Genomic DNA, 230,686 nt, shown 5'->3' with positions numbered 1-230,686 from the left:
GGCCTGAATAAATTTTTTGCTGGTTAACATATAAGTCTAGTGTTGAAGGTAACGCCGCCGAACCAGAAAACTGCGGTAATGCCGAGGTAACAATATCACCACGTTGGGTATAAGCACTCGACCATTGCAAACCGGCAAGACGTACACTGCTGCCCCAGTCAGAGCTATTGGAAATAAAGTCACCTAGGGTATATATTCTGACTTTTTCAGGGTCTACATATTGCCATTTACTTTCCAGTCGTACCCACTTTTCATGGCTATAACTATTTTCATTACTACCGTTGTATAAAACACCTGATGAAAAATTACCGATGGCACTGTTAAAAATCCCTTCAGCCGAACCCGAGAAAATACTCTCATCATTGGTTATGGTGTGATACAGGCTGTAGTTCAGGAGTGCAGCATTTAAGGGTTTCATTTTTAGCAGACTGGAGTTAGTCGTCTGTTGACCAGTTAAGTCAACTGAGTAGTCCGTTAACATGCTTGACGGAACTTGTAAGTTTAGAGACTGCTCATTTTCCAGATACTTAAACTGAATTGCTTTAAGTTCGTTAATACACACCCATTGGCTATCAGGGACATTCTCACCCATTTTTAGCCTTAAAACTTTTAAGTCACGAGCGCGAACATATAACTTTTTATCTTGATTCTGACGTACCGAGATTAAGTCCGTAGAAGTATTTGAGTTAACAGAAATATTTAAAAATAGCTGCACATACCCTTTATCAGAACTAGAACCCTGATAAGAAGAATTTGCAACTTCCGGAATGCTTGGTAAAGCCACATTGGTGCCATCTTGCAATGATTCAGCAAAAGCATGAACTGGCAAGTACATAACACATAAAGCACTTACGAGATATTTCATATGTGCCTCTTTATAGAGATGCTTGCTTACCGTTAATATTCAGTGAAATATTATATTTATGACTAGCTTGGAATTTAAAATCTGGGCTAATGTTATAGTTTCTTGATTTTCCGGAAAGAATATAACCATTTACGGTATTTACTTTAATCGGATAACTTTTATTTGCAGTCGTATCGACAAGCATTAAATTATTTAAAAGTGCATGGCGATTGCCAACATTACTTATCGTAAGATAAGCATTATCTTGTTCTTGTTGTACTGACCAATTCAGTTTCGTAATTGCATCTTTATTGACAATAAACACAGGCAATGATGAGCGAAGTAATACATTTACACCTTGAGACGCTTTGCGGCTATCAACAGGCTTTGGTAATTCATCAATAATAATACGATAGGTTTTTTCACCAGAAATAGGCTCTGGCTTAATTCTAACTACCCGTAAATTATAAGAATCATTCGGTTGTAATTTTAAAAAAGGCGGGCTACTTGCAATATCATCTGTAGGTATTAATTGATCTTGCCCGGCATTTTGAGTCCATTCAAATATACGTACTTGTAAATCAGCACTTTCATTTGACTGATTATATAAACTAATTGAGGATGCTGTTTGATCACTCAATATTTCCACATTTACGGGAGAAAGACGTATCGAGGCAGCATTTAGCATACTAGGCAAAAATAATAATAAACTTGTAACAACAAAGATATTTTTTCTCATAACTTGCCCAGAACAACTTTTCTCAAATTAAGCTAGCTCTTTCAAACAAGAGCTAGCGACAACAGCGAATTGAACTTATTTTTAAATTAATAAGTTACAGTCACAGTTACTGTGTCAACATAACTACCCGCGCTCGGCAAAGTTGAGCCAGCAGGAATACGACCATAAACATTGACTGTTTGTACTGCACCAATACCTGTACCGCTGTATGCAGCTGTTGAAATACCGATTGCTGTTGCACGGTTAGTATCAGAGAAAAGGTTATAAGGAATATATTCGTTACTTGTTGCACCGCCAATCATACGGCGTTGAGTAGTTTGAGCATTTTTGCCTGCATCAAAAGCCAAAGTCCATGGCACAGTGTTGTTACATAGAACTTTAATTGCAGTACCACCTGTAGTTGTAGTGTCTGCATCTACGTTGCTAGCAAGAGAACTTAAAGTACCAAAGTCTAAAACTGCATTAGCAGTTGTACCTGTAGCTGAAGTATTCAATACACAACTATTTGTAATTGTAGCCTTAACAGTTAATGTACCAGTAGCCGTTGCAGCATTTGCGGCATTGATAGACATTAAACCCATAGCAATTGCTGATAAACCGATGAGAGATTTTTTCATGATTGAAAACCTTTTTACATTACGCCAATAAGAATTAATAGATGTAAAAACTAGCCTTCCCCAATCCAATCACTAGCTTTTTCGACTGTTTTTTCAAAGCGTCATTTTTTTACTCTACTGTCCGCGCATCATACAAAAAAACAACAAAAAAACTTACATTTGTTTCATTTTAAATATCTATTAATAATTCAAGTTTTGATTAATTTCTCAATTATAGTTTTTAATGTGGTCTATACCATTTTTTTAGAAAGATTTTCGGTACTTTTATTCATTTTTTAATTAAGTTTTAATAAAAAATGATAAAATTTCATTAGTTAAATTTTACCATCATTTTTTATATTTTATCATTTATTAAAATTTACCTTTGAGTCACCGAGTAAAAAGTAAGCTTTTGTTTGTTCTATATATTTTAAATGAATAATAAAACAATATTATATGAATAAGAATTCTAAGTGTTTAGCTTTAGATTGAACAGTTTTTCTTAAATTTTATATAGTAAGAGTGATTTACCTTCAGCAAAGAAGAAAAATATGTCTCTTAAGTATTTCTAAAGACTAAATGAAAAATGAAACCTAAAATTCCGCCTACCATTGCAAAGCCTAGTTGAACATATGCTTTGCCATACCAAGCAAGTCGATCTAATTGATAATTTCCGTCACTCACGTTAACCATCCACATATTCTTGATATCCCAACTATGGAACCCCTTAGGACGTTCTGCGAAAAAATCAAGAATAGGTGTAAAGCCTAAAATAAATAAAATGCCTAACAAGGGGTAAACGATACAACCTGGGAAAATAGGTTTCTTTTTCTGTTCCATTGCATCAAATAGGATGGCAGCCGCAACCAGTAAGGTTTCAACTAAAGCCACTTTCCTAAAAGTTTCAAAATCATAGCCAAGATAAAACATTAAAAACAACAAAAAAATATCAGTAAAAAAAACAGAAAATGTTAATAATTTCCAGCTCATTTCAAATCCTTACTTAATTTTTTTAAAATGATATATAGTTGTAATAAAATCTATTGAAAATACACTTTCAATTGACAAATACTATCAAAAACTGTTTAAAAAAGCACAAGATGATCAGTTTAAAAGCTAGCTTTTTGATCAAGTGATATGCAAATCTTTTTTTGAATTTGAGCAATACTATAAAATATAAAAATATACTTAAAATAAAGGATAAATTTATATGATGAAAAACTAGTTTTAATCAACTTTTCCAAATCATATTAAGGTTAGTCAACGCTATAAGTCTAACTAATAACTTTAGCTATGAAGTTTATAATCAACATTATCATTATAAAATTTAATCATTTCTATAAGCTACTCAATATTAAGTTTACTGAATATCAGGTCACCCCAAGCACAATATCATTGTCACTTTCTAAATATATTCACTCAATATCATTTTATACTTTTTTACAACTAACAATTCCCTACTTGTAGTTTGGGCTGCTTCTTGGCAAGGTATGTGCCAGTAAAACATTAGGAATTTGTTCACATATGGCGAGTCCGGCACAAATCATTCGACATAAATTTCTCAATACATTCTTTTCACGCCATTCTCTCTGGTTCTTGTGTATTTTTACTGCACTCAGTATCACGTGGTTTAGAACCGTATACACCCCTCATAGTATCTATTATTTTATTTCAGACACACTACTCAATGGTTTATGGGTAATCACTAGTGCATTGAGCTTATTGGGTTTATATGACGTCTTACAAAATAGACACTCTATCTTAAGAAATTACCCAATTATGGGCCATTTTCGTTTTTTATTTGAAGATATACGTCCTGAAATTCGCCAATACTTTATTGAAGCCGATCAAGATGCCCTACCTTTCTCGCGTATGCAAAGAAGCTTAGTTTATCAACGCGCTAAAAATGAAAATGCGGATAAACCTTTTGGCTCAATCATTGATGTATACCAACAAGATTATCGTTTTATTGTGCACTCAATTAGTCCATGCCCACCGGCAGATCCTAAGAGTTTTCGTATTCAAATTGGTAATGCACAATGCCTTCAACCCTATAGTGCTTCGATTATGAATATTTCTGCCATGAGCTTTGGTAGTTTGAGTGCGAATGCAATACGTGCATTGAATAAAGGAGCGCAATTAGGTGGTTTCTATCACGACACTGGTGAAGGTAGTCTCAGTCCTTATCATTTAGAAAATGGCGGTGATATTGTTTGGCAAATTGCCAGTGGTTATTTTGGTTGTCGTACTTTAGATGGAAAATTTGACGAACAAAAGTTTGCGAAGCAATCTCAATTACCACAGATCAAAATGATTGAGCTGAAGCTTTCACAAGGTGCTAAACCCGGTCATGGCGGCATTTTACCTAAACATAAAATTACCGCAGAAATTGCCGAAATTCGTGGCGTTTCACGTGACCATGACTGTATTTCACCAGCAAAACACTCTAGCTTTTCAACACCAATTGAAATGATGCATTTCTTACAGAAATTGCGCACACTATCTGGTGGTAAACCAGTTGGTTTTAAATTGTGTATTGGCCAACCATGGCAATTTATGAGCATTGTAAAAGCGATGCTTGAAACAAAAATTGTTCCGGATTTTATTGTGGTAGATGGCTCTGAAGGTGGTACTGGTGCAGCACCAATTGAGTTTAGTGACTATATTGGCACCCCATTACGTGAAGGCTTACGTTTTGTACATAACACGCTTGTAGGTGCAGGACTAAGAGACCAAGTTAAAATTGGTGCAAGTGGCAAAATTATTAGCGCATTTGATATTGCCAGTACTTTTGCATTAGGTGCAGATTGGGTTAACTCAGCACGTGGTTTTATGTTTGCGGTAGGTTGTATTCAAGCGCAAAGTTGTCATACCAACCAATGTCCTGTGGGTGTAGCAACTCAAGATAAAGATCGTCAAAAAGCACTACATGTACCTACTAAAGCAGAGCGCGTATTTAATTTCCATAAAAATACATTGCATGCTTTATCAGAAATGATTGCTGCTGCTGGTTTACGCCATCCTTCAGATATTAAAGCTCATCATTTGGCTCAGCGTGTAAATGACCGTGAAATCAAGAACTATGCTCAATTGCATTTCTTCTTGAAAGAAGGAGAACTTTTACAATCTGAACTAAAAAATGATGATGATAATTTCTATTACCGTATGTGGAATATGGCCGATGCCAATCATTTTTAATTTAAATTAGATTGATTATTTGGGCATCATCTTTATTGTGATGCCCTTTTATTTTCTAACTTATTATGTGATTTTTATTTAAATAAAATTCTGTTATTAATTTGTCTTTGCTATATTTTTCACCTACTATAAAAGTATAAATAATATACACACTTTAATTTTATCAAATAAATATCCTCAAATTGTTATAACAAGAAGGTGTTCACTCATGTTAAAAAAAACATTCATTCCCGCTTTTATTGCTCTTGCTGTTGGTTTAAGTAGCTATGCAGCCGCTTGTACACGTGCGGTATATTTAGGCAATGACCAACATGTTATTACAGCCCGCTCAATGGACTGGAAGGTTGATACAGGCACGAATTTATGGATTTTGCCGAGTGGTGTTGCTCGTGATGGGAGTGCAGGACCAAATTCAATAAAATGGACGTCTAAATATGGCAGCGTTATTGCTACAGGTTATGAAGTCGCTACAACCGATGGAATGAATGAGGTTGGTTTAGTCGCTAATGTCTTATGGTTAGTCGAATCTCAATATCCAGATGTAAAAAAATCTAATAAACCATTATTAAGCATCGCAGCTTGGGCGCAGTATGTACTCGATAACTTTGCAACTGTTGATGAAGCCGTTAAAGCTCTTGAAAAAGAACCCTATACAATCGTGACAGACAGCGTTCCTGGCGAATCAAGACTCACAACACTTCATTTGTCTATTTCCGATAAAACAGGCGATAGTGCAATCATTGAATATATTGGCGGAAAACAAGTGATTCATCACAGCCGAAGTTATCAAATTATGACTAACTCCCCTACATTTGATAAACAGCTCGCACTTGCGGAATATTGGAAACAAATCGGCGGCACCATTATGCTGCCAGGTACTAACCGTGCTTCTGACCGTTTTGCACGAGCATCATTTTATATTAATGCAATTCCAAAAACTGATGATATGAAACAAGCTCAGGCTTCTGTATTTAGTGTTATTCGGAATGCCTCTGTCCCATATGGATTGAATACACAAGAAGAGCCTAATATTTCATCGACTCGCTGGAGAACTGTTGCAGACCATAAACAGATGCTTTATTTTTTTGAATCAGCCTTATCACCAAATGTATTTTGGGTCGACTTGAAGAAAATAAATTTTAAAGATGGTAAAACGCGTAGACTGGATCTCGGTCCCGAGCAAAGCCATATCTATGCTGGAGATGCGACTTCTGACTTTAAAATTGCAAAACCATTTACTTTTTTAAGCCCCAAAACTCTTTAATGAAGGGTAAAATTTATCATCTCTAAGATAAATAATATTAAACGTGCTTTCTTGGAATTACATTATGAAAAAAGCCCTATTTTTATTAGGTACTTGTTTACTTACAGCAGCTTGTAGTACGACTTCGTATAAGTCTAATACCACGACAACAACATCTGAGGTAAAGACAGCGGGTCAGCTTAATTGCTTACCTACAGAACTTTGTCCAAGCTTACTCGTTAAATGGAATGAGCAACAGAAAAACCAAGTCCGTGTAGATGTACATTTAAGTAGTAGTTATAACTTCTATGATATTAATTCATTAGTATTTGATATTGATGGGAAACAATTCAGTTATAAACCAGCTCAAGCTACTGAGAAAACAAATGTCAGTCGCCTTGTTCCTAAGCACTCGACGACATACTTTATTATTCCAAGTCAATTCTTACAGGAATTTAAAAACGCGAAAAATATTAATGTATTAGTTAAAACAGATAAAGGTATTATTGAGCGAAATATGTATTCACCGCAAAAGCAATCTTCAGTATATAAAAATTTCGTAGAACTTTATCAAAGCTTAAAATAATCATCTGATTTAATTAACTGATGCACTCAATCTATTGACTAGAGTGAGTGCATTAATCTTTTAATAATAAAAATGTTTCGGCTTAGCATGTAAAAAGGCTGGAATCAAACCAGTTAAAGCCGCACGAATATCTGCACGTTCATTAATTAATTGGTGAGACCCCTCTTCAAGCATTAATAATGTTTGAAGTCTAAATTTACGGCGAATAAACTCAATGTTATAACGCCAGTCTACCGTTTGATCTAACGCTCCTTGAGCCAACCAGACAGGAATACGGCAAGCTGGTCGTTCTTCCATTTCCTGCATCCATTTTGACATTGCCAAAATCCAGTCCATACCCATCATGCGTGGCTGTAACGGATCTTTTAAACGGATAAATCTTAAAAATTCAGGGTTATGGTTATTGCGTCGAAAGTGTCTAGGAACCTGACGCTTTATGCGGCGAATAATGCCGAGTCCTACTGGATTATGCCACCATGCAGTTTTAGCAGGTCGGATTAATGGAGAAAGCAATAAAACTCTATCAACAATTGGGTCTTGTCTTTTTTCTGCATACTCAAGCAGGTGGTGCATCCAAATTGCCCCCCCCGTACTTTGACCTATACCAACCCAAGGTTTAGGTAATTGATCTGCATGTTTTACATACCGATAAACAGCCATTAGAACTTGCTGGTAATGATCAAAATTTTGAATACTTGCTGGTGAACCATTGCTCAAACCATGACCAGGTAAATCATAGGTAATGACACTAAAGCCTTGTTCAAGTATTTCACGAATGATGGGTTGATATATCCCGCTATGCTCAAGATAACCATGTAACAAACATACAGTTCCCTGTACTTTATCTACTTTAGGCTTAAAAACTTGAACATGTAGACGAAATAAAGGCATTTGAACATAGCCTTGCCAATGGTCACAGTCAAGCAAATGCAAACCATATAATTTTCGGTATGCTAAAAGTTCACGAGAAGGTTCTTCTAATGTATTTAAATTAAGTGGACTTAAAACTTGCGGAGTGAGATCACGGTTAGGTACCGGTAAATCTAATTGTTTTAATACGGCAGGATTGAGAAATGGAATCTCAGACATTAAGGCACCTCTCGACAATCACTTGAACCAAATAACATGTCACGAATTGTCGCAAGTAATTCATAATTTGCACGACGACTATGATCGTAGTTTTGTGTACTTGGTTGCCAACGTGTAAGTGCTGTTGGCATTGCGGCAATCACTGGAATCGTTTCGATGCCATTCAAAGCAAATAGACGGCGCGTACGCGGCATATGATATTCATCTGTGACTAACATCACCGTAGGTGCACCACCTTTCTTTTGAAGCAGCAATGAACTAAAGCGAGTATTCTCACAAGTATTCATACTTCTTTGTTCTAATAATTTTGCATCAACGCCACGTTCTTTCAACCAAGCCTGCATGTAAGGAGCTTCAACACCACTTAATACAATGGGTAAATGGTTTTGCTTTTCAACTTCTAGCGTTTTTTCCAGTCTTAATCGTGTATAGCTGTTAACTACAATATCTTTGCCATTTTTATCTAAAGTTAAACCACCACCTAGCACCACAATAGCGTAGGGTTCTGATAACTTTTTAGGTTGAGTCGGTAACGGATTTTTACGGACATATTCAACTTTCTGCTCAGGCTCACTTACCGCTTTCTGATGTTCTGGTACGACAGGTTTTCTGGCTAAAAACTCAGTATATTGTTCGGTAAGCGCTTTGTTTTCAGAACTATTAATAAAAAGTGCCTCATCAATAGGACTACTTGCTTCGTCAGCAGCATCAATTTCTGAGTTTTTAGCAACTAGAGGTACACTTACAGCTGAGGTGTCGTCCTTTTCTTCCTGCTCTTGTTCTTTTTCTTCTAAAAGAATAATTTGCTGCAAAGCTTTATAGTTCTCTTGGATGTAGCCCAAGTCTTCTGTCTTTTTTTCACGTATCGCATCTTCGGTCAGCTTTAAATAAGCTTGACGTGCAATCCATAAGTTTGAACCTGGCTCTAAGTTATCATGTTCACTTAATGCAGCTTGTCGCTGGCTTTCCGCTGCCACTTCATTCACATCTACCGGAACAAAATAGTTAAGTCCAGCTACAATAAGTTTTGAGTAAAATGGCGAATATAAAAAAACCACGAAACAGCCTAATAGTACAAATAGCACAGTAACTACTTGTACAAAACGTACCATCAAGTGTACTTTTGGCATAGACCTATTCCGTATGATTTTCAATTAAACCTAAACTGTTATAAAGCACAGGCTCTGGTTCTAACATAACATGGAATCGCTGATCAACATCATGTTGTACAGCTTGATAAGTTTTCTTTACATCAGCAAGAGATGCATTGGCATAATTCACCAAAACCAACGCTTGTTTGTGAAACATCCCTACTACACCAAGTTGTTTCCCTTTCCAACCTGCTTGATCAATTAACCAGCCCGCTGCGATTTTAACGTTGCCGTTGGCTTGAGGATAATGTGGAATTGTTGAAAATTGTGTGATTAAGCGTTCAAATTCTTGAGCACTTACAATCGGGTTTTTAAAGAAACTTCCTACATTTGGATATGCTTTAGGATCGGGTAATTTACTTTGGCGAATACGGATGACCTGATTTTGTAAATTCTCGGCAGTTAGACTGTCTCCAACCGCTTCCTTTAAATCACCATAATTCAGCTTTAAATGAGCTTGTTTAAGTAATTTAAAGGTAACATGCGTAATGATGTAGCGTGTCGGATCATCTTTAAAAATGCTATGTCTATAAGAAAAATGACAGTCGGCCGCCAAAATTGATTGGGTCTCTTTAAGTTTACGGTCATAGACTTGTACTGACTCAATAAACTCACCAACCTCAACACCATAAGCACCAATATTCTGTACTGGTGAAGCACCGACTAAGCCCGGAATAAGGGCTAAATTTTGCAAGCCAAACCAGTTCTGCTGTGTGCTATATAAAACAAAATCATGCCAAATCTGTCCTGCACCCACTTTGACACGAACAAAATCCTGATCTTCAGATAAAACTTCTATACCCTGAATATCAAGATGAATGACTAGCGCATTAATTTGCTGCGGTAACAACATATTACTACCGCCAGATAATACAAGTACATTTAGCTCATGCGCTTTAGCAAAATCTAAAGCTTCTTTAATGTCTTCAACAGACGTGATCTTAGTATAATGAGAAGCTGTTACATCTAAACTTAAAGTATTGAATGGCTTAAGCTGTACTTGATTTTGAATTTGCATTGTATTGATAAACCTATTCTTAAACATTCAATTGTTTTTTTAAGACATTAATCCATGCCAGAGTACTTGATTCACATTGGTCAAGTACGCGCTCGAAACCATCATCACCGCCATAGTAAGGATCAGGCAAAGCTTGTTTTGGATATTGAGGATCATGTTCACTCATTAATGCTACTTTTGCTCGAATTTGATGGCTACCAAATTGAAAAATAGTGCTTTGTAGCAAATCATGAATATCTTCAAAGTTCTGATGATCCATTGCCAAAATCAAATCAAAATCTAAAAAGTCTTGAGTTGAAAGTTGTCTGGCACGTAAAGATGATAAGTCATAGCCTCTTTTCTTCGCATGCAGTTGGCTACGCTGATCAGGTGCTTTATTCGGATGATAATTGCTCGTTCCAGCTGAATCGACAATCACATTAAGTTGATGTTTATCACAATAATGTCTGAAAACAACTTCGGCCGTGGGAGAACGGCAGATATTTCCTAAACAGACACATAACACCTTATACTGCGTTTCCATTAGAAATTTATTCCAACCACTTGAATTACATATGAATAAGTATTTTGCACGTAAAATCTTGCAAAATCCTGACTAAACTATCAATTGTTGTCAGGTTTGAGTTGACCATTGTGACAAGTTGCATTTTGTCAAAACTCAGATGGGTTGAAAAGGAAAATAATGTTTATCAATAGATTAAAAGTTGATAAATCAGGCGACAAAGTAGCTAAATTTGTATTTTTATTTTCATTAGATACGCTAAATATATTTTCAGCAAAAACATACTCAATTATAAAAGCCCTACTCATAGGGCTTTAAATAAATCACTTAGATGCAGTCATTAACTCAATCATTTCCTTTGTTGGCCTTAAGCTACCTAATTGCCACTGTTCAGGTGGATATTCATCAATTCTTATCCAAACATGCTCTCGAAAAGCCGGATTACCCTTACCCTCTATTTCTACAAATAAGTCTGTTATCCGTTTAAAAAGTTCAGCCTTACTGTCTTTATCGAGTAAACCTTCTATAGTTTGTATATTTATAAATGGCATAATACTACCTGAATTAATGTTAGGTCTAAATTATAGACCCATCCTAATTGGAGTTTCCTCTAATGTCAAATCAAATTATTCCAGACCATAAATTTCCCGTAGATGTATGTGGAATCTTTAAAATTACTGAAATATTGAATGACAGATGGACAATCCTCTTGTTAAGAGAAGCTTTCTATGGGGTAACAAAATTTAATGATTTTTTAGTAAATACAGGAATATCAAAACAAATTTTATCTAATCGCCTCAAACATCTTATTGAATTAGAAATATTTGAGTTATCAATTTATAAAGAAGTAGGTGTACGAGAACGCAAAGAATACTTACTTACCCAAAAAGGTAAAAGTCTAAATATTGTTTTGCTTGCTATGCTTGAGTCTGGTGGTAATTTTATTGAAGCAGATCGGGATGTTGTTAAAGTTTTTAAGAAAAATTCAGATGATGAACTCAAATTAAAACTTGTTGATTCATCTAATCAAGTCATAGATCTTAATAATCTGGAATTGAAACTAACTCATCGCGTCAATAAGAAATAAATTGTATATCTTGCTTTTTCTTATGTTAAAACTTCATCGAAAGACTTTTACAGATAAAATAAAAAAGCCTACTCTTTCAAGTAGGCTTCCCCTTATGACTTTGCGCTGATCATTAAGGTTTATTGTTGTTTAAGGCAACATCTCAATTTTACAGAAATACTTAATAATTTAAACCCACCTTTAGTCGAGTCAGGAGGTCTTTTACAGTGCAAATTCTCTTTTAGAAAATCACCTATCCAAAATATTCACATTCTATTTTCAATTAAAAAATCATTTATTTTTAAATAACTTATCAGTCATATTTCTATCAATTTTGCTACGATGACCATTCTCGAAATATCGGTCTACATGACATAGTTTTGTTTTGGTATCACAGAACACACCATTTGAAAGTGTAAATGCTGAAGTATCAAAATCGCCTTGAGAGAACGCTTTATTCGCTTTATAAGTGCCTAAGTATTTAGCTGTAAGTTTTTTAGAGATGCCCTTTTTGTCTGCGCAAATGTATTTGTCACAAATTACACCCTTTTGAGGTGAATATACACCAGAGTTGGTTTTTGCCATCGCTGCGGAGCTAAGCATGAAGCAAGTGCATCCAATAACACTAAGTAAAGTTTTAGAAATTTTCATTTTTTAGAACCGAATAAAATTATAAATTGTTAAGGCATTATATAAATTAGAAGCTTGCCAGAAAATCTATAGAGCCCTATAAATAACAAAAAGCCCACCGTTCAATGGCTTCTTAAATAACTTGTGCATCGCCTGAATATCCGATTTCGAGCACATAAAAACAATGCTCATCTTATACAACACTCAACATAATTGCCCCAGAACTACTTTATTTTAAAGTGTCTTATGCTAAGTTATTTAAAGATTGAATCTTATAGAACCGTTCAACAATAATTTTCAAGAATAAGGAAATAACGTATATGAGCCATTTTCAATTTCAAACCGTTCCAAACATCATCTCTGGCTTAGGCTCTATACAAGAATTACAAAATGTTTTGTCATCAAAAGCTTACCGTAAGTTATTACTGGTCACCGATGCTGGCATGATCAAAAATCAGTTACATCTACCCATTCTTCAAATTTTAGATACACTCAATATTGAATATGACATTTATGCAGATGTACAGGCTGACCCACCAGAACAAGTGGTCTTAGATGCAGCCAATTATGCAAAACAGCAAAATGTAGATGCCATTATTGGTTTTGGTGGTGGCAGTTCTTTAGATGTTGCAAAAGTAATCGCTTTACTCGCCCACCCCGACCAGACTCAAAGTTTGCAAGACATGTATGGCGTAAACCAAGTAACCACCACTCGCCTACCACTTATTTTAATTCCAACGACAGCCGGTACGGGTTCGGAAGTAACGCCTATTTCAATTGTGACCACTGGCGAGACAACAAAAATGGGGATTGTCTCTCCAGTACTATACGCCGACACTGCAATTCTTGATGCTACCTTTACTCAAAACTTGCCGGCACACATTACTGCTGCAACAGGTATCGATGCGATGGTGCATGCCATTGAGGCATATACTTCTAAACACAAGAAGAATATATACACCGATATTTTAGCTAAGAATGCTTTGAAGCTACTAAACCATAACTTACCGAAAGTTATTAAAGATGGTAATGATTTAGAAGCACGTCAAAACATGCTGTTCGGTTCAATGCTCGCAGGTCAAGCATTTGCAAACTCGCCTGTTGCCGCTGTACATGCTTTAGCTTACCCATTGGGTGGTCATTTTCATTTGTCGCATGGACATACCAATGCTTTAGTGCTGGTTGAAGTATTAAAATTTAATGCGCCCAATGCAAAAAAATACTATGCAGAGCTTATGCAATGGCTCGACCCATACAGCAATGGCAGCACTGATGGCTTGTGTGATTTATTTATTGACCATATGCAGAACCACTTAGACCGTAGTGGCTTGACCTTAAAACTTAGAGATTTGGGTATTGATGAGTCGAGCTTACCTCGGCTTGCTGAAGATGCCATGTTGCAAACCCGTTTACTACAAAATAATCCACGTGACATGACAGAAGCCGCTGCTTTGGCAATTTATCAGGCGATTCATTAATGACTAAACCAATTTTAAAAACCCGAGATCAATTTAAGTTCTTTTTAGACATTCAAACGCGTTGGGCAGATAATGACATCTATGGTCATGTGAATAATGTGACTTACTATAGCTACTTTGATACAGCAGCCAATGCTTTACTCATTCAAAAAACAGGTTTTGATATTCATGAAGCACAGTCAATTGGGTTAGTGGTTGATTCAGCTTGTAGCTTTTTACAAGAGTTATCATTTCCAGAAATTATTCAGGTAGGTGTGGCAATTGGTAAAATCGGTACGACTTCACTACGTTATGAATTGGCAATCTTTAAACAAGGTCAAGATCAAGCCTCAGCTCAAGGACATTTTGTACATGTGTTTGTTGATCGCGAAACGCGTAAGACTGTGCCAATTTCTGAGTCAGTTCGTGAAGCTTTAAAAAGTTATTTATTATAAAAAATGGGGCAAAAAGAAAATAAGTTGTTCTTTTTGCCCACCTAAAATTACATCATTGCGGGGTCACTAAAAGAGTCTTCACCCGTTTCGACTCGTCCAGCAAAACGTCGGAAATAATATGGATCACTCTGACTGGTGATTTCAAAATCATACCAATGTCCCACGTCAGCCAAAGCCCAGTGTTGCTTAACAATCTGTCCCGCTTTTACGGTAAGTTGTAACGGCGTATCTTGTCGATATGCACAAGGTTTTACCGTCAAAAGTGCATCTTTGGTTCCTTCATTCATGAGTTCTACGTATACATCACCATTGGCAATGTCATAGCACACTCGAATTTCAGGTTTAACACTACTATCGACAATACGTTGAGTATCGCCTTTAAAATGACGATGGTAGCCATTTGGACCAAGTACCCATAGGTCATAACGGCCCAAGTTATCTTTTAAAGCGTCCCATTCATCATCTAAAGTTTTATTCGGCTCGACAATATAACGCTTTGGAATAAGGTCTAGGTTAAGTTTGTCATATACATGAAAAACCGCTGCTTGCTGACCTGTATTAGAGAAAATCAATTGCACTTTACCATCGGCTTTACAGCGTGCGCTGGTGTGCAACTCGTAAGGTAGCGCACGCGACAGACGTATGCCACTTTGCTGAATCGGCAACTTAATATCGGTTGGTACAGGTACAGCAGGCAAAGCTTCTTGATTTTTCCTTAATGTATCTGCCTGCACACGTGTTTGTTTACCGTTGAGCTGCGGTAAAACATCTGCATTTGGTGTTTTAAAGTTAAATGCACTGGTTAAATCACCACATACTGCACGGCGATATGGACTGATATTCGGCTCTTTCACACCGAAACGTTTTTCTAAAAACATGAGCACAGAAGTATGGTCAAACACTTGCGAGTTTACCCAACCACCACGACTCCATGGAGAAATCACATATAATGGAACACGAGGACCTGGACCATAAACGCGTCCATCAGGTGTAGGCTGTGAATGGCTTCCCTCAGGTGCAGCATGATCAAAATATTCATCCTGCATATCGGCACTACTTAATGTCGATTTGCCAGCGTATTGACCATTTGCAAGTCGTGATGGCGCTGATGGTGACGGTATGTGGTCAAAGTAGCCGTCATTTTCATCAAAGTTAATAAGCAGTGCTGTTTTACTCCAGACCTCTGGTACAGCAGTTAATGCATCAATAATTTCTTGAATAAACCATGCCCCTTGAACTGGGCTTGAAGGGTCTGGATGTTCACAATAAATTGAGGGCGCATTAATCCAAGATACTTGTGGTAATTTACCCTCACGAATGTCTCGTTTAAAAGCGTCAAGGTACTCTTCGGGTTTATTACCCGGTAGCGTATTTGCAATGCCTTTATAAAGTGGATTTTTGGCATTATCAGTAGCAGCATCATAGGCTTTATACGGTAGTTTTTGACCCGTATCTGCATATGGTTTGTTTGGTTCACCACCGCTTGCAACAGGATAACCAGATGCAATGTTGGCCTTTCGAAATGAACGAAATGCCCCAAGCATGTTATCGCCCCATTCATCTGGCATATTTTGATAACAAATCCAGTTTACCCCTGCTTCTTCCAAACGTTCGGCATAAGTTTTCCATGTATAACCGCGATCTGCCGTCGCTGGGTTACCATCAATCCAGTCCCATTCATTATTTACAAATGAACGCTTGGTCGGTGTTGCACCATTTGTACCCGTTAAATGATAAGAACGGTTTGCATCTGTTCCAGTGTGCATAGAGCAATGGTAGGCATCACAAATCGTAAAGGCATTCGCAAGTGCAAACTGATATGGAATTTCTTTTTCTTTAAAATAACCCATGGATATATCAGTTTTATGGGCTGGCCAATTCGCCATACGCCCATTGTCCCAAGCCAGCTGACTGTCATTCCACGTATGTGGCGTACCATCTGCACGCTGCGCATTATTGGCTGTACCATCTAAATGAAAAGGCGTTAAAACTTGCCCATTACTTCTAAGCTGCTCCCAAACACGGCGGCCACTTGGCAGAGGAATTGTAAAACGATCAGCAAAACCTCGAACACCTTTTAACGTTCCAAAGTAATGATCAAAAGATCGATTTTCCTGCATTAAAATAATAACGTGTTCGACATCCTGAATGGTGCCAGTTTTATTGTTTGCAGGAATTGCTAAAGCTTTTTGAATACTAGATGGGAAAGCTGCCAATACCGCTGCACCAAAACCCATATTTAAAGAATAATTTAAAAATTTACGACGTGTAATCATGATCAGGTTCTTTTTATTATTTAAGTTTATGGTGCACAGCGTATTACAGGCTTTTTACCTGTATCTGGTGTATTTGAATTATCATTTGATGAGTCGTTACAACCACTCAGTAGAATGGCGCCGATTAATAAAAAATATGAATATTTAAAACAATTTATTCCAGTGCATTGCCTTTTCATTGCTATGTTCAATCCATTTAAAATCTAAAATGGCTAACATAGAAAAGTACAATGACAGTGACATGACCCAAATATTTCAATCCAGTGAAAAATATGAAAATTCTATTATTTTCATATTCTGCACCAGATCAAAACTCAGTTAAATTTAAGGCTTTAATTGAATATTTTGTAATTCGCCATCAAAAGTTTCTATGAGGCTCTTAATGACAGGTTGTTGCTGTAATAGCTCGGCTGCTCGGTGAAAGGCTTTTTCTTTACGCGCACTTTGAATGGTATATGGTGTAGATGTATTCAAAGCACCATATTCAACTGTAAATTGAGTATTCGGCCATTGCTCATTTAATGCATCAATAAGGCCTTGCTGCAATTGGGTCAGCATATTTTCATATTCTTGAGGAATATGGAAAATAGTATTGCCGCCAATTTCACCGGTCATTACACCATGTTGCGCAAGTTCTTGGACGGCTGGTGAAAGCTGGCTGTTTCTAAACCAGTATTCCCATTTTTCAAGTGTCCACTCACCTTCTAAAACTTGAGGAGCCAGCTTCAAGATATCTTGAGGCATCAACTGACCGTTATCAGTTGCACTAGGCTCTTTTACAACGGCAACTGTTTCTGTTTGAACCATTACTTCGGCTTGTACAAATGACTGTTGTTCAATAACAGGTTCAGAAGACAAATCAGGAGTTATAGGCGCATCTTGATCAAGGGAAAATTCAGCGCTAGATGTCTCAAACAAACCTTGAGGCTCAGCAGAAAAAGCTGGTTCTGGTTCAATTTGTTTTGCTTGGGTTTCTGCCTGAACTTGTACTAACTTTTGTTCTGGTACAGGAATGAAATCTTCTTCCAAAACACTAACAGTCTCTTGAACAACTGCTGACTCAAGCCCAATCAGCTCATGATGATTTGGGTCAAATACCATTAAATCCTGATTAGACTGAGGTTCAGGTTCAGGTTCAGGTTCAGGTTCAGGTTCAGGTTCAGGTTCAGGTTCAGGTTCAGGTTCAGGTTCAGGTTCAGGTTCAACCATAGCGGGTTGACTAATAACTTCAACAGGCTGAACAGCACTTACAGGAGCAATATCTTGAACTTGTTGCTGTACTTGGTGATTCACCACTGCTTGTCCATTTTGTTGAACAGGCTCTGATACTAAAATTTCATTAGGCGCTAAAGGACGGAATGCCAATAAGCGTAAAACGCACATTTCAAAACCTTGCTCTTGCGTCACGGCAAGTTGCAAGTCTGAACGACCTTTACAAGCGATTTGGTAATAAAGCTGCAAATCTTGAGCAGAAATCAGCTTAGACAGTTGCATGATTTTGCGATTGATTTCATCGCTATACTTCAAACTCAAATCAGGTAGATATTGTAAAATTGCCAATTCATGCAATGTCGAAATCAACTGATCAAGCACAAGTGAAACATCTAGCGCTTGATGTCTAAATTGCAATAAAAGCTGACTAACTTTCTCACGTTGGTTCTGATGAATCGCTAAAATCAAATCATAAATGATCGTACGGTCAATCAAGCCAAGCATTTCTTTAACATCTTGATGATGTACAGAACCTTGACCATAAGCAATCGCTTGGTCAGTTAAAGATAAAGCATCACGTAATGAACCTTGAGCAGATTCAGCAATTTGCCAAATTGCATCTTGATCGGCATTAATTTGCTCTTTTTCAAGAATAGCACCAAGGTGCTTGGTAATTTCATCGACGGCTAAAGGTCGTAGAGTAAATTGCAAACAACGTGAAATGACCGTAATCGGTAGCTTTTGTGGGTCAGTCGTAGCAAACAGAAACTTAACGTGTTCTGGTGGTTCTTCTAGTGTTTTTAATAACGCATTAAAAGAATGCGTAGAAAGCATATGCACTTCGTCAATCAGGTAAACTTTAAAACGACCTTGCGTTGGCGCATAAGGAACGTTGTCTAAAAGTTCACGTGTATCTTCTACTTTGGTTCTTGAAGCAGCATCGATTTCGATCAGGTCAATAAAGCGACCTTCATTTACTGCTTTACAGGTTGCACAAACTTCACATGGTGTAGAAGTCACACCCGTTTCGCAGTTCAAACACTTGGCTAAAATACGTGCAATTGTAGTTTTACCTACACCACGCGTTCCTGTAAATAAATAAGCATGGTGAAGACGACCGCGTTCCAATGCACTACTTAATGCACGAGAAACATGGTTTTGTCCCACTAACTCATTGAAATTACGTGGACGGTATTTTCTAGCAAGTACTTGATACATGTATGCTCCTTTTTACAGGCATAAGCATACTTTGTTTTTAAAAGAGTGTGAACGCATAAAGCTCATATCCGTACAGATAAACTGCGAACTGACTTCTTTTCTCTACCAGAACCATTTATTTGTCTAAGGATGATCATGATGTAGCTCTTGATCAGTTATACCTTCATCCATGGTTTGCACTAGCCCTACACCATCCTTAATTTCAGCAGAATAATTTCCTTTCTCGGTAAAAATCTGCATGATCGTGTAGTGGTCTTTTTGACTTTGAGCAATAGTAAAGAAATTCTGATTTGGATCGCCCTGATCAAATTTTCCAGTCCACCGAACAATATCTTGGTCAACAGGTTCGATCTCTACAATTTTACCTGTGCGATTAATGCCATATTCCAACATTTGGAACTTAACAGTGTCGCCCACTTTTTTAAGTTCAATCACATTTGGATCATATTTAATGATCATACCTTTCGCATTTTTAAGCAGCGGAAAATTAATATTAGAAGGAAGCTGATCTTTTTCTATTTCATTAAAAACAATTTGTTGCCTAGACAACTTTTCCTTTTCTGATGAACTCAAATTCAGCATATTTTGACGAGTAAATTCATCCTGGCTATCTGCCACTTTTGTCCCAGACTCTTGCCGACTTTCTAAAGGCGACGTTAAAGCAGAAGAGCTTTGCTGTGAAAAAGCAAACCAGATTAAAACTGCTAACGCCACACAAGCGATAGCAGTTCCTATTAACAATTTATTTTTCTTCATTATTTACAGCTAAAATAGAGATTAGTTATATAGAGAAATTTTCTGCGCATTCAGGTTAATGACACTGACAGCATCAATCTTCCCTTCTTCACCTAAACGTACACCATATTTAGGGTTATATAGATACGGGCTAGAGTAAAAATTAATATTATTACCGCCCATTACTGTACTTCCTAACGGATGAGCAAAGCCCGAGCCAATATTGGTTGAACCATTATGGTACAGACCAAGATTGTGCCCGACTTCATGACGCATGGCCGCAAAAGAACAACCTGCAATATCATTTGCGCCAATCATGTTATATGCAGAAGCATTAATCCAAGCCCAACCACAGCCACCGTCTCCCGGTTCATTACCTTGATAATAAACACCGTCTGCCAATACACGTTTTCGCTCATTTTGTACCGTCGTGTCATCTCGTCCAGTCGAGATTGCTTCTTTTAAAGTGGTAGCAGGGATTTTATAAGTTAAATAGCCCACATCTCTTAAGTAAAAACGTGCATTTGAATTTTCAGCGGTTAAATTTGTTAGATTTACGCCTTCAATCATTCTAAGTTTTGCAGCGCTCTCACCTAAAATTGCATTTACTTCGGGGCTAGAAACTAACAACATATCAATTGTATAACTATCTACTATCCAGCCTTGAGCGGTATATATAAAACGGCGATTTTCACCATTTTTAATTGCTGTCGACAAACCATTAGCAGCATTAATATTGGTGTCTGCCGATGCATTCGACACAATAACCACCTTATCCCCAACTTGAGCTTGAGCTGGTAGCTGCAAGGTCGGCTGCCAATTTGATGTAGACAGTTTTACTTTTAAAGTGGGCTGAGTCATATTCGGTAAAGTTGCAGGGATTGTTGCCGTTGAATCAATTACCTTTGTTGGTGAAGAGATCAGCTGCCAATATCCTTTGTCGCTTACATACATAAACTCATATTGATCGCCTGTTTTAAGTGTTAAGGTCGCTTGGCTATTAACATTGGTATTATTAATTTTTGCAGACCAAGTCGCTGTAGACTTAATAATAATTCTATCCCGATCACTTGCAGTGGTAGGCAAAGTAAAATTGGAAACCCAGTTCCCATCTCCAAATGCAATTTCGGTAAGCGGACTACTTACCGCGGCTAAAGATGTTCCGATTTGCTGAACATTTAGCTTCTGAGGTTTTATATATTCTGGAACCCATTTTCCTAAAGCAGAATAATATTTAAACCAATATTCAGAGCCATTTTTTAATGTGAAACTGCTTGGGAATAGTAAATTTGTTTTATCAATCTCTGAGCTTGCACTTGCTGTAGAAACAACTTGTACAGTTGTTCCGTCACGTACATCACTCGGTAATGCAATGGTTTGTGCCCATTTGTCATTTTGAATAAGTATTTTTTGCATAGATGCAGTGGTTAATGGAATGACTTCATAAGTCGCACCATTGGTAGGACTCACGGTTGCTAACTGAGCAATCCATTTATTTTGACTGCTATTAAAAATGAATTGATAAACATCACCGCTATTTATCTTCAACACTTCTAACGGAATATTCGTATTAGAAGTGTCTAAATAACTACTGTAAGCGGCACTAGAACGAATTGTAATTTTGTCCAAATTATTAGCATTTGTTGGTAAAGAGAGATTTTTGACCCAATTTCCATTAGCTAAAGAAAATTCTAAATCTGAATAACCCGACGGAATTGATCCACTATTATTATTCTGATTTGGTGAAAGTACAGTTGCGGCATATACAAGTGAAGATGCAACAATTGCTCCAATAATAAGTGATGTTTTTAATTTAAAATTCACAGTAGCCTCTTTTATTTGTTTTAGATTTTCGAATAGCAGGTTAACAAACCATTTTTTTCCAGTCAATTTTCAAGTTAATAATTTTTTATTAAATTTCAAATAGATGAACATTGAATCATTTTGAAATAAAAACATGAAATTTATTAAGCAATAGTTTATTTATGAGAATTAAATAACTAAATTTATTATAAAGAAAATATTAAACAGACATTTAAGGGTAAAAAGAAAGATTGTCTCTCTTTTTACCCTTTATTTTAGTTTACTTTCTTAGGAAAGCTAAACCAGACAAATACAGTTAAAAGGAAGAAACAAATAGCTGAAATTGTAAGCACCCAACTATGCGCATAGCTAAAAGCTTGCTGAGCAACTGCAATTAATTGCCCTCCCAAAGGGCTTTCAAGGTTAGAAGCTAATTGCATGGTTTCACCAATCGAGATACTCGCTTTTTCAATTAAGCTCGTCGGAAGCTCGGCTGGTAAAATAATTGAGCGGCTATAAAACCAAGATAACATTAACCCAAATATAGCAACGCCCAAACCAGCACCAAGCTCATAAGCCATACCTTCAATCGCACCTGCTGCACTTGCCTTTTGAGGCGGTACCGATGACATAATCGCAGCAGTTGAAGCCAGTAAGGCAATCTCAATGCTAAAGCCTAAAAACACCATACACGTCCATGCTAAAAAATGATCGGTCGAGAAGTTAAGCTGAGCTAGTCCCCATAGACTGAGTGCACTAATTAAAATCCCTAGACTCGATACAAGTCTAAGCCCCCACTTATTCAAGCAAATACCAGCTAATGGACCACCTAAACTAATTGCAATCATGAATGGAATAATAAACATGGCTGCCTGTAATGGAGAAAACCCATGTACAAACTGCAACTCTTGAGACAAGAGTAATTCAAAGCCAACCAAAGCAATCATAGAAACAACGGCCATAACAATACTGGTAGAAATCACTGGATGTTTAAACAATTCCAGATCAATCATTGGTGTCGTAGCTCTTTTTTGGCTTCGAATGAAGTGAATTAATGTACTTATACCAACCACAAACATCACGACTGTAAGTACCGAGAAGTTGTACATCGCCGATTTGATTGAATAGATGAGGCTTAAAATAGCTACAACCAAAATTAAAGCTTGTCCTAGGTTAATTGGCTGATCAGTTTTCTCTTGTTGTTTAGGAATGATCATCGCGATCATGACCAGAACGACTAAAATAATCGGGATATTGATGAGAAATACTGCTCCCCAATGGAAATGTTCTAGTACAAAACCACCAACCAATGGACCAAAAGCTGCTCCGCCACCACCCACTGTAGACCAAAGACCAAGTGCAAAATTTCTCTGCTTTTCTTCGGTAAAAGCATTACGAATACCTGATAAAGTGGCAGGAATAAGCATCGCTGCCCCTAGACCTAAAACAGCACGGGAAGCAATTAAGGCGTAAGCCGTTGGAGAAAAAGCCGCAGCTAAGGAACCGACTCCAAAAATTGCAGTTCCAATAAATAATAATTTTTTAAAGCCAATACGATCACCCAGTGCACCCATCGGCAAAATCAAACCCGCCATAATCAGTGAATAAATATCAATGACCCATAAAAGCTGATTGGCAGTTAAATTCAATGCTGCACTTAAAGATGGTGTAGCAACATGCATCACCGTTGCATCAATCGTAACTGGTAAATAAATAAGGACGATAATTGTCAGGATTAACCATTTTTTTTGCATAACGCTCTTCAATATCCAAAACTTGGACATGTGTTCAAATCATGGTTATTATATACACAATTGGACACTTGTCCAACTTTTGGTTTTAATGTAATTTGTGTCGAATTCAGTCAGGTGAAAGAAACATGGCCTATCTTAATCGCGATCAACGCAGAGAAATGATTCTGCAAGCTGCCATGCAAGTTGCTTTGGCTGAAGGTTTTACAGCCATGACGGTACGCCGAATCGCAACAGAAGCACAAACATCAACCGGACAAGTTCACCATCATTTTTCTTCGGCATCTCATTTAAAAGCTGAAGCTTTTTTAAAGCTCATGGAACAGCTTGATGAAATTGAACAAACCCTAAAAACGACTAGCCAATTTCAAAGGCTATTCATCTTATTAGGCGCAGAAAACATAGATAGACTTCAGCCCTACTTACGCTTATGGAATGAGGCTGAACTCTTAATTGAACAAGATGTTGAAATACGAAAGGCTTATAACCTTGCCATGCAGAATTGGCATCAAACAATTGTGCAAGCAATTGAATCTGGTAAAAAAGAAGGTGAATTTAAAAATATATCTAATTCAACAGACATAGCTTGGCGGCTCATTGCCTTTGTATGCGGATTAGAAGGGATTTATCAACTTGGTTTACAAGGTTTAGCTGAAGAAGACTTTAAGCGCCATACCGAAGCAATTATTCGCCTAGAATTATTATAAATATAGAAGCTGGCATTTATTAAAAACACCAGCATTTATTGATTATATAAAACTTAGAACCAGCCTTTACGCCCTTTTAAAACTTGGTCGGTGCAACGTAAGGCTTCTTGAGTCAGCCCCCACAAACGGTAATCACCCGTGATCGAACCAATTTGAAAGTTATGAGTATAGGCAAAACTCAGGTCACGCTCAGGATCGCACCACGCCCCTGAACCATTGTAACCAATATGTCCAAAGCCATTTTTAGCGCGTTTACCCATGGTAATAATGCGGTGATATCCTAAACGCCAATTCATCGGAATTGGCATGACACGATCACGTGCATAACTTTGAATGGTACTGAGTTCTTTAAATACTTCTGGGCGAATAAGTTGCTGTCCATCCCACTCACCGTGATTTGCCAGCATCGCATAAATTTTAGCAAGACTATTTGCAGTAAACGTACCGTTCGCCGCCGGAATGACTGCTTGCAATCCTTCATCACTAAAGAAACTAAAATTCTTCATTCCTTTTGGAATCATGGCATCCTGAAAATCTTGTGGGTCCTGTCCAGTCCACGTAATCATTTTTTCAGAGAGTGAACTCTTGCGTGCTTGAGGCTTTTTAGGTTTTTCAACTTGGGGAGCCGCTGTTTTTTCAGGTTTGGGTTGAATAATTAAACGTGCTACACGTTCCAGTTCGCTTGCAGGCGTACCAAAATAAGCGCCGTCCAACTGCAAAGGCTCAACGAGATATTTTTGCATGAGCTGATCTAAAGATTGACCAGTTGCTTTTTCAAGTACTCCACCGACAAGCCAGCCAAATGTTAAAGCTTGATAAGCATTGCCCTCTCCGGCAAGGAATCTAGGCTTAGTCGCTGCAATCACATTTAACATATGAGACCAGTCGAGCATTTCTCTTGCACTTTCGATAATATTTCGAACATCAAACATACCGCTTTGATGACTTAGCACATGACGTAAAGTCATTTGCTTTTTACCATTTTGAGCAAACTCAGGCCAATAAGTCGCAATCGGTTTGTCGTATTCTAAAAAACCTTCACTTACTAAAATATGCGCTAAAGTTGCGAGTACGCCTTTACCTGTAGAGTAGCAAACTGCCAAAGTTTCAGGTTGCCATGCTTCATTTTGTGATTTTAGACCGGTGTAGATATCTACAACTTTCTGGCCTCTAAAATAAACTGCTAATGCAGCTCCACCTTGTCCTGTTCTAGCATCTTGTAGACGGCTGAACTGGTGAGCTAAATCCATAAAACGTTCATCTAAAATACCGTGATAGTTATGGGTATCGGCCAGTAAAATTTCTTTAATCACATGAAGTTCCTTGCATTTTTTGTTATTTTGCTTAAAAACAGCCCAAACCTCTGTTCAGGCTGCTGATATTTTTATAATGCTTTTACAGTTCCTGCAACATGCGGTTTTTGTGATTTCGCATTCCGAATCAAGAAATCAGTCTTTTTATCTGCATTGGCAGTTAAGAACTCAACTTTTGACGGTAGGAACATTGGTAGCTTAAACCACACATCTGCTTCATAAGCATTTGGTAATTCGAGGTTCGCTAGCGCTTTAGCTTTGCTCCACATGCCATGCGCAATGGCTTGCTTAAAGCCAAATGCTTTTGCAGTAATGGCATGAATATGAATTAAGTTAAAATCACCAGACACTTTCGCATAACGGCGGCCTGTATTTTCTAAAATATCCCACTGGGCCTTTGGAACATAAACAGGTGCTTGTTCTTCTTTAGCTTTCTCACCCACTCTTTTCTCGACTTTTTGACGAGATAAATAAGTTGTTAAGCCTTCCATTACCACTTCATTGCCAACTTTCGCAGTCGTAATAAAGTCAAACTGAACACCTTTATCATGCGGTTTTAGTTCCCCAAATTTACATGACAGAGTGAGTTTTTCAGTTACACCAATTGGTCTGGTTTGTTTAATCTGGTTACGGATATGAACTAAGCCTAAAATCGGAAATGGAAAAGCTTCTGCCGTCATCATGTGCATTTGCAAACTTTGAGAAAGCACAGCCAAATAAATTGCCGGTACAAAGCCATTATTTTGAAAGCCACATACTTCGTTATAAGCTTTGAGATGGCTTTGATCAATTTCAAGACGGTCTACCACATATTCAACTTGTGGCAAGATTTTTGGCCCCTGAGGCTTTTTAAAAATTAACCCTTGTACTACTTTTGGATAAGCCAATGCCGCTTTTGGTAGTTGGCTAAAATGACGAGTATTCATACCTAACCTTTTATAATTTATAGATTCTTGAATAAAAAAGGGATGCACAAGCACCCCCTATTTAGCTAAAAGTGCTTAAGCGCCCAACAAGCTTTGACCACACACACGCACAACGTTGCCGTTTACACCTGTAGACGCAGTTGATGCAAACCATGCAATTGTTTCTGCTACATCAACAGGTAAACCGCCTTGTTGCATTGAGTTCATACGGCGACCAGCTTCACGAATTGCAAATGGAATCGCAGCAGTCATTTGAGTTTCGATGAAGCCAGGTGCTACTGCATTAATGGTAATACCATTTTTTAAGATAGGTGCAGTAAATTTAACTAAACCAATTACACCAGCTTTTGACGCAGCATAGTTTGTTTGACCAAGGTTACCCGCAATACCACTAATTGATGATACACAAACAATGCGGCCATTTGCATTTAGACCATCGTTTTCTAACAAGTAGTCATTTACACGTTCAGCAGCAGACAAGTTAATGTTAATTACTAAGTCCCAAAGCTCTGGCTTCATGTTTGCCAAAGTTTTGTCACGAGTAATACCTGCGTTATGAACGATAATATCTAAACCGCCTTGTTTTACAGCAGCAGTTTTAATTTTTTCGCCCGCATCAGCAGCAGTAATGTCAATTGCCAATGTAGAACCACCAATGTCAGCAGCCACACGGTCAAGGTCAGCTTGTTGTTGTGGTACATCTAAACAAATAACATGAGCGCCATCACGTGCAAGCACATGTGCAATTGCCTCACCAATACCACGGCTCGCACCAGTTACTAATGCAGTTTTACCAGCAAGCGGTTTTGCCCAATCAACATCAACCACATCTGCTTTAGACACACGAACAACTTGACCAGACACATAAGCTGAACGTGGAGAAAGCAAGAAACGTAAAGTTGATTCAAGGTTTGCAGCAGCGCCTTCATCAACATAGACAACTTGAGCAGTAATACCCTTTTTAAATTCTTTACCTACAGATTTGATAAAGCCTTCAAGTGCACGCTGAGCAATCGCCTGTTTTACAGTTTTTGCAGTTTCAGGAGTTGTACCAATCACAATCACTCGACCAGAAGTCGCAACTTGACGTGCAATCGGGTTAAAGAATTTATAAAGTTCGTTTAACTGTTCTGAGTTTTGAATACCAGAAGCATCAAATACTACTGCTTTGAATTTTGATTCTTTGTCGCCTGCATTGAATGGGCGTAAATTTAAACCAACTTTTGCAGCTTCTTGCTGTAATGCAACATTATTACCGACATAGCTGTCAGCATGAATATTGCTAAGTACTTGTGCAATCGCACCAGACAATACACTTGACGGCGCTGCGCCAACCAATACTGCACCATTCACTACTGGCTGAGCACTTTCAAAACGCTCTAATGCAACTGGCGATGGTAAACCCAGATTTTTAACAACGAATTTACCAATAGGAGATTGTGTAAATGCTTGGTATTGATCAGTCATGATTATTATCTCTCAAAGAAATGAATTTTCTACGACAGGCTTCATTATGTTATGAGATGAATAGCAACAATATGAAATCAGTCGTTCATTAGAGTTACTCCAAATCATACTTGAGTTCATCTTTGGATGTCTTGACCTGAATGCTATCTACAATGTCATTCTAGTCAATACAGGTCTATTTGAATTGTGTTAATGTAGCTAATAAGAATATCGTTAATATGCTTGGAAAAGCCTTATGAGCAAGACAACTCAAGAAAATCCAGCAGTCGAGAATTCTGCTGAGGAAAAAGTGTCAAATACATCAAAGCCGGCTTCTAACACGGCTAAGCGTAACAGCACAACTCCTAAAGCAGCAACTAATACTCCAAAAACGACACGTACTCGTTCAACGACTGCACCTGCACGTAGCCCTCGTAATAAGAGCGCTGCTACAGCAACCCCATCTACATCTTCTAATAATGTAGTTGCAGCACCAAAAGCAACAAAAACCAAAACTTCTGTTCAACAGGATAAAACCATGAGCCAAAACACTGTTCGCCGCGTTGCAATTATTGGTGGCAACCGTATTCCATTTGCACGTTCAAATACTGCTTATTTTAAAGCGTCTAATTCTGACATGCTGACAGCAGCATTGAATGGTTTGGTTGAGCGCTTTAACTTACAAGGTAAGCGTATTGGTGAAGTCGTTGCGGGTGCTGTTTTAAAACATAGCCGTGACTTCAACATGACTCGTGAAGTTGTATTGAGCACAGATCTTGCTCCTGAAACTCCTGCTTATGACATTCAAATTGCTTGTGGTACAGGTTTACAAGCAGCTTTTGTTGTTGCAAACAAAATTGCACTTGGTCAAATCGATGTAGGTATTGCAGGTGGTGTAGATACAACTTCTGACGCGCCGATTGCTGTAGGTGATGGTTTACGTAAAGTTTTACTTGAGCTCAATGTTGCTAAGACTGGTAAAGACCGTCTTAAAGCATTAACAAAAATTGATTTTAAAAAGCTTCTTGATGCACCAAGCAACGGTGAACCACGTACTGGCCTTTCAATGGGTGAGCACCAAGCAATTACTGCTTTAGAATGGGGTATTACTCGCGAAGCGCAAGACGAGTTAGCTGCAAGCAGCCATCAAAAACTTGCTGCTGCTTATGAACGTGGTTTCTTTGACGACTTAATCACTCCATTCTTAGGTCTTAACCGTGACAACAACTTACGTGCAGACAGTACAGTTGAAAAACTTGCTAAATTGAAACCAGTTTTCGGTAAAGGCGAAACTGCAACAATGACAGCAGGTAACTCAACTCCGTTGACTGACGGTGCTTCTGTTGTATTGCTTGCTTCTGAAGAATGGGCAAAAGAAAACGGTCATGAAGTTTTAGCTTACCTTTCTTTCTCTGAAACAGCAGCTGTTGACTTCATTGGTAAGAACGGTCCTAAAGAAGGCTTATTGATGGCTCCTGCTTATGCAGTACCTCGTATGCTTAAGCGCGCTAACCTTAAACTTCAAGATTTTGATTTCTACGAAATTCATGAAGCATTTGCATCTCAAGTATTGTCGACTTTAAAAGCTTGGGAAGACGAAAAATTCTGTAAAGAACGTCTTGGTCTAGATGCACCTTTAGGTTCAATTGACCGCTCTAAACTTAACGTAAATGGTTCATCTTTAGGTGCAGGTCACCCATTTGCTGCAACTGGTGGTCGTATCTTGGCTACTGCAGCTAAATTAATTAATGAAAAAGGTACAGGCCGCGCATTAATCTCGATCTGTACAGCAGGTGGTGAAGGCGTTGTAGCAATCGTAGAGAAATAATTTTACGATTCACCTAAAAAAGCACCCATCAGGGTGCTTTTTTACTTTAAGTACTTAATTTTAATGAAGTGATGCAGCTTTAGCATTTGGGAAAAACTTATCTTCGATATGGTCATAGCACCACTGGAAAATAAAGGTATAAACCAAAATACATAAGGTTAAGCCAATATCTAAAATAAATGCATCAATCACAGTCATCTGCATCATATATGCAATCATCGGTACGGTTGCAATCAACAAGCCACCTTCAAAACCAATCGCATGTAAAATCCGCACAGGGATCGTTCTTTCCCAATTATATTTATGCTCTACTTTTTCGAAATAGTGGTTAAAAATCATATTCCAGAAAACTGAAACTACTGCCATAAACACACCGAGTGTTCCGGTCACTTCCATCGGCATATCAAAAATAAAACTTAATGCAATCGCAATGATGACCAATAAAATTCCTTCATAACTGATTGCATGAATGAGTCTTCTCTTGGAAATCAACATTTTTAAATACTCAATAATTACTTGGATAATGTGCATTTTATTTTTATAATTTTGATTAATCCAATCAGGTTCTTTCAGTTTTTTTGACAGATGAATATTAATCAAGAACAATTGCTCATGTTTCAGGCCGTGATTGAAACTGGCTCCTTTTCAGCAGCAGCAAGGAAACTCGGTAAAGTTCCCTCTGCTGTAAGTATGTCTATTGCTAATTTAGAAATCGATCTGAACCTGACTTTATTTGAACGCAAAGGCCGTGAACCTACCCCAACAGCTGAAGCACGAGTGCTATATGAAAAAACGGCGCAACTATTGATTGAAATGAATCAATGGAAACAACACGCCCATGCCTTAAGTACTGGTCTAGAACCAAACCTCACTATTGTTGTGGTGTCTGAGCTGCTACATACCAATTGGACCGACTATGTTTGCCTGTTAGAAAGCCGCTTCCCTGACCTACAAATTAATATTGTGTCTGCCCCTCAAGAAGATGCGCTTCACATGTTACTAGATGGCTCTGCTCAACTGGCCCTTATGTTTGAACGTGAGCATTTAGACAATAGAGAGCAGTTTGTAGAACTCAAACGTGAAGCTTTAATTCCTGTTATTTCAAAAACCCATCCGCTCGCAAGCCAAGAGCATGTTTCGTATGAACAGATTTTGGGTACAAGACAAATTGTTGTAGCAAGTCGAGATGAAACGCTAAAACCTGAATTATTATTTTCAAAACATTACTGGCGTACAGACAACCACCACTCTGCTTGCTTAATGATTTTACGTAATTTGGGATGGGGTGTACTGCCACAAGAGATGTTTAAAGAAAACCCAGAATTAAACAATAAGCTTAAAGCATTAGATGTATTTGATTTTACGCCACGTTTTGAATACTACGTAGACTTAGTGTGGAGCCGTGAAAGTGAACTCGGTGCTGCTGCACGGTTTTTGATTGATTATATTCGCAATAAGCGAATGCAACTGGTTCCTTAAAATCATTTCAATTGAGATGCAGAACATAAACGTTTTTCTTTGAAACATAACAATTGATATATCGACAGTATGGATAGAGTTTGTGCTATAAAGAAAACATAAGATTTATTACTGAAGATGTTGAATATCAATGACTCATACAGCACTTGACCAATTAAAAACATTAACGACCGTTGTTGCTGACAGTAGCGACCTTGATGCTATTCGTAAATTTCGTCCGTTAGATGCTACAACGAATCCTTCATTGATTACTGCAGCGGCAGAACAACCGGAAAGTAAAGAGCTCATTGAAGATGCTTATTATCAAGCCAAAGAAGAAGGCTATAAAAATGATGAGCTGATCGAAAGAACCATTGATATTTTAACCGTAAAATTTGGTGTAGAAATTTTAAAACTGATTGAAGGCCGAGTTTCAACAGAGGTTGACGCTGCCCTTTCATACGATACTGAAGCAACCATTCAAAAAGCACATGAATTATGTGAACTTTACAAAGGTTATGGTATTGATCAGTCACGTATTCTTATTAAAATCGCGTCGACTTGGGAAGGTATTCAAGCTGCTAAGGTACTTGAAGCTGAAGGGATTGCCTGTAACCTCACTCTCCTTTTCGGTTTACATCAAGCTCAAGCATGTGCAGATGCAAAAGTTACTTTAATTTCACCGTTTGTCGGCCGTATTTTAGACTGGTACAAAAAAGCTGAAGGTGTAGACGCTTACCCAATCGAAAAAGACCCAGGTGTAGTTTCAGTTAAGAAAATCTACACTTACTACAAGCAGCAAAATATTCCAACTCAAGTGATGGGTGCGAGCTTCCGTAGCATTGATCAAGTGCTTGGCCTTGCAGGATGTGATTTGCTAACGATTTCGCCGGGACTACTTACTCAGCTTGAACAAGATACTCGTACAGTTGATGCAGCTCTTGATGCGACTAAATCAAAACAAGCAGAGGCTATTGTTAGACCTGCTCAAAACGAACAAAGTTTTAAAGACGAACTTAATCATGACTTAATGGCATTTCAACTTTTACAAGGTGGTGTTGATGGCTTTATTAAAGCTCGTGACCAATTAAGTCGTTTGTTACGTCAATCTTTTGGAATTGATGCAGAAATTAAATCTTAAAAAACTGCACTTTTCATACAAAATCACCGATTTTTGTTATCATGACAAAAATCGGTTTTTTATTGGGTTTCTCGTGTTCGGCATAACAGATATAACAACATATATTATTGGTACATTCCTAATTGTGTTATTACCCGGACCTAATTCCCTTTATGTGATGTCAATTGCTTCACGCTATGGTATTAAAACCGGATATATGGGTGCACTTGGTATTTTTACTGGTGATCTTATTTTAATGCTTTGTACCGTATTGGGCGCAGCTTCTTTATTAAAAGCATTTCCTTGGGTTTTTATTATTCTTAAACTCATCGGTGCACTTTATCTATCCTATTTAGGGTTTAAGCTTTTACAAGGCAGTATTCAACGCTGGAAATTACGTAATCAACCCCAAGTAGAAATGGCTGATTTACCTACTTTAGATAAAATTCACCCTTATAAAACCGCCTTAAGTATTAGTTTACTTAACCCTAAAGCGATTTTATTTTTCTTATCTTTCTTTGTTCAGTTTATTAACCCAGATTATGCCTATCCAGCTTTAAGTTTTTTAATCTTAGCGGTTATTTTACAAATTATTAGCTTTAGCTATTTAACAGCTCTTATTTTCTCTGGAATTAAACTCTCGGCATTTTTTAAACAAAATCATAAAATTGCGGCGAGTAGTATTTTTTTAGTCGGAATTTTATTTTTTGGATTTGGGTTGAAGTTGGCAACTTCAACAATGTAAGTTGCCTAGCCTATAAAGATGAACATATTGAACTTTTAAAATGCCAGCATGCCATCTGTTTTAACTTCATTGAGTACAAAGAATGTTCTAACCTGCCTTACTCCCGGTAAGGCAATAATTTTTTCACTATGGAATCGGTTAAAGGCGGCCAAATCTTTAACACGAATTTTTAGAAAGTAATCGACTTCTCCAGCAACCAGATAACATTCTAAAACATTCTCCAAACCACCTGCCGCTTGTTCAAATGCCTGAAAGCTATCAGGAGTTGAACGATCGAGTACCACACCAACCAAAACAATGGTTTCACGTTGTACCATAGACGGATTAATCCGAGCACGAACATCCAAGATTGCCCCAATTTTAAAAAGACGCTGAGTATGATTCCAGCAAGACGAGGTACTGATACCTACAAGTTTTGCCAGTTCAGCGTTACTTAAACGTCCGTTCTCTTGTAAACAGCGCATAATTTTCAGTTCAAGAGGGGTCAAATTTTCAGCCTGCTCATCCATAAAAATAATATCCAAAGTTAATTAATTTTTATGAAATAAATAATAGCATTTATAGCTTTTTAAAAAATATTATTTCGTTTTTAAACCAAAAATAGAAAGCACCTTCTTTAAAAAAATTGATAGATTTATCTAGCTGAAAATATAGGCAGAAACATATTAATTTTTCAGGGACTTAGAACATTTAGCCATGCAAAAGATTCTTCAAGATTTTTCTATTCCAGCCGTATTCGCGGGTTTCATTACCTTTCTAATTGGTATTAGTGTTTCGGCTATTTTAGTGATTCAGGCTGCCCAAGCTTTAGGTGCTTCTCCTGAACAAATCACCTCATGGTTTTGGGCTTTAGGTTTGGGTCTTGGTTTATCAGGACTTATTCTTTCGTGGAAATTTAAATACCCTGTAGCAACAGCTTGGTCTACTGCTGGTCTCGCTTTAATTATTGCAACTGGCGGTGGATATAGCATAAATGAAGCAATTGGTGCTTTTTTAGTTGTTGGTGTACTGACTGCGATTTTAGGTTTTTCTGGAATTTTTCAAAAAGCGCTTTCCTATATTCCGCAAAGCTTAACCAGTGCCATGCTTGCAGGCGTTTTACTTAAATTTGGTATTTCACTTTTCGCAAGTTTACAAAATGATTGGGCATTCGTTTTATCTTTGCTCGTCATTTATATCATTACAAAAAGATTATGGCCGCGTTATAGCATCGTGTTCACAGCACTTGCTGGTGTTGTGCTCTGCCCTGTGTTTTTAGACTTTCATATGCCTACACTTCACTGGTCTTTGGCTAAACCTGTTTGGATTAGTCCTGTCTTTAGCTGGTCGGCTCTTTTGGGCTTAGCTCTACCATTGTTTGTGATTAGTATGGCTTCGCAGTATTTACCCGGTATTGCCATGATTAAAAGTTATGGATATAAACCACATGTGAATCAACTCATTGGCTGGACCGGTTTAACCCAAGTTTTGCTTGCGCCTTTTGGTTGCTATAGCGTTAATATTGCTGCGATTAGTGCGGCTGTATGCCTTGACGATCAAGTTCATCCTGACCCAAGTAAACGCTATATTGCTGGCATAAGCTCTGGTTTTTTCTATGCATTGATGGGACTATTTGCAGCAACACTCACAAGCTTGCTCATGTCTTTTCCTCATATTTTTATTGTAGCTTTAGCAGGTATTGCATTACTTGGTACCATTAGCCATAACATTGCGCTTGCCTTTGGCCCTGTTGAAGACCGTGAAGCAGCACTGTTTACCTTTTTATGTAGCGCTTCGGGTATTCAATTTTTCGGTATAGGTTCGGCATTTTGGGGGCTAATTGTCGGTATTATCGTATTTGTAGTTCTTAAATTTAAGGTTAAAAAATAACACCTAAAATAAAGACTTTGCGCTTAACCTTTTAGAGAATTTCATAAACAGTTAAATGCAAAGTCTCATTAAATTAATTAATTGCGTTTTTATCCCAAAAAGCCTGTCGTATTTGTGGCATTGCATTTAAGTGGTTAATAATATGCTGCGCTTCTTCTGTCTCAATTGAAGTCGCAATTAACGTCACTTCTATTTCAACCTCTTTCTCTCCAAAAGGTGTCACATCAATATCTTTAGCAGGATAATTGTGATGCTTCAACGTTAGGTTTAATTCATCCATAACCACTTTACTCTGACTGCGGTCACATATGATGTAAATGACATGCAAGACTTCTGTGTCATCGTCTAATGGACGACGGTCAATGATATGAACAATCGGCCTTAATAAAGTATTGGCAGATAAAATAAAAGCTGTTGCCAGTATGGCTTCAATAATTAAATCGGAACCTGCCGCCGCTCCCACAGCCGCCGAACACCATAAAGTCGCTGCGGTATTTAAGCCATGGATATTGCCTTCTTGACGCATAATCACACCTGCACCCAAGAAACCAATACCCGAAACCACATAGGCAATGACTCGAACAGCTCCATCTGCTCCAGTAAGATTCGTTGCAACATCTACGAAAATTGCAGCACCTACAGCGACCAGAACATTGGTTCGAAGGCCAGCTGTACGTTGCCTATATTGACGTTCAAATCCAATTAATGCCCCTAAAACAAAAGCAACCGAGAGACTAATGAGAGTATCTGCAATATTAGATAAATCTGTATGTTGTAGAAATTGCAACTTCATCTTGCACCTATGATTTTATTGCCAGCCGTAACGGCGAATATAGATTTTTTTAACCAATTGAGTAATACACATATAAGCAATTAAAATTAAAGGCAAATATAGGAAATAACTTAATGGTAAAGCTTGCAGTTTTAAGTAACTTGCCAAAGGCCCCATTGGTAAGAAAATACCAATACACATAATCACCACTGTCATGACCAATAATGGTGTTGCAGCGCGACTCTGAATAAATGGAATCTTAGCCGTACGAATCATATGCACAATCAATGTTTGAGTGAGTAGCCCCACAACGAACCAACCAGACTGGAATAAAGTCTGATGTTCGGACGTATTTGCCGAAAACACAAACCACATCAAACAAAACGTGATAATGTCAAAAATTGAGCTAATCGGTCCAAATACCACCATAAAACGACCCACTTCTTCAGGTTGCCAACGCTGTGGTTTTGCAATTAACTCTTCATCAACGTTGTCAAAAGGAATGACAATTTGTGATACGTCATAAAGTAAGTTTTGGATGAGTAAGTGAATAGGCAGCATTGGTAAAAATGGAATAAAAGCACTCGCAATTAATACCGAAAAAACATTACCGAAATTTGAACTTGCCGTCATTTTGATATACTTCAGCATATTGGCAAAAGTTCTACGGCCTTCAATTACACCTTTTTCAAGCACCATCAAGCTTTTTTCAAGCAAGATTAAATCTGCTGATTCTTTAGCAATATCTACTGCCGTATCTACTGAAATACCAATATCGGCAGCACGTATAGCCGCGGCATCATTAATACCGTCTCCTAAGAAACCAACCACGTGACCGTTTGCTTTTAACTGCTCAACAATACGTTCTTTATGTACTGGACTTAGCTTCGCAAAAATATTGTATTGCTCTACTGCTCTTTTGAGTTGCTCATCAGTTAAGGTTTCAATTACACCACCTAATAGAACTTGATCATAATTTAGACCAATTTCACGGCACACTTTTTGAGTTACAAACTCATTATCACCTGTAAGTACTTTTACGGTTACACCATGAGCATGCAAGCTTTGTACTGCTTCTCGAGCAGACTCTTTAGGTGGATCAAGAAATGCAACATAACCAATTAAAATTAGATCACTTTCATCAACAACCGAATAATTTTCCTGTTTATTATCAAACTCACGATATGCTACAGCAACGACACGTAAGCCATCGCGGTTATAACGTTGAGTTAATGCTTCAATTGCAACTTCACGTTGTTCTGTTAAAGGTTCTACTTTGCCATTTACTTCAACATAACGGCAAACTTTTAACATTTCCTCAACCGCGCCTTTAGTAATCATGCGCACTTTTTCTTGAGGCGTTTGGACCACGACTGACATACGGCGGCGATCGAAATCAAATGGAACTTCATCTAACTTTTTATAACGTAACTTTTGAGTTTTGATCTGATCATCAACAGCTTCTAACACAGCTACATCAAGCAAATTTTTTAAACCAGTTTGATAGTAACTGTTTAAAAATGCCTGCATGAGTACAAAGTCTGATTTTTCACCATTTACATCAATATGTTGGGATAAAAAGATTTTGTCTTGAGTTAGTGTTCCAGTTTTATCGGTACACAGAACATCCATTGCACCAAAGTTTTGGATCGCATCTAGACGTTTAACAATCACTTTCTTTTTAGATAAGAAAACCGCGCCCTTGGCTAAAGTTGAAGTCACAATCATCGGTAGCATTTCTGGAGTAAGACCAACAGCAACCGATAATGCGAATAAAAATGCCTCTGTCCAATCACCTTTGGTAAAGCCATTAATGAAAAGGACAACAGGTGCCATGACCAACATAAAGCGAATGAGCAACCAACTTACTTTGTTGACCCCCATTTGAAATGCTGTCGTGCTGCGATCAGTAGCCGTAACTCGGTGAGCAAGCGCACCAAAATATGTTTGAATACCAGTACTTAAAACAATAGCTTGAGCCGAACCAGAAACAATATTGGTCCCCATAAATACAATGTTATCTAGCTCTAAAGCACTCGTTTCTTCAAGATTTTTCTGCAAAGGAAATTTCTCGACAGGCATTGATTCACCAGTCATTGCAGCTTGAGAAACAAACAAATCTTTAGCATTTAAAATGCTGCAATCAGCAGGAATCATGTCGCCTGCAGACAATAAAATCACATCACCTGGCACCAAATATTGAATTGGCATTTCAAATTGTTGATTGGTTTGATTTTTAATATCAATGCCATAACGTTCATGCATAAGCTCTAAATCTTCTGCACTGACTTGATGACGTAATACTGTAGCGGTATTACTCACCATTGCCTTTAAGGCATCCGCAGCTTGATTTGATTTTGCTTCTTGCCAATAACGAAGTAGTGTTGAAAGGATAACCATCACACTAATAATGGTTGAACCCGTTAAATCATCGGTAAAAAAAGCTATTAGTGCCAAAAGGCTAAGCAAAATATTGAACGGATTGCGGTAGCAATACCAAAGATGTTGCCACCAAGTTAATGGTTTCTCATGAGTAATCTCATTAAGCCCCACTGCCATTTGCTGGGTATGTGCTTGCTCTTCTGTAAGCCCTGTGAAGTGAGTATCGAATTGTTTTAATAAGTCACCTGTTTGGGCTCTTGACGCATCGAGCAAACGCATAGATAAGTTTTTGCTAATTTCTTGAGCATAGCTTGATTGATGTAGCTCTTTAAAAGAACGATTACGACCAAAAAAACGCATCAAATGAAATCTTTGTAAAAATGCTGTGAAGAGTCGTTGCCAGAATTTCATCACGAAATCCTCCATTTTTTAGGCGTACAAAGCTCTCGACCTTATTGAGAAATAAAGTCTATAAAAATTTAAAATTTAGAAAGGGATAGGAGATCGTAGACTTACGATGAAGAAGAGAAAATTAGTCCAAAGCCAAACCAACGCTGACGGAAAGTCACAGGTTTGAACATAGCTCGGATACTTTGAATCGTATGAGACGAATTATTTACCAAAATTGAAGTTTGGTAGGCATAGCTGTGTGTGGAAGCATATAAAAACATTGGCTTCTCCCCATTTCTAGCGAGAAACTAAACAGATAAGTGCTGGAAGTACTTGATTACAAATAAAGTAATTTGTATAGGTTTAATCTAATTTTTTACAAAGCTATCTCATTGCAAGATAGCCCTTCCTAAAGGTGATCTTGCTCAGTATTGGCTTTGGTTTAATCGATAATTAAACTCGAACCTCGAACAACTACCCATTTAGGATCTCCATTAAATAAACTCGCGGCAAGTATAGGTTTTACTCTGCAACACACAAGAATTTTTTTGTAATTTTTTATTAACAAAATATTGACTAAAATTACAGCTCTTTGACCACCACTGTTTTTGCCATTTTGTCATGCCAGCCTTGTTTTTTAGGATCAAATGCGACCCAAATAAGACCAATACAAAATACCAAAATAGATGGAATATATCCGATATAGCGGATTAGAGATTGCATTACAGTTAACTTATTCCCTGTTTTTTCATCGAGAACTTTTAAACGCATAAGACGTTTTCCAGGTGTACCTGCAAAGTAGAGCCAACATAAAACTGTATATAAAAATGGAAAAGCATAATTTACGATCAGATCAAACCAATAGTTTTGAGGTTTACTACTCATGCCTGTAGCAAATATCAAATCGTAATCTCCACGGTAAAAGATCCATGCGGCTGGAATAATGGCTAAAAAAAGAATAAGCGTATCAATAATCATTGCACCAAATCGTAACCAGAACCCTGCATATTCGTATTTATAGCTCATGCGTACACCTCACTTTTGTTATTGTTTGCCTTATACCAAAGAGACAACTTCATGTTACTTTCATCGTAAAGGAAATCTTTTTATTTTTAAATACTTGAAGTAATTTTTAATTTTCTATTTTATAGAGAATTGTAATAAAGATTATAAATAGCTATAAATACCTTTTATAAATTAAAACAATATAGATCATACTTAGATATTTTATTTACACCTCACTCTAGATGAGGTGGTTTAATTATTTTTATTCAGTGAGTGATATATAACAGCTGATTATTTCCAAAACAAAACATCTATTTTAAATTCTTTTTTCAATAATAATGCAGCACAGATTAGTCCTAAGCCAATAATAATTAAAAATAGACTGAGTGTTAATATGCCACCCACTATAGATAAAAAACCTAAAATAGTGATGAGATAAAATAAAACTATAATTAACTTAAACATTTAGTTTATTCAACCATTTACGATAAAATCAACTCATTCTAGCGTTTTTAGCAATAAATACTGTTCTCAAATGTTGAATACACACCTTATTTGTATTAACTCAAAAACAATATGTTAATAATTCTTACTAAATGTTAATAACACAATGTAAAGCGTGACAAGAATCACATTTATGCTTTATTTCACTTCAAAATAGTGTTTTTCAGTAACAAGTTTTATTTTAAGATTTTTATAGAGTCGATCTTTTGAGTTTTCCAGTGAAGGTACAACTTTTTCAGCGAACTTATCATCCGCCATAAGTCGTGCATAAGTTTTATATCCAATCACTAGCTTTTCTGGTTCTTTGCCTGTTTGGCGGAATTCTTCAATAAGTTTACTTACTTTCTTTGCTGTTAAATCTGCCATATTACCTCTCCCCCTCAATATACTATTTGGTTATACGAGTTCTGTATGACAAAAATATGAAAAGTAATTTATTGTAAAGTTCATCTTAAAAATAAAGTTTTCCATCCCCCACTTTTATCGTAATATTTCAATTTTAAAAACCAATAAAAATCAAATACATATTTAATTTTTATATAATTTAACTGCGACTTAATTGAATTGAGTTGTACCTTTAAACAAATGTGTTAATCTTTAAGTAAGAAAAGCTTCATACATATAACAACTTGTAAATAAGAGGAATAACATTATGAATTACCAACATATTATTGTACCTGTAGATGGTTCAGAGATTTCTTTGGCAGCAGCACGACAAGCTGCTCATATTGCTAAAGCTTTTGGTAGCAAACTTACAGCAATTAGTCTTGTTGCAGTGGATCCGTTTAGTGGTGTTGATTTTTATTACATCTCTCCTGTTGTAAAAGATTATTTTGTTGAAGCACGTGCTAATGCTGAAAAAACACTTGCGAAGGTAAAAGCCTTATGTGCTGAAGAAGGTGTTGATATTGAAACACAAATTATTCAAGGCGAAATCTCATCTGACGGCATTCTTAAAGCTGTAGAAGACTTAAAATCAGACTTAATTGTTATTGGTTCTCATGGTCGTAAAGGTTTCCAAAAACTTATTTTAGGTAGTTTTGCACAAGACGTTCTAAACAGTACCAAAATCCAAGTTTTAGTCGTCAAAGAATAATTTATTGATGTTAAGGAAAAGCCTAATCAGTTGATTAGGCTTTTCTACATATAAACTGCGCAAGTTTTACACAGACTAAAAATCGTTATAAAATGTCGTTGTTATATTTTCTATTTTTGTGAGTCACGCCAATGAAGTAAGTCTTTTTTCTCATCAATTTTCTCTTTTTTGATGTGCAAAATAGACTATTTTTTTAGTGACTTAACGTCTTTATTTAAAGTTTAACTTTCCTATTTTGTACATCCTGTATTTATGAGGTTTTTTATGACTCAGCAGGTATGTGTAATATCACAACTCACTTTAGAATTTCCTTCAAAAGTGATGTTTAAAGAATTGAATTTCTCACTTGAGTATCATCAAGTATCCGCTTTAATTGGTCGTAATGGCCAAGGTAAGTCCTTACTTATGCAATTGCTCCAAGAGATTTCACCCACTGAGGAAATGCATATCAGTGGTCAAATTACTTGGCAGACAAAACATGCTTATTTATCTCAATTAACGCGTCTTTCTTCATCCACCATTGCAGAAGCTTTAGACATTGACCATCTCTATAAAGCTTTGCAAAGAGTAGAACAAAGCGAAGCTGAATTCGATGATTATGATTTATTAGAAGGCAATTGGGACCTCCCTTATGTTTGGGAAGCATTATTGCGATCGGCCCACTTACCAACCGACTTAAACTTTCCTGTGAAACAGTTAAGTGAAGGACAAAAAACCAAGTTAGCGTTAGCAGCATTATTTTTAAAAACCGACCACTATTTATTGCTTGATGAACCAAGTAACCATCTCGACCAAGATGCTAGACACTGGTTGATACATCAACTCAAGAAGCATCCGGCAGGTGTTCTTATCATTAGCCATGATCTCACTTTACTAAATGAAGTCGACCATATTTATCATTTAAATGAACATGGCTTACAGCACACCACAGGAAACTATGAAAATTTTTATGAGCAATACCAAACACAGATTCAAGCTTTAGAGCAGTCGGTACATCAACATCAACGTGAAGTTAAGCATATGAAGCAGAAGCAACATGATGCTTTAATGAAAGCACAGAAACGTGAGCGTGCTGGTAACAAACTTCGTGATTCCAATTCACAAGCTAAAATTTTGCTCGACTTTAAAAAAGAACAGGCTGGGCAAAGCTTAGGAGCAATTCAGTCTCAACATCAGCGTCAAATTGATCAAAGCCAGCAAGACTTAAAGAATAAAAAAGTACTTTTGGAAACTGTTAAGCCTCAGCAGTTTGTATTCCCCTCTTTTCAAAAACGCTCAGGAGAAATTCTTAGAGTTCATGACTTAAAACTGAACTATGGAACCCAGCAGCCCATTAATTTTGCCCTCAAAGCATCTCAAAAAATTCATTTGATTGGTCGTAATGGTATTGGGAAATCAACTTTGCTGAAACAGATTGTTCAATCTGCTGTAGTGCCCACAGATGAAATTAGCCTATTTGTAAATTGCTTTTATCTTGATCAGAACTTTAGCTTTTTGTTAGACCATTTGTCTGCTGTTGAGAACTTAAGAAACATTAACCCTAATATTTCTGAGTTAGAGTGGAGAAATTTACTAGGTCAACTTAGGCTTCGTGGTGAAAAAGGGACTTATCCTTTAGCTCAACTGAGTGGTGGTGAGAAGTTAAAAGTCGCATTGTTAGGTTTGAGTCATGCAGAGACTATGCCTGAACTTTTATTACTCGATGAACCAGAAAATTATTTGGATATTGAATCAAGAGAACTATTTGCAAATGCTATTTCTAGCTATGAGGGTGCAGTATTATTAGTCTCTCATGATTTAGCTTTTGTTGAAAAATGCGGAATTCATGAGTCAATTTATTTAACTTAATATATTTTCAATCTTATATAAAAGCTCTAACTATGAGAGCTTTTATATAAATCTTTTAATTATCACTTTATATTTTTATTATTTAATATTTGAAGATCTAAATTAAAAGATACGGTTCTATTTTTTCGTGCACTATTTCTCATTTGATAAACTTGAATAATATAGTCACCATCGACTGGTAGTACTAGTTCTCCTGAAGAACCCATAGTCGAACCTACCAATAATGCCTTATCTTTGCCTGGCTTTTTACCTGGAGCAAAAACATTAACATAAGCTAAATTACCATAACTATTAATGTTAAATTTTAAAACCTGACTACTTTTTGCAAAAACTCGATACCTTACATCATCATAACCCTGAAATTTCCCTGTTAAAGTTGCTTGATCAGAACCTTTTAAAAAGCTTACTTTGTTTTCAACATTTTTAGCCGTCACAGTTAAGGGTAAGGTTGCAATTAATCCTGTTAATAATAAAATTTTAATAATTTTTTTCATTTTTAATCCTCGAAATTCTTTTAAATAATAATAAGAAAGATAGGTTTTATTAAATTTGACTTTATGTATAAGTTTGATGAATAACGTTTGATTTTGTATGTCTTTTAATAATTGATCAAAAAATATATGTCATGAAACTTTAACTTGTCAGCTCAGAAAAACCACCTTAGAATCCGCGCAACGAATTTTTAGGGGCTTCATTGTGAGTACTTGCTCGATTGATAAGAATAAATCATCGACTCATATCTAAGTATCCACTAAAGCCCACTGGCTCTCTTGTGGATTTAAGAGAGTCCCTCCTTCTTGCTTTATTTCTTATTTATCAGTTTTGTTGAAAGACGAGTAAATACTTGCATACGCTCCTTGTTGTATTGGAGTCATCAATGCTATTTCTTAATTTTAAAAAATCTGTCGTTTTTTTTAGCACTTGCTTGGCATTTATTTCTAGCTATGCTGGACGACCTATGGTGGTTGATGATGCTTCTTTAGTTCCTGCCCATTCTTGTCAACTTGATTCATGGATGCAGAATAATCCCACTAATAAAGAATATTGGGTTATTCCTTCTTGCAATATAGGTGGCAATTTTGAGTTTGGTGTAGGTATGGGGCGCCATTTTTCCGATGACACAGGTAATGCGACTTATACAACTGTTCAAGGGAAAACACTTATAAAACCACTTGAGACGAATAACTGGGGAATTGGCGTTTCATTTGCGACTCAAATTAATAACAACCACACTTCTGAAAAAGATTGGTCTATGAATGTTCCCTTAAGTATTTCTATGTTAGATGACCATTTCTTGGTGCATAGCAATGTGGGATGGCTTAGAGAACATACTACTCATCGCGAGCAAACCACATGGGGTGTGGGGACAGAAACATTCATTACGAAACCTTTAACGTTTACTGCTGAAGTTTATGGAAATGATCGAAATGATTCATTTTATCAAACCGGCATTAAGTATATGTTGTACAAAGAGAATGTTCAGTTCAATGCAAGCTATGGTAATCGTTTAAATCAGACCAAAGATGACTCGTTTTTCTCAGTCGGTTTAGTTCTTGTGACTAACCCATTTTTCTAAGTGAAAATGTGATTTAAAAGCCCATCAATAGATGGGCTTTTAAATTTTATGAATCTTTATCTAATGAGTGTGGTGTCGTGGTTTTGTCTTGCTGCTTGGTATCATTCTCGCCTTGGCAGGCTGCAACAGAGATTGAAACGATTGCTGCTAAACCTAGGGTAGCTATAATTTTAGTCATATCTTACCTCATACAGTTTCCATTGATTAGCTTATAAATACTGGCTATCAATATTACGATCAGCATAGGTTTATAGACTTTTTTGTACTTCTCGCTTAGAAATGTAAATTAGAAAAAATCACCTGTAACCAATTTTTTGATGGCAAAGAGGTGAGAAATTTTAGATGTGGTATGAATTAACGTTTTAGCTCATTTCGTTCATTACTTTAATTATCGCTCTCTGGTTAAGCTTTTTATTAATTGTAAGAAACACAAAAATCAAGCCGATCATGTTGTTGCTTAAAGCAGGTCCAAGAGTCTTTTTCAGGAGCTTCAATAATCTTTTTAGTTTTGAAATCACGATAATAAATAGTCGCATCTTTTAAATTCGATAAATTACTTCCCACAGACACACATGAATCTTCATGAGAACAAATATTTGATTCTTTTATAAATACTTTGCTATTTGGAAAAGTTAATCTTTCAAAGTTAGAACTTAAGTTATTTGTAGAAGAAAGTAAGCAAGACACCGTACTATTTTTACCATTCACTACAAAACAGCTTTTACTGACTTCGAAGGGCTCTTGAGCGAACGTACCCGTAGCATAAGGCAATAAAAATAATGTAATAAGGCGCTTCATGTTCTTTCTCTCTATTCAACATTTAGTCCAAAACTGCCTATAAATATTCAGACTACATTTAATTTAGCTGTCTATAATACCTGTATTAAGTTTAGTTAAATATTTACTATTTGATAAATTTTACAAAATATTCAAAAAATTAACTTATAGAATGGTTATGTACTCACTTTAAAGTTATTCGTCTAAAATCTTCCAATCCGTACCAATTTGCGCCAGTGCTGGCAATTCATCACTATTAAAAACATTCTGGTTATCATCAACAGCAAATCGATAAAGTGGTATTGAATCCGCTTGTGTTTTCTTAAAAAAACTAAAATCTTCGGTAATATGTATTAGGTCCGCTGAACGATTATCTCCGCCTATTTTGTTTACTCCAGTACCTGATGGTATATGTATATAACTTTCACAAGTTACTTCGATGCTATTTCCATTCAAATCTTGATATGAACATTTCATGACTAAGTCCTGCCATAAGTTTTATAGATGTGTAGAAAAACTTAACATGCTATACAGATAAGTTATGGAAGTTTTTATGATGTAATTGTTTTAAGTATGTATATCATGTTGAAAACTGAAAGATTTACTAGTATGTAAGACTGATAAGAAATTATCCTTTAAAAAAAGCACCGTTACCGGTGCTTATTGTTATTTACATTTCCCATGAGGGCTGTTTATTTCTTCTTTTAAAGAATCAATATCCATTTTAATTAATTCTTTATCATTCATTGCTTCTAGACCAGATTTCTTCATGAAGGCTTTATATTCCTTAAATCTAGTAATAATAAATTCATCATATTGCAGTTCAGATTGCATATAAGTACATTCTATTGAATCTAGCTTTTTCCTTTGCGAACTGGTTAGATTTTTATTCGCATTCTTTTTGATAAAAGTATCTCTTTGTGTTTGAGCTGTATGGAATTTTTCTAAAAGACTATGATATTCCTCTTCAAAACTTGTGTTTGATGCAGCCATAGTATTGGCACAAATAAGTATGGTCAAGATAAAAAGTCTTAATTTCATAATATGTAATATTCGCTTATCATAATTAAAAACTGCATATTATAAGACTGGCGCGACCAAATAAAGTAAATAAATTATATAAAGAAAACCGCCCCAGAAGGCGGTTGCTGAAATTTTCCAGCGATTATAAAAGTGCGGTGGACACACACTTTTATAGGGTTTTAAACCAGATTTATTTTTTTATTATTTTTCTTATACTCCTCAGAATTAAAATAGTTCACTATCATCTTGGCATTTTCTTCCGACACGGCTTTTTTATTTTCCAGTACTGTCTGAGCTTCTTTTTTTACGTTAAAGTCGGCTGGCACAATACTTGAAAGTGGTGGTAGTTTTGGCTGTCCACCAATCGTGATTCTTTCAATAAAGCTCGCTAGCCACATAATATATTCGCCCTTGTTTTTATATTTAGGCATTAAGCTCATGTCGAGTTTAATCGTACATTCATTTAAAGGTTTACTTAGACATTCTTCAAAATCTATAAAATTGTATTTGAGTTTACAGGGGGTACCCTTTATCTCTTTTCGAATAATGCTGACTAAATTATTCAATTGTTCAATCAGGTTGTCAGAGAACAATTTATCTTCTTCAAATTTTTTATAGACCTTCTCGGCAATTGTTAGAAATTTTGGCATGGGTCCTTCCCTCCTATTCTGACTTTGGTGGTTAATCAGATTTTTAGGGAAGTATGATGGATATATTATTGCAGTATGTAAGTCTTGAAATGCCAAATGTAATCAATAAGAGTGTTCTGAAACCGAGTTCCATAATACGCCACAACAATTGAATAAAATGATAAATTCATCGCATTTTTGGTGCGGAAAGATTTTATAGTTGGTAATAATTTTCTGAAAAAAATTAAGCTCATCAATAATATTATTTGACTTAGATTTTTTGTGATGTCTTAGCTAAAAATAGAATATAGAAATATTTGAATTATTTTTATTGACTGCCTTGCTGAATAACCAAGTTACCTAGTCAGGGGACTAGAAAGTTAACCGTGTCTTCAGCAAGGTCTTTTATGGTTATATTTTAGTTTGATGCTGCTTACGCACCGCTTAAAGCTGCTTCAAACATTTCAATAATTGCTTTGGCTCCTTCAGCCTTTTGCCTTGCGTCTTGATCGTCAAAAATAACCGTTTCATCATTGAGTTCACTTACATATCGCCGGGCTTCGTCTAGAGCTCTCCTTAGTTTTTGTACTTTGTGTTTGTTTACGTCTTTGGCAATGGTTGGCGCATATCCTCCACGTTTTGCGTTTTTAAGTTGTCTAGCTCTGTTCTCTATTGCTGTAGCCATTCAAACACTCCAACTCACCTAACAAATTTTAGTAAAGCAACTTTATTGTTTGTTATTCTTAAACATTTAGTATTTTCTTTGTTCAAAGTGTCAAATTTGTTACTTAAGCCTTACTCCTGAAAAGTTTTAGATCGAGTTTGCTCAAAAAATAATCTTTTCTAAGTTATGAAACGCTCATAACTTTATATAGTAAATTTATACCGCTATTTAATAATAATTTTCCAAAAATAATTATAAATTAATGTATAAAAATATTAAAAGAATGCTATCTATTTGAAATTTAAATAAAGATAGCATTCTACTATGTGGTTACTCTACAGTTAATTTTTGAAAATCATGACCTGAAGGTGCCTGATACACTCTTAAACCAAACTCAGGCAAGATCGCGATGAGATGATCAAAAATATCGGACTGAATTGCTTCATAAGAAACCCATGCAGTGGTATTGGTAAAGGCATAGATTTCTAACGGTAGACCTTCACTCGTCGGTTGTAGCTGACGAACAATAAGTGTTTGATTTTGAGCAATGCCCTTATGCTGACGTAAATAGAACTCAACATACGCTCTAAATGTTCCAATATTAGTTAAACGTCTTTTGTTATAGCGTGATTGACTACCTAAATGCTTGTTAAATTCGTCAATCTCAGATTGCTTGGCATTGAGGTATTGATCTAATAATAGAAAGTCTTTTAGCTTTTGTTGCTCTTCTTCAGTCATGAAGTGAACACTAGTTTGATCAATATAAAGCGAACGCTTCATACGGCGGCATCCAGCATTACTCATACCGCGCCAGTTTTTAAAAGTGTCTGTTACAAGTTTATTGGTTGGGATAGTGGTATAGGTTTTATCAAAGTTCTGAACTGTCACGGTATGCAATGAAATATCAATCACATCACCATCGGCATTCAGCGACGGCATTTCAATCCAATCCCCTATACGTACCATGTCATAAGAAGCAATTTGTACACTCGCGACCAATGACAAAATCGTATTTTGGAAAACTAACATTAATACGGCGGCCATTGCACCGAAGCCAGCCAACAAGGTAAATACATCCTTTTTAAGGAATGTACCTAAAATCATCAAACCGCAAACAACAAAAATAATAAGTTTAACGAGTTGTAAATAACCTTTAATCGGCTTGTTTCTAGATTTTGGATTACGCTGATAGATTAAATTAAATATATTTAATAATTCACTGATCGTGAGCGCAATAGTCAGGAAAATAAATGCCTGTGCACCCATCTGTATCAAAGCAATGGCTTTCTCAGATAAGTGCGGAACGGTGGTAATCCCATTCATAATGACAATGGCGGGCACAATATTGGCAAATCGCTTAATAACACTATGCTGAGCAAAGACTGACTGGTTAAGTGACTTGATTTTAGTCACTAAATGACGGATTCCCCGAACAATAATTCGCTTAGCAATAAAGTTTGCCAAAGCAGCAAATAAAATCAAAATTGTGAGTGAAACTATCATTTCTAGCCAAGGATAGTTGCTTAACTCAGCTTGAAGATCACGATAATAATTAAAAAAATCCAACCCTTTACACCTTAAAACTTTATTTTCAATAATTTTAAAGTGTTCGAGTGTTATAGATTAAGGCTTGTTTACATATGTCGTCATAAATACAACACGTCTATAATACTTAATCGCTAAATTAGATTAATTTATAGAAATATGATTCACACAGGCAATAAGTGAATCTTCTTTTTTAAATAAAACTGTTCCATTCAACAAGGCTTTTGCTTCTTAGCTCCTTCATAAGGAGTATTCGTTTTATTAAATTACAGCTTTTTTGTTTCAATAAACTTCCCTTTGAATAGAGAGTTTTGAGTAAAAAAACTTTCCCCATAAATTATTTACCTTTATTTTTTGTCAAATAACTCATTTTTTCACTGTGATCAATTTTTATAAAATAGTAAGTTTCTGCCTATCTACTTATATTTAAAAAAATTTATTAATTTAAGCTTTTGTAAAATATACATTTTATTATTCAAAGTATTAGAACAAAAATTTTAGTGAAAATTCCTATAACACCCCCTGTTTTTTCTTTACAAACCGCAACAATCTTGGAATAAATCGTAATAATAATTTAATTAATAATAATTATCATTTACAACACATAAAAACCTGAGAAGATCTGCCATGATCCATGAAAATATTCTCGAATGCATAGGTAAAACGCCACTATTACAACTATCAAGGCTATTCACGCATCAATCAGTCTCAGTGATTGCGAAAATGGAATTGTTAAACCCAGGAGGAAGTATTAAAGACCGTCCAGCATTATTCATGCTACAGGAAGGCCTAAAATCGGGAGTGATTAATAAAGATAGTCATATTGTTGAAAGTTCATCAGGGAACTTAGCGATTGCACTTGCAATGGCTTGCAAAATATATGGATTAAAATTTACTGCCGTTATTGACCCGAAAATTGCCTCAGCAAACCTACAAATGCTGAAGCTTTACAAAGCCAATATCGAAATGGTTTCTGAAAAAGACCCAAACGGTGGTTACTTAAAAACCCGAATTGACACCGTAAAACGACTCTGCCAACAACTACCAAATGCGGTTTGGATTAATCAATACGCCAATCCAAACAACTGGAAAAGCCACTATTTTGGTGAAGCAGAAGAAATCTTAAATCAAATTGATCGCAAGATTGATTACCTCGTGATTGGAGCAAGTACCTCTGGCACGATTATGGGCGTGTCTCGTCGCCTTAAAGAAAAGTTCCCCGAATTAAAAGTTATCGCTGTCGATATTGTCGGCTCTGTACTGTTCGGTGGCACATCTGGTCCACGCGAAATTCCCGGCATTGGGGCAAGTACAGTCCCACCGCTGCTCTCCCCCGATGAAATCGATGAAGTCATTTATGTAGATGACTATGAGTCGGCACTCGGTTGCCGAGAACTTCTTGAGCATGAAGGAATCTTTGCTGGCGGTTCGAGCGGCTCATCTATTTCAGCCATCAAAAAACTGATTCCAACCATTCCAGAAGGTTCATGCGTTTTAACGTTGTTGCCCGATCGCGGCGATCGTTATCTCGATCTGGTTTATGAAGATGAATGGTTCGAAATGATCAAGAAGCGTCACTTCAATCGAAACGTACGACGCCAAGAAAACCTTACTTTACAAAATGTTGTTTAACCCCCTCCTTAGGAAATATTCATGAGCAATTTGGCTACCCTTCGCTATTTAAGTCAATCAGATTTATTAAATCTTGGCGCAAATCATAGTAATTCATTTATTGAAGCGATTACTGAAGGTTTAACCCTGCATGCAAATAAACAGTTTGTACAGCCTTTAAAACCGTACCTTCGCTGGCAAGGTGCAGACCATATTGCTGACCGTATTATCGCAATGCCTTGTTATTTAGGCGGCAACGACCCGATTGCCGGCATCAAATGGATTGGTTCAAGACAACATAACCCTAAAAAATTCAATATTCCACGTGCCAGCGCACTGATTGTTTTAAATGACTCAGAAACAAATTATCCGGTTGCGGTGATGGAAGGTAGCCTCATCAGTGCTATGCGAACTGCTGCTATTACAGGCGTTTCGATTAAGTATTTAGCGAAAAAAGACTTTTCAGATATTACCGTGATTGGCTGTGGTCCAATTGCTCAAATGCAGATTAAGACTGTACTTGAACAATATGCTCAAGTGAAAAAAATCCATTTATTTGATGTGAACCCTGAAGCGGCCGAAAAACTCAAAGCTTTGTTCTTATCGGAATATCCACATCTAGAAATTGAAATTCATGACAGTGCTAAGTCTGCGATTCAGCAAGCTGATGTCCTCATTACCTGCACAGTCTCAGATAAACCTTACATTCCGTTTGAGTGGCTTAAAAAAGGTTGCTTTGTTTCAAACATTTCAATTATGGACATTGAACCTGAAGTCTTCTTAAAAGTGGACAAAGTGATTGTGGATGACTGGGACCAATCAAACCGCGAAAAGAAAGTCATCAACGTACTGGTTGAAGATGGCTTATTTAGCCGTGAAAAACTACATGCTGAACTTGGCGACATCATTATTGGTCATAAAAACGGCCGCGAACACGAAGATGAAATCATTTTGCTCAACCCAATGGGCATGGCGATTGATGACATTGTCTGCGCTAAATGGTTCTTCAATGCTGCCCAAGAACAAAACGTTGGCACGGTTCTACCGCTTTTATAAGAATAGGAATAACTAAAATGTTAGATCGGATTTACACAGCACAACTACAAAAAACGATAGATGCACTCTACATGGAGAATTATGGAGATTTTAAAAATCATATTTCCTATAAAAAGCCTTATTTGGCAGTTACTCTCAATGATGAGTTGGAACTCTATTTCAACTGTTTAAAAGTAGATGGTGTAAATCCTTTCTTTGTTACTCAACCCGAAGTTTTGCTTCATAACCTGTTGAGCAATACGACATCTAAAATTTCTATTTCTGAAGTTTTTAACTATTTAACCAAAGCATCTTGGTGGCCATCTCCACACCATCAAAAAGCGATTGATTATTGGCTAGACAACTTAGTAATGGCTGAAAAAATTCCTCAAATTTTACAGTCAGCACTTTCATTTTCTTCGCCTTTAATGACTAGTGAATTACTGTCGCTGGTAGCTGACCGCCCATTTCATCCGTTCGCTCATTCAAAAGGTGAACTTGCACCACTCACAACTCAAAAAGAAATTGAGGTGTACTGGTGGGCATTTAAGAAGGATGACGTGATCAATAATATGGCATCGATTCCTCATAAAGAGCTTCTATTATCAGAAGTTGAGGAACGTCTTATTGCTGACAAAATAGCTGATCTTTCAGATAACTACATAGCCCTGCCTTTATTAGAGACGCAACATCGCTATTTAAAATTTGATGAAAATAAGTACAGTGGTATTGACCTAAACCATGTCACCACAATTGGTTTACCGACTTCTTCTTTAAGAACGCTTATTCACAACGCAAACCCTACTCTGCATTTAAAACTCTCGACCAATGCCAAAACATTAGGTGCAATCCGCTCTATGCCAGGCCGTTATTTAATGAATGGTCATACGGCTTATGATTTTTTAAATGACGTCATTAATGAAACTGCTTTATTAAAAAATCGTCTCTTTTTGAGTAATGAAACACATTGGTGGGTACTCGGTAAACAAGAGCCGATTGTAAAAAATTTAGGTGTAATTGGTTGCCAAGTCCGACATTTACCGGATATTTGCCGAGACCAAAACGTCACGCCAATCACTATGTCAGCTTTAAGCTGTACCTATGTTGACCCTTGGGAAACGTTAGGCGTTGAAGGTGACAAATGGTCATTATTAAAAGACTTAAGTGTTCATTTTATTCAAATATTCTTAACGCTTTGGGCTAAAGGCATCATGCCTGAATGCCACGGGCAAAACACCATGGTGTGTTATGAAAATAATAAGTTTAAATGCTTTATTTTGCGTGACCACGATACCTTAAGAATATGTACCACAGCCATTGAAGAAAATGGTTTTACACCTCCAATTTATACCATTGATACCAGTACGCCGAACAATCTTATCTTTACTAAAAATGAAGACTTATTTAATTACTTCATTACTTTAGGGATTCAAATTAACCTCTACCCGATTGCTTTAGCTGCTTTGAAATATACGGATCGTACAGAAAGCGATTTTTGGGAGATGGTTCAAGACATTATTCAAGATTTTGTAGAAACCCAACCCATTTCAGAGCGAACAAAATCACAAATTCAAACCTATCTTTTTGACAATAAGACTTGGCCATTCAAACAGCTACTTACGCCTTTACTTTCGCAAGAAAGCGACTCAACAGGCATGCCAAGTAAAATCGGAACTACGCCAAACCCTTATCACAGCTTATCTGTTTCTAGCTATGAGACCATGGATATCTAAATCATGCGCTCATCTCGCCTAGATCATTTCATTATTTTGCTCTGTCAGTTTTTTTCCACTTTTGGGCTAATGGTGCTTATTCCGATCATGCCGCTTTATATGGAAAAACTGACGGCGCATATGAGTGCTCCCACTATCTGGGCAGGTTTGGCACTCGCGGCTCCAGCTATTGGCAGCTTATTTACAGCACCGATTGTTGGCCACCTATCCGACACATTCGGCCATAAAAAAGCCTTGTTACTTTCTCTGGCTGGTTTCTGTATTTCAATACTGCTCATGGCGAGCGCCCAGCATTTATACCTATTTATTTTCGCGCGAATTTTACTCGGTTTTTGCGGTCTTTCCGTAATTTTAAATGCCTATGTTTCATATCTTTCTAATGAACAACAACGTGGTGCCGCTTTTGGGCAACTACAAAGTAGTGTTGCGCTAGCGTGCCTATGTGGTCCCGTGCTCGGCGGGATATTTATGGATCAATGGCGAGTTGAAGTATTACTCAACGCGACAGCATTTGTTGTGATGACACTCATTGTGATCGCGTCATTTGTATTAACCAATCCCGTTAAAACCGAGGCGCCAAAAACCAAAGAAAAAACTAAGCTTCCAGCTTTCTTTGATAGAACGATTTTTTCATGGTTAAGCGCGGGCATTTTGGTTCAAGCGGGAGGCTTTGGTTTGGTGTCTTGCTTTGTTTTATACATTAGTGAAATAAGCCAAAGCACTCACTCATCGTTATCTGCTGCGAGTTTAACGGGAACCATTCATGCGCTTTCATGGGGAGCAGCCTTTATTTCTGCGACCTATTGGGGAAAACGAAATGATGATAAAGGAGATTCTTTTAATAACTTCATTTATGCATCTTTAATTTGCGGTATCACGATTTTCGCATTGATCTGGGTTTCGAATATTTGGCTCGTTCTTGTATTAAGACTCATACAAGGCTTTTGCTTTGCAGCCCTTATTCCTTCGATCTTACACACCATTTCTCTAAAAGCTGGCGCTCAAAGCCAAGGAAAAGTGATTGGCATTTCTAACAGTGCCTTTGTCTTAGGACAACTTATTGGCCCAATCACCATCACGCTCACCTACTCATTTTTCAATATCACCGCTGCATTAATCTGCACCTCACTATTTTTTATCGGTGCGGGATTAGTGGTGATTTTGAACAGATTCTTAATGGATACAATTTTAGAAGAGGCACAAGAATGAACTCAATTATTACAACAGATGCATGGTCTTATAAACTTTTCGAACAGTACCTGAATACTTTCTTTCGTGAGCTTAAAGTGAACCTTGAAGAGCACATTATTCCCTCTCAAGACTCGCCTTTATTCACACTGTATACAGATCAACCAGACACACTGTATTTTGCTTATACATTTAATGCATCTAACACGACTGTTTATGGCGCAGTTCAGCACTTATCAACTACGGGCTATCACAGATATCAACGTGGTTTTGTCCTGCAAAACTTAAACGACAATACATTTGACTCACTCACCGATCCTAAAAATTTAGTGAAGCTCATTACAGATGAGTTGAATAGTCTATTTAAAGACAAGAACCAAAATAAGAACCTGTACTCCGATATTGCCAATAGTATCGAGAACACAAAATTCTTTTTAGAAAATAAGCCTTCCCAAACAGCAACTAAAGCATTAAGCGGTTTTCAGGCAACCGAACAAGGCATGTTATATGGGCACCCTTTTCATGTGACCTCTAAAGCCAATTTAGGTTTTTCTAAAGAAGACATGAAAAAGTATAGCCCTGAGTTAGGTGCAAGTTTCCAACTCCACTACTTTGCAATTCATTCTTCTTTAATCCAAAAACTAGTCAGCGAGACCGAACCTTCTCACCGTATTGAAAATGAAGTTTTAGAAACTGCAAAAGAGCATTTGCAAGAAAACTTAGCAAATTATGAGCTCATGCCAACTCACCCTTGGCAAGCCAATTTCTTACTTCAACATCCGTCTTTAAAAAAACATTTAGATAGCCAAGATGTGATCTATCTAGGCGCATTAGGTCAAACCGTATGGCCAACCTCATCTGTTCGCACGGTGTGGTTACCTCAATCGAACCTGTTCTTAAAGCTTTCAATTGATGTACGAATTACCAGTTTCATTCGTAATAACCCAATGGATGAAATGGAACGCGCGATTGATGCGAGCAAAATTATTATTAATCACAAGATTAATGAGCAATATCCTGACCTTGTGATTCTGCCGGAGTTGGAGGCAAAAACAGTCAAAATTCCAGAGCTTGAAAGTTCATTTGGCATTATTTATAGAGCAGGACTTACACCTGAAGTATTAGAAAACACCCGAATGCTGGGCGGTTTGGTTGAAGAAAACGAAAATCATAAAATCCCGCTTTTAAGCTTTATTCAGCAAGCAGCACCGAATCAAGACCTACAATCGAACGATGCCAAAGACTTCATTACTTTCTGGTGGAAACAGTACGTTAAAGTTTCGCTTATTCCATTAATTGAGTTGTTTGCAAACAAAGGCATTAGTGTGGAAGCGCATATGCAAAACAGCTTAATGGAATTTAAAAATGGCTATCCACATCGCCTTATTCTTCGAGATATGGAAGGCATTAGCATTGTTCCAGAAATGATAGAAGACGACTCATCTATTTCTGAAGATAGTACTGTTTGGTTCTCTCAAAAAGATGCATGGACGTTTTTAAAATATTACCTCGTGATCAATCACATTGCTCACCTCATCAGTGCAATTGCACGCGTTACAGCAATTGAAGAATCTGAACTTTGGCAAGCCACCCGTCTTACGCTCATACAAGAAAACTTTAGCGGCAAAGGTCAGCAGTACCGCGACTTATTAATTCATTCACTCACATTACCAATCAAGGCAAATATGTTAAATACGCTCTACCACAGTGGTGGCAATCCAATCTGGATTGAAGTTGAAAACCCTATTTATAAATATCGCGGCGCAGAAGACCTTTGCCCTCTTCAACCAACACAACAAACCAATTATAAAACTCTTGCGGAAAATCGCGTGATGGGCCAATTATTAGAAGCGCTCATTTTTGAAAATACTTTTAAATACGAGTTTTCTAAAGGTCAAATCAAGTTCTATATTTCCGATACCGTTTTTTATACTTGCGCGGCCAAACGACACTTTAGTTTTAAACGAATTAAGTTAGATCCTTCAAGCTTAACCCGTTCTGATATTACTTTAGGCACTGAAACTCGCCCTAACTTAAAAACGCTACTTGCAGACCTAAAAAATATTATTGAAGCTGACCCAGTTAAATGGCAAAACTTTAATGATGAACTCAATTTAACGTACGTTAAACATGCGCAAACTTTGGGCCAAGCCCCTGCTCAACCTTTAAGAACTTTGCCTTACCTAGAACAAGAGGCACGTATCACCAACGCGCATTTATATCACCCAAGTTTTAAGTCTCGTATCGGCTTCGATTTAAAAGAAAACCAGAAATACGCACCAGAGCTTTCTGAAGGTTTTACGGTTCAATGGGTGGCAACTCATAACAGTTTATGCAAACTGGTTTTAAGTGAAACCATTAACTTAGAGCAGCTCTATAAACAGCATTTTTCAGAAAAAGATCTACAAGCCATTAATGATCAACTGAAAGAACAAAATGTAGAGTTTAAAGATTATATCCTTACCCCAATTCACCCGTGGCAGTGGGATAAAATTATTGAATTATATTATCAAGATGCGATTAGCAACCAACTGATCATCCCGTTAGATATTGAAGGTCCGACTTATTTACCGCAGCAGTCCATTCGGACCTTATCAAATATTAGTGATATCTCGGCGCTTTCTCTCAAATTGGCAATGAACTTGGTCAATACTTCGACCTCTCGTGTATTGGCACCGCATACCGTTCAAAATGCGGCAAAAATGAGTGATTGGCTTTATAACATTGTTGAACAAGACCATATTTTAGAAAAACAGCGCAAGCCTGTTATTTTAAGAGAGATTGGCGGTCTTTCGGTTAACCAGCAGATTGCTTTGCCTGTTCAATACGGCGCTCTCGCCTGCATTTGGCGCGAAAGTATTTACAGCTACTTAAAAGAAGGCGAATCGGCAACGCCTGTAACAGGTTTAATGCAAGTTGATACGGATCAAAAACCGCTAATCGATGAGTGGATTCAAGAGTACGGTATCGAGTTCTGGTTAGAAAAATTACTCACCAATGCTTATCTACCAATCATGCATATTTTATGGTGCCACGGTCTCGCTTTAGAGTCACATGCACAAAATATGGTACTGATTCATAAAAATGGCTTACCTGTTAAAGCTGCCTTGAAAGATTTCCACGATGGAATTCGCTTTAGCCGTCATCTTTTACGTGAGCCGGAGCTTTTACCTAACTTGCAAGATGCACCAAAAGAACACGCCAAGATTAACCCGAACTCGTTCTTGGAAACCCACTCTCCAAATGAGTTAAGAGACTTTACTCAAGATGCACTTTGGTTTGTAAATCTGGCTGAGTTAGCAATTTTCTTAAATGAACATTATAACTTCGATGAAATCAAATTCTGGACCATGTTAAGAACCATCATTAATCAGCATAAAGAAGCTCACCCAGAGTTTAGCGAACGATATGAACTGTTTAACTTTACAGATGACACCATCGATATTGAACAGCTCGCAAGCCGCCGTTTCCTTCCGGAAATTCGCTTAAGAGTACAAACCACACCGAACCCGCTCAGCCTTATTAAGGAAATTGAATATGAATAAGCATTCGATTTCTTTTAAGAAACGAATAGCAAATGGTGAGACGCTCTACGGAATATTTTGTTCCGTAGCTTCTCCAATTAATGTCGAGCAACTGGCACTTGCGGGCTATGATTTTATTATTATCGACTTGGAACATACTTTATTTAGTACGTCTCAAGTCGAAACCATGATTCTAGCCGCTAGAGCTATGACTCTTGATGTCTTTGTAAGAGTGCCTTTAAACGCCAACCACCTAGTACTACCTCTGCTCGATGCAGGGGTAACAGGTATTGTTTTCCCACGTATTGAAAATGCGAAGCAGGCACAAGAAGCCGTGAACTATTGTCACTATATGCCGCTTGGGCAAAGAGGTCTCAACTCGACAAGGTTAAATCGATATGGCATGGATGATTTAGCTAGTTTTGTTCAACAGGCAGCAAACGAAACGGTTGTCATTGCCATGATTGAAAGCTTAGAAGGACTAGAGCAGCTAGATGAAATTTTGAAAGTCGAAGGCATCGATATTATTCTTGAAGGTGCTGCCGACCTTTCTCAATCGATGGGAATACCGTGGCAAACCAGCCACCCAAAGGTCAAAGAAAAAGTTCAAGAGATGTATACAAAGACTAAAAATAGTCAAAAGCATTTCTGTGCCATTCCCCGACAGCCAGAAGATATTGCGGCTTGGAAACAGCTATCTGTTCAGCTTTTTGTGCTCGGGGATGACCGCAGCATTATTCGCCGTGCCCATCAAAACCATCTAAATACCTTTAAAGACATTTCATAACTGTTCAAATCTTTTAAGGGGAATAAATGCCCATTCCCCTAATTCATTGAATAAATTTCAAATATATTATTTTAATGCAATTAATAATATTGTTAATTACAATGATTCTCATTTATAATTCGCTCAATTTAAAATCACTCTCAGGGCGAGACAATGGGAAATAAGAAAAGTAATAAGCTTTTTACAAGAAAGTCTGAAGTTAAAAATATCATTCCACTTCTTTCACTTGGTGGAGCCATTTTCCTTTCAAACTCAGCATTTGCAGCTTCACCTGCTGATACCACAGAAACAGAAAAAAAGCCTGAAGCCCTTCCTACCATTACTATTACCGCTTCACGTGCAGATGAACTTTCTACCTCTGCCAAGCAAGTCACCAAGCTTGATGAAAAACAAATTGAACTTTTAAAAAATGGATCGTCTGGCAACATTGCGACTGTTTTAGCCAAAGCCGTACCGGGCCTATCGGACTCAAGCCGAACCATTACCGATTATGGTCAGACTTTACGTGGCCGTAATGCGCTTATTTTGGTGGATGGCGTTCCAATGAACCTCACTCGCGATACAGCGAGAGGACTTTCAGCCATTGACCCTGAAAGTATTGCCAACATTGAAGTGATTCGTGGTAGTAACGCAATTTATGGTGGCGGTGCTGCGGGCGGTATTATTTCAATTACTACGAAAGCGGCTGGCGGTGAGCCTACAGCTAAAACGGTCGTTGGCTTACAAACACCACTCACAAATTTCCGTTCTAATGCTTTAAGTGGCGATATTCACCAGTATTTTATGGGCAGTTTTAACGCCTTTGATTATGCGCTCGACTTTGGTTACCAACGTATTGGTAGCCCGTACGATGCAAGTGGCGACCGTGTTGCACCCGAACCAAGCCAAGGCGACCTTTACGACTCAAATGGTTATAGCATTGGCGGTAAGCTGGGTTATCATATTGATGACAACCAATACCTACAGTTTGCTGCAAACTACTATAATGCCGAGCAAGACTCAGACTATGCATCTGACCCAAGTGTGAAAAAAGCTCCTGCTGGAACTGTGCCAGCTAAAGCAATTAAAGGCTTAAAGCTCAAAGACCAAAATAAAAACGAAAACCAGATCTACAATTTGACCTATAACCATAAAGACTTTTTTGGTAATAAGGTTGATGCTCAAATTTATTACCGCGACTTCTTTACCCGTTTTTCACCGTTTGATGCCCGTGGAAATGCCAACCGTGGTAAACAAGTCGACCAGATTTATCAAGAAAATAATGTACTCGGTAGCCGCTTAACCGTGACCACTCCCCTTGAGTTTTTAGGTGATACATCATTGGTTTGGGGTGGTGACTTTAGCCGCGAAAAAAGTGAAATGCCTTTAGATATTTTTGATCAAAAAATTTATGATCAATCGGGCGGCTTAGAGTTTGTAAAAATCGGCAAACTGATTTACTTACCTGAACTCACCACGCAAAGTGTGGGTGGTTTTGTACAGCTAAAACACCGCTTTAATGACCAATGGTCAGCAGAAGCTGGCACACGCTATGAAGACAGCTACGCGCAAATTGATAGCTTTGTTCCATTATCACAATTAGGCAAGCCTAACCCTTACACGGTTCCGGGCGGAAAAGTGAAAGCTGATGCATGGTTGTACAATGCCAATGTAACTTTCTCACCAAACGACCAGCACTCAATTTATGCATCGTTTAACCAAGGTTTTCAGTTACCTGATGTTGGTTTAATTATTCGTAATGCTGGCGAAGGTTTTAACCTTGGCTCATCATTCTTAGAGCCTGTAAAAGTTGATAACTACGAACTTGGCTGGAAAGGTAACTTTAACAACTTCTCTTCAAGTTTAGCGGTGTTCCGTTCAACATCTGACTTGGGTGCTGTGCAATCATTCAATAATGGTTTAGTCCTAGCCCGAACCAAAGAGAAAGTTACTGGGGTTGAAGCAACGCTTGACTACCTTGACGATGCAAATATTTGGGGAACTGGTGGTAGCGTTACGTGGATGAAAGGCCGTGAAAAACCTCAAAACGGTGCTGAACAGGACATGACGGGCTTCCGTATTCCACCATTAAAACTCACAGCTTATGTTTCTTATAGCCCAACTGAAACTTGGACGAACCGTCTACAAGCCACTTACTTCGGTTCAGAAGATTACCGTTTAAATGGTATAAATAGTTTTGGTCGCTACGATGTAAAATCTTATACCACAGCAGATTTAATCAGTAGTTTTGCGCTTAACAAGAAAGACACCATGACTATTGGCCTAGAAAACATGTTTAACCGCAAGTACTACCCGCTTTATAGCCAATTATTAAGAACGAACGATAACACCAGCCACTTAGTTGCAAATGGTATAACGCTTAAAGTGACTTATAGCCATAAGTGGTAAGAACTTTGCTTAGTCCCTAATACAGTAAAAGCCCCAACCTCGGGGCTTTTATTTTTAGAGTATTTCTATGAAAACATCATTGTAAAATATTCGAATTGTTTGTCCCGCTCATCTACATCGTTATGACTGAGCCTTTGAATAATGGTTCCTTCAATTATATGCAGAAGTAGTTTGGCATCATGAAATGAAGCATCAGCTTTTAGTAATCTAAGCTGGCTATAGATTTCATTAATCAACCAAGTTCTATATTTAATGGCGACTTGATAAGCGTTTGAATAAGTATTTTTGGTTTCAAAAATGGCTTTAAATAACAAGTAGTACAGCCCTTCTAAATCAGTATGTAAGTCATAAAGTGTTTTGAGTTTACCCGTCACGCTTGAGTTATAGTCGTACTCGACCATTGCTGTGACTTTGTCTTGAAGCCGCTCTTTTTGTACGAGTAGGCAGATTTCGATAAACCGCGCTTTGGACTGAAAGTGATGATAAAAAGTCATTTTTGTAATTTCAGACTCTTTGATAATTCTATCAACGCCCACTAAGTGAAAGCCGTGATGATGAAATAAATGAATTGCATGATTCACAACTTTTAAAGCACGTGTAGAAAGTACTAAAGGTGGCATAGTTGTACCATTTAAAATAATTTTTTGTTGTATATAAAAGAGATAGACATGCCGTCACTCTTAAATTGAGCGCTAAAAACAGGCATGCAAAAGCAGCACAATAAAGGTGTGCTCGCCTATCTCAGGTTTATTGTTGCTATGATTTTTGAGTCGTAACGATTCTTAAGGTGCAAAAAACCTAGAGTCGATTAACCCGTTTTATAGACTGTTTAAATGGTATGGGCAGAGAGATTTTGGCGTAGGCCAATTTAGAAAAAGTAGGCATGAATGAAATCCTATATGCATAAAATTTCTGCCAATCACTGCTAAATGATTATGGTGGCAGAACGAAAGAGGGTTAGCAGACTGGGCATATAGAACCAGCACGCACAAGGCGTCCCCCTTCCGTCCTACCGCTACGAAGGAGGGACGAACGAGTTCGCCACCAAAAAATTGCTTTTTTGATGCGCTATACGCTCTCGGTCTGCTAAAACCGACTGGCAATGTAGGCCAGCAGGCAAAGAATAATCGTAGAGATTTGGAGTGTCAATGTGATATTGGCTAGAAAATGGATAAATAATTTTTTGTTTTTCATTAGATTAGATTCATTAATCTATTGAATAGAATATATTATATTTGCTTAACGCACATTAACTTATAAATATGAATACGATCTCAGCTACTCTTTTACGTGAACATCTGATTGAAGGATGTATAAAAGATGCAAATGGTAATTTTAAACCATTTCCTATTCTTGCAATTGATAATATTCCATTAAATATATGGGTGCACCAGAATACCCAAATTATTGATCGTACAGAAACTTTAGTTCCAGCTCAAGGTTGGTTATATGATTATGATAGTGAGTTGGTATTAAGTAATGCATGGAAACTTCTTAAACCTGAAGTTCATAAAAATGGAGCTATTTCAACAGTGGTTCCAATATTAATTTGCTCTGATGATTTAGATCTAGCATGCAGCGTAATTATGGTTGAACAAGTTGTTTCAACAGATCAAGTCGTATGGGCTCGTTTTGGTTACGCATTTAACCATATTCATGATGTTGTGACATCTGTAGTTTGGGAAACCTCACCTTCTGCTCCGCGGTTAAGTTTTTCATTGAGCGAATTTGAAAAAGCATATAATGATTTAAAAGAATTAGACAAAAAATGGAGTGAAGGTTTTATCTAGTTTTTTTAAATATGAAGAAAGAGTAAGAGATAAATGAAAGAGTTAGGTAAAAAAGAATTTTTCTTTTCAATAGAAAAATATGAACCGAAGAATGATCTCTTTTTATTAGTTGTTAATATTAATGGTACTTCTTTTAGCAATTATGAGACCCCTATAAATCTTCCAGTTTTAATTAATGACTTAAACTTACTGCTATATACTAACCAACGAGAAATAGACTATCTCCAAGTAGATACTGTCAATGAAAACATTGAGTTAATTAAAAAGTTAATAAATTTAGAGTATTTAGAATTAGAAAATAATATCTATGATTTTCAAAATAGTACTGTAAGGAACTTCCATGAAGTATTCTTCTTTTTTAAAGTACCGAATCATCCATTCTATGGATCTCATTCACTCATAAAAGCTGGTGAAGGTTATGTGGAAACTATTCCTATACAAACTGTTAAGTTTGCATTAAATGAGTTAATTAAATATCAAAATTCAATTTTATAAATCATGATGACAGAACAGAGGCAGGTTGACAGACCAATCATCTAGAACTGGCACGCACGAAGCGTCCCACCTCCATTCTATCGCAGAGAATAATAAGAGAGATTTTAAGTGTCAATGTAATATTGGATGAATTCTTAATAATTATTTTCTGATTTAACTGATAGTTATATGAAGTGATACACCGATAAAATGAATAATAAAATCCATTTTATCGGCTGGCCTACAGAGGCTTTTTAAGATTCCATTTTATTTTTTAATATAGTTTGGAAACTCTTTTAAAACCGTGCTACATAATTGGCCTTTCATATCTTCACGTTTGCGTGCTTCAAATTGGTCCATACCTAATCTCATAACTTCTCTACCATACTTTTCACCTAGTTCATGTTTGGTACATTTGTCAGATTCATGAACTAATTCTTGTGAAGTATAGTGATAATTACAATCAAGTTGAGCACGGCTTAAAAAACCATGTAGTTGTACTGTTCTCTCGCAAGTTGTTCGCTGTAGATAAGTTTTAGGCTCTTGAGCAGCATAAACTGATGAACCTACCAATAAAGTGAAAGCTGTTACTAAAAAATTACGCATTATTTCCCCGATAAAATTATTAAAAGTATAAGTGGCAATGTTGCGGGTGTATTAAATAATAATTGTTTATAAGTGTCTATTAATAATAAGAAAGTTAGATAAATCCTCTTATCTTTTGAATATTTCATCACCTTATTAAAATTATGGAATTAAGTTTAATAAATGGGATTGGCCTTTATCAAATAGATGATATTTGATTTGTTTTATGCCCATCTTTAAACATTAGTAAAGAATGTGCTCTTATTATTTTCAATAAAGCGGATTGATAGCAACTTTGAATTTTCCATGTTCTAGACTAAAGAAACAAACCTTTGAATATAAAAAAGCTCTTTAAGTAACAAGAGCTTTTTTATCATTTCGGCAATTTTACTGATTATCGATACTTTTTATTACCACTTGGTGTAATACAGTAAGTCCCTCCACGAGGCCCAACACAATTATTTGATCCACTACAAGGACACTCGGAAGAACTATTACTAGAAGAGCTACTAGAACTCCCATAGCTACTTCGTCCGTGGGATAATTTACTTTTTGAAGAGTAATGATGGCTACTAGATGAGTAACTATGGCTGCTAAATGATCTTCCTCCGCCACGACCTCCCCGTGCCTCGGCCTGAGTTAAAAATATTATCTGTAATAAAACTAATATAGATAAGAAAATAATTCTCATATTCACCCCTAAAAAATAAAAACTCATATTAATTTATGGCCAAATTTTAAACTATAGTTTAATAATTCAACTTTGGTAGATAATATAATATTTGGTTTTACGAATACAATTTAAACTAACAGATAACTAGAAATTCTATTAGTTCATTAATTATACAAATAATTTTTGTAATCTAATGCCACTTATAAGGGATTATTTTAAAATCCAAATATGATAATTAATGACAAATTATATTAAAATATACAATATTTTTAATATAATTTAGTATGACTAAAGAATAATAAAAATGGAAAAATCCTAATATTTTGATCATTTGTGCAATATACGGCTCTGTCCATATAGAGATTTATATGCCTTATAAAAATTCGACTTTAGTCTGATGTTTTTATAGCAGAATAAAAATAAGATGGCGGCTGGGTAGACAGTGAATAAATAATTACACCCAGAATATCTTTAATAAATCAGGAACATAACAATGACTTCGCCTTTAATGAATAATTATCTTAACTTTGCATCTGGAATTGCACATCAGCAGTATTTACCAGCCGAAGAAGGGATTGTTAAGGCATATAATGATGGTTGTACTCACTGGTATGTAGATGGAAGTCTACATGGAGAAATGGTTCCAGATTGGTCTTCTGAACGGATTGAAAATCTAAATAACTTAATAAAAAAATATAATGTTCAACCTATTTTCCACGGTAACTTTAAAGCCCCATTAGGTAGCGATGTAGATTATTTACGTGAAGCTGCTGTGGCATATGTTAAAAAAGAGATTGATATTGCCGCAAAGATTGGTGCCCCTTTAGTGATTCATGGCGGCGGTATTGTTGAACCTAAAAAAATTGTCCTCGCGAAACAAAAAGCTCTCGATAACTATATTCTGTCTATTAAAGAACTGGCTGAATATGCGGCTGAAAAATCAGTTGATATTTATTTAGAGAATTTATCAAACTATAAACACTATCGTCCGTTCCATTATGTCTTTACCCATATGGAAGAGTACGATTATGTTTTCAACAAAATTGATCATAAAAATGTCTATTTCTTTTTAGATGCAGGCCATGCAAATGTGGGTGAAGGTGACCCTATTGCTGTTGTAGAAAAATACCACCAAAAAATTAAGGGTATTTCTTTTAGCAATAACAATGGTGAGCAAGATCAACACTTTAGTATTGGCCGCGGTACTGTAAATTATTCTGATTTTATCGAGACTATTAATCGAAATAATTGGAAAGGTCTTGTTGCCTTTGAGGTAAGAGATAAAAGTACTTTAGATTCAGTTAAAGAATTGGCAAGCGCATAAAATTAAAAGCCTTCTGAGGAACACCAGAAGGCTTTTTAAATATAAATAATTCATTTTTAAAAGGATATATTAAGTGAGTGGTTTACTAGTTTTCATAACAATTGCCTTTCTTACATTATCAAGCCCAGGGCCTGGTGTCTTATTTACAGTGACAAATTCAATAAATTACGGTGTCCGTACCGCATTATTTGGCATTATTGGCTTAATTATTGGTATGTTTGTGATTGCAGTCATTTCGGCTAGTGGCGTTGGTTTAATTATTACTAGTAATCCCACTATTTTTACTGTTTTAAAATTTATAGGTGCATTCTATTTAATGTACCTAGGCTATAAGAACTTTGTAAAAATATCCCCTTCTCAAGACTTATTAGATACCGAAACAAGTGAAAAAACGGTTAGAAAGTCCAAATTATTTTATCAAGGTTTATTCGCGTCTCTTCTAAACCCTAAAACTATTGTTTTCTTTATTGCTCTTTTCCCACAATTTATTGATATAAAAGAAAAAATAATAAATCAATTTTTAGTATTATCTTTAACCTTTTGCCTGATCGGATTCTTAATCCATCTGGTCTATGCTAATTTTTCCTCAATCTTTAAAGAAAAAATGCTATCTGGAAATAACTTTGCCAGATTAAATAAAATCAGTGGTTGTATATTTTTCATTCTCGCTGTTTTATTAATTGTTCAATAAGTAAACTTACGTTTTTGTCTTAATATCAGTTCTTTATAAGATCCGCAAAGAGCACTGTTTAGTCACCCTTACTGAAACAGTGCTCTTTGCTTCATCACAACTCCTATCCAGTAGAGTTCGATGCATAGAAATAGTGTATGGCTGTCGACCCCAAAATGTTTACTGTATTTTCAGTTTTTTTAAATGATCTCAGCATAAAAATCACGTATATTAAAAATTAACAGAAGAATCTTCTTTGGTTTATATTTTGAACAGCACAGAATACACACTAGATCGCATAGATCGGAAAATATTATCTGCCCTTCGTGGAAATGGGCGCTTAACGGTTGCGCAGCTCGCCGAAGAAGTCGGGCTTTCATCTTCGCCCTGCTGGACTCGACTCAAGCGTTTAGAAAGCCTAAAAATTATTGAAGGTTATACGGTAAACGTAAACCCAAAAGCGATTGGCATTCACGAGTTATTCTTTATTGAAATTACGCTAGAACGTCACGACGACGAAATGCTAGAAAACTTTAGTGAAGCTTTGGCAGACATTCCCGAAGTAGTCGAGGCGCATTTAGTTACGGGTGACTATGATTACTTGGTGAAAGTGGCCGTAAAAGATGCCGAACATTACGAACGCTTTTTACGTAAAAAGCTCTATTCGATTAAAGGTATTCGGCATACGCGTTCAACCTTTGCCCTACGACCACTTAAATCTGCCAACACTGCCGACTTAATGTTGATTGAATAATTGAGTTATATAAGCCGCTTTAGGTGCTTCATTGTTTTAATTTGATTTTATTCAATGTTACACATAAAGCCTTTTTGTCAGCTTCTTTAAGTTGAGGGTGCTGAACTGGCCACATATAGCTACAACCGTGCGGCGCCTTGTTATTATTTTTCTTGAGTTCATAGGCAATATTTTTTAGAAGCTCCGTATTTAAAGAACTAATTTTTAAACGCACTTCGCTTAAGTCCTGAGGCTTCCAATTGGTTTCAGGGCTAGACAACCAGTCCGCTCTATATCGGTATTGAATAGCTTTCGCTACATTCATTTGTGTCACTATAAACGGCTTTACTGTTTCACTGTTCAGTCCAAAAGATTCGGCCTCAGAAAGTGATTGGTCAAGTACTTTCTTTTCTTGAGTTAAGTCTTCAATCGGTAAATGCTGCTCTGCTTTATAGCCTGCGACATCTTTCATATAAGATAAGCGCTCGTTAACTAAACGCGCTGTTTGATCATATTGATATGCTTGTGCTAGTGAAGAAAAACACATCAAAGCTGCTACTGTAGTCGCTACCTTAACCGTTTGTTGAGCATTCTTAATATTTAACATTTGAGTACCTATCGAAATTATTGTTGTGCTGTCATTCCAAAGCAGTACTCTATTTTAAGAACACTCGAAAGTAAAATCTCACGATACGCTGAGCTCTTGGCTCCATGCAGAATCAGATTGGTGATAGATGTGCTGACACACTTGTTTAACAGATGAAATAAAGTGCGGGTTTTGTCCATCCCATTTTTCCACCATGCAATACGTGACATGTATACCTTTGGGCTGAAACTCTCTTGCCAACGACTGCGATAACGCTCGAATACTCGCAAACATACTTTGGCTTAATACATCGTGGTGAGCAGAATGATGAGATGGCGCTCCAAGAAAAATAACTGTACCCCGCTGCTGCTTTAACATAGGTTTAAGTACGAACTGCGACACGCTCACAGCACTTAAACCTGTGGTCTGCCAACTGTGCTCAATTTCTTCTAAAGATAAAGCTTCAATATTTGGTGCAGATGAAAAATTTGGCTGAAATACGCATAGTTCAATGATATGACCATGCGCTGTTATATAGTTCAGTAGTTTTTTTAAATGCTTGGGATTTACCAGATCTAAACGGACAGTCGTCATGCCATCATTTACGTAACTTACTTGTATGTTCTGAACAGTAGAATCGTGTACGACTTGATATACATGTAATGGAGCTTGATGGTTTTTATCTAAAATTACAAAGTCATGGCCCAGTAGGTCTATATCATGACCAGCAACCACTACACAGCCCTGCTTTTTTTGAAACTTCTGAAATATTGTTTTTAGCATAAGAGTCCCTCAAAATTTTTCTTGGTATGGGCGTAAATCTAACTCATGTGTCCAGAGCTCAGGGCTTTGCAGGTAAAGCATCCAATAGTTTTCTGCTATTGCATCAAGATTAAGCCCGCCCGTTCCCCGTGTCAGACGTGCTAAACGACCTAGACCAAATAAAGCTTTATTAATTCTGTCACCATTCACCATTCCATCAATAATGACATGAGCAATATGAATGCCTTGTGTTTTATAAATTTGAGCTAGATTTAATGCATAAGCTCGTAAGGCAGATTTGCCCATCGTAAAAGCAGCAAAAAAGGGTTTTCCACGTAAAGAGGCACTCGCTCCCGTAAAAATAAGCGTACCGTGATTTTGTTCTTTAAAAATTTTTAGGCAGCTTTGAGAAACCAAATAAGCCGATAAAAACGTGGATTGCCACATATCATTAAAAAACGATAGCGGACTGCGTAAAAAAATTGAGGGAATATTTCCCCCAACATTATGAATAACAGCAGTAATACGTTCGTTTTGACTAGTAACGGTGTCAAATAGGGCCTGTACTTGATGTATATCTTCGGCATCTAAACGAAACGCAACAGCTTCACCACCCTTTGCATGGATTTCGGCAGCGACTGCTTCAATTTTCTGGAAAGTTCGCCCAGCAACGTAAACTTTTAATCCTTCCCTTGCAAAACGATGACAAACGGCGGCTCCGATCCCCTGTGAAGCCCCGACACCAATAACAACTGCACAATCTCGTGTTTTATCCGGTGTTGCTAATGACATAGTCGTTTCACCCTGTTTGTTTTTTATACCATAAAGCAATAAACGGACGATTCAAAATTTCTTTACTAAACTTTTTACTTGTACGAACGACTTCACCAAGTTGAGCAACCACGGCAATGTCTGCAATCGTCTGGTTATTTCCCACCAACCATTCACTTTGTGATAAGACCTGCTCAATACGGTTTAAGTGTTTAATAAACTCTGCTTCAACATCCTCGGCTTTCATTCGGCCCAAGCCCTGAAAGAAAAGCTGTGTTTTTAATTCGGCTAGAATAAAAGCTTTCACCATCGGCTTTTCATACGCTGGGCGACCAATGCTACTAATACGGATGGCTTCCTCTAAAGCTTCTGAATCATTTACCCTTAAATACACTTCATAAAAATAAAGAGACTCATCTGCCCAGTCTTCCCATAGTTCGGCAAGTGCTTTTTGATTTGGATCTGCGGGATAAAGTCGCGGTGTATCTGGATAGGCTTCGTCTAAATAGCGAGCAATACGAGTACTGTCTTGTATACGTTGTCCTTTATGGTCAATGACAGGAACCTTACCTACTTTACTCAGCAAAGGAACTTTGGCACCAAGAATGCCGTTATAATTTACTGTATCAAATGAGATACCCTTAAATTTCAAAGCCCTTGCAACTTTTTGACAAAACGGAGAAATTTCCCACTGGTGCAAAATAATATCCGACATTGGTTTACCTTTATTTTTAATTGCCTGTTTTACTTACTAGTTCTTTTTTAGAACCAATCAATAAATATACAGAATACCTTTTTAAGTCAAACCATTTTTAATGACGGTCAAGTTTCTAAAACTAAGAATTATTTGATTTTTATTATGATTAAAAAGAGCTTTGAGTGTTTACGTTATCTTTTAATTTATAGTCTTTCGCAAAGCTATGTACTCTAAAAAACTAAGATACATAGCTTTGAGTGATGTTTTGTTATAAAGCGACACCACAAATATCTTTTGCCCCAGTTGGGTAAGTAAACTGCATTTTTGATTTATCTGTAATCAACTGAAGTCCTACCGTTTTTCCAGTTAAGGCAGAGTTGGCAAAATGGTTTTGATTAATTACCCCTGTGAAGCTCATATAGCTTAATTTATTTTCCATAGTAATATTGAGATAACCATAGTTAGTACCATTAACTATATAACCCACCTGTTTAGTATTTTGATTCACATAAATACCTACTCTAACTTTTCCATCAGCTGGAACTTCTACTGGATTAGTATTTCTAGCAGCACTTAAAGGTGCTAGATACCCAGTACCATCTGATTTATTAGTCACACCAAGCACATTAATCGAATCACCATTCATAACACCAGAATAATTATTACCTTTAGTAAAAGCTATATTTAAGGCTAACTCAATTTTGTTCTGTGAAGAACCCGTAATTAAAAAGCCATACTCGTACATTTGAGAGGCAGTCCCAAGATTGACCTGTAAGTTGCTAACATCAAAAATAAATTCCTGTACAAAGATATCTGAACTAGCAATAGGTTTATCTACTAAAATAACGTTATCGGGTGTTTTTGTATGATATTGAGTTTTAAATTGGGTATATTTTTTAGATGTTAAATATATGTCGACGTTTTTATCTGAGTAATAGCGTATAAGATCATAACCTGATTGGTTTGCATTATTTATATTAGAGACTTGCTCTATATAACGTTGCAACCCTGTAGGTGAATTCAATGATGCTTCTAAAGTTTTTAAATCTTGTACACTAGCATCAAAGTTATAGGTACATTCAGCAAAAGAGTTACTCATACCCGACATACCTATTATTGTTGCTAAAATTATCTTTTTCACGTCATTATCCTTTTTATATTTGAACGTTTAGTATATATAAACACATAAATAATTTAACTAAATCCGATAAATGGCATACTTATTACTCCCTAATAATTAAAAGAACTAAATCTCATAATTAAAAAAGCACTATCTCTTTTAAAGAAATAGTGCGTGAAGCAATTAATAAGTCACTGTAACAACAACACTATCAGAGTAGCTACCAGGTCTACTTGCAATCGTAGTACCTTGCGGAATTTTTCCATAAACTGTAGTGGTTTGAGCATTACCTGTTCCAGTGCCAGATACTCCTCCCGTTCCCCCAACGCTATTCACTCCACCCGTAGCATCCCACACCGAACTATAAGCAGCATCTTTGTATAACTGATAGGGAATAAACTCATTATTACTATTGGCCATACGCCTGAACCCTCCGCTTATACGGTTATTGCCATCCCCTAAATAAATCGAATATGGCGTTCCAGAGTTACATGTCGTATTTACAGCACCTTGAGTCGTGTAGTCACGCTTAGTAATACCAATATCATTAATATTGCCAAAATCGACATTTGAGGTTGAGTTTAATTGACAAAGCGTCGGTACCACAAAGTTCGCTGTTAGCGTTACATTTCCAGAGTCCCAGCTGAGTAAATCACCTAAACATAACACCGCTAGAAGATCCATATCCCAAAAGAGTTGAACCGTAGCGGTATAGGTTCCTTGAGGATAGGCAATTAATGATCCTGTTCGCGCTGGTACTTTCACATTTACCGAGTAACTAAGAATATTATTTGAAGCGACAGTTACCACTGGACCATACCAAACATTAGAGGTTTGGTTGGTGGTAGAAGAACCGGCTCCACCAACAGTTGCAGTGACTGTATACGGTAACGATACGCTATTATTTGTAGTGGTTGCTCCTGTAAATACTGTCTTCATACACATAAACGGAGAGATTTGAGGTATTAGTCCTCCATTCGTGCAAGTAATTGTTCCTGAAAAGTTTACAGTTGCATCACTATTAATATTTGCTGCCGTGTAAGTAAATGTATTATTAGTCGTTCCAGCTACCGTACAGGCAGCATGCGTTGGACTCAAAAACGCATAAACGAGATAAAGTAAGCAAATGCCTATAAAGTATTTTAAAGATAAGGAAATTTTTTTATAGCTCTCTATTTGAGCCTTATTCATAATATTTAATGACATATATAAGGTCCCAATTTCTTAGTTGAGTACTGATTACTGTTATAAGTGAAGTCAACTTGGCATGAACCATGATCGAGAAGATCTACTTCAAGTTTGTTTTGTTTTAATAAGTTGGGAACGAATACTTCACCATCGTAGCCCACTATTGCATCTTGTTGCCCATTAATTCGAACGCTATAACCCGGCTTTAACGGTGAGTTGTTTTTATCAACGACTTTTACTAAGCCTGAAACGACCTGATGTGCACCAAAGTCAACTAAGGTTCCTTGGCGGTAACCTACTACTGTTTTTTGATCTGTAGATTTAACATTCCAATTTAAAGGTAAATAAGATGGATCTAAATAAATATGGTTCTCCCTATAAGGCATGAGGCTTGGAATAAGAAACCTTCCGGACTTATCAGTTGTTCCTAGATTTATCCCACCATTGATAATCTGGCTTTGCGGTCCGGCATTGGTGACAACAGCATAACCATCGCCTATTTCATTGGCCGCAAAGACGCGTCCTGCTGCTGCAACTAATGATCCAGTCGCTGAAAGTGCAACTTGGTCATTGTCTCCAATTCGGTTATAGCGACCTGTCAGGTACGCAGCTCGGGCGCGATAAGAGCCATAGATCGATGCATTGTTAGTATGTGCATCTTGATCCCGCTCAACATATCCGCCCCATCCAAATGAATCAATTTGTGGTTCCGATAGAACAAATACTTCTTGTCGATAAGTCAATCTGCCACTATCACTAGATACGCTAGAAATAGCATTCACTCTGGTAGATGGTGTATAGCGCAGGGCAAAGTAAATGCCATAGTCCTTATGGTTTTCATAGTCTTTATAAGCTGAACTATAAAAGCCCCAATTCTTGTTTAAACTTCCACTTAAGTTAGCAGATAGCAACTTATAGGAGTTATCACTGTATTTGATCTGGTTATAGCCGACATAAATGCTATAGCCCGGATAAAAGTTATAGTTAATCCCTGCCCTAATAATCTCATCTGCCAGTGCACTGTAGCTCAAATAATTTTGCGGCTCAGAAGTAATCTGGTTTTCTTTTAAATATCGAATTTGAGACACACGGGCTAAGTCAAAATAGTTATCGAATACTTTGCGGTAACTGGTATTAAACGAAATATTCTTGCTAATACGCCCTTCTAAACCAAGTAAGGCAGAATAACCGTTCTCATCCTTATACTGGCTTGCTGCAATGTCGGCATTAATCACTCCAACACCAAAAACATTCTTGGCAAAACCTGTGCCTAGATTCGACAGGCCATCTGTTGAAGCCTCCGCACCACCACTTAAAGTGAGTGAGTTACTGTAGCCATAGCGAATCGCGCCCGAAGCAAAGGTAGCATCATCATAATCGTTTGAGTACAGCCCATAGTTGTAGCGTGGAACCCCAACATCCACTGAAAACTCATTTATACCTTTTGCCAGAATCTTCGATGAAAAATAGTAAGGTTTTTTAGTAATAGTTTGCTGACCTGTCGCATCGGTAGTCACCAGTGTGACTTCATTTCCAGAAATAAACGGCAGCTGTTTAACATCAAATGGGCCTGAAGGAACAAGGCCTGAATAAATCTTTTGCTGGTTAACGTATAAGTCTAGTGTTGAAGGTAACGCTGCCGAACCAGAAAACTGCGGCAGCGCCGAGGTAACAATATCACCACGTTGGGTATAAGCACTCGACCATTGCAAACCGGCAAGACGCACACTACTGCCCCAGTCAGAGCTATTAGAAATAAAGTCACCTAGGGTATATATTCTAACTTTTTCAGGGTCTACATATTGCCATTTACTTTCCAGACGTACCCATTTTTCATGGCTATAGCTCGTTTCATTACTACCGTTGTATAAAACGCCTGATGAAAAATTACCGATGCCGCTATTAAAGATACCTTCAGCCGAACCAGAGAAAATACTCTCATCATTGGTTATGGTGTGATACAGGCTGTAATTCAGGAGTGCAGCATTTAAGGGTTTCATTTTTAGCAGACTGGAGCTAGTGGTCTGTTGCCCAGTTAAATCAACTAAGTAACCCATTAACATGTTTGACGGAACTTGTAAGTTCAGAGACTGCTCATTTTCTAAGTACTTAAACTGGATTCCTTTAAGTTCGTTAAGACATACCCATTGGCTATCAGGGATATGTTCATCCATTTTCACTCTTAGCGTTTTTAAGTCACCAGAACGAATATATAACTTTCCATCTTTAGATTGTTTTACGGAAAACAAATCTTCAGAAGTATTTGAATTAATAGAAATATTTAAAAATAGCTGAGTGAAATCATGTTCTTGCTGCTGTCCATTCGTCTTTTCATGCATATATTTATTATTACTTCCTATAGACTTAGGAACACTAGGAACTGCAGTATTTGTATGATCTAGTAACTGTTCAGCAAAAGAATACGTTGGAAAATACGCAACACATAAGACACCTATAATATATTTCATATAAGCCTCTTAAAGTGTGGTTTTCTTACCATTAACTGTCAGAGAAATGCTGTATTTATGATTGGGCTGATATGTAAAATTATTAACTGAATAGCTTCGTGCTTGGTTTGCAAGAATGTAGCCATTCACGGTATTCACTTTAATCGGATAACTTTTATTTTCGGTGTTATCTATAAGTGTTAAGTCATTTAAAAGTGCATGTCGGTTTCCAATATTTCTAATATTTAAAAAAGCTTCCTTTTGATGAGTATCAATTTTCCAATTTAGTTGAGTAATCGCATCTTTATTGACTACAAATACAGGCAATGATGAGCGAAGTAATACATTTACACCTTGAGAAGCTTTACGGCTATCAACTGGTTTTGGTAATTCGTCAATAATAATACGATAGGTTTTTTCACTAGAAATCGGCTCCGGGTTAATTCTGACTACCCGTAAATTATAAGACTCGCTAGGCTTTAACTTTAAAAAAGGTGGGCTAATAGTGATTTCATCTGTAGGTGTTAATTGATCTTGTCCATTATTTTGAGTCCATTCAAATATACGTGCCTGTAAATCAGCACTTTCATTTGACTGGTTATATAAACTAATTGAAGATGCTTTTTGATGACTTAAAATTTCTATACTTACTGGTGAAAGACGGATTGTAGCGGCGTGAATAGTGCTAGATAAAGATAAGAATAATCCCGTAATAATAAAAATATTTTTTTTCATGTTTTACTCAAATATATATCTTTTTAATATATTAGCCCTTTCAAAAGGGCTAACAGCTTTTCTAATTTATACAACTTAATAAGTTACCGTTATTGTTACCGTATCAACATAACTACCCGCACTCGGCAGTGCTGAGCCAGCAGGAAGACGACCATATACATTCACTGTTTGTACTGCACCACTACCTGTTCCACTATAAGCGGTTGTTGCTATACCAATCGCGGTGGCACGTCCTGTATCCGAATACAGGTTATAAGGAATATATTCATTACTTGCTGCCCCGCCAATCATGCGTCGTTGGGTTGATAAAACATTTTGACCCCCATCAAACGACAAAGTCCATGGCACAGTATTGTTACAAAGAACTTTAATTGAAGTACCACCTGTAGTTGAGGTATCCGCATCAACATTACTAGCGAGAGAACTCAAAGTACCAAAGTCCAAAACCGCATTTGTTGTAGTACCTGTTGCAGAGGTATTCAGGACACAACTATTTGTTACTGTCGCCTTAACAGTTAATGTCCCCGTCGCTGTAGCGGCATTTGCTGCGTTCAGGGAAAATAACCCTACAGCTATTGCCGATAAATAAAAAAAAGTCTTTTTCATGGCCAAAACCTTTTAAATTAAATTTTCGAATTAATAGATATAAAAAAATTAACCCTTATTCTTACAATCATTTTTTATTTGACTGCTCTTTTAAAGCTTATTTTTTATCCTATTTTAAATATCATACATAAAAATAATTAAAATGCATAAACTTGTTATTATTTTTATTTCTATTTAATAAAATATAGTTACTTAAAGTTACTCCATAAATATAAAAATCAACATTAACAAATCATAAGCATTTGATTTAAATTAATTTAACCATTCTATCAAAAAATTTATTGATAAAAATTTAAGTAAATGTGTCATTTTTTAATTTTCGGCAATTAATCACAAAAAATAGCATTTTTATGCAATGCTTCAACTTAAAATTAAATTGATTTATTTTTTAATATATTTAAAAAATACATTTAATATAAATTAATAAACGACATAATTTAAAGAAATATAAAATAATGGTAAAAATAAAGGCCTCTTTAGAGACCTTTATTAAGTATATTTAAATAATTAAACGCTTAACATACTATTTAAAGTTTCAGAAACGTTTTTAGATTTCACTTTAGGCTGCAATGTCTGTAAAGCTTGCTGTACTTGGGTACGCTGAGGCTCTGCAAGTGTGTACCAACGTGACAATACCTGTAATAGGCGTGAACCTAAAATCGGGTTCTTCTCATCAAGATATTGTGCAAGATTAATAAAGTGCGCTACACCAAAGCCCCAAGTATTTTCAGGGTTATTTGACAAGCCCCCACTTACGGCGCGAATACGGTTTGGCGTCGTGAGGTCATAATCAGGATGCTGAGTAAGATATTCAATCGTCTCAACAGTGGCATTTGGATTTGCTGCCTGAATCATAAACCATTGGTCTAAAGACAATGCTTCATCTTTAAAGCGGTCATAGAAATCAGCTAGGGCATCTTGAGCCTGAGGTGCATTTTGCCAAACCAATACACGTAAGGCACCTAAACGTTCAGACATATTGCCTGTGTTTTGATATTGCACATGTGCTAATTCAAATGCAGTTTGGTCGCCCTGACGAGCCATCATCATAAGCATAATGTTCTTTAATGCACGTACACCCATCGCTAAAGAAAATTCTTTTTGTTGGTCTGGGTCAAGGGTAAGGTAAGTATCTTTCCAGAAAGAACCTAAATCTTGTGCTAATCGATTCAGCAAGGCCTCACGTTTTACATGAACATCGGCTGGTGCATAGTTCTGATCGATACGACTACCCAAATAACCTTCACTTGGTACATCAAACAAACGAGATGCTAAAAGTGGGTCGCGGCCAACCAACTCAGGCAAAGTGCTCTGAATAGCTTGAATGTACGCATCGGCAGAATGGTCTTCTAACAAAATACGTTCAAGCAAGGTTTGAGTTGCTTGCCACTGGTTAAAACCATTTGTTTCGTGTTGAATTAAGAAAGCTAATTCTGCATCGGTATAGTCAAATACAAGATTTACAGGCGCAGAGAAATTACGGAGTAACGAAACAACTGGCTGTTCAGTCACACCTGTAAACTCAATGGTTGCCTCGTCTTGATCAAACAAGTACACGCCATCTTTAACATCATTTACGAATAAGCTGTCACTGTGCAATGTATATTGCTCGCCTGTTTTAGCATTAAATAGCGCTAAAGCCACAGGAATCGGAACAGCTTTTAAATTTGGATATTTAGGATGTGCTTTTAGGCTTTGTTTAAAGCTCAAACGGTAAGTTTGTGCTGCTGCATCGTACTCACCTTTTGCTTCAAGCTTTGGTGTACCCGGTTGGTTATACCAAGTTAAAAATGCAGATAAATCGACACCCGAACCTGCTGATAATGCAGCAACCCAGTCTTCTACAGTCACGGCTTGTCCGTCATGACGGCGGAAGTATTCGTCTGTTCCCTTACGGTATTTTTCTTTACCCAGTAAGGTCGACATCATGCGGTTAATTTCCGCACCTTTTTCATAGACTGTAGCTGTATAGAAGTTATTAATTTCTACAAAGTGGTCTGGACGTGGTGGGTGCGACAATGGGCCTGCATCTTCAGGGAATTGGTGTGATTTAAGTACAGCAACGTCATCAATACGTTGAACCGCAGCAGATTGTAAATCTTCCGAGAAAGACTGATCACGGAATACCGTTAAGCCTTCTTTTAAACACAGTTGGAACCAGTCACGGCAAGTAATACGGTTTCCTGTCCAGTTATGGAAATACTCATGGGCAATCACCGACTGCACACGCATAATCGCAGCGTCAGTTGTGTATTCTTCATCAGCAAGCACGCATGAAGTGTTAAAGATATTTAAACCTTTATTTTCCATTGCCCCCATGTTGAACTGGCTTACCGCAACAATCATATAGTTGTCGAGGTCATACGCACGGCTGTAGTGTTCTTCATCCCAACGCATTGAATGCTTTAAAGCTTCCATTGCGATATGACATTTTGGAATGTCTTTTTCAATTGCATAGATTTCTAATGCAACATCACGCCCTTCAGAGGTCGTGTAACGATCTTTAAGTACAGCTAAATCACCAATAACACAAGCGAACAAATAGCTTGGCTTTTTAGTTGGGTCTTGCCAGATTGCAAAGTGGCGGTTTTCACCCGCTTCGCCTGTTTCAAGCAAGTTACCATTGGCAAGTAATACTGGGTATTTTTTGTCTGCTTCTACGCGAGTCGTAAAGACTGAAAGTACGTCTGGGCGGTCTGGATAGAAGGTAATTTTACGGAAGCCTTCAGGCTCGTTTTGCGTAACAAACAAATCGCCTGCTTTATATAAACCTTCAAGCTGAGTGTTGGTTTCAGGATGAATAATCACTTGAGTCTGTAAAATGACTTCATCTGGTGCGTTAGTGATCACCAATTGTTCACTATCGAGTAAATATTGTGCAGGAGTAAGCTCTTGACCATTGAGCTGAATAGATTGCAACTCAAGATCACGACCTAACAGCACCAAGTCTCCAGCAGTTTGACGCTTCATGACTAAAGTTGAATCAACAATTGTTTTATCGTCATAGACTTGAATATCAAGATTAATGGATTCAACCAAGAACGAAGGTTTTTGATAATCTTTTAAATAAACTGTTTGATCTGCCTGAACTGGAGGCTGTGCCGCAATATTCATCTTTATTCCTTATATACTTTTCGGAAACCGTTGTACGAATTTTATGAACTTGATCATACACATTCATACATACTGTTGTTTGTTTACCTTTATAAAATTAATGGGACTTCATTTATACATTTCAAATTAGAATTTGGTTTTATTAGCACAGATTAGACCAAAATTACGATAATCGTTGTTTATATAATCAATCTATACAATAAAAATAAAACTCCTTTCGCTTTTAACATTTTTTAGGAGCTACTTACATTTTGGGCATGGTTCTTGCCTTAACTAATATACCAGTATAAGTATTTCAATTAGAACAAGAGGTAGCCACTATGGAATTAAAAACTTATTTACATCGCTTAGAAAATATTAAAGCTATTCATGATCTAGACGCAGCAGGACTCGACCATCATGTGATCGCCGTGTTTTTAACTGCCGAAGGTATTTCAATGACTGCTCAGGAGGTAACCACTATCGTTAATACTTATGACGCATTAGGTAAAGTGAAATTACCAAGCAAAAAAGTACAAGCGCTTATTAATGCTAAAAAACTTGGGCAACATGATGAGAGCTTGCCGTGCCCTGTTTAATCTTAACTTTTAATCTCTTATGAAAACCTAAAATCAAAATAAAGATTTTAGGTTTTCTATTTTTGCACCAAACAAAAATACAATCTCAGCTATCGGCAATGCGGCTGTGTATAATAGGTCAATCATGATTGATTTAAGTGTTCGGAGCGAAATGGCCTTACAAATTCTACAGAAACAGCTAGATGAAAGTAGCCATTGTCCACTCTGCCAAGCTTCAATGTATTGGGTAGATGCCGAACAATTTGAACAAGACATTCAATTTCATGAATGCAGTCATTGCCAGCACCGTGTATTTAAAGACACAAAAATGACGTGCCATTGTGACCAATGCACTAAACAAAGAAAAAAGCTTTTACAGCAAACCCGCCTACAAGAACAACGCCAGTTTAAGTCAAAAGACCAACCTCAGCGCAGTCTTGAACAACTGAGTTTTTTAAATAAACTTTTTCTGCTTAGCTTGCTTGATGACTATGCACGTGACGATGTTGCGCATGACGAATACATTCACTGGGATCAAATAAAATATCAACCTATTACACCCAACTGGATGTTCCAAAACCATCTCATTAAACAGCTTCATAAAGATGGAATTTTAAATGCACAGGATCAATCTGACGAACCACAGTGCTTTTATTTAAACATTCGTTTAGATGGTTATAGTGACCCAAGCTTATTTAGTGTAGCCCAGCAACTACGTCATTGGTTTTATGAAAACTTAAGTCTTGGTATTCCATTTCGTAGTGCCGATGAAGTGAAAGATGTACTGTTTCAGGTGCTCTATCAAGAAATTATCCAGTTTATGCAGTTCTACTGCCGAACATGGGGTATTCAAATTGCGGGGAGTTCTAACTTTCAAACTTTTTGCTATCGTTTAATGGACTCATTGGCCATTGGTCAAATTTATTATTTGATTCAAACCGCGCTTGAATATCTTTATAAGCAAAAAGCTCTACAGCCACGTAATGAAAAGTTTATTAATACTAATTTATTAAAGAAAACTTTAGAACAATATCGGGAAAGAGCTTTAGCTGAAAAGTGGGAAACTTCGATGTTGCCACGTCCGTACAATATTCCTTACAGTAAAATGAGCCACATTTTGTTTAACCGCTTTTTAGGTTATGACGAGCAAATTTTTGTACAACCTGTATGGAAAGCATGGCGAAAAATTGAACCTCGGTTAAACTTTTACTCAGTTAAACGCTGTATGCATTGTGGTTCAAATGATTTAAGTGTTGATTATGATGCAGCAGATTATGTTTCTTTGATTTGCGAAAGATGTAAGCATCAAGATCACTATTTTACGCGTTAAATGTTATCTCTGGCTTATAAGGATAATCAGATGACTTCAACATCAAACCTCATTGAACAGGTGATTGAAGCTTGGCAAAACATGCAGGCAAAAGCGCCTCTTGTACAATGCATCACCAATAGTGTTGCAGCCAACTATACAGCCAATGTATTACTGGCTTCCGGTGCCTCACCTGCCATGATTGATAATCCTTATGAAGCAGAAAGCTTTACCAAGATCTCATCAGCTTTAAGCATTAATTTGGGGACACCTACTTCAGAACAAATGCGAGCCATGCAAATCTCTGCCAAAACAGCACAGCTTAGCAATGTTCCTTGGGTACTTGATCCAGTCGGTTATGGACCCATTTTAGCTTGGCGCAGTCAAATGACAGACGAGCTTTTGCAGTTCAAGCCAAGCGTTATTCGTGGTAATGCTTCAGAAATCAGTACACTTGCAGGCAAACAAGTTCAATCTAAAGGTGTAGATAGCACTTTAAGTAGTGATCAAGCCTATCAGCAAGCTGTTTCTCTCTTAACACATGCAAGCTGTATCGCTATTTCGGGCGAATCAGATTATATATTGTCTAATGAAATAGATGCTGTGATTCAAGTGAACGGCGGAAGTCCTTTACAACCTAAAATTACCGCAACTGGCTGTGCTTTGGGTGCATTAATTGCCGCATATAGTGCTGTGACAACACCAACCATTGCTGCTCTTTCAGCTCATGTTCATTTTGCAATTGCGGGTAAACTTGCAGCAAATCAGGCACAAACTATGGGAAGCTTTAGTAGCATCTTTATGGATTATATCCATATGTTAGATGACAACCTGATTGAACAGTATGCAGATATCAAACTTTTAAACATACAGGCATAACCTAAGTTATACCTGTATCATCCTAGCCTCATTTTAAAAGTAAGTAGATGTCTGTAACAAGATCGCACTCGTTCACTTCATGCACAAAGTTGTGATAGTGAAAGAAAACCGGATAATCCCCTGCTTCTTCTGGTTGCTCAGGTAACCAGTTTCTAAAGATGTAATAGACACTATCTTTAATCTGGTCATGGCTACCTAAATGTCTTACGGTTGCATAACGCCCAGCAGGAATTTCACCTGTCTGTACGCCGTAATGATTTTCAGGTACATCCTTTTCAATTGAACCTGCTATATCAAACCGAAATTCGTCTGCTGGTGTCTGATCGGGGTCAGCAAACGGAATACCATAAGTTCTAGACTTAGTTACAGGCGATAAGCCAGTTTCTTTACGCCAAGCAATAAACTGCGCAGCAGTTTCCAAAACTTTATCGGGACTTCCTAAATGCGATAGATACGCAATCTTTTCAGCAGGCCGTTCAACAATATTTACATTCATTTTTAGCTCACTTTTTGGAAGTGTAAAAACAAACCTCTGGTGCCAAGATTCCCAGTCTGGTTTATCTCTAAAAGCCCGAGGAGTTTGATCGAATGAACGCTTAAATGCACGAGTAAATGCCTCGGGACTATCAAACCCTGCTTGCAAGGCAATCTCAATAATCTTGAGATCGGGTTCAAAAGCCAATTGAAAAGAGGCCCGTTTTAAACGAGAAAGTTGAATAAACTTCATCACATTTAGGCCAATATGAATGGCAAAAATACGATGAAAATGAAACTTAGATAAGGCTGCAATCTGGCTTAATATGTCAACATCTAAATCTTCATCTAAATGTCTTTGAATATAGTCGCAAACCAGTTGCAGCTTTTGTGTATATACAGCCATACATTTATGTCTGTTCATTCGATAGCACTACTTTTACATAGTGCTCATCGCTATTCTTGATCGAAATTGCGCTTTTTATAGTTATACAACTTGCTTGAAATAATCTTCTCTTGGCATGTCGACAAGCTCAACGCACAATTGAATTTCTTTATTAAACCCTTGTTGTAAATATTTTTTGTTGCTAAGCGCCGCTAATAACTGCTCACCCATAAGCTGTTTTTGTTCAGCCGTTCTTCCCGACAAAATATAGACCTTTGCATGAATATAAGCTTGATCAGCCCCTAAGCCAATAAGGAAAACATCATCTTTACGCGCACGGCTTTTAATGTCTTCTGGACTAAATAACTCTGTCTCAATCAGTGTACTATTAATTTCTTCAAGTAATTGTTTTGCGTTCAATCCAGTTAAATTTTCTGAATAATCCACTACTACGTGCGGCATAGCCACCTCAATTTATGTAATAAGTAATTAAGCCAATCAGACTTTATTCAATAAATAATAAAGCTAATCGAACCTGATCATATCCCATTCGAGGACTGGTTGCTTCAACAATTGGTCTTAGTTTGATCGAACCATCATCAGAAAAATGATCTGGATTCTGACGTTTTTTCAATTTTTTATAAATTTTACGGACTTCTTCGACTACTTCTTCACCCGGATGGGCAACCGAAATATCCAGCTTTTGTTCTTTATGAAGTCGAGCTAAATGGTTAATAATCGTTGCTGGTGTCAAGCCACGTTCATGCGCGATGTCTTCAATCTCGTAGCCTTCTTCAAACAAGGCACGTGTTTCATCTAGCGTTGCCGTAGCGTAATTTTGCTTGCCACCTTTTGCGAGTTTTTTCTCATTACGAGAAATCTCGGTTTCATTTAAGGTGCCGCCACAGTGACGAATAAAGGCTTTATGCTGAGCCGTTAAATCTACATCTGCAAAGTTGTCTTCGGCCTCTTTTGAAAGTTCTTGGAAACGACGATCCGCTTTTACAGCTAAACTATCTAACTCTAAAGCTTGCTCGTTAATCCCTAATAGCTTTAACCCAGTTAAAGATTTTAAGCGCGACAATGCAACATAACCCTGACCTTTTTCAAAGGTATTCATCAGGTTAATTTCAGCGGCTTCTAAAGTCATCCCTTGGCTTTTATGAATAGTAATCGCCCAAGCCAAACGAAGCGGAATTTGCTGAAAACTTGCAATGACTTTACCGGCTTCATTTTCAACTGACCACGTCTCAGGCGCAACCAACAATGTCGTGCCATCGGTTAGTTTTACTTTCGGCAATAAGCCATTTTCGTCATCTTCTTCAAAGCCGATGACTTCACCTAGACTTCCGTTGATATAACCCATATCAAAGTTGTTTTTGACAAACATAACTTTGGCATGCTTTTTAAGAGTTAGCTCTTCTGGTGCACGAACTGAAGATTTTAAAGTTTCTAGTAGTTTTTCATTACCATCTAAAACAGCATTGAATTGATGCCCTTCGTTATCAATTTCATTTAAATGCTGATAATTGATATTGTCGACATCCATATTATGCGTATAAAGACGAGTAAAGGTCTCACCAATATCATGCGAACGCGATTGACGTAATGCGTGTAAATGATCTGATTGAATATTTTGCGCACGAATGGCATTTAAAATTTGGTTCAGAATTTCATCGTCTTGACGGTGTTGTTCTGTTAAATAACATACCCGAAATTTGGCTTCGACCCATGCATCAGACATAAAACAGAATTTGTCGCGATTGGCTTCACCATTACGTCCTACAGGGGGTAACTGGAAGAAATCTCCAGCCACAATGACTTGAATACCGCCAAAAGCTTCATCACTTTCTTTAAAATATTTTAAAACCTGATTGACCAGATTAAGCTGCTTCGCATGCAACATTGAGATTTCATCAATAACGAGAACTTGCGCATTTTCAAGGTGTTCCTTGAGGTATTTACGCTCTTTCATACGTTTTAGGTCATCTTCAGTTAACTGATCTTTAATACCGATGCCCGCCCACGTATGAATGGTCATGCCGTTCATATGCGTTGCCGCAATACCTGTAGACGCCGTAATAGCTACAGGCACTTTACGTGCTTTTAGGTATTGGATGTACTGATTAAGTGTATAGGTTTTCCCTGCACCAGCCGAACCGGTTAAAAAAACATTTTCACCTGCTTTGAGCAGTTTAAGCGCAGTTTCCTGTTTCATAATCTCATATGTACATCTTCAACAGCCCATAGCTTAACGATTTTCCCGAAAAAATTAAATGAATGTGCCAAATTTTATATAAAGTCATTAAAAATCAATAATTAAATCCTAAGTAATATTTGGTAGGTTTTTGGTAGGTAGGAAAATAATCTTCACATCACAATACTAAGCCCATGGTGAGGCTCACCTGTAATAACAAACAATGGATTTATGGAAGAAGGAATCACTCCATGGCTTTTAAAAATATTGCAGATCAAACAAACGGTTTTTACATTCCTTGCGTATCACTCTTTGGACCAGGATGTGCCAAAGAAATTGGTACGAAGGCGCAAAACCTCGGCGCAAAAAAAGCATTAATTGTGACCGATGAAGGCTTATTTAAATTTGGCGTTGCAGACCTTATCGCAAACTACTTAACTGAAGCAGGCGTTTCGAGCCATATTTTCCCAGGTGCAGAACCTAACCCAACCGATATTAATGTTCACAATGGCGTGAAAGCCTATAACGACAATGGCTGTGACTTTATTGTGTCTTTAGGTGGTGGTTCATCTCACGACTGTGCGAAAGGTATTGGCCTAGTTACTGCTGGCGGTGGTCATATTCGTGACTATGAAGGCATCGATAAAAGTAAAGTACCAATGACGCCACTGATTGCTGTGAATACAACTGCTGGTACTGCATCTGAAATGACTCGTTTCTGCATTATTACCAATACAGACACTCACGTAAAAATGGCAATTGTTGACTGGCGTTGTACCCCACTGATTGCCATTGACGACCCGAAACTCATGATTGCAAAACCGGCTGGTTTAACTGCTGCGACGGGTATGGATGCGTTAACCCATGCAGTTGAAGCATATGTTTCTACGGCAGCAAACCCAATTACCGATGCGTGTGCAGAAAAAGCCATCACCATGATTAGCCAATGGCTACAACCTGCTGTCGCAAATGGTGAAAACATCGAAGCACGTGATGCAATGAGCTACGCACAATACTTGGCTGGTATGGCATTTAACAACGCGTCATTAGGCTATGTTCATGCCATGGCGCATCAGTTGGGTGGTTTTTATAACCTACCTCACGGTGTATGTAATGCAATCTTATTACCACACGTATGTGAATTTAACTTAATTGCTTGCCCAGATCGTTACGCAAAAATCGCGGAATTAATGGGTGTAAGAACTCACGGGTTAACAGTGATGGAAGCTGCATATGCTGCTATTGATGCCATTCGTAAACTGTCTTCATCAATTGGTATTCCATCTGGTTTAACAGAGCTAGGTGTGAAAAATGAAGACCTTACGGTCATGGCAGATAATGCTCAGAAAGATGCATGTATGCTGACCAACCCTCGTAAAGCTAATCATGCTCAAGTTGTGGAGATTTTCAAAGCAGCTCTTTAATCCTGATGTAATGGCATGTCCCTCTAGTAAGTCAAATCCCTCCGACCGTTGACTTACTTTTTTGGGGAATACTTAGCTCCAGCGGTATTCCCTTTTTTTAGAACCTATACTCCAACCATCTATAAACCTGATTGACAATTTGCCCATTTCATTGAAGGATACTCAGCATGTCTTAATTACAATAGCTCGATAAAAATGAATACATCTTCAGCTAATCAAACTTATGTCCCAGATATTTTAGGTGCTGGCTACGAACAGCTCACACTTAGTTTTCCTGATGATTATGAAGGGAAAGTTGTAGCTACCTTAGTCCGTAAAAAAGCCGCTCAATCTACTCAAAAAGCCGTACTATATATTCATGGTTTTTTAGATTATTTCTTTCAAACTGAAATGGCTGAGCAATTCAATGCTCATGGTTACGACTTCTATGCACTTGATTTAAGAAAATATGGCCGCTCAAAGCTGCCTCATCAAATTTTCTATAATGTGCTTGATTTAAATGAATACGATGCTGAAATTACTCAAGCATTAGAGATTATTGGCAAAGAACAGCACACCCAAGTATTACTTGCAGGACATTCGACTGGCGGTTTGACAGCAACACTTTATGCTGCCCATAACCCAAACCACCCTCTGATTAAAGGACTTTGGGCAAACAGCCCGTTTTACGATTTTAATTTAAGCTTGGTCGAGAAAAAATTTGGTATTCCAGTACTCAGTCGAGTAGGAAAATATCTGCCAAAAGTTAAATTCCCAAGTCAATTAAACAAGTGGTACACCGCGAGCCTTCACAAACAGCTCAAGGGCGAATGGGACTTTAATCTGGACTGGAAACCGACTTCTGCCCCTACGGTTCAACTCAGCTTTTTACATGCGATTCATACGGCACAAAAAGAAATACATCGCGGGGTTAAACTCAATATTCCCGCGCTGATTATGCATTCTCATCAGACTAAAAACCCTAAAAAATGGGGAGCAGATGCGACTCAAAGCGATGTAATTTTAGATGTTAAAGACATTGAAAAATTTGGTAAAAAAATCAAAGGCGATGTCTCTGTTGTCTCTATTCACAACGGGTTGCATGATTTAGTCCTTTCGGCCCAGCCAGTACGAGAACAAGTCTATCAACAATTGTTTCAGTGGCTGGATCAAAAAATCACTTAACTCAGCTTAGGTGAGTCAAGGTATTTCATCAGCAATTGATGCGCGGGATGTTCGCTCGGTACTAACTCCATAAGACGTTCTACCGCATCGATTGCTTCAGGGAAATGAGCTAAATGCTTAAGTAATAAATCCGTTTCTTGGGTTTTAAAAATCGCATCGCTCAAGCGTGATTCGAGGCAGTCACGCCATGCACATAAAAATGGACTTTCCGTTTTTGCCAGAAATACACCTGTGTAAAGCTGCAAAGCAGATGCGGCATATCCTGCATCGAGCGCTTGTTCAGCTTGTAAAAAATCGGCTTCAACATGCACTAGCAAACGATATGGACGAGAACCAAGTAAACCACCCAAAATATCTCGTAGTTGAGACATTTCAGCTTTAAGCGTACCCATACTGACTTTACGTTCGCCATAAAGCGCCTGATAAAGATGCTCTAAAGTTAAACCATGTGGACATAACGCCAATATGGTTAAAATTTCAATTTGACGCGGCGTTAATAACAGACTTTTGCCATTAAATTTAACTTGTGGCGTTGAAAATGCACGGATATGTAATTGCTGGCGCTGCTGCTCTAGCAAAGCAGATTGAATAATTGATGCACAACGTTCAGCTGCCAATATTCCTAAACTATTATGATTCTTCCATGTAGTTGATAAATCAACGACACCAAGAGTTTGTTTCGAGTATGGATCGATAATCGGCGCGGCATAACACACCCAATCATGAATCGATTCCATATAATGTTCATTTGAAAAAACACAGCTTGATTGTTGAGTTTTTAAGGATAAAGCCAAGGCATTTGTGCCTACAAATTCTTCACGCCACTGCCCACCTTGTACAAAATGTACACGTTCAGCAGCACTTTGCATTTGAGCACTTGGTGCCGTCCAGATAATCGTACTGCCGATATCACCGACAGCAATCACCATTGAAGACTGTTCTGCAATATGTCGTAAGTCATCGGCACATTGGCTTAAAGCCATATCTAAGGCATTTTGTGAAGCAGTTTTTTTCTCGACTAATGGAGCCGCAAAACGTTCTTTAGGAATCGCAGCAGAAGCTGATCGTTCCCACGAGCTTGCAATACTTTGGCCGAGTTTGGCAGCGTTTTGAGGAGAGAGACTATTTTGCGTGCGCAGTTGATCAATCAACGTCCGTTGCTGCAATAAATCCTTTTTTGTGAACATTTGTAAATTCCTTATATATCCACATTTCTATTCCAACCTTTCTCCAACCTTCTTCTTTATATCCTAATTATACAAAGTACGAAAGTACCTACTGACAGGGTTCTTGTTAGTCTTTAGTCCTAAAAAGCAAAGGAATATTTATATGCGCTATATCGATCCAAATCAACCAGGCTCAAAAGTTCAATTTAAATCACAATACGAAAATTTTATTGGCGGTGAATGGGTAGCACCTGTAAAGGGTGCGTATTTTGACAACGTATCTCCTGTTGACGGAAAAGCTTTCACACGTATTCCACGCTCTAGTGCCGAAGATATTGAGCTCGCTCTAGATGCAGCACACAAAGCGAAAACAACATGGAATAAAGCATCACCAACAGTACGCTCGAATATCCTTTTAAAAATTGCTGATCGTTTAGAAGCAAATCTTGAAATGCTTGCTGTTGCAGAAACTTGGGATAACGGTAAAGCAGTCCGTGAAACTTTAGCAGCTGACCTTCCACTTGCGATTGACCATTTCCGTTATTTCGCTGGATGTATTCGTGCTCAAGAAGGTGGCATCTCTGAAATTGATGAAGATACCATTGCGTATCATTTCCACGAACCACTCGGTGTAGTTGGTCAAATCATTCCATGGAACTTCCCAATTTTAATGGCAGCATGGAAACTGGCACCTGCTTTAGCTGCTGGTAACTGTGTGGTGATTAAGCCAGCTGAACAAACGCCGGTGGGTATTTTATTAGTAGCTGAACTGATCCAAGATATTTTACCGCCGGGTGTCCTTAATATTGTCAATGGTTTCGGTTCAGAAGTCGGCCGCCCGTTAGCGACAAACCCACGTATTGCAAAAATCGCGTTCACAGGTTCAACTCAAACTGGACAAATGGTGATGCAATATGCGACTGAAAATATTATTCCAGTTACCTTAGAACTTGGCGGTAAGTCACCGAACCTTTTCTTTGAAGATATCATGGATAAAGAAGATGACTTCTTAGAAAAAACGCTTGAAGGTTTCGCCATGTTTGCCTTAAACCAAGGTGAAGTATGTACTTGCCCTTCTCGTGCTTTAGTACAAGAAAGCATTGCTGATAAGTTCTTAGAGATGGCTGTTGAACGCGTAAAACGTATTAAAACTGGTCATCCACTTGATACTGAAACGATGATTGGTGCTCAAGCATCTCTACAACAACAAGAGAAAATCTTACGTTGTATTAACACTGGTCGTGAAGAAGGTGCAGAACTCTTACTTGGTGGTAGCGGCCGTAAAGAAGTAGGCGATGGTTACTATGTTGATCCGACTATTTTTAAAGGTCACAACAGCATGCAAGTTTTCCAAGAAGAAATTTTTGGACCTGTACTTGCTGTAACAACGTTCAAAGACTTTGACGATGCAATTAAAATTGCCAATGACACCATGTATGGTTTAGGTGCAGGTGTATGGTCACGTTCAGCTCACATTTCTTACCGTGCGGGTCGTGCTATTGAAGCTGGTCGTGTTTGGACAAACTGCTACAACATCTACCCTGCACATGCTGCATTTGGTGGCTACAAAAAGTCTGGTATTGGCCGTGAAAATCACAAGATGATGCTAGATCATTATCAACAAACTAAAAACTTGTTGGTGAGTTATTCAACTAAACCAATGGGCTTCTTCTAAGTTTCGCACCAAGTTGATACCAAACTATCAACACTAGAAAGAAGTAAGATGACTAATTATATAAGAAGCCAGTAATTTAGATTGCTGGCTTCTTTGTATGGTGACAATAAGCTTGCATTTTTATCATTTAGAATAAAAAAACCATCTACTCTCTTAAAGTGCTTCATTTAGGCATTGCTTTTGCATTGATTCATACAAATCCACTCGCAGGAGTATTGTATGAATCAACCAGAAACAGCTTCCGTCATTTCTTCAAGTACAGAAGTCTCATCAGCAGAATATTTTGCTCAGCGTCAACTCAAACAAGGCACGGTTGGTTGGTTACTCCTGATTGGTTTAGGCGTAGCTTATGTGATATCGGGTGATTTTGCTGGCTGGAACTTCGGTATTGCTCAAGGTGGTTGGGGTGGCATGTTTATTGCCACTGCACTCGCTGCGCTTATGTACTTATGTCTGTGTCTTTCTATGTCGGAAATGTCCACCATGATGCCTACAGCAGGTGGCGGTTATAGTTTTGCACGTGCTGCCTTTGGCCCTTTTGGTGGCTATTTAACAGGAACAGCCATTTTAATTGAATACGCAATTGCCCCTGCGGCGATTGCCGTATTTATTGGTGGTTATTGCGAATCTCTATTTGGCATTAATGGCTGGATGATTTACCTCGCCTGCTACGCTATTTTTATGGGCATACATCTCAAAGGTGCTGGCGAAGCCTTAAAAATTATGTTCGCAATTACCCTTGTCGCAGCTGTTGCTCTGATTGTATTTATTGTGGCAATGGTTCCACATTTTAATACACAAAACCTGTTAGATATTCCTGTTGGCACAGCAGCTGGTGCAAGTCATTTTCTACCTCATGGCTATTTAGGCATCTGGGCCGCAGTTCCCTTTGCGATCTGGTTTTTCCTTGCAGTTGAAGGTGTGCCATTAGCAGCCGAAGAAGCGAAAGATCCAGCTAAATCTCTCCCACGCGGTCTAATCGGTGCAATGCTCATATTAACGGCGTTTGCCATGCTCATTTTATTCTTGGGTGCGGGCGCAGCTGGTGCAAGTACTTTGCAAAACTCCGGCGCTCCCCTCGTCGATGCTCTGGTTAAAGTTTATGGCACCAACACTTGGCTTGCGACTTTCGTAAACTTTGTAGGTTTAGCAGGTTTAATCGCAAGTTTTTTTTCAATTATCTATGCCTATTCGCGTCAAATCTTTGCACTCTCTCGTGCTGGCTACTTACCTACTTCACTCTCGTTAACCAATAAAAATAAAGCCCCTTATCTCGCAATTATTATTCCGGGCATTATTGGGTTCTTGCTTTCACTGACCAAAGAAGGCGATTCACTGATTTTAATCGCGGTTTTTGGTGCCACCATTTCCTATGTGTTGATTCTTTTATCCCACATCAAACTACGCCTATCTAAACCAGATATGCCTCGTCCTTATAAAACTCCTGGAGGAATCGTTACTTCAAGTATTGCCTTAGTTCTAGCAGTCGCTGCTGTCGTTGCGGGCTTTGTTGTTAATCCGAAAGTTTGGTTTATTGCTGCCGCTATTTATGTCGTATTTATTGCTTACTTTTTATTCTATAGCCGTTATCATTTAGTGAAAGGTACACCAGAAGAAGAGTTTGCAAATATTAAAGCCGCAGAACAAGAACTATAAAAAAGGATGCAACTATGAGTTATCGCAATATTGTCGCCAATCAACAGTATCACTTTGCTGACTTGAAGACCTTGATGGCAAAAGCAACGCCGTTACGTTCTGGCGATGAATTAGCAGGTGTAGCGGCCAGAGATGCAACCGAACATGTTGCAGCACAAATGACTTTGGCCGATGTACCACTTAAAACCTTTTTAAATGAAGTTGTGGTCGATTATGAAACTGATGAGATTACCCGTTTAATTATTGATGAACATGATCTAGCAGCCTTTGCCCCTATTTCCCACTTTACAGTAGGTGATTTTCGAAATTGGTTACTTGGAGAAGAAGCCACTGCCCAAAGCTTAAAAGCATTAGCATCGGGTTTAACTCCAGAAATGGTGGCTGCTGTCAGCAAAATTATGCGCAATCAAGATTTGATTTATGTCGCTAGCAAATGTGAGGTAATAACCCAATTTCGCAATACGATTGGCTTAAAAGGTCATCTTTCTACCCGTTTACAACCGAACCACCCGACCGATGATGTGCTTGGTATTTCTGCCAGTATTTTAGATGGTTTAATGTATGGCAATGGTGATGCTGTGATTGGCATTAACCCTGCAACAGATAACCTGCATAATTTGTCGGAGCTACTGAAACTACTTGATCATGTCATTCAGGAATATCAAATTCCAACGCAATCTTGTGTACTTACGCATATCAGCTCAGGCATTCAACTTGCTGAAAAAAATGTGCCGATTGATTTAATGTTTCAATCAATCGCTGGTACCCAACTGGCAAACGAAGGATTTGGAATTTCACTCGATTTACTACAAGAGGGATATGAAGCCACACTCGCACTCAAGCGTGGAACCATTGGACAAAATGTTATGTACTTTGAAACGGGTCAAGGCAGTGCCTTATCCAGCAATGCACATCACGGCGTTGATCAGCAAACATTAGAAACGCGTGCTTATGCAGTGGCCCGTAAATACAATCCGCTTTTAGTGAATACAGTCGTTGGCTTTATTGGTCCTGAATATCTTTTTAACGGCAAACAAATTATACGTGCAGGTCTAGAAGATCATTTCTGCGGTAAGTTACTTGGTGTACCAATGGGTTGCGATATTTGCTATACCAACCATGCAGATGCTGACCAAAATGATATGGATGTTCTCCTTACTCTATTTGGTGCCGCGGGCATTAACTTTATTATGGGAATTCCGGGTTCAGATGATGTCATGCTCAACTATCAAACCACTTCATTCCATGATGCCCTTTATTTAAGACAACTCCTCGGTTTAAAACCCGCTCCTGAGTTTTCAGCATGGCTTGAACAGCAAGGTATTTTTAAACAACAAAACTCCCAAATATGTTGGGCAGACCACATGCCCGACCAATTCTCTCGTCTGCTCATGAACTAGGGAGAACACCATGAAACTGAACCATGATATTCAATATCCATCCTCTACCCATCAAGATCAGTGGGAAAAACTTAAACAATTTACTGATGCCCGCATTGCATTAGGACGCGCTGGTTGTAGCATCCCAACACGTGCCTTACTTGAGTTCCAGTTGTCTCATGCGCAAGCAAAAGATGCGGTTTATCAAGAGATGGATGTTTCCTACCTCTCGGAGCAATTAGCACAACGGCAGCTGCAAAGTCTTCATGTACAAAGTAATGCACCTAATAAAGAAATTTATCTTAAACGTCCAGATTTAGGTCGTCAGCTTTCAAACTCATCAAAAGAAGCCTTAATTAAGAAGTATGCAGAAAACACGCAACAGTATGATGTTTGTATTGTGGTCGGTGACGGTCTCTCCGCAAGAGCGATTGAAGCGAATGCTTTCTCATTCATTACAATACTGAATGAACAAATTCAGCAAGAAAACTGGACTCTTGCGCCCATTGCACTGGCAACAGGTAGCCGAGTTGCTTTAGATGATGAAGTCGCAGAAATCTTTAAAGCATCCATGCTTGTGATGCTCATCGGTGAGCGCCCTGGTTTAAGCTCTCCTGACAGTATGGGAATTTATTACACATGGAATGCATATTCAGATTGTCTCGATGCCAAACGTAATTGTATTTCTAATGTCCGTTCAGCAGGCTTAAGTATTCCAGTTGCCGTACAACGGTTAATGGCACTCATGAAAAAATCAAAACAACTTGGCTTTTCAGGAGTGAATTTAAAAGATGAGCATCAACTCTCAAATATAGACTGTGCAAAGGTACCTAAACTTTTATTTTAACAGGCACGTTATGCATAGCTATGGTCATAAATAGAAGATAATTATGCATAACAATATTATCTTAACGAAAAATATCAATTTTCAGGTATTGACGATTTATATGGATATTTTCTTCTTTATATTTATCGCTATACTCCACCTATTGATCTTCTATGAATCATTTGTATGAACACAACAAACGCCTTCCCTAAAACTATTTATGCCATTCAGCATCTTGCTTTCGAAGACTTAGGTTCATTAGAAGATGTCTTTTATCAGCTTGGCTTTCGCGTCCGTTATTTTGAAGCGGGTGTTGATGATTTAACAGCTGCTTTTGCACATGATGGATTAACTATTATTTTAGGTGGTCCAATCGGGGTTTATGAAACTGAAGATTATCCATTTTTAAAAGATGAAATTGCTTTACTTAAACAACGTTTAGCAGCGGATAAACCTACACTTGGTATTTGTTTGGGTGCACAGTTAATTGCTCATGCACTGGGTGCCAAAGTATATGCTGGTCATCAAAAAGAAATCGGTTGGAGTCCACTCAGCTTAAGTTTACGCCCTAATCAGGTATTATCTCCTTTGCTTAATAATGTTCATGTTTTACATTGGCATGGCGATACTTTCGATCTTCCTGAAAATGCTGCCCTTTTGGCTAGCTCAGATATTTATACTAATCAAGCCTTTGAAGTCGGTAATAATATTCTTGCTTTACAGTTTCACATTGAAACGACTCAAGAAAATTTTGAAAAATGGCTCGTTGGTCATACATGTGAACTTCGCCATGCTGGAATTTCAATTCCTAAATTGCGCGAGCAAAATATCGAATATGCACCTGCACTTGAACAAGCTGCATTTGAAGTAATTCAAAAATTCTTGAAAAGAATTGGTTATAGTGCATAAATGAACAGTTTCTAATCTGCATCGAATATAGCTTTTTATCTCCTCGCATTGTTTGATTATTTTTTAAACAAAAAAGCTTTATATTTTATTTTTAGAAACATTTCAGAAAAATTTCAGTGTATTATTAATTTGTAACATAAAATATACGCTGATTTACTATGGATATCTGGAAGTTTATTAAAAGCTTTAATACGGTCAATACTTATTTAATGCTTTCAAGTATGCTTCTCATACTATTAGTTCTTTATTTTTATGTGATTAATCCTACCTAAGCTCTTTTGCCAAGGAAGTGGAATCATAAAGAAAAAGAATATTATGAGAAGACCTCCGAATAAAAAGCCCAACCTTACAGTTGGGCTTTTTTGATATCTGCTGTTTACTTACAACATGTTGTTCGTCTTGCGAAAAAGTAAGAGATAATCAATCTCGACTATCTACTCACAACATGTTGTTCGTCTTGCGAAAAAGTAAGAGATAATCAATCTCTGCTCTCTACTCACAACATGTTGTTCGTCTTGCGAAAAAGTAAGAGATAATCAATCTCTGCTCTCTACTCACAACATGTTGTTCGTCTTGCGAAAAAGTAAGAGATAATCAATCTCTTACTTTTTCTCAGGTTTGAAGCTGTCTTTTAAATCAAGAACACGGTTAAACACTGGTTTTTCAGGAGTGTGATCGTGTTGATCTGCAACAAAATAACCTTCACGTTCAAATTGGAAACGGTCTTCAGGACTCGCTTGAGCTAAAGCAGGTTCAATCACAGCCTGAACAACTTTTAAAGAATCCGGATTTAAGTTTGCCAAGAAATCATCATCTGCATCAGGTGCAGCTTCAGTAAACAAACGATCATAAATACGTACTTCAGCAGGAATACCTTTAGTAGCAGACACCCAGTGAATCACGCCTTTTACTTTACGACCTTCCGGATTTTTACCTAAAGTTTCAGGATCGATTGAACATTTCAGCTCAATCACTTCACCATTAGCATCCTTAATGACTTCATCACATTTAATCACATAGGCATGGCGTAAACGCACTTCACCATCAGGAATTAAACGTTTAAAGCCTTTTGGTGGCACTTCTTCAAAATCTTTACGGTCAATATAGATTTCTTTAGTCAATGGAATAACACGTTCACCCATATCAACATTTGGATGACGAGCATGCGTAAGATCTAAATCTTCTGGTAAATTTGTAAGGGTTACTTTTAAAGGATCCAACACCGCCATACCACGTGCTGCAGTATTCTCCAAAGATTGACGAATACAGAACTCAAGCATTGCAACATCCACAATACCGTCAGTTTTAGATACACCTACACGTTTACAGAAATCACGTAAGCCTTCCGGTGTAAAACCACGACGGCGCATACCAACAACAGTTGGCATACGTGGGTCATCCCAACCATTTACATAACCACCTTCAACCAACTTACGTAATTTACGTTTAGAGGTAATAGTGTAGTCTACGTTCAAACGAGAAGATTCATATTGGTGTGGAACAGCTTTAGATTTAACCTTTTCAACAATCCAGTCATAAAACGGACGGTGATCTTGGAATTCTAATGTGCAAAGTGAGTGAGTGATTCCTTCAATTGCATCAGACAATGGATGAGCATAGTCATACATTGGGTAGATTTTCCATTTATCACCAGTTTGGTGATGCTCTGAATGCAAGACACGATACAAAATTGGATCACGCATATGCACGTTCGGGCTTGCCATATCAATTTTGGCACGTAGAACTGCTTCACCTTCTTTCAGTTCGCCATTACGCATTTGTTCAAAGCGAGCAAGGTTCTCTTCTACAGAAGCATCGCGATATGGCGAGTTTTTCCCTGGTTCAACAAAACTACCGCGGTTTAACTTGATTTCTTCTGGAGATTGTAAATCAACATAAGCATCGCCTTGCTCAATGAGTTGAACAGCCCATGCATATAATTGATCAAAATAACCAGAAGCATAGCGTGGCTCACCATTCCAGTTAAAACCAAGCCATTTCACGTCATTAGCAATACCATCAACATATTCTTGTTCTTCTGCATCTGGGTTCGTATCATCAAAACGTAAATTACAGAGACCATCAAACTCTTCAGCAACACCAAAGTTTAGACAGATTGCTTTTACGTGACCAATATGTAAATAACCATTTGGTTCTGGCGGAAAACGCGTTACGATTTGTTTTGCACGTCCGGCAGCCAAATCATCAGTAATGACTTGGCGAACAAAATCTAATCCAGCCTGTTGTTCTTGCTGCGCAGAATCGACAGAGGCATGAGTATTCGGTGTCGGGTTGTTTGGCAGGTTCGAGACAACATCATTAGGCTTCATAGTGTATCAATCACTTCTTTGTAGGTAAAATTTCGAAAAAATAAACGCTATCTTCATTTTTCACAAAGATTTTAACGTTTTTTACTTGCCTTGTAGTTTACAGTTTGCTTATGCTTCTCTCAACCAAAAAACCCATGGTCATAAGCCCATGTTTAGGAGATTAATGTAATGAGTTTTCCTCAAGTCGAATTAAACACCAATAAAGGTCGTATTGTTCTTGAACTAAATACTGAAAAAGCACCAAAAACAGTAGCAAACTTTTTAGAATACGTACGTGACGGTTTTTATGACGGCGTTATTTTCCACCGTGTCATTGATGGTTTCATGATCCAAGGCGGCGGGATGGATGAAAACTTCAAAGAAAAAGCAACTCGCGATGCGATTGAAAACGAAGCTGACAACGGTTTAAGCAACGATGTTGGTACGATTGCTATGGCACGTACTCAAGCGCCTCACTCTGCTTCTGCACAATTCTTCATCAATGTAAAAAACAACTCTTTCTTGAACCATACTTCAAAAACTGCTCAAGGTTGGGGTTATGCTGTATTTGGTAAAGTTGTTGAAGGTATGGACGTTGTAGAAGCAATCAAAGGCGTACGTACAGGTAACCGTGGTTATCACGCTGACGTTCCTTTAGAAAACGTTGTTATCGAATCTGCTAAAATTATTTCTGAATAATTTCAGGATAAAGCTGTGACCTATCTGTTTATTTCAGATTTACATTTGTCACCTGAACACCCTCGACTCGTTCGAGGGTTTTTAGATTTGTTGGTACATTATCAACATAAACAAACACAGCTTTATATTTTAGGTGACTGGTTTAATGCTTGGGTTGGTGACGATTATTCAGCCCCTTGGCTCGACGAAATTGTTGAAGCCTTAAAGGCGTTTAATCAAAAAGGGAATCGAGTTTACTTCCAAGTGGGTAACCGCGACTTTGCTTTAAATCAGGTTTTCCTCAATAAGTTTAATGGTGTATTACTTCCTGATATCTATGATCTTAATATCGCAGGTCACCAATATCGCCTAGAACATGGCGATGCGTTATGCACAGATGATATTTCCTACCAAAGATTTAGAAAAATTATTCGAAACCCGCTTTTAGTCGCTTTTTTACGACGAACACCTCTAAGTTTCCGTACGAAACTTGTCAATGGTTTCCGCAAAAGAAGTCATTCAGACAAACAACACAAAAGTTATGAGATTATGGATGTCAATAAGCAGGCTGTTCTCTCTGCCATAAAAGATGTCGACGTACTTATTCATGGCCATACTCACCGTCCAGCTATTCATGAAGTACAGAACAAACAACGGATTGTACTAGGTGACTGGAAAGAAGATCATGCACAAATTTTAGAAATTAATCCCTCTTCAAATACGCAACAGCTCGAATTGATTGTCTGGAATTATTAGCTAGAAATTAGTCACTTTTTATTTGAACTTTCAATTCTTTAATTTTTTTATTTAAATCAAAATCCCAGATCACACATAGACAGGTAAGGAGTACAAATTTCCAGTTTATATGTGCATACTTTTGATATTCGATGTATAAAATTAAAAGACACAATACAAATGCAAAAATTAGAAAGGCTTTAACAATTCTAATTTCTCCCAGCTTACTCTTTGCATCTTTTGGCATTAAATCAAACATTTTCAATAAATTATTAAAAAATTTATATAAGTATTATATTTCTTTATCACATTAAAATGCAGATGTTTTTCTCTAAAATCGCGTATGATGCCAAAGATTAGAACCCTTCCATGGTAATAAGATTGATATGGAGTAAAGTATGGATTTATTAAGTACGGTTAAAAGTCGCTACACCACAAAAGCGTATGATCCTGAGAAAAAAATTCCTCAAGAAAAATTCAATAAGTTATTAGAAATTTTACGCTTTACCCCTTCTTCAGTGAATATTCAACCTTGGCATTTCTTGGTTGCTGATAATCCTGCGGCTAAAGAACGTATTGCTAAGGCTTTAACAGGGCGATATGCCTATAATGCACCAAAAGTTCTTGAGTCATCACACACACTCGTATTTTGCACAAGAACAGATATTTCACCTGAATTTTTAAACCAGTTACTTGAACAAGATGATTTAAGTGGCCGATTCAAAGATGAAAAAGCAAAACTCGGCCAAAAAGATACTCGCCATGGCTACGTCGAGTTCTATCGTAATGAGCAAAAAAACTTATTTGGTTGGATGGAAAATCAAACTTTTATTGCTTTAGGACAACTACTTTTTGCAGCTGGTCTAGAAGGAATAGATGCAACACCTATGGGTGGCTTTGACGAAGATATTTTAAACGAAGAATTTGGCTTAAAAGAAAAAGGCTTACGCAGTTCAGTCATTGTTTCACTTGGCTACAGAAGTGAAAATGATTTCAATGCCAAGTTGCCAAAATCTCGCCTGCCGGATGAAGTTATTTTTACACATTTATAAGAACTTAGTGGAGTTCAAAAGAACTTTCTCTTGAACTCCTATTTCATGGTAAATGCTAAACACACTAGACCACTTATTCCTAAAATTGTTCCTAACATTGTTGGCAGTTTTAATTTTTCTTTATATAAAACTACACCACAAGCCATCCCAAGCAATACGACCAAAATATTCATGCTGGCAAAGACAATTGCTGGAGAGTCTTTAAGTAAAATATGCGCTTTAACATACAGAGCTATATTTGAAAAATTCAAAACGCCAAGCATTAATCCAGCCAATATATTTTTAAAATGCCATGTTGGCTTTTTTTGAATTAAAAAATAAATAATTGATAAAACAAAGGCCGTTATAAAAATTAGATTCAAAGCCAATGTAAACTGCAAACCTAAACTACTCGTATATTTTAATAAGATATCTACTGCTGCATAACCAAACCAGACACTCATCAATGCGAAAATTGCTTTTTTTGATTGATGCCCAGAAGATGCCTTGAATTGCCCAAATACAATTAAAAGAACAGCAAAAATTCCTAAACCTATGCCTAATAATTTAAGAGAATTAAACTGCTCTTGGAAAAAGAAATAAGCTGCTAACAAAGAAAGCACCACGGATAGTCGCTGCGCAATTTCTGTTTTTACAATACCGGCATATTCTAATGATTTAGCAAGGCACAAAAAAATACTCGGTAAAATGATTCCTAAAGCGACAATGAGCCACCAAGGCGTGTGTTGTATAGAAATATGCTGAATATCTGGCTTAAACCACCAATAACATAACAAGCTAGCACTTGCATAATTCCATGCAATCATCTGCATGGGTTGATATCCTTTTTTCTTTAAATTTTTTAGTAGTACAGAAACCAGAACACTGCACAGTGCTGCAGCAAATATTAATATCATTTGCAAAGAACCTATTAACCTAAATTATAAGAAAGAGAGATCAACCACAGATAGCTTTAATATACTTTTTATATTTTTAAAGCCATAAAAAAACCAGTCATCACTGACTGGTTTTTCTAAGCTAATCAATTAACGATTATTTTCGTCGTCTTGACCATCTTCAAATTTAGAATCGTTGTCGAAACCGCCTTGATGACCACCAAAGCCGCCTTGACCACCGAAGCCACCTTGACCGCCGAAGCCACCTTGACCGCCGAAGCCACCTTGACCGCCGAAGCCGCCTTGACCGCCGAAGCCACCTTGACCGCCGAAGCCGCCTTGACCGCCGAAGCCAGCGCCTTGAGCACCACCAAAGCCAGCGCCTTGACCACCGAAGCCACCTTGACTACCACCCTGAGCTGGGAAACCTGCACCTTGTGCACCTGCTGGACGTGGGTTACGAGCTGGAACAACCGTAGAAATAGCGTGTTTGTAAACCATTTGACTTACAGTATTTTTTAATAAAACAACATATTGGTCAAAAGATTCAATATGACCTTGTAATTTAATACCGTTAACAAGGAAAATAGAAACTGGGATACGTTCTTTACGGAGAGAATTTAAGAACGGATCTTGTAAAGTTTGACCTTTAGACATTTTTAACTCCAAAAAAAAATTTTTAAATCAGCGCAAAAAAACTATCTTTATTTTTCAACTAAAAATTATAAAAAGACAGTGTGCAAATTTTGCTTTATCCATAAGAGTTTCGCAAGTCTTCTTTCGCCTGCTTTATCGTCAAGTAAGTTTTAAAATCGTGTATTTCTTGCAAAGAACGTAACCACGTATATTGACGTTTGGCAAGTTGTCGTGTTGCAAATAAGGCTTTATCCTCCATTTCCTGCTTTTTTTTGAGACTCATATCACTTTTTAATAGAAATTCGAGAGCTTGTCGATAACCAACAGAACGCATAGAGGGTAAATTTTCATCTAAATCGTATTTTTCAATTAGAGATTCAACTTCACTCAAAAAACCGATATCCCACATTTTGCTTAATCTTTGCTCAATGCGTTGATGTAATTCTAACCGATCTGGAAGTAAAGCGTAGTTATGAAATATGTATCGATATGGTACGTTTTTTGGTTGTTCTGCCTGCAATTTGGTAATAGGTTCACCGGTAATACGGTAAACTTCCAGCGCCCGAATAATTCGTTGTTTATCAGAAACCTTAAACTTCACTCCAGCGGCTGGATCTACAGCAACCAGTTCATCGTAAACAGCCTGCCATCCTTCATTTGCTGCTTTTTCTTCAATTGCTGCACGGACATTTGCATCCGCACTTGGCAAGTTGCTTGATAAGCCTTCTAACAGCGCCTTGAAATACAACATGGTTCCTCCTACCAAAATAGGAGTTTTGCCACGTGAATGCATCTCGTCAATTAGAACACAAGCATCTTCAACAAACTGGGCAGCCGAATAGACCTCAAGTGGAGTAATAATATCTATTAAATGATGTGGATATAATTCCTGCTCTTCGCGAGTTGGCTTAGCAGTACCTATATCCATATCTTTATAAACAAGTGCAGAATCAACCGAAATTAACTCAAAATTTCCACGCTCGTAAAGTTCACATGCCAAAGCGGTTTTTCCGCTTGCAGTTGGTCCCATTAAATTGATGACGGGCAATTGATTTGACATGTAAAACTACTCTCCTCGAGCAAATAATTTATCTAATTGAGATAATGGAAATGCACGCCAAGTTGGACGACCATGGTTACATTGGCTCGCAAATTCGGTTTGTTCCATTTGACGCAATAAAGCATTCATCTCTGAAAGGCTGAGTTGTCTATGCGCTCGCACTGCTCCATGACATGCCATACCAGCCAATAGCTCATCACGCTTTTGTAGTAAACCTTGAGCTTCATCATTTGGGTCTAAATCATTTAGAAGCTCGGGAATAAGATTTTCAAAATCTGCTTTTTGCAAAATAGCTGGTACACCACGCACAATGACTTGCTCATCGCCATACAAATCAATTTCCAACCCTAAACGCTCAAGTTGAGGTTTTAAGTCTTCAACCCGTACAGCTTGCATACGGCTAATTGAGATCACTTTAGGTATAAGCAACTGTTGAGATGTCCAAAACTCAGGTTTATCCCAAGCATTTTTCATTTGTTGCAGCAAGATACGTTCATGCGCTGCATGCATATCAACAATAATCAGACCTTCAGTATTTTGCGCCAGAATATAAATTCCATGAAGCTGAGCAATGGCGATACCTAATGGAAATTCATCGACTTTGGCGACAGGCTCAATATTTTCATCAACTGAAAAATTGGCAGCAGGTTGATCACGTAATGGGGCCAAGTAAGTCTTTAATGCATTATTTAACTGCGCAGAACCATTATATTTTGGGGTTTGTTCTGCATAGTGAACAGCTTGTGGACGACTGTTATTAAAATCAGTTAAAAGTTCAGTAGAGGGCTGATAACTACTAGGTTTGTCTAGTGTTGTATCAACAGCTTGCTCTGTGCGATGCAATGTGAATTGTTCTTGATATTTAGGCTGAGGTTGTACAAATGAAGCCTGAGTATTATCGTCCACTTTCATAGCTTGGGCTAAATCAGCACTCGCTGTCTGAAATTGTGCTAGTGTTTCTTTAGCGTAATGTCTTACAAACTCATGTACTTCGCGTTGATTTAGGAAACGAATCTCATGTTTCGTTGGGTGAACGTTAACATCAATATTTTCAGGATCAACTTCTAGGAAAAGTAAATAAGATGAATGCTGATGACCATGTAAAATTCCGTCATAAGCCATTCTTAAAGCATGCGAAATCGTTTTATCTTTAACAATTCGGCCATTTACATACACATATTGCAAGTCTGCTTGAGCACGTGCATCTGAAGGATGCCCTAGCCAACCTGACAACCGCATGCTAATGCTTTCGGCGTCAATCCAGTAAGCATTTTGAACAAATTGTTGACCTAATAATTGCTGGACACGCTGAAATCTTAATTCACCGCTATCTGCTATTGGTAAATTAATTCGAATATTATCGTTATGCTCAAGTACAAAACGTATATCAAAATGCGTTAAAGCCAAACGGCGTACGATTTCTTCAATATGACCAAATTCAGTGGTTGGCTTTTTTAAAAATTTACGGCGAGCAGGAACATTGAAAAATAAATCCTGAACTCGAATATGAGTACCCTTTTGAGCAGCAACAGCCTGGACTTGCTGATGGTCAAAGGCCGTACCATTCACTTCAACCTGATGACCAATTCCGCTTTCATCTTGGCTACTGGTTAAAGTCAAACGTGAAACTGCAGCAATAGAAGCCAATGCTTCACCACGGAAACCCAAACTCACAATTGCGTGTAAATCTTCAGCTGTTTTAATTTTACTGGTTGCATGACGCATGACCGCTAGTGACAAATCATCAGGATGAATCCCATGTCCATTGTCAATAATCTCGATTAGTGTTGAACCACCTTGTGCAATCCGCACAATGAGTTCCGTTGCACCTGCATCAATTGAGTTTTCTAATAATTCTTTTACAACCGATGAAGGGCGTTCAATCACCTCACCGGCAGCAATCTGGTTGGCTAACGCGGCGTCTAATGTATGAATACGACGTTGTGTTAGCTTTTCATCAGTCATGAAGCTGTTCCTGCAAAGTCTGGTACAAATGCTCTGTTGGTAAAGTTAAGGTGACGAAACGATCGAGTTCATCATCTGATTTTTGAATATCAATAACGATATCTGCCTCAGGAATTTCATCTCCACCTTTCGATGGCCACTCAAATAAAAATAGAGCATCCTGAATATCTAGATAATCACGGATTCCCATTAATTCAAGTTCATAAGGATCATTAAGACGGTATAAGTCAAAATGAAAAATTTCTTTATTATTGATTTTATAGGGTTCAACCAATGTATAAGTTGGACTTTTAACCGAACCTTTATGCCCTAGAGCCTGCAAAAAATAACGGGTCAATGTCGTTTTACCGGCACCCAAATCGCCAATCAGATAAATCACACCAGCTTGAACATGCTGCGCCAATGCCTGAGCTAAACGCTGGGTATCTTCTTCATGATTTAAGACCATTTTCATTGAATACGACATAACACACATAACATGATTCAAAATAATCGATATGATACCATTGCCCTGCTTTAAAGCCTACTTAAGTCCTTAAAGTTGGCTTTTTTTACACCACATTTATTAAATATTGACACAGTTTTATGTCTAGTCTGATTGAATTTTTCCCACCTATGATTGATGGCGTAAGCGCAAGCCAAGTCTATCTACCACCGCAAACAAATGCTTACACCATCTATCAATTTCTTTGCGAAAACTTTCCTCATATAAAAACAGTAGAGTGGCAGCAACGTTTTCAAGATGGGCTTATTTACGCAGCAAATGGCGAAAAATTAACATTAGACAGCCCTTATATAGCAAACACTCATATTTTTTATTATCGCTTTCTTGCTTATGAAGCCCACGTTCCGTTTGAACATCAAATTTTATTTGAAAATGATGACTTGCTTGTTGTAGATAAACCTCATTTTTTAACCATTAGTCCAACTGGGCAATATGTACAAGAAACGCTATTAGTCAGATTAAAAAAACAAACGGGTAACGAGTTTTTAACCCCAATCCATCGATTAGACCGTGAAACTGCGGGAGTCGTTTTATTTTGCAAACGACCACAGTCACGCGGGGTTTACCAACAGTTATTTGCAGATCGTCAAGTTCATAAGATTTATCACGCAATCGCTCAATATAAAGCTGAATTAAAATTTCCTCAGACTTTAAAACTATATTTAGATAAAGGTACCCCCTTTTATACAATGTGCGTTATCTCCCATACTAAAACCAATACAGAAACAAAAATTGAGTTGCTTGAGCATAACCAATCTTGGGCTAAATACTGTTTAACACCCACTACAGGAAAACAACATCAACTCCGTGTGCATTTAAGCTATTTGGGAATTCCGATTAAAAATGATCCTTTTTATCCAGTAGTTCAACATAAAGCTGATGATGATTTTTCCCAGCCGCTACAGCTTTTAGCTAAACAAATTTCTTTCATAGATCCACTGACAAAACAGGAAATGGTTTTCAATTCTCAGCTTGAATTGACACTGTAATCACACCGTAATGACAAAAAGATTATTTTTTATGCTGAAAGACATTGAAATTACATTGCGATGGTTTAAAATAAATCCCTAAAAATTAAAAATCATTTGGTTTTGTTATTCATGCGAAAAACAGAAGTTTATCAGGTTCGACTTGACTCCCAAGAGAAAAAACAGGCTTTTGCTGTTTTTAAACAATTGGGGATTACCCCTGCCCAAGCAGTGCGACTGTTCTTTAAACAAGTCGTCTTAACTAAATCTATTCCTTTTGCTATCGAAAATCAGAACATTAATATGGAACAATTATTAAAACTGAGAAAAGCGAAAGCATCTTCCTTAAATCAGAACTCTTCAACTTTAAATGAAGATGATGACCATGAAGATTTATTTGAAGAGCTAAATGCTCTATTAGGTGAAAGTGACAAAACTTAACGGTGTTGCATTTTTAAACAACTTTTAACGTCAGTTGGTTGATTTTTTAGTTATGCTCTCTTTGTAAAAATATAAACATAAATACAAGGAGCGCCTAATGATTGTAAGACGAGCGACCTATGAAGATCTAAGTCAACTTGCTGTTCTATTTGATGAATACCGTCAATTTTATGGTGCATCTTCTAATCTTGATGAATCACATCATTTTTTAAAACAACGGTTTGAAAATAAAGAAAGTGTGTTTTTTATCCACATCAAGGATGAAAAAATCACAGGTTTCGTTTTACTTTATTTAGGTTTTTCTTCAGTTGCTTGCTCAACTTACTATATCTTAGATGATGTCTATGTTACCCCTATGTTCCGTCGTCAGGGTTCAGCAAAACAACTCATCGATACAGCGATTTTATTTGCAAAACAAGAAAATGCTTTACGTATTAGCCTAGAGACTCAAACGAATAATCATGAATCTCACCGTCTCTATGAAAAAATGGGATTTATTCGAGACAGTGAATTTCAGACTTTCCACTGTTTTCTTAAATAATATTTTGAGCGAGTTGTTTTTCTTGCTCCGACAAATACACCCAACCCCCGTCCTCAATTTCAGGTAAAACCAATTGACCGATTTGATGTCGATGTAATTTTTCGACTCTATTGCCCACAGCTGCAATCATTCTTTTGACTTGATGATATACACCTTGATGAATGGTCATTGTTAACTGATGAGTTCCTAATAACGCCACATCTGTCGCAGCAAATGTACCCTTTTCTTGGTGTAAATTAACACCTTGAGTAAGCATTTTAATTTGCTCAGGTGTCACTGGATCTATAGTCGTAACATGATAAACCTTTGGAACATGTTTACGAGGATGAGTTAAAGCTTGAAGATATTTACCGTCATCTGTGAGTAAGAGTAAGCCTGTTGTATCTTGATCTAAACGGCCAATGGCTTGCACGCCACGTTGAAGCATGATTTCAGGGAGTAGACTAAAAACACTTTGATGATGCTGAGGATTGTGTGAACATTCAAAACCTTGCGGCTTATTTAGAGCAATATAAACTTTTTCTCGATATTGATAGGTTTTCCCAAACAGAGAAAACTCTAAATTTTCAGGGGAAAACTGTTTTTTAAGATCGCTCACTACCTCCCCATCAATACTTACTGATCCATTTTTTATTAACTGCTGGCAATATTTACGTGAACCAAACCCTTGTGATTGCAAAATTTTTTCCAGCAGCATAAAGCTTTCTCTTTAAAACGAAAGCATTATTTTAACGCAGTTTCAGAGTATTATTACTTTTTGCTTGTTCATCTTTGTACTTAACGTCTATTAATTTTGAATTATTCTTCAATGACGCGATAAATATTTTCGTTTTGTTCACTTTCAAATAATAATTCAGTTGTAGGTAAGATCACTTCATTATCCACAATAATATGTTCAATACGCTGACTTAGCTTTAAAGGCTCATTTTCATGTTCAACTAAATTTTTCTTTAATTGAGCTTTTGCATCATGAATTTTGTCGAACTGATCTTTAATTTTGATATCTATAATATCCATACGACTAACTCCGCAATCATGAGTAGTGATTATTTTTATATCATACTCTCTCAAAAGAAGGGTTTTTAAGTTGTTAATTTATATAACATTGTGTCCAAGCGTAACTAAAAATAAAACTTCTTATCATTGAGGCATATACATTAAAATTCTTATTAAAAAGGCCATCTTTATACTTTATCGCTTTTGAAAAGCTCTCACATTTTGCCTCTCAATTATTATACAATTCAAATTATTTGCTTTTCTTGCCGCCTCTCATGCTTGCCCAATTCGATGTTAATTTAGTTGTTTTATTAGTTCTACTTATCTGCGGTTTACTAAGTCAAAATGCAGCTGTAACTATCGCCGCAGGCATCCTAATCGTCATTAAAATCACACCGTTAAATCAATTTTTTCCTTATATTCAAGCTCATGGTCTCAACCTAGGAATTCTCATTTTAACCATTGGCGTACTGACTCCCATTGCCAGTGGTAAGCTTAGTGGAGAAAGTATTTTAAAGTCCTTTATAAGCTTTAAATCTTTGCTGGCTATTGCTATTGGTCTACTTGTCGCTTGGCTAGGTGGCCGTGGTGTGAAACTCATGTCAAGCCAACCTGATGTAGTTGCAGGCTTGCTTATTGGGACAGTTGCAGGTGTTGCCTTACTCCGTGGTGTACCTGTTGGTCCTCTGATTGCTGCTGGCCTGCTGTCTTTATTCATTGGTAAATAAAATTATGGATATTAAAAAGGTGCTTAATCGCACCTTTTTACATTTACACTTAGGCTAAATTATTTGTTTTATCCAGAATAATAGGCGTTTCGTTTTAACGAGAACTTTTCTAGCTGCTTTAAAAATCCTTCAAAATAGCTCTTTTCTTTTTCTTCAGTTCGGTAGCCTGCATATAATGTACGTCTTAAACCAGCTGAAGAAACACAGTCTAAACGGCGGCTAGTCACCCAACCTTTTTGTTCATATTCATTCACGACCCAATCTGGTAAAGCAGCAATACCGCGGCCACTTGCTACAAGTTGAATCAGCATTTGAGTTAAATCTGTTGTTCGAATCTGTTTTGGTTGAATATTTGCAGGTATAAAAAGCTTCGACATAATATCTAAACGGTGCTTATCAACTGGATAAGTAATGAGAACCTCTTCTGCAAGATCTTGAACTGTAATATTTTCAGCACGAACCAATCGATGAGTATTTGATAAAACCAAACGTGACTCATATTCAAAAATTGGAAAATACTCGATTCCTTTTAATGCAATAGGATCGGCTGTAATAAGTAAATCAAACTCACCATTTTGTAAAAGCTCATGTGGATTCGCTTCAAAGCCCGAAGCAAAATCTAAATCTACATCTGGGTACTGTTGTCGATATTGATTTAATAAAGGCATTAACCAGTCAAAACAACTATGACATTCTGAGGAAAAAATAATTCTGCCTGTTTGTCCATGAACAATTCGCGTAATGTCACTCTGTGTGATCTGAATTTGCGGTAATACATCATCAGCTAATTTGAGTAAACGCTGTCCAACATTCGAAAAGCTAACAGGTCTACTTCGACGATTCACTACTTCCACACCATACCAATGATCTAATTCTTTTAATTGGTGAGAAATAGCAGACGGTGTTAAACACAGATCATTAGCAGCCGCAACAAGTGAACCATGTTCACGTAAAGCAACCAAAGTTTTAAGATGACGAATTTCTAACATGGGCAAAAGCCTGAACAAATTGATTTATCTATTAATTTTTAAACTCATCTGTTGTTTGGTAGCAAATAGAGTCAATTTAGATAAATCACTATTAATGAACAGCATTCATGTTATCACAATATTAATTAATTTACCTCAACATGAACTTTACTTAATTATTTTTATAAGAAGTGAATTTTCATAATTTTAAAATTAAGTATTTTCTCTAAATAGAAACTAGTAAACCTTTAACATAGACAAAGAAAAAGGCCTCATGGCCCTTTTCATTTCATGATTGTGCTTTTTCTTTGGGAAATGCTTGCTCAAAATCGATAAGCTTAAAGCTTTTCACCAAGTCATCTTGCCCATACGTTACTTCGTAAGAAGTTTCTTTCCCACTAAAATATGTTTCAGTTGGTGTTCCAAATACTTCCCATAGCCCAAATGAGGCAACATCGGCTATGCCATGGCCAAATGCACGGCTGACTTTCGCCCATTTTGGATAACCTTGCTGGAAAGTATAAATTTCGACTCTTGTACCATCACGATATTCAGAAAGTACAGGTGCTCCAAACTCAGCAATAACATAATTGCGAGAACTACCCGGATTTAAAACATTTAAATTTTTTTTACTTGGTTGATTACCCGCCATAAAGACTGAGCAACCAGACATAGATAAAATGACCAACCCCATAAGGCAGGCAATACTTAATTTTCTCATGATTTAGATTCTCTATTTTTTAAATATTTATACAACTTGTTGTAATACTTAAAGTATTATTCAATCATCATATATAATTTATTAAAAAATTTCGATAAATTATTCAAAATGAAGATAAAATGCTTTTGCTTAAGATGTGCAAACATACTCTCAATATTTTAGTTTTTTATTATTTTGATCTCTTTTCTCTTATACTTTCATTTTTGAGTCTCTTTTTTAATTTATTATGGCGTCACCCCAATCTTCTTCATCCACACATCGGCATTATTCACTCTTTTTAGCAATTTTTTCACTCGCAGTAGGCGGTTTTTGTATCGGAACTACAGAATTTGTCGCAATGGGACTTATTCAAGAAATTGCTCATAACTTAAACATTACAGTACCTGAAGCTGGGCATTTTATTAGTGCTTATGCATTAGGTGTGGTTATTGGTGCCCCTATTATTGCTATTTTAGGTGCCAAAGTTCCTAGAAAAACGTTATTACTCGGTTTAATGCTGTTTTATGGTATTGCTAATGCTTGTACCGCTTTAGCGCACACACCAGAGACCGTTTTAGTTTCTCGTTTTATTGCAGGTTTACCTCATGGCGCATATTTTGGGGTCGGTGCCCTCGTAGCTGCCGAACTTGCAGGCCCATCACGCAGAGCTTCAGCGGTTGCACAAATGATGATGGGCTTAACCGTTGCTACTGTTATTGGCGTACCTTTAGCCACATGGTTAGGTCAACATTTTGGTTGGAGAGCAGGTTTTGAATTTTCAGCAACGATTGCATTTTTTACTTTAATTGCCGTAGCTTGCTTTGTACCCAATATCCCAGTTCAAGCTACTGCTAGCATAAAAACAGAATTAGCTGGGCTTAAAAATATAAATATGTGGTTAACTCTTGCAGTTGGTGCAATTGGCTTTGGAGGTATGTTCTCGGTATATAGCTATGTCTCACCCATTCTCACAGAATACACAAAAGTTAATATCCAAATTGTTCCTATTGCGCTAGCGTTATGGGGAATCGGAATGGTGATTGGAGGTTTAGCCGCGGGTTGGCTAGCAGATAAAAATCTCAATAAAACCATTGTCGGCGTACTCATTAGCTCAGCAATTGCCTTTGTTGTTGCAAGTTTCCTAATGAGTAATATCTATACTGCGATTGCTTCTTTATTCTTAATCGGACTAACTGTAATGGGTTTAGGTGGGGCTTTACAGACACGCCTGATGGACGTTGCAGGCGACGCGCAAACGCTAGCAGCTTCACTTAATCACTCTGCCTTTAATATGGCAAATGCATTAGGAGCATTTTTAGGTGGTTGGGTACTGAGTCATCAAATGGGTTGGATTGCACCGATTTGGGTAGGTTTCGTACTGAGCCTTGGTGGTCTTATTATCTTACTCATTGCATTTGCTGTAGAAAAAGCAACTCAAAAAGCCTGATTCTCGTCAGGCTTTTTTGCTGAAATACTAGTCTATTAATTTTTCGCCACAGTGCGGACAATAGCATTTCTTCTCTCTCGCAGATTCTTTTTCTTCTAATACCTTTTCTCGCATAATTTGGATAATCAAATTATGCGCTTGTTCTTTTGGTAGCCCTACTTTTTGCCGAATACGTTCTATTTCAACTTCATCATGCAAGATATCAATACCACGCACTTGAAGTAACTCACGGAACTCTTGTTCAAGGCGCTGATTACGCTGGTTAAGTTCATTGGCTAAACCAGAAGCTAGAATACCAGCTGGCAAAGCAGCAATCCCTACCCCTAAAATTGTAATTAAAGCCCCTAGTAGTTTTCCTAAGCTGGTCACAGGTGTGACATCACCATATCCGACTGTGGTTAAGGTAACGACAGCCCACCACATTGCTTTAGGAATAGAGCTAAAAGCTTCTGGTTGCGCTTTATTCTCAACCACATAAATACCAGAAGCAGTCATAATAATCATAATGATTAAAATAAAAATCACTGCCTGAAACGAACCTTTTTCTCTTTTAATGACACATAGCAATATTTGCAAAGAGATAAAATAGCGAGTTAATTTTAATAGTCGAAGTAATCGTAAAATTCTGAGCATACGAAGGTCTATTCGTACGAAGAAATTTAAATACGCCGGCAAAATTGCCATGAGGTCAATCAGCGCCTCTCCGCTTTTCATCCACGCTAAACGCTGCTTCCATGCAGCTTGTGTAGGATCACGCTCTACTACACTCCAGAGGCGTAACAGGTATTCAACACTAAAAATCGTGATTGAAATATTTTCAAAGTAGTCAAACCATATACGATAGCTGTAATACAGATCGTTTACTGTTTCTAGCAATACCGCAATGACATTCCCAATAATTAAGAAAACCAAGAAGTAGTTAATACACCTACTCACTGTTGTTTCGTAATCATGGTCATGAAGGTTGTTATAGAAGAACTTACGTAATGTCTTCCAAGCTAAAATTCGCATACGGTTCTGAGCCACATTATATTGAACATATATTAAGCTCACATACGTAAATTCACCACTACAGTGACCAATAAAATATTTTATTAATTGTATTAACTAAACAATCATAAATAATATTTCATATTTTCTAATTATATTTTAATGAGCAGCGACATATCTAAACTCATTTTCTTCCCACCATTGCACATCATAAATACCTGCATGTGACTTCAAAATGACATTAATATAATTTTGAAGCAGCATAATATGATGAGTAATATCTAACTTTCTAAAAAGAAATCTTCTCAAAATTGGTGTATTTGGTGAAATGAATATTGCAAAGCCATTACTGTATTCTTCATACACACTAATACCGATATACATGGTGATCTCAGGTAATGGTACTTCTATTTCCCAGCCCCAACGTTCAGCAGTTAATTCAATACTTAAGTGATATCTATTTTTCAATATACTATAAATATACTGTGCAATATCTTCAGTTTTCTGTACTAACGTATTTCCGTCTTCTGCTGATAAATTTTGATCATATAGATGGTAATCATCAAATTTAAATTCAACAATTGTCTTTAGCATTTTTAAGTTCCATATATAAAATACCCATGTTCTTTTTAATTATTTTTAAGTTCGTTCAATTATTTTAAAGCAAAATCTTCTTTAATATCTAGCCTTATATTTATTTTTACATTTTAAATAAACAAAACATGATCTATTTAATATTTTATTTGAGAACTAGGTATTAATTCTCTTTTAAATAAAAAAGGAGCTGAATAATCAGCTCCTTTTTTGTACTAAATCGACAAATTAAGTCAATTGAGCAGCAACAATTTTCTTAGTATCTACTTTATCAGCAGCATTTGTATATTCGCCCATTTGGTCGAAATTCAAATATTTGTAGATGTCAGCAGACATACTGTCAATTTGAGCTGCATATTGTTGGTATTCTTCTGGAGTTGGTAATTTACCAAGTACAGCAGCAACAGATGCAAGCTCAGCAGATGCTAAGTAAACGTTAGAACCTTGACCTAAACGGTTAGGGAAGTTACGTGTAGAAGTCGATACAACAGTTGTGTTCGGCGCAACACGTGCTTGGTTACCCATACATAATGAACAACCAGGCATTTCTGTACGTGCACCAGCACGGCCATAAGTGTTATAGAAGCCTTCTTCCATTAACTGATGTTCGTCCATACGTGTTGGTGGAGCCAACCATAAACGAGTTGTTAATGAACCGCTTGGTACTTTTTCAAGTAACTGACCAGCAGCACGGAAGTGACCAATGTTAGTCATACAAGAACCGATAAATACTTCATCAATTTTGTCGCCTTGAACGTCAGAAAGAAGTTTTGCATCATCTGGATCGTTCGGGCAGCAAAGGATAGGTTCTTTGATGTCTGACAAATCAATTTCATAAACTTTAGTGTATTCAGCATCAGCATCAGCTTTAAGTAAGCTTGGGTTTGCTAACCATTTTTCCATGTTTTCAACACGGCGAGCCATAGTACGAGCATCACCATAGCCTTGTGAAATCATCCACTTAAGCATTGTGATGTTAGAACGTAAGTACTCAGCAACTTTCTCTTCAGAAAGTGTGATCGCACAACCAGCAGCTGAACGTTCAGCAGAAGCATCAGAAAGTTCGAATGCTTGCTCAACTGTTAAGTCAGTTTCCATTTCTGTTAAGTCGATTTCTAAGATACGACCAGAGAAGATGTTTTTCTTACCTTTTTTCTCAACAGTAAGATCGCCTTCTTTGATTGCATAGTAAGGAATCGCATGTACAAGGTCACGTAAAGTGATACCAGGCTGCATTTTACCTTTGAACTTAACAAGAACTGATTCAGGCATATCAAGCGGCATTACACCAGTTGCAGCAGCGAAAGCTACAAGGCCAGAACCTGCTGGGAACGAAATACCAATTGGGAAACGAGTATGCGAGTCACCACCAGTACCTACAGTATCTGGAAGAAGCATACGGTTTAACCAAGAATGGATAATACCGTCGCCTGGACGTAAAGATACACCACCACGATTCATGATGAAGTCTGGAAGTGTATGTTGCATTTGTACGTCAACTGGCTTTGGATAAGCAGCAGTGTGACAGAAAGATTGCATTACTAAATCAGCAGAGAAGCCCAAGCAAGCTAAGTCTTTTAACTCGTCACGAGTCATAGGACCAGTTGTATCTTGAGAACCAACTGTAGTCATCTTAGGTTCACAGTAAGTACCTGGACGGATACCTTGACCTTCTGCAAGACCACATGCACGACCAACCATCTTCTGAGCTAAAGTGAAACCTTTGCCAGTGTCAGCTGGTTGTACTGGAGTACGGAACAATGTAGATGGAGCTAGACCTAAAGCTTCACGTGCTTTAGCAGTTAAGCCACGACCAATGATCAAGTTAATACGACCACCAGCACGTACTTCGTCTAAAAGTACTGGAGTTTTAAGTTCAGACTCAGCGATTTGTTCGCCATTTTTGAACGCAGTAACTTTTGCAGCAGCATGATCGATTTTAAGAGTAACTTCGTCACCCATGTTCATGTTAGAAACATCGATCTCTACTGGTAATGCACCAGCATCTTCCATTGTGTTAAAGAAGATCGGAGCAATTTTACCGCCTAAGCACACACCACCGTCTTTTTTGTTTGGAATGTGAGCAATTTCATCACCAAAGAACCAAAGCACAGAGTTTGTTGCAGATTTACGAGATGAACCTGTACCAACAACGTCACCTACATAAGCAACTTGGTTGCCTTTAGCAATAAGTTCTTTAATTTGGTTTAATGGACCAACTTCACCTGGTTTTTCAGGGTTGATACCGTCACGCTCGTTTTTCAACATTGCGTTTGCGTGTAATGGGATGTCTGGACGGCTCCACGCATCTTGAGCTGGAGACAAGTCATCAGTGTTTGTTTCACCTGTTACTTTGAACACAGTGATTTTGATTTCTTCTGGTACGTCTTTACGGCTAGTGAACCATTCAGCATCAGCCCAAGACTGTAAAACAGCTTTTGCATTAACATTGCCAGCTTTAGCTTTATCAGCTACGTCATGGAACGCATCAAATACAAGTAAAGTTTTTTTCAATGCTTCAGCAGCTAAGCTCGCTAATTCAGCATCATCTAGAAGCTCAACTAAAGGTGCTACGTTATAGCCACCAAGCATAGTACCTAGTAAATAAACTGCACGTTCTTTAGAAACTAGCGGAGATGTCGCTTCGCCTTTTGCAATCGCTGCCAAGAAAGCTGCTTTTACGTAAGCTGCTTGGTCAACACCTGCAGGAACACGGTTTTCAAGCAAATCAACCAAGAATGCTTCTTCACCTGCCGGTGGGTTTTTTAATAACTCAACAAGTTGAGCAGTTTGAGCATCATCAAGTGGCTTCGGTGGGACTCCGAGTGCGGCACGTTCAGCAACGTGTTGGCGGTAAGCTTCTAGCACGGTGTTCATTCCTCTTTTTTTAAAAAATTACTTGTAAATTCCAGCTTTCACAAAGCTTCACAAGTAATATGGACTACAAAATTTTACTAGAGTTCAAGCTAAAAGTTAATGCGCGCGGGGTGTTTCTCCGTGATGCCCATTATTTTGTAACTAAATACCCCTGTGTAAATAATGATCTTAATGACTGACTTATCATGCGATATTTTGATTTGAAAGAACACTCCACCTTAGTGGAGTGTTGACGATGTCTTGTACACTTAGAACTTTTTGTAGTTTGGCATTTTGTCGTGTGGTGTAACTAAGCACTCACCTGCCATTTGTTTTCTAATTTTTTCTTGTAGGGCTTCTGGGTTAGTTTTTAGTTCATCTTGTGGAATAGCATAAACTTTTTCAATAATATTCAAGATGAATTTTTTGGTGATCTCATCTTCAATTTTATTTGCATGTTCAACCGCTTGAGTCTTTTCAATTGCTTGCTGACGATCAAACACAATACTTCTAGCTGCATTTCCAACACTTGTACAAAAGCCATGCCATTGTTCTTCAGGTGTTAAAGGTTTTTTCTCTGTACAGCCGACTAACAACATACCCATCAAAACAAATAAAACTTTTTTCATCATTACTCTACACAGACTAAGCTGCCCACATCATACTGAATCTGACAAACTTTGCAAAAACTGCCATAAAAAACCGAGATAGAAATTCTCGGTCTTTTATAGGAAGTGTTAGAAATACTGATTTATCAATTCAGATTAATTAAAAAATTTAATATCAGTAGGCGTAGATATTTTTGCAGCATCGCCAGCAGGTTTTAAGCTACCGCTTTTTGCATCAAAGCGGAACAAACTAATATTATTACTGTATACATTCGTCACATACAGATATTTACCAGTCGCATCGAATGAGAAAGCTCGTGGTTCAATACCATTAGCGTTATAAACGACTGGTTGATCTAGCAAGCCATTTTGTTGAATTTTAAATACCAAAAGTTTGTTGTCTGCACCACGATTGGCAGCAATTACATATTTGCCATCTGGACTAAGGATAATTCCACTCGCACTTTTAAATTCGGGGGTTTTATCTTCATGTACCAGCTTTAGCTCAGCAATTTTTTTCAAATGTCCATCTTGTACATTAAACGCCACAATTTCACTTCGCATTTCTGCGGTAATGTATGCATGCTTGCCATTTGGTGAAAAGACCATATGACGTGGACCAGACCCATGAATAAACGTCACATCTCGGCTACTATCCGCTTCAAGTGGTTGCGTTTTACTTGGGTTATAACGAAAGGTATAGATTTTGTCATTTCCAAGATCGCTCGCATATAAATACTTACCATCTGGGCTGAAAGTTGTCGAATGTGCATGACCACTTTCCTGACGACCTTTGACATGACCAGAACCTTCTGCGAACACAATATTTTGTACCATTTCACCTAAATGTCCATTTGGCAAAATTGGCAAAACGGCTACGCCACCACGACCTTTATCGAATGCGGAATAGTTCGATACAAACAGGAACTTACCATCTAAACTAATTGAGGCATGTGTTGGATGTCCACCATGGCTATCCACTGTGTTCAGTACCTCTACCTTTCCGTTTTGAACTGATAAAGCAGTGACTTCCCCTGAGTTTTCTTCATTTGTTGTATATGCAAAACGGCCATCTTTCGATTTTACAATCCATGAAGGACTTTTCATTTTTAATACTTTAACAGGAGTTAAAGTCCCATCGGTATTCACTTGAAGCTGGTACAAACCTTCACTGGCCTGTTTTGGTTTTTGCACAAGTGGTGCATTAGGAATTGATGTCCAGGTTCCCACTAAAGCGATTTGTCGATCTGCAGCATTCACAGCGTTACCCCAACCAAGTGATAAAAACATCACTGATAAGGTTGTTGTTAATTTTTGAATTAGCCCATGATATTTAACATTTGGCTCGTTATCCCTATTCTCTTTAATTTCAACACAAGTATCTTTTTTCACTGGCATTTCCTTGGAAAACTCACCTTATTTGCAATGATCAACAAGGCATTATCAATCTAATTTCATTTAATGATTCTGAAAATTAATTTATAAAACTGCAGTTTTCAAGTGAATTTTCTTTAATAAAAAAACCTATTTAAAGCGTGACTCCTGCTCAAAAATTGATGATCTATATGATTAATAGCCAACTTTTTAAAAACCCTATAAAGATTTAATAAAATAAAAGCCCACTGAAAGTGAGCTCTTAATTCATACATTTAGAAACGCCAGTTGTAGAATAAGTCGATTGCTCTTTCTAAAGACTGACTTGCTTCTAAATATAAACGGCGGTTCATTTGATAACGCAAAGTAAGCTTGTTGACTGGGGTAAATACACCAACACCATAACGAATGAATAAGTCAGGGGTAATATATCCAGTTAAACTTACCTGAGTATCATCCCCTGTACCTTGAGCATCTAGTGCAAGTCCACTTAAACCAAAAGTACGACCAATTTGATTCGTTAAAGCACGAGTACCACCTAAGCCCATACTAATACCAGCCGCAGCGATTGTATTGTTTACATCAGATTTAAAACCTTCTGAATTACTTAAACCGCTAGAACCCTCATTAATACGCCCTGTTACCAATGCATTTAATGCTTCTTGTTCAGATAAGCCTGCATCGTTATAAACTTGAATGTTTGGTGATGATGCAGTACCTGTGACACGAACACCCACCATACTGCCCTGAACATTCTTATTCGCATCAATATCTAAAGTCGGGTTTGCCAATGGACCATTGAAACGGGCAATTGCACGGTTTAAATCTAAGCTTTGACCATAAGCTTCAATTTTCACTTTTTGGCTCACACCAATAGCACCCATTGCGCGCATTGCAGTTTCATAACCACGCTGAGTTAAGTTCAAACGACCTACTAAAGGAATATTACTGTTAAAGCCTTGGAAGATAACCTGATTACCAATATTTACCGAAATATCGGCACGAATATCCCAAGGTTTAGCTGCGCGTAAAATTGCAAGTGGATCTTGGCCTTGACGGACAATACGAACATCTGAAGATGTATTAATGACAGGTGCCGTTGTTTCAGGCATTGAAATACGTGCACGAGGGACATCTACCGATCCTTTCAAACTTAAACGTTTATCGAAAGGATACATATCGAGTGACAAATTCGGATTTGCAATTGCGGTAATTAAAGGTGCTTGGCGTACCAGTAGGTTATCACCTTTTAAGTTCAACTGTAGACGTGGTGAATCTTTCCAGTCGAAACTACCTTTAAGTAAACCTACCCCTTGTCCACTGTTAAATGCACCATCAATTGTTGCCATATCCTGACGAATAGACGAGTACACTTGTACATTGGTTAGGTTCACTGGCAGGGAAATCATACTGATCGCCCCGTTTTTCAAACGCATTTCACCCGTAAATTGCGGTTGGGTTAATGTACCATTCACTTTACCTGCTAAGGCTAAGGTACCACTCATTGAACGCACATCTTGAATGAATGGTTTTAAAACTTTTAACTGTACATCGTTAAAGGCCACCTCACCACGCATTGGCATAGAGGGTTGGTATGGATTAATAATGACATTTGCATAGCCAGTACCAATATCAGGTGTTTTTACATCAACACGTAACAATAGGCCATCTGAAATACTCTTCGCGATTACGCTCAGTTCATCATAAGTTAACGTGGTTGGTGGGTCTTGAGGGTCTTCTGCTGCTAGACCTAGCTCACCTTTTCGTGTCACTAAACGTGCATCAAGTTTAGGATGTCCACCATTTACCCAAGAAGCTTTTGCATAGCCATTGAGTTGACCCGTCATTGCCAAACCTTCTGGCATAAACGCAGCAAAATCGCCTAAATCCAGATTTTGGGTAACAAATGAAATATTACCCTGTGCTTTACTTACACGTACAGGTTGGTCAAGACATAATTGACTGTTTCTACTTTGCCAACAATGTTGTCCCACATATAGCTCAGAACGTGCTGATGAGAAAACAACAGGTGCATTTTGATTTTGTGCTAAACGAATTCGACGCGAATCAAAACTACCTTTTTGAATTTGACCTAACCAATCATTATTCTGGTTTAAACCGCCTGCTAACTGCACATAGAACTTAGAAACATTATTATTCGCCTGCACTTTTAATAAGTGCGCTTTTCGTGTTCCAGCCAAATTCAGCTCAGCAGACTGGATTAGACGGCTACCACTACGTAAATTGTCTAGCTTTGCTGTGAGTTGAGTTGGTGTTGTTTCAGAAGTTGGAAGTTCACCCTGTACACGCAGTTTTTTAATACTCACTAAATTAGTATAGGCAAAGTTATCAACTGCAATATTAGCTGTAGCCTTCAAACGTGGTTGAGATTGGACACTCAAATCTCCATACGCACGGCCACTTAAACCAGGATACAACTCATAAAGTGCAGGTGCATTGAGCTTAATTTTTAAATTCTGCGCATTACCAGTCGCTTGTAACTGGTTCTGTGCATACACTAAAAATAGATTATTCGCTTCAAATTGTTGAGGTAAAAAGCCCTTTTGGTTCGAATCCATAAGGACAGATAAGTTACCTTTACCTCTCACTGGCTTGTTATTCAAAAATCCTGCAAGATTCAATTGTTGAATATCAATACGCTTTAACTTATCAGACCAAACACCTTGTGTTTTTACATTTCCTGAAATTTCGCCTTTTACACTAGAAACAAAATATTGAGGTTTAAAACGCACAAGCGAACTATTGATATCCCAAGCAATACGGTCTTTTAAATTTAATGATCCAGTCGCATAGATTTTTCCAGCAACACCATCATGTTGTAACTGGTTAATTCGAATAAATTCTGGAGTACCTGCAATAGAGAACTTTAATAATCCATTAGCCTGATTAAGTGCTTTTAAAGATCCATCATAATTAACGGCAAAACCTCTAAAACCGCCACCAGCTTTAACATCATTAAATAATAAAGCTGCTGTACTTTTTCCAGCTAGCGCAACACTTTCTTGGTTTGCTTGAGCCAATTGACCTTTTAAATCAATTTTTTCAAGTTGAATAATTTGTTGATTTGGCTTCGCAAAGCCATTTGCTTTGATTGACCCATTGAGTAGGTTAACCGGTGCAGCTGCATGAATACTTTGTGGATTAAAGTCTTTTGCATTTAATAAGGCATTCCATGCCAGCTGACGTTTTTCAGTAGGCAAGAAAACTTTGGCCTGACCTGAGAGGCTACCTTTTTGAGCCACAAAATTAAAACTAGGAACATTAAGAATATTATCTTTAACATTCAACGTTGCCAGATATTGCCCTGCTGGTAATAAAGTCTGTTCATGCTGATATACTTTTGTCGAGACTTTAATATCTTGCTGACCATCTCGCAAAGTCAGATCAACTTGACCACTATCACTGCTTAACCAACCTATATATGGCATAGCACGGTCTATTTTTGACCAAGCCACATTCATAAACATTGGCTGAGGTTTTTTATTCTTTTCAGGAGCTTGGTTTAATTTAAGTTTCCAAGACTCGTAGCGGTCAAAGTCTACATTCGCTAATACTTCAGTGCCTTTTTCTAAAGAACCCGTTGAAGAAACGGCTGCATCCAAACTTGGTGGCAAGAAATCCTGAACGACTTGAGGAATCGCTTTATCTTTAGGATTAACATGATCTAAACGACCTTTTACATCCCAAGTGACATGATCTTTCCAGTTCACTAACCCTTTAAGGTTAATTACACCTTTCATGACCTGACCATTAAAGTCAGTAATATTCAGCTGGTGAACCAAATCGGTATTCATTAAGGCGTTGTATTGGCCTTCAGGTAAATTCTCACCTTTTAAATCTGTATCAAGTGCTAAGTTTAGTTGTTTCACATCACCCTGAAACTTGATCACACCATTTTTAGCAAATAATTTTTGTTCGGCCAGTAAAGGCAAGTGATAGTTTTTAAATAACAATGCACCTTGCATAGGTACTTCATGACGAACAGGATGTAGAACGACCCAACCTGTTAATAAATCTGGTGTTGTAGTTGCTACACCAGCTTGCAAGGTGTCTAAACTTCCTCGGGCTGCCACTTTAATATTTTGGATATTTAAACTTTTTAAAGAAGGAATTCTTAAATCTGCAGTCGCATTAAGTGGATATTTACCGCTAAAGTCCATATTTCCTGTTGCGTTATGAACAGAAAGATACCCCATGTCCATACTTGAGTTTTCAAACTTCAGCTTTGTCTCTGACCACAACGCATCATTTAGATGAACATCATGAAAATTTACAACAGAACCTGAATTTTTAATTTCTAAATGATCGACATCTGCCTGATCTACCCGCAGCACAAATGGCAATTTAATGGGTTTAAATCCAAATGGTTTATCTGATGGCGGAGCTTTATTAATAATGATTAAGTTACGTACATCTGCATTACTCAAATGCACTTCTTTTTCTAATATTAAAGAACGCCACCCTAAGCGAACATCAGCTCTATCTAAAGTAACATCGACTTCTGCTAACTGAACAATAATATTTTTAAGGATAATTCCTTTAAGTAAATTACCCCCTTCATATTCATATTTAATAACTTGCTGCGCCTGTAAAACACGATCTAATAAGAAACGGCTTCCACGGTCAGTCGACATCATAATAATGATAGAAGCAACAAGTAATAAAAGTATGATTAATATCGTCAGCAAGAAGCTACGCAAAATGCGTCGCTTCTTAGGAGAGTCAGGTGCCGAAGTGGGCTGCTGTTCTACTTCCGCCATAAAATAAACCTAATAAAATTTTATTTTTAAAGTTGTGGACCAATAAAGAAATGCAAACGAATCGGATGATTATCATCAGAAATACCTGAAGCCACATCTAAACGAATTGGTCCAATTGGTGACTTCCAACGAATACCGACACCAACACTATAAGCACTCGGATTACTAAAATTCTTATCGTAAGCATTACCAAAATCAGAAAAAACAGCTGCGCGCCAACCCTCTTTGAATTGATAGTTATATTCCAAAGAGCCTATAGCTAAAGCTTGTCCACCAATCTTATATCCATTTTCTTCTGGTGAAAGACTTTTATAATCGAAACCACGAATTGTCTGATCACCACCAGTAAAGAATCTTAAATTATAGGGAACTTTATCAAATTCATCGGTAAAAATATAACTAAGATCAGATCGCCCCACAAACTGATGGTTATCGTTTTCACCCAAAGAATAAATAAATCTCCAACCCGCTGTTGCAATCGCCATATTAGCATCGGAAAGTAGACTACTACTTCCCAGTTCTATCTTATAGCTTTGTTTAAATGCTTTAGTTGGGTTTAAACGTGTATTACTCGAAGTTTTAGATGTTTCATAACCGAATAACAAGGCTTCTTGTTCTGATGCAGCAGCTTTAAAAGCATCTGGTAACTCAGAAATATCAACATCCCCTTTTTGAGTTAAACGGTCCAGACGATAACGTACGCCAATCGTATGTTGCCAATTTCCTAATGGCTTTTTAATAACTCGCTCACCACCCAATACGGCAGATTCAGTTAATAAACTCACATCAGGACCGATATTATCTCTAGTCTCGCGCTCATAACCACCTACAATGTTAAAGTAATCATTTAATGGGTGCTTATAAGGAATACTATAGCGGCCGTCTATAGACTGACGAATTTGTGAAAGTTCAAAGTTGGCGTCAAATGAATGACCATATTCATTGACAATCGAGCGGCGATATTGACTACGTAAACGAGCTCCCGTGTCAGTACCATAACCAACACCTGTTTCCAGACTATTTAATTTGTCAGCATTTAAAGTCACAATCACAGGAATTCGTTTTTCTTCACGTGCTTGGGCTTGTAAACGGTCTTGTTCCGATTCTTGTTCTGCGTGTTGTACTGCAGCAGTTTTTAAAGCAGCGGGGGCCGCAGCTAATTGTGGATTTTCAGTTCCAGCAAATTGTTTTTCGTCCACGACATTTTGAGTGACTTCTTTACTAGATGAAGCTAACTGTCGAGCTTTAGCAAGCTGTTGTTGCTCAGGAGAAAGCAATTTCGATTCATCAATAGTGACATTTTGCTGATCGACCAATGCTTGCAAATCTGGCGGTAATTCAAGTGGTTTTTCAATTGGGTCAGGTTTAATTGAATCGACCAAAGTGTAGTTAAAATAACGCGAGTTAGTCAGGTTATTGGCTAAAGCATTTACACGCCAGAATGTGTAGTCATCACCCTCTTGCCAAGGTGCCATACTTTCCAGAATTTTTAACTTGATTGGCAATGGTTTTGAAGGATCGCTCATACGAAACTCAACCTTACCCAGCTTATAACGCTCACCTGTTTCATACTTGAGATTAATATCTGCTTTGTTCTCAGGTTGGCTTACTTTCACATCATGTAAACGCCAGTATGCATCAAAATAACCGTTATTCGATGCAGCATCGACAATTCGGCTTTTAGTTGTTTCATACAGACCATGATTAAAAATATCACCTACATCTTGGTCTGGCACTAAACGAATAACCTGAAACTGTGGCTGTTTTGCACCAGCTCCACTAAATTCAATGTTTTGTTCATTAATTCGTACAGGCTCATTTGGAGTAACGTTAACACGAACGCGGCTTGCACTTAATTTTTCAAAACGAAACTCAGCATTGTAATAACCCACAGCTTGGGCAGCTTGGTTACTTAAACTTCTAAGCTGAGGTAACGCGGAATTAAAATCTTCAAATGATTCTTGGGTAAATGTAGATAATTTGCCTTTAATATTTTTAGCAAGATCATCCGGAGCTCCACTGACCTCAGCAGTAATACGAGGAATTTGTTCCATCGGTATCACACGTGGTGGACGGATTTTATTTATTATTCGCTTAAAGAAACCTTTTTCTTCGGGTGGTTCTTCAGTCGCAGCTGTAAGCTCGGGTAAAGTTTTTCCTGTTTCATTTGCTTCAACTACAATCTTACTATCCGATTGAATCTCACTCATGAGTTGGTCAATATTTACAGGTGCTTGAGTAATTTCATGTAATTCTGCTTGAGATGCATCATTGACCACCATTTCTGGATGTTTTTGCGTTCCATTTTGGAAGTTTTGCGCTTCAGTTTTTGCCTCTTCTGCTACCCGATAAATTTCATTTGCCATGTTCTGGTCAACAGGCATAACAGGTAAGTCATCAAGGTTATCAAGCGTGATTGGCTTAAATTCTTCAATCTGATTTGGAAATTGTTCTTGTTGTTGCAATATAGCCAAGCTATCTTGTTGTTGCTGCGCTTGAGTTACAAGAGTCGCAATATCAGTAATCGGAACATCGTTTGGGTGATTTGTATTTGTTTGTTGTAATGATGAATCAGCTACCGTCTGGTTTGCGACTGGTGTTACAGTATCAGCCGAACTTTGAGCATAACAAGGATTAACACATAAACTTAACAATAGGCTGCTACAAATAAGTTTAGGTATACTCTGCATTTTCAAGATTAAATGCATAGAGTGAGAAAGAGTTGACTGTTTAAACTTAATTTTAGAAGGCATGGAAAACTCTAAACTTATTTTTTAATAAACGCACCAATATGAGGATAAAACTCACTCGAAACCATTGATTTTTCATTTAATCAAGCGTTAAAAATATCATACATGGTTTTCGATGCAAATTAACACTCCGTCACATTTTTTAATAAAACTCAATGAAGCTTGCACATGATGAAACAAGATGAATCCCTGATGACATCACGTCGGTTTGTACCGATGTTTTTTACACAGTTTTTTGGCGCATTAAATGACAATGTTTTTAAGCAAGCTTTATTGTTAGTCATTACGTATGGTTGGATTCAACAACAATCTGCCCCAGTAAGCACACTCAATAATTTAGCAGCATTATTATTTATATTGCCATATTTCTTTTTCTCGGCAACAGCTGGGCAAATTGCAGACAAATATGAGCGCTCACAACTTGTGCGTGGCATAAAAATATTAGAAATCATCATTATGCTCATTGGTTCTGCTGGTTTCTTATTGGGGCATTTATGGTTGCTTCTTCTCGCTTTATTCTTAATGGGAACACATTCCACATTTTTTGGACCTATTAAATATGCCATTTTGCCTGAAATTTTAAAACCGAATGAACTCATGTCGGGCAATGCCTTATTTCAATCCGGTACATCGATGGCAATCTTGTTCGGAATGATCTTAGGTGGTGCCGTAATTGCATCATCAGAAGGTAATTTACTGTGGATTAGTCTGACTGTAGTCACTATTGCTTGTATAGGCTATGTGTTTAGTCGTTTTATTCTGCCTCAAAAAGTTGCTGCGCCAGATTTAGATATTGACTGGAACTTTATTCGTACAAGCTTCCAAACCATTACATATGCCAAAAGCTTACCGTTAGTGTTCACAATTTTATTAGGTAACTCATGGTACTGGTTTTATGGGGCGACTTATTTAACGCAAATTCCACAGCTGACTCAGCAAAATCTCCATGCATCAGAAAATGTGGTTAGTCTATTACTCACGTTCTTCTCAGTCGGAATTGGTGTCGGTTCATTACTTTGCCGCAAAATTGGTGGTTCAGAAATTAATATTAAAATGGTGCCAATCGGTGCAATTGGCCTTACTGTTTTTGCACTTTACCTTGCAGCCAGTCTAGCTTTTGTACCCGAAAGAACTGGTGCATTACTGACGTTAAAAGATATTTTCACTCAAGGCTGGGTTTACTACCACGTCATGATTGCTGTGACTTTATTGGGTATTAGTGGTGGTTTTTATATTGTTCCTTTATATGCCATGATGCAGGCTTATTCGCCTCGCTCCCATCGTGCCCGAGTGGTTGCAGCAAATAACATTTTAAATGCTGTATTCATGGTTTCTTCTGCAATTTTCTCAATCTTAATCTTAAGTGTTTTAAAAATTGATATTAAAATACTATTTATTATTACAGCTGTACTTAGTGCAATCTTTAGTATCTGGCTTCTTGCCCGACTAAAACCAATGCTTGCCACAGCACATCTTTCTTTGGAGGACTAATTTATGCGCCACTACACGGGAATTGATCAACTTATTAACTCCTTTGATCAGGCATTGCGTAGTCTTGTTCCAGGTGCAACATCAGCACAGCGCCAAAACCCAGCTGAAACGGCTGAAACACAACTTGGTGTAGAAGATGCTCGCCATGTTGCAGGCCTCATGCGTGTTAACCATAGTGGTGAAGTATGTGCTCAAGCGCTTTATCATGGACAAGCATTAACGGCGAAATTACCGAATGTACGCCGTGAAATGCAACAAGCAGCAATTGAAGAACAAGACCATTTAGCTTGGTGCGAAGACCGTTTAAAAGAGTTGAATAGCCATACAAGTTTATTGAACCCAATCTGGTACGGCCTTTCATATGGTATGGGCGCTCTTGCAGGTATTGCTGGTGATAAATATAGCTTAGGTTTTGTTGCTGAAACTGAACGTCAAGTCAGCCTTCATTTGCAAGATCACTTAAATCAGTTACCAGCTCAAGATGAACGCTCTCGTAAAATTTTAGAGCAAATGAATGAAGATGAATTACATCATCGCCATACAGCGCTTGAAGCAGGTGGTGTTGAATTACCTTATGCAGTAAAAATCAGTATGACCGCCATTTCAAAGTTAATGACTAAAACGAGTTATTATCTTTAAAAAACAAAGGATTGATCTCATTTAGATCAATCCTTTTCAAATATTATTTTAAGCCGTGATCATATTTGAAACGTTCGATATCTCGAATTGAGTTCCAATAGTTGCGATTAATACGGTCACGATCAATTTGTAGTTCTCTTAAAAGCTTGCGATAACGTTCACGCTCTTCTGGCTTTAATTTTTCGTTATAAGCACTGTCCGAATACTGCTTAAACTTTTCGTCATAACGGTCGTATTCATTTTTTGCATTGTAGTAATCTGAGGCAGCTCGATAATAAGGTCTTAAACGATTACGCTGCTCGATTGGACATACATTAATATTCCCATTCCCTTCTAAAGCATTATAAAAAATGTTTGCTGGCTGGCAATAATACCCTAGACCTTCTTTATATCCACGTTCATATGACTTTTGATCTGGAACAATATTGGCTTTTCCACATGCTTTGTAATATTGATCTAAACGCGGTGAAGACCCCTTTGAACCATCTTTCTCACCCACTAATGACCAATTCGCAGTCTTACATTCTTCTACGCTCATTGCAGCACAACCTGAAAGGCTGATTGCTAAAATGGCTAAACCGATATTTTTCATATTAAGAAAACTCAAAAATAAAATTTAAAAACGCAAAAAATAAAATTCCAGTACATGTGCTATATAAGCCTTGCTCAATTCAAGATTTATAAATAAATGTTTAACTGGATAAGCATTTAAGTTTAAAGCAGTTTGACCATCTCACCAAATGAGAAGCTTAAATTTTTAGCTTTGTTTAATTTTAAAAAGAGAAATCAGTAGAATTTTATAATGCGCTGACTGCTCTTATACGCTAATTTTACTTTAAAAATTGATTATAAACATGAGACTCAATATATTGATTATAAATATAAAAAATCAAATTACTCATAAAATATTGTTCAACCATCTTTACTCTTTTTTTACGCGATTTCCTTCAAAGGCTAAGGTAGGATTTTAGCTAATTAACCACCAAGGTTTTTTATAATGAGTACACTTATTTACCCAAATTTAAACTTAAAAGATCCTCACTTTAAGGCATTTAAAATATCAGATAATTTTATTCCACCAACACAAGATCACACTTTCAACGCAGAACTTTTTTTAAAAGAAGTCGATGAATATTTAAGTTTATATCCGCAGACTCAGCACATTGATATTTGTTTACATGACTTAAACGGGCATATTCGTGGTAAACGAATTGACATTAAAAGCCTCAAAAACCTCTCTCATGGATGTTATTTTCCACTTTCTGTTTACGCCATGAGCCTTGATGGAAAAGTAATTGAAGAAACAGGCCTAGGAAAATATATTGGTGAACCAGATAGACTTTGCCTGCCCATTTTAGGCAGCTTGCAACCAAGTGCCTTATCCCCAGAATTAAATGCCCAGCTTTACCTATCCATGCAAGAAGAAGATGGTACAGACTGTCGCTATGAACCACGCAATATATTAAAAAAAATATTAAATCAGTTACACGATCATAATTATTTTCCGGTCATGGCTGCCGAGCTAGAGTTTTATCTTTTCTCACCTCAGTATCAGGCTGAAACATGTATAGAAAACCAATGCTTTGATATAGATGCACCAAATAACTATCAACAAGTCCTAGATGAGGTTGAAAAAGCCGCTCTACTACAATCTATTGAAATTACCGCGATTGTTGCAGAGTCATCTCCTGGACAATATGAACTAAATCTTCAACACAGCCATGACATTTTGAAGCTATGCGATCAAATTAATGCTTTAAAAAGAATTGTAAAGCAAGTCGCAAGAAAGCATGATTTAACTGCTTGTTTCATGGCGAAACCGAACTTAGCAAAAGCTGGAAGCGGCATGCATTTTCATATGAGTATGCTGAATCAATACCATGAAAATATATTTAGCTCAGAAGAAGAAAAAGATGAGCTTTCTACCAAATTACTCAGCGCGATTAGCGGACTCATTGAGTTAATGCCTGCATCTATGGCGATTTTAGCGCCTAATATTAATTCTTATAGACGTTTTAAAATTGGTCATCATGTGCCATTAGAAGCCAATTGGGATACCAATAATCGTAATGTCGCAATTCGCATTCCATGCTCGGATGTACAAAATCAACGTTTAGAATATCGAGTTGCTGGAGCTGACTGTAACCCCTATCTTGTTACAGCCACTATTCTAGCAGGTGTATCTTACGGCTTATCTCATAGATTACCGCTGCCAAAACCTGCTCATCTTTTGAAGTTTCAAGATGAACACATTTTATTAGCTAATAATCAGCCAGAAGCCTTAAAAATATTTAAAGGAAGTCTTATTTTAAAAGGATATTTAGGAGCAGACTTTGTCGAACATTGGTACACAGTTAAGCAGGCTGAATATCAAAATATTTACAGCCAAATGACTGAAGCAGAACAACATTGGGATATTTAAATAAAAAAAGCAAAAAACTATAAACCACTTTGCAAACCCTTAGGGAGAAATACCCTAAGGTTTTTTTATATCTAGTTAATGATTTTTCTGCTTGGCTAAAAAACGTAACCCAACACCAGGCTCAGTAGCAATATAACGTGGCTGAATCGCGTTATCTCCCAGTTTACTCCGCAACTTACCCACCAAAATACGCAAATAATGCGTATCTTCCTGATGAGTTGGCCCCCATAGTTCTTTTAAGAGCTGTGGCTGTGTTAAAAGCTGTCCTTGATAGCGCATTAATAGCGTTAAAAGTTGAAACTCTTTTCGAGTTAAAGTAATTGGCTGCTGCTCGACCCAAACCAAACGTTGTGTGACATCGACTTTAAGATAACCATCGTCATATACATGTGCTTCTTGCTGGATTGGTTGATTTCTTAAGATGACACGTATGCGTGCCAAAAGCTCTTGAACACTAAAAGGCTTGGTCATGTAGTCATTTGCGCCAGCATCTAGCAAAGCAACTTTTTCGTATTCATCAGCACGTACAGATAGCACAATAACCGGCACATTCGACCAGCTACGTAACTCTTGAAGGACTTCTTTCCCGTCTAAATCGGGTAAACCCAGATCTAGAACAACCAAGTCGGCACCTTGGGTTGCTAAAGCTTCTAGACCTTTGTAACCCGTTTCGCAGAGCGTGGTTTTATATTTTTGAGTTCTTAAAGCAATGTCTAAAAATTTACGGATTTGAGGCTCATCATCAATAATCACAATGCGTGTTTCTACAGGTGATGTTTCGGAACTTATCATGAATTTACAACTTATTCTTTTACTGGGTGAATGGGTAATCTGATTTGAATTAAAGTACCTTTATTTTGGCGCCCTGAAAATGCCTCTATTGTACCCATATGAGCACCAATAATCGCCTTTACGATTGTAAGCCCTAAACCAGTACCAAACTTTCCACGGTCTCCTCGTTCCATCGTATAAAACATATCAAAAATACGATGTCTTTCGTCTTCAGGAATTCCCGCTCCTCTATCTTCAATTTCAATTTTTACTTCATCTTCTGATGAAAGTTGAGCATGAATCATGACTGGTTCATCTGGAGGTGAAAAGTTTGCGGCATTTTCTAAAACATTAAAAATAGCTTGCTCTACCAGTGCGGGGTGGACATATAAACTAATCGGTTGCTCAGGTAACTGAACGACCACTTGCGTATCTGGTTTATAACGCTTTAAACGGCGGGTTGCTGAACCAATTAATTCATCTACCCCTATCCAGTCTCTTTTTAAAGTTAGACCTTCGTGGCCTAAGCGCGTCATATCAAGCAAGTTTTGAATATAACGATCTAAACGCTCACCTTCTAAATGAATTGTTTCAAGCAGATCTTGCTGGTCTTGTTCTGACATATCAGCTTTAAAATTGGCAAGCGTGTCTGCTGCTCCAATAATAGAAGCAAGTGGTGAACGTAAATCATGTGATACCGAAGATAATAAAGCAGAACGTAATCGCTCTGTTTCACTAGTGACTTTTGCTTGTTCTAGCTCATTGACCAATTGGGTTCGAAGTGCTGCCTGTGCAATATATTCAATTACACTTTCAGTCAGTTTCTTTTGCTCAAAATTTAGAGAAACCACGTCATCCTTAAAGTAAATCCCCACAATACCCAGGCTATTTTTCTGTTCTAAAAGTGGTAAAAACCACCAGTTCGATTGACTAAGAGTATCGGTAAAACGTCCGCACGGTTGTTGATGTTTTAAGCACCATTCTGCGGCTACTTTTTCTTTATCGTTTAGCTCTATGTCGGATGAAATGACTCTATCTTGAATAGAAATCCACACCTTAGTTTGAAGTTGCGTTTCTAAAGTCATACGACCTGTTTGCATGACTTCTTCAAGGTTTACCGCACTAGAAAGTTTACGTGCCAAGTCTTGCATCACTGTGGTGTAGGCATTCGCAGCTTTTAAAGACAAAACCTGATGACGTAACTGAGAAGCCAACCGCCCAGCGATTAAAGCTGCCGCAAAAAAAGCAACAACGGTAACCACCCCTTGGTGTGCTGAAATTTGAAATGTAAAACGTGGCGCTATAAAGAAAAAATTATAGGCCAAGAAACAAATAAGAGCAGCTACTACTGCAGCAAGCATTCGGGTTTTCGTTGCTACAATTAAAACTGAAATAATAAAAATGACAGAAAAGTCTTCAATACCCAATAGAACTTCGGCAAAGTGAGCTATAAAAATACTGACACAAGTAACCGCTAAAACAAAAACACTTTCTTTTAATGATAAAAATGATGGCTTTTCAAGTTGAGTTGTCTTTTTAGTGCCCTGTTCTGGATGCAAAATCGTTAAAGCAATCGAGTTTTCTTGATTTAATAATTGCTGAGCTAAATTTTTCTTAAATAACTTTAACCACCACGGCGAAATACTTTTGCCAATGACCAGATTGGAAATACCTCGATCAACGGCAGCATCCATTAACACTGACGCAGCTCGATGCCCATATAAGACTTCTGTTCGACCACCGAGTTGTCGAGCCAGCTCAAATGCGCGGTCGATCTCGATATATTCTTTTTTATATGAGTTTCCTGAACTCTGTCCAAAGTCCAAACTTTTAGCAACATTCACTACAGTCCATGTTGCTCCATAGCGTTCAGCTAATCGACAACCTGCCCGTACTAAATATTCAGAAGAACCTTGTCCATCTATCGCAATCATCAGTTCATTTTGCAACGAGATAGACTTCAATCCCTTAGAGGTGTAACTCTGTTTTAAATCTAAATCGACATGCTCAGCAACGCATTGCATTGCCAGTTCACGTAAGGCAGTTAAGTTTGAAATGCTAAAAAAGCCTTGCAATGCCAGATTCGCTTGCTCTGGCACATAGACTTTCCCTTGATGGAGCCTTTCAATGAGTTCACTAACAGGTAAATCAATTAAACGAATGTCTCGAATACGATCAAATACACGATCTGGCACAGTTTCATTTACTCGAATGCCCGTAATCTGATGTACCACATCGTTTAAGCTTTCTAAATGCTGAATATTAATGGTCGTAAATACATCAATACCAGCGTCTAGCAATTCATTGACATCTTGCCACCGTCGTTCATGGCGACTATTGGGTATATTACGATGAGCCAACTCATCAACCAAAACAATTTCTGGATGCCTGAGTAAAATAGCATCCAAGTCCATTTCTTCTAAAGTATGCCCCTGATATTGCATTTCCTTTCTAGCAATTTGAGGCAACCCTTCCAAAATTTTTAGAGTTTCTATTCTTCCGTGGGTTTCAACAATACCCACAACAACATCTGTGCCCTGTTGATATAACTCTTTAGCACGGGCAAGCATGGCATAGGTTTTGCCGACACCGGGCGCTGCACCTAAAAAGACCGTTAGTCGACCGGCTTGATATCTGTTGACATGATTTAATAAGGCTTCAGCCTGATTTTCGCGATTGCTTTGCACTTGATATCATCCGGTAAACTAACAATTTTATTTTTAAGTTAATGTATAGATTGTAATTGATCTAAAGCGATATTTAGCTCTAATACATTAACACGAGCTTGCCCTAGTACACCAAACTGAACTGGTTCAATATGCTTTTGGAGTAACTCTTCTACAACTTTAGGGTCTAAATGACGCGCTGGAGCCACTCTGGCAACCTGTAACTGAGCTGCCTCAGGGCTAATATGCGGATCAATACCACTACCTGATTTCGTCACTAAATCACTTGGAATAGGGGCATTACCTGTGTGGTCTTGTTTTTTCACGTCAAGAATCTGAGCATCAATTTGTTTTTGAAGCTCTGGATTGGTAAGAGCTAAGTTTGTGGCCCCCATAGACATTGGGTCATAAGCAACTGCTGAAGGACGTGGATGAAAATAAGCCTCTCCCACAAATGGCTGAGCGACTAATTTTGACCCTAAAACTTTATGATCTATTTCAATCAAACTACCATTCGCTTGATTGTTAAATAAAACCTGTCCCGCACCTGTAGCAATCGCACTATAAACAGCACCACAGCCAACTAAGGTAAAAATTAATAATCCCAAAGATGCTCTTAAGGTCTGACCCAAATTTGCTTCTGAATTTTGTGCATAAGTTTTCATTTCAAACTCCAGATTACAAACCAAATAATTGAACAATCACAACATCAATCGCTTTAATGGCAATGAATGGTAGAACCACGCCACCCACACCATAAATCAACATATTTCGACGTAGTAACTGAGTTGCCGTTGACGGTTTAAATTTCACGCCTCGAAGTGCGATTGGAATTAATAACGGAATAATAATCGCGTTAAAAATTAATGCCGATAAAATCGCGCTGCTTGGACTTGCTAAGTGCATTACATTCAATACTTGCATTTGTGGAATCACAGCAGCGAACAATGCAGGCAAGATGGCAAAGTATTTAGAGACGTCATTTGCTAACGAAAAGGTTGTTAAAGCACCACGGGTAATTAGCTGCTGTTTCCCAATCTCAACTACAGCAAGCAGTTTGGTCGGATCAGAGTCTAAATCAACCATATTGCCAGCTTCTTTAGCAGCTTGTGTACCTGAGTTCATAGCCAAACCAATATCGGCTTGTGCCAATGCTGGCGCATCGTTGGTTCCATCACCAACCATTGCAACTAAACGACCTTGTTGTTGTTCAGTACGAATACAAGCCAATTTATCTTCTGGTTTTGCTTCGGCAATATAGTCATCTACACCAGCTTCAGCAGCAATTGCGGCAGCAGTTAATGGGTTATCACCTGTAACCATGACAGTTTTAATACCCATTTCTCTTAAACGTGCAAAACGTTCTTTAATGCCGTGTTTAATCACATCTGAAAGCTCAATCACACCCAATACATGATGTTGATTTGCGACAACCAATGGTGTTGCCCCTTTTTTGGCAACTTGTTCAACACGTGCTTTTAACTCTAAATCTTGAGAATAATCTTCATCTACAAATTTCAAGATTGCATCTAAAGCACCTTTACGAATTTGGTCACCATTCGGTAAATTCACACCAGAAATTCGAGTCGAAGCACTAAAAGAGATAAATTCGGCTTGCTCAGGTTCTTGCTGTTTTAAACCCCGTTCTTTTGCTAACTTAACAATCGACTTGCCTTCTGGTGTCGGGTCAGCAAGTGAGCTTACCCAAGCAGCAGCTCTTAATTCAGATTCAGTCACAGAAGTTAAAGGATAAAATGAGGTTGCTTGACGGTCACCATAAGTAATGGTTCCTGTTTTATCCAGTAAAAGCACATCAATGTCACCTGCAACTTCGACAGCTTTACCTGATTTCGCCAAAACATTGGCTTTGAGCGCGCGGTTCATACCTGCAATACCAATCGCAGGTAACAAGCCGCCAATGGTTGTTGGAATTAAGCAGACTAACAATGCTACGAGTACAACTGGATCAAGTTCAATATGCAAATAATGAGCAATAAACGGCAAGCTAATCACAACAATTAAAAACGTGATTGTCATCACCATTAACAAGAAGCCAAGTGCAATCTCATTCGGTGTTTTTTGGCGATTTGAACCTTCAACTAAAGCAATCATACGGTCTAAGAAACTTTGACCAGATTCAGCAGTCACTTGCACAACAATACGATCTGTAAGAACTTTGGTTCCGCCAATAACACCTGAACGGTCAGTTCCAGCTTCACGTAGCACAGGTGCAGACTCACCTGTAACCGCCGATTCATTAATGGTGGCAAAGCCTTCTACAATCTCACCGTCGGCTGGAACAAGCTCACCTGCATGTACTTCAATAAAATCATTTAAATGAAGTTCAGTGGCTGCAATTTGAGTGGTTTGGCGATCTGTCAAAGAATTAAGTCTTCGAGCAGTCAAATTTTCTCTTGCTGCACGTAATGAAGATGCCTGTCCACGACCTCTAGCCTCTGCAACCGCTTCAGCATAGTTAGCAAATAAAATAGTAATAAACAGAATTGCTGTAACCGCGAAACCAAATAACAGCGTGGTGTAATCCAAGATTGTACTAATGCCTGTAAGCACTGTTCCAAGCCATACAATTGCCATCACAGGGTTTTTAATTGCATGCTGCGGTAGCAGTTTCACAAATGCATTTTTCCAAACTTCAAAATTTGGCACTGCCATGGTTTGTTTATGGCTATTTACATGAGTTTGTGTATTCATTTTCACTCGCCTCCTTAGCCTTTAACCAACAAAAGTTGATCGGCAATAGGCCCAAGGACAAGAACTGGCATAAATTGTAATAAGGTAAGCAACACAACAATCGTAATCAGCGTTAAAGCAAAGGTTGGAGTTTCAACTTGAAGACTACCTGCTGTTTCAGGTGCTTTTCTTTTTGCTGCTAAACGTGTCGCAATCATTAATGGCAAAATTAAAGTTGGAAAACGTCCTAACAGTAGAGCGATACTACAAGTGACATTCCACCATACCGTGTTGTCTCCAAGGCCTTCAAAACCTGAACCATTGTTTGCAAAAGCAGAAACATATTCATAGAACACCTGGCTAATACCGTGTGGTCCAGGGTTTGTGATACCTGATAATCCCGGAATACTAAGACTCAAGGCTGTAAAAGCCAGAATAATAAGAGGCTGAATTAAGATAATAATCGCAAGTAACTTGATCTCTGATGCTTCAATTTTGCGCCCAAACAATTCAGGAGTACGACCTGTCATTAAACCTGCAATAAATACGGCAAGTAACAGATAAATCATAAACTGTTGCAGACCACAGCCCACACCACCCCAAATCGCATTAATCAACATGTTGATGAGTTCGACTAAACCAGTAAGTGGCGCAGAAGAATCATGCATCATATTGACCGAACCATTATTCACCTGTGTAGTGATTGCTGCCCAAACTGCTGATGCGGCTGGTCCAAAACGTTGTTCTTTACCTTCCATTACGGCAAGTTGAGATGCTGTCGATGACATACTCTCAGACCAGACAGCTGCTGCACCTGAAATAATCGACATGAAAAGCATGCTGCCAAACACAAAGTAAGCAAACTTTTTACGCTGGGTAAAATGCCCAACCATAAAAATCACGGTAAGTGGAATAAGTAATATCGCAATCATTTCTAGTAAATTAGAAAATGGTGTCGGATTTTCTAAAGGCACACTACTATTTGGACCATACCAACCACCACCATTACTACCCAATTGCTTAATCGCTACCATTGGTGCAACTGGCCCTAAAGGAATTTTTTGGGTTTGTACGGTATTCGCTTTATCAATAAGCTGTACTTCTGGCCCACCCTGAAAAGTTGCAGGCACGCCTTGGCTATTGAGCAACAATGACCAAACAAAACAAAGAGGAAGCAAGAAACGTACGGTGGGACGTATTACATCTGCCCAATAGTTACCAATTAAAATTTGATCTGGCTGTTCAGCAACGTCAGCTGCAATATGGCTTGGACGTTGATAAAAGAAAGCTCTTAAAGTCGCAACAACTAAAGCTAGTCCCATCATTGGTGTGATGACTTGCAAACCTACAATACCTGTCATTTGCGACAAATAAGATAATTGAGCTTGACCAGAATAATGCTGTTGGTTGGTGTTTGTTAAAAATGAAATAACCGTGTGTAATGCTAAATCCCAACTCATATTTGGTGCATGATTTGGGTTTAATGGTAGCCATGCTTGCGTCATAAAAATAGCAAGAATAGCCACTGCAAGAAAAATACAGCTCACAACAAATGCTAAAGAATATTGTTTCCAGTTCATTTGTTGTTGTGGAGATATACCTAACAAGCGATATACAGGATTTTCAATCCAACGAAATAATCCATCGCCAACCATCGGCTGATTTGTCATCACTTTGGATAGATATTTGCTGAGGCACCATGCTAAAAAAATAGCAATAAATAAAACAAGGATAAGTTCTAACATGGCTATTCTCCTCTATACCCCTTGGCTTGATTTGCCAAAATGAAAATAAGGAGAGATGGGGAAATATCATTTGTTTTTAGTCCGCATAAGGCTATGCCAGACTGATGCAAGATGCGCATTTGAGAATTTATAAGCATCTTTATTGTCCTGAAGTAACACTAATTTAGTGGATTTCAGTATGGATAAAATGCTCGTAAATTCTCTATTGAGGAACTCAAAGGCCGCGTAAATTTTGCGTAAATTTTAGTTTGAAAGACCTTAAAATTTAAAATTGACGACCGGATAAAGCGGACTATTAGCCTTTAAACTTTCACAATGCCAAAGCTCATATAAAGGGATTTTGACATCAAGTGCTAAAGGTAGTTTTTTAGAATTAAATTGCATATGGTCCAGATCACTTCCCCATGCAATCAAATCTACATCTAAAGAAATATGATGCGATGGACGAACACGTCCAGAATCTGACTCAAGTTTCTTGAGAAAAGATTCAATTTGTTCACAGGCTAAAGTGCTTCTTAATAGACATGCTGAATTCCAGTAATCATCTCCAATACCATCTCGGCATGGAATTTGATAAACAGATGAAAACTGCACTTTCCCCAAAGTTGCTAATTGCGTATAAGCAAAAGTAAAGTGCTGATCTGCGTCTAAATTACTCGCTAGGGCGAGCGCAAAAATTGTTTCTGGTGCGTTCAAGACGAATTCCTACAGCGTTTGCTTCTGCAATGATGGCTGGCTTACGGATGGTTATGGTAATTTTTTCAATTGTTGGAAAGGTTTCAAATAAACATTGCAAAACCAGATGAGCTGCGTGCTCAATTAACTCAGGTTTAGCTTGCTGAATGGTTTGAGCCGATAACTCACAAATCTGCGCATAGTTGAGTGTATCCTCAAGCTTGTCAGACTCCGCAGCTCGGCTCAAATCATTATGGATGGTTAAATCCAACATTAAAGGTTGAATGATTTGTCTTTCCCAGTTGAAACAGCCAATCACTGTCTCAACCTTCAAGCCTTCAATAATAATGGCATCCATAAATTTAAACTGACCTTAGTGCTTTAACAACGAAGCAGGTTCCATATTTTGAACCATTTTCAAACGTTGGTCTGCATAAATATCAGTATATGGTGCGAGTACGCGCATAAAACGATCGAAATAAAGCATTTGCTTAAATAACAAGGCAAAATCTCGAGGGAATTTAATACCGTGGCGCTCGCCTACACCTACCATATCCATCATGATGTCATTTAAATCGGCAGGATTAGTAGACAAAATCTGCTGTGGATCGGCCATTAATACGCCGTTAAACAAACGCTCTAAATCTTGGGCTAAAACCTGAACATCGACCTTGTTATGGGTCATGCCCATTTTCAACATATTTTCAGCCATTGCCTGATAATCAGTTTTTTGTAAGGCATCCATAAATGCAATACACGCTGTCCAGACTTCTGGCTTTAACTGCCCCACAATACCGAAATCGATAAAACCAATTCGGCCATCTTCAAGCAACATTAGATTTCCAGCATGTAAGTCAGCGTGGAAACTCTTACAGAGCATAAGACTACCAAACCATGTATTCATGGCAGTAATCAGCACTTGTGATGGGTCTTTAGCATATTGTTTTACCACACTAAAATCTGTCAAAGAGACACCATATAAACGCTGCATGGTCAACACACGACGCGTAGAAAACTGATGATAAACTTTAGGGGCTGTCGCAGCGTGGTTTTGAGAAATATTTAAATATTCTATAAAGTCATCTAAGTTTTGGGCTTCTTCAATAAAGTCGACTTCACGCACCATACGAGTTTTGATTTCATCAACAATGTCAGAAAGAGCAGCAAACTTGATTTTAGGGACTGCACGTTCAAGCAGCTTTGCAGCCCAGTGCACCACGTTTAAGTCAGTGTATAAAATAGTTTCTACGCCAGGTTTTTGTACTTTTATAACGACATCTTCACCTGTGGTCAGTTTAGCTGCGTGAACCTGAGCAATTGAAGCAGAAGCTAAAGGTTTTTCATCGATATAACTAAAAATCTGGTTTAAATCACGCCCTTCAAATTCAGAGGCAAGCACGCCTTGAATATAACTAAATGGCAGAGTTGGTGTCTGATCTAAACAACCTTGAAATTCTTCTACATATTCACGCGGAAATAGCGATGGTGTACTCGCGATAAACTGACCAAGCTTAATATATGTTGAGCCAAGCGACTCAAAAGTCTCACGCATGAGTTTGGCATTACTTGGCTTATCAGTTGCGTACTTAATACCAGCTTTAGCAGCAACCACTGCGGTTTCACCGATACGGGCAACTGAGCGCAATCCATCAAATAAAATATTTTTTTTCATATTTCTTTAGAACCAGAATATTCGTCTCAAGTGTAGCAAATTTTGATTTATTTGCTGATTAGCTTGCCTGACAAAGTGAACAATTTATATCTTTATCAAAATTAACAATACGTTGTGTCATATTTAATCCATCCCAAAGTAACAGTTTCTGTTTCAGAGGAGTACGATTAAGCCCTAAATATAACAAAGTGTGATGTGCTTGTAATGACGCTATCATTACAGGAGTCGTTGCAAGCACTCCTGACTCTGCACAGCGCAGACCTTCATTGTCATGCTGTTCTTTTGGAAACAAACATTCATAACAAGCTGAATCACCTTCTACCATAAACATTTGCGCCTGAAAGCCAATTGCGGAGGCACTAATTAATGCGACCTGATGCTTCTTACAAGCACTATTTACTAAATAGCGAGTTGTAAAGTTATCACAGCCATCCAGTACCACATCTTGATGTTCAACAAGTCTATCAATGTTATGTTCGTCTAAACGTTCGTTATAGTATTCAACACAGATATAAGGGTTAATTTTCTGTAACCGTTTTGCCAGAATTTCAGCTTTATAACGACCAATATCTTCATGACCAAATGCAATTTGACGCTGTAAATTACTTATCTCAATGGTATCTGCATCAATGAGTGTAATTTTTCCAACCCCTGCTCGCGCAAGTAGCTCTGCACTGCTACAGCCTATTCCACCCGCGCCTACAATCAGTACATTAGCAAGTTTGAGTTTTTCCTGAGCTTCAATATCCCATCCATCAAGTAAAATCTGACGGCTATAGAGATGCATTTCTTCATCACTTAACTCTACAAAATCGATATTTTGAAGCTCGGTCACACGTTAATCCTTTCACTTAGAAGCCAAGTGATTTTATGACTAAGTTAATCATTATGAAAGCTATAAAATGGAAACAACTTTTTTATTCGGTTAATACCCTATCACATTACTTCTCTCACACTTTCTGCAACAATAGAATGAACTAGTTTCTTTGTTACTTAGGCTAAATATGTCTCAATCATATATTGCACCAGTAGAGTTAGAAAAAGCTTATCGTTTATTAAATCATGGTCCAACTGTGCTGGTTTCTGCACAACATGGTGATGACTGCAATGTAATGGCTGCCGCATGGGCATGTGCATTAGAGTTTAAACCTGCCAAAGTGTCTGTAGTTTTAGATAAAAGTACGAAAACTCGACAGCTTGTTGAGCAAAGCGGTTACTTCACCCTACAAGTTCCTTGCTATGCACAGCTTAATATGACCAAGCAACTTGGCACCATTAGTAAATTAGATGACCCACAAAAACTTGAACACTGCGGTGTTGAACTGTTTTATCAAGAAGGTCTTACTAGCCCACTTGTATCAGGTTGTATCGCATGGCTGGTTTGTAAACTTATTCCTGAACCGCACAATCAGTCAGCTCATGATTTATTTATTGGTTCTGTTGTAAGTGCATGGGCAGATAGCCGCGTTTTTAGAGATGGGCACTGGCATTTTCAGGATGCACCAAAAGAACTTCGTAGCCTGCACTATATTGCTGGTGGAACGTTTTACTTGATTGGTGAAGAAGTGAAAGCCGACCTCTAATATAAAAAATAAAGGGAAATTCTAAATATTTCCCTTTGTTCAACTTAGCTTGCGTAGGCTTGCTGCATTTTTGCAATTTCTTGCTGCTTCAATAATCCTCTTTGAATTTTTCCGCTCGTGGTTTTCGGTAGACTATCCACAAACTCGATTTCTTTTGGGTACGCATGCCGAGATAAACGGTTACGAACATATTGCTGTAATTTATCTTTTAATGTTTCACACGCTTGATAAGCAGGTTTAAGCACCACAAAAGCTTTTACTATCTCGGTTCGTTCCGGATCTGGCTTACCAATTACTGCTGACTCTAATACCGCTTCGCACTCTAACAAAGTACTTTCAACATCGAATGGTCCAACTCGGTAGCCCGATGTTGTAATGACATCGTCAGCACGTCCAACAAAATCAATGCCGCCATGTTCGTTTAAAGTGACCGTGTCACCAGTTAAATAATACTTACCAACAAATGATTTGCGATTATTGCCACCATAGCCTTTAAACCACATTAATGGCGACTGCTCCGAGTCCATCGCCAAAATACCAACACCATCAGTTGGTAATTCTTGATAATTTTGGTCTAACACCGCAAAACGATGCCCAGGAATTGCAAAACCAGCTGAACCTACTTTTAATGGGTGCTCAAGCGCATGGTGGTTCGCAATCACCATGCCGAGTTCAGTTTGGCCATACTGATCAAAAATATTGACCTCTAAATCCTGCTTAAACCAGTTCACAACCTCAGGAGTTAATGGCTCACCTGCACTACTCACTACGCGTAAATGTTGTTTAATTGAAGGGTCAAATTTTTCCTTAAACCCAAAGAACATTCGAAATGCTGTTGGCGATCCTGTTAAATTATTTATTTTGTATTTTTTGATCAGCTCAATGGCTTGGTCAACATTAAATGAGCGCTCATCCATAATAATGCTATGCCCCAAGCTTAAAGGCCCAGTAATGCCATAATACAAGCCATACGCCCAGCCCGGATCTGCCAAATTCCAGAATATATCCTCTTCACGCAAATCGACAGCATGAGTCATATAACCTTTAAATGCCAAAATTGCTTTTAGTGGAACGGGTACAGACTTCGCAAGTCCAGTCGTACCAGAGGTAAACATCATTAAAAAGTCATCATCAAAGCTACGATTTACTGGCTCACATTGCTCAGAATAGCGTTGTAAAGATTGCCAAAAATCAAAGTCATGCTCAGATAAAAGACCAGTCTGATGAACAGTGACAATAACCGGAATATTTAAAGTATTCAGTTTAGGGCGCTGTTCATCATTGGTCACAATCAATTTAGTTTGAGCAGTCGTAATACGGTGATCAATCGATTTTGCTTCAAAAGCAGTAAATAAAGGTTGATAAATAGCCCCAATGCGCCATGCTGCCAAAATTGTAATTAATAACTCAGGCGTTCTTGGTAGAAGTCCTGCAATACAATCTCCAGCTTGAATTCCTTGTGCTTTAAAGAAGTTAGCAAGTTTTCCAGAAAGCTCAGCAAGTTGTTCGAAGGTATAGTGCTCTGCCTGCCCGTTTTTTCCTTCCCAAATAAGCGCTGTTTTATTTTTTCCTACATAACGCTCACAGCACTCAACATAAGCATTTATTGCTTGGGGATGCCCAACAAGTTGCTCTTCAATGAGTTTTGCAAGATCAAATTGCTGATAAGCTTCTGCCAAAGTTTTCATGATGCTCACCTTCATTCCGTTTGATGATTGATTTTGTGTAAGGCCACAAAATCTGTCCTGACTGTTATTGTTTTAGCTAAAGCTCGAAGAATATTTCTTCAACTTTTCCATCTATTTCAAAACAAAACTAATAGCAAAAATGCATCATTTCAATTGCAAGAAACCGCACATGGTGTGCGGCTTCTTGCAGTTTTAAGTTTAAAAACTCAATACCTTATGATCTAAACTTGAGCCACTTCACGAGCAATCACCAAGCGCTGAATATCAGAAGCACCTTCATAAATCTGGCTTACACGGACATCACGATAAATTCTCTCAACGGGGAAATCACTGACGTATCCATAACCGCCATGAATCTGGATTGCATCCGAACATACTCGCTCAGCCATAGTTGATGCAAAGAGTTTCGCCATTGAGGCCTCTTTTAAACAAGGTAGTCCCGCATCTTTTAAAGTTGCCGCATGCAAAACTAGCTGATGTGCTGCTTCAATCTGGGTTGCCATATCTGCTAAGCGAAAACCAACCGCCTGATGCTGAACCAGCTCTACACCAAAGGCCTTACGTTCATTTGCGTATTGCACGGCTGCATCAAAAGCAGCTCTTGCCATACCGACAGATTGAGCCGCAATACCAATACGACCAGCCGCTAAATTAGATAGTGCAATTTTATAACCTTCACCTTCTTGCCCCACCAAATTTTCTAAAGGAATCCGGCAGTCCTCTAACGTAATAGTTGCGGTGTCCGAAGCATGTTGACCCATTTTGTCTTCAATACGAGTCACCAAGTAGCCTTGTGTATTGGTCGGTACAAGAAAGCATGAAATGCCTTTTTTGCCAGCCTGTTTATCTGTAACCGCAAATACCAAAGCCACTTGAGCATTTTTACCACTGGTAATAAATTGCTTTACGCCATTGAGAACCCAATGGTCACCATCTCGCTCGGCTTTACATAAAATCGCGCTCGCATCGGAACCAACATGTGGCTCAGTTAAACAAAAGCATCCCAACCATTCGCCAGAGGCAAATTTTGGCAAATAGGTTTGTTTTTGCTGCTCTGAACCGTATGCCAATGTAATACCGCAAATCAAAGAGTTTTGTACGCTTACGATTGTCGAAATAGCACCATCGCCTGCGGCAATTTCCTCAATTGCGAGTACCAAAGATACATAATCCATTCCAGCACCGCCCCATTCATCGGGCACAGTCATTCCCATAGCACCTAGTGCACCTAAATCTTTGAGTTCCTGAGCCGGAAATTCATGGGTCTTATCGCGATGTGCAGCTGTTGGTTTTAACTGATTTTGCGCATAGTTACGCATCATCTCCTGAACCATACTTTGTTCAGCATTTAGAATCATTTCAACATCCTTATTTTTATTATTTTGCTGCCATACGAATCGCACCATCTAGACGGATGACTTCACCATTTAAATATGAATTTTCAGCAATGTGGGCAACCAAACGAGCAAACTCTTCGGGTTTTCCTAAACGAGATGGATATGGCACCATTTGTCCCAAAGCATCTTGCACATTTTGTGGCATGCCCTTAAGCATTGGAGTTTCCATAATTCCTGGCGCAATGGTCATAATGCGAATAGCATGGCGCGCAAGCTCACGAGCGATCGGCAAAGTCATCGCCACAATAGCGCCTTTAGACGCTGAATATGCTGCCTGTCCAATTTGACCGTCAAATGCCGCAACAGAAGCGGTGTTCACAATAACTCCACGGTCCTCTTCACCTGTTTCAACTGTATTTTTACTCATTGCATCTGCTGCAAAACGCAGCATATTAAATGTACCTGTGACATTAATATTTAAAGTCTTTGCAAATAACCCTAAGTCATGAACACCCTCACGGCCAACTACTTTCGCAGAAGGGCCAATACCTGCACAGTTCACCAAACCATGCAAATGTCCATGTTTAACCAACACATCTTTAAAGAACTGTTCTGCAGCAACTTCATCGGTTACATCAAGTTTTACAAAGTCAGTTTTTGATCCTAATTGTTTCGCCTGCTGCTCACCTGCTTCTACATTCATGTCTACTAATGTGACTGAGGCACCTTGTTGCACTAAATATTCAGCCGTTGCAGCTCCTAAACCAGAGCCGCCACCTGTAATCACGAAATGTTTTCCTTGAATTTTCATTATGTAATGTCCTATAGAAATGTTCTTTAACCTTAGTAGTGAGAGTAAAAGTTGTTTTTTTCCGATACAATTTCAAAAAACCTCAAAATGCTTGCAGCTTTTGATCAATCCAAATTTTGAATATGAAATATTTCACTTGAAATACGTAAAAAAATGAGTCTTTGACATGGTTGTCCAATCTTCTTTAAGCAAAGGAACAATTTCGATTGCACTGGTACATGAAGCATTAAGTGCGGCTTATGCCAAGGGGCTAAATACTCAAATTATTTTGAATAAAGCAGGTATTCCTGCTGAATTATTCATGACACCTAAAGCGCGTGTTCCGGTAGCAACGTATGCAAAATTATGGATTGAACTTGCCAATGCCATGAATGATGAATTTTTTGGTATGGATAGCCACCCTATGCGTCGTGGTAGCTATAAATTACTTACAAAACTCGTCAGTACGGCTGAAACTTTAGAAAAGGCTCTCTATGATATTTTGAAGTTTTTTAACTTTGTTTTAGATGATATGCGTGGAGAGTTAATTCGAGAACAAGAAAAAGCTTATTTGGTCATTCGTGATCGTGACCAACCCAAACGTATGTTTACCTACGCAACCTTTTTAATGTTGGTACATGGGCTTATGTGTTGGCTGGTAGATCAGCGAATTGGCTTAAACAATATTGCGGTACGCTGTCCAAAACCAAACGATATTCAAGATTACCTCGTACGTTTTTGTGAAGATATACAATTTAATGCCGAAATAAATCAGGTTGAGTTTGATGCCCACTACTTAGATATTAAAATTAAAAAAGATAAAAAATCGCTTTATGATTTTTTAGAACAAACTCCGCAAAATCTGTTAGTTCGCTTTAAAAATGAAAATGCCTTGAGCGTTCTTATTCGTCGTCATTTATTAAAGCTTCACCCAGCCCAATGGCCCGAACTTAAAGATGTCGCACAGCAACTCAATATTTCGGAAGCTACTGTTCAACGCCGCCTCAAACACGAAGGAGTAAGTTATCAACAAATTAAAAATGAAATTCGCTGTGATATTGCGATTGAACGCTTAAGCAAAAGTAATGATTCAATACAAGACATTAGTGAAGACTTAAACTTCCATGATCCAAGTGCTTTTCACCGTGCCTTTAAAAAATGGACAGGTGTTAGCCCAGGTGCGTATCGAGATAATTTAACTACGCACAAGCAATAGCATATGCATCCAACGAAGCTTTAAGTCTAAACACTTAAGCTTATGATATTTATGTCTTTTAAATTGAATATTTCATATAACGCATTATTTAAAAATTAATAATGCCTATAAAACATTAACTTATAATTTTATCTAAACTTTTATCTTTCAAACTGATTTACAAATCAAAATAACTAAGTTTGTAAGCCACTAAACACATGAAAGGATGATCAATTATTTCATTTTGGTTTTATTTTTATCATGTCTTTAAAATCAAAATTTTCTGTACCAAAGACTTTGTTGGCATCAACATTGGGGTTTGTATTTGCTTCATCTACTTTCGCTGCAATTCCGACTACTCTTAAACTCGACTATGCCTATTATGCTCCAACCAGTTTAGTCGTCAAAGATCAAAAACTTCTTGAGAAAGCATTCCCAAATACTCAAATTAAATGGGTTTTTAGTCAAGGCAGCAATCGTTCATTAGAATATCTCAATAGTAACAGCATCGATTTTGCTTCTACCGCTGGATTAGCAGCTGTATTAAGTCGAGCAAATGGTAGCCCAATTAAAACTGTATATGTACAAAGCCAACCGGAATGGACCGCCCTTGTTGTTGCAAAAGACTCACCAATTAAAAGTCTAAAAGACTTAAAAGGTAAGCAAATTGCAGCCACCAAAGGCACAGATCCATTCTTATTTACACTACAAGCACTAGACACAGTAGGCTTGAGTAAACGCGATGTACAGCTGGTTCATTTACAGCACCCCGATGGAAAAACTGCATTAGAACGCGGTCAAGTAGATGCTTGGGCTGGACTTGATCCTTTAATGGCTTCAGCTCAAATTCAATCGGGTGCGAAATTACTTTATCGTAATGTGGCATTTAATAGTTATAGCGTACTGAGTGTTAAAGAAGACTTTGCAAAGCAAAGCCCTGAAGCGGTAGAAGCCGTTATTAAAGCCTACGAACAAGCCCGAAAATGGGCAAAAGCCAATCCAGATAAAGTGGCAGCACTTTTAGCTCAAGAATCAAAACTCCCTCTACCTGTGGCTAAGCTACAATTGAGCCGAACCAACTTCGATCAAAGCATTCCATCGGCAACTCAAGCACAAGCACTAAAACGTTCTGGGAAAATTTTGACAGAAGAAGACTTGGTTAGAAAAGGCACCAATGTCAATCAAGTCGTTGATCAGTTGTTAGACCCACGTTTTGCTCAAAAAGTCGTGAAATAGTATATGAGTGATTCACTTAACAAAGCTGAGCTAAATCATTTCTTAGCTCAGCAGGCTTTAAAATCGCAGAAAAAGCATTTAAACCATAAATTTACACGTTGGTTTAAAGCGCTACTCATTCCACTCATCTTTTTGGGGGCTTGTGAGTTTTTAGTCAGAAATGGCTATATCGATGCTTATCTACTCCCTGCACCGACTAGTTTATGGCAATCTTTTTTAGATTTAGCTCATAGCGACCTATTTGCCCATATTTATATTAGTACATGGCGTGTTCTATTGGGTTTTATTATAGGAAGTGGTTTAGGTTTAATTTTTGCGATTTGGGTGGGATTAAGTAAAGAAGCAGAAGCTTATTTAGAACCGACCTTTTCAGCAATTAAGTCGATCCCGAGTCTTGCGTGGATTCCATTGTTATTACTTTGGTTAGGAATTGACGAAGGCTCGAAAATTACGCTTATTGCAATCGGAGCATTTTTTCCAACCTATACCAATACAGTTGCAGCAATCCATAATGTAGATAGAAAGCTCATTGAAGTTGGGAAAGTTTATCGGCTTAATGCTTTTCAGCGAATTATATCTATTATTTTACCAGCAGCCTCTCCAGGCATTTTAACGGGTTTACGTAACAGCTTAAGCTTATCGTGGATGTTTATGATTGCAGCTGAACTGATTGCGGCCACACAAGGGATTGGCTATTTACTCAGTGATGGCCGAGAAACGTCTCGACCAGATATTGTTATCATTGCAATTATTTTAGTGGCGTTGCTAGGTAAAGTAACCGATACCTTAATGAAACTTATAGAAAACTGGTTGTTACGTTGGCGTGATACGCTACAAAAATAACTTTAAATCCAACATGCCAAAGTGACTCGATCATTTTGGCCATAGTCTTGAATAGTTTTTATCTCACTAAAACCATGCTCAGCAAATACATTTCGCACAGCTTGTCCCTGATCGTACCCATGCTCTAGTGCAATCCAGCCTTGCGGTTTTAACCAGTTTTTGCCTTGAGCAATAATAATTTCAATATCGGCTAACCCATGATGATCTGCAACCAATGCACGGCGCGGCTCTGTTGCCAAAGCTTGCATGTGTTCATCTTCAGGGTCAATGTAAGGCGGATTAGAAACAATTAAATCAAATTGTTGGGGTTCTAGTGCTTCAAACCAAGCGCCGCAAGCGAATTTCACACGTTGTAAATTATGAGCTTGTGCATTTTCTTTTGCGACATCTAAAGTACGCGCATAAATATCAGTTGCTGTTACCTGCCAATCTGGACGTTCACTCGCTAATGCAAGCGCAATAGCACCTGTCCCCGTTCCTAAATCAACAATATTTGCATTATTTGGCAAATTTAGATTTAAAACAGTTTCAACCAAAACCTCAGTATCCGGACGAGGTACTAAAGTATCAGATGTTACTTTTAAATCGAGCGTCCAAAATGGCTGTGAACCCGTTACATAGGCTAAAGGTTCACCATTTTGGATACGTTCAAGACCAGCCAAGTAGTCTTGCTCTTGCTGAGCCGTTAACTCTTGCTCAAGTCTAAACTTCAATTCAAGCGAATTGATTTTTAGAAAATGCTCAAGCAACCAAGCATTTTCTTGTCGTTCATAACTATCAGGCTCACCACGAATTGCAAGCGCTTGAGCAATATTCATTAGCCGCCATTTTCCTGTGCAAGCATTGCAAGCTGATCTGCCTGATATTCACGATGTAAGCTATCAAGCAATTCAGTTAAATCACCCTCCATAATCGCGTCTAACTTATATAAAGTTAGGTTAATACGGTGATCTGTCATACGACCTTGTGGGTAATTATACGTACGGATACGTTCAGAACGGTCACCAGAACCCACTAAATCACGGCGCATTTCAGAAGTTGCTGCATCAGCGGCTGCACGTTTTGCATTTTCTAAACGTGATACTAACAAGGCCATCGCTTTAGCTTTGTTTTTATGCTGTGAACGTTCTTCTTGACACTCAACGACTGTACCCGTTGGAATGTGAGTAATACGCACTGCCGAATCGGTTTTGTTAATGTGCTGACCACCCGCACCTGACGCACGGTAAGTATCAATACGTAAATCTGCCGGGTTAATTTCAACGTTAGTATCAACATCAATTTCAGGCAAGATCGCTACCGTACAAGCTGAGGTATGTACACGACCTTGTGATTCAGTGGCTGGCACACGTTGTACACGGTGAGCACCACTTTCAAACTTCAAGCGGCCATACACACCATCACCATCTACACGGCAAATAACTTCTTTAAAGCCACCATGCTCACCTTCATTTTCAGAAAGGACTTCAATACGCCAGCCTTGTGTCTCGGCATATTTGCTGTACATACGGAACAAATCGCCTGAGAAAATTGCAGCTTCATCACCGCCCGTTCCGGCACGAATTTCTAAATACGCAGCATTAGAGTCATTTGGATCTTTTGGAATCATCAAGATATTGAGCTGGCTTTCTAGTTCTTCAAGCAATGCTTTATTCGCTTGAATTTCTTCTTCTGCCATATCTTTAAAGTCAGGGTCTGACTTCATCATTTCAGCAGTTTCAATGTCTTCTTCTGCTTGACGGTATTTGCCCCAAACTTCTGTAATTTCAGTTAAATCACTATGTTCACGAGACAGTTTACGGAAACGTTTGTTATCGGAAATCACTTCTGCATCTGCAAGCAATGCGGTAAGTTCTTCATGACGATCACAGAGTTGATCAAGTCGTAAACGGAGTGACGCTTTCATAAGAGGAAATATCTCAAAAGTCCAAAAAACTTATCTAGATAAATATAAGAAGATAAGCCAAATCATAAAAATAGCGCATAGTTTACAGATTATGCTGATTAAATGACATATGTAATCCTTTAATTCCTGAACTTTAAAAAGACCTTCTTTTCATCTGTAAACCTATTAAATTATATATTGTCCTTCTCAAACACTTATGACTTACGTTCACTAATTTTTATTGTTCAGTTTTTAGATAAGATTGATGGTTTTCCATCCTTTTTTAATAGAAAGCATACAAAGAAGACACTAAACTCTAATAATCGAGTGATGGTTCTCCACATTTGAAGAGAAGTGTTTTGTTACATTTGCCGTAACGAAAGATATAAGGTCCTGCAACTTGGGACATGGAGTAAATGATGAAATTAAATACTTTGTTATGTAGTGCTGTTTTAGCTACTTCTATGATGACTGTAGCACATGCAGACAACACAACTCACGTAGCAGCTGCTTCTGCTTTAGGTAGTGTTGCTGGTACTGCAATTGGTAAAAGCATGGGTGGTACATCTGGCGCAACAATTGGTGCTGCTTTAGGTGGTGCTGGTGGTGCAGCAGTTGCAAGTGATCGTCGTCACCGTACAGAATCTGCAATTGGCGGTGGTTTAGGCGGTGGTGCTGGCTATACTGTTGGTAAAAGCATGGGTGGTACAAACGGTGGATACATCGGTGCTGCTTTAGGTGCGGCAGGTGGTGGTGCTTTAGGTAATAAAATTTCTAAAGACCGCGATTATGATCGATCTTCTAAACACTGGAAGAAAAAACACCGTCATCACCACTAATCACAGTGAAGACATAGATTTAAAAACACCTTCGGGTGTTTTTTTATAGTCAAAATTTTGCCATCCCCCGATATATCGTTCATGATTTATTCACATCTTAATATAAACCATACAAAGCAGACACAAAACTATCGTATCAGCATGGCCCTTCTCCATAATTTTCACGAAATTTTTAATTACATTTAGCTCAAGATATAAAGATTGCTCTTCAGCAAAATGAGCATGGAGTTCCAAAATGAAAATGAATATTTGGTTAGCAAGTGCATTAATCGCAACAACCTCTATGGTGTCAGTTGCACATGCAGATAATGGTACCCGTGTAGCGGCAACTTCTGCTCTAGGTAGTGTAGTAGGTACAGCAATTGGTAAAAGTATCGGTGGTACATCTGGCGCAACAATTGGTGCTGCTTTAGGTGGTGCTGGTGGTGCGGCTGCAGCAAGTGACCGTCGTAACCGTACAGAAGCTGCTATTGGTGGTGCCTTAGGCGGTGGTGCTGGTTATACCGTTGGTAAAAACATGGGTGGTACAAACGGTGGATACATCGGTGCAGCAGTAGGTGCAGCTGGTGGTTCTGCTTTAGGTCGTAAAGTTGGTCAAGACCGTAACTATGATGACCGTTATGACCGTCGTTATGATCGTGACGACCGCCGTTACGATCGTCGCTATGATCGTGATGATCGTGCTTATTATCGTCATGATAATGGCTTACACCGTGGTTGGTATAAACACCACTAATTGGTATACAGATATTAAAAAGCACCCTAGCGGTGCTTTTTAATTTGGGAGTAAAATTTATATCGAAAAAAACCGATATACATCACTCCATTTATATCGTATTATTTCGATATAACGTTTTTTGAGAATATCGCATGCGATCACTTCAAGACACCAAATTTTCAATTTTGGAGCTTGCTCCTATACGTGATGATAAAACAATCGAGTTTTCATTACGTCATGCATTAGAGCTCGCCCAACATGCAGAAAAATTAGGTTATGACCGTTTTTGGCTTGCAGAACATCATAATATGGATGGAATTGCGAGTTCAGCAACCGCTGTTTTACTTGGCTTTATCGCGGCTCATACCCAACGCATTCGTTTAGGTTCAGGTGGTATCATGCTACCAAACCATGCACCGTTAGTGGTTGCAGAACAATTCGGTACATTAGCAACCTTATATCCAAATCGTATTGAGCTAGGTTTAGGTCGTGCTCCGGGTACAGATCAGGTCACTATGCGTGCCTTACGTCGCGGGCATCAGGAAACGGAAGACCAGTTCCCAAGAGATGTTGTTGAGATTTTGCAATATTTTAAAGCGCCTCAACCCGGCCAAAGAATTATTGCCACTCCAGGACAAAATACTCATGTACCTGTCTGGTTATTGGGTTCAAGCTTATTTAGCGCGCAATTGGCTGCGAAACTAGGATTACCCTATTCATTTGCATCGCATTTTGCACCACGCATGCTTGGTCAAGCGATCGAACTTTATCGTGAAAATTTCGAACCTTCTGAATATTTGGACAAGCCTTATGTTTCAATGGGTGTTCCTGTTGTGGTTGCTAATACAGATGAAGAAGCTCAGTTCCTAGCAACAAGCGCATACCAACGTGTTTTAGGATTAATTCGTGGTGAAAGTTTGAAACTCAAACCGCCAGTTACATCAATGCAAGGACTATGGAACACAGCAGAACAGCTTTCTGTTGAAAATTTCTATACGATGGCTCAAATCGGTTCAGCTGAAACAGTACGTTCAGGTTTAGAAAAGCTTTTGGCTACATATGAAGTCGATGAGTTTATTTTTACTTGTGATGTCTATGATACAAATAAACGTTTAGACAGCTTCACTCAATTAATGCAATTAAAATCAAACAATTAATATATACACAAAGTCTCATGCTTGAATCAGTTTCAAGCATGAGATAACCACCTATCTGAAAATACTTTACCCAAACTACTTGCTTGGTTATTTATATTAAAACGATAAAAAATCATCATAAATGAAAACCAAAAGGACTTTTAGAAAATGAGTATTGAACTTAAAAATAATGTTGCCAAATCAGCTACTTTTCAAAATGCAGTTCAGGATTTTGACGCCTTTACTGGGCAAATTCTTTTATCAAATACAATCAAAGCATATGATTTTTCTAATTTAAATGTAGCGATTATTGGAACAGATCAGGAAACTGTCACGCACTTAGAAAAAATTTGCCAACAAGTAAAATTTGTAACTGTATTTCAAATTACACCACATTTTATTTTGCCCCATAGTCAAATCGGCATACATCGCCTCATTACCCACCCGCTTATTGCCAAAAACCGGAGGTTATTTAACAATCGTGTTAAAAGTATCTTAGCTCTGCGTTTTCTTGAAACTCAAGTAAATGAAACATGGCTGAGACGACTTTTAATGCCTAATACAGCACAAGCCAATAAAACATTTTTTAAATCTGATAGCTACTATTCGGCCTTGCAAAGATCAAATTGCAAATTGCAGACTTGGCCAATTATCAAAGTTACCCAAACCGCTATTTATAGTATGGATGGTACTCAACATCCTGTTGATATCATTATTAGAACAACATCTTAAAAATAAAAAAAGCATGGTTGATCGACCATGCTTTTTTCACTCATTTCAAATCATACTGTTTTAAATGGCCCTGATCATCGTAATGTAAGACCACACGTTGTGCATTTTGTAATTCTGATAAAGATTCTGTATTTACCATAAATTGTGAAGCCAATAACTCAACAGAACTATTCGGAGCTTTACTACGACGGTCATCGCCATGAAATCTAAGCCAGTTATAACTCGCCCACAAAATTAAAACTAAAGCACTTAGACCAATTAAAAGGAGTAAATGTAATAAGGTTTTCACTTCCGAAATATGATCTACCCACACATAGTCATAAATAAGATGTCCTTCAAAAAACCACAAAAATAAAGAAGCTAGCGGAAAAAGCAGCCACATTAAACAAAACCAACCTATTGTTTGCAAGGTATAGTTCGCTGTCTTATTTTTTACATAGTCAGGCTGATCAATATATTCAGGTATATCTAAAACTTCTACGTCAGTATTTTCTTCATTTTTCATGAATTATCTCCACGGAAGCCTCGATCGGGACTTACCCAGCGAGCACGTTTTTTCGTGTTAAATATAGTTTTAGGTACCGCAACCACGCTGGTAAATAACGTTAGTAGCCAGAAAAACAATGGATACCAAATTACCCAAAAGTAATTTCTAAAAAGACGCCCACGGTCATAACGATGATCGATCCATAAACTGACTAAAAATTGGATGAGACATGTTCCACCTAATATCACGCCATACCACTGTGGCATTAGAGAGTTGATCTGCCATTGTTGAGGCAAGTCAATAAACAGCCCAATCAAGAAAAGTAAGAAAATAAATATCATCACATATGACCAAACAATACTGACTAAAGCTTCAAGCATGACTGGCCACATACGGCGCAAGCGAACTTTGAACATTTTAGGAATATATTCTAATAAGACTTCTACCCCACCTTGTGCCCAGCGTAACCGCTGTTTCCAAAGTCCTTTAAAAGTTTCAGGCATATAGATATAACAAAGAGCTTGAGGAATATATTGAATATCCCAATGGTCCATTTGAAGTTTCCAAGAGATATCAATATCTTCAGTAATTTTGTCATCAGACCAAAAACCGACACGAACCAAAGCGGTTTTTCTAAACGCTACAATTACCCCAGATACTGTAAAAATACGGCCATATGTTCGCTGCGCACGTTTAATTAATCCAATAATTGAAGAGAACTCCCCAACCTGTAATTTTCCTAAAATACTTGAGCGATTTAAAATTCTAGGGTTACCAGTGACAGCCCCAATACGCGGAAATTTTAGAAATGGCTGCATGAGCCAAAGTACAGCATGAGGATGTAGTAAAGCATCCCCATCAATACAAACTAAATATTCGTATTTACTGACCAATACTCCCGATCTTAAAGCGACTGCCTTACCTTGGTTTTCTGCTAAGTGAACGACCCTCAGACGAGCATCTTGTGCTGCTAACTCATCAAGAATTTCTGCAGTTCTGTCACTACTACCATCATTTACAGCAATGACTTCAAAATTTGGATATTTTGTTTGCAAGGCATAACGAATGGTTTGCCGTACTTGGGCTTCTTCATTAAAGCAAGGAATAATAATACTGCACCCTTCACCTGACGGCTCAGGTAACTGTTGCTCATGATATTCCCGTTTAAAGAAAAACCAAAGGCCACCTACCATCCATGTCCAAGCCATAAGCAGAGGATATAAAAAGGCAAAAGCAAATAGAATATCGAGTAATACTCTCATTACTTTTTCCCCTCCGTTGCTAAACCTGCAAAGGGCTGATACATCACCGAACTCGAATTCAAGCTCATTGGGTTATATAAATACTCATGAACATTTTTTGCATTTTCAGTGTTATAGCCCTCAACACCAAATTTCTGAATACCTATGCGCTGAATATCGAAAAGACCTTGTTTTACTTCTTGCCAAGCATTTCTCTGGTCATTTTCTGGCAATGTTAATGTCAGCATAATTCGTTGTTTGTATTTGGCATCAAGAGTATTTAAAAGTTCTAAGGCTTGTTTAAATTGTTTTTGCTTACCCACCATATTAAATTTTAGGTTCACTAAATCATGTTGGGTTAAGAGTGATTTTAAAAGCACTGGTAACTGTTCAATGTGCTCTAACTCTGGTGTCAGCAACAAACTAAACTGGGCCTGATTACTCATATTCAAATAAGGCTTTGCAGCTTTTTGAGTCAGTTGACTCAGTTGTGATAATTGCTTTACTTGTTCAACACAGTTGCTTTCGTTCAGCGTTGTGTTTTGCATTGCACAATTTAAAGCAGTTCCGGCATTAAGCTGAATACCACTTAAATTGCTATTAAAACGCGCAATATCTTTAGCTAAATCTGCCACCAAAAATGGTTTATTTTTTTGAGGATAAATAGGTAGTTCTAAAATAACCGCCTGACCTGCACGAGTTTGTGCCTGCCATAAACTACGGTTCAAAATATCTTGCTTAACTGGCATTTGAGTTGTTGGGAAATAAGCAACCTCATATTGCCCATCTCCATCTTGGTCATCTAACGGCTTCAATATCAGCGTATTGTTTTTTAAGCTATAAAGTTTGGATAACAATAATCCTAATTTTTCATCTGACTGAGTATTGCTTGAAGCAGCTAATTGCTTTAAGTCCATACTTACAAAATGTTTTGGCTGCTTATATAGATCTTTCTCTGCCGAGTTCAAAATGTTAAGCAATGTCTCAGTCAACTGTTCAGCTGTAGAGTTGCCGACCATAAGACTACGCTTAAAGGTCAGATCATTAATCTGATTTATTCCATCACGTCCAAGACTAAAAGAAAAAATGAAACCTGCTTGTTGAGCTAGCTTTTCTAACTGCTGATTTACCGCACCATACGGCCATACAATCGCTTTCGGCTCTACACCTAATTCTTTTTTTAAGACATCATGAGATTTTTTTAAATCATTCAAAATACGTTGTTGATATTCCGCGTCCGTTTCATAACGCGCCTGCGATTTTAAATACATATAAGAAGTTGCTGCGGGTTGTTCATTCCCTTGAGGGTTAGCAAGCACACCATGATGTAAATCATCACTATGGCTTGCAAACTCAGCTAAGCCAGAAGCCTGCATTTCTCGTACTTGCTTCCAATTGACCAAGTTCCCTTGTCCATAGGCTTCATAGCCAGCTTTTGTATTACCATTTAGCCAACTGGTTGGGAGTGCAAAAACTGCCGGAATCTGATATTGCTTAAGCAGTGGAAATATACGACTGTAGCTACTTAATGCACCATCATCAAAGGTTAACAAAATGGCATTATGAGGTAGCTCTTTGCCTTGCTTACGAGCATCTTCAATATCTTTCAGACGTATTGGCTTCCAGTCAGATTGACTGAGCCAGTCAAAGAATTGTGCTAAATTTTTAGTTTGAATTGCATAAATATCCCGATCACCCTCTTTTAAAACATCATCTCTGACGTCATGAAAAGTTAAAGAAACCGTGCGATTTTTTGGTAAATCTTTTTCTATTTGGGCATATGCAAATTGCAGAGGTAACAATGTCGAAGCCAAAGCACAGCCCAACACTTTCGAAAATAAATTATTCATTAAAAACGCCCTTCAAATCCGAAAATACCATAGGTATGCTGTTCAGCATGTCCATCGTAAGGATGGTATTGCCAGCCAATTCCATAATTGAGTTGCCATGTACGTGATAGCTGCCATTGATGTTGATATTGCAAAGAATAGGTTGGCTTAGTGGAATAATCGGCTTGTTTATAAAGGCCCACCCCAGCCTCGAAATGCTGTTTAAATGAACGCTCATATTCACGCCAAGTGACCCAGTCATGGCTTAAATTCAACTCAGCACTGTAATGGTTGCTTGGGCTAAAGTAAGCGGTTTGATCTTGGCTATTACTGCCGTAAAAACCACGGACAGTGCCATAAGTAATGTAATGCGGCGCTGCAAATAGTCTTTCACGCCAAAAAGTTGAAAATTCTTGTTGTTTATTGCCATCACTAATATCAGTCAAACCGTAACTTGCGCCAATTTGACGTGATTCATCCTTTTGCCATGTCAATGCAGCTCGGTAAGATTGACCATCTTCTCCTGCATCAATCGCTTGTAGAGGAATGTCAGCCTGACTGTTATATTGCAATTGATACTGCCAGTGATCATTTAGCCACTGTGACCAATCAAGACGAACACCAGCTTGTCCGCCATCTGTACTTTGCGACAAGATCGCCGACAATGCCTTACGATTGGCTTGCCACTCGGCCCCAACACCATAGCGCTGGTTATGGACATCACCAAAATTGTATTCGCCATAACGATCTTGATGCCAAGCGAATAAACGATAATTATCTTTTATCCACGGACTATTAAGGCGAGTTTCCATCTCACGGTCTTTTAAACCGTTTTGTCCACTTACAGAATCGCTATTATTAGCTTTACTTTGGCCCCAAGTTGTTGAATGTGAAATCGTAGCTCTATTACGATCATCCAACTCTTTGCGGCTTTTAATAACGCCACTATCATCAGGATAAAACTGTACTAAGTTTTGCGTTGTTTTACGCCATGTCTGGATATCACCTAAAGCCTGAGCATTTTGCATTTCATTAATGCGAGTGTCTTTAGCAATCGGATCTATACCATTTAAACGAGAAATTGTTTTTTTTGCTTCTAGAGGCTTTTCCCTCCACCGCTCCACACGGGCAAGGTTATTAATTAAACTCTCATTTGCAGGTGCCTGCTCTACTGTTTTTTGAAAGTGTTTTTCAGCTTGATCTAAATGATTGGCATAAGCTAAATGCATCCCTTTTAAAGCAATATAATCGTCTCGGTCAGGATGGCTAGTTTTATCTACACCTTTTGCCTGACTATATTTATAAGTCGGAATAAGGAGATCAACTTTTGCTAAAAGCTGTTCAGCTTCCTTATATTTTTCTTGTTCAATATAAGAATAATACAAACCGCTATAGACGATCATATCCGGATAATTTTTTTCGGTTAAAAGCGTCTTATAAGCAAGTTCAGCTTGCTTCGGTTTTTGTTCAGCCAAATAACTATCGGCAATTGCATGACGTACATATGCAGGTAATTTTTCAAGCGAAATATTTAATTGAGTAAAATTCTCTAAAACTGCTTTCGCTCGTCCTCTGAAATCTAATGCATATAAATAATCATAATGAAACCTTAAATAGTTAGGGTCATCAGGTTTCATCTGCTGTTGTATCTTTTGCCCTTGTTCCAACACGCTATCTAACTCAGCAAAGCTTTCTGCATCTGATAAACCTTGACGATTTAAATATTTATAGCGAGCAATTGCATTATTGACATGCTGAGAAAATTCACTGACTTGTAAAGTTTGTTGTAATTGCTCAGTTTGCTGATTTTTTTCGCTTGCTTGGAGTAATTGCTGAGCTTTTTGATATGCTCCAATAGCAACCAAATCATAAACATACTCTTGCAAAACAGCTGACGACTTTGGTTGTTGCTGATAAGCACGCTCAACTGTAGCTAAAGCGTCTACGGGTAAATTTATCAAACGGTAAGCATATGCAATTCGCACCAGCTGATCAGCTTTTAAACCGTTAATATTGATATTCGATAACTGAGTTTTCGCGTTTGCCGTATCTTGAGCTTCAGCATATAAAACTGATAATAAAATACGTCCATCGACTGACTTTTGAATATTGAATTTATTTGACCAATCAATTGCAGTTTTAAAGTGTTTAAAATCACGAAAATTTTGAATTAAAGGTAACTGTGCATATTCTGGAAAATTCACATAATTCACATTTGCCAAAAACTCTGTAAAATTCGTCAGGTCTCTTTTTTCACTTGACATAATAACTAAATAATCAGCAAGCAGTTTTTGATCATATGGATAATGTTTTAACAATTGATCTAGTTGAGAAACAGCTTGTTGAGTTTGCCCTGCTCTATAATTTTGAATAGCTTGCTCACGCAATATGTCAACTTGAGCTGCGTATAAATGAATTGGCAAGAGATATACCAATGAAAAAACACATTTTTTTAGCATTTTGATAATCGGATAGTCCCATATCGAGATGGAAAATTATAGGACATATAAAAATTAAGTCACACAAACACAAAATAATGTGATCTATTTAACATTTTTTATTTTTTATGAATTAAGTTAATTTTTTTAATAAATATTTAGTAAAAATAAATAATTAGGATTTTTAACCAATATCAAATACATACATTTCTTTTCAAAAAGCTTATTTTAATTCACAAACCCCATGTAAAAAGTTTACGTGCTGATAACTAATTAGAAACCATTTATTAACTTAGCGTTTTATATTTAAAACTTTTATTTTTAATATGTTCATAAATTTTAAAACCATTCAATCCGATTACATTAATAGTATTCGAATTGAATGGTTAAAATAAATAATTGATTTAATTAACCGATACGACGTTTTAAACCAGTCATTTGTAAAATACGAGTAGAGATTTCCTCAATTGACATTTCAGTGACATTTAAATATTTAATACCTTCTGAAATATAAATACCTTCAATCGCTCTTAATTCCATTTGGCACTGGCTAAAACTCGCATATCGACTATTTGCCTTACGCTCGCTTCGAATAGCAACTAAACGTTCCGCATCAATCATTAAACCAAAAAGCTTACTACGATGTTCTCTTAATACCGCTGGTAGGCGGTTATCATCTAAATCTTCTTCGGTTAAAGGATAGTTAGCAACACGAATACCAAACTGTAAAGACAGATAAATGGAAGTTGGTGTTTTTCCAGAACGAGACACGCCAATTAAAATTAAATCGGCTTTGTCATAGTGGCGGGTGCGTGCACCATCATCGTTATCAAGCGCGAAATGAACGGCATCAATACGAGCTTTATAATATTCTGAATCGGTTACCGCATGTGTTTGCCCAACCAGCGTCGTTGGTGGTGTTCCAAGCTCCTGCTCTAGCTTACTAATTAATCCTTCAAACACATCCAAATTAACCGCTTTAGCCGTATTAATAATTTCTCGCACATGCGGATCAACTAAAGTATCAAATACTAATGGTAGGCATCCATCTCGGGTTTGGCATTTATTAATCTCAACCACAACCGCCATTGCTGCTTCTTCAGTTGTGATATAAGGCATGATGTGAATATCAAAATCCACATTAGGAAATTGGGCTAATAACGAATGTCCAAGAGTCTCGGCAGTAATTGCAGTTCCATCAGAAATAAAAAAAACGCTCCGTCTAAACTGTTTACTTTCTGACATTAAAATTCTCCTTAAACATTTGTCTTAGTGCTATATAATCTTTATAGTAAACTGATCTTACATGACTGTCGCTTAGTATAATTCTCAACTAAGCACTTTATTTTTATAATTTCATGCCAAGATAGACATTAATACTGCAAAAGTGGAGTGAAAACTTTGGAAGCGCGCGTAATCGGTCTAGAAAAATTAGGGAAACACGATGTCGAACTCGTAGGTGGGAAAAACTCATCTTTGGGTGAAATGATCAGCCATTTATCAAATGCTGGTGTATCGGTACCTGGTGGTTTTGCAACTACTGCTCAGGCCTATCGTGAGTTCTTAGACCAAAGCGGTCTTAACGCTCGAATTCAAGCAGAACTTGCACAGCTTAACGTTGATGACGTAAATGCACTTGCAGAAACAGGCGCTAAAATTCGTCAATGGATTGTAGAGACTCCACTCACTGCAACCTTAGAACAAGAAATTCGCGCCGCTTTTACAGAACTTTCTAACGGCAACCCTGATATCGCGGTTGCCGTTCGTTCATCTGCAACTGCTGAAGATTTACCAGATGCATCTTTCGCGGGTCAACAAGAAACTTTCTTGAATATTCGCGGTATTGATAACGTCCTTATCGCCATTAAAGAAGTATTTGCTTCTTTATATAATGACCGTGCTATTTCTTATCGTGTACACCAAGGCTTCGATCATGATGTTGTCGCATTGTCTGCGGGTGTTCAGCGTATGGTTCGCTCTGAAACTGGCGCTGCGGGTGTAATGTTTACCCTTGATACCGAGTCTGGTTTCCGTGATGTCGTATTTATTACTGCATCTTACGGTTTAGGTGAAATGGTTGTACAAGGTGCCGTTAACCCTGACGAATTCTACCTATCTAAACCATTATTAAATGCGGGCAAACATGCGGTATTACGCCGTAACCTCGGTTCTAAGCACCAGAAAATGATTTATGGTGAAGAAGGTTCAGCAGGTAAATCTGTTGTTGTTGTCGACGTTGAAAAACAAGAACGTCAACAGTTCGCATTAAATGACCACGAATTACAAGAGTTAGCTAAACAAGCGCTTATTATTGAGCAGCACTATGGCGCTCCAATGGATATCGAGTGGGCAAAAGATGGTGACGATGGTCAAATCTATATTGTTCAAGCTCGTCCTGAAACTGTAAAAAGCCGTCAAAATGTTGGCACAATGGAACGTTACCTTCTCAAGCAAAAAGGTACAGTACTTTGTGAAGGCCGTTCAATTGGTCAACGTATCGGTTCTGGTAAAGTCCGTATTGTTAACTCAATTAAAGAAATGGACAAAGTACAAGACGGTGATGTGCTTGTATCAGACATGACTGACCCAGATTGGGAACCAGTAATGAAACGTGCTGCTGCTATTATTACTAACCGTGGTGGCCGTACTTGTCACGCTGCAATTATTGCACGTGAACTTGGTGTACCGGCAATTGTGGGTTGTGGTAACGCAACAGAAGTATTGACTGATGGTCAAGAAGTTACTGTTTCTTGTGCTGAAGGCGACACCGGTTTCATCTACGAAGGTGCGTTAGACTTTGAAGTTCAACGTAACTCTGTTGAGTCTATGCCTAAACTTTCATTCAAAATTATGATGAACGTAGGTAACCCTGACCGCGCCTTTGACTTTGCTCAAATTCCAAACGAAGGTATTGGTCTTGCTCGTTTAGAGTTCATTATTAACCGCATGATCGGTGTTCACCCTAAAGCCCTTCTTAACATTGAAAGCTTACCTCGTGAAACTCGTGCTGCTGTAATGACACGTACAGCTGGCTATGCCTCACCTGTAGAATTCTATGTTGAAAAACTAGTTGAAGGTATTGCAACACTTGCAGCCGCTTTTGCTGACAAACCAGTCATTGTTCGTATGTCTGACTTTAAGTCAAACGAATATGCAAACCTTATTGGCGGTAAGTTATACGAGCCAGAAGAAGAAAACCCAATGCTTGGTTTCCGTGGTGCAAGCCGTTATGTTTCGGACAACTTCCGTGACTGTTTCGAACTCGAATGCCGTGCACTTAAGAAAGTTCGTGATGAAATGGGCCTCACTAACATCCAAATCATGATTCCTTTCGTACGTACTGTATCTGAAGCAAAACGCGTAATTGAGTTACTTGCTCAGAATGGCTTGAAACGTGGTGAGAATGGCTTAAAAGTTATCATGATGTGTGAATTACCAACTAACGCATTGTTAGCTGAACAATTCCTTGAACATTTCGATGGTTTCTCTATCGGCTCTAACGACTTAACTCAATTAACACTTGGTCTTGACCGTGACTCAGGTATTGTTTCTCACTTGTTTGACGAACGTGATGCAGCCGTAAAAGCTCTTCTTTCTATGGCAATTCATGCTTGTCGTAAAGCTGGTAAATATGTGGGTATCTGTGGTCAAGGACCATCTGACCACCCTGACCTTGCGAAATGGTTAATGGAACAAGGTATTGAATCAGTGTCTCTAAACCCTGACTCAGTTTTAGATACATGGTTCTTCCTTGCTGAAGAAAAAATCAAGCAAATCTAATTTGTTATAGAAAAAGACCCATCCGTGGGTCTTTTTTCATCTTTAGAATAGAGAATTTTTACTTATGCAAATTTACTTGGCACGTAATAATCAACAAGCTGGGCCTTATACCTTAGAACAACTAAATCAAATGTTGGCAAGCCAACAAGTTTTACTCACTGATTTAGCTTGGCATGAAGGCATGACAGAATGGAAAGCTTTAGGAGAATTAACCCAAGGTAAACTTGTATATCAACCTACGGGTTATTCTGCTTTTTCAGCAAATACAAATACGCCTTATAACGAGACAATTCAGCAAATTCGTGTTGAAGCTAAACCACATGAGCTTGCTTCAATTTCATCTCGTGCGCTTGCAAAAATTATTGATTTATTACTTTGGTTACCTATTGCAGCCATTCCATCTTTTTTCTTTAACGAAGCTCAATATAAACAACTTTTTGAGCTACAAAAACAAATGCAGTCTGCAGAAGTTGCATCAACTAAAGCAGCTGAACTTCAACAGCAGCTTTTTACACTTATTCCAATTGAAGCGTGGCATACAATGTTACTCTATGTAGTAATAATGCTCGCTATTCAAGCATTTTTGTTGACCAAATTTGGACAAAGCATTGGCAAAAAAATTGTCGGAATTAAAATTGTCGATGCTGAAACGAATGGCAAAGTTAATTTAACGCGTATCTTCTTACTCAGAAGTATCGTTTTCATTATATTAAACTTACTGTTTATGCCAATTAGTACAATTATTGACTATGCTTTTGCATTAGGTCAAAAGCGTCAAGCTCTACATGACAAAATTGCAAGAACAAAAGTGATCAAATGATAGTGAATGACTCATTCATTTAATGTCTAAAAAAAAGGAGGCACCCCGCCTCCTTTTTTTCTATAGAGAGTTGATATTTAAATAAAAGCTCTATCGCGATTCGATACCCTACAAAAAAAATCGGGTTTTAAAACAATTATTTCAAGCTGCTTTATGTGTAGCTTAGTTTGTCGATATGAGGCATAATGCCCTACAACGTAGCGGTGTCGCATCATTGAGAAGTCTAATTTTTTAAGACTAGCATTCTCAATCATGCGACACTTTAATCGCTATCCCATATTTAATTAGGGAATGGGACTCTTCACCGAGGTTGTAAAATGAGACAAACGATTTTAGCTGTATTGTCTTTATCAACGCTTGCCGCACTTTTGACTGGGTGTGGTGGTGATATGGTACTTCTAAACTCTAAAGGTCCAGTTGGTCAAGGTCAAAGTGACCTTATGATGACTGCGATCTATTTAATGTTACTTGTGGTGATTCCTTCAATCATCATGGCATTATGGTTTGGTTGGAAATATCGTGCGTCAAATAAAGATGCAGACTATAAACCTACATGGGCACACTCAACTGCAATTGAAGTTGTAGTATGGGGTATCCCTGTCATTATTATTGGTATTTTAGCTTGGTTAACTTGGTGGGGTTCCCACAAGTATGACCCATACCGTCCTTTAGAATCAGATAAAGCACCTTTAACTATTCAGGTTATTGCTGAACAGTTCAAGTGGATTTTTATTTATCCTGAACAAAACATTGCGACTGTTAACGAAGTACGTTTCCCAGAAAAAACTCCGTTAAGCTTCAAAATCACTTCTAACTTCACAATGAACTCATTCTTCATTCCACAGTTAGGCGGTCAGATTTACGCAATGGCAGGTATGCAAACTCACCTTCATTTGTTAGCAAATGAAACTGGTGTATATCGTGGTTTCTCTTCTAACTACTCAGGCTATGGTTTCTCTCAAATGCGTTTCAAAGCGCATAGCGTTACAGAGCAACAATTCAACGAATGGGTAGCAGCTGTTAAAGCAGGTAATGGTTCAACCATTAATCCAGAAGCAGTTCAAAAAGCTACGCTTGACCAAGCTGAATTGGCAACCTTACGTGATGGCGATCGCTCTAAGCACCAAATCGAGCATTTAGTAAATCGTGCTAAAGCTGCTGGTGATCAAGAAGCGCTTGCTAAAGCAGAAGCGATGAAACCGTTCCCGACTAAGCCGCACCCTGTGACTTATTACTCTGCAGTTGAACCAAAACTGTTTGAAACAGTTATCAACCATTATATGAGTAACTATCATGGTGTTGACCACTCTGCTGAACATGCAACAGCTGACACTCATGCTGCAGCTGAACACGCTGCTCAAGGGGAATAAGACATGGATATGATTTTTGGTAAACTGGGTTGGGACTCTATCCCGACAGAGCCAATCGTACTTGTCACCATGGTCCTTATGGCAATTGGTGCAATTGCAGTGCTTGGCGGTATCACCTATTTCAAAAAATGGGGATATTTGTGGAATGAGTGGTTTATTACAGTAGACCATAAGAAAATTGGTATCATGTATATCATCGTATCTGTTGTCATGCTTTTGCGTGGTTTCGCCGATGCGATCATGATGCGTTTACAACTTTTCCTCGCTAAAGGCGGCGGCGAAGGTTATTTACATCCTGACCACTATGACCAGATCTTCACCGCACACGGTGTAATCATGATCTTCTTCGTAGCAATGGGTCTCGTTGTAGGTATGATGAACATCTCTGTACCTTTACAGATTGGTGCTCGTGACGTTGCTTTCCCATTATTAAACTCTTTAAGCTTCTGGTTATTCGCTGGTGCTGCTGGTTTAATGATGCTTTCACTTGTATTAGGTGAATTTGCTGCGACTGGTTGGATGGCTTACCCTCCTCTATCTGGCATTCAATATTCTCCTGGTGTAGGTGTTGACTACTATATCTGGGCACTTCAGGTTTCTGGTCTAGGTACACTTTTATCTGGTGTTAACTTCTTCGTTACCATCATTAAAATGCGTGCACCTGGCATGAAATTAATGGACATGCCTATTTTCACGTGGACTTCACTTTGTACGGCTGTATTAATCATTGCATCATTCCCTGTATTAACAGGTACACTTGCAATGCTTACTCTCGACCGTTACTTCGGTTTCCATTTCTTCACAAATGAGCTTGGCGGTAGCCCAATGCTTTATGTGAACTTGATCTGGACATGGGGTCACCCTGAAGTATATATCTTGGTATTACCGGCATTTGGTCTATACTCAGAAATCGTTGCAACCTTCTCTCGTAAAGCGTTGTTCGGTTACAAGTCTATGGTGTATGCAACTATCGCGATTACTGTTCTTGCGTTCGTTGTATGGCTTCACCACTTCTTCACCATGGGTGCTGGTGCGAACGTTAACGCGTTCTTCGGTATCATGACCATGGTTATTGCGATTCCTACTGGTGTGAAAATCTTCTCTTGGTTATTCACCATGTATAAAGGTCGCATCACCTTTACTACTCCAATGTTATGGACGCTTGGCTTCCTTGTAACATTCGGTATCGGTGGTTTAACTGGTGTACTTATGGCTGTTCCACCTGCGGACTTCTTAGTACACAACTCATTATTCTTGATCGCTCACTTCCATAACGTAATTATCGGTGGTGTGGTGTTTGGTATGTTTGCCGGCATCATTTACTACTGGCCGAAAATGTTTGGTTGGAAGCTCAATGAAGCATGGGGTAAAGCTGCGTTCTGGTTCTGGTTCTTTGGTTTCTATTTTGCATTCATGCCACTTTATATCCTTGGTTTCATGGGTATGACTCGTCGTTTGAATACATATGACAACCCTGAATGGGACCCATACCTTGCGATTGCATTATTTGGTGCTGTTCTTGTTGCTATTGGTATTGCATGTTTCTTAATGCAAATCATCGTTGGTTTCTTACAACGCAAAGACAATATGGACCTTACAGGCGATCCATGGGATGCTCGTACGCTTGAGTGGGCAACTTCTTCCCCTGCTCCATTCTATAACTTTGCGCATGAACCAGATGCAAGCGGTGTTGACCGTTTCTGGACTGACAAAGAAAATGGTGTAGCATACGCACGTAACACTAAATATGAAGACATCCACATGCCGACTGATCGTGCTGCTGGTTTTGTCATTGCAATGTTCATTACTCTTCTTGGCTTTGCACTTATCTGGCATATTTGGTGGCTCGTTGTTGTTTCATTCGCTTCAGCTGTTATTAGCTTGATCGTAAGCTCATTCACTAAGAATGTTGATTACTATGTTCCAGCTGCTGAAGTTGAGCGTATTGAAAACGAACGCTATGCTTTACTTGAAAAACACTTGAAGAAGGACTAAGGAAATGGCTGAAGTACTTCATCACGACAACCATGGCCACGATGGTCATCATGAACATGATGATACAGATTTAACGGTCTTTGGTTTCTGGACATACTTGATGAGTGACTTGATTCTTTTCGGATCACTCTTCATTGCGTTCGCTGTATTAAGCAGTCATGTTCCAGCAGGGACTCCAAGTGCATATGACCTGTTCCATAACTCATTAGGCTATGTGTTAACTGAAACATTTGCCTTATTGATTTCATCGGTAACATTCGGTTTTGCTGTACTTGCATCTTACAAAAAGAATGTAAATCAAGTGATCACTTGGTTATTTATTACATTCCTTTTTGGTGCAACCTTCATCGGTATGGAGCTCTATGAATTCCATCACCTTGTAGAGGAAGGTCATGGTCCAACTCACAGTGCATTCTTGTCATCGTTCTTTACTTTGGTTGGTACGCACGGTATCCACGTAACTTCTGGTTTAGTGTGGATGTTAGTATTGATGTATCAAATCAAAACTAAAGGTTTGACTTTACCGAATACACGTCGTCTTGCTTGTTTAAGCTTGTTCTGGCACTTCCTTGACATCGTTTGGATCTGTGTATTCAGCGTCGTTTACTTACTGGGAGTTCTCTAATGAGTAGTCATGAGCATAATGCTGCTGGTGCGTCACACGGTAACTTTAAGCAATACACTGTAGGTTTTATTCTATCTGTTATTCTTACCATCATCCCATTCGGGATGGTGATGGCAGGTGGTTTTAGCCGCGGTCTTTTAGTTACAGTGATTGCAATTACTGCCGTTGCTCAGGTTCTTGTACAGCTTGTGTACTTCTTACACATGAATACATCATCTGAACAACGTTGGAATATGATTGCATTTATCTACACAATCCTATGTATCGCTGTACTTTTAATCGGTTCTGTGTGGATTATGAATTACCTTCACTACAATATGATGATCTAAACTGATTGTCATGTTGAGAAAGTATTTATTCCTGACTAAACCAGGAATTCTCTTCGGTAATTTCATTACCACCTTGGGCGGCTTCTTCTTAGCCGCCCAAGGCTCTATAGACATCTTATTATTATTGCTCACTCTGATTGGAACAACGTTAGTTGTTGCTTCCGGTTGTGTCGTCAATAATGTTATTGATCAAGATATTGATACAAAGATGCAGCGCACTCAAAACCGCGCACTTGTTAAAAAAACCATCTCTCCTACTGTTGCGCTTATATATGCATTCGTACTTGGATTAATTGGTTTTGGCATTTTGTGGTTTGGTGTAAATGGCTACGCATTTTTGTTTGCAGTAATTGGTTTTGTTGTCTATGTCGGTTTTTATAGCTTGTGGACCAAACGTACCTCAATCCATCAAACCGTTATTGGTAGTATCTCCGGAGCGAGTCCTCCTGTTATTGGTTATACAGCAGTAACTCATCAATTTGATGTGGCAGCCTTGCTTTTGTTTTTAGCATACGGTTTATGGCAAATGCCCCACTCTTGGGCAATTGCAATTTATCGTTTTGATGATTACAAAAATGCGGGAATTCCAATCTTGCCTGTAGCACGTTCTGTTTATCGTACAAAAATTGAATGTGTAATATATATCCTGTTATTTGCAGCTGTTTTGAATGGGTTATATTGTTTTGGTTATACCAATGTATTCTTTTTAATTACCTTTAATGCTTTGACTGCATACTGGTTCTATTTATCGATTATTGGGTTTAAAGCCGAAAACGACCAACTATGGGCTAAACGTTTTTTCCTCTACTCGGTCATATTAATTACCCTGTTAAGTTTGAGCTTTAGCTTTACCTATCAATCCCCTGCTCCAAATCTTCCTCTCTTTTAATTAAGGGAGGATTTCCTCCTCAAAAACAACTTTTTATATTTCTTATCAAAAGATTTGTTTTTAGTCTAATTTTTACCTATAATTCAGCCTTCGCATTTTTTGCGACGTAGCTATTATTATTTTTAGCTATGACTCCTTGCTTCTAATTTTTTAGGGGCTGTTTAAACCGTAAGGAGCTGACAATGCGTCATTACGAAATCGTACTTTTGGTACATCCAGACCAAAGCGATCAAGTTGTAGGTATGGTTGAACGCTATATCTCTCAGATCAAAGAAGCTGATGGTCAAATTCACCGTTTAGAAGATTGGGGCCGTCGTCAATTGGCTTACCCAATTAACAAAATTCACAAAGCGCACTACATTCTTATGAATGTTGAATGTGGTCAAACTACGCTTGATGAGTTAGAAGAATTATTCCGTTATAACGACGCGATCATTCGTAACCTTATCATCCGTCGTGAACACGCAATCACTGAAGAGTCATTGCTTGCTAAGAGTGCTGAAGAAAAGCGTGCGCGTAAAGCTCAACGTGAAGAAGCACAGCAAGTTGCTCAAGAAGCTGAATAAGGAGAACATCAATGGCACGTTTTTACCGTCGTCGCAAGTTCTGCCGCTTTACAGCTGAGAATGTTGCGTACATCGACTACAAAGATATCGACACTTTAAAACAGTACATCACTGAAAACGGCAAGATTGTTCCTAGCCGTATCACTGGTACTAAAGCTCGTTATCAACGTCAATTAGCACTTGCTATCAAACAAGCTCGCTATTTGTCTTTGATTCCGTACACTGACAACCATAAGTGAGGTGATCTGTGGACGTTATCTTATTACAACGCATTAAGAACCTTGGTAAATTAGGCGATAAAGTATCAGTTAAAGCTGGTTACGGCCGTAACTTCCTTATCCCTCAAGGTAAAGCAGTTGCAGCTACTGAAGCTAACACTGCTGCTTTCGAAGCTCGTCGTGCTGAACTTGAGAAGCAAGAAGCTGAAGTTTTAGCTGCTGCTCAAGCACGTGCTGAACAATTGAACGAAGTTAACATCGTTATCACTGCTAAAGCTGGTGACGAAGGTAAACTCTTCGGTTCTATCGGTACTCGTGACATCGCTGACGCGTTAACGAATGCTGGTCTTACAGTTGACCGTGCAGAAGTTCGTTTACCAAACGGTGCGCTTCGTCACACTGGTGAATTCAACATCGCAATCCAATTGCATCATGATGTTGTTGCAGAAGTTCTCGTTACTATCGTATCTGAGTAATTTCTCATCAAAAAAAGAGCATGCTCACGCATGCTCTTTTTTTATCTCTTAAATTTATGCAATAAAATTAGATATATTAATTCCTGATCAGTTCTTCAGTTTAATTGGTTTTTTAATTAGGTAGTTTATTTATTTTTGTTTTAAGATAGTTCTCGGCTTAAAACCCTTTTTGTGCACACATTTTATCATCAGGTCTAATTATGTCTCAGGCGAATGCCACTTCTTTAACGCTTTCATCTCCAACAGAAAATAAGACGAGTGAATCAGGCCAACTTAAAGAGTTTCGCACTCCCCCACACAATTTAGCCATCGAGCAAGCTGTGCTTGCTGCGCTGATGACCGTTGCTGAATCTTTTGAGCAAGTCAGTGATCTACTCAAAGAAAATGATTTTTATGCCACTCGTCATAAATATATTTATCGCGCGATTGAAAAATTAGCACAGGAAAATTCACCGTATGATGCGGTCTTAGTGAATGACTGGCTTTTAAAACAAAATTTACTTAGTGCAATCGGTGGCGAAGAATATTTGATGCAGCTTATGGCTGATTCACCATCGAGTTTCTATAATCTTGAAACTTATGCAACTAAAATTAAAGAATTTTCCACCCTGCGTAGCATGATTAAAGTCAGTACTGAAATTTTACAGAATGCTTATGACACAAAAGGTCGAGGTGTGAGTGAAATTTTAGATTTGGCTGAAACCAGTATTTTCTCTTTAGCAGAACAGCATAATAACAATAAGAAAGATTCTGGCCCTAAAGCAATTAGCTCTGTAACTGCTGACGTTATTAGCAAACTTGATGAGCTTTCAAAACTCGATGGAAATATTACGGGTTTAACTACAGGCTTCTTAGAACTTGATAATAAAACTTCCGGTATGCAACCTGGAGATTTAATTATTGTCGCTGCACGTCCATCTATGGGTAAAACTACCTTTGCAATGAACTTGGTTGAAAGTGTTTTACAATACAACCAACTCCCTGCTCTGGTATTTTCTATGGAGATGCCAGCAGACTCGATTGCAATGCGTCTAATTTCGGCAATGGGTAAAGTTCACCAAGGACATTTACGTTCTGGCAACTTAGATGCCGATGAATGGACTAAAGTTACAGGTACCATCCTGCAACTTCAGCAAATGCATTTGTATATTGATGACTCATCAGCCTTACCTCCAACCGAACTCCGTGCCCGTGCTCGCCGCGTTGCCAAAATGCATGATGGCAAAATCGGCTGTATCATGGTCGACTATTTACAGCTCATGAAAGTTCCGGGTATGGGTGACAACCGTGTTGGCGAGATCTCGGAAATTTCACGTAGCTTAAAAGCTTTAGCTAAAGAAATGAACTGCCCTGTGATTGCACTATCTCAGCTTAACCGAAGTCTGGAAAACCGACCAAACAAGCGCCCAGTAATGTCTGACTTACGTGAATCGGGTGCGATTGAGCAGGATGCCGACTTAATCATGTTCATTTACCGTGATGAAGTCTATAACAAAGAATCTAAAGAAGCAGGCACCGCAGAAATTATCATCGGTAAACAGCGTAACGGTCCTATTGGTACTGTCCGTCTTGCCTTTGAAGGTCAATATACCCGATTTAGTAATCTCTCTCCTGAGTATTACAGCCAATATGATGATGAAGAATAAACTCTATCTCTAGCCCAAAGGAGTAAATGAGGGTGCGTCAAGCAACAGTTTATATTGATCGCCAAGCGCTTCAATATAATTTAAACCGTGTCAAACAACTCGCAGCAAATTCAAAAATCGTAAGTATGGTAAAAGCTAATGCTTACGGACATGGAGTCAAAGACTGTTTAGCAGCCTTAAATGCCTCAGATGCCTTTGGTGTCGCCTGTCTACAAGAAGGCTTAGAAATCCGACAACTCGGATTCAAGCAACCTGTGACTTTAATTGAGGGAGTATTTTCTGAAGATGAAATGCCTATCGCAATTGAAGAAAAATTTGAATGTGTAATTCACCATCAACAACAGTTTGAGTGGTTAATTAAACACAAACAAGCCTATATCGCTCAAGGCTTAAAAGTTTGGGTTAAACTAAATAGCGGCATGAACCGTTTAGGTTTTAAGAATCCAGAAATTATTGAAGTGATTAAAACTTTAAAAGCTGAAGGTTTTACATGTGTACTCGCGATGCATTTTGCAAACGCAGATGTAGACCACCCATTAAATGAGCAACAAAAACAGCAATTTTTGCATGTTAAACAAGCTTGTGATCCAGTTTTAGCATCTTGCTGTAATTCAGCTGCTATTTTTAAATGGCCAGAACTGAATTTTGACTATGTACGGCCGGGTATTATGCTCTACGGTGCTTCACCTTTTGCAGATAAAACAGTACATGAGCTTGATTTAAAACCAGTCATGTCTTTCACAGCAGAAGTTATCGCGTTAAATCATATTCAAGCTGGTGAACATGTTGGTTATGGTTCTACTTTTTGCGCTCAAAAGGCTATGGATATCGCAATAGTTTCTATTGGATACGGCGATGGTTATCCACGAGCTTATATAAAGCAAAACTTTGTTGCTATTGATGGCAAACTTTGTCCAGTGGTTGGTCGTGTAAGTATGGACATGATTGCAATTGATGTCACAAATACTCAAGTAAAGCTTGGTACCCAAGTTGAACTTTGGGGCAATCAACGTTTGGTTGATGATGTCGCTGAAGCAAATGGCACAATTGGTTATGAACTACTTTGCCGCTTAAGTACTCGTCCAGTCCGTCAAAGCACTTAATAATTGAATAAATAAAAAAATCCAAGCTTGCTTGGATTTTTTTATTTGAAGTCACTTTTAACGCCAGTAATCATCTGTAGGTTTTGGCATTTCTTGTAAACCACGGCGCAAAGTATCCGACCATTGACGACTAATTTGTGAAAAATACGGATCGTCTTCACTAATTCGTTTACCCATAGGAATTACAAAACTGTCTTTACTATAGACCAGCGCATCTAATGGCAAACCTACCGAAACATTAGAACGCAAAGTTGAGTCAAACGAGATTAAACTACAGCGCAGTGCATCATCTAACGGCATCGCATAATATAAAGCACGATCTAAAATAGGCTTACCATATTTACTTTCACCAATTTGAAAATAGGGCGTGTCCGTTGTAGCACAAATAAAATTACCTTGCGGATAAACATTATAAAGCTGCATATCGCCGCCTTTGATTTGCCCACCCACCAAAATACTACAAGCATAATTCATTTGTTCTTGAGTATCTGAGCTAATATCTTCTAAAACATTTTTTAAAGTTTTACCGACTAAATCGGCCACTTCAAACATTGTATTAATACTATATAAATTAGGCTCTTGCTGCAAAGTAAGCGCATTTTGCAAATGCCCGATAACCGCTTGTGTCGTTGCTAAATTACCTGCTGTTTGCAAGGCAATAAACCGCTCTCCGGTCACACCAAAAGTATGCAATTTACGAAACACAGAAATATGATCGACCCCGGCATTAGTTCGAGTGTCACTTATAAACACCAAACCCTGTTCTAATCTCAGCGCACAACAATAGGTCATTTCGTTCTCTTTACATTCAACAAGCCAGCACTTGAACCACAGACATCATATTTTCAATACCACCTTGCTCTCGCACCCCTCGAATTGGGGCAACATCAAGATAGTCCCGTCCAACTGCCAGATAAATATGATGCTTTGGCGTAAACAATTGATTGCTTACATCAAAACAATACCACTGATTATCTAAAAATACCTCCGCCCAAGCGTGACTGGCAAGGTGCGGATAGTTTTGATCAAATAGATAACCAGAGACATAACGTGCTGGTAATTGTAACGCACGACACATAGCGATTAAAACATGCGCATGATCTTGGCATACCCCTTGAGCTGTGTGAAAAGCTTGTGTAGCAGTGGTATGAACAGATGTACTATCTGGTTGATATGGCATCTTTTGCAAAATATTTTCGCTAAGCAAGGCAATATGCTGTCGATCTTTAACAGTTACAATTTTCTGGGCAAAATCCAACATTTCAGAATCATATTTAGTCACTTCTGTACTTTGAAGAAATAGATTGGTTGGTATAGGTACATCTATCCCACCTATTTCTGTATTTAGAAGCTCTACAATACCCTGCGCCATGAAAGTGAGATGTTGATATTCATAACGCTGAGTAGCAGTTAACCAGACATTATTAAAAATATCTCTTTTCAGTGTTTTATCACCTGGAACACTGATTGCCCAATTTACAACATGTTGATGCAGCGATGTTTGAGGCATCATTTTAATATACTGAATGCTGTTTTTAGCAGTTTCCGTATAGTTATAATGCGTTTGATGATTAACCATCAATTTCATAATCATGCCTCGAACATATATTCCAGCTGCTGAGTAAAATTATAATAAGCATCCCAAGTCGGATGATCCTTTAATAATTGCCACGATTGATCAAGTCTATTCCATCCTAAATCATTCAACCGTTGAAGTAATTTCTCTAGCTCCTGTAAAAGACCTGTAAGGTCTTGCTGAAAACGTAGTTGTATATCGAATTGTTCTATCTTTTGTCCTAAATGTAAGAATAACGCTATATCTTCATGTTCAGCATCAAGTATTTGATTACATTTATTTAGAGCCTGTCTTAATGAATTAGGATGAGCTTGAATAGACTTAATCGTATGATTCAATTCCGCATAAGCGCTCGAAGATAATATTCCTCTTAATTCCTGAATATTATCTTTAGCAATAACGAATTGGTTCAGTAACGAATATGTTTGTTTCGTATCTAACATATAGCAATTCAGTAATTCTGCTTGATCAATGACCAGCCCAAATGCTGCTGCAAATTGAGTTGCTTTTTCATCATCTGTAAATGGCAAGTGTGATACAGCAAATTTAATCCGCATTAAATAACGGCCCAACCAATAAATGTGGTGCGCACTCGAATTGAGTAAAACCATAAATGTCCTCTTTAACCAGCCATTAGGAATGTAGCGTTTCAACGACCCATGTATCTTTAATACCTCCCCCTTGTGAGGAGTTTACGACTAAAGATCCTGCCTGCATGGCTACTCGGGTTAAGCCTCCGGGCACAATTTCTGTGCGATATGGGGAGCTCAATACAAACGGGCGTAGGTCGATGTGGCGCTCAGCCACTCCTGATGTGGTTAAAGTCGGTGCAACAGATAAAGCTAAAGTTGGCTGTGCAATATATTCGTGAGGTGTAGCAATCAGTTTTCGTCTAAATTCATCAATTTCACATGAGCTCGCCTTAGGACCAATTAACATGCCATACCCACCAGATCCTTGAGCTTCCTTAATCACTAATTGATCTAGATGAGCTAGCACATAGTCTAAATGTTCTTTTTCACGGCACTGATAAGTGGGTACATTTTTCAGAATTGGTGTTTCCCCCAAATAATATTGAATCATCTGGTCAACATATGGATAAATCGACTTATCGTCAGCTACTCCAGTACCGGGTGCATTGGCAATCACTACATTTTTCTGTAAATAAGCAGACATTAGGCCCGCTACACCTAAAGCACTATCAGGTCTAAACGCAAGCGGATCTAAAAAATCATCATCTAAACGGCGATAAATCACATCAACTTTTTGACGTCCCCGAATCGTTTTTACAAAAACTTGATCATTTTCTACGAATAAATCTCGATTAGTGACCAGTGGCACATCCATTTCACGTGCTAAAAAGGCATGTTCATAATAAGCACTGTTAAATCGCCCTGGGGTTAAAACCACAATAAAAGGGCGATCAACATCTGAATTTTCTTGAAGTATTTCTTTTAATAAGCTTGGGTAGTGTTCAATTCCTTGTAAATTATTAGCAGCACAAAGTTCTGGCATAAGTTGCTGGCTAATATTTCTACTTTCAATCATATACGATACGCCAGAAGGCGTTCTTAAATTATCTTCCAGTACAAAAAACTCACCTTCACCGTCACGAATAATGTCTATCCCACTAATTTGAGAATAAATTTTACCTTTGAGCGTATTCTTGAGCATATGCGGCTGAAAAGCTTCATGACAAATAATCTGACTTTCTGGAATTAACTGCTCCTTTAAAATATGTTGCCCATGATAAATATCATCTAAAAAGTAATTTAAAGCTTTCACTCGTTGTGCACAGCCAGCGGCTATTTTCTCCCATTGTTTTTTTTCGATTACTCTTGGAATTAAGTCAAAAGGAATTGTTCGCTCTGCTCCCTCTTTATCACCGTAAACATTAAATGTAATACCGTGATAGAGAAAATGTTGTTTGGCCTCCATATTTAACTGTTTAAGCTCATCTAAAGTGCGAATGCTCAACCATTGCTCAATTTTTTTAGAAGCGGCACCGTTAGATGTCACATCATCTAGCATTTCATTAAAAAACTGCGATTTTAGCTGTTCAAATAAGTTCGTCTGTACCGAAAGATTTTCTATAAACGAAGTTTGGTTAAGTAATGCGTTGGTCGCCTGCTCTTGTAAAAAATAATCAATATCGGCTTGTAGGTCTTTCTCTTGTTCTGACATAGCAACCTCGTCTTATCATTTATCTATATTTCATTTTTAAATAAGCAATTTCAGTGCCACTTATATATCTATAATGCTTATTGGCTTTCTTTGTTATAACTTTCTTCTAAATTTTAGCATTGATTGTAAAAGTAGCTATAAACCGAATCTGACAAACTTGCTAAATGTGTAAAGTTTTTTTATTGTGTTGACACCAAAGCAATTGGATATAGATGTATTACGCTTATGTCTGTAATAGAAAAAGAAACTTCAAATAGTTTATATCGCCAGTGGCAGATTCTATCTCGCCTTCCTACCGGTAAATGGATCGGGACTCGAGAATTGCAAGAAATGCTTGAGCGTGAAGGTATTGAAATCAGTTTAAGGACAATTCAGCGTGATTTAAATCAAATTGCTCAGCGTTTTCCAATTGAAAGTAACAAAGCTGTGCCTCAAGGCTGGCGTTGGCAATCAGATGCACCAATTCAAAGCTTACCGCATATGACAAGCTCTCAAGCAGTAACCTTTATGATGGTTGAAGAACATCTTAAACATTTGCTTCCACCAAGCCTACTTGATGAGATGGGACCTTGGTTTGATTTAGCAAAACGCAGTCTTTCTACACAAAATAATGTAAGGCAATGGATTAATCGTGTGCGGATTGTGCCAGCAAGCCAACCACTCATTCCACCTGTAGTCGACCGTGCTGCTCAACAGGCAATTTATGAAGGTTTACTTCAAGACAAACAAATTGAATGCGTTTATCAGGCACGCGTAAATCAAGGTGAAGATAAAACTTATATTTTAAATCCACTCGCGCTGGTCCAAAAAGGTGCTGTTATTTACTTAATTTGCACCCGACACGACAAAACTGAAGTGCAAACCTTTGCTCTACACCGCTTCAAATCCGCTAAGGTTTTAGAAAGTCGTGCGCTCCATCCCGTTAATTTTGATATTGACCATTATATTGACTCGGGTGCTTTAGGCTTTAGAGTAGATTACAACCAACCTACTGAGTCTATTCAGCTCACCTTAACCATGACTGAACAAACTGCTAAAACTTTTTATGAAAGTCAGTTAAGTAAGGACCAGACCATTACCCCGATTGAAGAAAACATTGTCGAAGTTACGGCAACTGTTCCATTTACCTCTCAACTCGTCTGGTGGTTACGAAGTTTCGGTAAAAAGCTGCTTCATATTGAACCAGTTCAAGTACACAATGCTGTACGAGAAATCGAAACTGAGAGCAAATAATCAGTAGATATAAAAAAGAGAACCATATGGTTCTCTTTAGATTTTGAATTGTAATTTTCTTAATTTTATATTGGCATTTATAATTTTATTTATTTTCAGATCAATATGTTCTCCCCCATCAAAACTGATCTGCTTCTTCTGCGCTATATTGAACATGAGCATTGGCATGCCAAATCATATCCATTGTAGCGAATTGATTTCATTGTCATGTTTAAAGCCCTCTTGTTTGAACGTGAATTCAATATAACCTTCGCTTTTAAACATGTGAAATAAGAAAAAAAGGTAGTGAAATCTATTTTCTTCCTTAGGAAGTTTTAATATATTTTTTGATCAGAAAATAAAAAAGCCCAGTCTTAACTGGGCTTTTTTATATACTTAAATGATTAAGCTGTTTTTTTCATCATGTTATTTTTACGAATCGTGATCATTACTAGCTGAACAGCAGCTGGAGTAACACCAGGAATACGGCTCGCTTGAGCTAATGTTTCCGGACGAACAGTTTTTAACTTCTGAGTAATTTCACGAGATAAACCAGAAACGACATCATAATTAAAATCGGCAGGGATTTTGGTTTCTTCAAGACGCTTTAATTGAGCTACATCTTCATGCTGACGGTTGATATAGCCTTCGTATTTAACAGCAATCTCGATTTGCTCACCAACTTGTTCTGAAACCTCTGAACCCGTAAGTTCTGCAATTTGAGCAAAATTAATATTAGGACGCTTGAGTAAATCAATCGCACTACATTCTTTACTCAAGTCAGCACCAGTCATTTCGACAAACTTTTTACCCATTGGGTTATTAGGTGCTGCCCACAAATGTTGTAAACGCGACGTTTCGCGCTCAACTGCTTCCATTTTTTCGCAATAAGCAGCCCAACGAACATCATCAACCAAACCAAGCTCACGGCCAATTGTTGTTAAACGTTGATCGGCATTATCCTCACGTAACATCAAACGATATTCCGCACGTGAAGTGAACATACGGTATGGCTCTTTCGTACCTAAAGTAATCAAGTCATCAACCAATACGCCCATATAAGCTTGGTCACGTTTAGGTGTCCATTCTTCTTGTTCCCATGCACGACGCGCAGCATTTAAACCTGCAAGCAAACCTTGAGCACCCGCTTCTTCATAACCGGTAGTACCATTAATTTGCCCAGCAAAATACAAACCGTTAATTGCTTTGGTTTCTAGGGTAAATTTCAATGCTTGTGGGTTAAAATAGTCATATTCGATTGCATAACCCGGACGCAAAATATGGGCATTTTCCATACCACGAATTGAACGTACAAGCTCAAACTGAACATCAAATGGTAATGAAGTCGAAATACCATTTGGATAAAGCTCATGTGTATCTAGGCCTTCAGGCTCTAAAAATACCTGATGTGAGTCTTTATCAGAGAAACGATGAATCTTGTCTTCAATTGAAGGACAGTAACGTGGACCTACACCTTCAATGACACCGGTATACATTGGTGAACGGTCTAAACCACCACGAATAATGTCATGCGTTTTTTCATTGGTATGAGTGATATAGCAGTTCACTTGTTCAGGGTGCATTGAAGCATCCCCCATAAATGACATCACCGGAGACGGAAAGTCACCTGGTTGTGGTGTCATAACAGAGAAATCAACTGAACGGGCATCAATACGCGGTGGAGTACCTGTTTTTAAACGACCTACCGGTAGTTTTAATTCACGCAGACGCTGAGCAAGAGCAATAGAAGGAGGATCTCCTGCACGACCACCACTTGATTTTTCTAAACCAACGTGAATAACACCACCCAAGAATGTACCTGTAGTCAACACAACAGTTTTTGCGTCAAAGCGAATACCCATTTGGGTAACAACACCCTTAACAGTATCACCTTCAACAATCAGGTCATCGGCCGCTTGTTGGAAAATATCAAGATTCGCTTGGTTTTCCAAAGTCTCACGTATCGCAGCTTTATAGCGAACACGGTCAGCCTGAGCACGCGTTGCACGTACTGCCGCACCCTTACGCGAGTTTAAAATTCGGAATTGAATACCACCTTTATCGGCAGCCAAAGCCATTGCGCCGCCAAGTGCATCAATTTCACGAACTAAGTGTGATTTACCAATACCACCAATTGCTGGGTTACAGCTCATCTGACCCAAAGTCTCAATGTTATGGGTCAAAAGCAAAGTCTGTCGTCCCATACGCGCCGCAGCAAGTGCCGCTTCCGTACCTGCGTGACCGCCACCGATAACGATAACATCATAAACTTTAGGATAGTGCATGAGTACAAAAACACCAGAAAAAAAAGACGGAACATTATAGCAAAATTATCTGCTTATTGATGTACATAATTACAAAATTGTCATCACATGATTTACGCTACACCACATGTTTTGACATTTTGTTGCATGAATTCAATACAAAGTGAATGTTTTTAAGAATTTTTCATCTTAGAATAAAAAATGTACAGCACTTCTATGACTTTAAAACTAACGCAACTAGAAGGAACACAAAATGAAAAGTACCATGTTAAAAATCTTAACCGCATCTCTCCTTTGCTTTTCAGGCGTAACGTTGACCCACGCTGCGACTAACCATACTGCTAAATCGACTCATACTGCTAAAACAACTAAGCATGCTGCAGAGTCAGGTACATCAGTAACGCAAAAAGAACTGAGAGCTTGTGCTAAAAAACGTCAGGGCGAATGGGTGTCTTACAGCCATAATGGGGTAACCTTTAATGGTACTTGCCAACCGAATGAAAATGGCAAATTACAATTTAAAGCCCCTGCTCCTTAATATAGTTTTGACTTAAGGTATAAAGAAATCACTTTATTTTCTTCTATACCAGATCATCATTTTCAAAAGCGGTCCATTAAAGATGGGCCGTTTTCTTTTTTAAAGCACTCTAGTCAGCTACAATATGCCTTTAAATAAAATTTTAGGTCCTTTTCGTGAAGTGGTTACAAATACACATTACCGTTGATCAAGAACAAGTTGAATTCACAGAAACACTATTAATGTCTCTAGGTGCGGTAAGCGTAACTCTGGATGATGCCGAAGATCAGGCTCTACTTGAACCATTACCAGGTGAAACACCTTTATGGAATAAAGTCATTGTTACAGGTATCTATCAACAAGACGAACAAGACCCAATTGATGTTGACACTTTAGAAGCTTTCTTAAAAGCTCAGCTTCCAAATGTACCTATGCGTCATGAAGAACTTGAAGACCAAGTTTGGGAACGCGCATGGATGGATTATTATGAACCGATTCAAATTGGGGAAAAATTCTGGATCGTGCCAGAATGGTTAGAACCACCAGAAGCAGATGCGACCAATATTAAACTTGATCCAGGCCTTGCTTTTGGTACAGGCAACCATGCAAGTACATTCTTATGCTTACAATGGTTAGGTAAAACCGATGTAAAAGATAAGATCGTCATTGATTATGGCTGTGGTTCAGGCATTTTAGGTGTTGCAGCTTTATTATTAGGCGCTAAAAAAGTATTTGCGACAGATATCGACCCACAAGCAGTTTTAGCAACAAAACAAAATGCTGAACTTAATGGGGTATTAGACCGTTTATATGTAGGTCTTCCTGAAGAGTTTGATCAAGAATTCAAACCTCAACAAGCAGATGTTTTGGTGGCAAATATTTTAGCGGGACCATTAATGGCACTTGCGCCAGAGTTTGCAAAACTACTTAAATCTGATGGTGAGTTTGCACTTGCTGGTGTAATTAAAGAGCAAGTAGCTGATGTTTCAGGTGTTTATTCTGAATTTTTTGATATATTAGACGTCGAAAAACGCGAAGAAAACTGGTGTCGCATATCAGGAAAACGCAAAACAATAAATTGAGACTATTCAAATCATGAATGAAAAACAAACCCGCTGCCCTAAGTGTTTAACAGTTTATAAAGTTTCTCTGACCCAGTTAACTGTCGCTCAGGGCATGGTTTGTTGTCCTAAATGTAATTTAAATTTTAATGCTCTAACTAACTTAGTTAATGTTGAACTTCCAGAAGCAACAAATTCCTCTGTTTTAGCTGACGGCTCGATTCAAACACGATATATGACTCATTCACATGTGTTAGATATCTTTGATCAAAAAGTTGAAAACTCTAATATTGATCTTTTGACGTATTTAAATAATTTAAATTACTTCCATAACGAGCCAATCAATGCGCTCCCCAACCTCAACTTAGCTGAACAAGCAACTTCACCTGAACAAGATAACGGTAAAAAGCATAGCTGGTTGTACTATACGCTTTGGAGTTCTGCGAATCTGATACTGATTTTGGTTTTTACTTTTCAGATTCTCTGGTTCAACCCGAAACTCATGCAGCAGAGTCCTGCTATTAGCCATGCATTTAATTATGTCTGTCAAATATTGCACTGCAGTAAGTCAGCTGAACAATATCAACTTCTTTATATAGAAAAGGTAAAACTACGTAGAGTTGATACAGAACATACGCAATTTTCTGGTGTTCTAATCAATCAAAATAATAAAAGTATTGAGTTGCCTAATCTAAAACTAAGTTTTGGCAAAGAAGATGAGCAAGAAGAAATCATTTTTCAACCGCAGGAATATTTGGTTGAAAATTTACGTGGCATTCAACGCATCCCCACTAATACACCTTTTAGATTTCAATTTGATTTAAATAAAAGCAAAAAAAGCCTAGTAAATTATCGATTAGAAATTGTCCACCCCTAAATTGTAAAAAAAGTGAAAAAAAATTAAAAAAAAATGCAGTTAATTTGCTCACTTTTTCCTAGACAATGGTATGATACGCGCCACGAAAGCTTTGACTCATATACTCCTCGCTCTCAATTCAAAAAATATACTGTTAAGCATGTGTGCTTTTCTACATTAAGCACATAGCCTAACTTTTTTTGTTTTTGAGGGGGCTGTAACAAATATTTAACTATTGTTACGCTTATTTTTTACTCAATACGAAGAATTATGGCAAGCTAATTGTTCTTATGTTTTAGAGTCACTGTTTTAGGATCTAAAACAGGACTCCGTATTTTTAGACCACATTTATATACTACTTTACCCAAGCTAGTATTTGATTTTCGGATTAACTCGCATGAATAGCAAATCTCCTATTTTTACTGCACAATCTGATGTTGCTCTTCGCATCCACGTGGATCGCGCAGTTCGTCATTATTTTGCACAATTGCAAGGTGAGCAACCATCTCAGGTATATGACATGGTGCTAGCAGAAATGGAGAAACCTCTTTTATCTGTAGTTCTTGAATATACTCGTGGCAACCAAACACGTGCCGCAGAAATTCTTGGACTAAACCGCGGCACTTTACGCAAAAAGTTAAAAGCTCACGGTTTAATGAGTGAATAAATGATAAAATGCTCACGACGTCGTGGGCATTTTTTTATGCTTCTAATTGGTTTTAATCCGTAGACTTGAAATTGTTGACTTGAACATCATGACTATTAAACGTGCTTTGATTTCTGTATCAGACAAAACAGGAATTGTCGAATTTGCTCAAAACCTTGCAGCTTTAGGGGTAGAATTATTATCTACAGGCGGCACATATAAGTTGCTTAAAGATAATAACATTGCTGTTGTTGAAGTATCTGAACATACTGGTTTCCCAGAAATGATGGATGGCCGTGTAAAAACACTACATCCAAAAATTCATGGCGGCATTTTAGCTCGTCGTGGTCTAGACGAAGCAGTTATGCAAGAACACAACATTGATCCAATCGATCTAGTTGTAGTTAACCTTTATCCATTTGCAGCTACAGTTGCTAAACCGAACTGTTCACTTGCTGATGCTATCGAAAATATCGACATCGGCGGTCCAACAATGGTGCGTGCTGCTGCTAAAAACCACGCTTCTGTGGGTATTGTTGTTAATGCTTCAGATTACGATACAGTGATTAACGAATTAAAAGCTGCTGGTTCACTTTCTTATGAAACACGCTTCGATTTAGCTGTTAAAGCATTTGAACATACTGCTCAATATGACGGCATGATCGCTTCTTACTTAGGCGCTCGCGTTGGTAAGACCGAAGGTGAAGCTGATTTATTCCCTCGTACGTTCAACACTCAATTAAATAAAGCACAAGACTTACGTTACGGTGAAAACCCGCATCAATCTGCTGCTTTCTATGTTGAAGCAACTGCAAAAGAAGCATCTGTTTCTACAGCAAAACAATTACAAGGCAAAGAATTGTCTTATAACAACATTGCTGACACAGATGCTGCACTTGAATGTGTCAAATCATTTGCTAAACCAGCTTGTGTAATCGTAAAACATGCTAACCCTTGTGGTGTTGCGGTTTCTTTAGACGGCATTAAAGCTGCTTATGATTTAGCTTATGCAACAGATCCAGAATCTGCTTTCGGTGGCATTATTGCATTTAACCGCGAGTTAGATGTTACAACTGCTCAAGCAATTGTTGATCGTCAATTCGTTGAAGTTATTATTGCTCCAAGCATTGCTGATGGCGTACTTGAAGTAACTGGTGCGAAGAAAAATGTTCGTGTTTTAGTATGTGGCGAATTACCTGCAATTGATGCACGCGCTCCACAACTTGACTATAAACGCGTTAACGGTGGCTTACTTGTTCAAGACCAAGACTTGGGCATGATCACTAAAGATGATCTTAAAGTAGTTACTAAACGTGCACCGACTGAACAAGAAATTGATGACCTTATTTTCGCATGGAAAGTTGCGAAATATGTAAAATCAAACGCTATTGTTTATGCAAAAAACCGTCAAACTATTGGTGTAGGCGCGGGTCAAATGAGCCGTGTTAACTCAGCGCGTATTGCTGCAATTAAAGCAGAACATGCTGGTTTGGTTGTTGAAGGCGCTGTTATGGCATCTGATGCATTCTTCCCATTCCGTGACGGTATTGATAATGCGGCTAAAGCTGGCATTAAATGCATTATTCAACCAGGTGGTTCTATGCGTGATGAAGAAGTCATCGCAGCAGCTGATGAAGCTGGTATTGCAATGGTCTTCACTGGTATGCGCCATTTCCGCCACTAATTTAAATTTAGTCCTCCCTAACCCTCCTTTTATTCAGGAGGGTTTTCCACAATAATGGAACTATCTCTCCACTTCGAGAAATAGAGGGGGATGAAAAAGGATTAAAGTTAAGGAACAAATTAAAAATGAATATTTTAGTTTTAGGTAGTGGTGGCCGTGAACATGCTCTAGCATGGAAAATCGCGCAAGATACCAAAGTTACTCAAGTTTTTGTTGCACCTGGTAATGCTGGTACTGCAACAGAAGAAAAATGCGTTAACGTTCAACTTGATATTTTAGACAACCCGGCAATTATTGCTTTTGCTAAAGAAAATAATGTTGAACTCGTTGTTGTTGGTCCAGAAGCACCATTAGTAAATGGTGTAGTAGATGCTGCACGTGAAGCTGGTGTAAAAATTTGGGGTCCGACTCAATATGCAGCACAACTTGAAGGCTCAAAAGCATTTGCTAAGCATTTTTTAAAACGCCATAACATTCCAACTGCTTTTTACGATGTATTTACTGAAGTTGATGCAGCGAAAGCTTACGTTGAAAAAAATGGTGCACCAATTGTTATTAAAGCTGACGGCCTTGCTGCTGGTAAAGGCGTAATCGTTGCAATGACCAACGAAGAGGCTTTTGCAGCAATTGATGACATGCTTGCAGGTAACAAATTTGGTGATGCTGGTTCACGCGTTGTAATTGAACAGTTCCTTGCTGGTGAAGAAGCTTCTTTCATTTGTATGATTGATGGCAAAAATATTTTACCAATGGCAACTTCACAAGATCATAAACGTATTTTTGAAGGTGACCAAGGTCCAAACACTGGCGGTATGGGTGCCTACTCTCCTGCTCCAGTTGTAACTCCAGATGTTTTTGAGCGCGTAATGACTGAAATTATGCGTCCAACTGTTGATGGTATGGCGGCTGATGGACATGTTTACATTGGTTTCTTATATGCTGGTTTAATGATTGATGAGCAAGGTCAACCACGTGTAATTGAATTTAACTGCCGTTTTGGTGACCCTGAAACTCAACCAATCATGATGCGCTTAAAGTCATCTCTTGTTGATTTGGTTGAAGCAGGTATTGCAGGTAATTTACCAAAAGAAGCTGAGTGGGATGAGCGTAAGTCAATCGGTGTTGTACTTGCAGCAGAAGGATACCCAGATAGCGTACGTAAAGGCGATGTGATTTCTGGTATCGGCCAATCACCTGAAGATACTAAAATCTTCCATGCAGGTACTGCAACTCGTGAAGATGGTCACATTGTGACTTCTGGTGGACGTGTACTTTGCGTAACTGCTTTAGGTGACAGCGTTCTTGAAGCACAAATTAATGCTTTAGAAGTATGCGGCCAAGTAACTTTCACAGGTATGCAATACCGTAGTGACATCGGTTACCGCGCGATTGCACGTGAAAAAGCTGAATAAAAGTTAGCAAAAAAAAGCTTCCTATTTAGGGAGCTTTTTTATTTTGTACACCAATAGAAGAAAATGATATAAATTTTTATAAGATTTATTAAGATATCAACAAATAGAAAAAAGCCCTCTATATCAACTACATTTTTATTGCTATCATTAGTACATAGTTGTAACTGTCATCAGACACTGCTGTTTTAATAATTTCCATAAAGACTTGCTCTACAAATTATGCCTGTAGAGAGTTTTTTAATATTCTAAATTTATGAATGCTCGTTTGGCTACTGTTGGGGATGAACTGTTTGGGGAAACAGTTTTTGTTTATTAAACAATTACCCTCTGTTATAGCCAAAATATGCAAGCAAATTATGGAACCCCAGAAAAAGATCACAGAGTTTAGACTAGTTGTAATTCCAACTCCTCTCTTTTCATATTGATATAGATCAATCGTTATTGTTCTATATCTTAATCAGGACTTTTTTAAATGAAAAAGCTGATCAGCCTTTTTTTAAGCATGTCAGTAGTATTATTGACAGCATGTAGCAAACAAGAAAATGCTCAACAAGCCGAACAAAACAATGATAGTTCCAAAGTACAAAAGGTAGTAATTGCCTCTACAGGTTCGGATGCTGACATTTGGCGTTATATCGCATCTTTACCTGAAACCCAAGCTGCTGGACTGAAGTTAGAAGTAAAAAACTTCTCAGACTCCGTTTCAATGAATACAGCAGTTGCAAATAAAGAAGTAGATTTGAACGCATTCCAAGCTTATTCTTATCTTACTGTATTTAATAATTCAAACCCGGATAAGATTGCAGCGGTTTCTACCACTTATATTGAGCCAATGGGAATTTATTCAAGTAAATACAAAAAAATTGAAGAACTTCCTGAAGGTGCAATTATTTCAATCCCGGATGATGCTGCCAGCGAATCTCGTGCGCTACTCTTGTTACAAACTGCTGGCTTAATCAAGCTTAAAGCTGACTATAATCCTATTCAGGGCAGTCCAATTGATGTTATCGAAAATCCTAAAAAGATCAATATCAAACCAATCAAAATGGAAACTGCATTACGTCTTAAAAATGAATTTGATGCAGTTGTATTAAATAATACCATAGCACTCGAGGGAGGCTTAAACGTACTCAAAGATTCTATGTTCTATGAACCTATTGATCAAATCTCAAAACTTAGTGTCAACGTTCTAGCAACTGCTGAATCACGTAAAAATGATCCTGTCTTGCAAAAAGTTGGTAAGCTTTACCACACTGCAGCTGTTAAAAAATACATTGAAGAACACTTTGGTGGAACAAAAGTTGACGTAGACAAACCAATCAGCTATCTCTCAGAAGCTAAATAGTAATATAATAACCCAAACGTGAAACAGGCAAATTATCTTTGCCTGTTTTTTCTTTCAAGCATAGTTTCTGACGATATGATTCAATTTAAAAACATTTCAAAGCACTATCAGCTCAAAAGCCAAACCATACGCGCACTCGATCAAATCAATTTAGAGATTCCAGAGGGCAGTATTTTCGGCATTATTGGCTATAGTGGTGCAGGTAAAAGTACTTTAATTCGCCTGATTAATTTACTCGAACGACCAAATGAAGGTCAGATTATTATTAATCAAAAGGACTTCACTGCTTTAGATGCACGTTCATTACGTCAGGAGCGTGCAAATATTGGTATGATTTTTCAGCATTTCAATTTGCTTCAAACCAAAACAGTTGCTGAAAATATCGAAATGCCAATGCGTCTGCTAAATTATAAAAAAGCAGAACGTGAAAAGCGTTTAAACGAATTATTAGAGTTTATTGATCTTAAGCATAAAAAAGATGCCTATCCAGATGAACTCTCTGGCGGTCAAAAGCAACGTGTTGGTATTGCTCGTGCTTTGGCAAATCATCCTAAAATTTTATTATGCGATGAAGCCACATCTGCACTAGATCCGCAAACTACTCAATCAGTTCTAGAGCTTTTAAAGAAAATCAATCAAGAACAGAAAATTACTATCGTTATGGTTACTCATGAAATGGATGTCATTGAATCTATTTGTGACCATGTTGCAGTTATGGAAGCTGGTAAAGTGATTGAGCAAGGCTCAACTATTGATATTTTTAGTAATCCTCAGCATCCAACAACTAAAAACTTTATACAAACTGTTTTACATCAACAGTTGCCAGTTAACATTCTAAATCAATTAGAAAATCAACATCACCACAGCATTTATTGCCTACAATTCTTAGGACGTTCGGCTCAAGAACCTGTGATTCAGTCACTTATTAAACAATATGATATTAGTTTAAATATCTTATTTGCCAATATGACTGAAATTAATGGCACAGTGATTGGTCAAATGTTTGTACAGCTTTTAGGTGACCCACAGTTGATCAGTCAAGCGATTGAGTTTTTAGAGAAAAATGAAGTGAGCGTAGTTCAATCAGGAGATCAAGTATGAGAGATTTAATCGTACAATGGTTAACTGAACTTACTCAGCCTTTCTGGCACAGTTCCCTTTCTATGGACCAGTTTGTAACCGCCTTACAAGAAACCTTTAATATGGTGTTCTTTGCGCTTATATTTGGTGGTATTTGGGGCTTCATCCAAGGCATTATTCTGCTTGTAACTCGCCCAGAAGGGATCTTACCAAACAGATTCATTTATCATTTGCTTAACCCAATTGTAAATGCTCTGCGTTCTCTCCCATTTATTATTTTGCTTATTGCAGTTATTCCACTTACAAAGTTCTTGGTAGGTACTTCGATTGGTACATGGGCGGCAATCGTTCCTTTAACGATTTATGTTGGACCATATATGGGCCGACTTATTGAAACTTCCCTACTTGAAGTAAATGAAGGAATTATCGAATCTGCTCAAGCAATGGGTGCAACACCTTGGCAGATTATTTCACGCTTTATTTTACCTGAAGCTCGTAGTTCTCTTATTTTGAACTTAACAACTGCCACGATTAGCCTTATTGGTGCGACCGCTATGGCTGGTGCAGTTGGTGCTGGTGGTATTGGTGACTTAGCCATTTCTTATGGCTACCAACGTTTTGATACAAGCGTTGTGATTTTAACAGTGATTATCCTATTGCTTTTGGTACAGATTGTACAGACTTTAGGCAACTGGCTCTCTAAGATACGCTAAGTCATTTATATAGAAAGCTCCCTAAACGGGGGCTTTTTGTTTTTATAGTCTCCTGTTATTAAAAAGTTGAGTACATGGCTTAATGCCATTTTCTGTTATTATCAAAATTAGTGGTTACTCTTTGGATTTGGTTTCAGGATAAAAAAATGCGTTATAGAATTCATTTTATTGATGTGCAAAATGCCCTACAAAACTATATCTGGATTTTAGAAGATACTGAAACTCATGAAGCTGTTGCAGTTGATCCAACAGAAGCTGAGTTAGTCACTCAATTTTGCAATGACCATGATTTAACCTTAAAGCAAATTTGGCTTACGCATTGGCATAAAGATCATATCGGTGGCGTTGCAGATTTAACTGCTAACTCTACTCTGACTGTATATGGTCCAAGAGATGAATTAAGTAAAATTCCCGGTATTACTCATCCCCTTCAACATGATGACCATTTAAAATTTAATGATTTAAAGGCAGAGATTATTGCAACACCAGGTCATACCTTAGGGCATATTGTGTATTTTATTGAGGAACTTAATGCCCTCTTTTGTGGCGATACTTTGTTTGCAATGGGGTGTGGCCGACTATTTGAAGGTACGGCAGAGCAAATGTATCACTCATTAAATCGTCTTGCAGCCCTTCCAACCACAACCAAAGTCTATTGCACGCATGAATATACACTTTCTAATGCTGAGTTTGCTTTAAGCGTAGAACCTGAAAATCATGCCTTACAAGAACGTGCAGAACAAGTTCGTAAGCTTCGCACGGAAGGTAAAATTACTCTACCAAGTAGTATTGAACTTGAATTGGCAACTAATCCATTTTTACGTGCTGAAAGTGTAGATGAGTTCGCTCATTTACGTAGTTTAAAAGATAATTTCTAAATTTATGGGCTCTATCGAAAGATACAGTTTCATTTTAAGAACTGTATCTTTTTGAATAAAGCATGTTTCATGAAATTATTTTTTACATTTATTGATTTTAAATCAACTTGTTTTGATTAAATTTCACCCTAATCTTTTTATTTTTAAATAACCATAAAAATTAAATACTTACATTTTATTAGTACAAAAATTGATTACATAAAAACTGAATAAATTTATAAAATGAAGAAGATTACTTTATCTCTTTTACTTTTTTTACAAGTTGCAAAATAAAACAAAGTTTTCCCCCTTTAAAAAATCTAGGTAAATCCCTATTAATAAATAAGGTGTAAGACACGGATAGAAGAAGGAGTTCTCACGTGAAAAAGGTTGTTAAAGCTAAAAATTTAATTGCGTTCCGTATTTGGTTAGAAAAATTAGGGTATTCGGTTAAAAACTTGGCCGATGGAAAAGGTTTTACCTTCAGTTTTAAAAAAGAGTATGGCTTAGTCACATGTGATTTGGCTGGTAACGCCTTAGCGATGCAATTAGGTGAAGAGTTTGAGGATCACTTAAAAGCGTAAGCTTAAGCTGTTCTTGCATATACTATTTTCAGTATAGGCAACTTAAAAGTTCTGCTTTCAAAGTAGATCTATATGAGAGTTTGTGAAAATTTTATATTGGCCTCCCATAATTAAGCATTTACGTACAAGATAGTTTTTTAAATTAAATTTTCGACTAGATAAAATAAAACCTGTAGCATGGCGCCTCTCCCAAATTGCCAATTGCTACAGGTTTTTTATTTCGAATTAAAATTTTAAATAATTAATTCGTTTTAGATTTACCTAATGCTTTATCTAGAACATCCTTGTCCAGAGCTTTGTCCCAACGAGCAACAACAATTGTTGCGCATGCATTACCAATTAAGTTAGTTAATGCACGACACTCAGACATAAAGCGGTCAATACCTAAAATGAGCGCCATACCTGCCACAGGTACGGATGGGACAACTGACAAAGTAGCAGCGAGTGTAATAAAGCCTGCACCTGTTACCCCTGCTGCACCTTTTGAACTCACCATTGCCACTAAAAGCAAGGCAAGTTGTTCACTAATGGATAAGTCCACATTACATGCTTGTGCAATAAATAAAGCAGCCATAGTCATATAAATGTTAGTACCATCAAGGTTAAATGAATAACCTGTAGGAATAACTAAGCCCACTACAGATTTTTCACATCCCGCTTTTTGCATTTTATCCATTAAAGATGGTAAAGCTGCTTCAGATGAACTTGTACCTAAAACCAACCAGAGTTCATCTTTGATATAGCGAATTAAAGCAATAATTGAAAAGCCATTGTAACGTGCCACTGCACCTAAAATGATTAGTACGAACAGTACAGCCGTGATATAGAAAGTCATAATCAATAGTAATAAATTACCGATTGATTCGATTCCATAAGCACCAATAGTAAATGCCATAGCTCCAAAAGCACCAATTGGCGCAAGTTTCATTAACATGCCAACCAAGTAGAAAACCGGTGCCGTTAAGTTATTTAGGAAATCAGTGATTGGACGTGCACGATCACCTAAAGCAGCTAAAGAAATACCAAATAGCACTGCCACAAATAGAACCTGCAAAATTTCACCACCAGCAAGCGGACTTACCAGTGTTTGCGGGATAATATTCATAAAGAAGTCAGTAATATTGGTGGCATGAGCCTTCTCAACGTAAGTATTTACCTTATCGCTGACTAAGGTTGCTGGGTCAATGTTTAGACCTTTACCCGGTTGAATGATGTTTGCCACAATCATACCAACCACAAGTGCAAGACTTGAGAAAGTAATGAAATACAGCATTGCTTTACCAGTCACGCGTCCAACCCGACTCATGTTTGTCATGCTGGCAATACCAGTAACCACAGTCAAAAAGATTACGGGAGCAATAATCATTTTAACGATTTTGATGAATGCATCACCGAGCGGTTTTAAGCTCTGTCCAAGTTCAGGGTAAAAATGACCAATTAAAACGCCTAAAATAATTGCAAAGATGACCTGTACATACAAAATTTGGTGAAATTTCTGTTTTTTCTGTACGGTTTCTTGGTCAAGGGTATTGAAATCCATTATCTAAATACCTGTTCGATGGGGATAAAAAAATAAAATATAAAGCGTGCACCACAAGCTGCTTTAAAGGAAGTGAAGCCATTGTAAAGAATAAAAAATACCCTGTGTTATAAATTTAGAAAATGTAAAATTTAAAAACCATGTATATTTTCGTATATAAAGTCTGTCTTTTCCTGCATTATTTAAAATTAAAATTTATATAAAAATTTTAAAAATACACCTAACCACATGTTTATTATTTAATTAATTTTATTAACCACTTCTTTAAGGACTTTTATCTTTTGTTTTTAATTCAATAAAATCACCATTTTTAAAATAAATGATTAAGACAATTTCATGTTTATTTTGAATTATGAGAATTTGGTTTTTAAATAATAAGAAATATTGATATATAGTTATTTAATAAAAACAAAAAACTATTTTGTTGAGATATTTAACTAAACTATTTTTTATCTAAAAAATAGTGAGTTACGCCTATTACTTTAAATAAATAGGCGTTTTAAAAGACCATGTACGTAATCTAAGCTTAATTCCTGATTGGTAAATAAAATCCGAAATAGCATAGGTGCGATTATAGTCTCGATTATTTCTTGGTTCGGTATAGTGAACTCATTACGTAATTTTGCTCGATTTTGAATAATGTCGAGTTGTTGAATAATTAAGGTTTCACATTTACGCGCATTATTAGAATCCGAATTTGACGTATAGAGTACGTCTCGTAATAAATCTTGCCCAACTTCGGAAGCATACTCTTCAAAATATTGTTCAACCCATGCTGTGATATCTCGTTCAAATGAACCCAGATCTTTGGGTTCCATGTCTGGTTTGAGTTCATTTAAAGCCACATCTGAAAATAGCTGGTTGATATCGCCCCATCGACGGTAAATGGTTGAAGGTGTTACTCCTGCTTGTGCTGCAATCATTGGAATTGTAATTTGGCTTTGCTCGAAATCTTTTTGTAATTCTTTTACAGCATTATGTACCGCAGTTTGTATTCTCTCGCTGCGACCACCAGGGCGTAATCCAGTAACAACTTTTGCCATTTATAAACTCTGTAAAGGGATCAAAAAATTTATAAATATTTATATCTATATACAAAATACACTAAAGCTAAGGATTTGCTTTAGTGTCAAAATAATGTATAAAAGCTAAATATTCGCTTTTATGTTATTCATGTTCTATGAACAATTCAAGTTCAAAACGGTCAAGAGCTGTTTTTCAATTAGATGCTGCAAGCGCTTTGACACTCAACACAATTACGCTTATGACATTTATGGCTGCATCTAGTGCCCCAACGCCGCTCTACCGCCTATACCAACAGATATGGCAATTTTCACCAGTTACATTAACTTTAATTTTTGCAACTTATGCTTTTACACTGCTGGGATCATTACTGATTATTGGTTCTCTGTCTGACTATATTGGACGTCGACCAGTCATTATTGCAGCCATTTCTCTGCAAATTGTTTCAATGAGCTTCTTCTTATTTGCTTCAGATGTTTCGATGTTATTTATCGCTCGAGGCTTACAAGGAATCGCAACAGGGCTTGCTGTTTCAGCTATAGGAGCAGCCATTTTAGATTTTAGTAAGCTCCATGGCTCACTGATTAATAGTATTGCACCTATGATAGGTATGGCTGTTGGGATTTTTCTGACTTGTTCTATTTTGCAGCTCTCCGCTCATCCCTTACAGCTTGTTTTTGAATTCTTATGCTTTCTTCTTATTTGTGAACTCATTTTAAGTTTTCTTACCCCTGAGACTGCACAAAAAAGAGCTGGTGCGCTTGCTTCTTTAAAGCCCGCGATGGCTATTCCTGCGCAAACGAAAAGCGCGTTATTAAGTATTAGCCCAATTAATATTGCACTTTGGATGGTTAGTGGTTTCTTCTTGTCACTTATGCCATCTTTACTGGCAAAAATTTTCCATACTTCATCGGCATGGCTAAACGGTATTATGTTTATAGCGCTCGCCCTTTCCGGTGCGGCAGGTATATTAACGCTTAGAAAGTCGACAAATTTTCGTATTTTATTAACCGGTACGCTCTCGATCGCTATTGGTGCCATTGTCTTATTCATCGCCATTAACCTAACCAATGCTGTAGTTTTATTTTTAGGTTCTATTATTACTGGCGTTGGTTTTGGTACGGCTTTTATGGGAGCCATTCGTAGTGTAATGCCGCTGGCTCTTCCAGAAGAGCGTGCAGGCCTTATGGCTGCGTTTTTCGTTGAAAGTTATTTGGCTTTTAGTATTCCTGCGATTTTAGCGGGCTATTTTGTGGGTAAGATTGGACTGATGCATACAGCAAATAGCTACATCTGTTTTATTGTCTTACTATCACTTGTTGCCCTTTTCATGATTTTTAAAAATTTTAAAAATAAATAACTATATAAAAAAGCCTCGAATTGAGGCTTTTTTTTAACATTTACTGGTCACGCCAGCGTTTTAAAAAACGTTTTACATACTTTTTAAATGGCCAAGTAAACTGTTTTATAAAACTATTTGGAATTTTATAACCTACCGTACCATACACGCTCGCCAAGTGATTTGGCATATATACGGTTTTAAAAATGACGTCATAGAGTGGAATAAAAGCAGCGTAATTTTTATCAATCGCAGGTTTTTCAGAGGAATGATGCCAATGGTGGAATTCTGGTGTTGCGATAAACCAACGTAGATATGGAAAGCGAAAACGTACATTGGAATGAATAAAAATCGCGTGAAACGAAATAAAAATTAAATAGGCAAAAACAGCAGAAGTATGAAACCCTAAAAGAAAAATCGGTAAAGTGGCAATAAAGCGAGTCATTAAAACTTCAACAACGTGTAAACGGGAAGATGCTAACCAATCCATATATTCAGTCGAATGATGAATCGCATGAAAACGCCATAAAAAGTTAACTTCATGCATGGCTCGATGTAACCAATACACCGTAAAATCAACCACAATGAGCAATTCAATGAATTGCAGCCAAATTGGCTGAGCTTGAACATATGGCACAATTGGATTATCAGGCAAATGCGTAATCCAATACTGAATTGGCATAACCGTTAAGAAGCTAAATAGTTGAATACCAATATGGCTGACCATGAAATATTTCATATCGGTCACCCAGCCCACTCTTAAGATCTTTTGTTCAGGGTTTTTAGCAAAAAAGCCTTCAAGCGGTATAAAAATAAAAGCCAAGATGACTAGGGTAAGTACAAAATAATCAATGCCTGCATAAAATGGCACGCTTGGAATGACTGGAGCATGAATAACACCACAGCCTAATACTGCTGCTATGAGTGCAAAGCATAAACCATAAAAACCATATCGATTTTGTCGGATGATTGCACTAAATGCTCCAAAACCTGCGCTAATGATTATACCTGTAATGAGGCCATAATAAAAAAGACTATAGTGCTTTGCATAAAGTGGACGTAACTCAGGAGTTGTCAGCACACTGGGAAACAAAAAACATAAAGCTCCAAATAAGCAAAGTAAGCTTAATGCCATGGATATAAAAGCACTAATTTTTCCTAAACCTGCATTAAGCTCTAAATTTTCAAATCTTGCTCTTAATTGATCGGTCATAATTCATATCAACAGTTCTTATTCTCTATGCCGCGCATGCTAACAAAATTTAATTATTAATTGTAAAAAGAACCTTATTTAACTCAGACTAAAAATAGATATATAAATAAAACTAACCAATCAACACAAAAACAGGATTAATTGGTTAGTTATTATAAATATTTATCTATTTCAGAACGTGAAAATAGGCTATTTATTTTTTATATGGAGTCTCATAGGTTGTTTCAGCAACAGGTGAAACACGCCAAATCGTATTACCAACATCATCTGCAACTAATACTGCACCCGAAAAATCAATTGCCACCCCCACTGGACGTCCATAAGCCTTACCTTTATCACTGAGGAATCCAGTTAAAATATCTTGCGGTGGACCTGAGGGCTGACCACTTCTAAATGGTACAAAAATGACTTTATAACCACTGTGCGGCTTACGGTTCCAAGAACCATGCTGCCCGATAAATGCCCCACCTCTAAATTGTGGCATGAGTTCAGCTGCATAAAATGTAAGACCTAAAGAAGCCGTATGGTTGCCTAGTGCATAGTCAGGTTTAATTGCACGAGCAACCATTTCTGGATTTTGTGGTTTGACTCGCACATCTACATGTTGACCATAGTAGCTATAAGGCCAGCCGTAAAAAGCGCCATCTTGAACTGAGGTCATATAATCGGGTACTAGGTCACTACCAATTTCATCGCGCTCATTAACTACCGTCCAGAGTTTACCGCTTTGAGGTTGCCAAGCCATACCATTGGGATTACGCAGTCCAGTTGCAAATGGACGTGACTGCCCGCTTGCGATGTCAAACTCCATAATTTGTGCACGGCCTTTTTCTTGATCTAAACCATTTTCAGCAACATTACTGTTAGAACCGACGGTAATGTAGAGCTTTGTCCCGTCACGATTGGCGATTACATTTTTGGTCCAATGATGATTTAAAGGACCACCCGGTAAATCTAGTACTTTAGTACCACTGGCAGTAATTTTGGTTGCGCCTTCTTGGTAAGGGAAACGCATAAGTGAATCTGTATTGGCAACATACAAATAGTTCCCCACCAGTGCCATACCAAATGGTGAATTTAGATTTTGAAGAAATACGGTTTTCTGGTCAGCTATTCCATCTCCATTGGTATCACGAAGTAAAGTAATACGGTTAGCACTCGGATGAGATGATCCTGCTCGTCTCATCACAAAAGTCATAATTTTACCTTTAATGCCTTTGCTGTCTTCCGGTTTAGGCGGAGCATCTGTTTCAGCGACCAGTACATCACCATTCGGTAATACATAGAGCCAACGTGGATGTTCAAGTCCTTTAGCAAATGCTTTTACCTTTAAGCCTTCTGCCGGAGTTGGTGCAACACCACTAGGCCAGCCCTTCGCTGGTGCTATATTTACGGTTGGAATTAAGCTTGTTTTTGGTTCAGGTAACTTTGGTTCTGGACCGTAACTCTCGGTAATTGGATATTGAGAGGATGAAGCACATCCTGCAAGTACACATACAACAGTAGTACCTAAAGTCGGCAGTAAAAAACGTGTAAGCATCTTTTATCTCCATTTCTTATTTTTTCGTAATATGCACAGGGTAATGCTTTAGAAGAGAGACTTATAGTTTATTTATTTAACTGTGCTGAGCAGTACAGTCTATATTTTAAAAATTTTAATACATAACCGAGTGTTTTCTAGGCACTTAAATCCCCTTCATCATAACTACAAATTAAAACTTAGCATTAGGATTTTTACGTAAAGTATTTAAAAAGCCCTCTTTATCTTTTGGAGAAATCATCACCTTCGCTATTCTTCCATTTTTCATATAACTAATTTTGAGCCGATCTAATGATAGTGCTGGAGAAGAAAGTGGATTATGGGTAGGTTCTATTTGAGTAATATCATTGATATTAATTTTCCATCGAAATACCAAGCTCTTAATGATTAATGTGTTGTTTTCTACTACGTAATACGTGTTAAAGACCGGAAGCCAAATAACCAAAATGACTAAACTATAAATCATGAGATGCGAAAAATTGGTGCCTATAGAAGAATCATGAACTTCTTGATAAATTTTAAAAATAATATTGGCAGTGATCACAACAAATATTAATAAAAGCCACCAATCAATTTTTGATCTAAATTTCAAAAGTTATCCTCTACATCTAAATCTCATTTATAACGAGTCTTTCTATATTTTTATAAAATAATTGAACTAAAAATTAGCTTTAAATGTTAATGATACAAAATCTCGATCATCTACCGTGCTAAACTCATTAGAACCAAAAAAGTTATTATAGGCAATCTCTGTTGTATATTTTTGCTGATACGTCATAGATAACGCCGCACTTACACTCATTTGCCCTTCTTGAAAGTTTTGGCTATATCCATAAACATCGTGTCTAAAACTAAGACTGGGCGTAATCACTGTAGAGGGTAAAATATCTTGATAATTTAATGCGCCACGTAATCGGTAGCCAAATGACCATTCATTAAAAAAACCATTTTTATTACAAAAGCGTTCATTCAAGTTATCTATTTCTGTATTAGTAAGATGAGCTGTACCATACGGCGTACATTTAAAATCGCCTGTTTCAGGATTATAAGCCTCTGTTGACAGCTCACTACGGCCAAATGCGCCTGTCCGGCCAAACCGATGATTACCAATATCTGCAATATGGTTTAAGGCAAACTCTGTAGACCATGTCATCGAATTTGCGCCCCAAATATTGAATATGCTATCAGTTGCTCCAACCGAAAATTGTGTTACGGGTAAGCGTACATATCCTTGAATATATTGACCCAATTCAACAGTTTTTCCCGGCGGCGCAAATGGCGTTCCTTCCGATAGTACTTGAGCATAGACAATGTCTGTGCCGTTTAGTTGTAAAGGTTGATTAGGTTTGTGGGTTAATTCACTAAAAACGGTTGTTGTGCCAACTTTACCAGTCAGACTTAATCCAAACATTTTGATATTTTCAGGATAGATAGAAAAATAACTTGCGCTATTAAAATGTTCGGGTCCTGCTGCCGTTACAGCCGTTCCATCAAAGTTTGCATTACGGCTATGGTAGTTCGCATAGTAAATACCTAACTCAGCATTATTTAAACTGGGTAATGTCTGTTTTAAAGCAATGCCATATTGGCCATTATCCTTTGCTTTTCTACTTTCTGCACGTGGAATATAGGTACGTAAACGAATTGCGGTATCTGATAATTTATCTCCACCTCCAGCAATCAGAACTGGACCTGCGTTTTCGGGGACAAAGTCTGAAATCTCAAAAAAAGTTCCGTTACCATCAACAACTGAAGGTCTAAATTTAAATTGATAGAACCCTTCTATTTTCAAATTTTTATTAATGCTTGTGTCGAATGAAAACATTTCGGTTGGAATGATTCTTTCTTTTGCATCACCACCCGGTCGGTTAATTGCAGCAAAATCAAATGCACTCACCGAATTTAAACCGTTTTGAAAAAACTGAGATTTCCCCCAACTTAATGTCTGTTTGCCTAATTTTAAATTGATGCTTTTTCCACTGCCTAGTTCAAAATCTTTCCATATATAGGCATTCCATAAATCGATACCTTTGAATTTTGCAAGCCTTGGCCACGCTGAATCATTAAAGGGTTTAAAGTCTCCGTGCCCTGTCTCATAGGCATGGTCATACCAGTATTTAGTGCTAATGACTGCACCCTGCTGTTTTCCATTTAGCTTAACTTCGGTTATGCCTCTGATGATCTGTGAAATAGCATCATATTTACTAAAATTCATACGCCCATCATCACCATTCACATCAATGCTAGCGCCTTGTTTGCCTATTTTGTTTGCGTCAGGCCGATAAAGTAATGAAACGGATGGATCTTGGGTACTCCAACTGGCTCCTAAGCTTAATGTCGTTTTTGTATCGACCTTCCAGTCTTTATCAATATCAAAACTGGCTGCATTTGCTTTAGACATAAATAAAATTAGGCTTAATGAAACACCTATTTTTTGAATATATAAAACGTGATTATTTCTTTGATTTAAATAGACGTAATGACCCATCATATTATCTCCCTATCAATATGATTTTTCTTATTTATTGCTTATTACTCAAAGCCATCCATTGGCTTTTAAATGGTTTACCTAAACAGGTATTTTTTGCACTAGGCTGGTTGTTCGACCTGATCTAACTGTTGAATAAATTGTTCAGCTAAAGGCCAATAGCCAAAGCCAGATGCAGGGTTTAAATGTCCCACTTCCCCCAGATTTACGAGTTGACTACCCCACTTTCCTGCCATTTCACTTACAGCTTCATAACGAGCTAAATGGTCATTGGTGCTTGCAACCAAAATGCTGGGGAAAGGTAGTGTTTGATTAGGTAAAGGACTCCATCCTTCTTGATGAAGTACAGTTGGGCTTGGATAATTTTCTGGCCAGCTTTCGTTTAAGTCAGGTGGCGCCACAAGCAAAGCACCTTGAATTGGTCTTTGATATGTTGCAGCCCAGTGTATTGTCATCAGCACACCTGCGCTGTGTGCAACTAAAATGACAGGCCCTTGTATTTGTTCGAGTTGTGCCTGAATAGCAGCAACTCTATTTTCACAATTGAGTTTATTGGTTTCTACAGGTGGTACAGAGCGAACCTTTGCTAGCTTTGTTTCTAAAATCGTTTGCCAATGCTCGGGAACATCATCGCGCAACCCTGGAATAATTAAAATTGTTGCTTTGGTTTGTATTTTTTCCATTTCGACGCCTGTGAATTTTGCCATCTAGGAGGCTTAAGAATTTTTATAAAACTCCATTCACAATAAAGGCTCATTTCAGTTAATGGTGTACATAAGGCGTCACGGACTTTTCATTTGACGACATATCTTTTTAAAATTTAGTAAATTAATTAAAATAGTTTTTGTAATTACAAGTGAATTAAAAGAACAGGTTTAAAATTGATTCGACATCATGATTAGGCGCTTAAATAAAAGCTTTTGTAATGCAGATATTTTAGTTATAACTAGATATGAGCTGTAAGGAATATGGCTGATTAAGAACAGGAGATAATAAAATGGTGCCTCTTGCGCATACCGCCTCTTTAAAAAATTATTTGGCAGTTGCTCAGCAATTAGATCTAAATCCCTACCATTTATTATCACGTGTTGGGCTTAGCCAAACTCAATTGAATGATCTTAAACAACGTATTCCTGTAGATAAAGCCATTACCTTGCTTGAAGACTCAGCCCAAATGAGTAATTGCGATGTATTCGGTTTACATATGGCTGAGCAACGCGAAATCGCGGATTTTGGTGAACTGAGCTTATTATTAAGTTACCAATATACTTTGAGAGAAGCGCTACAAACGATTGTTCGTTATAGGAATTTACTCAATAACTCACTTGAAATATATATAGAAGAAATTGACGATACGGTTGTTATTCGAGAAGAAGTTATAACCACAACTTGCGGGTATAGCCGTCAAGCCACAGAACTTGCTTTAGGAATCACCCATCGTTTTTGTGCAGCACTCATGATGCAAAAATGGCGGCCGTTAAGTGTACACTTCACTCATAACCCGCCTAGTGATTTAACTTTGCATCGGCGGATTTTTGGCTGTGCGCTCGAGTTCGGTAGTGACTTTAATGGCATTGTTTGTACGGCGGCCGAACTTGATACAACAAACCCTCAAGCAAATCTGGCTATGGCCAACCATGCGCAGCGTTATTTAGATATTTTGCAGAATAGCAATGAATCGACCATGATTTTTGATATTCGTAAAAGTATTTATCTTCTTTTGCCAATGGGCCGCGCTACGATTGATCAAGTCGCTCAAACACATGGTATGCATGTTCGGACCTTGCAGCGTCGATTAGAAGAAGCTCAGACGAGTTTTAGTGATTTAATGAATGAAGTACGCAAAGATCTCGTATTTCGTTATTTAAAAAATCTAAATTATTCACTCGCTCAAGTGTCTGATATTTTAGGTTACTCAATGCCGAGTTCTTTTACGCGTTGGTTCATTAGCCAATTTGGTATGTCACCGAATACGTGGCGTAGTCACAATAAAGCCCTGCTCAATTAATTTCTCTTTATGTGAGGCTAAATGAAGTCATTTAAAATGTAAGGAAGCTGGAGAACCACTCCAGAACTTCCTTAAAAATCTAATTTTTAAAATTAAAACCACAAGCGCATAAGTCCAAGAACCAATACCACTAAAAAGATGCTTTCGCCGATCATTAAAAGGATTGGTTTAATGCCGACAGATGCTAATTCTTTTAACTGAGTTTTCATCCCTAAAGCACTAATTGCAATGACTAAAAACCAGCGTGATAAATCATTAATTCCATTTTGAACCATCGCTGGTACCCATCCTGTACTGTTAATACAAGCGAGTAATAGAAAACCGACAGCAAACCAAGGCAGTAATGGCGGTCGTTCCCCAGTTGAATCTGCTCCTTGCATACGGGTAATCATGGCTGCACAAACGATTACTGGAAGCAGCATTGCCACACGCATGAGTTTAACTACAGTCGCCGTATCACCTGTTTGGGTAGACATGCTATAACCAGCGCCGACCACTTGCGCCACATCATGAATCGTAGTACCAAGAAACACTCCAGCCGCTTGTGGCGATAACTCTAGCCACTTCGCAATCATCGGATAGACAATCATTGCAAAGGTTGAAAGTGCCGACACGCCAATCACGGTAAACAAAGTCGCTTTTTCTTTTTGCGGATGATTTGGAAAAGCAGCCGATAGTGCCAATGCGGCTGAAGCCCCACAGATTGCCGTGGATCCACCAGTGAGCATGCCAAATAGTTTTTGGAAACCTAAGATTTTAGCGGCAATAACAGAAACGGTGATTGTGACAATAACCAGAGTAACGACTAACGCAACAGGCTGCCAACCTAGTGCGGTAATTTGTCCTAAAGTTATACGCATGCCGAGTAACGCGATGCCCATCCTCAGCACACTACGTGCGGTGAACTCGATACCTACCTTACATTTACTTTCAGCCGCTAAAAAATTCACGCTCATGCCGAGCAGTAGTGCAAATAGCATGACTGGCGCACCATAGTGCTCTGATAAAAAACAGGCAGCCGCAGCAACGACCGAACTGACTACAAAGCCTGGTGCTAATTCTCTTGTACGCTGGGAAAAATTTTTCAAAACTAAACTACTCATGATTTTCCCCACAGCCCATCACAATAAATACCTTGTCCTCGATCACTTCTACGGGATAGGTTGCAACTTTGAGATGAGCAGAATTAACTAAACAGCCATTTGTTAAATCAAAGCGGAGACCATGGGCACAGCACTGAATCACTCGTCCTTCTAGACGTCCATTAAATAGTGATGCGCCCTGATGAGGACAACTGTCATCGATTGCATAAAATTGAGTCGCAACGTTAAATAATGCGAGAGTTTTATCTCCAATTTTTAAAAAAGCCCGCTCACCTGAATTTGGTATTTTCTCAAAAGGCACTTCAAATCGGTTGGTCATATCAACTCTCCATGTGCCAGCATTGCCTCTTGCATCGCTTGATAAAGTGCATCTGCTGACTGCGCGCCCACTAAGGCAGAAGTCCGATCAAAAATAAAGTAAGGCACGCCATTACCTCCTGTACTTGCAGAGATAAAAACTTGATGATCTTGAATAAGTAAATCTTTGATAAGCTCAGGTGAGAAGCCACAACGTTTCGCGATTTTGTATAAAGTGGTGGTATTTCCGATGTCTAACCCATCATAAAAATATGCAGCAAAGAGTTGTTCTAACAACGCATTGCACTGCTCTGGAGTGCCTATCTTTAAAGCTTTATCAAATAAGCGATGAGCTTTGGCTGTATTTGGCATGCGTTTAATTTGCTCAAAATCGATCTTAAGCCCAACTTTATTTGCAGCTTTATTGACCTGTTCTTGTCTCATACGAACTGCTGTCAAGCTACCTAACCGTTTCAAATAAAACGTTTGAAACGGTACGCCTTCAACAGCTAAATCAGGTATGAGCTGAACACCTCGCCAGTGCACGACAACTTTGACTTTGGGGTGAAGCTGATAAAATCTATTTATCGCGATCAGTAACTGACGTTTTCCAATCAAACACCAAGGACAAATAAAGTCAAAAAATACATCAATATGTAATTGCCGAATCATCATTTGTTATTCATCCCGCATTTTTGTATTTGGTTACCTGAATGATTTTTAAGCTCAGTCATTCCTTGCTGCTCAAAGCGTGCGATATCTTTGTGATAATGGCGTTTGGCATAAAAAAATACGGCTGCTGCTGCAATACTGACCAATGGCATGAGTTGAAATGCACTATGTAAACCAATCACATCAGATACTTTGCCAACCACTAAAGGACCAAGCGCTAAACCAAGAAAATTGTTAGCTAAGGTGAGTGTTGCAAATGCAGAGCCATGAACTGAGTTATGTGTGAGATTGGCCACCATGGCACTAGATGGCCCATTGGTTCCTAGGGCAATAAACATTCCGAGGCAGATGAGAAGTAACTGGTTATGTCCCGCAGGCACAGCAAAAGCAATGAATAAAAGAACACAACCGACCAAGCAGTATGTAATCGCTAAACTGACCTTACGATCTGGACAGTTACGGCCCAAATAATCACACAACATGCCGCATAGAATTGTGCCTACTGCACTACATAGCAAAATGACCGCTGCCATCACACCTGCCTTGTCGGTACTCATGCCGTAATAGCGATTGAGATAACTCGGCATCCAGACAATCACTGTGCCACCAACAAATAATTGCAGACCACTACCAATGTAAGTGGCAATGACTGAACGACTTGAATATAAAGTTTTTAAAGGGCTTTTTATGTGCTGATTTTTACTACGAATTTTATTTTGAGGTGCTGCGTTTATTCTGTTTTCTTTCACTAAAATTGGATATAGAAAGGCCAAAATGAGACCAAATAAAGCAATACCTCCAAAAGCCCAACGCCAACCGAAATGCTGTGCGAGTACACCACCTAAAGCCACTCCCAAAAACGAGCCAAATACGCCACCCGCCATAAAAGCACTGGCGAGTGTTGCACGCATTTCTCGTGGAAAAACAGCCACAACCACCGCGATTCCAACGCTGCCATAAGCAGCTTCACCCACACCAACCATAAAACGAGCAATAAACATTTGCTCATAATTTTCAGCCAGTGCGCATCCTAGAGTCGCCAAACTCCATAGAGCTGCCATAATCGCCAAGCTTTTAACTCGCCCAAAACGGTCTGCCATTAAAGACAACGGCAGAGTCAATAAACCCACCATTAACGCCACAATGCCACTGAGCAAACCTAACTGGCTATCGCTGAGCAACCACTCATTTTTAAGTAAAGGAAAGACTGCGTTTAAGACTTGCCTTGACATGTAATCTGAAATTAGCAAACCAAATGTCAAAGCAAAAACAAGCCATGCATAACGACGAGGTATACTGATTGACGTATCAACATCGCTCATCTGATCTGAATACTGATGTGCATTCATACGACCTCCTTGTATTTTTTTATAATTTCTATTTAGCTAGTGCAGCAGTGCACTTTTAAAATCAAAGCGAATAAGCTGCACTACAATTGAGGTCTAAATTCCGTTAGACCTTGTCACATTAGTTACGCTGCGGTACACCCTTTTGCCCTGCTTTACGATTAGGTGCCATACCATTTGCGATTAGGGTTTCTTCAATACTGTTGTATTGCACCCCAATACGATAAATTTCACGGGCTTCTTTTCCTGAGGCAATTTCACGGCCTAATTCATGGGCAATCCGAACAGTTTGCTTAATTTGCTCTACAGATGAAAAACGGCGTCCATGATGATCAATGATCGTGTCTTCGTTACCCACACGTGCATGTAAACCCATTGCCATCGACATCGTATTAAAAGGCAAGACATTTTTGAGTAGCGATTCTGATGTCAAAGTACATCCATCAGGTACGCGATGAATAAAATTAAAGAAATTAAATGGGTTTGGACCATCAAAACCGCCACCAATTCCAATCCAAGTTAAGTTTAAAGGCCCCATGTACAATCCTTTACGCACCATACGTTCTAGGGTTTCAAGTCCATGCATACCGGTTAACTGAAAGTGCGGTTGAATATTGTTTTTACATAAGCGCTTAATGTGTTCAGTTACCCATGCAGGCCCTGCTGGCACAGTCATCTCTGCATATGCCGCCTGAGTCGCTGGATGTGCCAATGAAGTCCCTTCTAAATATTCAGGATAGAGCAATTCCATAATATTCATTTGGGTAGTGTTAATTGCTACCGTAACCTGATCAGGCTTTGGTGTAAGTTCAGCCAACATATGTCGGGTGTCATCACTTAGCCATAATGCAGCCTCACCTTCACTCTCTGGTGCAAATGAAATCGAACCACCTACCTGAATAATCATGTCAGGCACAGCTTCACGAACCCCTGCAATGAGTTCATTAAACTTTGACAGGCGTTTAGAGCCTTTGCCATCAAGCTCACGGACATGTAAATGCAGCACTGTCGCGCCCGCTTCATAGCACTCAACCGCTTTTTGTATTTGCTCATCCATGGTCACTGGAATATCTTCGGGAAAGTCTTCCGGCATCCATTCGGGGCCATACGGCGCAACCGTGATTACCACTTTTTCCATATTTTCCGGGTGCAATGAGTCGTCAAAGAATTGCATGTGCATCTCCTCATATATTTTTAGAATTTTCAAATAGATAAAATTATTTAGCCAATAACCTTAATAGGTTGCGTCACCAATAATGCCGGCCCGCTCCATTTTTCGGTGGCAAGGTGGGTAATCCATGACTGCATAATGTTGTGTACTGCGGTTATCCCAGATGGCAATGCTGTTAGGCTTCCAACGCCAACGCACTTGAAACTCTGGAATATAGGCTTGAGAAATTAAGTAACGCAGTAGTTCAGCTGCGCCCGGATTGGCATCTTGTCCAAATCTGACGCGCTCTTTGGTGTGATAGTTACTGAAGTGGGTTGTGAACGCGTTGACGTATAAAATTTTCTCGCCCGTTTCAGGATGAGTACGTACCACAGGGTGCTCAGCATCGGGAAACTTTGCTTTTAAATCCAAGCGTTTTTCAAGTGGCATAGCTGCACCAAAACTCGCTTCTATACTGTGGTAGGCACGTAAGTCTGCAATCTTATCCTTAATATCATTTGGTAACGACTCATAGGCCATCACCATATTGGTCCACATGGTATCGCCACCTACAGGTGGGCATTCAACACAATGCAACACGCATCCCATCGGTGGAACCTTGCGCCAACTTGCATCACTGTGCCAAGCATTTTCATAACGATCGACGGGACTTTCAGGATGTTTATAAATCTGCACCAAACCCGGATGATCAGGATGGCTGCCTACAGCGGGATGATCTTCAAGCTGTCCAAATTTTTCCGCAAATGCGACATGATCCTGACGGGTTAATTGCTGATCTCGCAAGAACAACACACGGTGTTTAAGTAGTTGTGTGCGAATTTCAGCAAATAATCCATCATCATAAATTGCATCAGCAAGTTTGACGCCACTGAGCTCTGCACCAATATTGCAAGTTAACTGTTCAATTTGCATGAGAAATCCCTTCAAATTACAAAGATTGATGAACCTATTGTTTTACGTGCTTCCAAATCACGATGAGCTTGCACGGCATCCTTTAGCTCATAGCGCTGATTAATTTCAATTTTGATTCGTCCATGTCGAACATGATCAAATAATTCATTTGCCAGTTCTTTCTTCTCGGCAGGATCTGCAATGTAATCTGCCAAAGCTGGACGTGTGACAAACAATGATCCTTTCACAGCAAGTAATACCGGATCAAAAGCAGGGATTGGACCAGACGCTGTTCCTACGCAGACCAACAAACCACGGCGTTTGAGTGAGTCTAATGAACTCATAAAAGTGGCTTGGCCAACACTATCGAAAACGACATTTACACCCACGCCCCCTGTTAACTCACGTACACATTCGGCAACATTTTCATGGCTGTAGTTAATGACATGATCACAACCATGAGCTCGCGCTACGGCAGCCTTTTCTTCTGAAGATGTGGTACCGATAACAGTCAAGCCAAGTAATTTAGCCCATTGAGAAACGATCAGCCCAACACCACCAGCGGCTGCATGTAATAAAATTGAATCGCCCGCTTTAAAGTCATAAATACGGCGCATCAGATAAGCAGCGGTCAACCCTCGCATGGTCATGGCTGCCGCTATTTCACAAGAAATTTCTTCGGGTAATTTAATTAAAGCATTTGCTGGAATTAGACGGTGGGTGCTATATGCACCTAACGTATTTAAAAAACCTGTATAAGTAACTCGATCACCTACTTTAAGCTGAGTTACTCCTTCGCCTAAAGCTTCAACGACACCTGAAGCTTCGACGCCCATGCCATTAGGCATTGGAATTTGATAGGTTCCATTGCGAAAATATGTATCGGCATAATTTAAACCGACTGCCACATGACGTAGGCGTACTTCTCCAGCTTTTGGATCTCCTACTTCTACATCTTCATAGCGCATTACTTCTGGCGTTCCTGTTCCATAGAAACGTATAGCTTTAGTCACCGTCATGTCCTATTCCATATTTTGGTTTTTTATTGAGTGCCTATAAAAGCAATAACCAAAATTACAACAGTTAGGATATGGGCCACTTTACATTTCACGACACAAGCTTAACGTTTAATGACAGCCGAACTTTACTAAAGTTGGTTTTATATTTATCTGACGAAATAAGGATTAAGTTCATACCTATGAAAAATTAAAATAATTCTAAATATTTACGATTTGTTTTTTTAAGTTAGCTTTTTAAATACACTATTTTTTAATTAAAAATTCCTTTACCCTGACCTACTTTAACTATTTTTAACTTTCACGGTAGCTCAGGCGTTTAATTAAGTTCATTTATTTCTTATGTCAAAAAATTTAGCAACACTGATTGGTTTAAGTGCCATCCTGATGTGGGCCTCTATGGTGGGTTTTGTAAAACATATTACGACCGTGATTGGACCAGATATTGGAATTACACTGATCTACTCCTTAAGTGCGTTGCTACTCCTTATTATTTTTAGAGTGCCAAATTTTAAATTAATTTCTAAAAAATATTTAATTTTAGGTGCCATTTTATTTATTGCTTATGAGCTATGTTTTTCGTTTGCACTTGCCTATTCAAAAACTGCTCAACAAGCGATTGAAGTAAGCATCGTGAACTACCTTTGGCCAAGTTTGACTGTGTTAGCTTTTGTCATTTTTAAAGAGTTAAAATTCAATGTTTTTATTATTTTAGGCTTAATTATTTCAATTTTTGGCATTATTTTTATTCAGACTGGAAACGGAGATTTTAGTCTAAGTCGAGTTATCGACAACTTTTATAGCAATCCTCTAAGTTATATTTTGGCTTTTATAGGTGCCATTATTTGGGCTTTTTACTGTGTATTAACCAAGAAAATAGGTAAAGGGCAAAACCCTATTTCTATTTTCTTTATTGGCGTTGCTGCAACCTTGTGGCTAAAGTTGTTCTTTAGTGGTCAAGCTATTTTACCATCGCTCGATTTAAATACAACTTTATTTCTAGTCTTCGCATCCACTGCAATTGGACTAGGTTATGCAGCATGGAATATTGGCATTATTCATGGCAACACCATCATGCTAGTAGTAGCTTCTTACTTTACGCCCATTATCTCTTCTTTGCTTGCCATGCTGGTTTTACAAACAGAGTTATCTATGAGCTTTTGGCAAGGAACGGCTATGGTTACAGCAGGTTCACTCATCTGCTGGCTTTCAACAAATTGGACAGTTATCCGTTCTTATTTCAAAAAGAATTAAAAGCTTAGGTCATACTGATACAGACTTATCAGCAATAGAGTTAGCTTTAGTTTTTTGCTCTAAAGCAAAATTAACAGCTTCTTTTGCATGAATGGTGGTGGTGTCAAATAACGGTACAGAAAATTTAACATCACCAATCAACATACAAATTTCAGTACAGCCTAAAATAATACCTTCGGCACCTTCCGCAATTAGCTCCTCTACCACGGTCATGTACTTTTGTTGTGAATCTGGGTTACTCACGCCTAAGCATAATTCGTCATAAATAATACGATGTACTGTTTTGCGGCTGGTTTCATTTGGAATAATTACCTCAATTCCATGGTTTTGTAATCTGGCTTTATAAAATTCTTGTTCCATGGTGAAAGCTGTTCCCAACAGTGCAACTTTTCGGATATTTTGACTTAAAATTTCTTTTGCTGTGGCATCAGCAATATGTATGAATGGGACCGTAATGGCCTCTTCAATTTGAGGGGCTACTTTATGCATGGTATTGGTACATAACACTATACAATCTACCCCAGCTTTCTCTAAATTCATTGCTTGCTGAGCTAAGTATTCGCCTGCCTCTTGCCATAGACTTTTCGATTGTAAAACGGCTATTTCTTCAAAATCGACACTATTTAAAATGACTTTAGCCGAATGTAAATTTCCTAATATGTCCTGAACTGTTCTATTCATTTGTTGATAATAAAGCGCTGTAGATTCCCAACTCATTCCGCCTAATAAGCCAATCGTTTTCATTTTTCAGTCCTTATATTTGATCTATTCTTTATAGCGATAGGAAACTAAGTGCGACTAGAAGGAAATTGCTCTCTTTATTAAATTTATAAACTATTTTATAAAATATATTTTTTAAAACTAATTAATAAAAATTTTATGTTAGAAACAGACCGCTTAATCTTAAAACCATTTGTCCAAGAAAATTTATCTACAATCATTGAGATGTTACAAGACAAAGATTTTATGGCTTTTTCACCGTATGACGACTTAACAACTCAAGCTGCAATGACTCGTTTTTTTGAAATATTAGAGCATTATAAAAAGTATAATTTTGGCAAAATGGCTGTGATCTTAAAAGATACCCATCAAATTATTGGTTATTGCGGTTTTGAAATATGTGAAATTGATGGCCAAACTGAAGCTGAGCTAGGTTTCAGATTAATTAAAAGTGAAAGAAACAAAGGGTATATTGTTGAGGCTTCACTTAAGCTACTAGAAGATATGAAAAATCGAAACTTTAAGCATGTGATCGCTTTTTCAGAAAAAGATAATTTACCTGCTCACAACCTATTAAATAAGCTTGGTTTTGAAAAAACCAATACATCTAGTTATATGAATATGGATGTTATCTTTTTCAAAAAAGACCTATTATTTTCTGTATAAAAAACAACATATTCCTATAAAAAACTTTAAGTTGGTGAAGATCTAATTACTCAAAGAAGCCACCATTAAACTCAAATCAAAAAATATAAAAATTCACGCAAATTTCACGACAGCCACTTTAATTTAATCTTATAAAGTTGGCTAGGATTTATACATGAAAATTATAACTACTGCCTTAGGGCTGATTACCTTAGTAAGTCTAACAGCATGCAAAAGCGTGCCTAGTTATTCAGGTGATTATGGTAAAGCCGAACAACAAATTACTGGTGTTACATTAAATGATGAGCAAGCACTAGAGATTGGTAATCACTTTGTTGCTGCGTTTAACACTTTGGGCACACCATCTTTTGTAAAGAATGCAAGCGATCTTTATGCAGATCAACTGTATATCAACGATACCCTCTCACAGTTTTCTCAGAAAAAAGATCTGATTAAACACTTTGAAGGTATGAACGCACGAGTAAGTAACGTCACAGTCAAACTCATTAGTGCAACTCATCACCAAGATACCGCTTACATCCATTGGTACATGACCTATGACTTTAAAATGCTAGGGCGCTCAAAAACCATGGCTTCCTACGGAATTAGCCAAATCAAAATTAATGATCAACAGAAAATCATTTTCCAACAAGATTTCTGGGACCCAGCAAACGGTCTTTATCGTTCTTTACCTGTATTTGGAGGAGTTTATAAATGGATATTGCCGTTCAAAAAAGCCGAATCTTAATACTTCTGGGTATTTTAATTGCATCTCACGCAAATGCGGCTGAACTAAAAAAATGTAGTTCAGCACCTTTAACGGTAACGAGTCAAAAAGTAGGAAATGTCAGTTACTTTGCTGAGGATTGCCTAAAAAATTGGCAGAGCCAAAGCATAAAAATGGATTTTAGTTATAACCGAGATATTCCAGAGTGGGCATTTAAACGAGCAGCAGCCCATTATTTGAAGAAAAATATTAGTGGATTTGATACAAAATCTCCGCTTAATCACATTAATGATCTTTATAGACCAATTAAGAGCGGAGATTTATATAGTCTCTCTTATCAACATGAAAATCAAAAACTAGAGCTAAAATTAAACCAGAAGCTACTGGGTTCTATAAATAATCCAAATGCAAATCAATATTTTAAAATCTGGTTTGGTGCTGAACCATTTAATGCTAAATTAAAACAACAACTATTAAATTAATGGCTTAATAAAATCTTATGGGCAATCACTTTATCCTCATGGTTGAGGACCATTTTGAACTGGCGGCAACAGTCTGTGAATTTCTTGAAGTACACGGTTATGTCATTGATCATGCCCGTAATTTAGATGCAGCACGTTCTTTTCTTAAATCGCAGCACTATCATCTTTTACTTCTTGATATAAACTTACCCGATGGTTCAGGTTATGACCTATGTAATTGGCTACGTACTGAACAAGGGGTTGATATTCCAGTGCTGATGCTGACAGCTAGAGACACTTTAGACGACAAACTTAAAGGATTTACTGCTGGCACAGATGATTATTTAGTTAAGCCCTTTGATTTTAATGAATTAGTGATGCGTATTCGTGCCTTAATTAAAAGAGCCGCGGGTGAAGTCGCCAATCATAAAATTCAGATTCACGACTTAATTCTTGATAGCGCAACTCAAACCGTGGTTCGTGCTGGAAACAATATCGAATTGCCACCTATCCAATTTAAACTATTAAAAATTTTGATGCGCCAGTCTCCGAAAGTGGTAACCAAACAAGAACTTATGATGGAACTATGGGGAGATGAAGAGCCCGAAAGCGATGCTTTACGCAGTCATATTTATAATTTAAGAAAAATGGTAGATAAACCTTTTGACCCTAAACTATTACACACGGTAGCAGGTGTCGGTTTAAAAATTGCTTTAGATGATGCGGCTGATTAACTTAAATAGACTACAACTATTAAACCCGTAGTCATTTCTAAATCCAGATCAGGATGGGTGGCTAAATAATATTGCCTATCAAACAATTCCACTCGCCAACCTAATTGTTTGCAAAGCTTCTGTACCAGTTGTAACCCAATGCCATGACCTTTAGCTTTTAAAGAGAGTTGTGAATCACTAAGTTCCTGAACCTTCACATCATTTGGTAACGAAATTCCGATGCCATTATCCGCAATAATTAGGCTGTTTTTTTGTTGGATAATATCGATTTGTGAACCTTGGGAATAATTCAGAGCATTACGCAAAATATTACTTAAGACCATTTTGGTCATAGATGGATATAACCAGCGTGGTTGTTCGGCTGAGTCTAGGTGAATATGCATATGTATACCTTTACTCACACTTACACCTTCTAAACTTTCGACTAAGTCCTCCACAATTTCAGACAATAAATTCTTTTCAGACGGTAAACTTTTTACCGTATTACGTGCGATCGCAAGTAAAGTGTCGACGAGCAATTGCATATCTTCAATGGTATTGTGAAGACGAGTTAAAGCTTTGTCTTCTCCATATTTGGTCTGACAAAGTTGCACATTACCCTTCAAAATGGTGAGCGGCGTGCGCAGTTCATGACTGACATCGCCAGTAAACTCTCGCTCGCGTCGAATAAACTCACTTAAAACTTGATGATATTTTTCCAGAGCCTGTTTTAAGTACTCTGCTTCCATATTGCCATTGGTATTTATATCTTTAAATGGAGATGCTTGTGTGTCTTGATGTGCCCAATCAATATTTTCTAACGCATTTGCTAAACGTGTAATAGGAGAAAAATAGCGCCTCGCTCTTCGATTTGACCACCACAAAAAGCTATATAAAACAGACAAACTGAACATGAGCGGGGCAAGTCCAAATAACCAGACCAACTTATTGACATTACTTTCGCCAAACACCAACAGTACATGCTGACCGTTACGCTCACCGTATACAGTCATACGTTCTTTACCATCAATAAACATTCGATGTACCCCACTCTCTAAATGCATATCTTTAAAGGGTTGAGGAGCGATCTGTGTATTCCACCGATATCCATATAAGTTTTTAGTGTCTGGCAGGTCTGCATTGGGATTGCGATCTATACGCAACCAATAATGCTCCATTTCCTGCTCTAAAGCCGTTTTAAGTAAAGAGCCTTTAATCACCCAAGCACTACATGCCAACCCGACCACGATCGATAAGGCAATTAGACCTATCTGCAACCAATAATATCGATTGAACATTTGGGCTAATGGATGACTAGCTTTGCCATCGTTTCGAGTTCTTATCATATCTTTATCGCCGGGATAGGCTGTCAAAATTACAATGATCGCTTTTTAAATAAATAGTGACCAATGACCCACTCTTGTCCTTGTTCAAAACCAAAAAGCTCGGCACAAGCCATGAAGAAAATACGCCAGCGTTGCCACCAAATATTGGCATCTTTTCCATAGATTTTTTTAAATAGCGGCTTAAGCTCTTGCTCTTGATTATCCATATTTTCAAGCCAAGCATTCGCGGTTCTCATATACTGCTCACCCGACCACTGCCAGTGCTGAGCCAACTCTAGGTGCTCTTGGAAATGCAAAAAAGTTGAAGTTGAAGGCATTAAACCGCCAGTAAAGAAATACTTGGACATCCAATCATAGTCTGATTTTACTTCAAAAGGATAATGCAAAAAGCGATGGCAAAAAATATGACACCAGAGTAAGCCGTCAGGCTTTAACCATCCCTGAATTTTCTCAAATAGACGTTGATAGTTTCGGACATGTTCAAACATTTCGACCGATACAACACGATCAAATTGGCCTTTATCTAATTCAAGTACATTTACATCACAGGTGAGCACTTCAACATTAGTCAAACCTCTCAATTCTGCTTGCCCAAGAATATGCTTCTTCTGCGTTGCAGAGTTTGAAACAGCCGTAATCTGTGAATGTGGAAAGTTTTCTGCCATCCATAAGGTTAAAGAACCCCATCCACAGCCTAGCTCTAAAATGTGTTGACCCTTTTTGAGTTGTGCACGTTCACAATAAAGCTGAAGTGCAAGCTCCTCTGCCTGATCTAAAGTTGTTGTTTTAGTCGGAAAATAACATGCACTATATTTGAGTCTTTTTCCAAGCACCGCCTGAAAGAACTCAGTCGCTAATTCATAGTGCTGCTCGTTTGCCTTATCCGTTTCAACGGCGATTTCGCTCTTCTTCAGCATATTAAGCACATCCATGTAGCGCTGTGCCCCTTGTTCAGGGTCATAACGGCCTTCTTGGATTAAGCGCTTTTTACTTAAAGCACGAATTGCAGCTCGAATTGCATGATCTGGAATCACACCACTTTCAACAATTTTTAAAGACTGATGAACAATAAAATCCATATGCGCACCTATTTTTTGGGTTTTCGCGGAATAAACATTGATGTTTTTTGTTGATAATCAAGATAATTTTGACCGCGACTTTTAATTGCTTGTTTTTCACTAAATGGAATACCCGTGACGTAATATAAAAATAGCCACATCAGTAACGGATAAATCCACAATACATATTGGCCTGCCGCTAAACCAATAATTGGGTAGGCAAACCAATGTAACCATTCAAAAAAATAATTGGGGTGACGTGAATAACGCCATAAACCCTGATCCATCGTTTTGCCATGATGATCTGGATTTAATTTAAATCGGTATAACTGCTGATCAGCGAGTTGTTCTCCAATGAAAGCAATTGCCATGATGACAGCAGCAATTACTAAAGCGACTTTATATCCACTACTCCATTCAGTTGCCTCTACATTGAGGAGCATCCACATCGGCAAAAAGAACAAAAGCACTAAAAGTGTTTGAAAGATAAAAAAGAATAAAAAGCCAATATGCTGAAACTTACCCATCGCTTTACGCATGCTCGCGTAACGGCCATCTTCTTTTTGTTCGGATTGATAACGTCTTAACAGGTGCCAAAATAATCTTAAAAACCATAAGCCGCTAAAAATACCAATAAAAAGGCGCACTTCAACTGGGGCAACTGAAATGAGTAAAGAAGACACGATAATGTTTACTGCCAGACAGAAACTCCATGCAGCATCTACAATTCCAGCTCGGCCATTTAGAGTGGCAAGTAGCCAACTCAGCAACATGATGAGTAAATCCAGAATCAGTAAATTCCAAAACATGAGCAGTCTCCTTACTTGAGGTGTTTGAGCTAGTAACTGGTACTTTCAAACAACAAGTGAACATTGCTTATCACGCCTTCTTTAAAACCACCTTCGCAATAACATAAATAGAAATCCCACATGCGAATAAAGTTTTCATCGAAACCTAAAGCCAATACTTGTTCCCGCGCTGCTAAAAAACGCGCTCGCCAGTGATGAAGTGTTTGTGCATAACTTAAACCAATATCATTTAAATGTTTTAACCTTAAACCACTTTCAGAAGCAGTTTGTGTCAATACACTTACACTAGGAATGAAGCTACCGGGGAAAATATAGCGCTTAATATAATCAACTGTATTTAATGCTTTTTTATATCGGAAATCTTCAATAGTAATGGCTTGAATAAATGCCAAACCTTTCGGTTTTAATAGTGCTTTACATTGATCAAAGTATGTCGATAAATATTGCGCACCAACTGCCTCAACCATTTCAATTGAAACCAGCTTATCGAACTTACCTTCGAGCAAACGGTAGTCTTTAAGTTGCACATCAATTCGATGTGCCAAGCCAGCTTCATTTACACGAGTAACGGCTTCATCATATTGAGCTTGTGAAATGGTAATGGTGGTTACTCTACAGCCATAATGTTGAGCTGCATAAATGGCAAAACCACCCCACCCACTTCCAATTTCAACCAAATGATCTAGCGGTTTTAAATCTAACTTTTTACAAATGATCTCTTTTTTTAAATCAGATGCTTCTTCGAGGGTCATGCTTTCATTTTCAAAAACGGCGCTCGAATACATTAAAGACGGATCTAAAAATAATTTAAAAAAGTCGTTGCTTAAGTCGTAGTGCTCGGCAATATTTTTACGGCTACCACTTATAGAATTCTTTCGATTTTGATACCAAGCTTTAAGAAAAAACTGGCTGGCTTGAGCAATCGCATTCTGATTAATCTGGTCTAATACATCTCTATTACGCGCCAAGATCTGAATCAGTTCAACAAGTTGTTGGCTATTCCAATCACCACGGATATAACCTTCTGCTGCTCCTAAAACGCCATTTTTTAAAATGAGATCCATCAGCAAAGGATTGTGAACCTCAACCACCACATGCAGGTCTGAGATTTCGCCAACCGTACCATTCCACGCGCCCTGAAAAGTAATCTGTCCATGACGTAATTTAAGAAGACTCTTGAGTAGCAACGGTAGCGAGTCATCTTCACCATAAAGAAATGTTTTTATCATGTCTTATCTACCTTGATCTTTTTAGGATGATGATAAAATGGAACTTTTTTTCGCCACAACTTAAATGCTTCTAAATATATGGAAAACAGCATTTTAAAAGGTGCTAGGCTGTTAATAAGAGCATATCGATATTGCTGTGAAGGAAATGTGATGGCATTAAGCTCAAAACGCATAGTGGCATCAAAGACTTGTTTTTGTTCCTCAAAAAGCTGCATATGAATAACATTTTGAAAGTCGGAAAAACTAAATCGCCATTTATATGTGAGTTGCATGGGCATAAACGGCGATACATGAAATGACTTTTCAAAGTTAAAATCGAAACTCTGATAATCACCCACCTGACCTTGTTGTTTTATACAGTCGTGTGTATAGACTTTTCGTTCATTCCACGGGGTGTTGGTAATTTCGCTAAGAATAAAAAGCGGTTGGCCTGTTTGACTTAAAACAAAATAAAATACGACTGAATTAAACCGAAAACCCAAACAACGAGGCAAAGCCAATACTCTGATTTGCCAATCTGAACCCATATATAAGTTGTTATTTTGCAATAATGCTTTTTCTATTTTTTCCCTAATAGAACCGCTGTACATATTTAAAAAATCATTTTCGGATAGTTTTAATACATTCCAGTGATCCGTCGACCAGAGTGAACAATCTTTTGTAATTTCATTTAGTTGATCTGGATCGAACCACAAATAATTTAAGGTCGAGGTAAATTGGTGTGGTTTGGGGCTATAACGCCGATGACGAATAAACGCAGGAGCGATAGCAAGTTTATTTAATAACATTTGATAGCTCCTTATTTATTTTTATAACGCTAAGAGTTGCTCTACAACACGTGCTGCACTACGGGCCCCATCTTCATGAAAGCCCCAACCCCAATATGCCCCACAAAATGAAGTCCGATTTTGCCCATTAATTTCGTTCCAACGAGATTGAGCTTGAATCGCTTTTGCATCAAATACAGGATGACGATATTTACGCTCAACCAAGACGTCTTCAGCTTTAATTTTCATATTCGGGTTTAAAGTACAAAAAATCTGAGTTTTGCAGGGTAAGTTCTGCAAATTATTCATCCAGTAGGTAAAACCATAATGTATGTCGTACTCATCGTTTTGAGCTTGTGATATTGGCGTTACATGTACATGCCAACTTGCCCACTGCAAACGGCTTTTAGGCATAATGGAAAGATCACGGTGAACCACCATTCGATTATCTTGATAACCAAATTGGCTTAATATTTCCCGTTCAAGTTCTGACGCATCTTTAATTAAACTTAGGCTATCGTCAGCATGGCTGGCAAAAATTACCCAGTCATATTGTGCTCGCCCTTCTGAAGTTTCGATCCACACTATTTCTGATGAACGGCTCACAGCTTTTACTTCTGCAAATTTCCATTCAATGGATGGGCAATTCTTTTGAATAGCACGGATATAACTTGCCGAGCCGTTTTTAACTGTTTGCCATTGTGGCCGCTCTTTTAGCTGTAGCATGCGGTGATGTTGAAAAAAACTCACCACAAATCGATATGGAATTTGGCCTACCTGCTCAACGGGAGCCGACCATAATGCGCCGCACATCGGATAAAGATGCTCATAACGGAACTCATGACTATATTTATGGAGGTCTAAATATTCTTCTATCGATAAATTAGGATCAATATCTGCCACGTCTATATCTTTATTGTCATCATAAAAACGTAGCAAATCTGAGAGCATTTGTAGAAATTTACGGTTTAAAAAGTTCTGCGGACGGGCAAAGAGCGACCATTTTTTTGAAGGATTATATTGAAGTCCACTCACCAAATTATTTACCGAAAAACTCATATCGCTACTTTGAGTTTCGACGCCTAATTTTTTAAGCATGTCGGTAAATAACGGATAGTTGTAGTCATTAAACACGATAAAACCACTATCTACCGCGACTTTAGCACCTTCTATCTCTAGCTCGTGAGTGTCAGTATGACCACCAAAATAGTTATTTTTTTCATATACCGTAACTTGATGCTGTTTTGACAATTTCCAAGCAGCATAAAGCCCCGATATACCCGAACCAATAATGGCAATCTTCATAACACTTCCCCATTTTCAATTTTTTCTATCGGTAGATCTTTAATTTTTTTATATTGGTAAACTTTATTCGGTACGGGTTTTAACCCCCATACCAAACCAAATAAAGACATGACTTTGAGAATATAAAAGGTGATATCAATCTGCCACCAATGAAAACCTTGTCGCACACTACCCGCATAAAAATGATGGTTGTTGTGCCATCCTTCACCCAAGGTAATTAAAGAGAGAAAGAAATTATTACGGCTATCATCTGGAGTATTAAACTCTCGTGAGCCATAACGATGAGCAAGTGAGTTAATACACAAGGTGACATGAATTAAAAGAACAGTAGAAATCACAAATCCCCATACCAAAAGCTGTAAGCCATTGGTACCCAACGCAGGGAAACGCTGCGCCAGCCATGAACCTAAACCGTAAATTGCCAAAGTCGTCAAAATCACAACAGGTAAGCTAAATCGGTCAAGCCAAATCAGTTCTGGGTATTTCAACCAGTCTTTAATGACTTTTTTTCGAGTGGCAAAATTCTGCTCGTTTAAAAACCAGCCTACATGCGAATACCAAAAACCTGCTTTCGCTGAATGCGGGTCCTGATCGGTATCGGTAAAGTGATGGTGATAGCGGTGGTGTGCTGCCCACCATAACGGTCCGCGCTGTGCACTCATGGTTCCAATCAAGATAAAAATAAATTGGACAACACGGGAGGTTTGAAAAGTTTTATGCGAAAGATAACGATGGAAAAAAGCAGTAATTGCAAACATGCGAAGAAAATAAAAACCAAGCATGAAGACCACAGCGAACCAAGACACCCCCACCCAAAAAGCGGCTAAACAAGCGATGTGCAATAAAATAAAAGGTATGATTCTTAACCATTGAATTTTCTTTTCAATGATATATTCACCCGAACTAGTAAGCTGCGCATTTTCTGAATCTGACCAGCTATCGATCCAGCGTAGAAAAAATTTAGACATTGATTCTTCCTGATCTAAAGCATTTCTTTATTTATTAATTTAGAAAATGCGCAATGAATTTTATGTGAAGATCACAAGATTATGAGCTAAATCTAAAAACCAACATAATCAGCAACTTCATTAGTTCGTTTGTTTTGTTTTAATGAGTTTGGACACATCATAGCCATAATATTTTGCTGTTTGCAAATAGGAGTTATATGTCGCCTGATCAATTTGAGGACTACGAGAAAGAATCCATAAATAGTCTGTACTTGGTCCGCCCACTAAAGCGACTTGATAATCTGGATCAACTCTTAACACCCAATAATCACCTTTGGTAAAAGGAATCCATCGGAGGCCAGAAGGTAAAAAGCTTACTTCTAATTTACTGTTACCTTCATTTTGCGGATAAGCTACACCTTCAGATGAAATCACTTCGCCTTTTTTAGTCGTACAACTATTTAAAACGCCCACGGTTTTATCTGCGTTAATGGAATAAGTTGCCGTGGTATTGGCTACACAATTACGCTGAAAAAACATAGGTAAATGGGCAATTTCATACCACTTACCTGCGTATTGATTAATATCGATAGAATCAACAGCCACTGGGTTAGTCGTTAGACCTGCATAAGTACTCAAAGAGGCTGCTAGACTAACTACGGCCAGACCGCTGCTCATCACAAGTGATTTAAATAATAATTTCATCATTACCCTCTTCTATTTATTTCATATGTTTAAACATACGCTAGAGGGTTGTGAACAAAGTGTGAATTTTAAAAATTAAGAAGTGCTATTAAATCGTTAATTTAGAGTCTTTGATGTATTTAAAACTGGAAAATTAAGCTCAAAACACACACCCTTGAGCGTGTTATAAACACGGTATGAGCCATGATGTAAATCCATAATAGAAGCCACAATAGAAAGACCTAAACCACCAGTCTGACTCTCATCAGTTCGGCTTGAGTGGCATTGGTAGAATCTTTCAAAAAGATGCTCTAGTTGATGATCTGCAATTGCAACGCCACCCGTTACCACAGTTAGACTCACCCATTGCCTATGCTCAATCATTTGATTTTGAGATGCGATATAAATAGTTCGCCCTTTACCACCATGAACCAGCGCATTTAACACAAGGTTATAAACGGCTCTTTGAAATAGCTCTGGATCTGCAAATAACTTTTGAGCTTCTAAATTAAAACTAAAGTAACAGTCTTGTTCTTCAGCTTGATATTCAAAAATCTGGCATAACCCTTCTAAAACGTCTTGTATATTTATTTCTTGTTTGTTAACAAGCACCATTTTTTGATCGGCTCTTGCCAAGAAAAGCATGCTATCAATCATGCGTTTTAATCTGTGGTAGTCGTCTAAATGGGACACTAGCAAATCTTCATATTGTTCAACCGAACGTTCGCCAGTTAAAGCAATCTCGGTTTGCCCAATCAGATTATTTAAAGGCGTGCGGAACTCATGAGCGATATCTTCAGAAAAACGGTTGAGCTGCGTATAGCCCTTTTCGATACGCTCAAGCATATGGTTTATATCTTTAGAAAGCAGCTCAACTTCTAAAGGTGAATTTGGGAGGTTTAATCTTTTCTGGAGCTGATTTACGTTAATAGAATGAGTTTGCTTACGAAGCTGTTGTAGCGACCGTAAACCTAAATGACACGCTAAAATGCAAAGCACAAAAATTGCAAACACGCCCCCGACCACATACATCAAAAGACTTTCTTGAAAAGGTAAAAGAATATTGATGCGTTCCGACCATTGTTTACCTGCAATGAGCAAATAGGACTCGTTATTAATTTTTATGGTTTTCCACGCAATTCGTGTTGGATATGAATTGTTGGTTAAATCTTGAAATTGAAGACTGTCGCGCTGTGTAAGTTCAGGTAACTGAATATGGAGCGGATTGATATTAATTAACGTTTTGCGTTTATGAATAAGCAGAAATAAATTGTCTTGGTTGCCAAGCATGTTTTGATACAGCTTAGGACGTGCAATGATTTGCTCTACATTTTCACTGTCTTGTAGCAAAATTTCCAAACGGTTAATTCTGTCTACTAAAGCTTTATCTTGCTGCTTTAATAAAATCTGGTTAATGCCTAAATAGGTCATAAAGCCGACGGAACATAAAATTAAGGCAGAACAAAGCGTGACCAATAATGTAATACGGACTTCAAGCGAACGTAGAAATTTAAAGTTCATAAGCTAACCGATATTTTATAGCCCAAGCCACGTATGGTATGAATGAGTTTTAAGTCATAGCCTTCATCAATTTTGCTTCGTAAACGGCGTACAGCGACATCAATAAAATTGGTATCGGTGTCAAAGTTAATATTCCAAACTTCGGAACCAATTTGTCTGCGCGTCACAATTTGCTCTTTGTTAAGTAACAGATAACGCAACAAATTAAATTCGGTTTTGCTCAGCTCAATTAAGTTTCCATTACGCCATACTTTATGGTTGACCACATCCATTTTTAAATCACTAATAGCTAGCTCGTTTTCTTGCAGATATTGCTGTCGTCTTAACAAACTTTTAATGCGTGCCAACAGTTCAATATAGGAAAAAGGTTTAGCCAAGTAATCATCTGCACCCAACTCCAAACCTTTGACTCTATCCATGACCTGATCTTTTGCCGTTAAGAAAATCACCGGAATTTTTGAAAACTGACGTAGTACTTGTAATACGCTCCAGCCGTCTATGTCCGGCAACATCACATCAAGAATAAGCAAGTTATATTGATCTCTCTTTAGCATTTCCAAACCTTGTAGCCCTAAATGTACGCACTCGGCTTGGTATCCGGATTCTTTTAACCCTTTGACCAAATAAGTGGCGATTTTGATCCCGTCTTCAATAATAAGAATACGCATTTTGTAGAGACTCATTAGAAAAATGACAACTTTGTAATGTGATTGTCATGCTTGAAATTAGGCAATTTGTTTAAGATTTTCAAAGCGACATAGAGGCAATCATTATGAACAAAATAAACTGGCTGCTACTCACAACAGTGCTATTTGCAAATAGTACTTTTGCACAGCCCCCTGCTTTGAATCAAGTTTATTCGTTAGATCTTAAAACTGCCCATCTGCTAGCCGATAGTGCTAAACAGGCATGTAAACAACTAAATCAAAATATTGCGGTCGTTGTTGTAGATCGTGGCGGTAATCCATTAACTGCCGAGCGGCATGAGTTGGTAGGCCCGCATAATTTAATGGCTGCCGAGAAAAAAGCGTATACCGCTTTATCTACCAAAACATCGACCTTAGTTTTAAGCCAAAACAGTAACCAAAACCCCGATGCAAAAAATCTAACCACCGTAGCGAATTTACTTTTGTTAGGTGGTGGCGTACCTGTTCGTTTTGAGAACCAAGTGATCGGCGCGATTGGAGTTGCGGGTGCTGGCGGCGCACAAAATGACAATCAATGCGCAAGCAAAGCCATTGAAACCGTTTTTAACTCATAAGGAGCTTCATCATGCTTAAATCATTTATTGCTTTATCTTCTTTATTTATTGCTTCCGCTACATTTGCCCAGACGAATCCGCTTAGTGTGCATGTGTTGAACTTAGAAACGGGTTTACCCTCTTCTCAGGTTGAAGTCGTTTTAGAAAAAAACACCAATAACCAGTGGGTTAAACTCAACCAGCAAGTGACCGATTCAAATGGTCGTATTACAGCACTCTATCCAGAAAATAAAAAACTAGAGCAAGGCATTTATAAAGTTACCTTTAAAACTGAGGACTGGTTCAAAAAGAACAAACAGCAAACTTTTTTTGTCGAAGTACCTGTCATTTTTAAAGTGGATGGAAGCGTAAATCACTACCATATTCCTTTATTACTTAGCCCTTACGGTTACTCAACCTATCGAGGCAACTAAAATAGAAAACCCCTTTATCTGTTGTACACAAATAAAGGGGTTGGTTAAAAGCGATTCGTTTTACGAACAAACACCATTGCTAATAACTGATTTTTTATTCGAATCTAATGCCACAATTGAAGCGGACACTGTGTTAATAATTTGAGTCATCGCTTCACTTGAAGCATTCACAATCGCATCCATTTTCTTAGCTTTCTGATCAATCGGCTGCTTAAAAGCAATTCGACAATTGAGTTGAGATCCAGCATTGGTAATAACTTTTGCATTATTTGACTCTAATTGAGTCGGCGGTATTTGACGCTTCACCACCCAAGACACCGCAATATTGATATCACGCTTATCTACAATATCAAAATGAGAGAAGTCTGTAGAAACTCGATATAAAGGCTGATTGTTTCCAGCCAGCCCGCTGCTATAACTGTCAATTGCTCCTAATTTTTGTTGCAAACCCGCCGATAAGGTATCGCGTAATTGCGTACTCATGGTTGATGTCCAACGTTCATTATCAAGTACAGTCGATTTACCATTGCTGTCTTGGAGCACCAAAGGCGCACGGTCTAAACGGTCTGGCAGTCCAACCGGTAAAACTTCAATGACTCGAATACTGGAGCTAACTGCTGGAGTAATTTTAGGGCTAATCGTATAGTAATTTGGCGTTGGCGAACTAGAACAGGCTGTCATGGCAACTGCTGTTAAAAGTACCCCACTCCCAAGCAACCATTTGGCTGCTTTAGAGTGCTGAAGTAGTTGGTTCTTTTTATTTTTCATCGTTGGCCTCTGGTCTCTTACCACGAATAATAGATTCAGGATGTTGCTCAATATAATCTGACATGAGTTGTAAAGAAGCAGCCGCACGGGTCATTTGTTGCAGTGCCTTACGGACGTCCTGTTGCAACGGCGCATCGCTCGACAAAATAGACTCGGATGATCTTACAGTTTTACGGACATCATCTAAGGTTGCTTGTAAACTAGGTGCGACTTTACCGTCTAACTGTTTAACCAGCTTGTCTGTAGATTCAATGGCAGTGTTCATATTGTTAAGCGTTTTACGCACATCTTGCCCAATTTCAACTAGTGGGAATTTGGTTAACTTGTCAGCAATTTGAGAAACCTGTGCCTGTAAACCACTTAACTCTGTTGGCGTAGTTGGAATCACTACACGGCCATCTTTCAAGACTTGTAAACTTGCCGGTTTCGCTTTAGGGAACTTATCTAAAGCAATATAGTTTTGACCCGTTAAGAGGTTGCCCGTTCTCATTTGTGCACGCCATCCATGCTCAACAAAATCTTTGAAGATAGTGCTGTTTGGATTGAGTGCTAAGCCATTTTCAACACGTGACGGATAAATAACCGCCTCAACACGCATACGAATCTGCTTATAGTTGTTATAAAACTCTGCATTAATTGATTTAATATTACCAATTTCAATGCCCATGAAGTCGATTGGTGCACCCGCTGCTAAGCCACGTAATGAATGATCAAAATACATAATCACACCACGAGGCTGACCGTCTGGTTCTTTGAGAGCTTCAGATTTTGAATCCCAAAGTGTAAAACTGCTCTTATTGGCGGCTGTAGTCGCATTTGAGTTTTCAGGGAAACCAAAAGCAATACCGCCAGCAACAATGCTCGCAAGCGATTGAGTATCTAAATTAAAGCCTGAAGCATTCAAACTTACATCAATACCACTTGCTTGCCAAAAGCGTGCATCTGTAGTCACAAACTTATCATACGGTGCACGAATAAAAGTCTGAAGCTGCACACTTTTACCGTCGTCAGCTAGCTTATAAGCAGTAATTTGTCCGACGTTAATTCGGCGGTAATAAATCGGTGAACCGATATCCAAAGACCCCAAGTCATCGGCTGTTAAGAAAAACTCTTTACCTGGTACATCGGAAGTAATCACTGGCGGTATTTCTAAACCCGTAAATTCAAGTTTTTTCTCGGGTGACTTACCGCCATCTACTTCAATATATGAACCTGACAATAAGGTGTCTATGCCTGAAACGCCACCTGTCCCAATACGCGGTCGTACTACCCAAAAACGTGAATCTTGCGCGGCAAAGTTGCTGGCATTTTTACGTAAATCAATTCGCGCAATAATATGTGATCGGTCATCGGCTAGATCAATTTGCCGTACAACACCAATATCAACCTGCTTATAGCGCACAGTTGTTTTACCTGCAACTAAGCCTTCTGCTGTGCGAAAAGACACCTCAATGGTTGGTCCATTAGACAGCAGCGCCTTTACAGCCAATGAAAGTGCAATTAAAAGTGCAACCAATGGAACTATCCAAATTAATAGAGGTTTCCACCGATTTTTCTTTTCTTGCGGTTCGGGTAAATCATTCATGTTTTCCAGTTCAACATCTGTCTCATGATGATCTGAGGTATCGCCGGTTGTTTTATTTTCAGACATACTCATTGTTCTTTTATTGACTGGGATTAATAGAATCATTATTCAACGGCGAGTGTTCGTCTTGAATAATTGTGGTTTTTTCCGTAGAAAAACGGTTGGGCTTGTTGGTATTTTGAGACGCATAAAAATTATCCCAAATAATACGCGGGTCAAAACTTAAAGATGCAAACATGGTTAAAACCACAACTGCACCGAAAGCAATAGAACCCGGCCCTGCTAAAATCGTCGCAAGCGATTGAATCTGAATAAGTGCGGTTAATAAAGCGACCACAAACACGTCAATCATGGACCAACGCCCGACAAACTCAACGATACGGTACAGTTTAATACATTGCTCTGGGGTAAATTTCCATGCGGCCGATGACTGTATATATACAACCAATAACAGGAAATACAAAATAAATAGCTTAAGCATCGGAATAAAAATACTGGCCATAAAAATGACCACCGACACTAAATAGTCTCCATTTTGCCAAAAGTAAATCACCCCACTCATAATGGTATCTTTCTGGCTACCTAAAAGTGAGTCGGTTATCGTCATTGGCAGCACGTTTGCCGGTATATACAAAATAGTTGCAGCTACCACCAGCGCAAAAGTACGGTTTAAACTTCCCGGCTTACGCTCATGCAATACACTATGGCATCGAATACAGCGTAAAACTTGATGTTTTTTACCAGCGGCTGTTTTATCTAGTTTTGATGAGTTTAATAAACCACAGCAGTGACACAATATAAGCGAAAGATCTTTGGCTCTTGGATACTGCTTTAGAACCATATCAGTGTTTTCATTTTTCGGTGCGGCCACGTTTTTTATCTTTTTCATAGCGGTGACCTATCAATTTCATTCCATATGTCACTGACCTTTATGGACGTAATATAAACCATCAATAGACTTAAGACCGCAAATGCCCACAAGGCAATTTCCGGAATAACGAGCACCATACCCATTAACTTTACAAGGGTGACCAAAATTCCGATCAGGAATACCTCAACCATTCCCCACACTCTCATAAAATAAAGTGTTCGTAGGGCGCCGACTAAAAACTTTGGTCGTCTTTTAAATATACTGACTGTACCGAGGACATAGCCCAGTAATAACAAATATGAAAGCGGTACAATAAACGTAGTAATTAAAATCAGAACACCCACAAAAGCCCGATCATAATGAAACATGACCCAAACAGCGCCCAGTAACGTGGTTTCGGATATGTTGCCTTGTAGTTCAATTTTTACAATGGGAAAGCTGTTGGCAATAATAAATACAATTAAGGCCGTTAAAATGAGGGCTAACAAAGTAGTAAATGGCTTGGTATGCCGATAAAGCTCCGCACCACAGCAGACACAATAAGCTCTTTTTCCGTAAGCAAGCGGGACTCTACGATAGACGGTATCGCACTCCTCACAACCTGCTAATTCTTTAAGCTTCATAGTTATACTCTAAGGTTTATCTTTTTACTGTGTCACATATCGCTCTTTTTATTACTAAGATAAATTAAAATATAAATCAATCTAAAAGCTATATCAGACAATGGAAATTTTAGAATAAAATTACCGTAGGTGCTGTTCAATATATTGTTGAAACTGCTAAATAATATGTAGAGATTGTGTGGTGGAATTGAAATAGAGACCAAAATTTAAAGGCTTAAGCTCCGGCAATACATCACTTTCTATACGATGAATGTCTGAAGGAATCTGAAAACATGATCTCAAACTTATATCAATACCCACCCGTACAGCAGGCCATAACACTTAAACAGAATTACACCTGTAAAAACAGCCAACTAAAACAAGTTTAGTTCCGAGCCAGTTTTGCTTCTTTCTCTAACAATGCGCGTTTACGTTCCACGCCCCAACGATAACCCGAAATAAAACCATCATTTCGAATAACACGATGACATGGAATAGCAACAGCT

The 230,686-nt window shown here is 38.0% G+C and carries 212 protein-coding genes (2 of these 212 only partly in view); 89 read left to right on the top strand and 123 right to left on the bottom strand.

Annotated elements, in window-relative coordinates; all coding sequences use genetic code 11:
* The 4 genes from ACIF8R_RS02635 to ACIF8R_RS02620 form a co-directional block, all read right to left on the bottom strand.
* A protein-coding gene (locus tag ACIF8R_RS02635) for a fimbria/pilus outer membrane usher protein (RefSeq protein WP_396478983.1) crosses the window boundary here: on the bottom strand, nt 1-835 show its 5' portion. Its footprint begins 1,574 nt before the window's first position; 835 of the gene's 2,409 nt are visible here — the first part of the coding sequence; the start codon lies at nt 833-835; its stop codon lies off the left edge, out of view.
* Nucleotides 836-875: 40 nt separating this feature from the next.
* Nucleotides 876-1,583 (bottom strand): molecular chaperone, encoded by a 708-nt coding sequence (locus ACIF8R_RS02630; RefSeq protein WP_396478891.1) that lies wholly within the window; start codon nt 1,581-1,583, stop codon nt 876-878.
* 86 nt (nt 1,584-1,669) lie between these two features.
* The gene (locus tag ACIF8R_RS02625) at nt 1,670-2,200 is read right to left on the bottom strand and encodes a spore coat U domain-containing protein (protein ID WP_396478889.1); all 531 of its coding nucleotides are present in this window, start codon (nt 2,198-2,200) and stop codon (nt 1,670-1,672) included.
* 537 nt (nt 2,201-2,737) lie between these two features.
* A complete protein-coding gene (locus ACIF8R_RS02620; RefSeq protein ID WP_396478887.1) occupies nt 2,738-3,169 on the bottom strand; it encodes a hypothetical protein in 432 nt (143 codons plus the stop codon).
* 534 nt (nt 3,170-3,703) lie between these two features.
* Here ACIF8R_RS02620 and ACIF8R_RS02615 point away from each other — a divergent pair.
* The 3 genes from ACIF8R_RS02615 to ACIF8R_RS02605 all read left to right on the top strand — a co-directional run bounded on the left by ACIF8R_RS02615 (nt 3,704) and on the right by ACIF8R_RS02605 (nt 7,206).
* Nucleotides 3,704-5,377 (top strand): FMN-binding glutamate synthase family protein, encoded by a 1,674-nt coding sequence (locus ACIF8R_RS02615; protein WP_263613934.1) that lies wholly within the window; start codon nt 3,704-3,706, stop codon nt 5,375-5,377.
* A 208-nt stretch (nt 5,378-5,585) separates the two neighbouring features.
* Entirely contained in the window at nt 5,586-6,641 is a 1,056-nt protein-coding gene (locus ACIF8R_RS02610) for a linear amide C-N hydrolase (RefSeq protein ID WP_396478885.1), read from the top strand.
* Nucleotides 6,642-6,702: 61 nt separating this feature from the next.
* Nucleotides 6,703-7,206: a hypothetical protein gene (locus ACIF8R_RS02605; RefSeq protein WP_081404935.1), complete on the top strand. Its 504-nt coding sequence runs from the start codon at nt 6,703-6,705 to the stop codon at nt 7,204-7,206.
* Between the two features lie 60 nt (nt 7,207-7,266).
* On the opposite strand, the gene ACIF8R_RS02600 is transcribed toward ACIF8R_RS02605, so the two are convergent.
* From ACIF8R_RS02600 to ACIF8R_RS02580, 5 genes are all read right to left on the bottom strand, one after another.
* Entirely contained in the window at nt 7,267-8,295 is a 1,029-nt protein-coding gene (locus ACIF8R_RS02600; RefSeq protein ID WP_263613936.1) for an alpha/beta hydrolase, read from the bottom strand.
* Nucleotides 8,295-9,425: a YdcF family protein gene (locus ACIF8R_RS02595; protein WP_396478883.1), complete on the bottom strand. Its 1,131-nt coding sequence runs from the start codon at nt 9,423-9,425 to the stop codon at nt 8,295-8,297. Before ACIF8R_RS02595 ends, ACIF8R_RS02600 begins: the two co-directional genes overlap by 1 nt.
* Before the next feature lie 4 nt (nt 9,426-9,429).
* Nucleotides 9,430-10,464, bottom strand: coding sequence for a UDP-N-acetylmuramate dehydrogenase (gene murB / locus ACIF8R_RS02590; protein WP_396478881.1), 1,035 nt, complete (start codon nt 10,462-10,464; stop codon nt 9,430-9,432).
* A 19-nt stretch (nt 10,465-10,483) separates the two neighbouring features.
* The gene (locus ACIF8R_RS02585) at nt 10,484-10,987 is read right to left on the bottom strand and encodes a low molecular weight protein-tyrosine-phosphatase (protein WP_396478879.1); all 504 of its coding nucleotides are present in this window, start codon (nt 10,985-10,987) and stop codon (nt 10,484-10,486) included.
* 302 nt (nt 10,988-11,289) lie between these two features.
* Entirely contained in the window at nt 11,290-11,517 is a 228-nt protein-coding gene (locus tag ACIF8R_RS02580; protein WP_209048224.1) for a tautomerase family protein, read from the bottom strand.
* Between the two features lie 62 nt (nt 11,518-11,579).
* Here ACIF8R_RS02580 and ACIF8R_RS02575 point away from each other — a divergent pair, with 62 nt between their 5' ends.
* Entirely contained in the window at nt 11,580-12,053 is a 474-nt protein-coding gene (locus ACIF8R_RS02575) for a winged helix-turn-helix transcriptional regulator (protein WP_396478877.1), read from the top strand.
* Nucleotides 12,054-12,323: 270 nt separating this feature from the next.
* Here the strand turns inward: ACIF8R_RS02575 and ACIF8R_RS02570 are convergent, their stop codons facing one another.
* Entirely contained in the window at nt 12,324-12,683 is a 360-nt protein-coding gene (locus ACIF8R_RS02570; protein ID WP_311070639.1) for a YcgJ family protein, read from the bottom strand.
* 299 nt (nt 12,684-12,982) lie between these two features.
* Between ACIF8R_RS02570 and ACIF8R_RS02565 the strand changes: the two genes are divergently transcribed.
* Complete coding sequence (locus tag ACIF8R_RS02565) at nt 12,983-14,140, top strand: iron-containing alcohol dehydrogenase (RefSeq protein ID WP_396478875.1); 1,158 nt, start codon at nt 12,983-12,985, stop codon at nt 14,138-14,140.
* Nucleotides 14,140-14,574 (top strand): acyl-CoA thioesterase, encoded by a 435-nt coding sequence (locus ACIF8R_RS02560; protein ID WP_396478873.1) that lies wholly within the window; start codon nt 14,140-14,142, stop codon nt 14,572-14,574. The genes ACIF8R_RS02565 and ACIF8R_RS02560 overlap by 1 nt, the downstream gene beginning before the upstream one ends.
* A 47-nt stretch (nt 14,575-14,621) precedes the next feature.
* On the opposite strand, the gene ACIF8R_RS02555 is transcribed toward ACIF8R_RS02560, so the two are convergent.
* The 5 genes from ACIF8R_RS02555 to amvA all read right to left on the bottom strand — a co-directional run bounded on the left by ACIF8R_RS02555 (nt 14,622) and on the right by amvA (nt 23,572).
* Nucleotides 14,622-16,850: a phosphocholine-specific phospholipase C gene (locus tag ACIF8R_RS02555; protein WP_396478871.1), complete on the bottom strand. Its 2,229-nt coding sequence runs from the start codon at nt 16,848-16,850 to the stop codon at nt 14,622-14,624.
* A 324-nt stretch (nt 16,851-17,174) separates the two neighbouring features.
* Nucleotides 17,175-19,280 (bottom strand): DNA polymerase III subunit gamma/tau, encoded by a 2,106-nt coding sequence (locus tag ACIF8R_RS02550; RefSeq protein WP_396478869.1) that lies wholly within the window; start codon nt 19,278-19,280, stop codon nt 17,175-17,177.
* Between the two features lie 123 nt (nt 19,281-19,403).
* Entirely contained in the window at nt 19,404-20,036 is a 633-nt protein-coding gene (gene cpaB, locus ACIF8R_RS02545) for a metalloprotease secretion chaperone CpaB (protein WP_396478867.1), read from the bottom strand.
* Nucleotides 20,037-20,057: 21 nt separating this feature from the next.
* Entirely contained in the window at nt 20,058-21,839 is a 1,782-nt protein-coding gene (gene cpaA, locus ACIF8R_RS02540) for a metalloendopeptidase CpaA (RefSeq protein ID WP_396478865.1), read from the bottom strand.
* Nucleotides 21,840-22,093: 254 nt separating this feature from the next.
* Nucleotides 22,094-23,572, bottom strand: coding sequence for a multidrug efflux MFS transporter AmvA (amvA, locus tag ACIF8R_RS02535; RefSeq protein WP_396478863.1), 1,479 nt, complete (start codon nt 23,570-23,572; stop codon nt 22,094-22,096).
* A 125-nt stretch (nt 23,573-23,697) separates the two neighbouring features.
* Between amvA and ACIF8R_RS02530 the strand changes: the two genes are divergently transcribed.
* Nucleotides 23,698-24,276, top strand: coding sequence for a TetR family transcriptional regulator (locus ACIF8R_RS02530; RefSeq protein ID WP_005306446.1), 579 nt, complete (start codon nt 23,698-23,700; stop codon nt 24,274-24,276).
* Nucleotides 24,277-24,329: 53 nt separating this feature from the next.
* Here the strand turns inward: ACIF8R_RS02530 and ACIF8R_RS02525 are convergent, their stop codons facing one another.
* The 3 genes from ACIF8R_RS02525 to ACIF8R_RS02515 form a co-directional block, all read right to left on the bottom strand.
* On the bottom strand, nt 24,330-25,589 hold the full coding sequence (locus ACIF8R_RS02525; RefSeq protein WP_396478861.1) for a serine hydrolase domain-containing protein: 1,260 nt from the start codon (nt 25,587-25,589) through the stop codon (nt 24,330-24,332).
* 71 nt (nt 25,590-25,660) lie between these two features.
* Nucleotides 25,661-26,515, bottom strand: a complete 855-nt coding sequence (locus tag ACIF8R_RS02520; protein WP_396478859.1) for a MaoC family dehydratase — start codon at nt 26,513-26,515, stop codon at nt 25,661-25,663.
* Nucleotides 26,516-26,590: 75 nt separating this feature from the next.
* Nucleotides 26,591-27,982, bottom strand: a complete 1,392-nt coding sequence (locus ACIF8R_RS02515) for a 3-oxoacyl-ACP reductase (protein ID WP_396478857.1) — start codon at nt 27,980-27,982, stop codon at nt 26,591-26,593.
* 235 nt (nt 27,983-28,217) lie between these two features.
* Between ACIF8R_RS02515 and ACIF8R_RS02510 the strand changes: the two genes are divergently transcribed.
* On the top strand, nt 28,218-29,789 hold the full coding sequence (locus ACIF8R_RS02510) for an acetyl-CoA C-acetyltransferase (RefSeq protein ID WP_396478855.1): 1,572 nt from the start codon (nt 28,218-28,220) through the stop codon (nt 29,787-29,789).
* A 60-nt stretch (nt 29,790-29,849) separates the two neighbouring features.
* Here ACIF8R_RS02510 and aceI read toward each other — a convergent pair whose 3' ends face one another.
* Nucleotides 29,850-30,284: a chlorhexidine efflux PACE transporter AceI gene (gene aceI, locus ACIF8R_RS02505; RefSeq protein ID WP_004701059.1), complete on the bottom strand. Its 435-nt coding sequence runs from the start codon at nt 30,282-30,284 to the stop codon at nt 29,850-29,852.
* 90 nt (nt 30,285-30,374) lie between these two features.
* Between aceI and ACIF8R_RS02500 the strand changes: the two genes are divergently transcribed.
* The 3 genes from ACIF8R_RS02500 to leuE all read left to right on the top strand — a co-directional run bounded on the left by ACIF8R_RS02500 (nt 30,375) and on the right by leuE (nt 33,112).
* Entirely contained in the window at nt 30,375-31,268 is an 894-nt protein-coding gene (locus ACIF8R_RS02500; protein WP_331424376.1) for a LysR family transcriptional regulator, read from the top strand.
* Nucleotides 31,269-31,398: 130 nt separating this feature from the next.
* Complete coding sequence (gene tal / locus ACIF8R_RS02495) at nt 31,399-32,388, top strand: transaldolase (RefSeq protein WP_233929838.1); 990 nt, start codon at nt 31,399-31,401, stop codon at nt 32,386-32,388.
* Nucleotides 32,389-32,461: 73 nt separating this feature from the next.
* Complete coding sequence (gene leuE / locus ACIF8R_RS02490) at nt 32,462-33,112, top strand: leucine efflux protein LeuE (protein WP_396463801.1); 651 nt, start codon at nt 32,462-32,464, stop codon at nt 33,110-33,112.
* Between the two features lie 35 nt (nt 33,113-33,147).
* On the opposite strand, the gene ACIF8R_RS02485 is transcribed toward leuE, so the two are convergent.
* Nucleotides 33,148-33,621 carry an Lrp/AsnC family transcriptional regulator gene (locus ACIF8R_RS02485; RefSeq protein WP_233929836.1) on the bottom strand — a complete coding sequence of 158 codons (474 nt, stop codon included), beginning with the start codon at nt 33,619-33,621 and terminating at the stop codon, nt 33,148-33,150.
* Between the two features lie 187 nt (nt 33,622-33,808).
* On the opposite strand from ACIF8R_RS02485, the gene ACIF8R_RS02480 reads away from it, so the two are divergent.
* Nucleotides 33,809-34,981, top strand: coding sequence for a benzoate/H(+) symporter BenE family transporter (locus ACIF8R_RS02480; protein WP_068935088.1), 1,173 nt, complete (start codon nt 33,809-33,811; stop codon nt 34,979-34,981).
* Between the two features lie 73 nt (nt 34,982-35,054).
* Here ACIF8R_RS02480 and ACIF8R_RS02475 read toward each other — a convergent pair whose 3' ends face one another.
* The 6 genes from ACIF8R_RS02475 to ACIF8R_RS02450 all read right to left on the bottom strand — a co-directional run bounded on the left by ACIF8R_RS02475 (nt 35,055) and on the right by ACIF8R_RS02450 (nt 40,400).
* Complete coding sequence (locus ACIF8R_RS02475) at nt 35,055-35,774, bottom strand: MgtC/SapB family protein (RefSeq protein ID WP_311087428.1); 720 nt, start codon at nt 35,772-35,774, stop codon at nt 35,055-35,057.
* Nucleotides 35,775-35,789: 15 nt separating this feature from the next.
* The gene (gene mgtA, locus ACIF8R_RS02470) at nt 35,790-38,546 is read right to left on the bottom strand and encodes a magnesium-translocating P-type ATPase (RefSeq protein ID WP_396478981.1); all 2,757 of its coding nucleotides are present in this window, start codon (nt 38,544-38,546) and stop codon (nt 35,790-35,792) included.
* A gap of 101 nt (nt 38,547-38,647) precedes the next feature.
* Entirely contained in the window at nt 38,648-38,806 is a 159-nt protein-coding gene (locus tag ACIF8R_RS02465) for a hypothetical protein (RefSeq protein ID WP_396478851.1), read from the bottom strand.
* 301 nt (nt 38,807-39,107) lie between these two features.
* Nucleotides 39,108-39,551, bottom strand: a complete 444-nt coding sequence (locus ACIF8R_RS02460; RefSeq protein ID WP_263613959.1) for an RDD family protein — start codon at nt 39,549-39,551, stop codon at nt 39,108-39,110.
* Nucleotides 39,552-39,821: 270 nt separating this feature from the next.
* Nucleotides 39,822-39,995, bottom strand: a complete 174-nt coding sequence (locus ACIF8R_RS02455) for a hypothetical protein (RefSeq protein ID WP_240061580.1) — start codon at nt 39,993-39,995, stop codon at nt 39,822-39,824.
* 177 nt (nt 39,996-40,172) lie between these two features.
* Nucleotides 40,173-40,400, bottom strand: a complete 228-nt coding sequence (locus tag ACIF8R_RS02450) for a hypothetical protein (protein ID WP_263613961.1) — start codon at nt 40,398-40,400, stop codon at nt 40,173-40,175.
* A 286-nt stretch (nt 40,401-40,686) separates the two neighbouring features.
* Here ACIF8R_RS02450 and ACIF8R_RS02445 point away from each other — a divergent pair, with 286 nt between their 5' ends.
* Nucleotides 40,687-41,130, top strand: coding sequence for a universal stress protein (locus ACIF8R_RS02445; protein ID WP_151740140.1), 444 nt, complete (start codon nt 40,687-40,689; stop codon nt 41,128-41,130).
* 264 nt (nt 41,131-41,394) lie between these two features.
* The gene (locus ACIF8R_RS02440; protein WP_396478849.1) at nt 41,395-42,978 is read left to right on the top strand and encodes an ATP-binding cassette domain-containing protein; all 1,584 of its coding nucleotides are present in this window, start codon (nt 41,395-41,397) and stop codon (nt 42,976-42,978) included.
* Between the two features lie 62 nt (nt 42,979-43,040).
* Here ACIF8R_RS02440 and ACIF8R_RS02435 read toward each other — a convergent pair whose 3' ends face one another.
* A complete protein-coding gene (locus ACIF8R_RS02435) occupies nt 43,041-43,472 on the bottom strand; it encodes a DNA breaking-rejoining protein (protein ID WP_396478847.1) in 432 nt (143 codons plus the stop codon).
* 383 nt (nt 43,473-43,855) lie between these two features.
* On the opposite strand from ACIF8R_RS02435, the gene ACIF8R_RS02430 reads away from it, so the two are divergent.
* Complete coding sequence (locus ACIF8R_RS02430; protein WP_396478845.1) at nt 43,856-44,554, top strand: hypothetical protein; 699 nt, start codon at nt 43,856-43,858, stop codon at nt 44,552-44,554.
* A 46-nt stretch (nt 44,555-44,600) separates the two neighbouring features.
* Here the strand turns inward: ACIF8R_RS02430 and ACIF8R_RS02425 are convergent, their stop codons facing one another.
* The 7 genes from ACIF8R_RS02425 to ACIF8R_RS02395 all read right to left on the bottom strand — a co-directional run bounded on the left by ACIF8R_RS02425 (nt 44,601) and on the right by ACIF8R_RS02395 (nt 49,213).
* Nucleotides 44,601-44,732: a hypothetical protein gene (locus ACIF8R_RS02425; protein ID WP_263613965.1), complete on the bottom strand. Its 132-nt coding sequence runs from the start codon at nt 44,730-44,732 to the stop codon at nt 44,601-44,603.
* 236 nt (nt 44,733-44,968) lie between these two features.
* Nucleotides 44,969-45,352 (bottom strand): hypothetical protein, encoded by a 384-nt coding sequence (locus ACIF8R_RS02420; RefSeq protein WP_263613966.1) that lies wholly within the window; start codon nt 45,350-45,352, stop codon nt 44,969-44,971.
* A gap of 174 nt (nt 45,353-45,526) precedes the next feature.
* Nucleotides 45,527-45,808, bottom strand: a complete 282-nt coding sequence (locus tag ACIF8R_RS02415; RefSeq protein ID WP_396463504.1) for a hypothetical protein — start codon at nt 45,806-45,808, stop codon at nt 45,527-45,529.
* 189 nt (nt 45,809-45,997) lie between these two features.
* Entirely contained in the window at nt 45,998-46,324 is a 327-nt protein-coding gene (locus ACIF8R_RS02410) for a hypothetical protein (RefSeq protein ID WP_396478843.1), read from the bottom strand.
* Between the two features lie 209 nt (nt 46,325-46,533).
* Nucleotides 46,534-47,004, bottom strand: a complete 471-nt coding sequence (locus tag ACIF8R_RS02405; protein WP_396478841.1) for a hypothetical protein — start codon at nt 47,002-47,004, stop codon at nt 46,534-46,536.
* 412 nt (nt 47,005-47,416) lie between these two features.
* The gene (locus tag ACIF8R_RS02400; protein ID WP_209046687.1) at nt 47,417-47,668 is read right to left on the bottom strand and encodes a hypothetical protein; all 252 of its coding nucleotides are present in this window, start codon (nt 47,666-47,668) and stop codon (nt 47,417-47,419) included.
* A gap of 309 nt (nt 47,669-47,977) precedes the next feature.
* Nucleotides 47,978-49,213, bottom strand: a complete 1,236-nt coding sequence (locus ACIF8R_RS02395) for a mechanosensitive ion channel family protein (RefSeq protein ID WP_396478839.1) — start codon at nt 49,211-49,213, stop codon at nt 47,978-47,980.
* A 606-nt stretch (nt 49,214-49,819) separates the two neighbouring features.
* On the opposite strand from ACIF8R_RS02395, the gene sbnA reads away from it, so the two are divergent.
* The 7 genes from sbnA to ACIF8R_RS02360 all read left to right on the top strand — a co-directional run bounded on the left by sbnA (nt 49,820) and on the right by ACIF8R_RS02360 (nt 61,458).
* Nucleotides 49,820-50,824: a 2,3-diaminopropionate biosynthesis protein SbnA gene (sbnA, locus tag ACIF8R_RS02390; RefSeq protein WP_396478837.1), complete on the top strand. Its 1,005-nt coding sequence runs from the start codon at nt 49,820-49,822 to the stop codon at nt 50,822-50,824.
* 21 nt (nt 50,825-50,845) lie between these two features.
* On the top strand, nt 50,846-51,859 hold the full coding sequence (gene sbnB / locus ACIF8R_RS02385; protein WP_003652251.1) for a 2,3-diaminopropionate biosynthesis protein SbnB: 1,014 nt from the start codon (nt 50,846-50,848) through the stop codon (nt 51,857-51,859).
* Between the two features lie 71 nt (nt 51,860-51,930).
* Nucleotides 51,931-53,571 (top strand): IucA/IucC family protein, encoded by a 1,641-nt coding sequence (locus ACIF8R_RS02380; RefSeq protein WP_396478979.1) that lies wholly within the window; start codon nt 51,931-51,933, stop codon nt 53,569-53,571.
* Between the two features lie 3 nt (nt 53,572-53,574).
* The gene (locus ACIF8R_RS02375) at nt 53,575-54,780 is read left to right on the top strand and encodes an MFS transporter (protein WP_396478835.1); all 1,206 of its coding nucleotides are present in this window, start codon (nt 53,575-53,577) and stop codon (nt 54,778-54,780) included.
* Entirely contained in the window at nt 54,777-58,304 is a 3,528-nt protein-coding gene (locus ACIF8R_RS02370) for an IucA/IucC family protein (RefSeq protein ID WP_396478833.1), read from the top strand. Before ACIF8R_RS02375 ends, ACIF8R_RS02370 begins: the two co-directional genes overlap by 4 nt.
* Complete coding sequence (locus tag ACIF8R_RS02365) at nt 58,297-59,070, top strand: HpcH/HpaI aldolase/citrate lyase family protein (protein ID WP_396478831.1); 774 nt, start codon at nt 58,297-58,299, stop codon at nt 59,068-59,070. Before ACIF8R_RS02370 ends, ACIF8R_RS02365 begins: the two co-directional genes overlap by 8 nt.
* Nucleotides 59,071-59,223: 153 nt before the next feature.
* Nucleotides 59,224-61,458: a TonB-dependent receptor gene (locus ACIF8R_RS02360; RefSeq protein ID WP_396478829.1), complete on the top strand. Its 2,235-nt coding sequence runs from the start codon at nt 59,224-59,226 to the stop codon at nt 61,456-61,458.
* A gap of 65 nt (nt 61,459-61,523) precedes the next feature.
* Here the strand turns inward: ACIF8R_RS02360 and ACIF8R_RS02355 are convergent, their stop codons facing one another.
* A complete protein-coding gene (locus ACIF8R_RS02355; RefSeq protein ID WP_396478827.1) occupies nt 61,524-62,078 on the bottom strand; it encodes a TetR/AcrR family transcriptional regulator in 555 nt (184 codons plus the stop codon).
* A 642-nt stretch (nt 62,079-62,720) separates the two neighbouring features.
* Between ACIF8R_RS02355 and ACIF8R_RS02350 the strand changes: the two genes are divergently transcribed.
* Nucleotides 62,721-63,248 (top strand): hypothetical protein, encoded by a 528-nt coding sequence (locus tag ACIF8R_RS02350; protein WP_396478825.1) that lies wholly within the window; start codon nt 62,721-62,723, stop codon nt 63,246-63,248.
* Between the two features lie 33 nt (nt 63,249-63,281).
* The gene (locus ACIF8R_RS02345) at nt 63,282-63,743 is read left to right on the top strand and encodes a hypothetical protein (RefSeq protein ID WP_396478823.1); all 462 of its coding nucleotides are present in this window, start codon (nt 63,282-63,284) and stop codon (nt 63,741-63,743) included.
* Between the two features lie 246 nt (nt 63,744-63,989).
* Here the strand turns inward: ACIF8R_RS02345 and ACIF8R_RS02340 are convergent, their stop codons facing one another.
* Nucleotides 63,990-64,328, bottom strand: a complete 339-nt coding sequence (locus ACIF8R_RS02340; protein ID WP_396478821.1) for a hypothetical protein — start codon at nt 64,326-64,328, stop codon at nt 63,990-63,992.
* 1,145 nt (nt 64,329-65,473) lie between these two features.
* Here ACIF8R_RS02340 and ACIF8R_RS02335 point away from each other — a divergent pair.
* From ACIF8R_RS02335 to ACIF8R_RS02325, 3 genes are all read left to right on the top strand, one after another.
* Nucleotides 65,474-66,304: a sugar phosphate isomerase/epimerase family protein gene (locus ACIF8R_RS02335; protein WP_396478819.1), complete on the top strand. Its 831-nt coding sequence runs from the start codon at nt 65,474-65,476 to the stop codon at nt 66,302-66,304.
* A 73-nt stretch (nt 66,305-66,377) separates the two neighbouring features.
* The gene (locus tag ACIF8R_RS02330; RefSeq protein ID WP_396478817.1) at nt 66,378-66,995 is read left to right on the top strand and encodes a LysE family translocator; all 618 of its coding nucleotides are present in this window, start codon (nt 66,378-66,380) and stop codon (nt 66,993-66,995) included.
* A gap of 247 nt (nt 66,996-67,242) precedes the next feature.
* A complete protein-coding gene (locus tag ACIF8R_RS02325; protein ID WP_031944247.1) occupies nt 67,243-67,728 on the top strand; it encodes an Lrp/AsnC family transcriptional regulator in 486 nt (161 codons plus the stop codon).
* Nucleotides 67,729-67,756: 28 nt separating this feature from the next.
* Here ACIF8R_RS02325 and ACIF8R_RS02320 read toward each other — a convergent pair whose 3' ends face one another.
* The 10 genes from ACIF8R_RS02320 to pepN form a co-directional block, all read right to left on the bottom strand.
* Entirely contained in the window at nt 67,757-68,314 is a 558-nt protein-coding gene (locus tag ACIF8R_RS02320; RefSeq protein ID WP_396463495.1) for a chorismate mutase, read from the bottom strand.
* A gap of 78 nt (nt 68,315-68,392) precedes the next feature.
* The gene (locus ACIF8R_RS02315; protein ID WP_396478815.1) at nt 68,393-69,076 is read right to left on the bottom strand and encodes an SDR family NAD(P)-dependent oxidoreductase; all 684 of its coding nucleotides are present in this window, start codon (nt 69,074-69,076) and stop codon (nt 68,393-68,395) included.
* A gap of 9 nt (nt 69,077-69,085) precedes the next feature.
* Nucleotides 69,086-69,847, bottom strand: coding sequence for an SDR family NAD(P)-dependent oxidoreductase (locus tag ACIF8R_RS02310; protein WP_396478813.1), 762 nt, complete (start codon nt 69,845-69,847; stop codon nt 69,086-69,088).
* Between the two features lie 7 nt (nt 69,848-69,854).
* Complete coding sequence (locus ACIF8R_RS02305) at nt 69,855-70,541, bottom strand: glutathione S-transferase family protein (RefSeq protein WP_396478811.1); 687 nt, start codon at nt 70,539-70,541, stop codon at nt 69,855-69,857.
* Between the two features lie 250 nt (nt 70,542-70,791).
* The gene (locus ACIF8R_RS02300; RefSeq protein ID WP_396478809.1) at nt 70,792-71,664 is read right to left on the bottom strand and encodes a DUF4882 family protein; all 873 of its coding nucleotides are present in this window, start codon (nt 71,662-71,664) and stop codon (nt 70,792-70,794) included.
* A 162-nt stretch (nt 71,665-71,826) separates the two neighbouring features.
* Entirely contained in the window at nt 71,827-72,849 is a 1,023-nt protein-coding gene (locus ACIF8R_RS02295) for a spore coat U domain-containing protein (RefSeq protein ID WP_343568150.1), read from the bottom strand.
* Nucleotides 72,840-75,299, bottom strand: a complete 2,460-nt coding sequence (locus ACIF8R_RS02290) for a fimbria/pilus outer membrane usher protein (protein ID WP_396478807.1) — start codon at nt 75,297-75,299, stop codon at nt 72,840-72,842. Before ACIF8R_RS02290 ends, ACIF8R_RS02295 begins: the two co-directional genes overlap by 10 nt.
* A gap of 9 nt (nt 75,300-75,308) precedes the next feature.
* Entirely contained in the window at nt 75,309-76,013 is a 705-nt protein-coding gene (locus ACIF8R_RS02285) for a molecular chaperone (protein ID WP_396478805.1), read from the bottom strand.
* 75 nt (nt 76,014-76,088) lie between these two features.
* Nucleotides 76,089-76,625, bottom strand: a complete 537-nt coding sequence (locus tag ACIF8R_RS02280; protein WP_396478803.1) for a spore coat U domain-containing protein — start codon at nt 76,623-76,625, stop codon at nt 76,089-76,091.
* 501 nt (nt 76,626-77,126) lie between these two features.
* The gene (gene pepN / locus ACIF8R_RS02275) at nt 77,127-79,733 is read right to left on the bottom strand and encodes an aminopeptidase N (RefSeq protein ID WP_396478801.1); all 2,607 of its coding nucleotides are present in this window, start codon (nt 79,731-79,733) and stop codon (nt 77,127-77,129) included.
* A 320-nt stretch (nt 79,734-80,053) separates the two neighbouring features.
* On the opposite strand from pepN, the gene ACIF8R_RS02270 reads away from it, so the two are divergent.
* From ACIF8R_RS02270 to thiM, 3 genes are all read left to right on the top strand, one after another.
* Entirely contained in the window at nt 80,054-80,311 is a 258-nt protein-coding gene (locus tag ACIF8R_RS02270) for a hypothetical protein (protein ID WP_004700972.1), read from the top strand.
* A gap of 151 nt (nt 80,312-80,462) precedes the next feature.
* Nucleotides 80,463-81,620, top strand: a complete 1,158-nt coding sequence (locus ACIF8R_RS02265; RefSeq protein WP_311070547.1) for a hypothetical protein — start codon at nt 80,463-80,465, stop codon at nt 81,618-81,620.
* Nucleotides 81,621-81,650: 30 nt separating this feature from the next.
* Entirely contained in the window at nt 81,651-82,478 is an 828-nt protein-coding gene (gene thiM / locus ACIF8R_RS02260) for a hydroxyethylthiazole kinase (RefSeq protein ID WP_077169296.1), read from the top strand.
* 28 nt (nt 82,479-82,506) lie between these two features.
* Here the strand turns inward: thiM and ACIF8R_RS02255 are convergent, their stop codons facing one another.
* The 3 genes from ACIF8R_RS02255 to ACIF8R_RS02245 form a co-directional block, all read right to left on the bottom strand.
* A complete protein-coding gene (locus tag ACIF8R_RS02255; protein WP_396478977.1) occupies nt 82,507-83,358 on the bottom strand; it encodes a GyrI-like domain-containing protein in 852 nt (283 codons plus the stop codon).
* Nucleotides 83,359-83,439: 81 nt separating this feature from the next.
* Complete coding sequence (locus ACIF8R_RS02250; RefSeq protein ID WP_016804422.1) at nt 83,440-83,799, bottom strand: 5-carboxymethyl-2-hydroxymuconate Delta-isomerase; 360 nt, start codon at nt 83,797-83,799, stop codon at nt 83,440-83,442.
* Between the two features lie 43 nt (nt 83,800-83,842).
* Nucleotides 83,843-85,555: an AAA family ATPase gene (locus tag ACIF8R_RS02245; RefSeq protein ID WP_396463488.1), complete on the bottom strand. Its 1,713-nt coding sequence runs from the start codon at nt 85,553-85,555 to the stop codon at nt 83,843-83,845.
* Nucleotides 85,556-85,785: 230 nt separating this feature from the next.
* Between ACIF8R_RS02245 and ACIF8R_RS02240 the strand changes: the two genes are divergently transcribed.
* Together ACIF8R_RS02240 and ACIF8R_RS02235 are read left to right on the top strand one after the other, a co-directional pair.
* Complete coding sequence (locus ACIF8R_RS02240; protein ID WP_396478798.1) at nt 85,786-86,958, top strand: iron-containing alcohol dehydrogenase; 1,173 nt, start codon at nt 85,786-85,788, stop codon at nt 86,956-86,958.
* A gap of 195 nt (nt 86,959-87,153) precedes the next feature.
* Entirely contained in the window at nt 87,154-88,122 is a 969-nt protein-coding gene (locus ACIF8R_RS02235) for an alpha/beta hydrolase (protein WP_396478796.1), read from the top strand.
* On the opposite strand, the gene ACIF8R_RS02230 is transcribed toward ACIF8R_RS02235, so the two are convergent.
* Nucleotides 88,119-89,309: a helix-turn-helix domain-containing protein gene (locus ACIF8R_RS02230; protein WP_017385401.1), complete on the bottom strand. Its 1,191-nt coding sequence runs from the start codon at nt 89,307-89,309 to the stop codon at nt 88,119-88,121. The genes ACIF8R_RS02235 and ACIF8R_RS02230 overlap by 4 nt on opposite strands.
* A gap of 142 nt (nt 89,310-89,451) precedes the next feature.
* On the opposite strand from ACIF8R_RS02230, the gene ACIF8R_RS02225 reads away from it, so the two are divergent.
* From ACIF8R_RS02225 to ACIF8R_RS02205, 5 genes are all read left to right on the top strand, one after another.
* Entirely contained in the window at nt 89,452-90,963 is a 1,512-nt protein-coding gene (locus ACIF8R_RS02225; RefSeq protein WP_396478794.1) for an aldehyde dehydrogenase family protein, read from the top strand.
* Nucleotides 90,964-91,182: 219 nt separating this feature from the next.
* Entirely contained in the window at nt 91,183-92,619 is a 1,437-nt protein-coding gene (gene eat, locus ACIF8R_RS02220; protein WP_396478792.1) for an ethanolamine permease, read from the top strand.
* Between the two features lie 14 nt (nt 92,620-92,633).
* Complete coding sequence (locus ACIF8R_RS02215) at nt 92,634-94,019, top strand: ethanolamine ammonia-lyase subunit EutB (RefSeq protein ID WP_039757930.1); 1,386 nt, start codon at nt 92,634-92,636, stop codon at nt 94,017-94,019.
* 10 nt (nt 94,020-94,029) lie between these two features.
* Complete coding sequence (gene eutC / locus ACIF8R_RS02210; RefSeq protein WP_396478790.1) at nt 94,030-94,845, top strand: ethanolamine ammonia-lyase subunit EutC; 816 nt, start codon at nt 94,030-94,032, stop codon at nt 94,843-94,845.
* 165 nt (nt 94,846-95,010) lie between these two features.
* A complete protein-coding gene (locus ACIF8R_RS02205) occupies nt 95,011-95,733 on the top strand; it encodes a glutamine amidotransferase (RefSeq protein ID WP_396478788.1) in 723 nt (240 codons plus the stop codon).
* A gap of 602 nt (nt 95,734-96,335) precedes the next feature.
* On the opposite strand, the gene ACIF8R_RS02200 is transcribed toward ACIF8R_RS02205, so the two are convergent.
* Complete coding sequence (locus ACIF8R_RS02200) at nt 96,336-98,063, bottom strand: glutamine--tRNA ligase/YqeY domain fusion protein (RefSeq protein ID WP_396463482.1); 1,728 nt, start codon at nt 98,061-98,063, stop codon at nt 96,336-96,338.
* Nucleotides 98,064-98,231: 168 nt separating this feature from the next.
* Between ACIF8R_RS02200 and ACIF8R_RS02195 the strand changes: the two genes are divergently transcribed.
* Both ACIF8R_RS02195 and ACIF8R_RS02190 read left to right on the top strand, forming a co-directional pair.
* Nucleotides 98,232-98,741 (top strand): peptidylprolyl isomerase, encoded by a 510-nt coding sequence (locus ACIF8R_RS02195; protein WP_004700945.1) that lies wholly within the window; start codon nt 98,232-98,234, stop codon nt 98,739-98,741.
* 15 nt (nt 98,742-98,756) lie between these two features.
* Entirely contained in the window at nt 98,757-99,476 is a 720-nt protein-coding gene (locus ACIF8R_RS02190; RefSeq protein WP_396478786.1) for a UDP-2,3-diacylglucosamine diphosphatase, read from the top strand.
* Nucleotides 99,477-99,483: 7 nt separating this feature from the next.
* Here ACIF8R_RS02190 and ACIF8R_RS02185 read toward each other — a convergent pair whose 3' ends face one another.
* On the bottom strand, nt 99,484-99,714 hold the full coding sequence (locus tag ACIF8R_RS02185) for a hypothetical protein (RefSeq protein ID WP_396478784.1): 231 nt from the start codon (nt 99,712-99,714) through the stop codon (nt 99,484-99,486).
* Nucleotides 99,715-99,853: 139 nt separating this feature from the next.
* On the opposite strand from ACIF8R_RS02185, the gene nfsB reads away from it, so the two are divergent.
* A complete protein-coding gene (gene nfsB / locus ACIF8R_RS02180; RefSeq protein ID WP_311087393.1) occupies nt 99,854-100,507 on the top strand; it encodes an oxygen-insensitive NAD(P)H nitroreductase in 654 nt (217 codons plus the stop codon).
* A 38-nt stretch (nt 100,508-100,545) separates the two neighbouring features.
* Here the strand turns inward: nfsB and ACIF8R_RS02175 are convergent, their stop codons facing one another.
* From ACIF8R_RS02175 to tsaE, 5 genes are all read right to left on the bottom strand, one after another.
* A complete protein-coding gene (locus ACIF8R_RS02175; protein WP_396478782.1) occupies nt 100,546-101,403 on the bottom strand; it encodes an EamA family transporter in 858 nt (285 codons plus the stop codon).
* 129 nt (nt 101,404-101,532) lie between these two features.
* Nucleotides 101,533-102,039: an RNA chaperone Hfq gene (hfq, locus tag ACIF8R_RS02170; protein ID WP_000033651.1), complete on the bottom strand. Its 507-nt coding sequence runs from the start codon at nt 102,037-102,039 to the stop codon at nt 101,533-101,535.
* A gap of 94 nt (nt 102,040-102,133) precedes the next feature.
* Nucleotides 102,134-103,078 carry a tRNA (adenosine(37)-N6)-dimethylallyltransferase MiaA gene (gene miaA, locus ACIF8R_RS02165; RefSeq protein ID WP_263614008.1) on the bottom strand — a complete coding sequence of 315 codons (945 nt, stop codon included), beginning with the start codon at nt 103,076-103,078 and terminating at the stop codon, nt 102,134-102,136.
* Between the two features lie 6 nt (nt 103,079-103,084).
* The gene (gene mutL, locus ACIF8R_RS02160) at nt 103,085-105,043 is read right to left on the bottom strand and encodes a DNA mismatch repair endonuclease MutL (RefSeq protein WP_396478780.1); all 1,959 of its coding nucleotides are present in this window, start codon (nt 105,041-105,043) and stop codon (nt 103,085-103,087) included.
* Entirely contained in the window at nt 105,036-105,509 is a 474-nt protein-coding gene (gene tsaE, locus ACIF8R_RS02155) for a tRNA (adenosine(37)-N6)-threonylcarbamoyltransferase complex ATPase subunit type 1 TsaE (protein ID WP_396478778.1), read from the bottom strand. Before tsaE ends, mutL begins: the two co-directional genes overlap by 8 nt.
* A gap of 119 nt (nt 105,510-105,628) precedes the next feature.
* Here tsaE and ACIF8R_RS02150 point away from each other — a divergent pair, with 119 nt between their 5' ends.
* The 3 genes from ACIF8R_RS02150 (at nt 105,629) to ACIF8R_RS02140 (ending at nt 107,498) form a co-directional block, all read left to right on the top strand.
* Nucleotides 105,629-106,537, top strand: a complete 909-nt coding sequence (locus ACIF8R_RS02150) for a pseudouridine synthase (protein WP_396478776.1) — start codon at nt 105,629-105,631, stop codon at nt 106,535-106,537.
* A 111-nt stretch (nt 106,538-106,648) separates the two neighbouring features.
* Entirely contained in the window at nt 106,649-106,957 is a 309-nt protein-coding gene (locus tag ACIF8R_RS02145; protein ID WP_311069709.1) for a type II toxin-antitoxin system RelB/DinJ family antitoxin, read from the top strand.
* A gap of 97 nt (nt 106,958-107,054) precedes the next feature.
* On the top strand, nt 107,055-107,498 hold the full coding sequence (locus tag ACIF8R_RS02140) for a GNAT family N-acetyltransferase (protein WP_002049009.1): 444 nt from the start codon (nt 107,055-107,057) through the stop codon (nt 107,496-107,498).
* Here ACIF8R_RS02140 and ACIF8R_RS02135 read toward each other — a convergent pair.
* Nucleotides 107,491-108,195 carry a pseudouridine synthase gene (locus tag ACIF8R_RS02135; RefSeq protein WP_396478774.1) on the bottom strand — a complete coding sequence of 235 codons (705 nt, stop codon included), beginning with the start codon at nt 108,193-108,195 and terminating at the stop codon, nt 107,491-107,493. The genes ACIF8R_RS02140 and ACIF8R_RS02135 overlap by 8 nt on opposite strands.
* A 101-nt stretch (nt 108,196-108,296) precedes the next feature.
* Nucleotides 108,297-108,515: a hypothetical protein gene (locus ACIF8R_RS02130; protein WP_311069707.1), complete on the bottom strand. Its 219-nt coding sequence runs from the start codon at nt 108,513-108,515 to the stop codon at nt 108,297-108,299.
* Between the two features lie 254 nt (nt 108,516-108,769).
* Between ACIF8R_RS02130 and ACIF8R_RS02125 the strand changes: the two genes are divergently transcribed.
* Nucleotides 108,770-109,222 carry a DUF441 domain-containing protein gene (locus ACIF8R_RS02125; protein WP_002049035.1) on the top strand — a complete coding sequence of 151 codons (453 nt, stop codon included), beginning with the start codon at nt 108,770-108,772 and terminating at the stop codon, nt 109,220-109,222.
* Nucleotides 109,223-109,290: 68 nt separating this feature from the next.
* Here ACIF8R_RS02125 and ACIF8R_RS02120 read toward each other — a convergent pair whose 3' ends face one another.
* Both ACIF8R_RS02120 and ACIF8R_RS02115 read right to left on the bottom strand, forming a co-directional pair.
* The gene (locus tag ACIF8R_RS02120) at nt 109,291-110,211 is read right to left on the bottom strand and encodes a LysR family transcriptional regulator (RefSeq protein ID WP_311069706.1); all 921 of its coding nucleotides are present in this window, start codon (nt 110,209-110,211) and stop codon (nt 109,291-109,293) included.
* A gap of 268 nt (nt 110,212-110,479) precedes the next feature.
* Nucleotides 110,480-110,911, bottom strand: a complete 432-nt coding sequence (locus ACIF8R_RS02115; RefSeq protein ID WP_396478772.1) for a hypothetical protein — start codon at nt 110,909-110,911, stop codon at nt 110,480-110,482.
* A 226-nt stretch (nt 110,912-111,137) separates the two neighbouring features.
* On the opposite strand from ACIF8R_RS02115, the gene ACIF8R_RS02110 reads away from it, so the two are divergent.
* Entirely contained in the window at nt 111,138-112,337 is a 1,200-nt protein-coding gene (locus ACIF8R_RS02110; protein ID WP_396478770.1) for an MFS transporter, read from the top strand.
* Nucleotides 112,338-112,364: 27 nt separating this feature from the next.
* On the opposite strand, the gene ACIF8R_RS02105 is transcribed toward ACIF8R_RS02110, so the two are convergent.
* The 7 genes from ACIF8R_RS02105 to ACIF8R_RS02075 all read right to left on the bottom strand — a co-directional run bounded on the left by ACIF8R_RS02105 (nt 112,365) and on the right by ACIF8R_RS02075 (nt 126,293).
* Nucleotides 112,365-113,348, bottom strand: coding sequence for an ion transporter (locus tag ACIF8R_RS02105; RefSeq protein WP_396478975.1), 984 nt, complete (start codon nt 113,346-113,348; stop codon nt 112,365-112,367).
* Nucleotides 113,349-113,486: 138 nt separating this feature from the next.
* Nucleotides 113,487-113,921 carry a hypothetical protein gene (locus tag ACIF8R_RS02100; RefSeq protein ID WP_000920876.1) on the bottom strand — a complete coding sequence of 145 codons (435 nt, stop codon included), beginning with the start codon at nt 113,919-113,921 and terminating at the stop codon, nt 113,487-113,489.
* Between the two features lie 228 nt (nt 113,922-114,149).
* Nucleotides 114,150-116,789: a bifunctional aconitate hydratase 2/2-methylisocitrate dehydratase gene (locus ACIF8R_RS02095; protein WP_396478768.1), complete on the bottom strand. Its 2,640-nt coding sequence runs from the start codon at nt 116,787-116,789 to the stop codon at nt 114,150-114,152.
* 257 nt (nt 116,790-117,046) lie between these two features.
* Nucleotides 117,047-117,409 (bottom strand): hypothetical protein, encoded by a 363-nt coding sequence (locus tag ACIF8R_RS02090; RefSeq protein WP_396478766.1) that lies wholly within the window; start codon nt 117,407-117,409, stop codon nt 117,047-117,049.
* A 132-nt stretch (nt 117,410-117,541) separates the two neighbouring features.
* Entirely contained in the window at nt 117,542-118,777 is a 1,236-nt protein-coding gene (locus ACIF8R_RS02085) for a lactonase family protein (RefSeq protein WP_396478764.1), read from the bottom strand.
* 257 nt (nt 118,778-119,034) lie between these two features.
* Nucleotides 119,035-123,540, bottom strand: coding sequence for a translocation/assembly module TamB domain-containing protein (locus ACIF8R_RS02080; RefSeq protein ID WP_396478762.1), 4,506 nt, complete (start codon nt 123,538-123,540; stop codon nt 119,035-119,037).
* A gap of 26 nt (nt 123,541-123,566) precedes the next feature.
* Nucleotides 123,567-126,293, bottom strand: coding sequence for an autotransporter assembly complex family protein (locus tag ACIF8R_RS02075; protein ID WP_396478760.1), 2,727 nt, complete (start codon nt 126,291-126,293; stop codon nt 123,567-123,569).
* Between the two features lie 165 nt (nt 126,294-126,458).
* Between ACIF8R_RS02075 and ACIF8R_RS02070 the strand changes: the two genes are divergently transcribed.
* On the top strand, nt 126,459-127,781 hold the full coding sequence (locus ACIF8R_RS02070; protein ID WP_396478758.1) for an MFS transporter: 1,323 nt from the start codon (nt 126,459-126,461) through the stop codon (nt 127,779-127,781).
* 3 nt (nt 127,782-127,784) lie between these two features.
* Entirely contained in the window at nt 127,785-128,420 is a 636-nt protein-coding gene (gene coq7, locus ACIF8R_RS02065) for a 2-polyprenyl-3-methyl-6-methoxy-1,4-benzoquinone monooxygenase (RefSeq protein WP_396478756.1), read from the top strand.
* 43 nt (nt 128,421-128,463) lie between these two features.
* Here the strand turns inward: coq7 and ACIF8R_RS02060 are convergent, their stop codons facing one another.
* Nucleotides 128,464-129,012: a DUF2799 domain-containing protein gene (locus ACIF8R_RS02060; RefSeq protein ID WP_045543973.1), complete on the bottom strand. Its 549-nt coding sequence runs from the start codon at nt 129,010-129,012 to the stop codon at nt 128,464-128,466.
* 405 nt (nt 129,013-129,417) lie between these two features.
* Between ACIF8R_RS02060 and ACIF8R_RS02055 the strand changes: the two genes are divergently transcribed.
* Nucleotides 129,418-130,842: a glutamine synthetase family protein gene (locus tag ACIF8R_RS02055; protein WP_396478755.1), complete on the top strand. Its 1,425-nt coding sequence runs from the start codon at nt 129,418-129,420 to the stop codon at nt 130,840-130,842.
* A 75-nt stretch (nt 130,843-130,917) separates the two neighbouring features.
* Here ACIF8R_RS02055 and ACIF8R_RS02050 read toward each other — a convergent pair whose 3' ends face one another.
* The 9 genes from ACIF8R_RS02050 to ACIF8R_RS02010 form a co-directional block, all read right to left on the bottom strand.
* Nucleotides 130,918-131,634, bottom strand: a complete 717-nt coding sequence (locus ACIF8R_RS02050) for a response regulator (RefSeq protein WP_284084092.1) — start codon at nt 131,632-131,634, stop codon at nt 130,918-130,920.
* Between the two features lie 11 nt (nt 131,635-131,645).
* Nucleotides 131,646-134,300, bottom strand: a complete 2,655-nt coding sequence (locus ACIF8R_RS02045; RefSeq protein WP_396478752.1) for an ATP-binding protein — start codon at nt 134,298-134,300, stop codon at nt 131,646-131,648.
* A 38-nt stretch (nt 134,301-134,338) separates the two neighbouring features.
* Nucleotides 134,339-134,944 carry a potassium-transporting ATPase subunit KdpC gene (kdpC, locus tag ACIF8R_RS02040; protein WP_396478750.1) on the bottom strand — a complete coding sequence of 202 codons (606 nt, stop codon included), beginning with the start codon at nt 134,942-134,944 and terminating at the stop codon, nt 134,339-134,341.
* Nucleotides 134,945-134,957: 13 nt separating this feature from the next.
* Nucleotides 134,958-136,997, bottom strand: coding sequence for a potassium-transporting ATPase subunit KdpB (gene kdpB, locus ACIF8R_RS02035; RefSeq protein ID WP_396478748.1), 2,040 nt, complete (start codon nt 136,995-136,997; stop codon nt 134,958-134,960).
* Between the two features lie 8 nt (nt 136,998-137,005).
* The gene (kdpA, locus tag ACIF8R_RS02030; protein ID WP_396478746.1) at nt 137,006-138,715 is read right to left on the bottom strand and encodes a potassium-transporting ATPase subunit KdpA; all 1,710 of its coding nucleotides are present in this window, start codon (nt 138,713-138,715) and stop codon (nt 137,006-137,008) included.
* Nucleotides 138,716-138,973: 258 nt separating this feature from the next.
* Nucleotides 138,974-139,411, bottom strand: a complete 438-nt coding sequence (locus ACIF8R_RS02025) for a 2-amino-4-hydroxy-6-hydroxymethyldihydropteridine diphosphokinase (RefSeq protein ID WP_343568185.1) — start codon at nt 139,409-139,411, stop codon at nt 138,974-138,976.
* Complete coding sequence (folB, locus tag ACIF8R_RS02020; RefSeq protein ID WP_009391809.1) at nt 139,368-139,748, bottom strand: dihydroneopterin aldolase; 381 nt, start codon at nt 139,746-139,748, stop codon at nt 139,368-139,370. Before folB ends, ACIF8R_RS02025 begins: the two co-directional genes overlap by 44 nt.
* Nucleotides 139,749-139,763: 15 nt before the next feature.
* Nucleotides 139,764-141,062 carry an AarF/ABC1/UbiB kinase family protein gene (locus ACIF8R_RS02015; RefSeq protein ID WP_077164894.1) on the bottom strand — a complete coding sequence of 433 codons (1,299 nt, stop codon included), beginning with the start codon at nt 141,060-141,062 and terminating at the stop codon, nt 139,764-139,766.
* Nucleotides 141,063-141,120: 58 nt separating this feature from the next.
* Nucleotides 141,121-141,897 carry a HesA/MoeB/ThiF family protein gene (locus ACIF8R_RS02010; RefSeq protein WP_396478743.1) on the bottom strand — a complete coding sequence of 259 codons (777 nt, stop codon included), beginning with the start codon at nt 141,895-141,897 and terminating at the stop codon, nt 141,121-141,123.
* A 169-nt stretch (nt 141,898-142,066) separates the two neighbouring features.
* Here ACIF8R_RS02010 and ACIF8R_RS02005 point away from each other — a divergent pair, with 169 nt between their 5' ends.
* A complete protein-coding gene (locus ACIF8R_RS02005) occupies nt 142,067-142,645 on the top strand; it encodes a flavin reductase family protein (RefSeq protein ID WP_396478741.1) in 579 nt (192 codons plus the stop codon).
* Nucleotides 142,646-142,689: 44 nt separating this feature from the next.
* On the opposite strand, the gene ACIF8R_RS02000 is transcribed toward ACIF8R_RS02005, so the two are convergent.
* The 3 genes from ACIF8R_RS02000 to ACIF8R_RS01990 all read right to left on the bottom strand — a co-directional run bounded on the left by ACIF8R_RS02000 (nt 142,690) and on the right by ACIF8R_RS01990 (nt 146,481).
* Complete coding sequence (locus ACIF8R_RS02000) at nt 142,690-144,333, bottom strand: AMP-binding protein (RefSeq protein WP_396478740.1); 1,644 nt, start codon at nt 144,331-144,333, stop codon at nt 142,690-142,692.
* A 221-nt stretch (nt 144,334-144,554) separates the two neighbouring features.
* On the bottom strand, nt 144,555-145,691 hold the full coding sequence (locus ACIF8R_RS01995) for an acyl-CoA dehydrogenase family protein (protein WP_000602467.1): 1,137 nt from the start codon (nt 145,689-145,691) through the stop codon (nt 144,555-144,557).
* Between the two features lie 19 nt (nt 145,692-145,710).
* Nucleotides 145,711-146,481 (bottom strand): 3-hydroxyacyl-CoA dehydrogenase, encoded by a 771-nt coding sequence (locus ACIF8R_RS01990; protein WP_396478738.1) that lies wholly within the window; start codon nt 146,479-146,481, stop codon nt 145,711-145,713.
* A 166-nt stretch (nt 146,482-146,647) separates the two neighbouring features.
* Here ACIF8R_RS01990 and ACIF8R_RS01985 point away from each other — a divergent pair, with 166 nt between their 5' ends.
* The 3 genes from ACIF8R_RS01985 to ACIF8R_RS01975 all read left to right on the top strand — a co-directional run bounded on the left by ACIF8R_RS01985 (nt 146,648) and on the right by ACIF8R_RS01975 (nt 149,734).
* The gene (locus tag ACIF8R_RS01985) at nt 146,648-147,676 is read left to right on the top strand and encodes an AraC family transcriptional regulator ligand-binding domain-containing protein (RefSeq protein ID WP_396478736.1); all 1,029 of its coding nucleotides are present in this window, start codon (nt 146,648-146,650) and stop codon (nt 147,674-147,676) included.
* A 240-nt stretch (nt 147,677-147,916) separates the two neighbouring features.
* Nucleotides 147,917-148,891 carry an aliphatic sulfonate ABC transporter substrate-binding protein gene (locus ACIF8R_RS01980; protein WP_396478735.1) on the top strand — a complete coding sequence of 325 codons (975 nt, stop codon included), beginning with the start codon at nt 147,917-147,919 and terminating at the stop codon, nt 148,889-148,891.
* A 3-nt stretch (nt 148,892-148,894) separates the two neighbouring features.
* Entirely contained in the window at nt 148,895-149,734 is an 840-nt protein-coding gene (locus ACIF8R_RS01975; protein WP_396478733.1) for an ABC transporter permease, read from the top strand.
* 2 nt (nt 149,735-149,736) lie between these two features.
* On the opposite strand, the gene prmC is transcribed toward ACIF8R_RS01975, so the two are convergent.
* Both prmC and prfA read right to left on the bottom strand, forming a co-directional pair.
* Nucleotides 149,737-150,552, bottom strand: coding sequence for a peptide chain release factor N(5)-glutamine methyltransferase (prmC, locus tag ACIF8R_RS01970; RefSeq protein ID WP_396478731.1), 816 nt, complete (start codon nt 150,550-150,552; stop codon nt 149,737-149,739).
* On the bottom strand, nt 150,552-151,640 hold the full coding sequence (prfA, locus tag ACIF8R_RS01965; protein ID WP_002049300.1) for a peptide chain release factor 1: 1,089 nt from the start codon (nt 151,638-151,640) through the stop codon (nt 150,552-150,554). Before prfA ends, prmC begins: the two co-directional genes overlap by 1 nt.
* Before the next feature lie 398 nt (nt 151,641-152,038).
* Here prfA and ACIF8R_RS01960 point away from each other — a divergent pair, with 398 nt between their 5' ends.
* The 4 genes from ACIF8R_RS01960 (at nt 152,039) to ACIF8R_RS01945 (ending at nt 155,044) form a co-directional block, all read left to right on the top strand.
* Entirely contained in the window at nt 152,039-152,458 is a 420-nt protein-coding gene (locus tag ACIF8R_RS01960) for a glycine zipper domain-containing protein (RefSeq protein ID WP_002049123.1), read from the top strand.
* A 235-nt stretch (nt 152,459-152,693) separates the two neighbouring features.
* Nucleotides 152,694-153,194, top strand: coding sequence for a hypothetical protein (locus tag ACIF8R_RS01955; RefSeq protein WP_396478729.1), 501 nt, complete (start codon nt 152,694-152,696; stop codon nt 153,192-153,194).
* A 134-nt stretch (nt 153,195-153,328) separates the two neighbouring features.
* Nucleotides 153,329-154,333, top strand: coding sequence for an LLM class flavin-dependent oxidoreductase (locus ACIF8R_RS01950; RefSeq protein ID WP_396478727.1), 1,005 nt, complete (start codon nt 153,329-153,331; stop codon nt 154,331-154,333).
* 147 nt (nt 154,334-154,480) lie between these two features.
* A complete protein-coding gene (locus ACIF8R_RS01945; protein WP_396478725.1) occupies nt 154,481-155,044 on the top strand; it encodes a flavoprotein in 564 nt (187 codons plus the stop codon).
* Between the two features lie 40 nt (nt 155,045-155,084).
* On the opposite strand, the gene pgaD is transcribed toward ACIF8R_RS01945, so the two are convergent.
* The 5 genes from pgaD to ACIF8R_RS01920 all read right to left on the bottom strand — a co-directional run bounded on the left by pgaD (nt 155,085) and on the right by ACIF8R_RS01920 (nt 162,284).
* Nucleotides 155,085-155,549 carry a poly-beta-1,6-N-acetyl-D-glucosamine biosynthesis protein PgaD gene (pgaD, locus tag ACIF8R_RS01940; RefSeq protein WP_396478723.1) on the bottom strand — a complete coding sequence of 155 codons (465 nt, stop codon included), beginning with the start codon at nt 155,547-155,549 and terminating at the stop codon, nt 155,085-155,087.
* Nucleotides 155,546-156,793 (bottom strand): poly-beta-1,6-N-acetyl-D-glucosamine synthase, encoded by a 1,248-nt coding sequence (pgaC, locus tag ACIF8R_RS01935; RefSeq protein WP_343568201.1) that lies wholly within the window; start codon nt 156,791-156,793, stop codon nt 155,546-155,548. The genes pgaD and pgaC overlap by 4 nt, the downstream gene beginning before the upstream one ends.
* A complete protein-coding gene (pgaB, locus tag ACIF8R_RS01930; RefSeq protein WP_396478721.1) occupies nt 156,793-158,622 on the bottom strand; it encodes a poly-beta-1,6-N-acetyl-D-glucosamine N-deacetylase PgaB in 1,830 nt (609 codons plus the stop codon). Before pgaB ends, pgaC begins: the two co-directional genes overlap by 1 nt.
* Complete coding sequence (pgaA, locus tag ACIF8R_RS01925) at nt 158,622-161,060, bottom strand: poly-beta-1,6 N-acetyl-D-glucosamine export porin PgaA (protein ID WP_396478719.1); 2,439 nt, start codon at nt 161,058-161,060, stop codon at nt 158,622-158,624. Before pgaA ends, pgaB begins: the two co-directional genes overlap by 1 nt.
* Before the next feature lie 387 nt (nt 161,061-161,447).
* Nucleotides 161,448-162,284 carry a pyruvate, water dikinase regulatory protein gene (locus ACIF8R_RS01920; RefSeq protein WP_263614047.1) on the bottom strand — a complete coding sequence of 279 codons (837 nt, stop codon included), beginning with the start codon at nt 162,282-162,284 and terminating at the stop codon, nt 161,448-161,450.
* Between the two features lie 147 nt (nt 162,285-162,431).
* Here ACIF8R_RS01920 and ppsA point away from each other — a divergent pair, with 147 nt between their 5' ends.
* From ppsA to alr, 12 genes are all read left to right on the top strand, one after another.
* The gene (gene ppsA / locus ACIF8R_RS01915; protein WP_263614048.1) at nt 162,432-164,819 is read left to right on the top strand and encodes a phosphoenolpyruvate synthase; all 2,388 of its coding nucleotides are present in this window, start codon (nt 162,432-162,434) and stop codon (nt 164,817-164,819) included.
* A gap of 64 nt (nt 164,820-164,883) precedes the next feature.
* Nucleotides 164,884-165,639 (top strand): RDD family protein, encoded by a 756-nt coding sequence (locus ACIF8R_RS01910; RefSeq protein ID WP_396478717.1) that lies wholly within the window; start codon nt 164,884-164,886, stop codon nt 165,637-165,639.
* 317 nt (nt 165,640-165,956) lie between these two features.
* Complete coding sequence (gene cyoA / locus ACIF8R_RS01905) at nt 165,957-167,009, top strand: ubiquinol oxidase subunit II (protein ID WP_396478715.1); 1,053 nt, start codon at nt 165,957-165,959, stop codon at nt 167,007-167,009.
* 3 nt (nt 167,010-167,012) lie between these two features.
* Nucleotides 167,013-169,004 carry a cytochrome o ubiquinol oxidase subunit I gene (cyoB, locus tag ACIF8R_RS01900; RefSeq protein ID WP_039251505.1) on the top strand — a complete coding sequence of 664 codons (1,992 nt, stop codon included), beginning with the start codon at nt 167,013-167,015 and terminating at the stop codon, nt 169,002-169,004.
* Between the two features lie 4 nt (nt 169,005-169,008).
* Nucleotides 169,009-169,629 carry a cytochrome o ubiquinol oxidase subunit III gene (gene cyoC, locus ACIF8R_RS01895; RefSeq protein WP_002049203.1) on the top strand — a complete coding sequence of 207 codons (621 nt, stop codon included), beginning with the start codon at nt 169,009-169,011 and terminating at the stop codon, nt 169,627-169,629.
* Nucleotides 169,629-169,958, top strand: a complete 330-nt coding sequence (locus tag ACIF8R_RS01890) for a cytochrome o ubiquinol oxidase subunit IV (RefSeq protein ID WP_000094534.1) — start codon at nt 169,629-169,631, stop codon at nt 169,956-169,958. The genes cyoC and ACIF8R_RS01890 overlap by 1 nt, the downstream gene beginning before the upstream one ends.
* A 10-nt stretch (nt 169,959-169,968) precedes the next feature.
* On the top strand, nt 169,969-170,847 hold the full coding sequence (gene cyoE, locus ACIF8R_RS01885; protein ID WP_396478713.1) for a heme o synthase: 879 nt from the start codon (nt 169,969-169,971) through the stop codon (nt 170,845-170,847).
* A gap of 182 nt (nt 170,848-171,029) precedes the next feature.
* A complete protein-coding gene (gene rpsF / locus ACIF8R_RS01880) occupies nt 171,030-171,413 on the top strand; it encodes a 30S ribosomal protein S6 (RefSeq protein WP_002049107.1) in 384 nt (127 codons plus the stop codon).
* 11 nt (nt 171,414-171,424) lie between these two features.
* Entirely contained in the window at nt 171,425-171,652 is a 228-nt protein-coding gene (gene rpsR / locus ACIF8R_RS01875) for a 30S ribosomal protein S18 (RefSeq protein WP_000090661.1), read from the top strand.
* 8 nt (nt 171,653-171,660) lie between these two features.
* Nucleotides 171,661-172,107: a 50S ribosomal protein L9 gene (gene rplI / locus ACIF8R_RS01870; protein WP_000382591.1), complete on the top strand. Its 447-nt coding sequence runs from the start codon at nt 171,661-171,663 to the stop codon at nt 172,105-172,107.
* A 200-nt stretch (nt 172,108-172,307) separates the two neighbouring features.
* Nucleotides 172,308-173,753, top strand: coding sequence for a replicative DNA helicase (gene dnaB / locus ACIF8R_RS01865; RefSeq protein WP_263614051.1), 1,446 nt, complete (start codon nt 172,308-172,310; stop codon nt 173,751-173,753).
* A 32-nt stretch (nt 173,754-173,785) separates the two neighbouring features.
* A complete protein-coding gene (gene alr, locus ACIF8R_RS01860; protein ID WP_396478711.1) occupies nt 173,786-174,856 on the top strand; it encodes an alanine racemase in 1,071 nt (356 codons plus the stop codon).
* Between the two features lie 57 nt (nt 174,857-174,913).
* Here alr and ACIF8R_RS01855 read toward each other — a convergent pair whose 3' ends face one another.
* The 4 genes from ACIF8R_RS01855 to ACIF8R_RS01840 are packed head-to-tail and all read right to left on the bottom strand — an operon-like array spanning nt 174,914 to nt 178,616.
* The gene (locus ACIF8R_RS01855) at nt 174,914-175,648 is read right to left on the bottom strand and encodes a proteasome-type protease (protein WP_263614053.1); all 735 of its coding nucleotides are present in this window, start codon (nt 175,646-175,648) and stop codon (nt 174,914-174,916) included.
* 16 nt (nt 175,649-175,664) lie between these two features.
* Complete coding sequence (locus ACIF8R_RS01850; RefSeq protein WP_396478709.1) at nt 175,665-176,444, bottom strand: transglutaminase domain-containing protein; 780 nt, start codon at nt 176,442-176,444, stop codon at nt 175,665-175,667.
* 2 nt (nt 176,445-176,446) lie between these two features.
* The gene (locus ACIF8R_RS01845; protein ID WP_396478707.1) at nt 176,447-177,043 is read right to left on the bottom strand and encodes an alpha-E domain-containing protein; all 597 of its coding nucleotides are present in this window, start codon (nt 177,041-177,043) and stop codon (nt 176,447-176,449) included.
* Nucleotides 177,044-177,065: 22 nt separating this feature from the next.
* Nucleotides 177,066-178,616: a circularly permuted type 2 ATP-grasp protein gene (locus ACIF8R_RS01840; RefSeq protein ID WP_396478705.1), complete on the bottom strand. Its 1,551-nt coding sequence runs from the start codon at nt 178,614-178,616 to the stop codon at nt 177,066-177,068.
* A gap of 225 nt (nt 178,617-178,841) precedes the next feature.
* Between ACIF8R_RS01840 and ACIF8R_RS01835 the strand changes: the two genes are divergently transcribed.
* Entirely contained in the window at nt 178,842-179,849 is a 1,008-nt protein-coding gene (locus tag ACIF8R_RS01835) for a YafY family protein (RefSeq protein WP_200027567.1), read from the top strand.
* A 383-nt stretch (nt 179,850-180,232) separates the two neighbouring features.
* On the opposite strand, the gene mnmG is transcribed toward ACIF8R_RS01835, so the two are convergent.
* On the bottom strand, nt 180,233-182,113 hold the full coding sequence (gene mnmG, locus ACIF8R_RS01830) for a tRNA uridine-5-carboxymethylaminomethyl(34) synthesis enzyme MnmG (RefSeq protein ID WP_396478703.1): 1,881 nt from the start codon (nt 182,111-182,113) through the stop codon (nt 180,233-180,235).
* 232 nt (nt 182,114-182,345) lie between these two features.
* Here mnmG and ACIF8R_RS01825 point away from each other — a divergent pair, with 232 nt between their 5' ends.
* From ACIF8R_RS01825 to ACIF8R_RS01775, 11 genes are all read left to right on the top strand, one after another.
* Entirely contained in the window at nt 182,346-182,630 is a 285-nt protein-coding gene (locus ACIF8R_RS01825) for a hypothetical protein (RefSeq protein ID WP_311069670.1), read from the top strand.
* Nucleotides 182,631-182,785: 155 nt separating this feature from the next.
* A complete protein-coding gene (prmA, locus tag ACIF8R_RS01820; protein WP_396478701.1) occupies nt 182,786-183,691 on the top strand; it encodes a 50S ribosomal protein L11 methyltransferase in 906 nt (301 codons plus the stop codon).
* Between the two features lie 13 nt (nt 183,692-183,704).
* Nucleotides 183,705-184,547, top strand: coding sequence for a zinc-ribbon and DUF3426 domain-containing protein (locus ACIF8R_RS01815; protein ID WP_233929789.1), 843 nt, complete (start codon nt 183,705-183,707; stop codon nt 184,545-184,547).
* A gap of 376 nt (nt 184,548-184,923) precedes the next feature.
* The gene (gene fis / locus ACIF8R_RS01810; protein ID WP_001086304.1) at nt 184,924-185,193 is read left to right on the top strand and encodes a DNA-binding transcriptional regulator Fis; all 270 of its coding nucleotides are present in this window, start codon (nt 184,924-184,926) and stop codon (nt 185,191-185,193) included.
* Nucleotides 185,194-185,281: 88 nt separating this feature from the next.
* Nucleotides 185,282-186,856 (top strand): bifunctional phosphoribosylaminoimidazolecarboxamide formyltransferase/IMP cyclohydrolase, encoded by a 1,575-nt coding sequence (gene purH, locus ACIF8R_RS01805; RefSeq protein WP_396478698.1) that lies wholly within the window; start codon nt 185,282-185,284, stop codon nt 186,854-186,856.
* A 125-nt stretch (nt 186,857-186,981) separates the two neighbouring features.
* Complete coding sequence (gene purD, locus ACIF8R_RS01800) at nt 186,982-188,268, top strand: phosphoribosylamine--glycine ligase (RefSeq protein ID WP_396478696.1); 1,287 nt, start codon at nt 186,982-186,984, stop codon at nt 188,266-188,268.
* A 472-nt stretch (nt 188,269-188,740) separates the two neighbouring features.
* Nucleotides 188,741-189,613, top strand: a complete 873-nt coding sequence (locus tag ACIF8R_RS01795; RefSeq protein ID WP_019458356.1) for a MetQ/NlpA family ABC transporter substrate-binding protein — start codon at nt 188,741-188,743, stop codon at nt 189,611-189,613.
* 75 nt (nt 189,614-189,688) lie between these two features.
* Nucleotides 189,689-190,714, top strand: a complete 1,026-nt coding sequence (locus ACIF8R_RS01790) for a methionine ABC transporter ATP-binding protein (protein WP_004708029.1) — start codon at nt 189,689-189,691, stop codon at nt 190,712-190,714.
* Nucleotides 190,711-191,406 (top strand): methionine ABC transporter permease, encoded by a 696-nt coding sequence (locus ACIF8R_RS01785; protein ID WP_022575478.1) that lies wholly within the window; start codon nt 190,711-190,713, stop codon nt 191,404-191,406. The genes ACIF8R_RS01790 and ACIF8R_RS01785 overlap by 4 nt, the downstream gene beginning before the upstream one ends.
* A gap of 146 nt (nt 191,407-191,552) precedes the next feature.
* Nucleotides 191,553-192,284 carry a hydroxyacylglutathione hydrolase gene (gene gloB / locus ACIF8R_RS01780; RefSeq protein WP_209046110.1) on the top strand — a complete coding sequence of 244 codons (732 nt, stop codon included), beginning with the start codon at nt 191,553-191,555 and terminating at the stop codon, nt 192,282-192,284.
* 359 nt (nt 192,285-192,643) lie between these two features.
* A complete protein-coding gene (locus ACIF8R_RS01775; protein ID WP_000758190.1) occupies nt 192,644-192,847 on the top strand; it encodes a hypothetical protein in 204 nt (67 codons plus the stop codon).
* A 241-nt stretch (nt 192,848-193,088) separates the two neighbouring features.
* Here the strand turns inward: ACIF8R_RS01775 and ACIF8R_RS01770 are convergent, their stop codons facing one another.
* Together ACIF8R_RS01770 and ACIF8R_RS01765 are read right to left on the bottom strand one after the other, a co-directional pair.
* Nucleotides 193,089-194,387, bottom strand: a complete 1,299-nt coding sequence (locus ACIF8R_RS01770) for a dicarboxylate/amino acid:cation symporter (protein ID WP_019458359.1) — start codon at nt 194,385-194,387, stop codon at nt 193,089-193,091.
* A 482-nt stretch (nt 194,388-194,869) separates the two neighbouring features.
* Complete coding sequence (locus ACIF8R_RS01765; protein WP_396478693.1) at nt 194,870-195,430, bottom strand: TetR/AcrR family transcriptional regulator; 561 nt, start codon at nt 195,428-195,430, stop codon at nt 194,870-194,872.
* Between the two features lie 137 nt (nt 195,431-195,567).
* Here ACIF8R_RS01765 and ACIF8R_RS01760 point away from each other — a divergent pair, with 137 nt between their 5' ends.
* Entirely contained in the window at nt 195,568-196,770 is a 1,203-nt protein-coding gene (locus ACIF8R_RS01760) for an MFS transporter (protein WP_396478691.1), read from the top strand.
* Between the two features lie 40 nt (nt 196,771-196,810).
* Here the strand turns inward: ACIF8R_RS01760 and ACIF8R_RS01755 are convergent, their stop codons facing one another.
* The 5 genes from ACIF8R_RS01755 to ACIF8R_RS01735 form a co-directional block, all read right to left on the bottom strand.
* Nucleotides 196,811-197,962, bottom strand: coding sequence for a sterol desaturase family protein (locus ACIF8R_RS01755; protein ID WP_022575474.1), 1,152 nt, complete (start codon nt 197,960-197,962; stop codon nt 196,811-196,813).
* Nucleotides 197,963-198,155: 193 nt separating this feature from the next.
* The gene (locus ACIF8R_RS01750; RefSeq protein WP_396478689.1) at nt 198,156-199,502 is read right to left on the bottom strand and encodes a PQQ-dependent sugar dehydrogenase; all 1,347 of its coding nucleotides are present in this window, start codon (nt 199,500-199,502) and stop codon (nt 198,156-198,158) included.
* A gap of 172 nt (nt 199,503-199,674) precedes the next feature.
* Nucleotides 199,675-200,094: a PH domain-containing protein gene (locus ACIF8R_RS01745; protein ID WP_396478687.1), complete on the bottom strand. Its 420-nt coding sequence runs from the start codon at nt 200,092-200,094 to the stop codon at nt 199,675-199,677.
* Nucleotides 200,095-200,160: 66 nt separating this feature from the next.
* Entirely contained in the window at nt 200,161-201,990 is a 1,830-nt protein-coding gene (locus tag ACIF8R_RS01740) for a DUF1302 domain-containing protein (RefSeq protein ID WP_396478973.1), read from the bottom strand.
* Nucleotides 201,991-202,091: 101 nt separating this feature from the next.
* Nucleotides 202,092-202,697 (bottom strand): RBBP9/YdeN family alpha/beta hydrolase, encoded by a 606-nt coding sequence (locus ACIF8R_RS01735; RefSeq protein ID WP_396478685.1) that lies wholly within the window; start codon nt 202,695-202,697, stop codon nt 202,092-202,094.
* A 290-nt stretch (nt 202,698-202,987) separates the two neighbouring features.
* Here ACIF8R_RS01735 and ACIF8R_RS01730 point away from each other — a divergent pair, with 290 nt between their 5' ends.
* Nucleotides 202,988-203,998, top strand: coding sequence for an AraC family transcriptional regulator (locus ACIF8R_RS01730; protein WP_396478683.1), 1,011 nt, complete (start codon nt 202,988-202,990; stop codon nt 203,996-203,998).
* 92 nt (nt 203,999-204,090) lie between these two features.
* Here the strand turns inward: ACIF8R_RS01730 and ACIF8R_RS01725 are convergent, their stop codons facing one another.
* The 7 genes from ACIF8R_RS01725 to ACIF8R_RS01695 form a co-directional block, all read right to left on the bottom strand.
* Nucleotides 204,091-205,101 carry a YeiH family protein gene (locus tag ACIF8R_RS01725; RefSeq protein WP_396478681.1) on the bottom strand — a complete coding sequence of 337 codons (1,011 nt, stop codon included), beginning with the start codon at nt 205,099-205,101 and terminating at the stop codon, nt 204,091-204,093.
* Nucleotides 205,094-205,402, bottom strand: a complete 309-nt coding sequence (locus ACIF8R_RS01720; protein ID WP_396478971.1) for a Rieske (2Fe-2S) protein — start codon at nt 205,400-205,402, stop codon at nt 205,094-205,096. The genes ACIF8R_RS01725 and ACIF8R_RS01720 overlap by 8 nt, the downstream gene beginning before the upstream one ends.
* A gap of 14 nt (nt 205,403-205,416) precedes the next feature.
* On the bottom strand, nt 205,417-206,073 hold the full coding sequence (locus ACIF8R_RS01715) for a DsbA family oxidoreductase (RefSeq protein WP_396478679.1): 657 nt from the start codon (nt 206,071-206,073) through the stop codon (nt 205,417-205,419).
* On the bottom strand, nt 206,070-207,419 hold the full coding sequence (locus ACIF8R_RS01710) for an MFS transporter (protein ID WP_396478677.1): 1,350 nt from the start codon (nt 207,417-207,419) through the stop codon (nt 206,070-206,072). Before ACIF8R_RS01710 ends, ACIF8R_RS01715 begins: the two co-directional genes overlap by 4 nt.
* Before the next feature lie 118 nt (nt 207,420-207,537).
* On the bottom strand, nt 207,538-208,590 hold the full coding sequence (locus ACIF8R_RS01705; RefSeq protein ID WP_004791385.1) for a 3-keto-5-aminohexanoate cleavage protein: 1,053 nt from the start codon (nt 208,588-208,590) through the stop codon (nt 207,538-207,540).
* 60 nt (nt 208,591-208,650) lie between these two features.
* Nucleotides 208,651-209,499, bottom strand: coding sequence for a TauD/TfdA dioxygenase family protein (locus ACIF8R_RS01700; RefSeq protein WP_396478675.1), 849 nt, complete (start codon nt 209,497-209,499; stop codon nt 208,651-208,653).
* Between the two features lie 11 nt (nt 209,500-209,510).
* The gene (locus ACIF8R_RS01695; RefSeq protein WP_396478673.1) at nt 209,511-210,497 is read right to left on the bottom strand and encodes a quinone oxidoreductase family protein; all 987 of its coding nucleotides are present in this window, start codon (nt 210,495-210,497) and stop codon (nt 209,511-209,513) included.
* A gap of 339 nt (nt 210,498-210,836) precedes the next feature.
* On the opposite strand from ACIF8R_RS01695, the gene yddG reads away from it, so the two are divergent.
* Nucleotides 210,837-211,748, top strand: coding sequence for an aromatic amino acid DMT transporter YddG (gene yddG, locus ACIF8R_RS01690; protein ID WP_396478671.1), 912 nt, complete (start codon nt 210,837-210,839; stop codon nt 211,746-211,748).
* Between the two features lie 9 nt (nt 211,749-211,757).
* On the opposite strand, the gene ACIF8R_RS01685 is transcribed toward yddG, so the two are convergent.
* Complete coding sequence (locus ACIF8R_RS01685; protein WP_396478669.1) at nt 211,758-212,492, bottom strand: aspartate/glutamate racemase family protein; 735 nt, start codon at nt 212,490-212,492, stop codon at nt 211,758-211,760.
* Between the two features lie 135 nt (nt 212,493-212,627).
* Here ACIF8R_RS01685 and ACIF8R_RS01680 point away from each other — a divergent pair, with 135 nt between their 5' ends.
* The 4 genes from ACIF8R_RS01680 to ACIF8R_RS01665 all read left to right on the top strand — a co-directional run bounded on the left by ACIF8R_RS01680 (nt 212,628) and on the right by ACIF8R_RS01665 (nt 215,035).
* Entirely contained in the window at nt 212,628-213,134 is a 507-nt protein-coding gene (locus tag ACIF8R_RS01680) for a GNAT family N-acetyltransferase (protein ID WP_396478667.1), read from the top strand.
* 154 nt (nt 213,135-213,288) lie between these two features.
* Nucleotides 213,289-213,861 (top strand): nuclear transport factor 2 family protein, encoded by a 573-nt coding sequence (locus ACIF8R_RS01675; RefSeq protein WP_396478665.1) that lies wholly within the window; start codon nt 213,289-213,291, stop codon nt 213,859-213,861.
* Complete coding sequence (locus ACIF8R_RS01670) at nt 213,828-214,322, top strand: chalcone isomerase family protein (protein ID WP_396478663.1); 495 nt, start codon at nt 213,828-213,830, stop codon at nt 214,320-214,322. The genes ACIF8R_RS01675 and ACIF8R_RS01670 overlap by 34 nt, the downstream gene beginning before the upstream one ends.
* Nucleotides 214,323-214,339: 17 nt before the next feature.
* Nucleotides 214,340-215,035, top strand: coding sequence for a response regulator transcription factor (locus tag ACIF8R_RS01665; protein WP_396478661.1), 696 nt, complete (start codon nt 214,340-214,342; stop codon nt 215,033-215,035).
* On the opposite strand, the gene ACIF8R_RS01660 is transcribed toward ACIF8R_RS01665, so the two are convergent.
* From ACIF8R_RS01660 to ACIF8R_RS01615, 10 genes are all read right to left on the bottom strand, one after another.
* Nucleotides 215,032-216,360 carry a sensor histidine kinase gene (locus tag ACIF8R_RS01660; RefSeq protein ID WP_396478659.1) on the bottom strand — a complete coding sequence of 443 codons (1,329 nt, stop codon included), beginning with the start codon at nt 216,358-216,360 and terminating at the stop codon, nt 215,032-215,034. The genes ACIF8R_RS01665 and ACIF8R_RS01660 overlap by 4 nt on opposite strands.
* A 29-nt stretch (nt 216,361-216,389) precedes the next feature.
* Nucleotides 216,390-217,439 (bottom strand): SAM-dependent methyltransferase, encoded by a 1,050-nt coding sequence (locus tag ACIF8R_RS01655; protein ID WP_396478657.1) that lies wholly within the window; start codon nt 217,437-217,439, stop codon nt 216,390-216,392.
* Between the two features lie 8 nt (nt 217,440-217,447).
* Nucleotides 217,448-218,227 carry a DUF1295 domain-containing protein gene (locus ACIF8R_RS01650; protein WP_396478655.1) on the bottom strand — a complete coding sequence of 260 codons (780 nt, stop codon included), beginning with the start codon at nt 218,225-218,227 and terminating at the stop codon, nt 217,448-217,450.
* Nucleotides 218,228-218,256: 29 nt separating this feature from the next.
* On the bottom strand, nt 218,257-219,456 hold the full coding sequence (locus ACIF8R_RS01645) for a class I SAM-dependent methyltransferase (protein WP_396478653.1): 1,200 nt from the start codon (nt 219,454-219,456) through the stop codon (nt 218,257-218,259).
* On the bottom strand, nt 219,453-220,244 hold the full coding sequence (locus ACIF8R_RS01640; protein ID WP_396478651.1) for a DUF1365 domain-containing protein: 792 nt from the start codon (nt 220,242-220,244) through the stop codon (nt 219,453-219,455). Before ACIF8R_RS01640 ends, ACIF8R_RS01645 begins: the two co-directional genes overlap by 4 nt.
* Nucleotides 220,245-220,265: 21 nt before the next feature.
* Nucleotides 220,266-221,528 carry an NAD(P)/FAD-dependent oxidoreductase gene (locus ACIF8R_RS01635; RefSeq protein ID WP_396478649.1) on the bottom strand — a complete coding sequence of 421 codons (1,263 nt, stop codon included), beginning with the start codon at nt 221,526-221,528 and terminating at the stop codon, nt 220,266-220,268.
* Nucleotides 221,525-222,496, bottom strand: coding sequence for an acyl-CoA desaturase (locus tag ACIF8R_RS01630; RefSeq protein WP_396478647.1), 972 nt, complete (start codon nt 222,494-222,496; stop codon nt 221,525-221,527). Before ACIF8R_RS01630 ends, ACIF8R_RS01635 begins: the two co-directional genes overlap by 4 nt.
* A 120-nt stretch (nt 222,497-222,616) precedes the next feature.
* A complete protein-coding gene (locus tag ACIF8R_RS01625) occupies nt 222,617-223,180 on the bottom strand; it encodes a lipocalin family protein (protein WP_343568437.1) in 564 nt (187 codons plus the stop codon).
* A gap of 96 nt (nt 223,181-223,276) precedes the next feature.
* A complete protein-coding gene (locus tag ACIF8R_RS01620; RefSeq protein ID WP_396478645.1) occupies nt 223,277-224,680 on the bottom strand; it encodes a heavy metal sensor histidine kinase in 1,404 nt (467 codons plus the stop codon).
* Nucleotides 224,677-225,348 (bottom strand): heavy metal response regulator transcription factor, encoded by a 672-nt coding sequence (locus ACIF8R_RS01615; RefSeq protein ID WP_396478643.1) that lies wholly within the window; start codon nt 225,346-225,348, stop codon nt 224,677-224,679. The genes ACIF8R_RS01620 and ACIF8R_RS01615 overlap by 4 nt, the downstream gene beginning before the upstream one ends.
* Nucleotides 225,349-225,452: 104 nt before the next feature.
* Between ACIF8R_RS01615 and ACIF8R_RS01610 the strand changes: the two genes are divergently transcribed.
* Both ACIF8R_RS01610 and uraH read left to right on the top strand, forming a co-directional pair.
* The gene (locus tag ACIF8R_RS01610; protein ID WP_396478641.1) at nt 225,453-225,941 is read left to right on the top strand and encodes a heme-binding protein; all 489 of its coding nucleotides are present in this window, start codon (nt 225,453-225,455) and stop codon (nt 225,939-225,941) included.
* A gap of 11 nt (nt 225,942-225,952) precedes the next feature.
* Entirely contained in the window at nt 225,953-226,354 is a 402-nt protein-coding gene (gene uraH, locus ACIF8R_RS01605; protein ID WP_396478639.1) for a hydroxyisourate hydrolase, read from the top strand.
* A gap of 60 nt (nt 226,355-226,414) precedes the next feature.
* Here the strand turns inward: uraH and ACIF8R_RS01600 are convergent, their stop codons facing one another.
* The 5 genes from ACIF8R_RS01600 to ada all read right to left on the bottom strand — a co-directional run.
* The gene (locus tag ACIF8R_RS01600; RefSeq protein WP_396478637.1) at nt 226,415-227,122 is read right to left on the bottom strand and encodes a membrane integrity-associated transporter subunit PqiC; all 708 of its coding nucleotides are present in this window, start codon (nt 227,120-227,122) and stop codon (nt 226,415-226,417) included.
* A complete protein-coding gene (locus ACIF8R_RS01595) occupies nt 227,112-228,779 on the bottom strand; it encodes an intermembrane transport protein PqiB (RefSeq protein ID WP_396478635.1) in 1,668 nt (555 codons plus the stop codon). The genes ACIF8R_RS01600 and ACIF8R_RS01595 overlap by 11 nt, the downstream gene beginning before the upstream one ends.
* Nucleotides 228,780-228,786: 7 nt before the next feature.
* Nucleotides 228,787-229,596: a paraquat-inducible protein A gene (locus ACIF8R_RS01590; protein WP_396478633.1), complete on the bottom strand. Its 810-nt coding sequence runs from the start codon at nt 229,594-229,596 to the stop codon at nt 228,787-228,789.
* Nucleotides 229,593-230,201 carry a paraquat-inducible protein A gene (locus tag ACIF8R_RS01585; RefSeq protein ID WP_396478631.1) on the bottom strand — a complete coding sequence of 203 codons (609 nt, stop codon included), beginning with the start codon at nt 230,199-230,201 and terminating at the stop codon, nt 229,593-229,595. Before ACIF8R_RS01585 ends, ACIF8R_RS01590 begins: the two co-directional genes overlap by 4 nt.
* Before the next feature lie 364 nt (nt 230,202-230,565).
* A protein-coding gene (gene ada / locus ACIF8R_RS01580; protein ID WP_396478629.1) for a bifunctional DNA-binding transcriptional regulator/O6-methylguanine-DNA methyltransferase Ada crosses the window boundary here: on the bottom strand, nt 230,566-230,686 show its final stretch. The gene runs 947 nt beyond the window's last position; 121 of the gene's 1,068 nt are visible here — the last part of the coding sequence; the start codon falls outside the window, past its right edge; the stop codon is at nt 230,566-230,568.

This window comes from Acinetobacter sp. ABJ_C4_1 (genome assembly GCF_044538495.1).
GTDB classification, from domain to species: Bacteria; Pseudomonadota; Gammaproteobacteria; order Pseudomonadales; family Moraxellaceae; genus Acinetobacter; species Acinetobacter nosocomialis_A.
Note: the sequence above shows the minus strand (reverse complement) of the source record. Positions and strands in the feature narration are given on the sequence as shown.

Bases quoted from the DNA above. Each gene is read 5' to 3' on its own strand.
- ACIF8R_RS02630 (WP_396478891.1), bottom strand. From the start codon at position 1,583: ATGAGAAAAAATATCTTTGTTGTTACAAGTTTATTATTATTTTTGCCT.
- ACIF8R_RS02625 (WP_396478889.1), bottom strand. From the start codon at position 2,200: ATGAAAAAATCTCTCATCGGTTTATCAGCAATTGCTATGGGTTTAATG.
- ACIF8R_RS02620 (WP_396478887.1), bottom strand. From the start codon at position 3,169: ATGAGCTGGAAATTATTAACATTTTCTGTTTTTTTTACTGATATTTTT.
- ACIF8R_RS02615 (WP_263613934.1), top strand. From the start codon at position 3,704: ATGGCGAGTCCGGCACAAATCATTCGACATAAATTTCTCAATACATTC.
- ACIF8R_RS02610 (WP_396478885.1), top strand. From the start codon at position 5,586: ATGTTAAAAAAAACATTCATTCCCGCTTTTATTGCTCTTGCTGTTGGT.
- ACIF8R_RS02600 (WP_263613936.1), bottom strand. From the start codon at position 8,295: ATGTCTGAGATTCCATTTCTCAATCCTGCCGTATTAAAACAATTAGAT.
- ACIF8R_RS02595 (WP_396478883.1), bottom strand. From the start codon at position 9,425: ATGCCAAAAGTACACTTGATGGTACGTTTTGTACAAGTAGTTACTGTG.
- murB (WP_396478881.1), bottom strand. From the start codon at position 10,464: ATGCAAATTCAAAATCAAGTACAGCTTAAGCCATTCAATACTTTAAGT.
- ACIF8R_RS02585 (WP_396478879.1), bottom strand. From the start codon at position 10,987: ATGGAAACGCAGTATAAGGTGTTATGTGTCTGTTTAGGAAATATCTGC.
- ACIF8R_RS02580 (WP_209048224.1), bottom strand. From the start codon at position 11,517: ATGCCATTTATAAATATACAAACTATAGAAGGTTTACTCGATAAAGAC.
- ACIF8R_RS02575 (WP_396478877.1), top strand. From the start codon at position 11,580: ATGTCAAATCAAATTATTCCAGACCATAAATTTCCCGTAGATGTATGT.
- ACIF8R_RS02570 (WP_311070639.1), bottom strand. From the start codon at position 12,683: ATGAAAATTTCTAAAACTTTACTTAGTGTTATTGGATGCACTTGCTTC.
- ACIF8R_RS02565 (WP_396478875.1), top strand. From the start codon at position 12,983: ATGAGCCATTTTCAATTTCAAACCGTTCCAAACATCATCTCTGGCTTA.
- ACIF8R_RS02560 (WP_396478873.1), top strand. From the start codon at position 14,140: ATGACTAAACCAATTTTAAAAACCCGAGATCAATTTAAGTTCTTTTTA.
- ACIF8R_RS02555 (WP_396478871.1), bottom strand. From the start codon at position 16,850: ATGATTACACGTCGTAAATTTTTAAATTATTCTTTAAATATGGGTTTT.
- ACIF8R_RS02550 (WP_396478869.1), bottom strand. From the start codon at position 19,280: ATGTATCAAGTACTTGCTAGAAAATACCGTCCACGTAATTTCAATGAG.
- cpaB (WP_396478867.1), bottom strand. From the start codon at position 20,036: ATGAAGAAAAATAAATTGTTAATAGGAACTGCTATCGCTTGTGTGGCG.
- amvA (WP_396478863.1), bottom strand. From the start codon at position 23,572: ATGCAAAAAAAATGGTTAATCCTGACAATTATCGTCCTTATTTATTTA.
- ACIF8R_RS02530 (WP_005306446.1), top strand. From the start codon at position 23,698: ATGGCCTATCTTAATCGCGATCAACGCAGAGAAATGATTCTGCAAGCT.
- ACIF8R_RS02520 (WP_396478859.1), bottom strand. From the start codon at position 26,515: ATGAATACTCGTCATTTTAGCCAACTACCAAAAGCGGCATTGGCTTAT.
- ACIF8R_RS02515 (WP_396478857.1), bottom strand. From the start codon at position 27,982: ATGACTGATCAATACCAAGCATTTACACAATCTCCTATTGGTAAATTC.
- ACIF8R_RS02510 (WP_396478855.1), top strand. From the start codon at position 28,218: ATGAGCAAGACAACTCAAGAAAATCCAGCAGTCGAGAATTCTGCTGAG.
- aceI (WP_004701059.1), bottom strand. From the start codon at position 30,284: ATGTTGATTTCCAAGAGAAGACTCATTCATGCAATCAGTTATGAAGGA.
- ACIF8R_RS02500 (WP_331424376.1), top strand. From the start codon at position 30,375: ATGAATATTAATCAAGAACAATTGCTCATGTTTCAGGCCGTGATTGAA.
- tal (WP_233929838.1), top strand. From the start codon at position 31,399: ATGACTCATACAGCACTTGACCAATTAAAAACATTAACGACCGTTGTT.
- ACIF8R_RS02485 (WP_233929836.1), bottom strand. From the start codon at position 33,621: ATGGATGAGCAGGCTGAAAATTTGACCCCTCTTGAACTGAAAATTATG.
- ACIF8R_RS02480 (WP_068935088.1), top strand. From the start codon at position 33,809: ATGCAAAAGATTCTTCAAGATTTTTCTATTCCAGCCGTATTCGCGGGT.
- ACIF8R_RS02475 (WP_311087428.1), bottom strand. From the start codon at position 35,774: ATGAAGTTGCAATTTCTACAACATACAGATTTATCTAATATTGCAGAT.
- mgtA (WP_396478981.1), bottom strand. From the start codon at position 38,546: ATGAAATTCTGGCAACGACTCTTCACAGCATTTTTACAAAGATTTCAT.
- ACIF8R_RS02465 (WP_396478851.1), bottom strand. From the start codon at position 38,806: ATGTTTTTATATGCTTCCACACACAGCTATGCCTACCAAACTTCAATT.
- ACIF8R_RS02460 (WP_263613959.1), bottom strand. From the start codon at position 39,551: ATGAGCTATAAATACGAATATGCAGGGTTCTGGTTACGATTTGGTGCA.
- ACIF8R_RS02455 (WP_240061580.1), bottom strand. From the start codon at position 39,995: ATGTTTAAGTTAATTATAGTTTTATTTTATCTCATCACTATTTTAGGT.
- ACIF8R_RS02450 (WP_263613961.1), bottom strand. From the start codon at position 40,400: ATGGCAGATTTAACAGCAAAGAAAGTAAGTAAACTTATTGAAGAATTC.
- ACIF8R_RS02445 (WP_151740140.1), top strand. From the start codon at position 40,687: ATGAATTACCAACATATTATTGTACCTGTAGATGGTTCAGAGATTTCT.
- ACIF8R_RS02440 (WP_396478849.1), top strand. From the start codon at position 41,395: ATGACTCAGCAGGTATGTGTAATATCACAACTCACTTTAGAATTTCCT.
- ACIF8R_RS02435 (WP_396478847.1), bottom strand. From the start codon at position 43,472: ATGAAAAAAATTATTAAAATTTTATTATTAACAGGATTAATTGCAACC.
- ACIF8R_RS02430 (WP_396478845.1), top strand. From the start codon at position 43,856: ATGCTATTTCTTAATTTTAAAAAATCTGTCGTTTTTTTTAGCACTTGC.
- ACIF8R_RS02425 (WP_263613965.1), bottom strand. From the start codon at position 44,732: ATGACTAAAATTATAGCTACCCTAGGTTTAGCAGCAATCGTTTCAATC.
- ACIF8R_RS02420 (WP_263613966.1), bottom strand. From the start codon at position 45,352: ATGAAGCGCCTTATTACATTATTTTTATTGCCTTATGCTACGGGTACG.
- ACIF8R_RS02415 (WP_396463504.1), bottom strand. From the start codon at position 45,808: ATGAAATGTTCATATCAAGATTTGAATGGAAATAGCATCGAAGTAACT.
- ACIF8R_RS02410 (WP_396478843.1), bottom strand. From the start codon at position 46,324: ATGGCTGCATCAAACACAAGTTTTGAAGAGGAATATCATAGTCTTTTA.
- ACIF8R_RS02405 (WP_396478841.1), bottom strand. From the start codon at position 47,004: ATGCCAAAATTTCTAACAATTGCCGAGAAGGTCTATAAAAAATTTGAA.
- ACIF8R_RS02400 (WP_209046687.1), bottom strand. From the start codon at position 47,668: ATGGCTACAGCAATAGAGAACAGAGCTAGACAACTTAAAAACGCAAAA.
- sbnA (WP_396478837.1), top strand. From the start codon at position 49,820: ATGATCCATGAAAATATTCTCGAATGCATAGGTAAAACGCCACTATTA.
- sbnB (WP_003652251.1), top strand. From the start codon at position 50,846: ATGAGCAATTTGGCTACCCTTCGCTATTTAAGTCAATCAGATTTATTA.
- ACIF8R_RS02380 (WP_396478979.1), top strand. From the start codon at position 51,931: ATGGAGAATTATGGAGATTTTAAAAATCATATTTCCTATAAAAAGCCT.
- ACIF8R_RS02375 (WP_396478835.1), top strand. From the start codon at position 53,575: ATGCGCTCATCTCGCCTAGATCATTTCATTATTTTGCTCTGTCAGTTT.
- ACIF8R_RS02370 (WP_396478833.1), top strand. From the start codon at position 54,777: ATGAACTCAATTATTACAACAGATGCATGGTCTTATAAACTTTTCGAA.
- ACIF8R_RS02365 (WP_396478831.1), top strand. From the start codon at position 58,297: ATGAATAAGCATTCGATTTCTTTTAAGAAACGAATAGCAAATGGTGAG.
- ACIF8R_RS02360 (WP_396478829.1), top strand. From the start codon at position 59,224: ATGGGAAATAAGAAAAGTAATAAGCTTTTTACAAGAAAGTCTGAAGTT.
- ACIF8R_RS02355 (WP_396478827.1), bottom strand. From the start codon at position 62,078: ATGCCACCTTTAGTACTTTCTACACGTGCTTTAAAAGTTGTGAATCAT.
- ACIF8R_RS02350 (WP_396478825.1), top strand. From the start codon at position 62,721: ATGAATACGATCTCAGCTACTCTTTTACGTGAACATCTGATTGAAGGA.
- ACIF8R_RS02345 (WP_396478823.1), top strand. From the start codon at position 63,282: ATGAAAGAGTTAGGTAAAAAAGAATTTTTCTTTTCAATAGAAAAATAT.
- ACIF8R_RS02340 (WP_396478821.1), bottom strand. From the start codon at position 64,328: ATGCGTAATTTTTTAGTAACAGCTTTCACTTTATTGGTAGGTTCATCA.
- ACIF8R_RS02335 (WP_396478819.1), top strand. From the start codon at position 65,474: ATGACTTCGCCTTTAATGAATAATTATCTTAACTTTGCATCTGGAATT.
- ACIF8R_RS02320 (WP_396463495.1), bottom strand. From the start codon at position 68,314: ATGTTAAATATTAAGAATGCTCAACAAACGGTTAAGGTAGCGACTACA.
- ACIF8R_RS02315 (WP_396478815.1), bottom strand. From the start codon at position 69,076: ATGCTAAAAACAATATTTCAGAAGTTTCAAAAAAAGCAGGGCTGTGTA.
- ACIF8R_RS02310 (WP_396478813.1), bottom strand. From the start codon at position 69,847: ATGTCATTAGCAACACCGGATAAAACACGAGATTGTGCAGTTGTTATT.
- ACIF8R_RS02305 (WP_396478811.1), bottom strand. From the start codon at position 70,541: ATGTCGGATATTATTTTGCACCAGTGGGAAATTTCTCCGTTTTGTCAA.
- ACIF8R_RS02295 (WP_343568150.1), bottom strand. From the start codon at position 72,849: ATGTCATTAAATATTATGAATAAGGCTCAAATAGAGAGCTATAAAAAA.
- ACIF8R_RS02290 (WP_396478807.1), bottom strand. From the start codon at position 75,299: ATGAAATATATTATAGGTGTCTTATGTGTTGCGTATTTTCCAACGTAT.
- ACIF8R_RS02285 (WP_396478805.1), bottom strand. From the start codon at position 76,013: ATGAAAAAAAATATTTTTATTATTACGGGATTATTCTTATCTTTATCT.
- pepN (WP_396478801.1), bottom strand. From the start codon at position 79,733: ATGAATATTGCGGCACAGCCTCCAGTTCAGGCAGATCAAACAGTTTAT.
- ACIF8R_RS02270 (WP_004700972.1), top strand. From the start codon at position 80,054: ATGGAATTAAAAACTTATTTACATCGCTTAGAAAATATTAAAGCTATT.
- ACIF8R_RS02265 (WP_311070547.1), top strand. From the start codon at position 80,463: ATGGCCTTACAAATTCTACAGAAACAGCTAGATGAAAGTAGCCATTGT.
- thiM (WP_077169296.1), top strand. From the start codon at position 81,651: ATGACTTCAACATCAAACCTCATTGAACAGGTGATTGAAGCTTGGCAA.
- ACIF8R_RS02255 (WP_396478977.1), bottom strand. From the start codon at position 83,358: ATGGCTGTATATACACAAAAGCTGCAACTGGTTTGCGACTATATTCAA.
- ACIF8R_RS02250 (WP_016804422.1), bottom strand. From the start codon at position 83,799: ATGCCGCACGTAGTAGTGGATTATTCAGAAAATTTAACTGGATTGAAC.
- ACIF8R_RS02245 (WP_396463488.1), bottom strand. From the start codon at position 85,555: ATGAAACAGGAAACTGCGCTTAAACTGCTCAAAGCAGGTGAAAATGTT.
- ACIF8R_RS02240 (WP_396478798.1), top strand. From the start codon at position 85,786: ATGGCTTTTAAAAATATTGCAGATCAAACAAACGGTTTTTACATTCCT.
- ACIF8R_RS02235 (WP_396478796.1), top strand. From the start codon at position 87,154: ATGAATACATCTTCAGCTAATCAAACTTATGTCCCAGATATTTTAGGT.
- ACIF8R_RS02230 (WP_017385401.1), bottom strand. From the start codon at position 89,309: ATGTTCACAAAAAAGGATTTATTGCAGCAACGGACGTTGATTGATCAA.
- ACIF8R_RS02225 (WP_396478794.1), top strand. From the start codon at position 89,452: ATGCGCTATATCGATCCAAATCAACCAGGCTCAAAAGTTCAATTTAAA.
- eat (WP_396478792.1), top strand. From the start codon at position 91,183: ATGAATCAACCAGAAACAGCTTCCGTCATTTCTTCAAGTACAGAAGTC.
- ACIF8R_RS02215 (WP_039757930.1), top strand. From the start codon at position 92,634: ATGAGTTATCGCAATATTGTCGCCAATCAACAGTATCACTTTGCTGAC.
- eutC (WP_396478790.1), top strand. From the start codon at position 94,030: ATGAAACTGAACCATGATATTCAATATCCATCCTCTACCCATCAAGAT.
- ACIF8R_RS02205 (WP_396478788.1), top strand. From the start codon at position 95,011: ATGAACACAACAAACGCCTTCCCTAAAACTATTTATGCCATTCAGCAT.
- ACIF8R_RS02200 (WP_396463482.1), bottom strand. From the start codon at position 98,063: ATGAAGCCTAATGATGTTGTCTCGAACCTGCCAAACAACCCGACACCG.
- ACIF8R_RS02195 (WP_004700945.1), top strand. From the start codon at position 98,232: ATGAGTTTTCCTCAAGTCGAATTAAACACCAATAAAGGTCGTATTGTT.
- ACIF8R_RS02185 (WP_396478784.1), bottom strand. From the start codon at position 99,714: ATGTTTGATTTAATGCCAAAAGATGCAAAGAGTAAGCTGGGAGAAATT.
- nfsB (WP_311087393.1), top strand. From the start codon at position 99,854: ATGGATTTATTAAGTACGGTTAAAAGTCGCTACACCACAAAAGCGTAT.
- ACIF8R_RS02175 (WP_396478782.1), bottom strand. From the start codon at position 101,403: ATGATATTAATATTTGCTGCAGCACTGTGCAGTGTTCTGGTTTCTGTA.
- hfq (WP_000033651.1), bottom strand. From the start codon at position 102,039: ATGTCTAAAGGTCAAACTTTACAAGATCCGTTCTTAAATTCTCTCCGT.
- miaA (WP_263614008.1), bottom strand. From the start codon at position 103,078: ATGTCAAATCAATTGCCCGTCATCAATTTAATGGGACCAACTGCAAGC.
- mutL (WP_396478780.1), bottom strand. From the start codon at position 105,043: ATGACTGATGAAAAGCTAACACAACGTCGTATTCATACATTAGACGCC.
- tsaE (WP_396478778.1), bottom strand. From the start codon at position 105,509: ATGTCGTATTCAATGAAAATGGTCTTAAATCATGAAGAAGATACCCAG.
- ACIF8R_RS02150 (WP_396478776.1), top strand. From the start codon at position 105,629: ATGTCTAGTCTGATTGAATTTTTCCCACCTATGATTGATGGCGTAAGC.
- ACIF8R_RS02145 (WP_311069709.1), top strand. From the start codon at position 106,649: ATGCGAAAAACAGAAGTTTATCAGGTTCGACTTGACTCCCAAGAGAAA.
- ACIF8R_RS02140 (WP_002049009.1), top strand. From the start codon at position 107,055: ATGATTGTAAGACGAGCGACCTATGAAGATCTAAGTCAACTTGCTGTT.
- ACIF8R_RS02135 (WP_396478774.1), bottom strand. From the start codon at position 108,195: ATGCTGCTGGAAAAAATTTTGCAATCACAAGGGTTTGGTTCACGTAAA.
- ACIF8R_RS02130 (WP_311069707.1), bottom strand. From the start codon at position 108,515: ATGGATATTATAGATATCAAAATTAAAGATCAGTTCGACAAAATTCAT.
- ACIF8R_RS02125 (WP_002049035.1), top strand. From the start codon at position 108,770: ATGCTTGCCCAATTCGATGTTAATTTAGTTGTTTTATTAGTTCTACTT.
- ACIF8R_RS02120 (WP_311069706.1), bottom strand. From the start codon at position 110,211: ATGTTAGAAATTCGTCATCTTAAAACTTTGGTTGCTTTACGTGAACAT.
- ACIF8R_RS02115 (WP_396478772.1), bottom strand. From the start codon at position 110,911: ATGAGAAAATTAAGTATTGCCTGCCTTATGGGGTTGGTCATTTTATCT.
- ACIF8R_RS02110 (WP_396478770.1), top strand. From the start codon at position 111,138: ATGGCGTCACCCCAATCTTCTTCATCCACACATCGGCATTATTCACTC.
- ACIF8R_RS02105 (WP_396478975.1), bottom strand. From the start codon at position 113,348: ATGCGAATTTTAGCTTGGAAGACATTACGTAAGTTCTTCTATAACAAC.
- ACIF8R_RS02100 (WP_000920876.1), bottom strand. From the start codon at position 113,921: ATGCTAAAGACAATTGTTGAATTTAAATTTGATGATTACCATCTATAT.
- ACIF8R_RS02090 (WP_396478766.1), bottom strand. From the start codon at position 117,409: ATGATGAAAAAAGTTTTATTTGTTTTGATGGGTATGTTGTTAGTCGGC.
- ACIF8R_RS02080 (WP_396478762.1), bottom strand. From the start codon at position 123,540: ATGGCGGAAGTAGAACAGCAGCCCACTTCGGCACCTGACTCTCCTAAG.
- ACIF8R_RS02075 (WP_396478760.1), bottom strand. From the start codon at position 126,293: ATGCCTTCTAAAATTAAGTTTAAACAGTCAACTCTTTCTCACTCTATG.
- ACIF8R_RS02070 (WP_396478758.1), top strand. From the start codon at position 126,459: ATGATGAAACAAGATGAATCCCTGATGACATCACGTCGGTTTGTACCG.
- coq7 (WP_396478756.1), top strand. From the start codon at position 127,785: ATGCGCCACTACACGGGAATTGATCAACTTATTAACTCCTTTGATCAG.
- ACIF8R_RS02060 (WP_045543973.1), bottom strand. From the start codon at position 129,012: ATGAAAAATATCGGTTTAGCCATTTTAGCAATCAGCCTTTCAGGTTGT.
- ACIF8R_RS02055 (WP_396478755.1), top strand. From the start codon at position 129,418: ATGAGTACACTTATTTACCCAAATTTAAACTTAAAAGATCCTCACTTT.
- ACIF8R_RS02050 (WP_284084092.1), bottom strand. From the start codon at position 131,634: ATGATAAGTTCCGAAACATCACCTGTAGAAACACGCATTGTGATTATT.
- kdpC (WP_396478750.1), bottom strand. From the start codon at position 134,944: ATGAAAACTTATGCACAAAATTCAGAAGCAAATTTGGGTCAGACCTTA.
- kdpA (WP_396478746.1), bottom strand. From the start codon at position 138,715: ATGTTAGAACTTATCCTTGTTTTATTTATTGCTATTTTTTTAGCATGG.
- folB (WP_009391809.1), bottom strand. From the start codon at position 139,748: ATGGATGCCATTATTATTGAAGGCTTGAAGGTTGAGACAGTGATTGGC.
- ACIF8R_RS02015 (WP_077164894.1), bottom strand. From the start codon at position 141,062: ATGAAAAAAAATATTTTATTTGATGGATTGCGCTCAGTTGCCCGTATC.
- ACIF8R_RS02005 (WP_396478741.1), top strand. From the start codon at position 142,067: ATGTCTCAATCATATATTGCACCAGTAGAGTTAGAAAAAGCTTATCGT.
- ACIF8R_RS02000 (WP_396478740.1), bottom strand. From the start codon at position 144,333: ATGAAAACTTTGGCAGAAGCTTATCAGCAATTTGATCTTGCAAAACTC.
- ACIF8R_RS01995 (WP_000602467.1), bottom strand. From the start codon at position 145,691: ATGATTCTAAATGCTGAACAAAGTATGGTTCAGGAGATGATGCGTAAC.
- ACIF8R_RS01990 (WP_396478738.1), bottom strand. From the start codon at position 146,481: ATGAAAATTCAAGGAAAACATTTCGTGATTACAGGTGGCGGCTCTGGT.
- ACIF8R_RS01985 (WP_396478736.1), top strand. From the start codon at position 146,648: ATGGTTGTCCAATCTTCTTTAAGCAAAGGAACAATTTCGATTGCACTG.
- ACIF8R_RS01980 (WP_396478735.1), top strand. From the start codon at position 147,917: ATGTCTTTAAAATCAAAATTTTCTGTACCAAAGACTTTGTTGGCATCA.
- ACIF8R_RS01975 (WP_396478733.1), top strand. From the start codon at position 148,895: ATGAGTGATTCACTTAACAAAGCTGAGCTAAATCATTTCTTAGCTCAG.
- prmC (WP_396478731.1), bottom strand. From the start codon at position 150,552: ATGAATATTGCTCAAGCGCTTGCAATTCGTGGTGAGCCTGATAGTTAT.
- prfA (WP_002049300.1), bottom strand. From the start codon at position 151,640: ATGAAAGCGTCACTCCGTTTACGACTTGATCAACTCTGTGATCGTCAT.
- ACIF8R_RS01960 (WP_002049123.1), top strand. From the start codon at position 152,039: ATGAAATTAAATACTTTGTTATGTAGTGCTGTTTTAGCTACTTCTATG.
- ACIF8R_RS01955 (WP_396478729.1), top strand. From the start codon at position 152,694: ATGAAAATGAATATTTGGTTAGCAAGTGCATTAATCGCAACAACCTCT.
- ACIF8R_RS01950 (WP_396478727.1), top strand. From the start codon at position 153,329: ATGCGATCACTTCAAGACACCAAATTTTCAATTTTGGAGCTTGCTCCT.
- ACIF8R_RS01945 (WP_396478725.1), top strand. From the start codon at position 154,481: ATGAGTATTGAACTTAAAAATAATGTTGCCAAATCAGCTACTTTTCAA.
- pgaD (WP_396478723.1), bottom strand. From the start codon at position 155,549: ATGAAAAATGAAGAAAATACTGACGTAGAAGTTTTAGATATACCTGAA.
- pgaC (WP_343568201.1), bottom strand. From the start codon at position 156,793: ATGAGAGTATTACTCGATATTCTATTTGCTTTTGCCTTTTTATATCCT.
- pgaB (WP_396478721.1), bottom strand. From the start codon at position 158,622: ATGAATAATTTATTTTCGAAAGTGTTGGGCTGTGCTTTGGCTTCGACA.
- pgaA (WP_396478719.1), bottom strand. From the start codon at position 161,060: ATGCTAAAAAAATGTGTTTTTTCATTGGTATATCTCTTGCCAATTCAT.
- ACIF8R_RS01920 (WP_263614047.1), bottom strand. From the start codon at position 162,284: ATGTCAGAAAGTAAACAGTTTAGACGGAGCGTTTTTTTTATTTCTGAT.
- ACIF8R_RS01910 (WP_396478717.1), top strand. From the start codon at position 164,884: ATGCAAATTTACTTGGCACGTAATAATCAACAAGCTGGGCCTTATACC.
- cyoA (WP_396478715.1), top strand. From the start codon at position 165,957: ATGAGACAAACGATTTTAGCTGTATTGTCTTTATCAACGCTTGCCGCA.
- cyoB (WP_039251505.1), top strand. From the start codon at position 167,013: ATGGATATGATTTTTGGTAAACTGGGTTGGGACTCTATCCCGACAGAG.
- cyoC (WP_002049203.1), top strand. From the start codon at position 169,009: ATGGCTGAAGTACTTCATCACGACAACCATGGCCACGATGGTCATCAT.
- ACIF8R_RS01890 (WP_000094534.1), top strand. From the start codon at position 169,629: ATGAGTAGTCATGAGCATAATGCTGCTGGTGCGTCACACGGTAACTTT.
- cyoE (WP_396478713.1), top strand. From the start codon at position 169,969: ATGTTGAGAAAGTATTTATTCCTGACTAAACCAGGAATTCTCTTCGGT.
- rpsF (WP_002049107.1), top strand. From the start codon at position 171,030: ATGCGTCATTACGAAATCGTACTTTTGGTACATCCAGACCAAAGCGAT.
- rpsR (WP_000090661.1), top strand. From the start codon at position 171,425: ATGGCACGTTTTTACCGTCGTCGCAAGTTCTGCCGCTTTACAGCTGAG.
- dnaB (WP_263614051.1), top strand. From the start codon at position 172,308: ATGTCTCAGGCGAATGCCACTTCTTTAACGCTTTCATCTCCAACAGAA.
- ACIF8R_RS01855 (WP_263614053.1), bottom strand. From the start codon at position 175,648: ATGACCTATTGTTGTGCGCTGAGATTAGAACAGGGTTTGGTGTTTATA.
- ACIF8R_RS01850 (WP_396478709.1), bottom strand. From the start codon at position 176,444: ATGAAATTGATGGTTAATCATCAAACGCATTATAACTATACGGAAACT.
- ACIF8R_RS01845 (WP_396478707.1), bottom strand. From the start codon at position 177,043: ATGGTTTTACTCAATTCGAGTGCGCACCACATTTATTGGTTGGGCCGT.
- ACIF8R_RS01840 (WP_396478705.1), bottom strand. From the start codon at position 178,616: ATGTCAGAACAAGAGAAAGACCTACAAGCCGATATTGATTATTTTTTA.
- ACIF8R_RS01835 (WP_200027567.1), top strand. From the start codon at position 178,842: ATGTCTGTAATAGAAAAAGAAACTTCAAATAGTTTATATCGCCAGTGG.
- mnmG (WP_396478703.1), bottom strand. From the start codon at position 182,113: ATGCACTATCCTAAAGTTTATGATGTTATCGTTATCGGTGGCGGTCAC.
- ACIF8R_RS01825 (WP_311069670.1), top strand. From the start codon at position 182,346: ATGAAAAGTACCATGTTAAAAATCTTAACCGCATCTCTCCTTTGCTTT.
- ACIF8R_RS01815 (WP_233929789.1), top strand. From the start codon at position 183,705: ATGAATGAAAAACAAACCCGCTGCCCTAAGTGTTTAACAGTTTATAAA.
- fis (WP_001086304.1), top strand. From the start codon at position 184,924: ATGAATAGCAAATCTCCTATTTTTACTGCACAATCTGATGTTGCTCTT.
- purH (WP_396478698.1), top strand. From the start codon at position 185,282: ATGACTATTAAACGTGCTTTGATTTCTGTATCAGACAAAACAGGAATT.
- purD (WP_396478696.1), top strand. From the start codon at position 186,982: ATGAATATTTTAGTTTTAGGTAGTGGTGGCCGTGAACATGCTCTAGCA.
- ACIF8R_RS01795 (WP_019458356.1), top strand. From the start codon at position 188,741: ATGAAAAAGCTGATCAGCCTTTTTTTAAGCATGTCAGTAGTATTATTG.
- ACIF8R_RS01790 (WP_004708029.1), top strand. From the start codon at position 189,689: ATGATTCAATTTAAAAACATTTCAAAGCACTATCAGCTCAAAAGCCAA.
- ACIF8R_RS01785 (WP_022575478.1), top strand. From the start codon at position 190,711: ATGAGAGATTTAATCGTACAATGGTTAACTGAACTTACTCAGCCTTTC.
- gloB (WP_209046110.1), top strand. From the start codon at position 191,553: ATGCGTTATAGAATTCATTTTATTGATGTGCAAAATGCCCTACAAAAC.
- ACIF8R_RS01770 (WP_019458359.1), bottom strand. From the start codon at position 194,387: ATGGATTTCAATACCCTTGACCAAGAAACCGTACAGAAAAAACAGAAA.
- ACIF8R_RS01765 (WP_396478693.1), bottom strand. From the start codon at position 195,430: ATGGCAAAAGTTGTTACTGGATTACGCCCTGGTGGTCGCAGCGAGAGA.
- ACIF8R_RS01760 (WP_396478691.1), top strand. From the start codon at position 195,568: ATGAACAATTCAAGTTCAAAACGGTCAAGAGCTGTTTTTCAATTAGAT.
- ACIF8R_RS01755 (WP_022575474.1), bottom strand. From the start codon at position 197,962: ATGACCGATCAATTAAGAGCAAGATTTGAAAATTTAGAGCTTAATGCA.
- ACIF8R_RS01750 (WP_396478689.1), bottom strand. From the start codon at position 199,502: ATGCTTACACGTTTTTTACTGCCGACTTTAGGTACTACTGTTGTATGT.
- ACIF8R_RS01740 (WP_396478973.1), bottom strand. From the start codon at position 201,990: ATGGGTCATTACGTCTATTTAAATCAAAGAAATAATCACGTTTTATAT.
- ACIF8R_RS01735 (WP_396478685.1), bottom strand. From the start codon at position 202,697: ATGGCAAAATTCACAGGCGTCGAAATGGAAAAAATACAAACCAAAGCA.
- ACIF8R_RS01730 (WP_396478683.1), top strand. From the start codon at position 202,988: ATGGTGCCTCTTGCGCATACCGCCTCTTTAAAAAATTATTTGGCAGTT.
- ACIF8R_RS01725 (WP_396478681.1), bottom strand. From the start codon at position 205,101: ATGAGTAGTTTAGTTTTGAAAAATTTTTCCCAGCGTACAAGAGAATTA.
- ACIF8R_RS01715 (WP_396478679.1), bottom strand. From the start codon at position 206,073: ATGATGATTCGGCAATTACATATTGATGTATTTTTTGACTTTATTTGT.
- ACIF8R_RS01710 (WP_396478677.1), bottom strand. From the start codon at position 207,419: ATGAATGCACATCAGTATTCAGATCAGATGAGCGATGTTGATACGTCA.
- ACIF8R_RS01705 (WP_004791385.1), bottom strand. From the start codon at position 208,590: ATGCAATTCTTTGACGACTCATTGCACCCGGAAAATATGGAAAAAGTG.
- ACIF8R_RS01700 (WP_396478675.1), bottom strand. From the start codon at position 209,499: ATGCAAATTGAACAGTTAACTTGCAATATTGGTGCAGAGCTCAGTGGC.
- ACIF8R_RS01695 (WP_396478673.1), bottom strand. From the start codon at position 210,497: ATGACGGTGACTAAAGCTATACGTTTCTATGGAACAGGAACGCCAGAA.
- yddG (WP_396478671.1), top strand. From the start codon at position 210,837: ATGTCAAAAAATTTAGCAACACTGATTGGTTTAAGTGCCATCCTGATG.
- ACIF8R_RS01685 (WP_396478669.1), bottom strand. From the start codon at position 212,492: ATGAAAACGATTGGCTTATTAGGCGGAATGAGTTGGGAATCTACAGCG.
- ACIF8R_RS01680 (WP_396478667.1), top strand. From the start codon at position 212,628: ATGTTAGAAACAGACCGCTTAATCTTAAAACCATTTGTCCAAGAAAAT.
- ACIF8R_RS01675 (WP_396478665.1), top strand. From the start codon at position 213,289: ATGAAAATTATAACTACTGCCTTAGGGCTGATTACCTTAGTAAGTCTA.
- ACIF8R_RS01670 (WP_396478663.1), top strand. From the start codon at position 213,828: ATGGATATTGCCGTTCAAAAAAGCCGAATCTTAATACTTCTGGGTATT.
- ACIF8R_RS01665 (WP_396478661.1), top strand. From the start codon at position 214,340: ATGGGCAATCACTTTATCCTCATGGTTGAGGACCATTTTGAACTGGCG.
- ACIF8R_RS01660 (WP_396478659.1), bottom strand. From the start codon at position 216,360: ATGATAAGAACTCGAAACGATGGCAAAGCTAGTCATCCATTAGCCCAA.
- ACIF8R_RS01655 (WP_396478657.1), bottom strand. From the start codon at position 217,439: ATGGATTTTATTGTTCATCAGTCTTTAAAAATTGTTGAAAGTGGTGTG.
- ACIF8R_RS01650 (WP_396478655.1), bottom strand. From the start codon at position 218,227: ATGTTTTGGAATTTACTGATTCTGGATTTACTCATCATGTTGCTGAGT.
- ACIF8R_RS01645 (WP_396478653.1), bottom strand. From the start codon at position 219,456: ATGATAAAAACATTTCTTTATGGTGAAGATGACTCGCTACCGTTGCTA.
- ACIF8R_RS01640 (WP_396478651.1), bottom strand. From the start codon at position 220,244: ATGTTATTAAATAAACTTGCTATCGCTCCTGCGTTTATTCGTCATCGG.
- ACIF8R_RS01635 (WP_396478649.1), bottom strand. From the start codon at position 221,528: ATGAAGATTGCCATTATTGGTTCGGGTATATCGGGGCTTTATGCTGCT.
- ACIF8R_RS01630 (WP_396478647.1), bottom strand. From the start codon at position 222,496: ATGTCTAAATTTTTTCTACGCTGGATCGATAGCTGGTCAGATTCAGAA.
- ACIF8R_RS01625 (WP_343568437.1), bottom strand. From the start codon at position 223,180: ATGAAATTATTATTTAAATCACTTGTGATGAGCAGCGGTCTGGCCGTA.
- ACIF8R_RS01620 (WP_396478645.1), bottom strand. From the start codon at position 224,680: ATGAACTTTAAATTTCTACGTTCGCTTGAAGTCCGTATTACATTATTG.
- ACIF8R_RS01615 (WP_396478643.1), bottom strand. From the start codon at position 225,348: ATGCGTATTCTTATTATTGAAGACGGGATCAAAATCGCCACTTATTTG.
- ACIF8R_RS01610 (WP_396478641.1), top strand. From the start codon at position 225,453: ATGAACAAAATAAACTGGCTGCTACTCACAACAGTGCTATTTGCAAAT.
- uraH (WP_396478639.1), top strand. From the start codon at position 225,953: ATGCTTAAATCATTTATTGCTTTATCTTCTTTATTTATTGCTTCCGCT.
- ACIF8R_RS01600 (WP_396478637.1), bottom strand. From the start codon at position 227,122: ATGAAAAATAAAAAGAACCAACTACTTCAGCACTCTAAAGCAGCCAAA.
- ACIF8R_RS01595 (WP_396478635.1), bottom strand. From the start codon at position 228,779: ATGAGTATGTCTGAAAATAAAACAACCGGCGATACCTCAGATCATCAT.
- ACIF8R_RS01590 (WP_396478633.1), bottom strand. From the start codon at position 229,596: ATGAAAAAGATAAAAAACGTGGCCGCACCGAAAAATGAAAACACTGAT.
- ACIF8R_RS01585 (WP_396478631.1), bottom strand. From the start codon at position 230,201: ATGAAGCTTAAAGAATTAGCAGGTTGTGAGGAGTGCGATACCGTCTAT.